148 protein-coding genes and 4 tRNA genes (1 of these 152 cut by a window edge) are annotated in these 172,674 nt (G+C 59.9%); 50 read left to right on the top strand and 102 right to left on the bottom strand.

Annotated features, from left to right (window positions below; all coding sequences use genetic code 11):
- Positions 1-343 precede the first annotated feature (343 nt).
- Entirely contained in the window at positions 344-907 is a 564-nt protein-coding gene (gene gmhB, locus ACJ8HB_RS19110; RefSeq protein WP_033635715.1) for a D-glycero-beta-D-manno-heptose 1,7-bisphosphate 7-phosphatase, read from the bottom strand.
- 188 nt (positions 908-1,095) lie between these two features.
- Between gmhB and metN the strand changes: the two genes are divergently transcribed.
- The 6 genes from metN (at position 1,096) to proS (ending at position 6,690) form a co-directional block, all read left to right on the top strand.
- Complete coding sequence (gene metN / locus ACJ8HB_RS19105; protein ID WP_004932012.1) at positions 1,096-2,127, top strand: methionine ABC transporter ATP-binding protein MetN; 1,032 nt, start codon at positions 1,096-1,098, stop codon at positions 2,125-2,127.
- Positions 2,120-2,773 carry a methionine ABC transporter permease MetI gene (locus tag ACJ8HB_RS19100; protein ID WP_004932010.1) on the top strand — a complete coding sequence of 218 codons (654 nt, stop codon included), beginning with the start codon at positions 2,120-2,122 and terminating at the stop codon, positions 2,771-2,773. Before metN ends, ACJ8HB_RS19100 begins: the two co-directional genes overlap by 8 nt.
- Before the next feature lie 39 nt (positions 2,774-2,812).
- Positions 2,813-3,628 carry a MetQ/NlpA family lipoprotein gene (locus ACJ8HB_RS19095; RefSeq protein ID WP_033635716.1) on the top strand — a complete coding sequence of 272 codons (816 nt, stop codon included), beginning with the start codon at positions 2,813-2,815 and terminating at the stop codon, positions 3,626-3,628.
- A 114-nt stretch (positions 3,629-3,742) separates the two neighbouring features.
- A complete protein-coding gene (gene rcsF, locus ACJ8HB_RS19090; protein ID WP_025304011.1) occupies positions 3,743-4,147 on the top strand; it encodes an Rcs stress response system protein RcsF in 405 nt (134 codons plus the stop codon).
- Positions 4,144-4,851 (top strand): tRNA (N6-threonylcarbamoyladenosine(37)-N6)-methyltransferase TrmO, encoded by a 708-nt coding sequence (tsaA, locus tag ACJ8HB_RS19085; protein WP_039569840.1) that lies wholly within the window; start codon positions 4,144-4,146, stop codon positions 4,849-4,851. Before rcsF ends, tsaA begins: the two co-directional genes overlap by 4 nt.
- Positions 4,852-4,971: 120 nt before the next feature.
- A complete protein-coding gene (gene proS / locus ACJ8HB_RS19080) occupies positions 4,972-6,690 on the top strand; it encodes a proline--tRNA ligase (protein WP_033655309.1) in 1,719 nt (572 codons plus the stop codon).
- Positions 6,691-6,750: 60 nt separating this feature from the next.
- Here the strand turns inward: proS and nlpE are convergent, their stop codons facing one another.
- Genes nlpE through ACJ8HB_RS19065 form a run of 3 tightly spaced genes read right to left on the bottom strand, consistent with a single transcriptional unit; the run spans position 6,751 to position 8,429 of the window.
- A complete protein-coding gene (nlpE, locus tag ACJ8HB_RS19075) occupies positions 6,751-7,434 on the bottom strand; it encodes an envelope stress response activation lipoprotein NlpE (protein ID WP_047570748.1) in 684 nt (227 codons plus the stop codon).
- Between the two features lie 29 nt (positions 7,435-7,463).
- A complete protein-coding gene (arfB, locus tag ACJ8HB_RS19070; protein WP_047570746.1) occupies positions 7,464-7,877 on the bottom strand; it encodes an alternative ribosome rescue aminoacyl-tRNA hydrolase ArfB in 414 nt (137 codons plus the stop codon).
- A 3-nt stretch (positions 7,878-7,880) separates the two neighbouring features.
- Positions 7,881-8,429, bottom strand: a complete 549-nt coding sequence (locus ACJ8HB_RS19065; protein ID WP_033635720.1) for a YaeQ family protein — start codon at positions 8,427-8,429, stop codon at positions 7,881-7,883.
- Positions 8,430-8,642: 213 nt separating this feature from the next.
- On the opposite strand from ACJ8HB_RS19065, the gene ACJ8HB_RS19060 reads away from it, so the two are divergent.
- Positions 8,643-8,843 (top strand): YaeP family protein, encoded by a 201-nt coding sequence (locus ACJ8HB_RS19060; protein WP_004931993.1) that lies wholly within the window; start codon positions 8,643-8,645, stop codon positions 8,841-8,843.
- Positions 8,830-9,093 carry a Rho-binding antiterminator gene (gene rof / locus ACJ8HB_RS19055; protein WP_004931991.1) on the top strand — a complete coding sequence of 88 codons (264 nt, stop codon included), beginning with the start codon at positions 8,830-8,832 and terminating at the stop codon, positions 9,091-9,093. Before ACJ8HB_RS19060 ends, rof begins: the two co-directional genes overlap by 14 nt.
- A 50-nt stretch (positions 9,094-9,143) precedes the next feature.
- Here rof and ACJ8HB_RS19050 read toward each other — a convergent pair whose 3' ends face one another.
- From ACJ8HB_RS19050 to rpsB, 25 genes are all read right to left on the bottom strand, one after another.
- A complete protein-coding gene (locus tag ACJ8HB_RS19050; RefSeq protein ID WP_094860064.1) occupies positions 9,144-9,458 on the bottom strand; it encodes a c-type cytochrome in 315 nt (104 codons plus the stop codon).
- Positions 9,458-10,789, bottom strand: a complete 1,332-nt coding sequence (gene tilS / locus ACJ8HB_RS19045; RefSeq protein WP_094860063.1) for a tRNA lysidine(34) synthetase TilS — start codon at positions 10,787-10,789, stop codon at positions 9,458-9,460. Before tilS ends, ACJ8HB_RS19050 begins: the two co-directional genes overlap by 1 nt.
- 56 nt (positions 10,790-10,845) lie before the next feature.
- On the bottom strand, positions 10,846-12,297 hold the full coding sequence (gene dtpD / locus ACJ8HB_RS19040; RefSeq protein ID WP_033655313.1) for a dipeptide permease DtpD: 1,452 nt from the start codon (positions 12,295-12,297) through the stop codon (positions 10,846-10,848).
- 68 nt (positions 12,298-12,365) lie between these two features.
- Entirely contained in the window at positions 12,366-14,504 is a 2,139-nt protein-coding gene (gene cadA, locus ACJ8HB_RS19035; protein WP_043139919.1) for a lysine decarboxylase CadA, read from the bottom strand.
- A gap of 95 nt (positions 14,505-14,599) precedes the next feature.
- On the bottom strand, positions 14,600-15,943 hold the full coding sequence (gene cadB / locus ACJ8HB_RS19030; protein WP_041036471.1) for a cadaverine/lysine antiporter: 1,344 nt from the start codon (positions 15,941-15,943) through the stop codon (positions 14,600-14,602).
- A gap of 368 nt (positions 15,944-16,311) precedes the next feature.
- Positions 16,312-17,865, bottom strand: a complete 1,554-nt coding sequence (gene cadC, locus ACJ8HB_RS19025; RefSeq protein ID WP_047570737.1) for a lysine decarboxylation/transport transcriptional activator CadC — start codon at positions 17,863-17,865, stop codon at positions 16,312-16,314.
- An 89-nt stretch (positions 17,866-17,954) separates the two neighbouring features.
- On the bottom strand, positions 17,955-18,344 hold the full coding sequence (locus tag ACJ8HB_RS19020) for a VOC family protein (protein WP_047570735.1): 390 nt from the start codon (positions 18,342-18,344) through the stop codon (positions 17,955-17,957).
- Positions 18,345-18,449: 105 nt separating this feature from the next.
- On the bottom strand, positions 18,450-20,594 hold the full coding sequence (locus ACJ8HB_RS19015; protein ID WP_047570734.1) for a lysine decarboxylase LdcC: 2,145 nt from the start codon (positions 20,592-20,594) through the stop codon (positions 18,450-18,452).
- Between the two features lie 111 nt (positions 20,595-20,705).
- The gene (gene accA, locus ACJ8HB_RS19010; RefSeq protein WP_004931972.1) at positions 20,706-21,665 is read right to left on the bottom strand and encodes an acetyl-CoA carboxylase carboxyl transferase subunit alpha; all 960 of its coding nucleotides are present in this window, start codon (positions 21,663-21,665) and stop codon (positions 20,706-20,708) included.
- 12 nt (positions 21,666-21,677) lie between these two features.
- On the bottom strand, positions 21,678-25,166 hold the full coding sequence (gene dnaE / locus ACJ8HB_RS19005) for a DNA polymerase III subunit alpha (RefSeq protein WP_094860062.1): 3,489 nt from the start codon (positions 25,164-25,166) through the stop codon (positions 21,678-21,680).
- Between the two features lie 82 nt (positions 25,167-25,248).
- Positions 25,249-25,842 carry a ribonuclease HII gene (gene rnhB / locus ACJ8HB_RS19000; protein WP_047570732.1) on the bottom strand — a complete coding sequence of 198 codons (594 nt, stop codon included), beginning with the start codon at positions 25,840-25,842 and terminating at the stop codon, positions 25,249-25,251.
- Positions 25,839-26,987 carry a lipid-A-disaccharide synthase gene (gene lpxB, locus ACJ8HB_RS18995; RefSeq protein ID WP_094860061.1) on the bottom strand — a complete coding sequence of 383 codons (1,149 nt, stop codon included), beginning with the start codon at positions 26,985-26,987 and terminating at the stop codon, positions 25,839-25,841. Before lpxB ends, rnhB begins: the two co-directional genes overlap by 4 nt.
- Before the next feature lie 3 nt (positions 26,988-26,990).
- Positions 26,991-27,779: an acyl-ACP--UDP-N-acetylglucosamine O-acyltransferase gene (gene lpxA / locus ACJ8HB_RS18990; protein ID WP_004931964.1), complete on the bottom strand. Its 789-nt coding sequence runs from the start codon at positions 27,777-27,779 to the stop codon at positions 26,991-26,993.
- 3 nt (positions 27,780-27,782) lie between these two features.
- Complete coding sequence (fabZ, locus tag ACJ8HB_RS18985) at positions 27,783-28,238, bottom strand: 3-hydroxyacyl-ACP dehydratase FabZ (RefSeq protein ID WP_004931962.1); 456 nt, start codon at positions 28,236-28,238, stop codon at positions 27,783-27,785.
- 160 nt (positions 28,239-28,398) lie between these two features.
- Positions 28,399-29,421, bottom strand: a complete 1,023-nt coding sequence (gene lpxD, locus ACJ8HB_RS18980) for a UDP-3-O-(3-hydroxymyristoyl)glucosamine N-acyltransferase (protein WP_033635735.1) — start codon at positions 29,419-29,421, stop codon at positions 28,399-28,401.
- Between the two features lie 3 nt (positions 29,422-29,424).
- Positions 29,425-29,922, bottom strand: a complete 498-nt coding sequence (gene skp / locus ACJ8HB_RS18975; RefSeq protein WP_004931958.1) for a molecular chaperone Skp — start codon at positions 29,920-29,922, stop codon at positions 29,425-29,427.
- A gap of 156 nt (positions 29,923-30,078) precedes the next feature.
- Complete coding sequence (bamA, locus tag ACJ8HB_RS18970; protein WP_033649807.1) at positions 30,079-32,505, bottom strand: outer membrane protein assembly factor BamA; 2,427 nt, start codon at positions 32,503-32,505, stop codon at positions 30,079-30,081.
- 35 nt (positions 32,506-32,540) lie between these two features.
- Positions 32,541-33,896: a sigma E protease regulator RseP gene (gene rseP / locus ACJ8HB_RS18965; protein WP_047571735.1), complete on the bottom strand. Its 1,356-nt coding sequence runs from the start codon at positions 33,894-33,896 to the stop codon at positions 32,541-32,543.
- A 27-nt stretch (positions 33,897-33,923) separates the two neighbouring features.
- Positions 33,924-34,766: a phosphatidate cytidylyltransferase gene (gene cdsA, locus ACJ8HB_RS18960; protein ID WP_004931949.1), complete on the bottom strand. Its 843-nt coding sequence runs from the start codon at positions 34,764-34,766 to the stop codon at positions 33,924-33,926.
- A 9-nt stretch (positions 34,767-34,775) separates the two neighbouring features.
- Entirely contained in the window at positions 34,776-35,534 is a 759-nt protein-coding gene (ispU, locus tag ACJ8HB_RS18955; protein WP_033635737.1) for a (2E,6E)-farnesyl-diphosphate-specific ditrans,polycis-undecaprenyl-diphosphate synthase, read from the bottom strand.
- A 277-nt stretch (positions 35,535-35,811) separates the two neighbouring features.
- A complete protein-coding gene (gene ispC / locus ACJ8HB_RS18950) occupies positions 35,812-37,008 on the bottom strand; it encodes a 1-deoxy-D-xylulose-5-phosphate reductoisomerase (RefSeq protein ID WP_047570728.1) in 1,197 nt (398 codons plus the stop codon).
- 156 nt (positions 37,009-37,164) lie between these two features.
- Entirely contained in the window at positions 37,165-37,722 is a 558-nt protein-coding gene (gene frr, locus ACJ8HB_RS18945) for a ribosome recycling factor (RefSeq protein WP_004931943.1), read from the bottom strand.
- Positions 37,723-37,841: 119 nt separating this feature from the next.
- Entirely contained in the window at positions 37,842-38,567 is a 726-nt protein-coding gene (gene pyrH / locus ACJ8HB_RS18940; RefSeq protein WP_004931940.1) for a UMP kinase, read from the bottom strand.
- A gap of 148 nt (positions 38,568-38,715) precedes the next feature.
- Positions 38,716-39,567, bottom strand: a complete 852-nt coding sequence (gene tsf, locus ACJ8HB_RS18935; RefSeq protein WP_033635739.1) for a translation elongation factor Ts — start codon at positions 39,565-39,567, stop codon at positions 38,716-38,718.
- 129 nt (positions 39,568-39,696) lie between these two features.
- On the bottom strand, positions 39,697-40,422 hold the full coding sequence (gene rpsB / locus ACJ8HB_RS18930; protein ID WP_016929891.1) for a 30S ribosomal protein S2: 726 nt from the start codon (positions 40,420-40,422) through the stop codon (positions 39,697-39,699).
- A gap of 345 nt (positions 40,423-40,767) precedes the next feature.
- On the opposite strand from rpsB, the gene map reads away from it, so the two are divergent.
- From map to ACJ8HB_RS18910, 4 genes are all read left to right on the top strand, one after another.
- Positions 40,768-41,562: a type I methionyl aminopeptidase gene (gene map / locus ACJ8HB_RS18925; RefSeq protein ID WP_004931936.1), complete on the top strand. Its 795-nt coding sequence runs from the start codon at positions 40,768-40,770 to the stop codon at positions 41,560-41,562.
- A 73-nt stretch (positions 41,563-41,635) separates the two neighbouring features.
- Complete coding sequence (gene glnD, locus ACJ8HB_RS18920) at positions 41,636-44,299, top strand: bifunctional uridylyltransferase/uridylyl-removing protein GlnD (protein WP_033649826.1); 2,664 nt, start codon at positions 41,636-41,638, stop codon at positions 44,297-44,299.
- Between the two features lie 42 nt (positions 44,300-44,341).
- Entirely contained in the window at positions 44,342-45,166 is an 825-nt protein-coding gene (gene dapD / locus ACJ8HB_RS18915; RefSeq protein ID WP_004931932.1) for a 2,3,4,5-tetrahydropyridine-2,6-dicarboxylate N-succinyltransferase, read from the top strand.
- Positions 45,167-45,295: 129 nt separating this feature from the next.
- Positions 45,296-45,685 (top strand): DUF3461 family protein, encoded by a 390-nt coding sequence (locus tag ACJ8HB_RS18910; RefSeq protein ID WP_004931929.1) that lies wholly within the window; start codon positions 45,296-45,298, stop codon positions 45,683-45,685.
- Positions 45,686-45,742: 57 nt separating this feature from the next.
- On the opposite strand, the gene ACJ8HB_RS18905 is transcribed toward ACJ8HB_RS18910, so the two are convergent.
- The 5 genes from ACJ8HB_RS18905 to ACJ8HB_RS18885 form a co-directional block, all read right to left on the bottom strand.
- On the bottom strand, positions 45,743-46,195 hold the full coding sequence (locus ACJ8HB_RS18905) for a flavodoxin (protein WP_016929894.1): 453 nt from the start codon (positions 46,193-46,195) through the stop codon (positions 45,743-45,745).
- 33 nt (positions 46,196-46,228) lie between these two features.
- Positions 46,229-46,999, bottom strand: coding sequence for a tRNA pseudouridine(65) synthase TruC (gene truC, locus ACJ8HB_RS18900; RefSeq protein ID WP_060429212.1), 771 nt, complete (start codon positions 46,997-46,999; stop codon positions 46,229-46,231).
- Positions 47,000-47,059: 60 nt separating this feature from the next.
- Positions 47,060-49,408 (bottom strand): penicillin-binding protein 1C, encoded by a 2,349-nt coding sequence (pbpC, locus tag ACJ8HB_RS18895; RefSeq protein ID WP_060429214.1) that lies wholly within the window; start codon positions 49,406-49,408, stop codon positions 47,060-47,062.
- 49 nt (positions 49,409-49,457) lie between these two features.
- Positions 49,458-55,433: an alpha-2-macroglobulin family protein gene (locus ACJ8HB_RS18890; protein ID WP_060429216.1), complete on the bottom strand. Its 5,976-nt coding sequence runs from the start codon at positions 55,431-55,433 to the stop codon at positions 49,458-49,460.
- Between the two features lie 146 nt (positions 55,434-55,579).
- A complete protein-coding gene (locus tag ACJ8HB_RS18885) occupies positions 55,580-55,906 on the bottom strand; it encodes a YqcC family protein (protein WP_033654135.1) in 327 nt (108 codons plus the stop codon).
- 178 nt (positions 55,907-56,084) lie between these two features.
- Here ACJ8HB_RS18885 and ACJ8HB_RS18880 point away from each other — a divergent pair, with 178 nt between their 5' ends.
- On the top strand, positions 56,085-57,323 hold the full coding sequence (locus ACJ8HB_RS18880; protein WP_060429218.1) for an MFS transporter: 1,239 nt from the start codon (positions 56,085-56,087) through the stop codon (positions 57,321-57,323).
- Between the two features lie 610 nt (positions 57,324-57,933).
- Here ACJ8HB_RS18880 and syd read toward each other — a convergent pair.
- Entirely contained in the window at positions 57,934-58,482 is a 549-nt protein-coding gene (syd, locus tag ACJ8HB_RS18875; RefSeq protein WP_033649801.1) for a SecY-interacting protein, read from the bottom strand.
- Between the two features lie 63 nt (positions 58,483-58,545).
- On the opposite strand from syd, the gene queF reads away from it, so the two are divergent.
- The 3 genes from queF (at position 58,546) to xni (ending at position 61,759) form a co-directional block, all read left to right on the top strand.
- Positions 58,546-59,391 (top strand): NADPH-dependent 7-cyano-7-deazaguanine reductase QueF, encoded by an 846-nt coding sequence (gene queF / locus ACJ8HB_RS18870; RefSeq protein WP_094860060.1) that lies wholly within the window; start codon positions 58,546-58,548, stop codon positions 59,389-59,391.
- A gap of 192 nt (positions 59,392-59,583) precedes the next feature.
- Positions 59,584-60,948 (top strand): nucleotide 5'-monophosphate nucleosidase PpnN, encoded by a 1,365-nt coding sequence (ppnN, locus tag ACJ8HB_RS18865; RefSeq protein ID WP_021505658.1) that lies wholly within the window; start codon positions 59,584-59,586, stop codon positions 60,946-60,948.
- A gap of 52 nt (positions 60,949-61,000) precedes the next feature.
- Positions 61,001-61,759 (top strand): flap endonuclease Xni, encoded by a 759-nt coding sequence (xni, locus tag ACJ8HB_RS18860; RefSeq protein ID WP_033635747.1) that lies wholly within the window; start codon positions 61,001-61,003, stop codon positions 61,757-61,759.
- 39 nt (positions 61,760-61,798) lie between these two features.
- Here xni and rlmM read toward each other — a convergent pair whose 3' ends face one another.
- The 4 genes from rlmM to ACJ8HB_RS18840 all read right to left on the bottom strand — a co-directional run bounded on the left by rlmM (position 61,799) and on the right by ACJ8HB_RS18840 (position 64,869).
- Positions 61,799-62,902: a 23S rRNA (cytidine(2498)-2'-O)-methyltransferase RlmM gene (gene rlmM / locus ACJ8HB_RS18855; RefSeq protein WP_033635748.1), complete on the bottom strand. Its 1,104-nt coding sequence runs from the start codon at positions 62,900-62,902 to the stop codon at positions 61,799-61,801.
- Positions 62,895-63,290: a DUF423 domain-containing protein gene (locus tag ACJ8HB_RS18850; RefSeq protein WP_004931896.1), complete on the bottom strand. Its 396-nt coding sequence runs from the start codon at positions 63,288-63,290 to the stop codon at positions 62,895-62,897. Before ACJ8HB_RS18850 ends, rlmM begins: the two co-directional genes overlap by 8 nt.
- A 51-nt stretch (positions 63,291-63,341) precedes the next feature.
- A complete protein-coding gene (locus ACJ8HB_RS18845; RefSeq protein WP_025304049.1) occupies positions 63,342-64,259 on the bottom strand; it encodes a transcriptional regulator GcvA in 918 nt (305 codons plus the stop codon).
- A gap of 385 nt (positions 64,260-64,644) precedes the next feature.
- Positions 64,645-64,869 carry a YgdI/YgdR family lipoprotein gene (locus tag ACJ8HB_RS18840; RefSeq protein ID WP_025304050.1) on the bottom strand — a complete coding sequence of 75 codons (225 nt, stop codon included), beginning with the start codon at positions 64,867-64,869 and terminating at the stop codon, positions 64,645-64,647.
- A gap of 196 nt (positions 64,870-65,065) precedes the next feature.
- Here ACJ8HB_RS18840 and csdA point away from each other — a divergent pair, with 196 nt between their 5' ends.
- Positions 65,066-66,271: a cysteine desulfurase CsdA gene (csdA, locus tag ACJ8HB_RS18835; protein WP_043147957.1), complete on the top strand. Its 1,206-nt coding sequence runs from the start codon at positions 65,066-65,068 to the stop codon at positions 66,269-66,271.
- Positions 66,272-66,290: 19 nt separating this feature from the next.
- On the top strand, positions 66,291-66,725 hold the full coding sequence (gene csdE, locus ACJ8HB_RS18830; protein ID WP_033649797.1) for a cysteine desulfurase sulfur acceptor subunit CsdE: 435 nt from the start codon (positions 66,291-66,293) through the stop codon (positions 66,723-66,725).
- Here csdE and tcdA read toward each other — a convergent pair.
- Together tcdA and mltA are read right to left on the bottom strand one after the other, a co-directional pair.
- Positions 66,716-67,522 (bottom strand): tRNA cyclic N6-threonylcarbamoyladenosine(37) synthase TcdA, encoded by an 807-nt coding sequence (gene tcdA, locus ACJ8HB_RS18825; protein WP_004931886.1) that lies wholly within the window; start codon positions 67,520-67,522, stop codon positions 66,716-66,718. The two genes, csdE and tcdA, sit on opposite strands and share 10 nt — an antisense overlap.
- Positions 67,523-67,606: 84 nt before the next feature.
- Positions 67,607-68,743, bottom strand: coding sequence for a murein transglycosylase A (mltA, locus tag ACJ8HB_RS18820; RefSeq protein ID WP_033635751.1), 1,137 nt, complete (start codon positions 68,741-68,743; stop codon positions 67,607-67,609).
- Between the two features lie 216 nt (positions 68,744-68,959).
- Between mltA and ACJ8HB_RS18815 the strand changes: the two genes are divergently transcribed.
- The 3 genes from ACJ8HB_RS18815 to ACJ8HB_RS18805 all read left to right on the top strand — a co-directional run bounded on the left by ACJ8HB_RS18815 (position 68,960) and on the right by ACJ8HB_RS18805 (position 69,312).
- A tRNA-Met gene (locus ACJ8HB_RS18815) sits at positions 68,960-69,036 on the top strand.
- Between the two features lie 58 nt (positions 69,037-69,094).
- A tRNA-Met gene (locus tag ACJ8HB_RS18810) sits at positions 69,095-69,171 on the top strand.
- 64 nt (positions 69,172-69,235) lie between these two features.
- Positions 69,236-69,312, top strand: a tRNA-Met gene (locus ACJ8HB_RS18805).
- Between the two features lie 90 nt (positions 69,313-69,402).
- Here the strand turns inward: ACJ8HB_RS18805 and amiC are convergent.
- Positions 69,403-70,656, bottom strand: a complete 1,254-nt coding sequence (gene amiC / locus ACJ8HB_RS18800) for an N-acetylmuramoyl-L-alanine amidase AmiC (protein WP_033635752.1) — start codon at positions 70,654-70,656, stop codon at positions 69,403-69,405.
- A 221-nt stretch (positions 70,657-70,877) separates the two neighbouring features.
- Between amiC and argA the strand changes: the two genes are divergently transcribed.
- Entirely contained in the window at positions 70,878-72,221 is a 1,344-nt protein-coding gene (gene argA / locus ACJ8HB_RS18795; protein WP_049232224.1) for an amino-acid N-acetyltransferase, read from the top strand.
- 37 nt (positions 72,222-72,258) lie between these two features.
- Here the strand turns inward: argA and recD are convergent, their stop codons facing one another.
- The 12 genes from recD to rppH form a co-directional block, all read right to left on the bottom strand.
- Positions 72,259-74,109 carry an exodeoxyribonuclease V subunit alpha gene (gene recD / locus ACJ8HB_RS18790; RefSeq protein WP_094860059.1) on the bottom strand — a complete coding sequence of 617 codons (1,851 nt, stop codon included), beginning with the start codon at positions 74,107-74,109 and terminating at the stop codon, positions 72,259-72,261.
- Positions 74,106-77,657, bottom strand: a complete 3,552-nt coding sequence (gene recB / locus ACJ8HB_RS18785) for an exodeoxyribonuclease V subunit beta (protein WP_094860058.1) — start codon at positions 77,655-77,657, stop codon at positions 74,106-74,108. The genes recD and recB overlap by 4 nt, the downstream gene beginning before the upstream one ends.
- Positions 77,654-80,542 (bottom strand): pitrilysin, encoded by a 2,889-nt coding sequence (gene ptrA / locus ACJ8HB_RS18780; RefSeq protein WP_094860066.1) that lies wholly within the window; start codon positions 80,540-80,542, stop codon positions 77,654-77,656. The genes recB and ptrA overlap by 4 nt, the downstream gene beginning before the upstream one ends.
- A gap of 231 nt (positions 80,543-80,773) precedes the next feature.
- Positions 80,774-84,145, bottom strand: a complete 3,372-nt coding sequence (gene recC / locus ACJ8HB_RS18775; RefSeq protein WP_094860057.1) for an exodeoxyribonuclease V subunit gamma — start codon at positions 84,143-84,145, stop codon at positions 80,774-80,776.
- Between the two features lie 32 nt (positions 84,146-84,177).
- Positions 84,178-84,534, bottom strand: coding sequence for a prepilin-type N-terminal cleavage/methylation domain-containing protein (locus ACJ8HB_RS18770; RefSeq protein WP_033649504.1), 357 nt, complete (start codon positions 84,532-84,534; stop codon positions 84,178-84,180).
- Positions 84,524-84,970, bottom strand: coding sequence for a YgdB family protein (locus tag ACJ8HB_RS18765; RefSeq protein WP_033649503.1), 447 nt, complete (start codon positions 84,968-84,970; stop codon positions 84,524-84,526). Before ACJ8HB_RS18765 ends, ACJ8HB_RS18770 begins: the two co-directional genes overlap by 11 nt.
- The gene (locus ACJ8HB_RS18760) at positions 84,967-85,545 is read right to left on the bottom strand and encodes a prepilin peptidase-dependent protein (protein ID WP_033654109.1); all 579 of its coding nucleotides are present in this window, start codon (positions 85,543-85,545) and stop codon (positions 84,967-84,969) included. The genes ACJ8HB_RS18765 and ACJ8HB_RS18760 overlap by 4 nt, the downstream gene beginning before the upstream one ends.
- Complete coding sequence (locus tag ACJ8HB_RS18755; RefSeq protein ID WP_033654108.1) at positions 85,539-86,042, bottom strand: prepilin peptidase-dependent protein; 504 nt, start codon at positions 86,040-86,042, stop codon at positions 85,539-85,541. The genes ACJ8HB_RS18760 and ACJ8HB_RS18755 overlap by 7 nt, the downstream gene beginning before the upstream one ends.
- Positions 86,043-86,216: 174 nt before the next feature.
- On the bottom strand, positions 86,217-87,011 hold the full coding sequence (gene thyA, locus ACJ8HB_RS18750) for a thymidylate synthase (protein WP_047570709.1): 795 nt from the start codon (positions 87,009-87,011) through the stop codon (positions 86,217-86,219).
- A gap of 7 nt (positions 87,012-87,018) precedes the next feature.
- On the bottom strand, positions 87,019-87,891 hold the full coding sequence (gene lgt / locus ACJ8HB_RS18745) for a prolipoprotein diacylglyceryl transferase (RefSeq protein ID WP_033635761.1): 873 nt from the start codon (positions 87,889-87,891) through the stop codon (positions 87,019-87,021).
- A gap of 222 nt (positions 87,892-88,113) precedes the next feature.
- Positions 88,114-90,360, bottom strand: coding sequence for a phosphoenolpyruvate--protein phosphotransferase (gene ptsP / locus ACJ8HB_RS18740; protein WP_033649500.1), 2,247 nt, complete (start codon positions 90,358-90,360; stop codon positions 88,114-88,116).
- A 12-nt stretch (positions 90,361-90,372) separates the two neighbouring features.
- Positions 90,373-90,900 carry an RNA pyrophosphohydrolase gene (gene rppH, locus ACJ8HB_RS18735; RefSeq protein ID WP_004931849.1) on the bottom strand — a complete coding sequence of 176 codons (528 nt, stop codon included), beginning with the start codon at positions 90,898-90,900 and terminating at the stop codon, positions 90,373-90,375.
- Positions 90,901-91,596: 696 nt separating this feature from the next.
- Here rppH and mutH point away from each other — a divergent pair.
- The 4 genes from mutH (at position 91,597) to ACJ8HB_RS18715 (ending at position 94,728) form a co-directional block, all read left to right on the top strand.
- On the top strand, positions 91,597-92,283 hold the full coding sequence (gene mutH, locus ACJ8HB_RS18730; RefSeq protein WP_033635764.1) for a DNA mismatch repair endonuclease MutH: 687 nt from the start codon (positions 91,597-91,599) through the stop codon (positions 92,281-92,283).
- 103 nt (positions 92,284-92,386) lie between these two features.
- Positions 92,387-93,103: a TerC family protein gene (locus ACJ8HB_RS18725; RefSeq protein WP_033635765.1), complete on the top strand. Its 717-nt coding sequence runs from the start codon at positions 92,387-92,389 to the stop codon at positions 93,101-93,103.
- Positions 93,104-93,262: 159 nt separating this feature from the next.
- Positions 93,263-93,481 carry a YgdI/YgdR family lipoprotein gene (locus tag ACJ8HB_RS18720; protein WP_033635766.1) on the top strand — a complete coding sequence of 73 codons (219 nt, stop codon included), beginning with the start codon at positions 93,263-93,265 and terminating at the stop codon, positions 93,479-93,481.
- 206 nt (positions 93,482-93,687) lie between these two features.
- Positions 93,688-94,728 carry an NADP(H)-dependent aldo-keto reductase gene (locus ACJ8HB_RS18715; protein ID WP_033635767.1) on the top strand — a complete coding sequence of 347 codons (1,041 nt, stop codon included), beginning with the start codon at positions 93,688-93,690 and terminating at the stop codon, positions 94,726-94,728.
- Between the two features lie 33 nt (positions 94,729-94,761).
- Here ACJ8HB_RS18715 and lplT read toward each other — a convergent pair whose 3' ends face one another.
- From lplT to ACJ8HB_RS18700, 3 genes are all read right to left on the bottom strand, one after another.
- Positions 94,762-95,946, bottom strand: a complete 1,185-nt coding sequence (lplT, locus tag ACJ8HB_RS18710) for a lysophospholipid transporter LplT (protein WP_033635770.1) — start codon at positions 95,944-95,946, stop codon at positions 94,762-94,764.
- Positions 95,943-98,099, bottom strand: coding sequence for a bifunctional acyl-ACP--phospholipid O-acyltransferase/long-chain-fatty-acid--ACP ligase (aas, locus tag ACJ8HB_RS18705; protein ID WP_047570706.1), 2,157 nt, complete (start codon positions 98,097-98,099; stop codon positions 95,943-95,945). Before aas ends, lplT begins: the two co-directional genes overlap by 4 nt.
- Before the next feature lie 348 nt (positions 98,100-98,447).
- Complete coding sequence (locus tag ACJ8HB_RS18700) at positions 98,448-100,706, bottom strand: molybdopterin guanine dinucleotide-containing S/N-oxide reductase (protein WP_164146093.1); 2,259 nt, start codon at positions 100,704-100,706, stop codon at positions 98,448-98,450.
- A 220-nt stretch (positions 100,707-100,926) separates the two neighbouring features.
- Here ACJ8HB_RS18700 and galR point away from each other — a divergent pair, with 220 nt between their 5' ends.
- From galR to ACJ8HB_RS18685, 3 genes are all read left to right on the top strand, one after another.
- Positions 100,927-101,946, top strand: coding sequence for an HTH-type transcriptional regulator GalR (gene galR, locus ACJ8HB_RS18695; RefSeq protein WP_033649496.1), 1,020 nt, complete (start codon positions 100,927-100,929; stop codon positions 101,944-101,946).
- A 159-nt stretch (positions 101,947-102,105) separates the two neighbouring features.
- Complete coding sequence (locus tag ACJ8HB_RS18690) at positions 102,106-102,450, top strand: type II toxin-antitoxin system RelE/ParE family toxin (protein ID WP_033635775.1); 345 nt, start codon at positions 102,106-102,108, stop codon at positions 102,448-102,450.
- A gap of 5 nt (positions 102,451-102,455) precedes the next feature.
- A complete protein-coding gene (locus ACJ8HB_RS18685; protein ID WP_004931828.1) occupies positions 102,456-102,758 on the top strand; it encodes a helix-turn-helix domain-containing protein in 303 nt (100 codons plus the stop codon).
- A gap of 27 nt (positions 102,759-102,785) precedes the next feature.
- Here the strand turns inward: ACJ8HB_RS18685 and lysA are convergent, their stop codons facing one another.
- The gene (gene lysA, locus ACJ8HB_RS18680) at positions 102,786-104,048 is read right to left on the bottom strand and encodes a diaminopimelate decarboxylase (RefSeq protein ID WP_094860055.1); all 1,263 of its coding nucleotides are present in this window, start codon (positions 104,046-104,048) and stop codon (positions 102,786-102,788) included.
- A 133-nt stretch (positions 104,049-104,181) separates the two neighbouring features.
- On the opposite strand from lysA, the gene ACJ8HB_RS18675 reads away from it, so the two are divergent.
- Positions 104,182-105,105: a LysR family transcriptional regulator gene (locus ACJ8HB_RS18675; protein ID WP_033654101.1), complete on the top strand. Its 924-nt coding sequence runs from the start codon at positions 104,182-104,184 to the stop codon at positions 105,103-105,105.
- A 27-nt stretch (positions 105,106-105,132) separates the two neighbouring features.
- Here the strand turns inward: ACJ8HB_RS18675 and ACJ8HB_RS18670 are convergent, their stop codons facing one another.
- Positions 105,133-106,041 (bottom strand): LysR family transcriptional regulator, encoded by a 909-nt coding sequence (locus tag ACJ8HB_RS18670; protein WP_015378928.1) that lies wholly within the window; start codon positions 106,039-106,041, stop codon positions 105,133-105,135.
- A 108-nt stretch (positions 106,042-106,149) separates the two neighbouring features.
- On the opposite strand from ACJ8HB_RS18670, the gene ACJ8HB_RS18665 reads away from it, so the two are divergent.
- Both ACJ8HB_RS18665 and ACJ8HB_RS18660 read left to right on the top strand, forming a co-directional pair.
- Positions 106,150-107,034, top strand: a complete 885-nt coding sequence (locus ACJ8HB_RS18665; RefSeq protein ID WP_033635778.1) for an MBL fold metallo-hydrolase — start codon at positions 106,150-106,152, stop codon at positions 107,032-107,034.
- A 68-nt stretch (positions 107,035-107,102) separates the two neighbouring features.
- Positions 107,103-107,750, top strand: a complete 648-nt coding sequence (locus ACJ8HB_RS18660; protein ID WP_047570698.1) for a DsbA family protein — start codon at positions 107,103-107,105, stop codon at positions 107,748-107,750.
- Positions 107,751-107,782: 32 nt separating this feature from the next.
- Here the strand turns inward: ACJ8HB_RS18660 and ACJ8HB_RS18655 are convergent, their stop codons facing one another.
- The gene (locus ACJ8HB_RS18655; protein WP_033635780.1) at positions 107,783-108,490 is read right to left on the bottom strand and encodes a hypothetical protein; all 708 of its coding nucleotides are present in this window, start codon (positions 108,488-108,490) and stop codon (positions 107,783-107,785) included.
- Between the two features lie 205 nt (positions 108,491-108,695).
- On the opposite strand from ACJ8HB_RS18655, the gene ACJ8HB_RS18650 reads away from it, so the two are divergent.
- Complete coding sequence (locus ACJ8HB_RS18650; RefSeq protein WP_047570696.1) at positions 108,696-110,423, top strand: ABC transporter ATP-binding protein/permease; 1,728 nt, start codon at positions 108,696-108,698, stop codon at positions 110,421-110,423.
- Positions 110,424-110,459: 36 nt separating this feature from the next.
- Here ACJ8HB_RS18650 and agaF read toward each other — a convergent pair whose 3' ends face one another.
- The 6 genes from agaF to agaR are packed head-to-tail and all read right to left on the bottom strand — an operon-like array spanning position 110,460 to position 115,140.
- Positions 110,460-110,894: a PTS galactosamine/N-acetylgalactosamine transporter subunit IIA gene (gene agaF / locus ACJ8HB_RS18645; protein ID WP_033654096.1), complete on the bottom strand. Its 435-nt coding sequence runs from the start codon at positions 110,892-110,894 to the stop codon at positions 110,460-110,462.
- A 10-nt stretch (positions 110,895-110,904) separates the two neighbouring features.
- A complete protein-coding gene (locus tag ACJ8HB_RS18640; RefSeq protein ID WP_094860054.1) occupies positions 110,905-111,798 on the bottom strand; it encodes a PTS system mannose/fructose/sorbose family transporter subunit IID in 894 nt (297 codons plus the stop codon).
- Positions 111,788-112,567: a PTS N-acetylgalactosamine transporter subunit IIC gene (gene agaW / locus ACJ8HB_RS18635; RefSeq protein WP_033635784.1), complete on the bottom strand. Its 780-nt coding sequence runs from the start codon at positions 112,565-112,567 to the stop codon at positions 111,788-111,790. The genes ACJ8HB_RS18640 and agaW overlap by 11 nt, the downstream gene beginning before the upstream one ends.
- A 14-nt stretch (positions 112,568-112,581) precedes the next feature.
- The gene (gene agaV / locus ACJ8HB_RS18630; RefSeq protein WP_019455696.1) at positions 112,582-113,058 is read right to left on the bottom strand and encodes a PTS N-acetylgalactosamine transporter subunit IIB; all 477 of its coding nucleotides are present in this window, start codon (positions 113,056-113,058) and stop codon (positions 112,582-112,584) included.
- Position 113,059: 1 nt separating this feature from the next.
- A complete protein-coding gene (locus tag ACJ8HB_RS18625; RefSeq protein ID WP_047570694.1) occupies positions 113,060-114,343 on the bottom strand; it encodes a D-tagatose-bisphosphate aldolase, class II, non-catalytic subunit in 1,284 nt (427 codons plus the stop codon).
- Between the two features lie 23 nt (positions 114,344-114,366).
- Entirely contained in the window at positions 114,367-115,140 is a 774-nt protein-coding gene (gene agaR, locus ACJ8HB_RS18620; RefSeq protein WP_033649488.1) for a transcriptional repressor AgaR, read from the bottom strand.
- Between the two features lie 503 nt (positions 115,141-115,643).
- Here agaR and ACJ8HB_RS18615 point away from each other — a divergent pair.
- Positions 115,644-116,864, top strand: a complete 1,221-nt coding sequence (locus ACJ8HB_RS18615) for a CynX/NimT family MFS transporter (RefSeq protein ID WP_047570692.1) — start codon at positions 115,644-115,646, stop codon at positions 116,862-116,864.
- A gap of 183 nt (positions 116,865-117,047) precedes the next feature.
- Here ACJ8HB_RS18615 and ACJ8HB_RS18610 read toward each other — a convergent pair whose 3' ends face one another.
- Both ACJ8HB_RS18610 and ACJ8HB_RS18605 read right to left on the bottom strand, forming a co-directional pair.
- Positions 117,048-117,161 carry a YmiA family putative membrane protein gene (locus ACJ8HB_RS18610; RefSeq protein WP_049232362.1) on the bottom strand — a complete coding sequence of 38 codons (114 nt, stop codon included), beginning with the start codon at positions 117,159-117,161 and terminating at the stop codon, positions 117,048-117,050.
- 388 nt (positions 117,162-117,549) lie between these two features.
- A complete protein-coding gene (locus tag ACJ8HB_RS18605; protein ID WP_033649486.1) occupies positions 117,550-119,202 on the bottom strand; it encodes a multidrug ABC transporter permease/ATP-binding protein in 1,653 nt (550 codons plus the stop codon).
- Between the two features lie 367 nt (positions 119,203-119,569).
- Here ACJ8HB_RS18605 and ACJ8HB_RS18600 point away from each other — a divergent pair, with 367 nt between their 5' ends.
- Positions 119,570-120,121, top strand: a complete 552-nt coding sequence (locus ACJ8HB_RS18600) for a tyrosine-type DNA invertase (protein WP_033649485.1) — start codon at positions 119,570-119,572, stop codon at positions 120,119-120,121.
- 228 nt (positions 120,122-120,349) lie between these two features.
- Here ACJ8HB_RS18600 and ACJ8HB_RS18595 read toward each other — a convergent pair whose 3' ends face one another.
- From ACJ8HB_RS18595 to ACJ8HB_RS18515, 17 genes are all read right to left on the bottom strand, one after another.
- Positions 120,350-121,033: a response regulator transcription factor gene (locus ACJ8HB_RS18595; RefSeq protein WP_047570690.1), complete on the bottom strand. Its 684-nt coding sequence runs from the start codon at positions 121,031-121,033 to the stop codon at positions 120,350-120,352.
- Positions 121,034-121,078: 45 nt separating this feature from the next.
- Entirely contained in the window at positions 121,079-121,774 is a 696-nt protein-coding gene (locus ACJ8HB_RS18590) for a response regulator transcription factor (protein WP_033649483.1), read from the bottom strand.
- Positions 121,775-121,824: 50 nt separating this feature from the next.
- Positions 121,825-122,352: a fimbrial protein gene (locus ACJ8HB_RS18585; protein WP_033649482.1), complete on the bottom strand. Its 528-nt coding sequence runs from the start codon at positions 122,350-122,352 to the stop codon at positions 121,825-121,827.
- Between the two features lie 57 nt (positions 122,353-122,409).
- The gene (locus ACJ8HB_RS18580) at positions 122,410-123,468 is read right to left on the bottom strand and encodes a fimbrial protein (RefSeq protein WP_223479863.1); all 1,059 of its coding nucleotides are present in this window, start codon (positions 123,466-123,468) and stop codon (positions 122,410-122,412) included.
- 10 nt (positions 123,469-123,478) lie between these two features.
- Positions 123,479-126,028, bottom strand: coding sequence for a fimbria/pilus outer membrane usher protein (locus ACJ8HB_RS18575; RefSeq protein ID WP_094860053.1), 2,550 nt, complete (start codon positions 126,026-126,028; stop codon positions 123,479-123,481).
- 105 nt (positions 126,029-126,133) lie between these two features.
- Positions 126,134-126,811 (bottom strand): fimbrial biogenesis chaperone, encoded by a 678-nt coding sequence (locus ACJ8HB_RS18570; protein WP_033635793.1) that lies wholly within the window; start codon positions 126,809-126,811, stop codon positions 126,134-126,136.
- Between the two features lie 97 nt (positions 126,812-126,908).
- On the bottom strand, positions 126,909-127,430 hold the full coding sequence (locus ACJ8HB_RS18565; RefSeq protein ID WP_047570688.1) for a fimbrial protein: 522 nt from the start codon (positions 127,428-127,430) through the stop codon (positions 126,909-126,911).
- A 481-nt stretch (positions 127,431-127,911) separates the two neighbouring features.
- Positions 127,912-128,460, bottom strand: a complete 549-nt coding sequence (locus tag ACJ8HB_RS18560) for a tyrosine-type DNA invertase (RefSeq protein ID WP_033635795.1) — start codon at positions 128,458-128,460, stop codon at positions 127,912-127,914.
- A 553-nt stretch (positions 128,461-129,013) separates the two neighbouring features.
- Positions 129,014-129,256: an acyl carrier protein gene (locus ACJ8HB_RS18555; RefSeq protein WP_033649480.1), complete on the bottom strand. Its 243-nt coding sequence runs from the start codon at positions 129,254-129,256 to the stop codon at positions 129,014-129,016.
- An 11-nt stretch (positions 129,257-129,267) separates the two neighbouring features.
- Entirely contained in the window at positions 129,268-130,521 is a 1,254-nt protein-coding gene (locus tag ACJ8HB_RS18550) for a beta-ketoacyl-[acyl-carrier-protein] synthase family protein (protein ID WP_033649479.1), read from the bottom strand.
- Positions 130,522-130,523: 2 nt separating this feature from the next.
- Positions 130,524-131,903, bottom strand: coding sequence for an efflux transporter outer membrane subunit (locus ACJ8HB_RS18545; protein WP_047570685.1), 1,380 nt, complete (start codon positions 131,901-131,903; stop codon positions 130,524-130,526).
- On the bottom strand, positions 131,900-133,852 hold the full coding sequence (locus ACJ8HB_RS18540; protein ID WP_047570683.1) for an ABC transporter permease: 1,953 nt from the start codon (positions 133,850-133,852) through the stop codon (positions 131,900-131,902). The genes ACJ8HB_RS18545 and ACJ8HB_RS18540 overlap by 4 nt, the downstream gene beginning before the upstream one ends.
- Positions 133,842-134,969 (bottom strand): efflux RND transporter periplasmic adaptor subunit, encoded by a 1,128-nt coding sequence (locus ACJ8HB_RS18535; RefSeq protein WP_047570682.1) that lies wholly within the window; start codon positions 134,967-134,969, stop codon positions 133,842-133,844. Before ACJ8HB_RS18535 ends, ACJ8HB_RS18540 begins: the two co-directional genes overlap by 11 nt.
- A 40-nt stretch (positions 134,970-135,009) precedes the next feature.
- Positions 135,010-137,133 (bottom strand): peptidase domain-containing ABC transporter, encoded by a 2,124-nt coding sequence (locus ACJ8HB_RS18530; RefSeq protein WP_094860050.1) that lies wholly within the window; start codon positions 137,131-137,133, stop codon positions 135,010-135,012.
- A gap of 19 nt (positions 137,134-137,152) precedes the next feature.
- The gene (locus ACJ8HB_RS18525; protein ID WP_047570680.1) at positions 137,153-138,097 is read right to left on the bottom strand and encodes an ABC transporter; all 945 of its coding nucleotides are present in this window, start codon (positions 138,095-138,097) and stop codon (positions 137,153-137,155) included.
- Positions 138,097-138,762, bottom strand: a complete 666-nt coding sequence (locus ACJ8HB_RS18520; protein WP_047570678.1) for a DsbA family protein — start codon at positions 138,760-138,762, stop codon at positions 138,097-138,099. The genes ACJ8HB_RS18525 and ACJ8HB_RS18520 overlap by 1 nt, the downstream gene beginning before the upstream one ends.
- Positions 138,763-138,937: 175 nt before the next feature.
- Entirely contained in the window at positions 138,938-139,141 is a 204-nt protein-coding gene (locus ACJ8HB_RS18515) for a DUF4762 family protein (protein ID WP_033635804.1), read from the bottom strand.
- Between the two features lie 427 nt (positions 139,142-139,568).
- Here ACJ8HB_RS18515 and ACJ8HB_RS18510 point away from each other — a divergent pair, with 427 nt between their 5' ends.
- From ACJ8HB_RS18510 to lldD, 3 genes are all read left to right on the top strand, one after another.
- Positions 139,569-140,489, top strand: coding sequence for a LysR family transcriptional regulator (locus tag ACJ8HB_RS18510; protein WP_047570676.1), 921 nt, complete (start codon positions 139,569-139,571; stop codon positions 140,487-140,489).
- A gap of 323 nt (positions 140,490-140,812) precedes the next feature.
- The gene (locus ACJ8HB_RS18505; protein WP_041036537.1) at positions 140,813-142,396 is read left to right on the top strand and encodes an L-lactate permease; all 1,584 of its coding nucleotides are present in this window, start codon (positions 140,813-140,815) and stop codon (positions 142,394-142,396) included.
- 42 nt (positions 142,397-142,438) lie between these two features.
- Entirely contained in the window at positions 142,439-143,578 is a 1,140-nt protein-coding gene (gene lldD / locus ACJ8HB_RS18500) for an FMN-dependent L-lactate dehydrogenase LldD (RefSeq protein ID WP_047570674.1), read from the top strand.
- Between the two features lies 1 nt (position 143,579).
- On the opposite strand, the gene ACJ8HB_RS18495 is transcribed toward lldD, so the two are convergent.
- On the bottom strand, positions 143,580-144,389 hold the full coding sequence (locus ACJ8HB_RS18495) for a MoaF C-terminal domain-containing protein (RefSeq protein WP_033635808.1): 810 nt from the start codon (positions 144,387-144,389) through the stop codon (positions 143,580-143,582).
- A 36-nt stretch (positions 144,390-144,425) separates the two neighbouring features.
- Complete coding sequence (locus ACJ8HB_RS18490; protein WP_041036539.1) at positions 144,426-145,691, bottom strand: MFS transporter; 1,266 nt, start codon at positions 145,689-145,691, stop codon at positions 144,426-144,428.
- Positions 145,692-146,345: 654 nt separating this feature from the next.
- Here ACJ8HB_RS18490 and ACJ8HB_RS18485 point away from each other — a divergent pair.
- The gene (locus tag ACJ8HB_RS18485; RefSeq protein WP_047570672.1) at positions 146,346-146,777 is read left to right on the top strand and encodes a VOC family protein; all 432 of its coding nucleotides are present in this window, start codon (positions 146,346-146,348) and stop codon (positions 146,775-146,777) included.
- A 6-nt stretch (positions 146,778-146,783) separates the two neighbouring features.
- Here ACJ8HB_RS18485 and ACJ8HB_RS18480 read toward each other — a convergent pair whose 3' ends face one another.
- Positions 146,784-148,328, bottom strand: a complete 1,545-nt coding sequence (locus ACJ8HB_RS18480) for a BCCT family transporter (protein WP_094860049.1) — start codon at positions 148,326-148,328, stop codon at positions 146,784-146,786.
- Between the two features lie 158 nt (positions 148,329-148,486).
- Here ACJ8HB_RS18480 and betI point away from each other — a divergent pair, with 158 nt between their 5' ends.
- Positions 148,487-149,083 carry a transcriptional regulator BetI gene (betI, locus tag ACJ8HB_RS18475; protein WP_033649464.1) on the top strand — a complete coding sequence of 199 codons (597 nt, stop codon included), beginning with the start codon at positions 148,487-148,489 and terminating at the stop codon, positions 149,081-149,083.
- Positions 149,084-149,092: 9 nt separating this feature from the next.
- Here the strand turns inward: betI and ACJ8HB_RS18470 are convergent, their stop codons facing one another.
- Positions 149,093-150,862: an ABCB family ABC transporter ATP-binding protein/permease gene (locus ACJ8HB_RS18470; protein WP_060424103.1), complete on the bottom strand. Its 1,770-nt coding sequence runs from the start codon at positions 150,860-150,862 to the stop codon at positions 149,093-149,095.
- A gap of 181 nt (positions 150,863-151,043) precedes the next feature.
- Here ACJ8HB_RS18470 and ACJ8HB_RS18465 point away from each other — a divergent pair, with 181 nt between their 5' ends.
- Entirely contained in the window at positions 151,044-151,901 is an 858-nt protein-coding gene (locus tag ACJ8HB_RS18465) for an AraC family transcriptional regulator (protein WP_060424033.1), read from the top strand.
- A 34-nt stretch (positions 151,902-151,935) separates the two neighbouring features.
- Here ACJ8HB_RS18465 and actS read toward each other — a convergent pair whose 3' ends face one another.
- Both actS and ACJ8HB_RS18455 read right to left on the bottom strand, forming a co-directional pair.
- Entirely contained in the window at positions 151,936-152,688 is a 753-nt protein-coding gene (actS, locus tag ACJ8HB_RS18460) for an amidase activator ActS (protein ID WP_033635813.1), read from the bottom strand.
- A 159-nt stretch (positions 152,689-152,847) separates the two neighbouring features.
- Positions 152,848-153,525 (bottom strand): hydrolase, encoded by a 678-nt coding sequence (locus ACJ8HB_RS18455; RefSeq protein ID WP_033635814.1) that lies wholly within the window; start codon positions 153,523-153,525, stop codon positions 152,848-152,850.
- Between the two features lie 248 nt (positions 153,526-153,773).
- On the opposite strand from ACJ8HB_RS18455, the gene ACJ8HB_RS18450 reads away from it, so the two are divergent.
- The 7 genes from ACJ8HB_RS18450 to ACJ8HB_RS18420 all read left to right on the top strand — a co-directional run bounded on the left by ACJ8HB_RS18450 (position 153,774) and on the right by ACJ8HB_RS18420 (position 160,523).
- Positions 153,774-154,661 (top strand): LysR substrate-binding domain-containing protein, encoded by an 888-nt coding sequence (locus ACJ8HB_RS18450; RefSeq protein WP_072270408.1) that lies wholly within the window; start codon positions 153,774-153,776, stop codon positions 154,659-154,661.
- A 119-nt stretch (positions 154,662-154,780) separates the two neighbouring features.
- On the top strand, positions 154,781-155,350 hold the full coding sequence (locus ACJ8HB_RS18445) for an HdeD family acid-resistance protein (RefSeq protein ID WP_033654076.1): 570 nt from the start codon (positions 154,781-154,783) through the stop codon (positions 155,348-155,350).
- Positions 155,351-155,485: 135 nt separating this feature from the next.
- Positions 155,486-155,824: a hypothetical protein gene (locus ACJ8HB_RS18440; RefSeq protein WP_033654075.1), complete on the top strand. Its 339-nt coding sequence runs from the start codon at positions 155,486-155,488 to the stop codon at positions 155,822-155,824.
- A gap of 259 nt (positions 155,825-156,083) precedes the next feature.
- Positions 156,084-156,698, top strand: coding sequence for a 2OG-Fe dioxygenase family protein (locus tag ACJ8HB_RS18435; protein ID WP_223182037.1), 615 nt, complete (start codon positions 156,084-156,086; stop codon positions 156,696-156,698).
- On the top strand, positions 156,695-157,927 hold the full coding sequence (locus ACJ8HB_RS18430) for a cysteine desulfurase-like protein (RefSeq protein ID WP_047570666.1): 1,233 nt from the start codon (positions 156,695-156,697) through the stop codon (positions 157,925-157,927). The genes ACJ8HB_RS18435 and ACJ8HB_RS18430 overlap by 4 nt, the downstream gene beginning before the upstream one ends.
- A gap of 95 nt (positions 157,928-158,022) precedes the next feature.
- The gene (locus tag ACJ8HB_RS18425; RefSeq protein WP_223307138.1) at positions 158,023-158,370 is read left to right on the top strand and encodes a hypothetical protein; all 348 of its coding nucleotides are present in this window, start codon (positions 158,023-158,025) and stop codon (positions 158,368-158,370) included.
- A 155-nt stretch (positions 158,371-158,525) separates the two neighbouring features.
- Positions 158,526-160,523 carry a BCCT family transporter gene (locus ACJ8HB_RS18420; protein WP_060428875.1) on the top strand — a complete coding sequence of 666 codons (1,998 nt, stop codon included), beginning with the start codon at positions 158,526-158,528 and terminating at the stop codon, positions 160,521-160,523.
- 166 nt (positions 160,524-160,689) lie between these two features.
- On the opposite strand, the gene ACJ8HB_RS18415 is transcribed toward ACJ8HB_RS18420, so the two are convergent.
- The 6 genes from ACJ8HB_RS18415 to xerD form a co-directional block, all read right to left on the bottom strand.
- A tRNA-Gly gene (locus tag ACJ8HB_RS18415) sits at positions 160,690-160,763 on the bottom strand.
- A 146-nt stretch (positions 160,764-160,909) separates the two neighbouring features.
- Complete coding sequence (gene lysS, locus ACJ8HB_RS18410) at positions 160,910-162,427, bottom strand: lysine--tRNA ligase (protein WP_094860048.1); 1,518 nt, start codon at positions 162,425-162,427, stop codon at positions 160,910-160,912.
- A gap of 9 nt (positions 162,428-162,436) precedes the next feature.
- Positions 162,437-163,535, bottom strand: a protein-coding gene (gene prfB / locus ACJ8HB_RS18405; protein WP_096242572.1) for a peptide chain release factor 2 whose coding sequence is annotated in 2 segments (ribosomal slippage) — positions 162,437-163,459 and positions 163,461-163,535 — 1,098 coding nt in all. Because the reading frame shifts where the segments join, the coding sequence is not laid out codon by codon here.
- Positions 163,536-163,701: 166 nt separating this feature from the next.
- Entirely contained in the window at positions 163,702-165,435 is a 1,734-nt protein-coding gene (gene recJ / locus ACJ8HB_RS18400; protein WP_047570661.1) for a single-stranded-DNA-specific exonuclease RecJ, read from the bottom strand.
- Between the two features lie 6 nt (positions 165,436-165,441).
- Entirely contained in the window at positions 165,442-166,158 is a 717-nt protein-coding gene (gene dsbC / locus ACJ8HB_RS18395) for a bifunctional protein-disulfide isomerase/oxidoreductase DsbC (RefSeq protein WP_033635824.1), read from the bottom strand.
- A 26-nt stretch (positions 166,159-166,184) separates the two neighbouring features.
- Positions 166,185-167,084: a site-specific tyrosine recombinase XerD gene (xerD, locus tag ACJ8HB_RS18390; RefSeq protein ID WP_033638574.1), complete on the bottom strand. Its 900-nt coding sequence runs from the start codon at positions 167,082-167,084 to the stop codon at positions 166,185-166,187.
- Between the two features lie 106 nt (positions 167,085-167,190).
- Here xerD and fldB point away from each other — a divergent pair, with 106 nt between their 5' ends.
- On the top strand, positions 167,191-167,709 hold the full coding sequence (gene fldB, locus ACJ8HB_RS18385) for a flavodoxin FldB (protein WP_004931683.1): 519 nt from the start codon (positions 167,191-167,193) through the stop codon (positions 167,707-167,709).
- A 37-nt stretch (positions 167,710-167,746) separates the two neighbouring features.
- On the opposite strand, the gene creD is transcribed toward fldB, so the two are convergent.
- From creD to sdhE, 5 genes are all read right to left on the bottom strand, one after another.
- Positions 167,747-169,111, bottom strand: a complete 1,365-nt coding sequence (gene creD, locus ACJ8HB_RS18380; RefSeq protein ID WP_047570659.1) for a cell envelope integrity protein CreD — start codon at positions 169,109-169,111, stop codon at positions 167,747-167,749.
- A gap of 80 nt (positions 169,112-169,191) precedes the next feature.
- Entirely contained in the window at positions 169,192-170,610 is a 1,419-nt protein-coding gene (creC, locus tag ACJ8HB_RS18375) for a two-component system sensor histidine kinase CreC (protein ID WP_047570657.1), read from the bottom strand.
- Positions 170,607-171,302, bottom strand: a complete 696-nt coding sequence (creB, locus tag ACJ8HB_RS18370; protein ID WP_047570655.1) for a two-component system response regulator CreB — start codon at positions 171,300-171,302, stop codon at positions 170,607-170,609. The genes creC and creB overlap by 4 nt, the downstream gene beginning before the upstream one ends.
- Positions 171,302-171,724, bottom strand: a complete 423-nt coding sequence (locus ACJ8HB_RS18365) for a protein YgfX (RefSeq protein ID WP_047570653.1) — start codon at positions 171,722-171,724, stop codon at positions 171,302-171,304. The genes creB and ACJ8HB_RS18365 overlap by 1 nt, the downstream gene beginning before the upstream one ends.
- On the bottom strand, positions 171,705-171,971 hold the full coding sequence (gene sdhE / locus ACJ8HB_RS18360) for an FAD assembly factor SdhE (protein WP_004931679.1): 267 nt from the start codon (positions 171,969-171,971) through the stop codon (positions 171,705-171,707). The genes ACJ8HB_RS18365 and sdhE overlap by 20 nt, the downstream gene beginning before the upstream one ends.
- A 320-nt stretch (positions 171,972-172,291) precedes the next feature.
- On the opposite strand from sdhE, the gene ygfZ reads away from it, so the two are divergent.
- Positions 172,292-172,674, top strand: partial view of a tRNA-modifying protein YgfZ gene (gene ygfZ, locus ACJ8HB_RS18355; RefSeq protein WP_047570651.1) — the 5' end (the start) only. The gene runs 610 nt beyond the window's last position; only the first 383 of its 993 coding nucleotides appear in the window; its start codon is at positions 172,292-172,294; its stop codon lies beyond the right edge, outside the window.

Below are 172,674 nucleotides of genomic sequence, written 5' to 3'. Positions count from 1 at the left end.
TGAATTTTACTTCAGTTAGTCACTCTTCAAGACTTGATATTTTTTTGCATCCGAAGATGCTGGATATCGTCTTGTGGAGTGCCCACACAGATTGTCTGATAAATTGTTAAAGAGCAGTGAGTTAGGCGCTTTCGCTTGCTAACTCGAGGTGGCGTATATTACGCTTTCCTCTTTCAGAGTCAACCCTAATTTTCAGGATTTTTTCTCTGCGACCCCCGGATACTCTGTGAAGTTGTTCACATGTTCCGTGTCGATGGAGGCGCATTATAGGGAGCCGGTTCAGAATGACAAGCGATAATATGCATTTTTTATCTGACCGCTCACTATTCATTCGTAACGCCTATTAAACCCGCTTTTTGATGGCTTCAGGCAGGTCCGCCAGGCTATTTAGCACCCAATCGGCCAGCTTTTCGCCCTGCTCCGTCACCGGCTTGCCGGTACGCACCAGCACCTTGGTGCCGACGCCGGCCGCGATCGCCGCCTGCATATCTTCCGGTTTATCGCCCACCATATAAGAAGCGGCCATATCGATGTTCAATTCCTGCTGCGCTTGCAGCAGCATGCCCGGCTGCGGTTTACGGCAGTCACACACCTGACGATACTCTTCTACTACCGCCTCCGGATGGTGCGGGCAGAAATAGATGCCGTCGAAGTCAACGTCGCGATCGGCCAGCGACCAGTCCATCCACTCGGTCAGGTACATGAATTGGTCTTCGCTGAACTTGCCGCGCGCAATGCCGGACTGGTTGGTCACCATTACCAGCGCGAAGCCCATCTTTTTGAGTTCGCGACAGGCGTCAATCACGCCGTCAATAAAGTGGAAGTTGTCGATTTCATGGACATAGCCATGGTCAACGTTAATCGTACCGTCACGATCGAGAAAAATTGCTGGAACGCTTTGTGTCACCGCTTTGCTCCTGAGGGCCTGTATACGCTGACAGTATCGCATGTTTTACCCCGCACTGAGAACGCCGGAGAACGTCGCAGGCCGTTGACTTGGACGTCTAGACGCCTTAACATCTGATCCATACCTTGGTTCCACGCCGAGGTTTACTTTTATCTAGCCACGGGCAACCACGCTAAAATAAGAAGAATATGATTAAACTTTCTAACATCACTAAAGTGTTCCAGCAGGGTTCGCGCACCATTACCGCGCTCTCTGACGTGACCCTTCACGTCCCTGCCGGGCAAATCTATGGCGTCATCGGTTCCTCCGGCGCCGGTAAAAGCACGCTGATTCGCTGCGCCAACATGCTGGAGCGCCCAACGTCCGGCCAGGTGCTGGTCGATGGTCAGGATCTGACCTCGCTGTCGGAAAGCGAACTGACGCGCGCCCGTCGCCAAATCGGCATGATCTTCCAGCACTTCAACCTGCTCTCTTCCCGCACGGTGTTCGGCAACGTGGCGCTGCCGCTGGAGCTGGACAATACGCCGCGCGCCGAGATCAAAAAGCGCGTGACCGAACTGCTGGAGCTGGTCGGCCTGGCGGACAAGCACGACGCCTACCCGGCCAATCTGTCCGGCGGCCAGAAACAGCGCGTGGCGATCGCCCGCGCGCTGGCCAGCAATCCTAAAGTGCTGCTGTGCGATGAAGCCACCAGCGCGTTGGATCCGGCCACCACCCGTTCCATCCTGGAACTGCTGAAAGACATCAACCGCCGGCTGGGCCTGACCATTCTGCTGATCACCCATGAAATGGACGTGGTGAAACGCATCTGCGACCAGGTCGCGGTCATCAGCCAGGGGCAACTGATCGAAAAAGACAGCGTCAGCGAAGTATTCTCGCACCCGAAAACCCCGCTGGCCCAGCAGTTCATTCAGTCCACGCTCCATCTGGATATCCCGGACGACTACGCCGCGCGCCTGTCGCCGGAGCGTCAGGGCGACCGCCAACCGCTGCTGCGCCTGGAGTTCACCGGCCAGTCGGTCGATGCGCCGCTGCTGTCTGAAGCCGCTCGCCGCTTCAACGTGAACAACAACATTATCAGCGCCCAGATGGATTATGCCGGCGGCGTGAAATTCGGCGTGATGCTGGCGGAGCTGCACGGCAGCGACGAAGACGCGCTGGCGACGATTAAGTTCCTGCAGGAAAATCAGGTAAAAGTAGAGGTTCTGGGTTATGTCTGAGGCAATGATGTGGTTGATGGCGCGTGGCGTGTGGGAAACCGTCATGATGACCTTTGTCTCCGGCTTCTTCGGTTTCGTGCTCGGCCTGCCGGTCGGTGTGCTGTTGTATGTCACCCGCCCGGGGCAGATCATCGCCAACAACTCGCTGTATAAAATCCTGTCCGGGCTGGTGAACATCTTCCGTTCTATCCCGTTCATTATCCTGCTGGTTTGGATGATTCCATTTACCCGCATGATCGTCGGCACCTCTATCGGTCTGCAGGCGGCCATCGTGCCGTTGACCGTGGGCGCCGCGCCGTTCATCGCGCGCATGGTGGAAAACGCCCTGCTGGAGATCCCGTCCGGTCTGGTGGAAGCGGCGCGCGCCATGGGCGCCACGCCGATGCAGATCATCAAGAAAGTGTTGCTGCCGGAAGCCCTGCCGGGCCTGGTCAACGCCGCGACCATCACGCTGATCACCCTGGTGGGCTACTCCGCCATGGGCGGCGCAGTCGGCGCCGGCGGTCTGGGCCAAATCGGTTACCAATACGGTTATATCGGTTATAACGCCACAGTGATGAATACCGTATTAGTATTACTGGTAGTTTTGGTTTATCTGATCCAATTCTGCGGCGATCGCATCGTCAAAGCCGTTACCCATAAATAGTTTCACAGCATGTTAATGCGAGTCTAATGAGGAAGGGATATGTCGTTAAAATTTAAATCCATCGCGGCAATTGGCGCACTGATCGGCTCTCTGGCTCTGGCGGGCTGCGGCCAGGATGAAAAGAATCCGAACCACATCAAGGTCGGCGTGATCGTCGGCGCTGAGCAGCAAGTGGCCGAAGTGGCTCAGAAAGTGGCGAAAGAGAAATACGGTCTGGACGTTGAGCTGGTCACTTTCAACGACTACGTGCTGCCTAACGAAGCGCTGAGCAAAGGCGATATCGACCTGAACGCCTTCCAGCACAAGCCATACCTGGACCAGCAGATCAAAGATCGCGGCTACAAGCTGGTGCCGGTCGGCAACACCTTTGTTTACCCGATCGCCGGTTACTCCAAGAAAATCAAATCGCTGGACGAGCTGAAAGAGGGTTCTCAGATCGCACTGCCTAACGATCCGACCAACCTGGGCCGTTCGCTGCTGCTGCTGCAGAAAGTCGGCCTGATCAAACTGAAAGACGGCGTTGGCCTGCTGCCGACCGTGCTGGACGTGACCGAGAACCCGAAAAACCTGAAGCTGGTTGAGCTGGAAGCGCCTCAGCTGCCGCGTTCTCTGGACGATCAGCAGATCGCGCTGGCGGTGATCAACACCACCTACGCCAGCCAGATCGGTCTGACGCCGGCGAAAGACGGCCTGTTCGTGGAAGATAAAGACTCGCCTTACGTCAACCTGCTGGTTGCGCGCGAAGATAACAAAGATGCGGAAAACGTGAAGAAATTCGTGCAGGCCTATCAGTCTGACGAAGTGGACGCCGCCGCCAACAAAATCTTCAACGGCGGTGCGGTGAAAGGCTGGTAAGCGCTTATTCGCCAATTTTATTCCTATAATTGCAAGACGGGCCAAGGCCCGTCTTGTTATTTCCGCCATAGATTGCTTCAATAGCGCCACTTTCATTAAGGCAGAGGAATCTCAATGCGTGTTTTACCTCTCTGTTTGTTAGCGCTCGCGCTGGCCGGATGTTCATCGCAACGTATCGCGCCGTCCTCAACAAACAGCACCAGCAAGCCAACCACTACCGCTCCGGCCAAGACCACGCCGGCCGCCCGCCCCGCTCCGGTAAAACTGTACAAAAGTGCAGAAGAGCTCGTGGGCAAGCCATTCCGCGATCTGGGTGAAGTGTCCGGCGAATCGTGCCAAACCACCGTACAAGACTCCCCACCGAATCTGGCTACCGCCCGTAAACGCATGCAGATCCGCGCGTCTTACATGAAGGCCAACGCCGTGCTGCTGCACGACTGCCAGATTGTCAGCGGTGTCGCCGGTTGTTACCAGCAGGCCGTCTGCCAGGGCTCGGCGCTTAACGTCTCGTCCAAATGACCGAATTCGTTTTCGAGCAGATCGGCGTGATCCGCTCGCCATATAAAGAAAAATTCGCCGTTCCCCGCCAGCCGGGGCTGGTCGAAGACGGTGGCGGCGAACTGCTGCTGCTGCCACCTTACAACCAGGCGGAGGCGGTACGCGGCCTCAGCGATTTCAGCCATCTGTGGGTGATGTTCATTTTCCATCAAACCCTGGAAGGCGGCTGGCGGCCGACGGTGCGCCCGCCGCGTTTAGGCGGCAATGCCCGCATGGGCGTATTCGCCACCCGCTCCACTTTCCGCCCCAACCCGCTCGGCATGTCCCTCATTGAGCTAAAAGGCGTGCGGGTGAAAAACGGCGAAGTGGCGCTGGAGCTGGGCAGCCTCGATCTGGTCGACGGCACCCCGGTGGTGGACATCAAGCCGTATCTGCCGTTCGCCGAGAGCCAACCGCAGGCCCGCGCCGGTTTTGCCCAGGCCGCGCCCGCCGGCGATATGCCGGTGCGTTTCGCGCCTCAGGCCGAGCAGCAGCTGCAGCAACATCAGGCGCGTTATCCGCAATTAAGGCGTTTTATCAGCCAGGTGCTGGCGCAAGATCCCCGTCCCGCCTATCGTAAAGGAGAGGACGTCGAACGGGATTACGCCGTCTGGCTGCTGGATTTCAACGTGCGCTGGCGCGTCGTGGACGGTCATACCGAAGTGTTGGCGCTCGACCCGCGTTAAAATTCCGCCGCCTCTCTTTTGGCGACCCGCTCGCGCTGGTAAACTAAACCACTTTTGTCACTTTTGGCCGCCACTCTGGCAGCCCGATGCAATTTGCAGTTCTAACGGAACCAAAACACCATGCGTACTAGCCAATATCTGCTCTCCACATTGAAGGAGACACCTGCCGACGCCGAAGTGATCAGCCACCAGCTGATGCTGCGCGCCGGGATGATCCGCAAGCTGGCCTCCGGTCTTTACACCTGGCTGCCGACCGGCCTGCGCGTTCTGAAAAAGGTTGAAAACATCGTTCGCGAAGAAATGAACAATGCTAACGCGATCGAAGTGTCCATGCCGGTGGTTCAGCCTGCCGATCTGTGGCAGGAAAGCGGCCGTTGGGAGCAATACGGCCCCGAGCTGCTGCGCTTTGTCGATCGCGGCGATCGTCCGTTCGTGCTGGGCCCGACGCATGAAGAAGTGATCACCGATCTGATCCGCAACGAGATCAGCTCGTACAAACAGCTGCCGCTGAACTTCTTCCAGATCCAGACCAAGTTCCGTGATGAAGTGCGCCCGCGTTTCGGCGTAATGCGTTCCCGTGAGTTCCTGATGAAGGATGCCTACTCCTTCCATACCTCGCAGGAGTCTCTGCAAGAGACTTACGACGCGATGTACGAAGCGTACAGCAAAATCTTCAGCCGCATGGGTCTGGATTTCCGCCCGGTGCAGGCCGATACCGGCTCGATCGGCGGCAGCGCCTCGCACGAATTCCAGGTGCTGGCAGACAGCGGTGAAGACGATATCGTGTTCTCCACCGGTTCCGACTTCGCCGCCAACATCGAGCTGGCGGAAGCGGTCGCGCCGGCGGCGCCTCGCGCGGCGGCCGGCGAAGAATTGCGTCTGGTGGATACGCCGAACGCCAAAACCATCGTTGAGCTGGTCGATCAGTTCCAGTTGCCGGTGGAAAAAACCGTGAAGACGCTGATGGTGCGCGCCACCGAAGAGAGCGGCCACAAGCTGGTTGCCCTGCTGGTGCGCGGCGATCACGAGCTGAACGAAGTCAAGGCCGAGAAGCTGGCGCAGGTTGCCACGCCGCTGACCTTCGCCACTGAAGAAGAAATTCGCGCCATCGTCGGCGCCGGCCCGGGTTCACTCGGCCCGGTCAACCTGCCGATGCCGGTGGTTGCCGACCGCAGCGTGGCGGCGATGAGCGACTTTGGCGCCGGCGCCAACGTCGACGGCAAACACTACTTCGGCATCAACTGGGAGCGCGATCTGCCGCTGCCGCAGGTGGCCGATATCCGTAACGTGGTGGACGGCGACGCCAGCCCGGACGGTCAGGGCACGCTGCTGATCAAACGCGGCATCGAAGTGGGCCATATCTTCCAGCTCGGCACCAAGTACTCGGAAGCGATGAAAGCGACCGTGCAGGGCGAAGACGGCCGCAACCAGGTGCTGACCATGGGTTGCTACGGCATCGGGGTTACGCGCGTCGTGGCCGCCGCCATTGAGCAGAACCACGACGAACGCGGCATCATCTGGCCGGACGCCATCGCGCCGTTCCAGGTCGCTATCCTGCCGATGAACATGCACAAGTCGTTCCGCGTGCAGGCGCTGGCCGAAGAGCTGTACAACACCCTGCGCTCCCACGGCATCGACGTGATCCTCGATGACCGCAAAGAGCGCCCGGGCGTGATGTTCGCGGATATGGAGCTGATCGGCGTGCCGCACTCTATCGTTATCGGCGACCGCAATCTCGACAACGAAGAGATCGAGTACAAGAACCGCCGCGTCGGCGAGAAGCAAATGATCAAAACCGGCGAAATCGTTGATTTCCTGCTGGGCCAGATCAAACGCTAAGCATCGAATGCCAGAAAGTAAAAAACCCGCCTAGGCGGGTTTTTTTATATCCGAAATCGCTTATTTGCTGCTGCAGTTTTTGCTGCGGTCAAACACGATTTTGCCGTCCGGCACCAGCGCCTTCTCGGTCAGACCTTCCTCCATCGACGGCTGCACGCTGAAGTGCGCGCTGAACGTCAGGAATACCGGCTCGCCGGCGGTCTTGTATGCTTTGGCGTAACCTTGCTCCAGCGCGATGTTGTTGTCCACCGGGAAGGTTTTGCCGGTAGCGCAGTCCTTGAAGACCGCCGCGTCCGCCATATAGGTGTAGCTGCCTTTCAGCGTCATCGGCGTTTTAGGCAACGGCTTCTCAACCGGATCCAGACGGTAATTCAGCTTGGACTCGATCGGCACGCCGCTGCGATCCAGCATTTCCAGGCTCTTGCCCACCGGGCGGAAATAGCGTTTTTCGCTGTTGCTGTCGGTCAGCACCAGCTTATCCGCGGTGCGCGCCCATTTGCCGTAGTCGGCAAAGGTCTGATCGCCGTCTTTGGTGCCGCGATAGGTTTCCTGCAGCACGAAGGTGCCGTCCTCATCCAGGAACAGCGCCGTATCCAGACCGCCGCAATCGGCGCAAGGCAACACCCCTTGATAGCTCTGCGGCATTGGCTGCAGCGGTTGTTCCTTCGGTTGATAATGATTGTTGCATCCCAACAACGAGAGTGCGCCTGCCGCGAGGAACAGGGCTACCGTAATTTTTTTCACAGTTATTCTCCTACTGTGTTCATGTATTCCTAAGTGCGAACCTTGCCACGCAGCGCCTTGGTGGCGCCTTTACGCGCCTTGCCTTCCAGGCGACGCAGTTTGGCCCCTTTTGTGGGCTTGGTCGCCTTGCGCGTTTTTTCCACCACCATCGCCTGCCGAATCAGCGCGGCCAGCCTGGCCAACGCCGCTTCGCGATTCAATTCCTGGCTGCGATACTCTTGCGCCTTGATAATCACCACGCCATCGGCGGTAATGAGATGATGATTCAGCGCCAGCAGCCTATCCTTATAATACTCTGGCAGGCTGGATGCCCGGATGTCAAAGCGCAAATGGATCGCCGTTGAGGTTTTGTTCACGTGCTGGCCGCCCGCGCCCTGCGCGCGGATCGCCGTCAATTCCAGCTCATTATCCGGTATGGCGACGTTTCTTGACAGTTCCAGCACCGGTTACACCTGCGCCAGCTGCCACTCGGCGAACTGGATTTCCAGACTATTCTGAGCATCGGACAGCCAAATAGTTCCCTCCTGCAACGTCGCCTGCAGCGTCATGGTGCGGCTGGCCAGCGCAGTCAGGCGCGCCAGCTGTTCGTCGTCGAGGAAACGCACGCTCAGGTTCTTGTAGCCGGCCACCTTGCCCTGCATTCCCTGCCACCACACGTGTGCGGCGCGCTCGCCGTAAGCGTACAGCACCACGCGCGGCGACTGGTTGCAGGCCTTGCGGATACGTTTTTCGTCGGGCAACCCCATCTCGATCCACATTTCCAGCCCATTGTGGTCGTTGCGCTGCCAGATCTCCGGCTCGTCGTCGGCGCTCAGCCCTTTGGTGAACACCAGCCGCTCGTCGGCATGGCAGATCCAGGCCAACAGGCGCAGCATCATGCGCTGCTCGTTTTCGGACGGGTGTTGCGCCAGCGTCAGCGTGGCGTCGTGGTAGAAGTGACGATCCATATCAGCGATATTGACCGCGGCTTTATAAATGGTTGCTTTCAGCGCCATGGGTGACCTCGTTATTATCCGGCGACAGTGTACTTGATCAGGGCCGAACGCCGCCAGCGCGGCCCGGCCGCGGCAGTGCGAAAGGCGTGCCGGGGTGCTGATAACTCCATAACAGCTGTGCTATAGTCGTCTGGGATAGGATAAAACTCCAAGAGCCTGCGCCTCATCGCGATAGTAGTCTTGATGATGCAGAGGTTCTTAAGGGAGGAAACTGTGCAACAATACTGTGAGTTAGTACGCCGTACTTACGCCGAGATTGGCAGTGGAGATCTTGGCTACGTGCCCGATGCGCTGGCTTGTGCGTTAAAGGCATTGGACGATGTCGCAGCGAACGATGCGCTACCGTCCTCCGTTAGGGAACAGGCGGCCTTTGCCGCCGCTAACTTATTGGTGAGCGACTATGTTGATGAATGATGAGTACCAACCCATCAATTGCGATGACTACGACAACCTGGAACTCGCCTGTCAGCATAAACTTATTCTGAAGCTGGAGTTACGCGACGGAGAAGTGATCGAGGCCAAGGCGATCGACCTGCTGCAAAAGAAACGCGTTGAGTATCTGACCATCGAACAGAATGGCCAACAGCGCGACCTGCGTCTGGACCATATCAGCAGTTTCAGTCATCCGGAAATCGGTACCGTGGTCGTCAGTCTGTCGGACTGAGCAACGGTAACCCCATCCCAACAGGGCAGCCCAACGGCTGCCCTCGTCATTTACGGCTTCAGGCTGGCGTAAAAGGCCGCCAGATCGGCGATATCGTCATCCGACAGCCCCGACACGTAGGCCTTCATCACCTCGGCCTGGCCGCCGTTGCGCTCCCCTTTCTTGTACGCCTGCAGCGCGTGCTGCAGGTACATGGCATTCTGCCCGGCCAGATTCGGGTACATCTGCACCGTCACCTTGCCCTGCGCGCCGTGGCACGCCGCACAGGCGGCGGCTTTCGCCTGGCCGGCCGCCGCATCCCCCGCCGCCAACGCCGGCAGGCTGAACAGACCGGCGGCCAACAGCGTGATCCCCACAAACTTCATCATTGCTCCTCGTGATTATGATTTTTTTCCCAGTGCAGCCGCCACGGACGTTCGCCTTCCGGCACCTGCCCCGCCTCACAGACGAATACGCCCAGCGCGGCGATCAGCTGCTCATCATAATAAATCAACGGGATGCGTTCACGCTGCCAGGGCGGGATCCCCAGCTCCTGCCACAATTTTTTTATCGGCCGCGAATGGGCGCGCCCCACGATGCGCACCGCGCCCTGCACGCCGCCGAAACGAATGCTGATCCGCTGCGACGGCTGCGGCGCGCGCAGCGCCAGCTCGCCCTCACCGGCGACAAGCCGCCCCAGCCCGTCCGGCAGCGCCAGCGGCTCGTCAGGCTGCCAGGGCAGATGCACATCGCGCAGCGCCGCCAGCGGCGGCAACAGGTGCAACCGGCCGCGGAAACGGCGAATCTGATAGGCGCCGAGCTGCAGCTGCGGTTCGGCATCCTCCCGGCTGAGCGCCACCTCCTCCCACAGGCGCTGAAGCTGCTCACGCGCCGGCATGGTGACGTTAAACAACGCGATCCAGCGCCGCAGCAAGGCGAAGCGCCGCACCGGCGAACAGTCCGTCAGGCCGTCGATCGCCAATGAGCTATCCGCCGCCAACAGGCTTTGCAGCGGTTCCGCCAGCAGTTCGTCCAGCAGCTGCTCCTGCTCGGCGCACAGGCCGGCGCTGCGCGCCACCGCCGAGGCGAAGTGCGGCCAGCGCTGGTTGAGCTGCGGCAACACCTGCAAGCGCAGGAAATTGCGATCGAAGCGCGTATCCTGATTGCTGTCGTCATCTATCCAGGTTAGGGCGTGGCGTTGCGCGTAGTTTTCCAATGTCTGTCGTGAGCAACCCAACAGCGGCCGCAACAGCAGGTGCTCGCCCAACGCCGCGCGCGCCGCCATCGCCGACAGCCCCGCCGGCCCGCTGCCGCGCTTGAGCGCCAGCAGGAAGGTTTCGCTTTGATCGTCGAGGTGTTGGGCGGTGAGCAGCGCTTCGCCCTCCGTTAGCGCGGCGCTGAAGGCGGCATAGCGCGCCGCACGCGCCGCCGCTTCGATGCCGCCCTGGCGGGCGTCCACCTGCACGTACGTCACCGTCAGCGGGATCTGCCAGTCGGCGCAGCGGCTGCGGCAATGCTCAACCCAGCGGTCGGCGAAGGCGCTCAGGCCGTGATGCACATGCAGCGCGCGCAGTTGCATTCCCGGACGCCGGCGGCGCAACGCCGCCAGCACATGCAGCAGTACGCTGGAATCCAGGCCGCCGCTGAACGCCACCAGCAGCCGCTGCTGCGCGCCCAACTGGTCTGCCACCCGCGTCGTTAATTGATCAGTATTCATCGGTAGGCTTTGTCACTTCTACATAGCTGCACGTTAACCCCGCCTACCGTCATCAATCAAGCATTAACCGTCCGTGCCTGGCGCCGCGTCAGCAGCCACCAACCGCCCAGCACCGCGATCACCGCCAGCGCGCATCCGGCCGCTCCCCAGCCAATCTGGGCGAAAATGCGGCCATACGCCTGCATCGCCGCCCCCTCGATGTGATCCTCGGCGGTCTGATTGGCGATAATGCCCGCCAGATAGTTGGCGATCGAGCCGGTCGCCAGCATATAGATGCCGGTCAGCACGCCGGTGGCGCCGGGGATATTCAGCCGGGTGATCTGCGCCATCGCCACCGGATCGATAAACAGTTCGGCGAAGCCCATCACCGCCAGGCCGGCGATCATCAGCCCCATCGATCCCGGCCCGTGCAACCGCGTATTGAGCGCCATCAGCGTAAAGCCGACGCCGATCAACAGCAGACCGAAGGCGAACTTACACCAGATGCGCAACGTGCGATCGCCCGCACCGTCGCCGCTCGCCAGCCATGCCAGCGCCACGCCACCCAGCATTACCGCACAGGCGTTAATCGACTGGAACAGCGCGGTCGGCACCGTCCAACCGAACCAGCGCCGATCGACGAAGTGATCGATAAACAGGCTGATGGAGCTGCCGCCCTGCTGGGCGAAAGCCCAGAACAGCGTGCCCAGCAGCATCAGCACAACGATCTGCCACAGCCCCCGGCGCTGGCCGGCGTCCGCACGCAGCATAATGCGCGCCACCAGCACCACCGCCGCCACGCACACCAGCCCGAGCAAATAGCCGGCCCAGTCGTGCACAAACAGCAGCGTGAAGAACAGCGGCGATGCCAGCAGCGCCGCCAACAGCCAACCCCAATGCGGCAAACCCAGGCTTTTGGCGCGCATCAGCGGTGCATTCACGCCGCGGGTATGGCGGAAGTGGCGCCCGCCGAGCAGGAAGATCGCCAGGCCGGCGAACATGCCGATCCCGGCCAACGCAAAGCCGACGTGCCAGCCATAGCGCTCGGCCGCCAGCCCACAGGCGATCGGCGCCAAAATGGAACCGACGTTGCCGGCGGCGTACAGCAGCGAGAAGCCCCCTTCGCGGCGCGAGTCGTGCGCCGGATACAGTTCGCCCAGCAGGCAGCTGATATTGGATTTGAACAGGCCGTAGCCGCAGATGATGATGGCCAGCGCCAGATAGAGCGACTGGGCGGAGACCGCGCTCAGGCCGAGCACGATATGCCCCAGCGTCATCAGCGCCGCGCCGGCGATCACTGCGACGCGATTGCCCAGCAGGCGGTCGGCGAGCCAGCCGCCCAAAATAGGAGTGACGTAAACTAACGAAGCGTAAGCGCTGTAGAGATCGATGGCGTGGCTGTCGGTATAGCCGAGTTGGTGGGTCAGATAGAGAATCAGTAACGCACGCATGCCGTAAAAGCTGAAATATTCCCAAATTTGTATGGCTACGACATAGTAGATTGCGCGCGGCTGTGAGGGTGTTTTCATGGAGGTCTCCCATCAGTCGGTGAACAGCAAAGGGGAAGCGCGAGCGCCTCCCCTGTTATTGGCTGCGGTTATTTCGCCTTCAGCACTTTCACCCGATAACGTCCGTCCGCCTGACGATAGGCGCCGTGAATGTCGGTTTCAAAGCCCGGATAATGCGCGCCGATTTCGCACAGCATCTGCAGGAACTCCAGCACCGGCCGGCTCTCCTCGGTCAGCATTTCGCCCGGCATCACCAGCGGCACGCCCGGTGGGTATGGGAGGATCATATTGGCGTTGACCTTGCCGACCATCTCTTCCAGATAAACCTCTTCCACTTCGCCGTGCAGCTCTTTCTGGAACGCCTGGTACGGGTTCATCACCATGGTTGGCAGCACTTCAAACGCGCGGTACATCAGGTCCGGCAGGTTGTGCTGCTCCACCAGGCGGTGAATGTTCTGCGCCAGATCCTGAATGCGCATGTTTTCATAGAAATCAGGCGCTTCGTGATACAGCGAAGGCAGCATGTTTTTCACCCGCAGGTTCAGATCGAACGAGCGTTTGAAGTCGGTCATCGCGCGCAGCAGGCTGAGCGCCTTGGTTTTGTCGATGCCGATGCTGAACAGGAACAGCAGGTTGTACGGCCCGGTTTTCTCGACGATGATGCCGCGTTCGTCGAGGTATTTCGCCACGATGCTGGCCGGGATGCCGAACGGCTGCATCTCGCCTTCCTTGCTCATCCCCGGCGTCAGAATGGTGACCTTGATCGGGTCGAGGTACATGTGTTCATTGTCGATGTTCTTGAAACCGTGCCAGGCGCTGTCGGAGCGCAGCGGCCAGCATTCCGGCTCATCGATATGCTCCGGCTGCCAGACGTCGAAGAACCAGCCGTCGGACTCGACTTTCAGGCGTTTGATCTCTTTGCGGAACTTGATCGCGCGTTCGATGGAGCCGTTGATCAGGCGCTTGCCGGCGTTGCCTTTCATCATCGCCGCGGCGGTTTCGGTCGACGCCACGATGCCGTAGTGCGGCGAGGTGGTGGTGTGCATCATGTAGGCTTCGTTGAAGGTTTCTTCGTTGATGTCGCCCTTCACGTGAATCATCGAAGCCTGCGAGAAGGCCGCCAGCAGCTTGTGGGTGGACTGGGTTTCATAGATCACCTTGCCCTCCACGCGGCCGCCGCTCATGCCGCACTTGCCTTTATAGATCGGGTGGAAGTTGGTGTAAGGCACCCAGGCGGAATCGAAGTGGATAGACTTCACGTCCAGGGTGTTCTTGATAAAGTCGGTGTTGTACAGCAGGCCGTCATAGGTGGAGTTGGTGATCACCGCATGCACCGGCCAGGTGGCGTTCGGGGTCTCCTTCACGCGTTTGGCGATGGTGGCGCGCTGGAACTCGCTCTGCGGAATGCCGCCGAGGATGCCGTAGGCGTTGCGGGTCGGGCGGAAGTAGATCGGCGTGATGTCACTCATCATCATCAGGTGAGTCAGCGACTTGTGGCAGTTACGGTCAATCAGCACCGTGCTGCCCGCCGGCGCCGAATACATGCCGACGATCTTGTTGGCGGTGGAGGTGCCGTTGGTGACCATGTAGCTGCGTTCGGCGTTGAACACGCGGGAAATGTACTCTTCCGCCTCTTTGTGCGGGCCGGAGTGATCCAGCAACGATCCCAGTTCGGACACCGAAATCGAGATATCCGACTTCATGGTGTTCGGGCCGAAGAAATCGTAGAACAGGCTGCCCACCGGGCTTTTCTGGAACGCGGTGCCGCCCATGTGGCCCGGCGTACAGAAGGTGTATTTGCCTTCGCGCACGTATTTGAACAGCGCCTTGGTCAACGGCGGCAGGATGGTGTCGATATACTCGTCGGTATTCTGTTTGATCTTGGCGGCGATGTCGGTTGCCGCGCCGAGCGCATATTCGAAGAAGCGCACCTGCATGCGCAGATCGTTCAGGCTGACGTCCAGCGTCGAATAGGTGTTGGCGAACGCGTACAGCGGCATGTACTCGTTCAGTTGGCTGATCTCTTCGCACAGCTCCAGGTTGTATTTGTCCCAGTCGAAGATCACCCCGCACAAGCGGGCGTTGTTCTCGATCAATTTCAGCAGGTCTTCGCGATCGTTAGGGTAAACGATGCGGAAATCCAGACTTTCCAGCGCCTGATGCAGTTCACGGATAGGCTCTTCTTTGAAGTAGACACCCATGTGATTCATGATGGCGATAACGTTCATATGCATTTCTCCTGGCAAAGCAAGCCCCTTCCCGTCGCGGCTGACAGGTCGGAAAGAAAGGGGCTGGGTAAATTCAGTCGGTCAGCGGACGCGAATCAGTGCGCTTTGGCCGTGGTGTTTTCATCGACCGCCGCGGCGTTGGCAGCCTGGCGGGTATTCATTTTCCGGGCGTAGAACATCAGGATAATCAGGCTGATGATAAAGGTGCCGGACAGTTCGAATGAGTTGGCGCCCATCAGCGCGATGAAGCAGAAGCCGCAGCCGCACACCGAAGCGATCAGGCTCAGCAGGTTGCGCACGTTGACCCCTTCGAAGCGGATCAGGTCTACGCAGGAGTAGAAGTAAGGCAGCATGGTCAGCAGCACCGCGATGCCGGTCAGCTCGCCGAACAGGTCGGACGCTTTGCCGCCGGCGGAGCTCATCAGGGTGATCAGCACCATCAGCGCGGTCATTTTGCAACCGGCCAGCAGCAGGCCTTTCTTCGGAATGCCGTTTTTATCCAGCTCGCCGTACACTTTCGGGAAGTTGCCGTCGTTGGCGGCGCGTACCCCGGCCTGGCCGACCAGCATCATCCACGAACCGAGCGACGTCAGGCAGGCGAAGGCAGTGAAGGCGGAAACCATCGGTGCAGCCCAGTTGCCCATAATCGCCGAGGCGCTGATGGCGAACGGCGCGCCACTGGCGGCCATTTCAGACGCCGGGAACATACCGCTGATCACCTGAGTGGCGGCGATGTAGATAATGCCCGCCAGGCCGGTGCCGAGCATGGTCGCCAGCGGCACGGTGCGTTTCGGGTTTTTCACCATGCCGGTGCTGACCGCTGCGGATTCCACGCCGATAAACGCCCACAGGCACAGCAGGATACTTTTAATCACCGCATGGCTGTCGGTGGTGCCGGAGGTATTCCAGTTAGCCTGGTAGGTGGCGACGTCAAACCAGTGCCAGCCGAGGGTGGCAGTCACGATCACCGGGATCAGCACCAGCACCAGGCCCAGGGTGGTCAAACGGCTGACCCAGGTTCCGCCCAGCATGTTGACGAAGGTGAAGATCCACACGATGGCGATACAGGCGATGCCGGCAGGTACCGGGTTATTCAGCGCCGGGAAGAAGGTGGAGAGATAAGAAACGGCGGTAATGCCGATGGCCAGGTTACCGATCCAGTTGGCATGGTAATAAAGCACGCCAGTCTGGAAACCGAAGGCCGGGGAAATTTCACCCGCATAAGCGATAGGGCCGCCCTGCTGTGGGTTTTTGGTGGCGAGGCGGGCATACACATAGGCCAGCGACATCGCCCCGATAATCGAGATCACCCATCCCCAAATGGCGATAGATCCGAGACTCGCCAGGTTGGCGGGCAATAAGGCAATCCCGCTCCCCATCATATTACCGGCGACGACGCCGGTGCAGGCAATAAGCCCTATTTTCTTGGGTGAAGCCATGGTCAGTTTCTCCTGATTTACGTTTCTTATAAGCCACACCCATAAATAAAGGATTTTAATGAGCCGGCTTGATAGTCAGGATGCTAACCATCGGGGGGAATAAAGTCCTAAAGATAAAGTGAGATTACGCTCATGATCATACAAATGATAACCTGAGGTTTTTCATTAACACATCAAGATAAAAAGGTAAGCTAAAGAAAAGATAAACATCATTTAAAAACAGCAAAATAGCGAGGTTAATTACGCATAACAAACGGCAAAAAAGAGCAATATTGCGCAGAAAAATAATACATTCATGCAACATGGCTTTAGCAATAAATAACGCCACCATGATCCCCGGAGAATAATGGCGGCGTGATAGCGGTTAATTATTGGCGCTGATAGTTATTTAAATAAGGCACCACGTTGGTCAATGACGTCTGGAATACGCCATTGGTGATCCAATGCAAAGTGTCCTCGCCGGGGCGAAGATTGAATGCGGTAATATAAGAATCCGCCGCCAAATGATTCTGCCCCTGCATTTCATACACTTTCCCCAGCAGCACATAATTCAGCCACGACATTTGCAATTCAATCCCCAGATCGATCGCCCGGTGCGCCTCGTCAATGCGCCCCTGCGTCAATGCATCTACCGCCAAAACTTGCTGCATGATTGGCGTGTTTTTCAGTTCGGGGATGGTCGCCAAATGACTGATATCGGCGCGCAGTTGCGCCAAGGCCTGGCTGTCGAACGGTTGATAAGAATTGCGCAGCAGGTCCACCAGCGCTTTTTCCGCCAGCAGGTAGTGGAAGTTCGGCGCGCTTTTAATCAACTCGCTCAGCTGGGCGCTGGCGCGGGTCAACGAATCGGCGTCGCCGTGGATCAGCAACTGATGCGCCTGGTAGAAGCGCTGCAGCAGCGGCCCGTTGTCGGGCAGCAGCTGCGCCAGACGCTGCTCCAACTGTGGCGGCCAGGGCTGCTTCAGCGCTGCGGACAGGCTGGAGAGGAAGTCGGTCTGGATCTTCAGCTGGTTATCGGCGGTAATGAAGTAACGCTTGTCCAGCATGACTGAGCTGTCGGCGTTATCCACCAACCGCACGGACAGGAAACACTGCTGGGCGCGGTAGTGGCGCTGATTGACGAACTCGATATACAGCGACTTGCCCGAGTTACTGGGGCCGGAATAGTTGTAGTTGGTCTGGTCGTGCACCAGGAAGGTCGAGTAGGTGTTCAGCGAATCGGTGATCAGCTCGCTGACGCCCACCACATAGGAGAGCTGCGGCATCCAGTTGCTGCAGCTCTCGCCGCCCTGGATGCGAATATCTATATCGCGCGGGTTGAGCAGCACCGGCATGGTCGATACCGGCACGCGCTGCGACAGCGTGGCGATGCCGACAAACGCCACGCAGACGCTGAGCGCCGCCAGAAACGCCAGCCACACCCAGAAGGTCGAGCGGCGATAAAAGCGCGGCTTCTTTTCACCGGGCGCGGCAACCGGCGCGCTTGCCCGACGCGGCGGCACGTACGGCGTCTCGTCTTCCTCGCTGCCGTCTTCCGGTTCATGCATGATCACCGCAATCTGCGGCGCCGGTGCGGGAGCGGGTTGCGTCTCCCCCTCTTCACACCAGATCACCGACGTCGCCAGCTTATATCCGCGCTTGGGCACGGTGATAATGTATTCCGGGCTGTCGCTGTCGCCGTCTTTCAGGTATTTGCGCAGCTCCGAAATACATTGGGTCACCACGTGGTTGGTGACGATATTGCGCTTCCAGACGTTGTCGATCAGTTCGTCGCGGCTCAGCACCACGTCCGGATGGCGGGCGAAATAGCACAGCATGTCGATCAGGCGCGGTTCCAGCGTTTTTTGGCGTCCGTCGCGGCTGATGGTGTTGTCGGCAGGGGTAACCAGCCACTCCCCGACGCGAAAAGCAGGCTCTTGCATGGCGGAAATAACTCTGTAGGCATGTAGGGCAAGGGCGCGATCATAGCATAACCGCCCCCGGCTGTGGCCGCCGGGAGGCGATTAAGCCGTTAACGCTCGTATAATTCTAACGGTAAACCATCGGGATCGCTGAAAAAGGTAAAGCGGGATTGGGTGTAAGGATCGACGCGTACCGGTTCGCAGGCGACGCCGGCCGCCTGCAGATGGGCGATGGCCTGGTCAATGTCGTCAACGCTGAACGCCAAATGGCGCAGGCCGCAGGCCTCCGGGCGGCTGACGCGAGCCGGCGGCGAAGGGAAAGAAAACAGCTCGATGGCGTATTGCCCGTTGAGCGCCAGATCCGCTTTCCAGGAGTCGCGTTCCTCGCGGTAGACCTCGCTCAGCAGGGTGAATCCGAGAATGTCGCAGTAAAAACGCTTGCTGGCGGCGTAATCCGCGCCAATGATCGCGATATGGTGTACCTGACGTAACGCCAGCATGGCGGCCTCTCCTGTTCGGTCTGATGAGGCAAGGTATCCGGCGGCGGTGATGCCGTCAATGGGAACGCCCGGCATATCTTTCCAAACCGCCGGGCGTGTTATGCATTATGGCTGTGGGGCTTTCAACACCTTCACCAGATAGCGCCCATCCTCCGTCAGTTTGGCGCCGTGGATGTCGGTTTCAAAACCGGGATAGCGCTCGCCGATCGAGCACAGCATCAGCAGAAAATCGAGTACCGCCCGGCTCTCTTCGGTAATCATTTCCCCCGGCATCACCAGCGGCACGCCCGGCGGATACGGCAGGATCATATTGGCCGCCACCTTGCCCACCAGCTGATCCAGCTCACAGGTTTCCACGTTGCCCCGCACTTGCTCCTGGAACATCTGGTGCGGCGTCAGCTTCATTTCCGGCAGCACGTCGAACGCCCGCTGCATCAGGCGCGGCAGATCGTGCTGGCAGATCAGGCGATGAATGCCGGCGGCCAGATCCTGAATGCGCATGTTGCGATAGAAATCCGGATCCTCGGCGTACAGATCCGGCAGCATGTTCTTCACCCGCAGGTTGAGATCGTAGGCGCGCTTGAAGTCGGTCAGGCCGCGCAGCAGGCTCATCGCCTTGGTTTTGTCGATGCCGATGCTGAATAGGAACAGCAGGTTGTACGGCCCGGTCTTCTCCACCACGATGCCGCGCTCGTCGAGGTACTTCGCCACCAGCGCCGCCGGGATCCCCTCCTCCTCCAGCGCGCCCAGCTCGTTCATGCCCGGCGTCAGGATCGTCACCTTGATCGGATCGAGGTACATGTGATCGCGATCGGTCTGGCCGAAGCCGTGCCAGTTGTCGTCCGGATCCAATGGCCAGCATTGCGCTTCATCGATCTCTTCCGGCTGCCAAATGTCGAAGAACCAACTGTCGCTCTCCTCGCGCAGCCGCTGCACTTCACGGCGAAAATGCAGCGCGCGCTCCACCGAGCGGTTGATCAAGCGGCGCCCCGGGTTGCCGCGCAGCATGGCGGCCGCGGTCTCCATCGACGCCACGATGCCGTAGTGCGGCGAGGTGGTGGTGTGCATCATGTAGGCTTCGTTGAAGGTGCTCTCGTCGTAGTCGCCCTTGATATGAATCATCGAGGCCTGCGAGAAGGCCGCCAGCAGCTTGTGCGTCGACTGGGTCTCGTAGAAAACCTTACCGGGCACCCGCTCGCCGCTCATGCCGCTCTTGCCGTCGTAAATCGGATGGAAGTTGGTGTAAGGCACCCAGGCGGAGTCAAAGTGGATCGATGGCACCTCCAGCGTCTGCTTGATGTAGTCGGTGTTGTACAGCAGGCCGTCATAGGTGGAATTGGTGATCACCGCATGCACCGGCCAGGTGGCGTTCTCGGTCTCCTGCACCCGGGCGGCGATGCTTTCGCGGGTGAACTCGCGCTGCGGAATGCCGCCGAGGATGCCGTAGGCGTTGCGCAGCGGGCGCAGATAGATCGGCACGATATCGCTCATCATCAGCAGGTGGCACAGCGATTTGTGGCAGTTGCGGTCGATCAGCACGGTGCTGCCGGCCGGCGCCGAATACATGCCGACGATCTTGTTGGCGGTGGAGGTGCCGTTGGTGACCAGATAGCTCTGCTCGGCGTTGAAGGTGCGCGCGATATACTCTTCGGCCTCCAGGTGCGGCCCGGTGTGATCCAGCAGCGACCCAAGCTCGGTAACCGAAATCGAGATGTCGGCTTTCAGGGTATTGGCGCCGAAGAAATCGTAAAACAGGCAGCCCACCGGGCTTTTTTGAAACGCGGTGCCGGCCATGTGGCCCGGCGTGCAGAAGGTGTACTTCCCTTCGCGCACGTAGTTGAACAGTGCCTTGGTCAGCGGCGGCGTAATGGTGTCGATGTATTCTGCGGTGTACTGCTGGATGCGCTGCGCGATATCGTCCGCCGCATTCAGGCCATACTCGAAGAAATAGAGCACCATGCGCATTTCATGCAGGCTGACGTCGAAGGTGGAATGGGTATTGATAAAGGCATACAGCGGCAGGTATTCATTCAGCTCGTTGATTTCGCTGCACAGCTCCAGGCTGTAGTCGTCCCAGTCGAAGATCACCCCGCAAATGCGGGCATTGGCTTCGATCAGCTTCAGCAGATCACCGCTGTTTTTGGGGTACACCAGCTGGAATCCCATGGCGGTCAGCGCCGCGTGGAGCTCGCGGATCGGCTCATCTTTGTAGTAGACGCCCGTAGGGCCCATGATGGCGATGATATTCATCGGCAGCTCCTGTCAGTTAACGGCCAAGTCTCTATAACACCACGAAAATCCGGCGGTGTGTAGCCAAAAAAAAACCGCCCGGAGGCGGTTTCTTGCAGCGAAGCACAGAACTCAGCAGTAGCCGTAATTCATCAGACGCTGGTAGCGGCGGTTGAGCAACTCTTCGTCGTTCAGGCCGTCCAGATCTTTCAGATCGGCCAGCAGCTGCGCTTTCAGCGCGGCGGCCATCGCCGGTACGTCGCGGTGCGCGGAACCCAGCGGCTCCGGGATCACCGAGTCGATCAGCTTCAGCTCTTTCAGACGCGGCGCGGTGATGCCCATCGCCTCTGCGGCCAGCGGCGCCTTATCGGCGCTCTTCCACAGGATGGAGGCACAGCCTTCCGGCGAAATCACCGAGTAGGTGCTGTACTGCAGCATGTTCACCTTATCGCCCACGCCGATCGCCAGCGCGCCGCCGGAGCCGCCTTCGCCGATGACGGTGCAGATGACCGGCACGTTCAGGCGCGACATCTCACGCAGGTTGCGCGCGATGGCTTCGGACTGGCCGCGCTCTTCCGCGCCCACGCCCGGATAAGCGCCCGGGGTATCGATAAAGGTGATGATCGGCATCTTGAAGCGCGCGGCCATTTCCATCAGGCGCAGCGCCTTGCGGTAGCCTTCCGGCGCCGGCATGCCGAAGTTGCGGCGGATCTTCTCTTTGGTTTCACGGCCTTTCTGGTGCCCGATGATCATCACCGGGCGGCCATCCAGGCGCGCAATACCGCCGACGATCGCTTTGTCGTCGGCGTAAGCGCGATCGCCCGCCAACTCTTCGAAGTCGGTAAAGATGTGTTTGATATAATCCAGGGTATAAGGACGGCGCGGGTGGCGTGCCAATTGGGCAATCTGCCAGGCCCCAAGATCGGCAAAAATCTTGCGCGTCAGCTCAACGCTCTTTTCACGCAGGCGCTGAACCTCTTCGTCCAGATTAATATCTAATTTTTCGTCTTGACGGCTGACTGCAGTCAGCGAGTCAATTTTCGCTTCCAGCTCTGCAATCGGCTGTTCAAAATCAAGAAAATTCAGACTCATAGCATTCCTATTTTAGTCAAATTCCAAGTCCACCTGCTCATTGCCTACCAACGTCCGCAAGTCGATCAACAAGCGGTCGGTGGGCGTCACGCGCCAGGTTGCGCCAAAACGCAGCTTGGCTCGCGCATCTTCCCGTTGATAGTAGAGATGCACTGGAATCGTCCCCGAGCGATGGGGTTCCAACGACTGACGGAGACGGTTCAAAAGCTGGTCATCAATTTGCCTGTCAGTCAGCGAGATAGCAAGCCCGCGAGCGTATTTTTCCCGGGCTTCACTGATGTCCATTACCTCGCGGGCCATCATTTTAAGCCCGCCGCTAAAGTCATCAAAGCTGACCTGTCCACTGGCGATAAGGATACGGTCTTTTTCCAACAAATGCTGGTATTTTTCTAACGCTTCGGTGAATAACATCACTTCCAGGCGGCCCGAACGGTCATCCAATGTACAGATGCCGATGCGGTTGCCGCGCTTGGTCACCATCACCCGCGCGGCGACCACCAGCCCGACGGCGGTGGTCATTTTGCCCCGATCCGTCGGGTGCATGTCTTTCAAACGCTGGCCACCGGCGTAACGTTCGATCTCCTTCAGGTACTGGGTGATCGGGTGGCCGGTCAGGTACAGCCCCAGCGTCTCCCGTTCCCCGTCCAGCACCACCTGCTCCGGCCAGGGCGCGATATTGGCGTAGGATTGCTCCACCTGCTCCGGCGCTTCCGCCAGCACGCCAAACATATCCACCTGGCCAATAGCTTCGGCTTTCGCATGCTGATCCGCCGCTTTCAACGCGTCGCCGAGCGAATTCATCAGCGCGGCGCGGTGCGGCCCGAGGCGATCGAACGCGCCGGACATGATCAGTTTTTCCAGAATGCGGCGGTTCAGTTTCTTGATGTCTGAGCGCGCGCAGAGATCGAACAGGTCTTTGAAGTAACCCTGCTCGCCGCTGTTGCGCGCCTCGATGATGGCTTCGATCGGCCCTTCCCCCACGCCCTTGATGGCGCCGATGCCGTAAACGATCTCGCCGTCGTCGTTGACGTGGAAGTGATACAGGCCGCTGTTGATGTCCGGCGGCAGGATCTTCAGCCCCATGCGCCAGCATTCGTCCACCAGCCCCACCACCTTATCGGTGTTGTCCATATCGGCGGTCATCACCGCCGCCATAAACTCGGCTGGGTAGTGCGCTTTCAGCCACAGCGTCTGATACGACACCAGCGCATAGGCGGCGGAGTGCGATTTGTTGAAGCCGTAACCGGCGAATTTCTCCACCAGGTCGAAGATTTTCACCGACAGTTCGCCGTCGATGCCGCGCGCTTTCGCGCCGTCTTCAAAGCCGCCGCGCTGCTTGGCCATCTCGACCGGGTTCTTTTTACCCATCGCACGGCGCAGCATGTCCGCGCCGCCCAGCGTATAGCCCGCCAGCACCTGGGCAATCTGCATCACCTGTTCCTGATACAGGATGATGCCATAGGTGGGTTCCAGCACCGGCTTGAGCGACTCGTGCTGCCACTGGATGTCCGGGTAGGAGATCTCTTCGCGGCCGTGCTTGCGGTCGATGAAGTTATCCACCATCCCCGACTGCAGCGGCCCCGGACGGAACAGCGCCACCAGTGCGATCATGTCTTCGAAGCAGTCGGGCTTCAGACGTTTGATCAGGTCTTTCATACCGCGCGATTCAAGCTGGAACACCGCCGTGGTTTCCGAGCGCTGCAGCATGTCGAAGCTTTTCTTGTCGTCGAGCGGAATGGCGGCGATGTCGATCGGCTCCAGCCCGGTCTTGGCGCGCCGGGCGTTGATCATCTCCAGCGCCCAGTCGATGATGGTCAGGGTGCGCAGACCGAGGAAGTCAAACTTCACCAGCCCGGCGTATTCCACGTCGTTCTTATCGAACTGGGTCACCGGGTGCTGCCCTTCGGCGTCGCAGTAGAGCGGCGCGAAGTCGGTGATTTTGGTCGGCGCGATTACCACGCCCCCGGCGTGTTTACCGGCGTTGCGCGTCACCCCTTCCAGCTTGCGCGCCATGTCGATCAGCGCCTTGACCTCTTCGTCGGCCTCGTAAATTTCCGGCAGCTGCGGTTCGGCGGCGAAGGCTTTCTCCAGCGTCATGCCCGGATCCGGCGGCACCAGCTTGGAGATGCGATCGACGAAGCCGTACGGGTGCCCCAGCACGCGGCCCACGTCGCGGATAACCGCTTTCGCCGCCATGGTACCGAAGGTGATGATCTGCGATACCGCTTCGCGGCCGTACATCTCCGCCACGTGCTCAATTACCTGATCGCGCTTCTCCATGCAAAAGTCGACGTCGAAGTCGGGCATTGAGACACGTTCCGGGTTCAGGAAACGTTCGAACAGCAGGTCGAACTCCAGCGGATCGAGGTCGGTGATTTTCAACGCATAGGCCACCAGCGAACCGGCACCGGAACCGCGCCCCGGGCCAACCGGCACGTTGTTGTCCTTCGACCACTGGATAAACTCCATCACGATCAGGAAGTAGCCAGGGAACCCCATCTGGTTGATCACCTTCAGCTCGACGTCCAGACGCTCGTCGTATTCCGGGCGGCGCTGCGCGCGCACTTCAGGATCGGGGAACAGGAACTCGAGACGCTCTTCCAGCCCCTCTTTCGATTTGAGTACCAGGAAGTCCTCGGTGCTCATATCGCCAGTCGGGAACTGCGGCAGGAAGTATTCGCCGAGGCGAATGGTGACGTTGCAGCGCTTGGCAATCTCGACGCTGTTCAGCAGCGCTTCCGGGATGTCGGCGAACAGCTCGCACATCTCGTCTTCGCTGCGCATGTATTGTTGCGGGCTGTAGTTGCGCGGCCGCTTGGGATCGTCCAGCGTAAAGCCGTCGTGAATAGCGACGCGAATTTCATGGGCGTCGAAGTCGTCTTCCACCAGGAAGCGCACGTCGTTGGTGGCCACCACCGGCAAACCGCGCTCGGTGGCCAGCGCCACCGCCGCATGCAGGTAGTTCTCTTCGTCCGGGCGGCCGGTGCGAATCAGTTCCAGGTAGTAACAGTCCGGGAAGTGCTGCTGGTAGAAGTCCAGGCACTGATCCACCTGCGCCTGGTTGCCGCGCAGCAGAAACTTGCCGACGTCGCCCTGACGCGCGCCGGAGAGCAGAATCAGCCCTTCACGATGTTCAATCAGCCAGTCGCGATCGATGGTCGGGCCGGCGGCTCCGTAGCCACGCTGATAGGCGCGGGAAATCAGCAGCGTCAGGTTCTGGTAGCCTTCGTTGTTGCTGGCCAGCACCGTCAACTGGGCCAGCTCGTCGCCCAGTTCTTCGCTTTGCACATGGAAATCCGCGCCGATGATCGGTTTGATCCCGGCGCCGTGCGCGCTGCCGTAGAACTTCACCAACCCGCACAGGTTGGTGAAATCGGTGATTGCCAGAGCAGGCATGGCTAACGCGGCGGCTCTTTTCACCAACGGCGCCGTCTTGGCCAATCCATCAATCATGGAGTAGTCACTGTGGACGCGCAGGTGAATAAAACGAGGTTCGGCCATCTCCAGATACCTGATTGAAGGGGCTCAGCAGGCTGAACCCGGGTTAATGCTCTCGTCGGGCCTGGTCAACCAGGCCCGCAGACTACAGCGCCAGCGCCCTTTTCACCGGCGCGAAGCTGCGGCGGTGATGCTCGGTGGCGCCCAGCGCGGCCAGCCGCTCCAGGTGGAAGGCGGTCGGGTAACCCTTATGCTGCGCGAAACCGTAGTCCGGGAACTCGCTGTCCAGCGCGGCCATTTCACGATCGCGCGTGACCTTCGCCAGAATGGACGCCGCGCTGATCTCCGCCACGCGGCTGTCGCCCTTCACCACCGCCTGCGAACGCATCGGTAGCTTCGGGCAACGATTACCGTCGATTAAAACCATGTCCGGCGCGATATGCAACCCGGCCACCGCGCGCTGCATCGCCAGCATGGTGGCGTGCAAAATGTTCAGTTGGTCGATTTCCGCCGGTTCGGCGCGCCCCAGGCTCCAGGAGAGCGCCTTGGCGACGATTTCGTCATACAGCGCCAGACGGCGTTTTTCACTGAGTTTCTTGGAATCCGCCAGCCCGACGATCGGTTGCGCCGGATCGAGGATCACGGCGGCGGTGACCACCGCGCCGACCAACGGGCCGCGGCCCACTTCGTCCACACCGGCAATCAGCGTGGCAGCGGGATAGATAAAGGGTTCAATCATGCTTTCGCCAGCTCCAACACAGCCTGAGCAGCCTGTTCGTCCGCACCGCAACGGATGCTTTGGTGCAAGGTAAGGAAAGTCTGTTTCAGCGCTTCGGTTTGCGGGCTCTCTTCCAGCAGCGGCATCACGGCGGCGGCCAGTTTGTCCGGCACGCAGTCATGCTGCAGCAGCTCGGTAACGATCTCCCGCCCCGCCAGCAGATTCGGCAGCGAAACGTAAGGCGTTTTCACCAGCTTCTGCGCCAGCCAGAAAGTGAACGGCTTCATGCGATAGCCCACCACCATCGGGCACTTGGCCAGCATGCACTCCAGCGCCGCCGTGCCGGATGCCAGCAGCGTCGCGTCGCTGGCGATCATCGCCTCGCGCCCCTGACCGTTCAGCAGGTGTACGGTCAGGTCCGGCGCCACTTCCGCCTTGATGCGCTCAAACTGCTCGCGCCGTTTGGCGTTGACCAGCGGCACCACCACTTCCAGCTCGGGATAACGGGTGCGCAGCAGCTGCGCGGTCTTGAGGAAGTCGGCGCTCAGCATCTCGACTTCGGCGCCGCGGCTGCCCGGCAGCAACGCCAGGCAGCGCGCCTGCGGATCGATGCCAAGCTGAGCGCGCGCCGCCAGCCGATCGGGCTGCAACGGCATGGCGTCCGCCATGGTGTGGCCGATAAACCGGCAGGGCACGTTGAAACGATCGTAAAACGCTTTTTCGAAAGGGAGAAAGGCCAGCACCAGATCGGTGGCTTTGCCAATTTTGAAAACGCGCTTTTGCCGCCAGGCCCACACGGAAGGGCTGACGTAGTGAATAGTGCGGATACCGCGCTGCTTGAGGCGGCCTTCCAGCGTAATGTTGAAGTCCGGCGCGTCGATGCCGACAAACACGTCCGGCCGCAGCTCGCCGAAGCGGCGGGTAAGATCCTTGCGGATCTTCAACAGGCGTGGCAAACGCTCGAGCACTTCCACCACGCCCATGACCGCCAGCTCTTCCATTTCGTACCAGGCTTCACATCCTTCGGCCTGCATCAGCGGGCCGGCGACGCCAACAAAACGCGCGTCGGGGATCTGCGCCTTGAGCGCGCGGATCAAACCGGCGCCGAGAATGTCGCCGGAGGTTTCTCCGGCGACCAATCCGATAGTCAATGGACGATTCGACATAACTCAGCGAATAATACCGCGGGTGGAACGGGTAAAGAAATCGAGGTATTGCTGCACCACCGGCTGTTCTTTGGCCAGGGCTTCGATTTCCGCTTTCGCTTCATCCAACGTTTTCTCGCTGCGATACAGGATCTTGTAGGCGTTGCGGATCGCCTGCATTTCATCCTTGTCAAAACCGCGACGCTTCAGGCCGACCGCGTTGACGCCGAACGGCGTCGCGTGGTTACCCTGAGCGATGACGAATGGAGGCACGTCCTGAGCGACGCCGGAACAACCGCCTACCATCACATGCGCGCCGATAATGCAGAACTGGTGGATCGCCGTCATACCGCCGATGATGGCGTGATCGTCGATTTCCACATGCCCCGCCAGCGTGGCGTTGTTGGCCAGCACGCAAGCGTTGCCGACCACGCAGTCGTGGGCGACGTGCACGTTGACCATCAGCAGGTTGTCGTTGCCCACTTTGGTCAGGCCGGTGCCCTGCGCGGTGCCGCGGTGAATGGTCACGCTTTCGCGGATGCGGTTGCGATCGCCCACTTCAACGCGCGTCGGTTCGCCCGCGTATTTCAGATCCTGGTTTACTTCACCGATGGAAGCGAACTGATAAATCTGGTTATCGCAGCCAATCTTGGTAATGCCGTTCACCACCACGTGGGATTTCAGCACCGTGCCGGCGCCGATTTCCACCTGGGAGCCGACGTAGCAGAAAGGGCCAATATGCACGTTGGCGCCGATCACGGCGCCTTCTTCGACTATCGCGCTAGGATGGATAAAGGCGGTTTGGTCAATCACGGATTAAGCCTCCCGGCTGCGGGCACACATCATGGTTGCTTCGCAGACAATTTTACCGTCAACGGTCGCCACGCCTTTGAAGCGAGTCAGGCCGCGGCGAGTTTTCTCGAAGGTGACTTCCATGACCATCTGATCGCCTGGCACCACAGGGCGTTTGAAGCGTGCTTCGTCGATACCGGCGAAGTAATACAGCTCGCCCGGCTCCAGTTTGCCGACGCTTTTAAACGCCAGGATACCGGTGGCCTGCGCCATGGCTTCCAGAATCAATACGCCTGGGAAAATCGGTTTGCCAGGGAAGTGGCCCTGGAAAAACGGTTCGTTCACCGATACGTTCTTCACCGCACGCAGATATTTGTGCTCTTCAAACTCGAGGACGCGGTCGACCAGCAAGAACGGGTAACGGTGAGGAAGCAGATCCAAAATTTCTGCAATATCCAGAGTATGAGTGTCAGTAGTCAAAATACTCTTCCTGTCTCTAAAAACTGATGGCATCAACAACACGGCCTGCGCTGACCCCAAAAGGAGATCATCATGCAGGCCGCAAATTAACATCTCTTTGCGCTTTTGGTCTCACGACCAACGCGTTTCGTTTTGTACCCGCGAAGGCGGGCGGCAATGATTAGTCTTTTCCGACTTTACGTTCGACAGCTTTCAAGCGTTTGCTGATCTCATCGATATTCATCACCAACGCAGCGGTTTTACGCCAAACCTTGTTAGGCTGCAACGGAATGCCCGAAGAGTATACCCCAGGTTCGGTGATTGGTCGCATAACCATTCCCATTCCGGTAACAACAACCTTGTCGGCAATTTCCATGTGACCGTTGATCACGCTGGCACCGCCGATCTGGCAGTAGCGGCCGATTTTCAGGCTGCCAGCCATGATAACACCGCCGGCGACGGCGGTATTGTCGCCAATCACGACGTTATGTGCAATCTGACATTGGTTGTCGATGATAACACCATTCCCGATTTGGGTGTTATCCAAAGCGCCCCGGTCGATGGTAGTGCAGGCGCCGATTTCGACGCGATCGCCGATAATCACCGTGCCCAACTGAGGGATTTTGATCCACTCGCCGCGCTCGTTCGCATAGCCGAAACCGTCCGCGCCGATCACGGTGCCGGACTGGATCAGGCAGCGCTGGCCGATTTCAACCGCATGATAAATCGTGACGTTCGCCCACAGACGCGTTCCCGCGCCGATGCGTGCGTGTTTGCCGATGAAGCAGCCCGGGCCGATAACCACGTTATCGCCAAGCACCGCACCCGACTCAATCACCGCGTTCGCCCCAATGGCGACGTTCTGCCCCAGTTGCGCTTCGGGCGAGACAACCGCGCTTGGCGCGATATCCTGCGCCGGCGCCGGCGTGGTGTCCATCAGCTGCGCCATGCGCGCGTAGGTCAGGTAAGGGTTTTTAACCACCAGCGCCGCAGTACGGCAGTGTGGTAAATCCGCTTCGGTAAGCACCACGGCGCTTGCCTGGCAGGAAGACAGCTGCTCTTGATAGCGGCTGTTTGACAAAAACGTGATTTGGCCAGGCTGTGCCGAATGCATAGAAGCAATGCCGGTGATGACGAGATCGCCATCACCGTGCAATTGTGCATCCAACTGCTGCGCTAAATCAGCCAGTCGAATTGAAAGCATGTGTTATTTAACCTGTTTCAGCACGTCAGCAGTGATATCTTTGGAAGAATCTGCATAGGCAACGGCGTTGGCGTCGATCACCACGTCATAACCGCCTTTGCTGGCGACAGATTTCACCGCGTCCTGAATGCGGCTCAGGATCTTGTTACGCTCTTCCATCTGGCGACGACGGTTGTCCTGCTCGAAAGCCTGGGCTTTCTGAGAGAACTGCTCGCGCTGCGCCATCACGTCTTTTTCCAACTTGCTGCGATCGCTGGCTTTCATGGTAGCGCCGTCACGCTGCAGACGTTGCATTTTGGTCTGCAGGCTACGTTCCATGTTCTGGAGTTCGCTTGCACGGCCTTTAAACTCGTTTTCCAGCTGTTTAGCGACCGCTTCGCGGGCCGGCAGCTGTTGGAAAATGCTGGAGACGTTAACGACAGCGATCTTATCTGCTGCCTGAACGCCAGCTGAAGCAGCCATTGCTAAACCGAGGCCTGCGGCACACAACCACTTTTTCACTATAAACTCCTTACCATCACCCATTTGTGTCATATGACACTGAAGTACACAATTTGCCAGACTTATCCCACCAAACAATGAGAATCATCTCCCTCTGCCGGCGGGCGCCTGGCCATTGCGATTCTTAATAACTTTTATGCCCAGAGGCGAGACCCGTTACCAGGTCTTACCGATGTTAAACTGGAACTGTTCGGACTTGTCGCCTTCGTATTTCTTGATCGGGTTGGCGTAAGAGAACACCAACGGCCCCAGCGGCGACATCCACTGCAGCGCGATACCGGCGGAAGAACGAATATTGCTGGCCTTGCTGTAGTCCGGCACGCCGTACATCAGCGTTTCGTCGGTATTCTTCCACTTGGTATCCCACACGGTACCGGCATCGATGAACAGCGACGTCCGCACCGAGTTGGCGTATTTCTCGCTGATGAACGGCGTCGGGGTGATCAGCTCCAGGCTGGCGACCGCCATGGCGTTACCGCCCACCGCGTCATCCGAGCTACAGATGTTCTGACGCGTGGTCGTGCTGCCGGCGTTGAACTGACACTGGTACGAGTTGGAATTGTAGTACACCGCCTTCGGACCAATGGTGTTGGACTGGAAGCCACGCACGGTGCTAGAACCACCGGCGTAGAAGTTCTCGTAGAACGGCATTTCCTTGCCGCCCAAGCCATCCGCGTAACCCAGACGGCCACGGCCCAACAGCACCCAGGTGCGATCGTCGTTGATCGGCACGTACTGTACGCTGTCCAGCGTCACCTTGTAGTATTCGTTGTCCGAGCCCGGAATGGTGACCTTGCCGTTCAACGTGGTGCGGTTACCCGACGTCGGGAAGTAGCCGCGGTCCAGGTTGTTGTAGGTCCAACCCAGGTTCAACGTAAAGTCGTCCGTCGAGTAGCTGGCGCGGTCGGTCTTGTTCGCATCCACGCCCATCGAGTCGAGGTAACGCCACATCGCGATCTGCGGCTGCATGTTCGACAGGCCGTTGTGGACGTAGCCCAGGCCGGTACGCAACGAGTTGTTTTCGTTGATCGGGAAGCCCAGCGTGCCGTCGATACCGTAACTCTTGTTGGTATAGTCCGACAGATCCGCGTCATCCGCCTTAAAGTCGTTGTAGAAGATGCGGCCGCCCAGGCTCACACCGTCAACGGTGAAGTACGGGTTGGTGACCGACAGTTCGGTATAGGTCTGGTAGTCGTTCTTGGTGCCGCTGATGCCGACCGAGTAGCCGGTACCCAACCAGTTATCCTGCTGCACGCCCGCCTGGAAGCTGACGCCGCTCTCGGTGCCGTAACCGACGCCGAAGTTGAAGGTACCGGTGTTGCGCTCTTTCACCTTGTAGGTGACGTCGACCTGATCGGCGGTGCCCGGCACGCGCTGGGTTTCCACGTCAACCGTTTCGAAGTAGCCCAGACGGTTCAGACGCTCCTTACCCTGCTCGACCTGCTCGTTGCCAAGCCAGGCGCCTTCCATCTGGCGCATTTCGCGACGCAGTACGGAATCCTTGCTGGTGTCGTTGCCTTCGAACTTGATGCGACGCACGTAGAAGCGGTTGCCCGCGTCGACGTTGACGTGCAGTTTGACGGTTTTATCCGCGTCGTTGATCTCAGGCTGAGTGCCGACGCGCGGGTAGGCGTAACCATAACGGCCCAACATCGTTTTGATGTTGTCTTCCATTTTGGTCACCTTGCTGCCGTTGTACAGCTCGCCCGGCTCGATTTTGGTGATCTGAGCGACTTCCGCCGAGTGGCCGGCCAGGTTGCCGTTCACGACAACATCGGAAAGCTTGTACTGATCGCCTTCGGTGATGTTGATGGTGATGTAGATGCCTTTTTTATCCGGCGTCAGGCTCACCTGGGTAGAATCGATGTTGAAGCGGGCATAGCCGCGATCCAGATAGAAGCTGCGCAGGGTTTCGAGATCGCCCGCCAGTTTCTGCTTCTGGTATTTGCGATCGCCGACCAGGTTCCACCACGGCACTTCGTCACGCAGTTGGAAGCGTGAGATCAGTTCGTCGTTGGTGAAGGCATGGTTGCCGACGATGTTGATTTGTTGAATCTTGGCGGAGACCCCTTCCGTGAACACCAGTTTCAGGTCGACACGGTTGCGCGGCAGCGGCGTGACTACGGCTTTCACCGAGGCGCTGTATTTACCGACGCTGTAGTAGAAGTCTTCCAGCCCTTTTTCAATGCTGGAGATCGTGGTGCGGTCGAGCGCCTCGCCCACCCGGACGCCGGAGGCTTCCAGGTTCTGCTTGAGCATGTCATCCTTCACCGACTTGTTGCCGGAGAAAGTGATGCTGGCGATGGTAGGACGTTCCTTCACCTGCACGATCAAGGTATTACCATCGCGCAGTACGCGCACGTCCTCGAAGTTGCCGGTGGCAAACAAGGCACGGATGGTATTACTGATGTCATCGTCAGTGACGGTATCGCCGACGCGAACCGGCATGTTGAGTAACGCCGCACCGACGGCGACTCGCTGCAGGCCTTCGAAATGAATATCTTTCACTACGAACCCGTCTGCACCGTATACGGTGGCGCTGCCAAACAGCAGCGACGCTATGAGCAACTTTTTCATCGCCATCGTTGTTATGCGTTCTTCCTAACCTATCCCCGCCCCTAGAGGCGGGAAAAATCATTGAAAAGTGCAAGACCCATCAACAACACCAGCACGATCGAACCTATGCGGTAGCTGTAGTCCTGTACTCGCTCGGAAACCGGCCCACCCTTCAGCTTTTCTATCGCCAGGAAGAGGAGATGCCCACCATCTAACACCGGTAATGGGAACAGGTTGATGATACCCAGGTTGACGCTAATCAACGCCAGGAACATCAGATAATACACGAACCCGACTCCGGCTGACGCCCCTGCTCCCTGTGCAATCGAGATCGGGCCACTCAGGTTGTTCAGCTTTACATCACCGGTTATTAATTTGCCCAGCATGTTGACCGTCAGCCGCATCAGCTGCCAGGTCTTGTCGCCGGCCTGATACAGCGCCGGGAACGGTCCATACTGGCGAATCGTTTTATACTCGTCCGGCAGCGGCAGCACCTTTGGAATGATGCCTGCAAACCCCACCGATTTGTCTTTTCCCACCGGCTTTGTATCCGGTATCAGCGTCAAAGACAAGGGGGCGCCGTTTCTTTCAATCTCCAAAGCCAGCGGTTGCCCCGGGCCATCGTGGATACGCTTCACCAGCGTCTGCCAACGACCCAACGGCTGACCATCGACTTTAACGATCCTGTCCCCCGCTTGTAAACCCGCCTTTTGCGCCGCCGAGTTAGGCTGCACTTCCGCCAACACGGATTCTATCTGCGGGCCGCGCGGCATAATGCCCAGCGCGACAACGGGATCCTGCTTGTCCGGTTCAAAGTTCCACTGGCGCAAATCCAGGGTTTTGGTCACCGCCTGCGAAGAGCCGAACGGCGCGACGCCGACTTCGGTTTGCGCATCGCCAATCTTCGCCACCAGCGCCAGACGAACTGATTCCCAATCAGGCGTTTCGATGCCGTCAACCGACTTTAGTTCCATGCCAGACGAAATTTCAGCCTTGGCGGCAATGGATTGCGGCGCGATTTCGCCGATCACCGGACGGAAACTCGGCACGCCGATGATGAACACCAGCCAATAGGCAAGGATAGCAAACAGGAAGTTGGCGATGGGGCCGGCGCTGATGATGGCCGCGCGCTGCCAGACGGTTTTGTTGTTGAAGGCCTGATGGCGCATTTCCGGTGCCACCGACTCCACCCGCTCGTCCAGCATCTTCACGTAGCCGCCGAGCGGAATCAAGGCGATGACGTACTCGGTGCCCTGGCGATCGGTGCGGCGCCACAGCGCCCGGCCGAAGCCGATGGAGAAGCGTTCAACGCGCACGCCGCAACGGCGGGCAACCCAAAAGTGTCCGAACTCGTGCACGGTGATCAAAATACCGAGCGCAATCAGAAACGCCACCAGGTTCCAAAGCACGCTGACCATCATCCCTCACTTTCCGTCATCGACGGATTAAAACACCAACAGCATCAGGCAGGCAAACACCGGCACCGCCGCGGTCAGGCTGTCGATACGATCCAGTATGCCGCCGTGACCGGGGATCAAGTGACCGCTGTCCTTGATGCCCGCTTCGCGTTTGAACATGCTTTCGGTCAAATCGCCCAGCACCGAAGCCAGCGCGGCGATCACCGAACAGGCCAACAGCGTGGTCGGCACCACGTTCAGCGGCGCGTAACGGCCGAACAGCCAGGAAATGACCGCCGACGTCAGCAGCCCGCCAATCAGCCCTTCCCAGGTTTTACCCGGAGAGACCTTCGGCGCCAGCTTATGCTTGCCGAACAGCTTGCCGAACATATAGGCGCCGGAATCCGCGCCCCACACCAGCAGCATCACGTACAGCAGCCACCAGGCGCCGGTAAACGGGTTTTGCTCGTAGCCGAACTGGCGCAGCGCCAGCATGCCCCAGAAGAACGGCACGATGGTCAGCAGGCCGAACAGCAGGCGCAGCGGGCGCGAGTTGCGCCAGATGGCGGCCGAGCCGGGGTAGAACAGCACCAGCAGCAGCGCCGCCAGCCACCAGGCCAGCGACAGCCACAGCGAGCCGCTCACCTGCGGCACGGATTGATGGTACGCGGGAACGCTGAGCATCATCAGCGCCAGCAGAAAACCGCACAGTATCGCCAGCCAGATGCGCTGCGAACGGGAGGTAAAACCGGCCAGTTGGCCCCACTCCCAGGCTGCTAACATGCACACGACGAGCGTTACCAGAGCAAAGGCCAGCGGCGGCAACAGGAACAGCGCCGCGATAACGATCGGGATTAAAATCAGAGCAGTTATGAGGCGATACTTCAGCAAAAGTTCTCCCTAGGACGCATCGGCGCCGATAGGTGTTGTTCCCCCGAAGCGGCGCTCACGTTGTGCAAATGCATTCAGCGCACCTTCAAAGACAAGTTCATCGAAATCAGGCCAGAGCACATCAGTAAAGTAAAGTTCAGCATAGGCGATTTGCCACAGCAGGAAGTTACTGATGCGATGCTCGCCACCGGTGCGGATAACCAGATCCACCGGCGCCAGGTCGCTCATGCAAACCCGCTCGTTCAATAATTCCTCGCTGATCTGATCCGGGTGCAACTCCCCCACCCGTACCCGTTCGGCCAGTTCCCTTACTCCCTGAATGATATCCCAACGGCCACCGTAGTTGGCAGCGATATTGAGCGTCAGGCCATCGTTATTTTCCGTCAGTGCTTCAGAGCGGCGGATCCGCTCCTGCAAACGCGAGCTGAAGCGGCTGATATCGCCGATCACCCGCAGCCTGACGTTATGTTTATGCAGGCTTTTTACTTCACTATCCAGAGCACGGACAAAAAGCTCCATCAGGGCGGAGACTTCCTGCACCGGACGGTTCCAGTTTTCGCTGCTGAAGGCATAAAGCGTGAGCGCATCTAAATGGTGGCTGGCGGCAAAACTGACCGCGCGGCGAACCGATTTCACCCCTGCTTTATGACCGAAGACACGTAACTTGCCCTGACGTTTGGCCCAGCGTCCGTTACCGTCCATGATAATGGCGACATGGCGCGGCCCCGGGGAAGATGGATTAGCCTCTTGTTGGTTTGCGGACGACATAACTCGTACTTATTTCCTCAATAGAAATATAACTGCCTTTCCGGAACATCAGGCCCTTACGCGCAAAAAAAGCCGTGTGCCCGACACGGCTTTCAGCCAGCCCTCGCGATGCCCGGCGCAGCCGGGCCGCCATTGGCGCACAAGGCGCCAATCAGGCCATAATTCAACGGTATAACCGCTGACAGGTGGCGCAGACTATACCACCTCAGCGGGGCATGAACAAACGGCCCCGCTGCGGCACGCGTGAATTACGAGCAAAATCGGATAATCGCCGTCCTCAATCGCGCAACGTGCGAACGCGCTCCTCGGCAGCGGCGCGCGCCTGGCGGTCAATGTCTAAGACCGCTTCGATGCTGGTCGGTTCCTGCAGCGCGAGGCGCTCCACCACCTGGCGGTTGACCGCCGCAATGTCGGTGAAGCGAATCTGCTGCTGCAAAAATGCCGCCACGGCGATTTCGTTGGCCGCGTTCAGCGCAGTGGTCGCCGCCTGGCCGGCATCGAACGCTTCAATCGCCAAATACAGGCAAGGATAACGCTCGCGCTCCGGTTCGGCGAAGGTCAACGAACCGATGCGACAGAAGTCCAGCGCCTCCACGCCGGAGTTCACGCGCTGCGGATACGCCATCGCGTGGGCGATCGGCGTGCGCATATCCGGCGTACCCAGCTGCGCCAGCACGCTGCCGTCGGCATAGCGCACCATCGAGTGAATCACCGACTGCGGATGCAGGATCACTTCCATTTGCTCGGCCGAGGCGTTAAACAGCCAGCGGGCCTCAATGTATTCCAGACCTTTGTTCATCATGGTGGCGGAATCCACCGAGATCTTGCGCCCCATCGACCAGTTCGGGTGGGCGCAGGCTTGATCCGGGGTCATCGCGGCGAACTGCTCCAGCGGCGTGGTGCGGAACGGGCCGCCGGAGCCGGTAAGCACGATGCGCGAAACACCATGACTGTCCAGGGAAGAGTATCCCAACTGACGCTGAATGCTCTCAGGCAAACTCTGAAAAATCGCGTTGTGCTCGCTGTCGAGCGGCAGCAACTGCGCCTGGCTTTGCCGCACCGCATCCATAAACAGACGGCCGCAGGTGACCAGCGACTCTTTGTTGGCCAGCAGCACCTGCTTGCCTGCGCGGATCGCCGCCAGCGTCGGCAACAGCCCCGCGGCGCCGACGATGGCCGCCGTCACTTGATCGACGTCGTCCAACGCCGCCAGTTCGCAGGCCGCTTGCTCCCCGGCCAATACCTCGGTAGCGACGCCGTTTTCCGCCAGAATGGCGCGCAGCTCGCGCGCGGCGCTTTCATCCGCCATCGCGGCGAAGGCGGGCCGAAATTCCATGCATTGCTGCGCCATGACCGCGACGTTGCGGCCGGCAACCAGCGCTTTGATCGCAAAAAGGTCGGGATTTGCCCTGACCACGGCCAGGGTGCTGGTCCCTACCGAGCCGGTCGAGCCAAGAATGGTCAGTTGCTTCATGAGTTCACTCTGAATAACTGTCTGATGAGATCGGAGGTGTTCCAGTGTGGAACCTTGGACACCGCTTGTCCATGATCTTTCAGTACGATGAAACGGGATCTGCGCCACAAAAAACAAAGCGCCGCCCAGGCGACGCTTTTTTCTGCGCGATGCTGATTAGAAATCCATCAGCTCTTTTTCTTTCTCCGCCAGCGCGGCGTCGACCAGCTTGATGTAAGCGTCGGTCATTTTCTGAATCTCGTCTTGTGAACGACGTTCTTCGTCTTCGCTGATCTCTTTGTCTTTCAGCAGCGCCTTGACCTTGTCGTTGGCGTCGCGACGCACGTTACGCACCGCTACGCGGCCCTGCTCGGCTTCGCCGCGCACGATCTTGATCAGATCCTTACGACGTTCTTCGGTCAGCGGAGGCAGCGGAACGCGAATGTCAGAACCCGCGGAAGACGGGTTGAGGCCCAGATCGGAGCTCATGATCGCTTTCTCAACGGCCTGGCTCAGGCTGCGGTCGAACACGTTGATTTTCAGCGTGCGGGAGTCTTCCACGGTCACGTTGGCCAGCTGGCGCAGCGGCGTAGCGGCGCCGTAGTATTCCACCATGATGCCGTCCAGAATGCTTGGAGAAGCGCGGCCGGTGCGGATCTTGCTGATTTGGTTTTTGAATGCTTCTACGCTTTTTTCCATGCGTGAATCAGCATCTTTTCTGATTTCATTAGTCACGTTGCAAACCCTTGGAAGCTGGTTACTTGGCAGGCGATACTCAAGTATAGCCCGTAATCGTACTCGGAGAGCGCGCGGCGTCTGGCGTCACGCGCACCGAAAAAGGGGTGTGAACAGCCTTATTTGCTGATCAGCGTACCTTCGTTCTCACCCATCACCACGCGGCGCAGCGCGCCCGGCTTGTTCATGTTGAACACGCGGATCGGCAGACCGTGATCGCGGGCCAGCGTAAACGCCGCCAGATCCATCACTTTCAGCTCGCGCTCCAACACGTCCTGATAGGTTAATTGTTCATACAGCGTCGCATCCGGGTTTTTCACCGGATCGGCGGAGTATACGCCATCCACTTTGGTGGCTTTCAGCACCACGTCCGCTTCGATCTCGATGCCGCGCAGGCAAGCGGCGGAATCGGTGGTGAAGAACGGGTTACCGGTACCAGCGGAGAAGATCACCACGCGGTTGTTGCGCAGCAGGCTGATAGCTTCTGCCCAGCTGTAATTGTCACACACGCCGTTCAGCGGGATCGCCGACATCAGGCGGGCGTTCACATAGGCACGGTGCAGTGCATCACGCATAGCCAGGCCGTTCATCACGGTAGCCAGCATTCCCATGTGGTCGCCCACTACGCGGTTCATGCCGGCTTGCGCCAGGCCCGCGCCGCGGAACAGGTTCCCGCCGCCAATAACTACACCGACCTGAATTCCCAGTTCGACCAGCTCTTTCACTTCCTGAGCCATGCGATCCAAAACGCTGGCGTCGATACCAAAACCTTCTGCACCTTGCAGGGCTTCGCCACTCAGTTTAAGCAGAATACGCTGATATACGGGTTTTGCATTGGTTGCCATGGTGTTCTGTCCTAAGAAGCAGTATTAGTATTGGGGATTTCAGCCGATGAAACGCGCCTGAGGTGAGCATCACGCTGCAGGGCCTGCCACCGGTGTAATTCTGGCTGGATAGTATGGAACCGCCAGACGGCGGTTCCATCGACAGTCATTAAGACTGTTTGCTCATCGCGGCAACTTCAGCAGCGAAGTCGGTCTCGACTTTCTCGATGCCTTCGCCCACTTCGAAGCGAATGAAGTTGGTCACGTCAGCGTTGTGCTCTTTCAGCACCTGAGCAACGGATTTGCTCGGATCCATAACGAAAGGCTGACCGGTCAGAGAAACTTCGCCGGTGAATTTCTTCATGCGGCCTTCAACCATTTTCTCTGCGATTTCTTTCGGCTTGCCGGACTGCATGGCGATGTCCAGCTGAACCTGGTACTCTTTTTCTACCACTTCAGCAGACACGTCTTCCGGCTTCACGAACTCTGGCTTGCTTGCCGCAATGTGCATTGCGATTTGCTTGACCAGCTCTTCGTCAGCGCCTTTAGCCGCAACCAGAACGCCGATACGCGCGCCGTGCAGGTAGCTGCCCAGCACTTCGCCTTCCAGGGAAGCAACGCGACGAATGTTGATGTTTTCGCCGATTTTTGCCACCAGCGCTACGCGCTCTTCTTCGAACTGTGCTTTCAGCACGTCAACGTCAGTGATTTTGCCGGCCATGGCCGCATCCAGCACTTTGTCGGCGAACGCCTGGAAACCGGCGTCTTTCGCTACGAAGTCAGTCTGGCAGTTAACTTCCAGAATGATGCCGTAGTTGCCTTCGATCTTGGTTTTGATCACGCCGTCAGCAGCTACGTTGCCTGCTTTTTTAGCGGCTTTGATCGCACCGGACTTACGCATGTTTTCGATTGCCAGTTCGATGTCGCCGTTGGATTCAACCAGCGCCTTCTTGCAATCCATCATGCCAGCGCCGGTACGCTCGCGCAGTTCTTTTACCAGGGCAGCGGTAATATCAGCCATTTATTTTTCCTCGGTTATCTCGCGTGGAGACAGTTCTCATTCAGATAAGCAAAGGGGGCCTTAACAGGCCCCCCTAACCAACATATGTCAATACCTGGTTAATAAGGGCTCAGTGACGAGCTTGCCTTATTATTCAGCTTCTACGAAGCCTTCTTCCGCCTGAACGGCCAGATCTTGAGAACGACCTTCACGCACAGCGGCAGCAACGGCAGTCAGGTACAGGTTTACTGCACGGATTGCGTCGTCGTTACCAGGGATGATGAAGTCAACGCCGTCTGGGTTGGAGTTGGTATCAACGATAGAGAATACCGGGATACCCAGGTTGTTGGCTTCTTTGATCGCGATGTGCTCGTGATCGGCATCGATAACGAACAGTGCGTCTGGCAGACCGCCCATATCTTTGATACCGCCCAGGGAGTTTTCCAGCTTGGCCAGTTCACGAGTGCGCATCAGCGCTTCTTTCTTGGTCAGCTTGTCCAGGGTGCCGTCTTGAGACTGGATTTCCAGATCTTTCAAACGCTTGATGGACTGACGAACGGTTTTCCAGTTAGTCAGCATGCCGCCCAACCAGCGGTGGTTCACGAAGAACTGGTCACAGCTGTTAGCAGCGTCTTTTACCGCTTCGCTTGCTGCGCGCTTGGTACCTACGAACAGGATCTTGCCTTTACGGGAAGAGATCTTGCTCAGTTCAGCCAGAGCGGCGTTGAACATTGGTACGGTCTGCTCCAGGTTGATGATGTGAACCTTGTTACGAGCGCCGAAGATGAAAGGCTTCATTTTCGGGTTCCAGTAACGGGTCTGGTGACCGAAGTGAACACCAGCCTTGAGCATGTCGCGCATGGAAACAGTTGCCATGATTAAACCTCTATAGATTAATTGGGGTTATGCCTCCACGTATCCCATAACGCCGACCCTGGCGGCGACAAGTCACCTCAGGGCACCCCGGCGGATGTGCCGATACGTGTGTGTTATTTACACAAAATGAGTGCAGTTAAAGTATTTTCGGCCAATTCCTGCCAGGTCACAAGAACCAAGTCGCGGATCGCCGGCGCGCTTTATACCATAAACCCGCCGCCGACACCAACTTTTGTTGCTTTGCGCCGGGCATCGGGAAATGAAATTTGGCAGCCCCCGGCCGGGCTGATACCATAAGTCACTGCTTCTTATTGTCGACGATAACGACACCTGCGGACGAATTTCATGGCAATCTCAATTAAAACACCTGATGACATCCAAAAAATGCGCGTGGCCGGCCGCCTGGCCGCCGAAGTGCTGGAAATCATCGAGCCGCACGTCAAACCTGGCGTGACCACCGGCGAGCTGGACCGTATCTGTCACGAGTACATCACCAACGAGCAGCAGGCTATTTCCGCCTGCCTCGGCTATCACGGCTTCCCGAAATCCGTGTGCATCTCGGTGAACGAAGTGGTGTGCCACGGCATCCCGAGCGACGACAAAACGCTGAAAGACGGCGACATCGTCAATATCGACGTGACCGTGATTAAAGACGGCTTCCACGGCGACACCTCGAAGATGTTCATCGTCGGCAAACCGACCATTCTGGGCGAGCGCCTGTGCCGCGTCACTCAGGAAAGCCTGTATCTGGCGCTGAAGATGGTCAAGCCGGGCATCCGCCTGCGCACCCTGGGCAAGGCTATCCAGCAATTCGTCGAGGCCGAGAAATTCTCCGTGGTGCGCGAGTACTGCGGCCACGGCATCGGCGAAGTGTTCCACGAAGAGCCGCAGGTGCTGCACTATGACGCCGACGACGGCGGCGTGGTGCTGCAGGCGGGCATGGCCTTCACCATCGAACCGATGGTCAACGCCGGCGACTACCGCATCCGCACCATGAAAGACGGCTGGACGGTAAAAACCAAAGATCGCAGCTTGTCGGCGCAGTATGAGCATACTATTGTGGTCACTGATAACGGCTGCGAGATAATGACGTTGCGCAAGGATGACACCATCCCCAACATCATTACGCACGAGATGTAAGCACCGCGGCGCACGCCGCGTGCAGAATATCACCAGGCCGGCTTTTGCCGGCCTTTTTTATGGGCTGCGCACTATGTCTGACAATCTCCTTCAACAAGCGGCCCCGGCCGTGCCGATGCCGCCAGCCTCCCCCAGCACCTACGGCGACGAAGAGCTCACCTGCCCGATGCTGAAACAGCGGCTGGAGCAGTTCCAGCTGTGGCTGGCGGCGGCGTTCGATGCCGGCTCCAGCGCCGAAAGCCTGGTGGCAGCGCGCAGCGACTTTATCGATCGCCTGCTGCGCCGGCTGTGGACGTTCTACGGCTTCGAAGATATTCCGGAAACCGCGCTGGTGGCGGTCGGCGGCTACGGCCGCGGCGAACTGCACCCGCTGTCGGACATCGACGTGCTGGTGCTTAGCCAGCGCCGGCTGACGGAACAGCAGTCGCAGCGGGTCGGCGAATTCATCACCCTGCTGTGGGATCTCAAGCTGGAAGTGGGCCATAGCGTGCGCACTCTGGAAGAGTGCCTGCTGGAAGGGTTGGCGGATCTGACCGTGGCCACCAACCTGATCGAATCGCGTATGATCTGCGGCGACGTCGCGCTGTTCCTGCAGATGCAAAAACATATCTTCAGCGACGGCTTCTGGCCTTCGCCGCAGTTTTTCCACGCCAAGATCAACGAGCAGCAGGAGCGCCATCAGCGCTACCACGGCACCAGCTATAACCTGGAGCCGGATATCAAAAGCAGCCCCGGCGGCCTGCGCGATATTCACACGCTGCTGTGGGTGGCGCGGCGCCACTTCGGCGCCACTTCGCTGGACGAAATGGTCGGCTTCGGTTTCCTCACCCAGGCCGAGCGCAACGAGCTGAACGAGTGCCAGAGCTTCCTGTGGCGCATCCGCTTTGCACTGCACCTGGTGCTGCCGCGTTACGACAACCGCCTGCTGTTCGATCGCCAGCTCAGCGTGGCGCAGCTGCTGCGCTATGAAGGCGAAGGCAACGAGCCGGTCGAGCGCATGATGAAAGACTTCTACCGCATGACGCGGCGCGTCAGCGAACTGAACCACATGCTGCTGCAGCTGTTCGACGAGGCCATTCTGGCGCTGGACGCCACCGAGAAGCCGCGCCCGCTGAACGACGATTTCCAGCTGCGCGGCGATCTGATCGACCTGCGCGACGAAACGCTGTTTATCCGCGAGCCGCAGGCCATCATGCGCATGTTCTACCTGATGGTGCGCAACCGCGAGATCAAGGGCATTTATTCCACCACCGTGCGCCAGCTGCGTCACGCGCGCCGCCACCTGAAGCAGCCGCTGTGCACCATTCCGGAAGCGCGCGATCTGTTTATGGCCATCCTGCGCCATCCCGGCGCGGTGTCGCGCGCGCTGGTGCCGATGCACCGTCACAGCGTGCTGTGGGCCTATATGCCGCAGTGGGGCAAGATCGTCGGGCAGATGCAGTTCGACCTGTTCCACGCCTATACCGTCGATGAACACACCATCCGCGTGCTGCAGAAGCTGGAGAGTTTCGCCGACGACCAGACCCGGCCGCGCCATCCGCTGTGCGTGGAGCTGTATCCGCGCCTGCCGCACCCGGAACTGCTGCTGCTGGCGGCGTTGTTCCACGATATCGCCAAAGGGCGCGGCGGCGACCACTCGATCCTCGGCGCGGAAGACGTGGTGGAGTTTGCCGAACTTCACGGCCTCAACTCGCGTGAAACCCAGCTGGTGGCCTGGCTGGTGCGCTGCCACCTGCTGATGTCGGTCACCGCGCAGCGCCGCGATATCCAGGATCCGACGGTGATCCAGCAGTTCAGCAGCGAAGTGCAGAGCGAAACCCGCCTGCGTTACCTGGTATGCCTGACGGTGGCCGACATCTGCGCCACCAACGAAACCCTGTGGAACAGCTGGAAACAGAGCCTGCTGCGCGAGCTGTATTTCGCCACCGAGAAGCAGCTGCGCCGCGGCATGCAAAACAGCCCGGATCTGCGCGAACGCGTGCGCCATCACCGCCTGCAGGCGCTGGCGCTGCTGCGCATGGACAACATCGACGAAGAGGCGCTGCACCGCATCTGGAGCCGCTGCCGCGCCGACTATTTCCTGCGCCACTCGCCGAATCAGCTGGCCTGGCACGCCCGCCACCTGCTGGCCCACGATTCCACCCAGCCGCTGGTGCTGGTCAGCCGCCAGGCGACGCGCGGCGGCACCGAGATCTTCATCTGGAGCCCGGACCGCCCTTATCTGTTCGCCGCCGTCGCCGGGGAGATGGATCGCCGCAATCTGAGCGTGCACGACGCGCAGATCTTCACCAATCGCGACGGTATGGCAATGGACACCTTTATCGTGCTGGAGCCGGACGGCAGCCCGCTGGCGCAGGATCGCCACGCGGCGATCCGTCAGGCGCTGCTGCAGGCCATCACCCAGCGGGAGTATCAGCCGCCGCGCGTGCGCCGGCCCTCTTCCAAGCTGCGCCACTTCAGCGTGCCGACCGAGGTCACTTTCCTGCCGACCCATACCGATCGCCGCAGCTACCTGGAGCTGACCGCACTCGACCAGCCCGGCCTGCTGGCGCGGGTGGGCGAAGTGTTCGCCGACCTTGGGCTGTCGCTGCACGGCGCGCGCATTTCCACCATCGGCGAGCGGGTCGAGGACTTGTTTATCCTGGCCGACGGCGAGCGGCGCGCGCTCGACCAGGAAACGCGCAGAAAGTTGGAGCAACGGTTGACAGAGGCCCTCACCCCAAACGATAAAATGTGATACAAGTAACTTTTTACCGACAACATCAGGAAAGAGAACAGCATGCAGCAATTACAGAACGTTATTGAAAGCGCCTTCGAGCGCCGTGCGGACATCACCCCGGCGAACGTAGACACCGTAACGCGCGAAGCGGTAAACCAGGTGATCGGCCTGCTGGACAGCGGCGCCCTGCGCGTCGCCGAGAAGATCGACGGTCAATGGGTCACCCATCAGTGGCTGAAGAAAGCCGTGCTGCTCTCTTTCCGCATCAACGACAACAAGGTGATGGACGGCGCGGAAACCCGCTACTACGACAAGGTGCCGATGAAATTCGCCGACTACGACGAAGCGCGCTTCCAGAAGGAAGGTTTCCGCGTCGTGCCGCCGGCCACCGTGCGCCAGGGCGCGTTCATCGCGCGCAACACCGTGCTGATGCCGTCTTACGTTAACATCGGCGCCTACGTCGACGAAGGCACCATGGTCGACACCTGGGCCACCGTCGGTTCTTGCGCTCAGATCGGCAAAAACGTTCACCTGTCCGGCGGCGTCGGCATCGGCGGCGTGCTGGAGCCGCTGCAGGCCAACCCGACCATCATCGAAGACAACTGCTTCATCGGCGCGCGCTCCGAAGTGGTGGAAGGCGTGATCGTGGAAGAAGGCTCGGTGATTTCGATGGGCGTGTACCTCGGCCAGAGCACCCGCATCTATGACCGCGAGACCGGCGAAATCCATTACGGCCGCGTGCCGGCGGGTTCGGTGGTGGTTTCCGGCAACCTGCCGTCGAAAGACGGTTCCTACAGCCTGTACTGCGCGGTGATCGTCAAGAAGGTCGACGCCAAAACGCGCGGTAAAGTCGGCATTAATGAGTTATTGCGCACTATCGACTAAATTGAAATAGCGGGTGATTCACCCGCTATTTTTTTGTCTGCGTTTCGCTGGCAGTCACAGTCGCAGACCTCGCTTTCCGCCATAATCGCAGTCGTGGAATATAACGATCACATCTAAAGAGGGCGCAGTATGTACGATAACTTGAAGAGTTTGGGCATCAATCAACCGGAAGACGTCGATCGCTATAGCCTGCGTCAAGAGGCCAACAACGACATCCTCAAGATCTATTTCCGCAAGGACAAGGGCGAGTTCTTCGCTAAAAGCGTGAAGTTCAAGTACCCGCGCCAGCGTAAAACCGTGGTGGCGGACAACGCCGGCCAGGGCTACAAGGAAATTCACGAGATCAACCCGAACCTGCGTTACGTGATCGACGAACTGGATCAGCTGTGCCAACGCGATCAGGTGGAAGTGGATCTGAAGCGTAAAATCCTCGACGACCTGCGCCATCTCGAAGGCGTGGTGTCGCACAAGATTGCCGAGATCGAAGCCGATCTGGAAAAACTCACCCGCGGCAAGTAATGCGGATCGGTTGATCCGCATCATCGCCAAGGCGCCCTTTCGCGGCGCCTTTTTACTTTACGATTGCAGCAGCGTGCCCCACTGCTCGACCCACGGGCAGGCGGCCACTTCCGGCTCCGGCTGTTCCATCGCATCGATCTCCAGCACTTCGCCAACGCGGGTGGCGCCCTGCTCCTGCAGCAGCGCGTCGAACGCGCGTCCGGCGCCGCAGAAGTTGTCATAGCTGCTGTCGCCGAGGGCGATCAGCCCATAGCGCAGCTCCGGCTGGTAGCCGACCTGATCGCGAATGGCGTGGAACAGCGGCGCGATGCTGTCCGGCAGATCGCCCTGCCCGGTGGTGGAGGTAATCACCAGCGCGTAGTGCTGACGATAATACTGCCAGGCCTCCAGCGTGCCCTCTTCGAACAGTTTGACCTCATGGCCCTGTTCGCTGAGGATGTTTTGCGCCTCTTCCGCCACCAGCAGCGAATTGCCGTAGACCGTTCCCACGAAGATACCAACCTGAGCCATGGCTCCTACTCCCTTCATTACCTTTAAAAATTGTCAGCTATCCTGACCGTTAGCCGCGCTAAACTCAACCCCGGCAAGTTCAGGGAATACTCCCGCCCATCCGAACTGCGTCATCACCCCTTGCCAGTCTTCGTCCCAGCGCGCCGTCACCCGCAGCGGCTCACCGGTCACAGGGTGCGTCAGCTGCAGATGGCTGGCGTGCAGCATCAGGCGCGGGCAACCGAAATGCTGCGCCATGCCGCGGTTCTGCCGCAGATCGCCGTGCTTGCTGTCGCCGATGATCGGATGGCGAAGATGCGCCATGTGGCGCCGCAGCTGATGCTTGCGGCCGGTTTCCGGCTGCAGCTCCACCAGGCTGTAGCGCGCGCTGTCGTAGCGGCCGACGGCCACCGGCATCTCTACCTGCGCCAGCGGCCGGTAGTGCGTCACCGCCGGCTGCGGCTCCTTATCGGCATCGGCATGTTTATCGGCGATTTTGTCCAGCTCCGCCGTCAGCGGGTAGTCGAGGGTCGCCCCCTCCTGCACGTAACCGCGCACCACCGCATGGTAGGTTTTCTGCACCTGATGCTGCTCGAACTGCAGCGACAGCAGACGCGCCACCTCGCTGGAGAGCGCCATCAGCAGCACGCCGGACGTCGGGCGATCGAGACGGTGCACGGTAAAGACGTGCTGCCCGAGCTGATCGCGCACCGTCTGCATCATAAAGCGGGTCTCATGACGATCCAGCCAACTGCGGTGCACCAACCAGCCCGACGGCTTGTTCACCGCCACCAGGTGTTCATCCTGATACAAAATCTCAATCACATCGCTTTCCCAGGTAAATAGCCGTTTCGGGCGCGAGTATAACAGGCGTGCGGCTCAGCGCTAGTTCACCCATTCGATGGTCACCAGGCGCGTATCGGCGCGGCCGCGATCGTCCACCGCCCGAATGCGGTAGCGCCCGTTGTCGATCGGCCGCCAATCGATCGGCTTTTTGCTGGCGCTGCTGCCGAGATAGATATCGTCGACGAACCAGTACACCGTCTTGCTGTCGGCGTCCGTCACCGCGTTGAAGGCGATTTTATCTCGCCCCTGCTGCGACTGGCGCAGGGTATAGGTGGTGTTTTTCAGCGGCGAAGTGATGCGCGGCGCGTTGCCGCCGACGGCGATGCCGTTGTCCTTGCAGCGGTTGACCGGCGGCGCCCGCTTCGGCAGCCCGGCCTGGGCGAACACGTTGGCCAGATCGGAAGGCCAGAACTCAAAGATTTCGGTGCGGGTCTGCGCCGCGTCATACGGCGGGCAAACGACCTCGCCGCTGTGAATATCCAGCACCACCGGCCGATAGACGCTGTCGACCTTGATCGGCGACTTGCCGGGAATGAACCAGGTCTTGCCCTTCTGCTGGCACCACGGCGTCGGCAGATCGCCGCTGGCGAGACAAATATCCACCCGCCGCAGCCGTTGGGGGAACGGGTGCTTCGGTTCCCGCAGGCCGGGGTAGCTGGCATTGACGCTGTCGATGATGTTGAAGAACAGCGGCGCGGCCGCCTCGGCGCCGACCAACGCATTGTTGCCGCGCCCATCGAAGTTGCCTTCCCACACCACCAGCACGTAAGGACCGAAAATCCCGACGCTCCAGGCGTCGCGAAAGCCCCAAGAAGTGCCGGTCTTCCAGTACACCGGCAGCGAAGAAGAACGCTGCGCCAGCGTATCGCCCGGCCGCCGGTGCTGGCGCAGCATATCCAGCGTGATGAAACTGGCCTCCTCGCTCAGCAGCCGCACCGGCGTCGATTCGGCCTCTTTCAGCTGCATACGAAGCGGCCGCAGCTCGCCGCGGTTCGCCAGCAGCGCATACAGCTTCGCCAACTCCTGCGCCGTCACCTCGCCGCCGCCCAGCACCAGCGACAGCCCGTAGTGGCTTTCGTTGGCCATATTGGCGACGCCGGTCAGGCGCAAAAACTGATAAAAGGTCGGCTGGCGCAGCTGCGAGGCAACATACACCGCCGGGATGTTGCGGCTGAAATTCAGCGCGTCGGTGGCGGTCACCGGGCCGAGAAAGCGCCGGTCGAAATTTTCCGGCGCATAGGCGCCGAACGACGAAGGCACGTCCTTCAGGATGGTCATCGGATGCAGCACGCCCTGCTCCATGCCCAGCGCGTAGATGAACGGTTTGAGCGTCGAACCCGGCGAGCGCTTGGCGTTGGTGCCGTTCACCTGCCCCTGGATCGGCCGATTGTAATAGTCCGCCGATCCCAGCAGCGCGCGCACCCCCATATCGCGGCTGTCCACCAGCAGCACCGCGGCGTTTTGGATGCCGCGGCTGCGGTTGCGGGCGATAAAGGCATTGACCTGCCGCTCAACCAGCCGCTGCAACCCGGCGTCCAGCGTGGTGTCGACGCGGGTATCGCGCTGCACCAGTTGCTGCGTCTGCTGGCGCAGCTGTTCGATAAAGTGCGGCGCGATATAGGGCACTTGTTCGGGCTGGCGCAGCGCCAGCGGCAGGCGGAACAGCGTTTGCTGGCTGGCGTCGGTGGGGTAAACCCGCTGCCAGCGCTGGAACAGACGGTTGCGCGCCTGGGTCAACGCGGTGCCGAGCACGCCGGTTTTCGGCTCCAGACGGTAGCTGGGCGACTGCGGCAGCACCGCCAGCGTCAGCGCCTCCGGCAGGGTCAAATCCTTCGGCGACTTGGCGAAATAGATCAGGCTGGCGGCGCCAATGCTTTCGATGTTGCGGCCGTAAGGGGCGTAATTCAGGTAGGCTTCCAGGATATCGCGCTTGGAGTAGCTCAGTTCCAGCTGCACCGCGCGCAGCACCTGCAGCAGCTTGCCGCCCGGCGTGCGGGTGTTGAGATGCCAGCGCATGCGCGCCAGCTGCATGCTGATGGTCGATCCGCCCTGCATTTTGCCGCCGGCGACATAGCTGCGCCAGAAGCCGCGCATCAGGCTGACGGGGTTAAAACCGGGGTTGTAGTAGAACCAGCGGTCTTCGTGCAGCAGCAGCCCGCGCACCGCCAACGGCGACACCTGCTCCAGCGGCGTCCACAGCCGGTAGCGGTCGTCGTTGGCCAGGGTGATGCGCAGCAGCGCGCCGTGCCTGTCGTAATAGACGGAAGACTGCGGCAGCCCCTGCCACAGGGGCGGATGCGGCCACAGCCGAATCGCGGCCAGCAGCAGCGCCAGTAAAAACACCGCCATCAAGCCGTTTTGCAGCACGCGCCCGGTCAGGATCTTCATACGTTCTCACCACCCCGGCGCCAGACGCTGGCCTGGCGCCGGAGCCGGCCTAGTCGTTGCCCGCCGGCACCACCACCAGCTTGCCGCCGCCGGCCGACATCGCCTGTACTTCACGGTCATACATGGCTTCGCCGTAGGCCGGTGGAACAATAAAGCTGCCGGTATTGGTGGCCTTGATCTGATAGACGAACTCCTGCACCTCGGTGCCGGCGCTGCCATAGATAATCACCCGATCTTCACGGATATCGCTGTAATCCGGCGCCCAAGTGGAGCCGGTAGCGGCCAGCGGCGACTGCCAACCGCCGCGGTCTTCGCTCTCCTCGCCGGCATCGGCCGGTTCCGGCGGCGTTTGCTGCACCACTTCGAACCCGCCCGGCAGCAGATCGACGATCGCCAGGTTGCTCTGCCCCTCTTTCGAGTTGGCGCGCACCTTCAGATGGACGTTGATCTTCTGCCCCAGCGTCACCTGCGTCACCGGCTTGCCCTGTTCGTCGGTGTAATCGCGGACGATCTCAATGCCGCGCGACAGCGCTTTTTGCGGCGCATTCAGGTCGTAACCGGCCTGCGTCACCACATACCAGGCCGGCGCGCTGCCGCCGTTGGTGAAGCGCACCGCGGTGGCATCGGCGTTGAACTGCCCCTGAACGAACAACCCCTGCAGCTCACTGATGCGCTGCGGCTCGCCGCCGCTTTTGCCTACCTGCACGATGCCCAAGGCATCCGTATTGGCGGATTGCGCCGCCACCTGGGCCGAATAGCTTTCCAGCGCCAGAATGCTCATCGCGGAGGAGTAGGTGGTGTAACGCTCTTCTTTCAGCGCCTTGACCATATTCTCCAGCACCTGCGGCGGGATCGACGCCACCTTCTCCGGGAAGTGACGGGTAATCAGATACAGCCGCGTCGCATCCTGCACCAGCGGATCGAAATAGTTCTGCGTCCACCAGGCGCTGTCATACGCCTTGCTCAGCTGCTGCCAGCTCGGTTGCAACAGCGCGGCGGCTTCGTCGTCCATCTTCAACAACCGATAGGAAGAAGCCAGATACAGCGCGCTCAGATCGGTTTTCCACCCTTCGCCATAGCGTTTTTGCAGCGTATCCTGCACCGCCGCCAGCGAGTTGGTGGTCACTTCGCCCTGCAGCGTCAGCAGGTAAACCGCCCAGCTGCGCAGGCGCAGCAGATACAGATCGTCGAATCCGCTGGCCGCCAGTTCGCGCAATGCGCCGTTGGCCTCGTCCAGCATGCCTTCCGGCAGGGCGTAGCCCGCCGCTTTGGCTTCGAGCAGATACTGCACCACATAAGGCGTGACGAAAGGATCGGCATCCGGCGACGAACGCCAGGCGCCGATCGCCCCGCTGTCGTTCTGGCGCGCGCGCAGCACGCCAAGCAGGTTGCGCAGCTGCTTGCTGACTTCCGCCTGGCTCAGGCTGCTTTTCATCTCGGGGTGGCGGCTCTGCAGCATCAGCGGAATGGAGCGGCTGACGATCTGCTCGGAACAGTAATACGGGTAATCCGCCAGGTATTGCGCCAGCCCGCTGGTCAGCACCAGCGGCGAATTCGATACCGCCGCCCGGCGCTGCGCAAAAGCGTCGAACATCTGGCGCAGGCCATCGACGTTCTGACTGCCGCCGCTCATGCGCCCCATCACCGACTGGGTACGGTACGGCGCCGCCGGCCGCACCGAAGTGCTGACGGTGCGGCGGCTGGCCTGGTCGCCGTAACGGGCGTCGAACACCAGCGGCGCATCGCCCAGCACGGCTTTGGCGCGCAGGCGGAAAGCGATCACGCCTTCGCGTTTTTCCGCCAGCGTCAGGCTTTGCGTCGCGTTGCCCACCACCTCCAACTGCGGCGGCGGCGTCAACAGAACGTTGATGGCCACCGACTGGCCGTTCAGCCCGTCGAGGTTGTTGCTGACGCCCACGCTGACGTCGAACTCGTCACCCGGCGCCACCATCGCCGGCACGTTTGGCGTCATGATGAAATTGTCGCGCACCGTGGCGGCGGTTTGCGCCTTGCCGATTTTCTCCGGGGTCACCGAAATCGCCATCACGCGGATCTTGCCGTTGAAGTAGTCCGGCACCGGGTAGACGAACTGCTTCTCGCCGCTGACCTCGGTAATGCCGGACCAATAGGCCACCGGCTTGTCGCGCTTGCGCTTGAACGGGTTGAGGTTGAGATCCAGCCCTTCGCCCGCATCGCCGCCCGGCGCCGCGGTCAGCGCCATCAGCTTGCTGAACTCCGGCAGGATCAGATCGAGGATCTGCGAGCTGCTCACATTTAGTTCGCGCTTGCTGAAGAAGAACTCCAGCGGATCCTTCAGGCGGTAACGCGCCACCTGTAGAATGCCCTCATCGACGGCGAACAGCGCCACCTGCTGCGGCGCGTCGGTCTTGACCGTCATCGTCAGGTTTTCACCCGGCTTGATGACTTCCGGCGCCGTCACCTTGAGGCTGTTTTGCCGCGCCTTGGTGCTGATCTTGAACGGCATCACGCCATAGCTCAGCGGGCTCATGAAGATCTCGCTGGAGTTGATGTCGCGCACGAACTGCACGTTGATGTAGCCGTTGCCCTCCATGCCGGCCGGCACGCGGATCTTCTGCACCGAGCTGGTGGTGTCGGTGTGGAACCACTGCCAGGCGTAAACCCTGTCCTTCTCGATGGTGATCAAGCCGCTGCCGGTATAAGGCGCGTTGATCGCCACCTCGATCTCTTCGCCCGGCTGGTATTCCGCCTGGTTCAGTTTCAGCTTCAGTTCGGCGTTGCGATCCAGCGAACGGCTCAGGTTGGCGTTGCCGGCCACGCTGTAGGCGACGCGGTTGAGCATTTTGCCCTGCGCATCTTCAATCACCAGCACGAAGTCGCCCGGCTTATCGGTCGCCAGCCGCAGATCCGCGCCCTGCCCGCTCAGCGCCAGCGGCTGTTCCGACAGCTGCACTTCCTTCATCTTCGACTGGTATTTGTAAACGCCCGAATCCTGTTTGGTCAGCACCGAAATGTATTTCTGCTCGATCAATACCTGCTTCAGGTTCGGCATGGCGATCTGTTTCAGGTCCGGATCGATGGCGATCACGTTCAGATGCCGCTCCGCGTCGCGGTTGATGTAGCCCAGATCGCCGTCCGCCTTCACCCCGATCAGGTAATCGTAAGGCGAAACCAGCGTGCGGGCGGTCGCCGCCACCGAGCGCCCACCGCCGGCGACGAACGCCTCCGACAGCAGCTGCAGCTGATAAGTGGCGTCGGCGTAGGATTTCAGATCGAGCGGTATTTCAGCCGCGCCGTGCTCATCGGTGGTGCGATCTTCCAGCTCGGTTTCGAACCCGTCGCTGTTTTGCCGATTTTCATAGAACGCATAATCCGGGAAGCGATCGAAGCTCGGATACATCGGCCGCAGCGTCAGCCTGGTGCTCACGCGGCGATCCTGCGCCGGAGTGCCGAACAGGTTCTGCACATCGATGCTGGCCTTCAGCTCGGACGGTTTGACCCAGCCTTGCTGGCGGTTCGGCGTCAGCGCCAGCTTCACTTTCAGCTGATCCGGTTCGAACTCCTTCACATTGACCGCGGTATGGCCGAGCAGCGTGGAGGTATCGTTGTTTTTGCCGATCAGATACAGATAGACGTTCCACTCGCCGGTAGGCGAGTTTTCATCGGTGGTATAGCTCAGCTCATTGAAACCGCTGGCGCCCAGCGTCAGCGGCACGGTGGTCATCAGCTTGTCGCGCGGATCGCGGATTTCGGCGCGCACCGGCACGCCGGCCAGGCCAACGCCCCAGTCGGCGGCGCGGGTGATGAGGCCGATGTTAAAGGTATCCCCCGGCCGATAAACGCCGCGATCGGAGAACAGGTAACTGCTGAGCGTGCGCGGATCGGTCGGCGTTTGTTCACCGGCGACGTCGAAGCGCGAGAAGTCCAGCCCGCGATCGTTATAGCTGCCGGTCGGCAGGAAGGAGACATCCCCCTCCTTTTCCACCAGGAACATCACCGGCTGGCGCTCGTTGGTGTACACGTCGAGCGCCGGGAAACGCACGTGGCCGTCGGCCCCGGTGGTTTGGCTGAGCAGCGTCACGCCATTTTTGGCCACCACCGACACGTTGGCGCCGCTGACCGGCGCGCCGCTTTGAATCGACTGCACAAAGACGTCGCGCGTCTTATCCTGCGAGCTCTTGGCGACGATGCCCAGATCGGTCACCACCACAAAGCGCGAATCGCCGACGTCGGGCTGATCTTCCCCGGTGCTCTCGTCCGGTTCCTGTTCTGGCTCGGCGCCCGCCTCTTCCGCCGCCGGTTTCCGGTTCGGCTGCCATTCGGACAGCGTCAGCAGGAATACTCCGCGATGGGAACTGGCGTTGGTGGAGAGATAGCGGGAGAGATCGATGCCCTGATAGTTCACTTCCCCCGGCCGCTCGTTGTTGAGCGCCGTCTGGTATTTGAAATGCTCGGTGAAATATTCGTCGTTGAGCCGGTTGAATTCCGTTGACGAGTATTCCCGGCTTTTGAAGGAGACGATGTGCTGCAGCTGACTCGGGATCACCCGCTTGATGTCCAGCCGCAGGCCCGCCACGTTGCGCGCCGCCACGCTGATCTGTTTGTCGCCGTTGACCGACAGCAGCGAGCCTGCGGACATGAACTGCAGCGATTTCGGGAACTCCGGCACTTCGACCACCCGGTAAACCTTCTTCGGCATTTTGTAACCGCCGACGGAGACCAGCTGGTTGTCTATCTCGATCAGCACGAAGCGGTGCGCCGGGGCTTCGAAACGGAAGCTGAACTGCGGCTGGTAGGCCTCTTCCGCCTCGTTAAGCGTCAGCAGCAGTGGCGTCGCCTGCGCCAGCACGTTTTTGCCGACGCTGTCGACCGTCCATTGATAGAAATCTTCGGCATCGTTGGCGGTCTCGGCATCGCTCGGATCGTGCTGCGGCAGCAGCCAGGCTTTGGTGGCCCGCGCCAGCTCTTTATCCTTCACCGCATCGCTGAAGCCGACCACCAGCGCACGCTGCCCTTGGCCGCCGTCGGTATCCACCACCTGGGCGCTGGCGTCGCTCAGCGCCAGGCTGTACAGCGTCGGTACTTTGACCCAGTTGCTTTTCGCCTCAGCGACCGCATTGCCGGCCGCCGTCGATTTAACGCCTTTGCCGACGGTCAGATGCACAGCACCGCCCTGATCCAGCGCCTGCAGCGGCTCGGAATGCACCCAGGCGTTCAGTTTTTTCTCGTCATAGACCAGGGAGAAGTTCAGCTTTTTCTCGGAGGAAGCGCTGCCCTCCTTCAATCCCAGCGAAATCTGTTTTTCAAAGCTGGCGACGTCGACCGGCGCATTGAACTGCAAATTGAAAATCGCGCTGCGTTTCTGCGCATCTTGCGGATCGCGGTAATACTCGGCCTGCCCCAGGCGGTAATCGAACGCGGGCACGGTGAAGGCATAGCGGGTTTTGGCGAGCTTGACCTGCGGCGCCAGCAAGGTGGTGGGCTCGAGGGTTACGTCATATTTCGCGCCCATCGGCAGCGGTTTTTTCGGCGTGAACACCAGCGTCGACTCATTGCGCCACGCCCACTGCCCTTCCGCAGCCGGTTTGAGGATGATGCCGGCGCTCACGGTTTTACCCACCGCGCTTATTGCCGCGGCCGAGCCGCTGAAAGTCAGGCTCACCGTTTGCGGCGCCTGCCGGGCGGCGGCGTAGTCTATCGGCTCGGGGTTGGGCAACTCGGCGCTGATCTCCTGAACCGCCATCGGTGCCGGTTCGATGGGCTGGGGCCGGTTTTGCCACCAGTGCCAGCCGTAAAACGCGCCGCCTGCAGCGCCCGCCAGCAGCAGCAAGCCCAAACCGATCGCTTTCGGGTGTTTATCCACGCCGCTTTCGAGCCGCAAAAAACCGCGCGGCAACGCAGCCCACCAGGCCGGCGCACGCCAGCTGAGGTTGCCGACCAGCGGTCTCAGCAACCGCCCCAACAGCGACAAAATCCCACCCAGCAGGCGGCAAACGCCCTTAACCAGGGTAAAAGGCAAACGCAGGATAAACCTTAATAAATCCATTATTGCAGCACCTCATCATCCTAATGCAGCCCCCGGTCAACCGCCGCGGTTCAACCGAGCCGAAAGACGCCTTCGGCTCTCCTGCCCGGCATCCGCGCGAGTACTCTACACTGCCGGGCGGCAAAAATCTGCGCGCCGCCGGCGAATTACGGCGCTTTATTCAACATCAAATCCAGCTGTTGCAGCAGCACCAGCAGCGGCAGGCTGCTCGGTTCACGATCTTTCAACGCCTCTTCGAAATAAGGCGTAATGGCGAAGCGCGTCGGCAGCGGCGCTTCGGCGTCCAGCAACGCATACATGCGCGGCAAGAACACCCACTGCAGCCAGGCTTCGGCCGACATGCTGTCGATGCAGAACGGCTCGGTGCTGGAGAAAGCCTCATGATCAGGCGGCGCGGCCTGCCACAGCGCCAGATCGCGCATGGATTGTTCAATCGCCTGCAAACTGCGGCGCACCTGGTTATGTATACTCATCTGCATTCCCGATCTCTTTTCATCATGGTATTCAGCACGCTGGCTGAAAGGCGGCAAAGCATAGCATTTTTATAGCCCAAATTCGGCGCGCCTGAGACAGCCCGCCGTTTTTATCTGGTGGCGTCCGCCGCCGCGCGGCACAATAGGCCCACCGAGTTCACCACACAGATAAAGATTCATGTCCGTAATAACAGAGAAAAAAAACCACGCGACGCCCGGTAAGGCCATGCTGGCTTCGGTCACCGGTTACGCCATGGACGGGTTTGACCTGCTGATCCTCGGCTTTATGCTGCCGGCCATCAGCAGCGAATTGGGATTAACCTCATCGGCCGCCGGTTCGCTGGTCACCTGGACGCTGATCGGCGCGGTGCTGGGCGGCGTGATCTTCGGCCACCTCAGCGATCGCTTCGGCCGAATCCGGGTGCTCACGATCACCATCCTGATGTTTTCCCTGTTCACCGGCCTGTGCGCCGTGGCGCAAGGATATTGGGATCTGCTGGCCTATCGCACCCTGGCGGGCATCGGGCTGGGCGGCGAGTTCGGTATCGGCATGGCGCTGATCGCCGAAGCCTGGCCGGCAGAGAAGCGCAACCGCGCTTCGGCTTACGTCGGCATGGGCTGGCAGTTGGGCGTACTGGCGGCCGCCTTCCTGACGCCGCTGCTGCTGGAGCATATCGGCTGGCGCGGCATGTTTTTGGTCGGCCTGCTGCCGGCGCTGGCGTCATTCCTGATCCGCCGCACTCTGGGCGAACCGGAGGAATTCGTACGGCAGAAAGATGCCGGGCAACCGCTCTCCTTCCTGCAGCGTTTGCGCCTGCTGTTCAAGGATCGCGCCACCAGCAGGGCCAGCATCGGCATCTTCATTCTCTGTTCGGTGCAGAACTTCGGCTACTACGGCCTGATGATCTGGATGCCGACTTACCTGGCGAAAAACTTTGGCTTCTCGCTCACCAAGTCCGGCCTGTGGACGGCGGTGACGGTGGTCGGCATGACGTTCGGCATCTGGCTGTTTGGCGTGCTGGCCGATCGCTTTCCCCGCTGGAAGATCTTCGTGCTGTATCAGGTCGGCGCCGTGGTGATGGTGATCGGTTACGCCCAGTTGAGCAACCCGACGCTGATGCTGTTCGCCGGCGCCGTGATGGGCATGTTCGTCAACGGCATGATAGGCGGCTACGGCGCGTTGATTTCCGATACCTATCCGGTGCAGGCGCGCGCCACCGCGCAGAACATCCTGTTCAATCTGGGGCGCGGCGTCGGCGGCCTGGGGCCATTGGTAATCGGTGCGCTGGTGACGCAGGTGTCGTTTACCGCGGCCATCAGCCTGCTGGCGGCGATTTACCTGCTGGATATCTACGCCACGCTGTTCCTGCTGCCGAAAAAACAGGGCGCAGGCGATACGCTGGGCGCGATTGGTTAACGCTGAAGAGGGATTAAGGCAGAGCCGCACGCGCGGCGGAATGGAACAAAAAGTTGGGGGCACTGCGTTAACAGTGCCCCCGGTTCGTTTTATAGCTATCCCGCTACACAGCGTGCTCCCTGCTCAATCCTTGAAAACTTTTCCTGCGGCCATCCTGACCAAGTGGTCCTTGCATCATCCTGCAGCATCGTCCTGACGCGGTTCCTCAGCCTTCCTGACCCGCCGACAGTCCTGTGCCGGCTCTCAATCTCCGTCCTGGAGGTGTCCCTGGTTTCTATCCTGAAACATCCTGGGCATCTCCTGACGCCATCCTTCGCTCTTGCCTGAGCGCATCCCTTTCTTCTTCCTGAAGCTGCATCATCCTGATGCTTTCCTGCTCCGCCGATTCCGTTCCGGTAACGATAAGATCGCTTAAATTCCCCGGAATCACAAGGGTTTGGGAGGTGTCTCACACTAAATTAAGCCTAAGAGTTATCCTAAAGAAATTCTAACCAATTGATCTGGATAACAATAATCTCATAGCCTGGAGAAAGGCGGGAAAAATTAAGAGCGATCTCTCACAGGCCGTGTGAGAGATCTCTCACACGGGCGACGGCGAATCCGTCGCGATTCAGTCCAACACCGGGCGCAGCGCATCGAGGAAATTCCCCAGCGTCGCCGCCAGCAGGGTGCGCTTATCGCTGCCGAACTGTTCCAGCACCACGTTGCCGCTGACGTTGCACAACGACACCATCGTCATCTCGGATTCGGTGGTCGCCAGGAACAGCGTTGGCGGCAGCTTGAGGCGTTTTTGCGTCACCAGATGGCCGATCAGGTTCTCCTGCAGGCGGATAAAATCCTCTTCGCTCCAGACCTGCAGCAGGCTCAGACGATGCTCGCCGAACTGCGCGCTCATGTCGCCGGCGTATTGCTGCGTGTAGAAACGGTGCGCGTCCGGCTGCAAACGCAGCTCCAGCGCGGCTTCTACCTTTTCCAACGTCGCCGCCGGTTCGAAAGGCTGTGGCAACCACAGTACTTCGTCCTCGCGGTTCTCCACGATGCAGGGCGACGGCACGCCGTACAGCGCCTGGCTGGCCGGCGCGTGGCCGCGCTCTTGCTGCCACAACTCGACATAGCGTTGAGTGAATTCACGCAGAGCGTGCGATACATCATGGTCCATATTCTTTCCCGCATACGTTAAACTGACGGCCATTGTACCTATCTCTGACCAAGGTGACAGCAGATGTCCTCATATCAAGACCACCAGGCCCTGTCGGGGCTGACGCTGGGCAAACCCACCGCCTACCGCGATCGCTACGACGCCTCGCTGCTGCAGGCGGTGCCGCGCAGCATGAACCGCGAGCCGCTGGGGCTGTACCCCGATAACCTGCCCTTCCACGGCGCGGACATCTGGACGCTGTACGAGCTCTCCTGGCTGAACGCCAACGGGCTGCCGCAGGTGGCGGTCGGTGAAATCAGCCTCAACGCCGACAGCCTGAACCTGATCGAATCGAAAAGCTTCAAGCTGTATCTCAACAGCTTCAACCAAACCCCGTTCGCCGATTGGGAAACGGTGCGCAGCACGCTGCAGCGCGATCTGTCCGCCTGCGCCCAGGGCGAGGTGAGCGTCACCCTGTTCAGCGTCGAGCAGTTGGAAGGCACGCCGATCGCCCACCTGGCCGGCGACTGCATCGATCAGCAGGATATCCGCATCGACAATTATGAGTTCAACGCCGACTGCCTGCTGAACGCCGCCGGTGAAGAGGTGGTGGAAGAGCAATTGGTCAGCCATCTGCTGAAGTCCAACTGCCTGATCACCCATCAACCGGACTGGGGCTCGGTGCAGATAAGCTACCGCGGCGGCAAGATCGATCGCGAAGCGCTGCTGCGCTACCTGGTCTCCTTCCGCCACCACAACGAATTCCACGAGCAGTGCGTCGAGCGCATCTTTAACGATTTGATGCGCTACTGCCGGCCGCAAAGCCTGACGGTTTACGCCCGCTACACCCGCCGCGGCGGGCTGGATATCAACCCGTGGCGCAGCAACGTCGAATTCGCTCCCGAACGCGGCCGCCTGGCGCGCCAATAAGTGCGAAACATTGCTCAACAACTGAGCTAACGAGCGGTTTATGTTGGTAAAAGCGCAGGGACGGCGGTAAGGTTAAAACGAGGCTGCGGCCGGGCGGAGCGCCCGCTGCGCCGCAGCACGCCAACCATAACGAGATGCTGTTTTGCTGCGTATGGATTACTACCGCCCCGCACCGGGTGCAAAGGAGTTACCTTGATTACACACATCAGCCCGCTTGGCTCTATGGATTTATTGTCGCAGCTGGAAGTAGACATGCTGAAGCGCACCGCCAGCAGCGACCTGTACCGCCTGTTCCGCAACTGTTCGCTGGCCGTGTTGAACTCCGGCAGCCAAACCGACAACAGCAAGCAGCTGCTGTCACGCTATGAAACCTTCGACATCAACGTGCTGCGCCGCGAACGCGGGGTGAAGCTGGAGCTGGTCAACCCGCCGGAAGAGGCGTTCGTCGACGGCCGCATCATCCGCTCGCTGCAGGCCAACCTGTTCGCCGTGCTGCGCGACATCCTGTTCGTGCACGGCCAAATCGCCAGCGCCGGCCGTTTCCAGCACCTGAACCTGGAAAACTCGGCCCACATCACCAACCTGGTATTCTCGATCCTGCGCAATGCACGCACGCTGCATCTGGATGAAGATCCCAATATGGTGGTGTGCTGGGGCGGCCACTCGATCAACGAGAACGAATACCTGTACGCGCGCAAGGTCGGCAGCCAGCTGGGCCTGCGCGAGCTGAACATCTGCACCGGCTGCGGGCCAGGCGCGATGGAAGCACCGATGAAAGGCGCGGCGGTCGGTCACGCGCAGCAGCGTTACCGCAACAGCCGCTTCATCGGCATGACCGAGCCGTCGATCATCGCCGCCGAGCCGCCAAACCCGCTGGTGAACGAGCTGGTGATCATGCCGGACATCGAAAAGCGCTTGGAAGCCTTCGTGCGCATCGCGCACGGCATCATCATCTTCCCGGGCGGCGTCGGCACCGCCGAAGAGCTGCTGTACCTCCTGGGTATTCTGATGAACCCGGAGAACAGCGAACAGGTGCTGCCGCTGATCCTGACCGGGCCGAAAGAGAGCGCCGATTACTTCCGCGTGCTGGACGAGTTCATCATGAACACGCTGGGCGACGAAGCGCGCCGCCATTACACCATCATCATCGACGATCCGGCGGAAGTGGCGCGGCAGATGAAAAAAGCCATGCCGCTGGTGAAGGAAAACCGCCGCAACACCGGCGACGCCTACAGCTTCAACTGGTCGATTCGCATCGCGCCGGATCTGCAGCTGCCGTTCGAGCCGACCCACGAGAACATGGCGAACCTCAACCTGTATCCGAACCAGCCGCCGGAGCAATTGGCCGCCGCGCTACGCCGCGCGTTCTCCGGCATCGTGGCCGGCAACGTGAAGGAAAACGGCATCCACGCCATCGAGCAGTTCGGCCCGTACAAGCTGCACGGCGAGCCGCAGATGATGAAGCAGATGGACAGCCTGCTGCAGGGCTTTGTCGCCCAGCACCGTATGAAGCTGCCGGGCAGCGCCTATGTGCCCTGCTACGAAATCGTCGCCTGACCCTCAATCCCGGGCGGCGTAACGGCCGCCCCGTTTTCTGACCTTGCCGCCCATGATGATACACCTACTGATTGTCGACGCCCTGAACCTCATCCGCCGCATTCACGCCGTGCAGGGTTCCCCTTGTGTCAACGCCTGCCGCCACGCGCTGCAGCAGTTGATCCAGCACAGCCGCCCGACCCACGCGGTGGCGGTCTTCGACGAGGACGATCGCCGCGACAGCTGGCGTCACCAAATTCTGCCGGACTACAAGGCCGGGCGTTCGCCGATGCCGGAAAACCTGCAGCAGGAGATGCCGCAGCTGCGCGAGGCCTTCGCCGAACTGGGCGTCGCCAGCTGGCATTCTCCCGGCAACGAGGCGGACGATCTGGCGGCCACGCTGGCGGCGAAGGTCGCCGGCGGCGGCCACCAGGTGACCATCGTCTCCACCGACAAAGGCTACTGCCAGCTGCTGGCGCCGAACGTGCAGATCCGCGATTACTTCCAGAAACGCTGGCTGGATATGCCTTTCGTGCAACAGGAATTCGGCGTGCAGCCGCAGCAGCTGCCGGACTATTGGGGGCTGGCGGGGATCGGCAGCAGCAAGATCCCCGGCGTGGCCGGTATCGGGCCGAAAACCGCCGTGCTGCTGTTGCAGCAGTCGGGTAGCCTGGACGGGCTCTACCAGCAGCTGGAACAGGTGCCGGAGAAATGGCGCGGCAAGCTGGAGCGGCACCGCGAGCTGGCCTACGTCAGCAAACAAGTCGCCACGCTGCGCACCGATCTGTCGCTGGACGGCAACCTGCAGCAGCTGCGCCTGCCGATACCATAAGGGCGCTGCAAGCAGCGCCCTTCATCAGGCTTAACGCGATTAATCGCGCTCGTCGCGCCGGCCCGGCACCGCCGACCACATGCGGCGCACGTGTACGGTGATCTCTTCGCGGTCGTGATACAGCTGCTTGGCATGCACTTCGACGCTGACGCCGGCAGCGCCCAGCGCTTCGCGGATGCTCATCAGGTTCTGCGACACTTCCTCGTAGCGCTTTTTCATCGGCAGCTTGAGGTTAAAAATCGCTTCGCGGCACCAGCCTTTCACCAACCACTGGATCATCAGGCTGGTCACCTTCGCCGGCTTCTCTACCATGTCGCACACCAGCCAGTAGATCTTGCTGCTGTTCGGCTCGAACTTGAAGCCGTCGGCGCGGTGGTGCGTCACCTGGCCGGTTTCCATCAGGCTCGGCGCCATCGGGCCGTTATCCACCGAATGCACCATCATGCTGCGTTTCACCAACTGATAGGTCCAGCCGCCCGGGCAGGCCCCCAGATCGACCGCGTGCATGCCGCTGGCCAGGCGTTCGTCCCACTCGTCGGCGGGGATGAACACGTGGAACGCTTCTTCCAGTTTCAGCGTCGAGCGGCTCGGCGCATCAGCCGGGAAGCGCAGACGCGGAATGCCCATGTAGAACGGCGAGTTGTTGTTGCTGTAGGAGTAACCGACGTAGCAGCAGCCCGGCGCGATGAAGAACACGTGCACCACCGGGCGAGTGGGGTTCTCGCGCGCCATCAGCACCTTCTGCTCGCGCATCGCGGCGCGCAGCGGCACCGTCAGCTTGCGGCAGAACTTCATCAGCTCTTTGCTTTCGTTGGTGTCCGGCACTTCCACCCGCAGCTCGCCGCCGCGGTCAACCACGCCGATCAGCATGCCGACGATCGGCGATACCCGATCTTCCGGCGGCAGATCGCGCAGCAACTCACCCACCACGATCATCTGGCGGGCGAAAATCAGTTCGCGGAACGGAATTTCCCGCGCCAGGCGATCGGCATCGTCCGGCTGATAGCATTCGAACAACACGTAACCGCTGTGCTCTTTTACCCGCGCAAAGCCGAAAATTTCCCGCTGGGCGGCTTTGTCGGTGATCTCCGCCGCACACTCTTTTTCAAAGCCAGGGCGGCAGTACAACGCAATCTTATTCATGGCGCTCGGCCTTTTTCCTCAGACGCAAAGCGCCAATCAACATCAATATCCAGCCGATCAGGAAGCACACGCCGCCAACCGGCGTGATGTATACCCAGACCTTCAGGTGCGACAGCGCCAGGCAATAGAGGCTGCCGCTGAACAACACGGTGCCGAACGCCAACAGCGCTCCGCTCCAGTAAAACCACAGGCTCACGCGGCGCTGCATCGCGACCGCCAGCGCCAGGATGGCCAGGGTGTGGAACCCCTGATACTCCAGCCCGGTGCGGATCCAGGCCATTTCGTTGGCGCCGAGCGTGCCGCTTAATACATGCGCGCCGAATGCGCCCAACGCGACAAACACAAAGCCGCTGATAGCGGCGAAAACCAGCATGGAACGGCTGCTCATCGTGATTTATCCCATTTAAAATCACCGGCCGCGGCAAGGCGGCGGCCGGTCTTATTGTTCGTAGCGGAAGCGGAACTTCTCTTGTTCGCTGGCGGCGCGCGCCAGGATCCACTGCCGGAAGGCGGCTATTTTACCCAGTTCTGCCTGGCTGTCATGACATACCAGATAAAAAGCGTTTTTACTGACCAGCACATCGTTGAACGGGCACACCAGGCGACCGGCTTCGATCTCGGTTTGTGCCATCACGTTGTTCACCAGCGCCACGCCCTGGCCGTGCACCGCCGCCTGCACCACCATCGCGCTATGGCTGAAGATCGGCCCCTGCTGCACATTGATGTGCTGCAACCCCAGCTGGCGCGTATAGGCCAGCCAGTCGCGGCGTGAAACGTCATGCAGCAGCGTATGATAAGCCAGATCCTCTGCGGTTTTCAGCGGATGATCGCCGGTCAGCAGGCTCGGCGAACACACCGGCAGCAGATATTCCGCATACAGGCGCTCGGCGCGCAGCCCCGGCCAGTTGCCGCGGCCGTAGAAAATCGCCACGTCGACGTCGTCCGCCAGCTTGTCTTCTTCGCGATCCACCGCCTGGATGCGCACGTCGATCCCCGGATAAGCTGAGTTAAAGCCGGACAGGCGCGGCACCAGCCACTGAATGGCGAAGCTCGGCGGCAAACTGACGGTCAATGCCCCCTTGGCGCTGCGCGCCTGCAGCTTGCGCGTCGCCTCGTTGATCGAGGAGAAGATCTCCTTGATATCGAGGTAGTAACTTTGCCCCTCTTCGGTCAGCAGCAGCGAGCGGTTACGCCGGCGAAACAGCTTCAGCCCGAGGAAGTCCTCCAGCGACTTGATCTGGTGGCTCACCGCGGCCTGGGTCACGAACAGCTCTTCCGCCGCCTTGGTGAAACTCAGGTGGCGAGCGGCCGCATCGAACACGCGCAGCGCATTGAGGGGAGGTAAGCGTTTAGACATTAAATTAGCTACTTTTGTGTAACATTAATCCGAATGATTCGGCGCCGAAAATCGGGCGGCTTTGTGTGGCAAGCCATCGGTAAACGCTAACGGCGTATTGCCATTAGTTTTTTTAATCCGAGCCATTATAATTTGTCCGTTGAGGATGCGCCAGCAAATACCTATAGTGGCGGCACTTCCCGGGCCGGAACGAAAAGGGAGTGGGTGTCGAGGACGCCGATGAACTTTTGGCTTGTGGTTGTGATGTTGTGTTTGCAAATTGTCCGGCGATTCCGGACATGGTAGCTAGGCTACTGTTTTTTCACTTCCTGTACATTTACCCTGTCTGTCCATAGTGATTTTATGCAGCACCGCAAAACTTGCGGTGCTTTTTTTTGCCTGACGGTTACTGGTTGCTTTCAACCATCTCTTTCACATCGGCGCGGTTGATCTGCTGCTCGACGCCGTTGGCGTCTTTATAGCTGATCATGCCGGTATCGTTGTCCACTTTAGGCTTGCCGTCAGCGACAATGGTGCGTCCGTCATTGGTATGCATCACGTAATTGCTGGAACAGGCGGCCAGGGTGAACGTAAGCATCAGGGCAGAGAGAACTGCGGCTGTTTTCTTCATTGAGGACTCCTTTTTAGTTTTAAATGCTGATAAATACCTTTTATGTGTATAGATGCGATTAATAAGCGCACATTTAATAGCATAACAAACTTTCCCAATTTTGCCAGGCGATAAGTCCTAATAGGCAGGATCGCTTGTCTCCGGCGGCAAAATAGGACAGGATCCCCCATCGACTCAAGCCAGTGACAATCAGGGTATGACGCCTTTTAACCCCAGCCTTTTTCGCCAACAGTTTCCCGCGCTCGCGCAGGACGGCATCTATCTGGACAGCGCCGCCACCGCGTTAAAACCGCAGGCGGTCATCGACGCCACGCAGCAATTTTATCGCGATGACGCCGCCACCGTGCACCGCAGCCAGCATCGGGCGGCGCAGGATCTGACCGCCCGCTTCGAGCAGGCGCGCGGCCAGGTGGCGCAGCTGATCAATGCGCCGTCGGCCGACGACATCGTCTGGACGCGCGGCACCACCGAAGCGATCAACCTGGTGGCGCAAAGCTACCTGCGTCCGCGTCTGCAGCCGGGCGATGAAATTCTGGTGAGCGAAGCGGAACACCACGCCAACCTGATCCCCTGGCTGATGGTGGCGGAACAAACCGGCGCGCGGGTGGTGAAACTGCCGATCGGCGCCGATCGGTTGCCGGATTTGACGCAACTGCCCACCCTGCTCAACGACAAAACCCGCCTGTTGGCGCTGGGGCAAATGTCCAACGTCACCGGCGGCTGCCCGGATCTGGCGCCGGCGATCGCGATGGCGCATGCCGCCGGCGCACGCGTGATGATCGACGGCGCACAGGGCGTGGTTCACGGCCCGGCCGACGTACGGCTGCTCGACATCGATTTCTACGCCTTTTCCGGCCACAAGCTGTATGGCCCGACTGGCATCGGCGCGCTGTACGGCAAAGCCGAGCTGCTGGCGCAGATGGCACCCTGGCAAGGCGGCGGCAAGATGCTGACCCAGGCGTCGTTCGACGGCTTTGCCCCGCAAAAGCCGCCGCATCGCTTCGAAGCCGGCACGCCAAATATCGCCGGCGTGCTGGGGTTGGCCGCGGCGCTCACCTGGCTCAGCGAACAGGACATGGCGGCGGCGGAGCGCTACAGCCGCGAGCTGGCGGACCAGGCGGAACAGCGGCTGGCACAGTTGCCGGGCTTTCGCAGCTTCCGCAGCTCGGGCTCCAGCCTGCTGGCGTTCGACATCGCCGGCGTACACCACAGCGACATCGTCACCCTGCTGGCGGAGCAAGGCATTGCGCTGCGCGCCGGCCAACACTGCGCGCAGCCGCTGATGGCGGCGTTGGGCGTCAGCGGCACGCTGCGCGCGTCGTTCGCCCCCTACAATACGCAACAGGACGTCGATACGCTGGTCAGCGCGTTGACTCACGCCCTCGATCTGCTGGCCGACTGACTTGATTCCCGGAGACGCTATGCTCGCCCCCCATCCTTTTGGCCGAGAGGTCACCGCCGAGGCGTTGATCGCCACCTTCAGCACGCTGAAACAGTGGGAAGATCGCTACCGCCAGCTGATTATGCTCGCGAAACGGCTGCCGCCGCTGCCGGAGGCCTTGCGCAGTGAAGAAATGGCGCTGAGCGGGTGTGAAAACCGCGTCTGGTTGGGGCACCAGTTGCTGGAAGACGGCACGCTGCACTTCTATGGCGACAGCGAAGGCCGCATCGTGCGCGGCCTGCTGGCGGTGCTGCTGACCGAAGTGGAAGGGAAAACGCCGCAGCAGATCGCCGCATTGGATCCGCTGGCACTGTTCGACCGGTTAGCGCTGCGCGCCCAGCTGAGCGCCACCCGCGCCGGCGGCCTGGCGGCGTTGGCCGCCGCCGTCAAGGCGATCGCCGCCCGTTACGCCTGACGCGCCGCCTTCGCCACCATCTTTTTCAGTGCGTGCGACACGGCGACGAAGCCGAAAGTAGCGGTGACCATGGTCGCCGCGCCGAACCCCGCGCTGCAATCCATTCTTTTCGGCCCTTCCGCCGTGCTGCGTGAAGCGCACACCGAACCGTCCGGCTGCGGATAAACCAGCGGCTCGCTGGAGAAGACGCAGTCGATGCCCAGCTTGCCCTTGCCGTTTTTCACCACGTTGAAATCGTGCTTCAGCCGCTCGCGCAGCTTGGCGGCCAGCGGATCCTGGATGGTTTTCGCCAGATCGGCCACTTCGATCTTGGTCGGGTCAATCTGCCCGCCGGCGCCGCCGGTGGTCACCACCGGGATCTTGAAGCGGCGGCAGTATGACAGCAACGCCGCCTTCGGCCGCACGCTGTCGATCGCGTCGATGACGTAGCTGAAGTTATGATCCAGCAGCTCGGCGACGTTGTCCGGGGTGATGAAATCGTCGATGCAGGTCACCCGGCATTCCGGGTTAATCGCCAGGATACGCTCCGCCATCACCTCGGTTTTCGATTGCCCGACGTGTTGGCGCAACGCGTGGATTTGGCGGTTGGTATTGGTGACGCAAACATCATCCATGTCGATCAGGGTGATGGCGCCGATGCCGGTGCGCGCCAGCGCCTCAGCCGCCCAGGAACCCACGCCGCCGATGCCGATCACGCAGACGTGCGCCTGCGCGAACACCGCCAGCGCCTGCTGGCCGTACAACCGCGCCGTGCCGCCGAAACGCTGCAGATAGGCTTCCGAATAAGCTGTGCTCATAACGCTTTAATTACCTTCGTAATGCAAATGATAAGGGCCGGAAAATCCGGCCCTTGCGGGTCACTCTTTTCACGCCGTATGCGTTTAGCGGGTGGCCAGCAACGAACCGCCGCCGTTTGACTGATTGGCGCTGAACAGCTGACCGCCGCCGTTGTTCTTCAGCACCCAGACGCGGCCGTAGTGGTTGTAGTACCCCGCCGAGTGGCCGGCTTCCGGCCCGATGCCCTGATACATGTCAAAATGCTGGCCCTTGATGGCGCCGCCCACGTCGAGCGCGACCATCAGGCGCATCTCGTATTTTCCCGTGAATTTACCCTTGTTGTCCAGCAGCGGCACTTCGGCCAGCAGAGTGGTGCCCGCCGGGATCAGCGAACGGTCGGAAGCCACCGAGGCTTTGGCGATCAGCGGCACCGCGCTGGCGCCTCTCACCGGCGCAAAAGCTTCCGGGCGGAAGAACACGAACGATGGGTTTTGCTCCAGCAGCTCACGCACCTCTGCGGCGCTGTGGGTATCCGCCCACTGACGGATCGCCTGCATCGACATGTCCGCCTTGGCCACTTCACCGCGATCGATCAGCACCTTGCCGATGCTGCGATAGGCGTGGCCGTTCTTGCCGCCGTAGCCGAAGAACACCAGCGGCTGGCCGTTGCCGTAGTCGACATAGCCGCTGCCCTGGACTTCCATCATGAAGTTGTCCATCAGCGAGTTGGTGTAAGCGATGATATAGCGATCGTCGAGCGCGCCGGAATAGATGCCCGCGCGATCCGGCAAGCGGCCCCTGCCCTTCGGCGGCATGCGATACAGCGGATAGCGGAACTCGCCCTGTTGGGTATAGCGCGCCTGCACCACCGGCGTGTAGTAGCCGGTAAACTGCACGTTGCCGTAATTGTCGACGCCTTCCATCTGGTAAGCGCTGAGGCCATACTGGCTCAGCATGCGCGTGTCGGCGCCGGACGCCATCCAATTTTGTACCGCCTGATAGGTGCCGTTGTTGCGGTTAAACAGCGAAGGCGACGCGTACTTGATCTCCATCAGCTGATCCGAATAATCCTTGGCGTTGACCGGCGAACCTTTGGCGTTGGGCTGATTGACCAGCTCCAGCGACTGATCCAGACGGCCGTCTTTATATTGCTGACCCCGATCGGTCGGCTTGGACGAACAGCCCGCCAACACCGCCACCATCAACCCGCCCAGCAGGTATTTGCCCCAACGTCCTTTCATCGCGCACACTCTCAAACTGATATGATCTACCGGCTGAACGATAACAAACGCTCATTGATAAAGGAATCGCTGCAAATAAAAAAAGCCGCACGGAGGATGGTGATGAAAAAGAAGGCAAATTGCGGGCAAATTCAGCAGAAAAACGGGTTTAGGCCAATAAAATGCAAAAAGGGTTTGCAACAAAACGCATGGAGAGTATAGTGCGCATCCATCGGACGCGGGGTGGAGCAGCCTGGTAGCTCGTCGGGCTCATAACCCGAAGGTCGTCGGTTCAAATCCGGCCCCCGCAACCAACCGATGCCGCAGCGGCGGTATTTTGCGTTTGGCTTCGATAACAAAGTATTACACGGACGCGGGGTGGAGCAGCCTGGTAGCTCGTCGGGCTCATAACCCGAAGGTCGTCGGTTCAAATCCGGCCCCCGCAACCAACCGAATGTCGTACCAGCGGCATAACATGCACGGTGGTTCGTAGTAATACAGCACCAAGACGGACGCGGGGTGGAGCAGCCTGGTAGCTCGTCGGGCTCATAACCCGAAGGTCGTCGGTTCAAATCCGGCCCCCGCAACCAACTCTTGATGACAACAGACAAGCACCCTGACGGGTGTTTTTTTGTATCTGCAATCCGCGAAACTAGCCGGACTCGCGCCCGGCCCTGCCTCTATCGGCTCGCCAGCGCGCCGCCGTTGGCGAAATAAGCCTTGATGCCCGCCAGAATCGACTCCGCCACCTGCTGCTGGAAATGGCTGGTGCGCAGCTTGCGCTCCTCTTCGATATTGCTGATAAACGCCGTCTCCACCAGGATCGACGGGATATCCGGCGCCTTTAACACCGCAAAACCGGCCTGATCGACGCGATTCTTGTGCAGCCGGTTGATTTTCCCCATCCGATTCAACACTTCCTTGCCGAACTTCAGGCTGTCGTTGATGGTCGCGGTCTGGATCAGATCGAACATGGTGTGGTCGAGATAACGGTCGCCGCTCTTGCTGACGCCGCCGATTTGGTCCGAGGCGTTCTGCGTCTGCGCCAGGAACTTGGCCGCCGAGCTGGTGGCGCCCTTGGTGGACAACGCGAACACCGATGAACCGCGCGCGGCGCGGCTGGTGAAGGCGTCGGCGTGAATCGAAACGAACAGATCCGCGCGCTGCTTGCGCGCCTTGGCGACGCGCACCTTGAGCGGGATAAACACGTCTTCGTTGCGCGTCATGAACACTTTCATGTTCGGCTCGCGCTTGATCATGGCGCTCAGCTTGCGGGCAATCTGCAACACAATGTCTTTCTCGCGCGTCTTGTACTTGCCGATAGCGCCGGGATCTTCGCCGCCGTGGCCGGGATCCAGCATGATGACGATCGGCCGATCGCGCCCCGCCTTGCCGGCCTGCGGCGCTTCCGGCGGCAGCGTGCGCTCCAGATCGCCCTTGTTGTAATCTTCCAGTAACGCCAGCAGCGGATCATACTCCTCGCCGCCGCTGCTGCCCTTGGTCGGATAGAGATCCATCACCAGACGGTTGCGATACTCCGGCACCGGCGCCAGTGTGAAAATATGCGGGCTGACGCTCTGCTTGAGCTCCAGCACCAGCCGCACGGTATTCTGATCGAACTGGCCGACGCGCGCCTGCTTGAGATACGGATCGTCGGCGCGCACCTGCCCGGCGATGCCTTTCAGCACGCTGTTGAGGTGGACGCCTTCGATATCCACCACCACGCGATCGGGATTGGTCAGGGCAAACTGCTTGTATTTCAGCTCGACGTTGGATTCCAGCGTGACGCGGGTATAGGTGGAGGATGGCCAGACGCGCACGGCGATCACGTGCGATGACGCGGCGAAGCCCGTGCGACTCACACTCAGCAACCAGCTGGCGGCAACGCCCTGTAATAAACGACGGCGGCCCAGATTGTGATTAGAGTTTGGCATGCGGCTCCGGCAGTAATAGCTGTTTACAACAGATGAAAAAAACATCAATAAAATGGGGATGCCGAAAACTTTAACCAATCATTCCAGCCCTGTCATCAGAAAATCTTTTTATGGTTTTTCAATTTATTAACGATTTAGCGCCCTTAGCGCACTCTTCGTGATGATTTCTCGCTTGCCATCGGCGCCATAAAAGAATAAAAATACAAAAATACCGTATAAATATGCAAAAGAGGTTTGTCGTGAAGGAACGTAGTACAGAGCTGGTGCAAGGATTCCGTCACTCAGTCCCCTATATCAACGCCCACCGCGGCAAAACGTTTGTCATCATGCTCGGCGGGGAAGCCATCGAACACGAGAATTTCTCCAACATCGTCAACGATATCGGGCTGCTGCATAGTCTGGGCATTCGCCTGGTGGTGGTTTACGGCGCGCGGCCGCAGATCGACGCTAACCTGGCGCAGCATAACTTTGAGCCGATCTACCACAAGCACACGCGCGTAACCGACGCCCATACGCTGGAGTTGGTCAAGCAAGCCGCCGGTTTGTTGCAGCTCGACATCACCGCCCGGCTGTCGATGAGCCTCAACAATACGCCGCTGCAGGGCGCGCATATCAACGTGGTCAGCGGCAACTTCATCATCGCGCAACCGCTGGGCATCGATGACGGTATCGACTACTGTCACAGCGGCCGCATTCGCCGCATCGATGAAGACGCGATCCACCGCCAGCTCGACAGCAACGCCATCGTGCTGATCGGCCCGGTCGCGGTTTCCGTTACCGGCGAGAGCTTCAACCTGACCTCGGAAGAAGTGGCCACCCAGCTGGCAATCAAGCTGAAAGCGGAAAAAATGATCGGCTTCTGCTCCTCGCAGGGCGTAACCGATGCGGAAGGCAACATCCTTTCCGAGCTGTTCCCCAACGACGCGCAAAAGCGCCTTGAAGAGCTGGAAGAAGGCGGCGATTACCATTCCGGCACCGTGCGCTTCCTGCGCGGCGCGGTGAAAGGCTGCCGCAGCGGCGTGCGCCGCAGCCACCTGATCAGCTATCAAGAGGACGGCGCGCTGGTGCAGGAGCTGTTCTCGCGCGACGGCATCGGCACCCAAATCGTGATGGAGAGCGCCGAACAGGTGCGCCGGGCGACGATCAACGACATCGGCGGCATCCTGGAGCTGATTCGGCCTCTCGAGCAGCAGGGTATTCTGGTGCGCCGTTCGCGTGAACAGCTGGAGATGGAAATCGACAAGTTCACCATTATCGAACGCGACAACCTGACCATCGCCTGCGCGGCGCTGTACCCGTTCTTGGAGGAAAAAATCGGTGAGATGGCCTGTGTGGCGGTACACCCCGATTACCGCAGCTCATCGCGCGGCGAGATGCTGCTGCAGCGGGTAGAAAATCAGGCGCGGCAGATGGGGCTGAAGAAGCTGTTCGTGCTGACCACCCGCAGCATCCACTGGTTCCAGGAGCGTGGCTTTACCCCGGCGGAGGTCGACGTGCTGCCGATGCAGAAACAGGCGTTGTACAACTACCAGCGCCGCTCCAAAATTCTGCTGGCGGATCTGTAATCCCTGCAGGCGCGGCCGTTGCCGCGCCCCTCAGCGCTTATTCCGCCGCCTGCAGCCGTTCAGCCAATCCGCTGCGGCGCTGGGTCGGCGTGCGAATGGCCCGCAGCAGCACCGCCTCCGTAGCGTACAGCGAAAGCAGCTTACGCGCGCGAGTGATCGCGGTATAGACCAGCTCACGCGTCAGCACCGGCAGAAAGTGATTCGGCAACACCAGCACCGTATGGTCAAACTCCGATCCCTGAGATTTGTGCACCGTCATCGCATAAGCGGTTTCATGCGCCGGCAAACGGCTTGGCTGTACCGACTTGATGCTGCCGTCGGGCAGTTGGAAATGCACGCGCAGATCGCCGTGCTCATCCGGCAGCGTAATGCCGATATCCCCATTGAACAGCCCCAGCGCGCTGTCGTTGCGGCCGATCATCACCGGCCGCCCCCGGTACCAGCGGCCAAGCACGCCCGGCTTGCGGTCAATTAAACCGGCGCGCTGCAGCCCGAGCTCAATGCGCTCGTTCAGGCCGGCGACGCCGAACGGCCCTTCACGCAGCGCGCACAGCACCTGGAAACGGCCAAAGGCCGCCAGCACCGTCGCCGCGTCCGCCCCTTCTGCGGTCAGCCGCAAATAGTCGCGGTAGCCCGCCACGCAGGCATCCAACAGCGCCTGATACTCTTCGCTCGTCGCCAGCGCATAGCCCGCAACATCACCGAAACTGCCGTTTAATGCCGCCAGCGCGCGATCCCCCGCTCCGGCGTTGACCGCCAACGCCAGCTGACCGATGCCGGAACGGGCGTCGAAGCGATAGCTCTTGCGCAGCAGGCACAGGCTATCGCGCACCGCCGCTTCCGCGTCGGCCTGCTGGCCCGTGAGCGAACAACCGGTCAGGCGGCTCAGCTCAGCGGCGCGCGCATCGCTGTATCCCTGCTCGGCAAAACGGCAAATATCGCCCAGCACCGCGCCGGCCTCCACCGAAGCCAGCTGATCGCGATCGCCGAGGAAAATCACCCGCGCCCGATCGGGCAGCGCGGCAATCAGGCGCGCCATCATCGGCAGATCGACCATCGAGGCCTCATCCACCACCAGCACATCCAAATGCAGCCGGTTGCCACGGTGATAACGCATTCGCTGACTGTTCGGTTGCGCCCCCAACAGACGGTGTAACGTCGCCGCCTCCGTCGGGAACAGCGCCTGCTGCGCCGGGGTCAACGCCAGCTGGCGGCTGGCGCTGCCAAGCGACTCCGTCAGGCGCGCCGCCGCCTTGCCGGTCGGCGCCGCCAGCTGAATGCGCAAGCGCGCGCTTTCATCCAGTTGCACCAGCGCCGCCAACAGTTTGGCGACGGTGGTGGTTTTACCGGTGCCCGGCCCGCCGGAAATGACCGCAATGCGCCGCGTGGCGGCCACCGCGGCGGCGATTTTCTGCCAGTCGGGCTCGTCGCTCGCGGCGCCGAACAAGCGGTCGAGAATGGTGCGCAGCTCAGCCTCCGGCACCGCCAGCAACTCGCCTTCACCGCCGATAAACGCCGCCACTTCACCTTCGTTTTGCCACATGCGCTGCAGATACAGGCGCGGCCCGCGCAGCACCAGCGGCGTAGCGCCGCTGCCGTCCCCAACCGCCGCGCTGGCCGCCAAACGCTGCTGCCAACGCGCGCTATCCGGTCGCCCGGCCGCCTCCCACACCGCCAGCGCCAACGCCGGCTGGCGCCCTTCAAACAGCGTGTCCGCCTGCAGCTGCTCCAGCATCAGGCAGACGTGACCGGCTCCCGCTTCTGCGCTCAGGCAGGCGGCTGCCAGCAAAATATCGGGCTCGTCTTCGTTCGCCACCACGCGGGCGAACTGCACGTCCAGCGGGCGCAGCACGCCAAGCGCCACCGCCTGCTCCAGCAGTGCGATCATGATCCTTCCTCCGTCGCCGCAGCTTCGCCGCTGAACAAGCGATCCATCCCCTCCACCAGCTCAAGCTCGGGGAGACAGGTGAAAATGCCGTTACCCGGGTGCGCCGCATCCACGCCGCGCAGGAACAGATACATCACCCCGCCAAAATGGCGCCGATAATCGTAATCCGGCAACCGATGACGCAGATAACGATGCAGCGCCAGCGTATACAGCTGGTATTGCAGATCGTAACGATGCTCCGCCATCGCCTGCTCCATCGCCGGCCGGGTATAGGCGCTACTGTCTTCCCCCAGCCAGTTGGACTTGTAGTCCAGCAGGTAGTATTTGCCTTGCCAGCAGAACACCAGGTCGATAAAACCTTTCAGCATGCCCTGCACCTGATAGAAATCCAACGCCGGGCAGCGGGCGGAAAGCGGATCGTAACGCTTCACCAGGGCATCGAGCGCCTTCGCCTGCAACAACCGGTTAATCGGCAAATAGAACTGCAGCTCGGCCTGCTTGTGCTGCGGCGTCAGCGCCGACAACGTCACGCCGCTGTCGTCGAGCGGCGTATTGAGCAACACCTGCATCCACGCCAGCAGAATCGGCTGCCAGTGCTCAGCGAAGCCTTGCTGTTGCAGCTGTTCCTGCAGCCACTGTTCGTCCAGCGGCTGGGTGAAGTCCAGCGTTTCAAACAGGCTGTGCAGGAAGGTGCCGGGCGTTGCGCCGCGCGGGAAGGTATGCGGTGTGAGCGCTGGCTCACTCTCCTCACCCCGCTCGCCCGCGGCGTCGACATCCAGACGCGGCAGCAGATCCTGCATCAGGCTCGAACCGTGCTGTTGCAAACCGGTATAGCTGGTCACCCGCCAAAAATCCTGGATCCGTCGGGTAAAGTTTTTCGCCGCCAGCGTAGCGGCCAGCGATGCCTGGGGCTGCCAGGGCGCCTCGTCCGGCGGTTCCACCAGCGACAGCGCGATGCCGCCGCCCGCCAATTGCTGCAGGCGCTCCTGCAGATACGCGGCGTCGCCGGCCTGCCCGCCCTGCACCAGATAACCCAATGCGCTGCGGTGCAGATCGGTATCGCCCTGTTTCTTGCGCGTGCCCTGGAACAGCGGCGCGATGCCGATGCTGCAGTGGTACACCGAGCGGGTCAGCGCCACGTACAACAGGCGCAGGTCTTCCGCCAACCGCTCCTCCTCCGCCCAGGCCTGGCTCTCTTCATTGGCATCGAGATCCAGCAACGCCTGGAAGCTATGGCGATCGTGATACAGCGCTTGCTGCTGCTGGCGGAAATTGCCGACGAACGGCAGCCACACCAGATCGAACTCCAGCCCCTTGGATTTATGAATCGTGATCACCTGCACCAGATGCCGGTCGCTCTCCAGCCGCAGTTGCTGATTATCGGACTGGCGATTAGGCTGGGCGATCTGCTGTGCCAGCCAGCGCACCAGTGCATGTTCGCTGTCGAGTTGCGCCGCCGCCTCTTGCAACAGCTCCCCCAGATGCAGCACGTCGGTCAAGCGACGCTCGCCGCCAGCGCTGGCCAGCAGGTTCTCCGCCAGCTGGCGCGCTTTCATCACCTCGCTCAGCATCGGCAACACGCCGCGGCGCAGCCAGAGCGTGCGGTAATTGTCGAACTCGTTAACCAGCTCGTCCCAGGCGCGTTCATCGCGGCTCAGGCCGTCCAGCGTCGGCGCGTCCAGCCCCATCAGCCCGGTGGCCATGGCGCTGCGCAGCGTGCGCTCCTGCTCCGGCGCCAACACCGCCTGCAGCAACCACAGCAGGTCTTTGGCCTCCGGGGTGTCGAACACGCTGTCGCGGTTGGACAGGTAGACCGACGGAATGGACAGCGCGCTCAGCGCATCGCGCACCAGCGCCGCCTCATTGCGGCTGCGCACCAGCACCGTGATATCGGAGGCTTGCACCGGCCTTGGCTCCTTGCCGCCCTGCAGCCACGCCTGGCCCTGCTGCCCGGCGCTGAGCCAGTCGCGAATTTGCGTGGCGCACAGGCGCGCCATCAGCTGTTGGTAATCACTTACACCGGCGCCTTCCCCCTGCTGCAGCCAGAACTGCATCGCCGGTTGCGGCTTGCCGTGCAGGTCAAACGCCAGCCCTTGGTTCTTTTCCGCCGCGCTGACCTCGATAAAGGGGATTTGGCCGAACAGGAAAGGTTTTTCTACCTGAGAAAACAGGTGATTAACGCTGGCGACCATCGACGGCGACGAGCGCCAGTTGGTCTCCAGCGTATAGTGGGCGCTCACCTCTGAGCGCGCCCGCATGTAGGTAAAGATATCGGCACCGCGGAAGGCGTAAATCGCCTGCTTGGGATCGCCTATCAACAGCAGGCCGCAATCGGGCCGGCCGACGTAAAGCTTTTGGAAAATGCGATATTGCTGCGGATCGGTATCCTGAAATTCATCGATCATCGCCACCGGGTAACGCTGGCGGATCGCCTGCGCCAGCTGTTCGCCGCCGCCGCTTTGCAAGGCGCCGTCCAAACGGCTAAGCAGGTCGTCAAACCCCAGCTCGGCGCGCTGGCGCTTTTCTTGTTGAATGGAAGTGCGGATCTCGCTGAGCGCGCGCGCCATGATCAGGTCGCGCAGCGTCAAGGGTTCATCGAACAGCTCGTCGATCGCCGTGAACAGCGCATGCCGCGGCGGCTCGCCTTTCTTGGTCTTCTCCAGCAGCACCGACTGGCGAAATTTATCCAGTTCCTTCGGCAACTGGTAGTCCTGGGTCTCCTGCCCGCTCCATTCGCCGACCTTGTTCAGCCAGTTCGGCAGGTGTTTACTGCTGTAGCTGCGTTTATCGACGCCGGACTGGGCGATCAACGCCTCCAGCTCGCCCGCCACCGCACGCCATTGCGCCTTGATGGCATCGATGCGCGCGACGATCTGCTCGTGGCGCATCAGAACGGTTTCTTCCTCTTTCGGCGGCCGGCGCAGCGCCGGCGCCTCACCGTGCAGATAGCCGGAGAGATCGGCCAGCAACGCTTCCGGGCCGCTCCACTCCTGGCTGACCGCACGCGCCACGCCCAGCGGCAACGGATAGCAGTGGCGACGCCAGAAATCGGCACAGGCCTGCCGCCGCAGCGGCAACTCGTCCTGCACCAGCGTTTGTTCAAACAGCATGCCGGATTCGAAGGCGTTGTGCGTCAGCATTCGTTGGCAAAAGCCGTGAATGGTGTAGATCGCCGCTTCGTCCATTTGCCGCTCCGCCGCCAGCAACTGCGAGGCGGCGTCGGTCAAATCGTCAATTTCAGCCATCAGCGCCGAAAACAGCGGGTTGGCGCTGACGCCCCGCACGCAGGCGATGCGCAGCCCGTGGATATTGTCGCGGATACGCCCGCGCAGCTCCTCGGTGGCGGCCTCGGTAAAGGTCACCACCAGGATTTCTTCGACCGTCAGCGGCCGGGGAAACGCCGCTTCACCGCCCAGCCCCAGCAGCAAACGCAGGTACAGCGCGCCGATGGTAAAGGTTTTGCCTGTGCCCGCCGACGCCTCGATCAGGCGTTCGCCGAACAGCGGCAGCGTCAGCGGCTCCAGCCTCTGCGGGGCAGTTTCCGTCATGGCGTCGCCACTTTGCGCGGCAGGATCTGCTGCAATGCAGACGCGTTCGGATAGGTGACCCAGCCCTTAGGCGCCGCGTAATCCGCCTTGTCTTGCCCGCTGCCGCTCACCTGCGACAGCACAGCCAGCCCCTGTGGCTGGATCACCGCCTGGTGGAAATAATTCGCCAGTTTGGCCGGCGTCAGCTGTTGCACCTGCGCGATCAGCTTCTGACGAGTATCGAAGGCGAAATTGCCGCGATCGAAATCGTTGGCGAACCGGCTGGCCTCTTCGCTCAGGGTTTGCGGCCGCTGCTTCAGCTCATTGATGAGCGCCTGTTTGTACTGCTCAAAGTCCGCTTCGCTCATGTCGCGCAAACGTTTCTCGGTTTTCGGGTAGAAATCCTGATAGCGCTGGTACAGGTATGCCGGCTGCTTGCTGTTGCTCTGCAACAGGAAGCCCACGCCCCATTGGCGCCCCACCGACATTGGGAAGGCGAAGACCGCATACCCCAATTGCTCCTGAGTGCGCAGCTGGCTATAGAACCACGGCTGAATAATCTGCCCCAGCAATGAGCTGTAGGCCATGCCGGCCACTTCGTCGTAACCGGTCGGCACATAGACCGCCGCCAGCGCCGAATCGGTGCTGCTGCCCACCTGTTGCAGATTGGCCAGATGATTTTTGTCCACCACCACGTCTTCGCCGTGCCACCATTCGATGCCGGTACAGCCCAGGCGATGTTTCAGCGTCGACGCCAGCGTGTCGACCTGCTGCTTGCTCATGTTGCCCACCACCAGCAGCTCCGGCGTGGCCTCGGCCAGCAGGCTGTCGCGATAGGCCAGCACGTCTTTCAGCGTCAGCGTCTTCAGCACTTCGCGGCGTTCGCTGCGTTCGGAATACGGCACGCGGGAAACCATCTGCACCGGCTGAATGGCCAATTCAAACGCCTTGCCCTTCTCGGCGGCGTCCAACTGCTCCAGATACCAGGACTTGGCCTGCGCCAGCTGATCTTCCGTCGGCGTGAAGCTGGAATAGCCTTCGATCAGCGCCGTCAGCAACTGCGGCAGGCGCTGGGTAAAGCCGTTGGCGTTAAACATCAGGCCGTTGTTCGGCGAGGTCGAGAAGCTCAACCCGCCAACCGATGCCTGATAGCTCAGCTGATCCAGCGCGAGGCCGGCCAGATAATCCGTCAGCGAGAACAGCACCTGGTTGCGCGCGGAATCCATGGTCTTGGCGTTGCGGAAAGCGACGGTGACGTCGGCCTTCGGCTCATCGGCGAAGTAACGGCTCGGCATGTACAGCACGCGCAGGCCGGGGTTATCCACCACCATTTCCGGCTTTTTGAACTCGTGCGACGGCTTGGTCAGGGTAAAGTCATCCGGGATGTACGGATTGAGCGTCGGTAACGACAGGGAAATCCCACTCCCTAACTGCTGCCACTGCGTAAAGCGCTGCGGCGTGATTTTGTCGACCTGGTAAGGCGCGTTGACGAAATAGGCCGTCTTGTTGTGCGGCTCATCCGGGCTGACGAACCAGATGCGGGCGTTTTGCGTCGTCATGGCGTCCAGGCGTTCGGCGATCGCCTTCGGATCATAGCGATCGGCCAGGTAAGGCGCGTCCAGCGCATGTTCAACCGGCACGCGCAGCATGGTGTCCACCAGCCATTCGATGTAGTCCATGTCGCGCGTGATCGACGGATAACGGAAATCCAGGTTGAGAACATGCGAGATTTCGTCGAAGTAACTTTGCTTGATGCCTTCGCTGCGCAGCATTTTCAGGTAGTTGAAAATGGCGGCGACGACCTCGTCGCGCTTGGCCAGGCCTTTGTCGGTCAGTGAAACGCTGATGGCGAAGACGCCGCCGTTGCGATCCACCATCGGATCGGCGCCGGCATTGATGGCGTCCGCCAGCCCCTGCTTCTGCAACCAGTCAGACAGGGTGTTCTTGCTGCGGTTGCCGATCAGGTAGCTGATGTAGGTATCGGTTTTGCTGCGAAACGCGGCGCTGTTGTTATCGATGCGAAACTCGACCTTCAACTGTTTGCGCGGCTGTGCCGGCACATAGTGAATGATGATGCCCTGCTGTTCCGGCGTCACGGCCGGCACGGTGATCGGCGGCACGGTGGCGTCGTGATTCGGCACGCGGCCAAAGGTTTTCGCCGCAATATCAGCCAGCTGCGGCAGCGGCTGATTGCCGTACAAAACGCCCATCATCAAATTGGCGGAATAGTAGCGCTTATAGAAGCCGGTCAGCTCATCGTGCAGCTTGCTGTCCGGCTTGTCTTTCAGCGTATCGAGATTGCCGCCGGAGAAGCGCGCGCTCGGGTGCGCCGGGTTAAGGGTTTCCGCGCCCACCTGCGCCATACGCATACCGTCGCGCGAACGCGCCATCGTCAACTCGGCGTTAACCGCGTTGCGCTCACGGTCGGCATTGCCCGGATCCAGCAGCGGCTCGGCAATGGCGTCGGCCATGCGATCGACCGCCGGCTCCAGCGCGTCATTTTCCACTTCCAGATAGAAGGCGGTGCGATAAGAAGCCGTGCTGGCGTTGTGGCTGCCGCCATGCTTTTTCAGGAACTCGGACAGGTTTTCCGGCTCTGGATAGCGCTTGGAGCCCATCAGCACCATATGTTCCAGATAGTGCGCCAAACCCAGTTGGCTGTTCGGATCTTCAAGCGAGCCGACCGGCAATGCCAGCGCCGCCAGCGATTTCGGCGCCTGGGCATCTGACACCAGCAACACCGTCATGCCGTTAGTCAATTTGATCGCCTCATACTGACGCGGATCGTGTTCGCTTTTGTTGATCTTCTCCGCCAGCGGTTGCCATCCTTGCGCGGCCCAACTCAACGGCGCCCAACACATAGCCAATAATACCAGCCCGGTGATACGGGCCAACTGTCTGCGCATATCCAAAATAAACCCCTATTCTGACGTCGCTGCGCCCACTCCCTGACGGTGGCGACGTTCATCAAAACCACATAACCAAATCTGTACTCACCGGATTCTTCGCCAATATGGCGACCCGAACTCGGCGGGTATATTCCTGTACGTTATGTAAGACCGGGAATTACCCCAATGGTTGAATATAACCTTCGTTATTTTTACCACCTCCCGCCGCACAGCACCACCGGGGGATTGTTATCCCAGGTTATACCGCGCCACCGGCAGCAGATAACGTTCTGTTTCGGCCAGTATTTGCGCTAAGTATTCATTATCCATTTGGCGGAACACTCGCTGCACGTAGGGATCTTCCCCTTCTCCGGGAATGCGCTGATCGCCCTGCCAGGCTTGCAGCAATTTGGCGCGCGCCTTGATTTGCGCGTCTTCCTCCCAGTCGATTTGCTGCGTTTCCGGTAGATAACACTGACTCAGCCACGCCCAGCCGCTCTTGTTCAGCAACAGCAGCGGCTGACTCAGACCGCGCTGATAGCCCGTCAGCAGTTCCGCCAGCTGCGCCTGTGCCTCTTCAGGCGCCAGCGCGGCAAAGCGCCAGGCGGAGTTCTTGCGGCCATACATGCGGCTCTCGCCGGTGCCGCCGGCGCAGCAGTACACCAGGTGCTCCAGCCACAGCAATATGCCATCCACCGCCGACAGCGTCGCGGGCCGCCAGCGCAACAGGCCGTCATCCTGCACCTGATGCAGCCAGCCGCTGAGGCGCACGCCGGCGATATCGATATCCAACTCCAGGCTATGGCTCTCTGCGCGTTCCGCACGCACCTGCTCGGCCAGTTCGCTCATCTCTTCCTGCTGCTTTTGCCAATAAATTTCGCCGAAGGCGCCATAGGGCAAGCCGCCGGCGGCGCGCACCCGCTGGAACAGCCGTTCGGGATCGTCACCGTCGATCAGCGTATTCAGCAGCTGGCTGTTGAACTGGTAGCGGCTGAGGTTATCCAGCGTGAAGGGCTCTTCGTCCGGCAGCTCGGTCTCTTCCAGGATAAAACTGACGCCCAGCCGCAGTTGGAAAAACGCGCGAATCGGATGGCGGTAAAACCGCAGCAGTTCATCCAGCGATATTTGCTGCAGCGCTTCGGCGGGCAGCGGCTGGTTGAACGCCGGATGCGCCGCACCGCGCCCATCGGCGGCAGGCAGCCACTCGGCGGCATAGCTTTGCTCCTCCGAGCCCGGCAAGAAGTTCTCGGCGGCGAACGGCATGCGCGCGTGCCACTTCAGCAAGTGCTCACCAACCCGCCGGGCGCTGTCGTCTGCGCTAAGCTCTTCATCTCCCGGCAGGCAATAGCTTTGTTCCAGGTACTCCAGCAGCTCGGTGACCAGTACCGAAGGGTAGCGCGGGCTGTTGTCCTGAATGGAACGGCCGATGAAGCTGATATACAGCCGCTGTTGCGCGGACAAAATCGCTTCCAGGAACAGATAACGGTCGTCATCGCGCCGGCTGCGGTCGCCGCGTTTGACCTGCTGCGCCATCAGATCGAAACCCAGCGGCGGCAGCGTGCGCGGATACACGCCGTCATTCATGCCCAGCAGGCACACCACCTTGAACGGAATAGAACGCATCGGCATCAGCGTACAGAAGTTGATTTGCCCGGCGAGGAAGCGCTGGCTGATGCGCTCCTGATCGAGACGCGCCGCCAGATCGTCCCGCAGAATGGTCAACGGCACCTCATCGGGATAGCGCGCCGCCAGGCCAAAATTGATGGCCTGCTGCCACTGCTGTTCGATCAGCGCCAGCACCACCTCGGTGTCGCTGTCCGCAGCGAAGAAAGCATCCAGCAGTTGCCGGCAGAGCGGCAGCCACGCCTCGAGCGGGCGCGCTTCGCTCAAGATTTGCCGCCAGTGGCTGAGCTGCGCCAGCAGGTCTGCCAGCTGCCCCGCCAGTTCGGCGACCAATCCGCTCGATTCGTCGTAAGGCAAAATGCCCTGCCAATCGCCGGCATTGCTGTCCATCGCGTAGCCAAGCAACATGCGCGTGATGCCAAAGCGCCAGGTATGTTGGCCGGTAGCGGGCAGATCCAGTTCGCGCACGTTATCGTCGTCCAGGCCCCAGCGCACGCCGGATTCACCGACCCAATGGCGCAGCAGGCGCAGCCCCTCTTCGCCAATGGCGAAACGGGCGGCCAGGGCCGGCACCTCAAGCAGCGCCAGCACCTGTTCCGAGGTAAAACGGCTTTGCGGCAGATCGAGCAGTGAAATGAACGCCTGCAGCGCAGGATGCGCCTGGCGCGCTTTACGGTCGGAAATGGCGAACGGCAGGTAGCGCTCGGCAGGGGCATTGCCGAACACTGCCTGAATATAAGGCGTGTAGCTGTCGATATCCGCCACCATCACGATGATGTCGCGCGGCGTCAACGACGGATCCTGCGCCAGCATGGTCAGCAGTTGATCGTGCAGCACCTCCACTTCCCGCTGCGGGCTGTGGCAGGCATGCAGGCTGAGGGAACGGTCGTTCTCATCCAGCGGACGTTTGCTGAAGCTGCTTTCCAGCGTTTCCGTGGTAATACCGATCACCGCATGGTCTTCCAGCTCCAGCATGTCGCGCTGAACGGCGTGCAGCATGGTATCGGCCGGGATATCGACAAAGGCGTCAACCTCTTGCGCACCTTCCATCTGCGACAGCAGATAGAGGTGATCGCGCCCCAGCTTGCCCCAAGAGGCCAGCAGCGGGTTGCTGAGCTGCTGCTGGCCTTCGGCGTCAAACAGGCGCGCCGCGTCATCCGGCTGGCGGAACAGCCCGTGCTCGCGTGCCTGATGGTAGTGACGGCGCTTGCGGCTCTGCAAGCGGGCCAAGAAAGCGTAATCCTGAATATCGCCCCAATAGTAGCGACAGGGGTTGGTGAACATCAGGTGGATATCGATATGCCGACCCAGCGCCTGCAGCGCCTCCAGATAGACCGGCGGCAACGCCGAGATACCGCAGATAAACACCCGCGGCGGCAAACCGGGCGGGCAGGTTTTTGCCTGCTCCAGCGCGTGGATAAATCGGCTGTACAGATTGGCGCGGTGCCATTCCGGCTGCCCCAGCTCGCGCGTGTACTCCACCAGCCGCGCCCAGAGCGGCGCCTGCCATTGCTGAGCCTCCGCCAGGCCGTCGATGCGCTCACCGCGCTGCCAGCTCTCCAGCCACTGCGGGCGATAAACCAAATATTGGTCGAACAGGTCGGCGACCCGGCCGGCCAACTGGTGAATCTTGCGCTTGTCACCGTCATCGGTCAGATAGTGCTGCAGTGGCGCAAACGCCGGCTGAGTCAGCATCTCCGGCAGCAACCACATCAGCTTCCAGGTCATGGCGTCCTTGCTGAAGGCGCTCTCTTTCGGGATATCCGGCAACACCCGGGTGAACATGTCCCAAATAAAGGTCGCCGGCAGCGGAAACGCAATATTGGCGGCGATGCCGAACTGTTCCGCCAACTGCATCTGCAGCCATTGCGCCATACCAGGGCTCTGCACCAGCACCACTTCCGGTTGAAAAGGATCGGCCAACGGATCTCTGGCTATCAGCGCGCTGGTCAGCGTTTTCAACAAATCCAGCTGATTGGAATGATAAACCGTGAACATCAAGGCTCCTTTAAAACAAAAGACATACCGGCTTAAAAGCGGGTGCAATACCAGCGACTCAGCGTCGCCCACTGCCGCTGCGGCGTTTGGACTCTAACCGTCAATCGGCGGCAATCACTCTCCGCATCGTCAAGCGCCGTCTCGCGTCGCCAACCTTCCGGCGGCGATTCGGCCTCGAGCCGCCCGGTGACGGCGAACGCTTCTAACTGCTGATGCGCCAGCGCCCAGGCTTGCCGGTAGTGCCACTGGCGCTGAAACGACTGCAACAGCACCTGATGATACTGTAACAAGCCAAGCAGCGACACCGAGAACAGCAAGGCCGCCACCAACACTTCCGGCAGGCTGAAGCCGTTGCGGGATAGCCGCCCTGCCCGAGCGTTAGCCGTCACAGTCGGTCAGCCTTTTCTCTGGGCAAAAATCCAGCCGACCGCCCGGCTGAGCTTGCACCTTGCCAGCGGTCTCTGCGCCGTTAAAGGTGCCCCACTGATACAGCCAAAGCGGTTCACCGCCGCGCATCTCACCAAGGCCGCGTATCGTCACAACGCCCGCTCTGGCAGACAGCCGGGCGCAGGCCGTCAGTTCCGCGCGCTGCCTGCATAACCAGGCCGCCGCACTCAGCTCGGCGCGTGGCCAGCGCTGGCTCATGCCCCAACTCAGCGCCGAAGCGGCCTGATTATAAGCCTGAAGGTAACGCTGCTGATCGGCGGCCAGTAACAGCGCGTTATCCAACTGCCGATGCTGAGCGTTAAGCAACATCAGCCCCAGCGCCAACAGCAACATCACCGCCGCCAGAGTGCTACCGCCCCGCTGGGTTCGCCAATTCATGGCAGCGCCGCCATTTCGACGCTCGCACTCAGGCTGCGCCTGATACGCGTATCGCTGGCGGAGCGCCCCGCCAGCGTCAGGCGAGCCAAGGTCGCGCCGTGATCGCCCCGCTCGATCGCCACATGAAACCGCTCAATGCGCACTTCGTCATGATCGAGCAACCGCTCCCAGCCACCGCCATCGCATTGGCTCACGCCGCGCTGCCCTTCCAAGCCGCCATTGCGCAGCCGATAACCGAAATAGCCCGCATTCTCGCCCGAAGCGAGCCATTGCCCGCTGCGAGCGATGTCGTAGGCAACGATAACGCAGCTGCCCGCCGCTTCTCCCGATGCCTGACCGATCAGCAACGGACGGCCGGCGCACTGCCCGGCGCAAAAACCGGCGCGGCGCAGATCTTTCTCAATGCCGAACGCCAGTTGCCGCAGCGTTGACTCCAGCCGAAAGTGCTGGCTGACGACCACGCTTTGCTGGCGCAACAACGGATAGGTTTTCGCCGCGCCGAGCGCGATCACGCTGCCGAAGACCAACGCCAACATCACCTCCGGCAAGGTAAAACCGCGTTCTAAAGTCAACATAGCGCAATGCCCCTGACCCGCTGCCCTTCGCTGCACAAACGCAGCCGCCCACGGGCGGACAGCACCAGCCGCAGGCTGCCTGCGTCGTTGCTGAGAAGGATGTGCCCCGCCTGCGCAGTATTGCGCAAACCGTAAAACCCAATCTCTTTGCCGGTGTAGCCACTCAAAGCGACGTCGTGATAAGACGGCGAGAAAACGGCGCCTTCGGCGGAAGCGCAATCCGTCGGCGGCACGCCACCGCCCAGACACCAGGGCGTGCCGTTCTTGAACCACAGCAGCGTCGCGCGGTTACGCCAGTTGGCGTCCGCCTGCAATCGCAGCAAAAACGCCAGCAGCTGCTGAGCCGTGTGTTCCAGCCGCAGCGCTTGCTGATGATAACGCCATTGCCCGACGCCCCAGCCGGTGAGCATGCCGGCGATCATTATCGCCGCCAACAGCTCAATCAGCGTCATGCCACGCTGGCGATCATCGATGTTCGAGAGAGTATTGTCTTTCATGCCGCCAGTGTAAGGATCGCCACAACGCGGTAAAGCCGCATGCGTAATCGCTGCGGCAAGCTGCGCAATGTTTTATTTACGACGGCAGAGGAGGGCAAAAAAATGCGGCGCGGTGCGCAATGCGGATAAAAAAAGGGGCGCAATCGCTGCACCCCTGGTGTGATGCGGTTAAGGTTAGATCGCGACCGGCGCCTTGATGGCCGGATGCGGATCGTAACCTTCGATCTCGAAGTCTTCGAAACGGTAATCGAACAGCGAAGCCGGCTTGCGTTTGATCACCAGTTTCGGCAACGGACGCGGTTCACGCGTCAGCTGCAGCTGAGTCTGTTCCATGTGGTTGCTGTACAGGTGGGTATCGCCGCCGGTCCAGACGAAATCGCCCACTTCCAGATCGCACTGCTGCGCCATCATATGCACCAGCAGCGCGTAGCTGGCGATGTTGAACGGCAGGCCGAGGAACACGTCGCAGGAACGCTGGTACAGCTGGCAAGAGAGCTTGCCGTCCGCGACGTAGAACTGGAAGAACGCGTGGCACGGCGCCAACGCCATCTGATCCAGCTCGCCGACGTTCCAGGCGGAAACGATGATGCGGCGCGAATCCGGATCCTGCTTCAGCTGTTGGAGCACGTTGCTCAGCTGATCGATCTGACGGCCGTCCGCCGCGCCCCAGGCGCGCCACTGTTTGCCGTACACCGGGCCGAGATCGCCGTTTTCATCGGCCCACTCGTCCCAAATGGTGACTTTGTTGTCACGCAGGTAGGCGATGTTAGTATCGCCGTTCAGGAACCACAACAGCTCATGAATGATCGAACGAAGATGACATTTCTTGGTGGTCACCAACGGGAAACCTTCCTGCAAGTTGAAACGCATCTGATGGCCGAAAATCGACAGCGTGCCAGTGCCGGTACGGTCGGCTTTAGGGGTGCCCTCGGTGAGCACCTTGTTCATCAAATCCAGATACTGTTTCATTTGTCCCTCACGACATTTGTTGCTGCGGGCGACGACGGTACGCCCAAATCATCATAATAATACCGGCCACCACCATCGGGATGGACAGGATCTGCCCCATGCTGATCACGCCGTCGAACAGGCCGAGCTGGGCATCCGGCTGGCGGAACGCTTCAACGATGATGCGGAATGCGCCATAACCGATCAGGAACAGGCCCGAGACGGCGCCCATCGGCCGCGGCTTGCGAATAAACAGGTTCAGAATGATAAACAGCACCACGCCTTCCAGCAGCAGTTCATACAGCTGCGACGGGTGGCGCGGCAGTACGCCGTACTGATTCAATAACGGCAGCAAAGAAGGATCGGTGGCGGCGAGGGCCACGTCTTCGCTGCGCGAACTTGGGAACAGCATCGCCCAAGGGGTATCGGTGGTCACGCGGCCCCACAGTTCACCGTTGATGAAGTTGCCGAGGCGGCCGGCGCCCAGGCCGAATGGGATCAATGGCGCGATAAAATCGGAAACCTGGAAGAAGGTGCGTTTGGTGCGGCGAGCGAACCAGAACATCACCAGAATCACCCCCATCAAGCCGCCGTGGAACGACATGCCGCCATCCCAGACCTTGAACAGATAGAGCGGGTTATCCAGGAACAGCGGCAGGTTATAGAACAGCACATAGCCTACGCGGCCGCCGACGAATACGCCCAGGAAACCGGCGTAGAGCAGGTTTTCAACTTCGTCTTTGGTCCAGCCGCTGCCCGGCTTGTTGGCGCGGCGCACCGCCAGCCACATGGCAAAAACGAAGCCGACCAGGTACATCAGGCCGTACCAATGCAGAGAAACCGGGCCAATGGAGAAAATGACCGGATCAAATTTAGGAAACGCCAGATAGCTATTGCTCATCTATCACCACAACATGTCTGTTATTTTTCCCCATGCGGGGGCGGCAGGTGCCAAGCGGCGGCGGAGATTGTCCCGCGTCTTGCAAGCAGCAGCATTGGCCGCTGCGGTGTGCAAGGCGACGAGCCTGCGCCGCACTGAGGTTGCGCATCATAACATAGGCTTAGCGCGGTCCGGTCCGGCAGGCCGGGAAAAGTTCTGTAAAAAAATCACAACGCGCGGCGGCTACCGGCCCCCGCGGATCAATCCGCCCATGCCGCGTCGCTCCATAAACGCCGCCACCAAATGGCGCACTTCGGTGGTCATCTGGGTGTTCAACACCCGCTGCGCCAACATTTCGGCGTCGGCAAGGTCGATATGCCGCAGCAGGTATTTGATGCGCGCCACGCTGCGGCCGTTCATGCTCAGATTGCGATAGCCCATGCCCACCAGCAACAGCGCGCCCATGGGATCGCCGGCCAGTTCACCGCACAGGCTAAGCTGCAACCCGGCCGCGTTCCCCTGCTCGGCGATCAATTTCAGCACCTGCAGCATCGCAGGATGCAAACTGTCATACAGCGAGGCGACCCGGGTATTGTTGCGATCTACCGCCAACAGGTACTGGGTCAAATCATTGGTGCCGACCGAGATGAAATCAACGCGCCCGGCCAGATGCGGGATCAGGAAAATCATCGACGGCACTTCCAGCATCACGCCGATTTTCGGTTTCGGGATCGCATAGCCGAGCACCTCTTCCACCTCGCGCCCGGCGCGGTCAATCAGGCGTTTGGCCTCGTCGACCTCTTCCAGGCTGGTGATCATCGGCAACAAAATACCCAGATTGCCGGTGCCGGCGTTGGCGCGCAGCATCGCGCGCACCTGAATCAAAAAGATCTCCGGCTGATCCAGGGTGATGCGGATGCCGCGCCAGCCCAGGCAGGGGTTCTCTTCGCTGATCGGCATATAAGGCAGTTGCTTGTCGGCGCCGATATCCAGAGTGCGCAGCGTAACCGGCTTGCTCGGGTAAAGCTGCAGCATGCCCTGGTACTGCGCGACCTGTTCCTCTTCGGAGGGGAAGCCGCTTTGCAACATGAACGGGATTTCGGTGCGGTATAACCCCACGCCATCTACCCGGCCGCCCAACAGCTGTTCATGTTCCGGGCTGAGGCCGGCATTCAGCATCACCTGAATGCGCTCGCCGCTTTTCAACTGCGCCGGCTGCTCGACGTCGTCTTCCGCCAGCTTGCTCAGTTCCAGCTCTTCGCTGATCAGCCGTTGATATTCCTGCACCAGCACCGGTTCAGGATCGACCAGCAGTTCACCGCGATAACCGTCGACGATCAGCAGCCGCTGGCTGAGCAGAGAAGGCTGGATGTCGGCGCCCATCACCGTCGGCACCCCCATCGCCCGCACCAGAATCGCCGCATGCGAGTTGGCGGCACCGTCGCGCACCACCACGCCGACCAGGCGATCCTGCGGCACTTCGGCCAGCAATGTCGCGGTCAGCTCATCCGCCACCAGCACAAAACGCGCCGGCCACTGGGTAGCGCCCTGAGTGGTGTCGTCGAGGTGGAACAGCAGACGCTGGCCCAGCGCGCGCAGATCGCTGCCGCGCTCGCGCATGTAGGTGTCCTGCAGTTTGGCGAACTGCTCGGCAAAAGTCTCTATCACCTGTTTCACCGCCCACTCCGCCACCGAACCGTTGTCGATTTCGGCGAACAGTTCGCGCTTGAGACGGGCGTCGTTTAACAGGTGAGAGTAAAGATCGAAGATCGCCGCGCTCTCTTTTTGCGAGCTGGCGGCAAAACGCTTGCTGAAGCGGCGAAACTCCGCGCCGGCCTCTTCCAGCGCCAGCGTCAGGCGCTCGCGCTCGCTGGCGGTGTCCAGCGTCGAAGCGCGGTAAACCTGATCGAGCGAAGGCTGGCTGCTGTCCTGCCACCCTTCCGCCACCGCCACGCCAGGCGAGGCCGCCAGCGCGCGCACGCGCGTTTGGCGATACTGGCCGAAAATGGCGTTGAGCTGCGACTGTGACAGGATCCCGGCCATCTGCGTGGCCAGGGTGACCATGAAAGACTCTTCGCTTTCGTCGAACTGGCGCAGCTCGCGCTGCTGCACCACCAACACACCCAGCAGCTGGCGCCGATGAATGATCGGCACCCCGAGGAAGGATCGGAAACGATCCTCTTTCACCTGCGGGACGTATTTGAAACTGGGGTGGCTTTGGGCATCGGCCAGGTTGATAGGCTCGGCTCTGCGGCCGACCAACCCGACGACGCCCTCGTCAAACGCCAATGCGATAGTGCGCCCGCGCGGCTTTTTCAGCCCGCGCGTGGCCATCAGGTAGTAGCAGCGGCGATCGTTGTCCGCCAAATAGATGGAACACACTTCGGTGTCCATCGCCAGACAGGTTTCATTGACCAGCAGATCCAGCGCATCCGTCAGACTGGCCGCCGCAGCCACCTTCTCTACAATTTCTCGCAAGCGCGTGAGCATAGTCGGCTTAACTTAACCTCTCTTTCGGCGATAAGCAGGAGCCTGCCGCGGCGCCGCCTGCTCTTGCATCGGCATCACGGTCACGGCGAATTCTTTCATCACCCGGCGGTAGACGTCGCGTTTGAACGACACCACCTGGCGTACCGGATACCAGAAGCTCACCCAGCGCCAACCGTCGAACTCCGGCGTGCTGCTGCGCTGCATATTGATATCAGCGTCATTGCACAGTAGCTGCAACAAAAACCATTTTTGCTTTTGGCCGATACAAACCGGCTTTGTGTCCCAACGCACCAAACGTTTCGGCAATTTATAGCGCAACCAGTTGCGGGTCGAAGCCAGGATGCGCACATCCTTTTTACTCAGCCCCACTTCTTCGAACAGCTCACGGTACATCGCCTGCTCCGCAGTTTCGCCAGGGTTAATCCCACCTTGGGGAAACTGCCAGGAGTGCTGACCGTAACGGCGGGCCCATAAGACCTGCCCCTGACGATTACAGATTACGATACCAACATTCGGGCGGTAGCCATCATCATCGATCACCGGACTACCTCGATAAGCTTAAATTCGCATAGATGTCCTGATTGTTTCACACAAGCTACAGGCGGTAAACCACTGCTTTACGGCGCTGCGGGCCGAATAACATTGGGATAACTCACAGATATAGGCAAAGTTATGAACATACCCTAGCCTTTCAGACCGGTTTTATTCACTTTTTCTGTGGATAGGTGTGTGCAGAACTCGAGGAATAAGCCGGTAAAACTCTTAACCCCTAAAATCCCCCCTCAACACTAAAAACGAATATTTATTTTAAAAACATACAATTATGTATTAACGCATCGTTATATACAGGGCAAAAATGTGATCTGTGCACGGTAAGGATCTTACCCTGGCGAAAGATCCACCAACGTCGTTTTTATCCACAGATTATCCGGGCAAGTTACGCACAAAACGGACAAATTCGTAAAAAACCGCCCGAGTCAAGGCTGTAAATTGAACCAGTGATCGGCAAAAATTTGGGTTATCCCAAAAATCTGTGGATAAATAGGTGTAAGATCCTGTTTATTGTCGGTGGCTTCAGGTGAACAAGCCCCGCCAGTGCATTGTCCACCACGCCAAGAAAGGAAAAAAGTCATGTAAAATCATGCTACTATTATTCTTTTCCCCAAGCGATGGCGGTTATCGCTCACCGTGCATAATTGCAGTACATTTTTCAACCAAATTAGACAGGCTTGATTTATGGCGTTTTTATCCCCTTTGCCGCCCCCGCCGGAAAATGAACGGCAGCTGTTCGAGCGCGCTCAGGCGCTGGCCGGCGCCAGCTTTGGCGAACTGGCCGCTCGCGCGCAGCTGCCGATCCCCAAGGATCTGAAACGCGATAAAGGTTGGGTAGGCATGCTGCTGGAGCTGTATCTCGGCGCCATGGCCGGCAGCAAACCGGAGCAGGACTTTCCCGAGCTGGGCATCGAGCTGAAAACCATTCCTGTCGACGCCGCCGGCAAACCGCTGGAAACCACTTTTGTCTGCGTCGCTCCGCTCACCGGCAACAGCGGCGTCACCTGGGCCAACAGCCACGTTCGCTACAAGCTGGCGCGCGTGTTGTGGATACCGGTAGAAGGCGAACGCCAGATCCCGCTGGCCGAACGCCGCGTCGGTTCGCCGCTGCTGTGGAGCCCAAGCGCGGCAGAAGACGAAATGCTGCGCCGCGACTGGGAAGAATTGATGGATCTGATCGTGCTCGGCCACGTAGAGCGCATCACCGCACGCCACGGCGAAGTGCTGCAGCTGCGCCCCAAAGCGGCTAACAGCAAGGCGCTCACCGAAGCCATCGGCGAACAAGGGCAACCGATCATGACGCTGCCGCGCGGCTTCTATCTGAAAAAGAGTTTTACCGGCGCGCTGCTGGCAAGACATTTCTCAATCTAAGCGATTTCGTTTAACTCTGGTTTAGCTGCCCCTATCAGCGCCATGATAAACGCGTATAATTCACGCTTTGCATTTATTAAGTATTAATAAGGTGTGTCGAGCAATGTTCGAATGGATTATGGATCCCAATGCCTGGTTAGCGTTAGGCACGCTAACCATTCTTGAGATCGTACTGGGTATTGATAACATCATTTTTCTGTCGCTGGTGGTGGCCAAGCTGCCCAAAGCGCAACAGAACAAAGCTCGCCGGATCGGGCTGGCCGCTGCCATGCTTATGCGCCTGGCGCTGCTGGCTTCCATCGCCTGGGTGATTCGCCTGACCCATCCGCTGTTTACCGTGATGGAGCACAGCGTATCCGCTCGCGATCTGATCCTGCTGCTGGGCGGGCTGTTCCTGATCTGGAAAGCCAGCAAAGAGATCCACGAAACCATCGAAGGGTCGGAAGAAGAGCACCACACCAAGGTGCACAGCTTCTTCGGCGCGATCGTGCAGATCATGCTGTTGGATATTATCTTCAGCCTGGATTCGGTGATTACCGCCGTGGGCCTTTCCGACCATCTGTTCATCATGATGGCGGCAGTGGTGATCGCCGTCGGCGTGATGATGTTCGCTGCCCGACCGATCGGCGAATTCGTCAACCGCCATCCGTCGGTGAAAATGCTGGCGCTGGCGTTCCTGATCCTGGTGGGCTTCACGCTGATGCTGGAAAGCTTCCAGGTGCACGTGCCGAAAGGCTACATCTACTTCGCCATGTTCTTCTCGATGTCGGTAGAAGCGCTCAATCTGATGCGCAGCAAAAAAAATCGCGCGCCGGAATAACGCTATCTATATGAAAGCCGCCATTGGCGGCTTTCATCACTTCGTTGACCTCTCATTTCACTTTTTCTTATCAGATAAAGACTTATCTGAGACGCGCTTCGCCGAGAGTTTGCTAATCTTGAAAGAACATTATTTTCTGCATAATCGAGGATCCGCAGGATGAAAAAGTGGGTAATGGCAGTGTCTGCGCTGGTGATGGTGGCTGGCCTGGCGGGTTGTTCCAGCGACTACGTGATGGCGACCAAAGACGGCAACATGATCCTGACGCAAGGCAAACCGGAGATCGATGAAGATACCGGCCTCATCAGCTATAAAGACGAGAAAGGCAACCAGCGCCAGATCAACGGCGATCAAGTTTCTCAGGTTATCGAACGTTAATCACCGCTCGCCGGCTATCGCCCGTTCAAACGCGGTAGCCCCCATTCGCGTCCGCACGGAATCCGCTTCCCCCATCTTCACCGCTTGGTTATAGTCAGGAAAGGCGACATCGCCGCCCGACGGACTCTGCGCCGTCTTCTGACATTGGGCTCCTGTTTCACCGGGCCGCGCGGCCCGTAAGCGCTAACAAGAAAGGAAGGCCGTTAATGCAATACCACCGTATTCCCCACAGTTCTTTAGAAGTGAGCGTGCTGGGACTGGGCACCATGACCTTTGGCGAACAGAACAGCGAAGCCGACGCCCATGCGCAACTGGACTATGCATTGGCCGCAGGCGTCAACCTGATAGACACCGCCGAACTGTACCCGGTGCCGCCCCGTCCGGAAACCCAGGGCCTGACCGAAAGCTATATCGGCAGCTGGCTCAAGGCGCGCGGCAATCGCGAAAAAATCGTCCTGGCCAGCAAAGTCTCGGGCCCGGTGCGCGGCACCGACAGCAGCATTCGCCCGCAGCAGGCGCTCGATCGCAAAAACATCCGCGCCGCGCTGGACGCCAGCCTCAAGCGGCTGAATACCGATTATCTCGATCTCTACCAATTGCACTGGCCGCAGCGCGCCACCAACTGTTTTGGCAAACTCAACTATCAATACACCGACGACAAAGCCACGGTCACGCTGCTGGAAACGCTGGAGGCGCTGACCGAGCAGGTGCGCGCCGGCAAGATCCGCTATATCGGGGTTTCCAATGAAACGCCCTGGGGCGTGATGCGCTACCTGCAACTGGCGGAGAAACACGAGCTGCCGCGCATCGTGTCGATTCAAAACCCGTACAGCCTGCTGAACCGCAGCTTTGAGATTGGCCTGGCCGAGATCAGCCAGCACGAAGGGGTGGAACTGCTGGCCTATTCCAGCCTGGCGTTCGGTACCCTGAGCGGTAAATACCTCAATGGCGCAAAACCGGCCGGTGCGCGCAATACGCTGTTCACCCGCTTCAACCGTTATTCAGGTCAGCAAACCCAGCTGGCGATCGCCGAGTACGTGGCGCTGGCAAAAAAACACGGGCTGGATCCTTCGCAGATGGCGTTGGCCTTCGTGCGTCAACAGCCGTTCGTCGCCAGCACCCTGCTGGGCGCCACCACGGTGGATCAGTTGAAAATCAACATCGACAGCCTCGATGTGGTATTGGATGAAGACGTGCTGCAGGCGCTCGAAGAAATCCATACCCGGTTTACCATTCCGGCGCCTTAATACAGCAAGGGCGCAGCCTGGCTGCGCCCCGTTTCACCGCCGCTGCGACCACCACAGCGCGCTAATCGCCAGCGCAAACACCACGCCAAACCCTACGCCGACGCCCACCACCGGCACGCCCAGCTTCACCACCAGCGAATACAGCGCCAGCATCAGCAACATGGCGGCGTTTTCACCCAGGTTTTGAACCGCGATAGCATTGCCGGCGCCGACCGAATGCTTGCCCCGCTCCTGCAGCAACGCATTGAGCGGCACCACGAAGAAGCCCCCCAGCATGCCGATGATCGCCAACAAGACATAGGCATTGAGCATGGTGGTTTGCAGCGCGAATACCGCGACCGCAACGCCGATCAGGATCCCGGCCGGCATGCAGCGCTTCACCGTCTTCAGCGTGACAAAGCGCGCGGCGGCGCCGGCCCCCACCACGATACCGACGGCTACCATGGCGTTCAGCAGCGTCGGCGTGGCGTTATCGGCGATGCCGAGCGCTACCGGCACCCACAGCACCAGCAGAAAACGCAGCGTCACGCCGGCCCCCCAGAACAGGCTGGTGCCGATCAAGGAAAAACGCGTCTGCCCATCGCGCCATAACGTGACGCAAGCGGTAAAGAAGCTGTTCGTCATGGCCCGCGGGCGCCAGGAAGCCCCAGGGCGCGCCGCCGCGAGGCGCGGAATATACAGGTTGGCGACCACCGCCCCCGCGTAAACCAAGGCGCAGACCGCCAGCGCCGCCACCACATGCCAGTCCGCCAGAATGCCACCGGCCACCGAACCGGTCAGAATGGCGGCGATAGTCGAGGCCTCCATCAGGCCGTTAGCCTTGACCAGCTTCTCGCCGCTGGTGATCTCGCCCAGAATGCCGTATTTGGCCGGCGAATACGCGGCGGCTCCCACCCCGACCAGGCTGTAGCCGAGGAACGGGTTTCCCCCAAAACAGATCACCAACGCCCCCGCCAATTTTAAGGCGTTGGCGAACATCATCACCCGCCCTTTGGCAAAGCTGTCGGCCACCTGGCCGACGAACGGCGCCAGGATGATGTAGGTGGCGACGAAGGCCATCTGCAGAATTGGCTGGCTCCAGTCCGGATACAGCTGCTGCTTGATCAACGCCAGCGTGGCGAACAGCAACGCATTGTCGCCGAACGCCGAGAGGAACTGCGCGCTGATGACGGCGATCATGCCGCGTGACAGCAAAGGGGACTCGGTCGAAGGATTCATCGGGCACTCTCCGGCTGTTCAGCCATATGACGCAGGGTGACGAAATCGGGTTTGCCGCTGCCGAGCACCGGCAGCGTTTTCAACAGGCGAATATCGCGCGGCACCGCCAGCTCCGGGCTGCCCAGCTCACGCGCCACCCGCAGCAATGCTTCACGAGTGATGGCGGGATCGGTGGTGAACAGCACCAGCGCCTCGCCTTTGCTGCTGTCACCTTTGGCCGTGGCGGCATGCATTTTTTCCGGCGACAGCCGTTGCGCCAGCAATTCGACGCTCTCCAGCGACACCATCTCGCCCGCCAGCTTGGCGAAGCGTTTCACGCGGCCGCGAATGGTGCAATAGCCTTGCTCATCCAGGCTGACGATATCGCCGGTGTCGTACCAGCCCGGCTGCAGCACGCCGTTCGCATCTTCCGCCGCCGGCGGTTCCAGCTCGCCGGGGCGCTCAACCCGCAGATAGCCTTTCATGATGTTCGGCCCCTTCAGCTGCAGGCGACCGCCGTTATCGATGCCCGGCACCGCAATCAGGCGCGCCTCCATCTGCGGCATGATGCGGCCGACGGTGCCCACCTTGGTCGCCAACGGCACGTTAATGGACACCACCGGCGCGCACTCGGTCACGCCATAGCCTTCCAGAATGCGGATGCCGTATTTGTCCTGGTAGATCTGTTTGGTGCTGTCCGCCAGTTTCTCCGCGCCGGCCACCACGTAGCGCAGGCGGGCGAAATCATACGGATGCGCGAAGCGCGCATAGTTGTTGAGGAAGGTCGCCGTGCCGAACAACACCGTGCAGTTGCGGTCATACACCAGCTCCGGCACCACGCGATAGTGCAGCGGGCTGGGGTAGAGGAAAATGCGGCTGCCGGTGATCAGCGGCGTAAGCAGCCCCACCGTCAGGCCGAACGAGTGGAACAGCGGCAGCGACGACATGAAACGGTCGCGCGGCGTGAAGTCGGCGATGGTGCGAATTTGTTCTACGTTAGCCAGCAGGCTGGCATGCGAATGCACCACGCCCTTGGGGTGGCCTTCGGAACCGGAAGTGAACAGGATCAGCGCCGCGTCCTCCGGGCGTTGCGGCAACGCCGCGCGCTGCGGCTGCAGCAAGTGCCGCAAAATCCACAGCTTGTCCGCCAGCGTAACGGTGTCTTTCAGATCTTCCAGATACACCCAGTTGGCCTGCGTCACCTGCTCCGGCAGGTGGGTCAGCTTGCCCTTCTCCAGAAACTGGCGCGAGGTGATGATGGTCTTGATGCCGGCGGCGAGCATCGCGCTGTTCAGGCCGTTGGCGCCAGCGGTGTAGTTGAGCATCGCCGGAATGCGGTTACGCAGCGAAGCGCCGAAGATCGCCGCCGCGGTGATGGTGGCGTTCGGCAACAGCAGCCCGACGTGTTCCCCTTCAGCGGTAAAGCGCTGCAGAATGCGGCTGACGCCCAGCGATTTCTTGATCAGCGTCTGGTAACTGTCTTCTTTGAAAGCGATGTCTTCGATACAGGGCTTGCGGCGCCCGTAGCGGTGCTGCGCCGCCAGCAAGGCATGGAACAGCGTCTGCGGTTCGCGCGTATCCATTCGCGCCCGCATCATGATCTGCATCAGCCGATCGCCCGCCAGCGCCCGGCGTTCACGCGCGCGCGGCGCTTCCGGCATCGGTAGCGTGGTCGGTGGCAAGATGCGGATGCTGATTTGCGGGAACCAGCGGATCTTGAATACCCCGGCCATGCGGCCGAACGGGCTGAACTCGGGGCCGTCGATCCGCACCGGCACCACGGTGGCGCCCGATTTGGCAGCGATAAACGCCGCGCCGTCGTAGATTTTCATCAGCGCGCCGGTCACGGTGATGCGCCCTTCAGGGAACACCACGATCGGCCGCCCCTGCTCGACCATGCGCACCAGTTGCTTGATGGCCATCGGCTTGGTGGGATCGAGCGAGACGAAATCAATGTAGGGCCGCAGCCAGCGCATAAACCAGCTCTCGCCGATGCTGGCGTAAACCGCAAACACCGGTTTAATCGGCAGGAACAGCGCCAGCAACACGCCGTCGAGGAAAGAGACGTGGTTCGGCGTAATCAGCAGTTTTTGCCGCTCGAAGTGCTGAACGTCCCCTTCGACCCGTACCCGAAACAGCAGGCGAAACAGCGCGCGCAGCAGTGAAAAGATCATGCCCTTCTCCCTTGGCCATGGAGGCGTAAATCGTTGTAGGGAAAAGAATACTATATGGCAGGCAAAAAAAAACCTACGCATCCGCGTAGGTTGGTGCAATTGAAAATGGCTTCAACATACAGAGTATGCTGATTTCTCACCAATCAATACCTCTGGGATCACCTACTCTAGAGAGATGGCGTGCAGGAAACTACCGGCGAATCGCAAGAGTTCTGCTCCAAATGCAACCAGCTGTAAATTTCCCGCGATCTGCTGTAATAACTCAATGAAACTTAAACCTTCCCGCAGCGGCGAAAAAATAAATACAGCCGCGACGGCGAGCCGGTTATCCCGACGTGAAACCTTCACTCATCGCGCGCTGACCTCCACCAGGCAACTCATGGCGTTCGGCCCCTGCGTCAGCGACGAGGTGCCGATATCCAGCGTCAGCACGTTCGGGTTGCCCGCCTGCTCGACCGGCCGACGCTGCGCGTCGTAACCCGGCTCGAACCAGGCGCCGGTCGCCATCAGCACCACGCCGCGCGTCACGCCGTCGGTGAGGGAGGCCCCCGCCAAACAGCTGCCGCGCGCATTGCTGACCAGCACTTCGGCGCCGTCCGCCACGCCGCGCTGCGCCGCGTCCTCCGGATGCATATACAGGGTTTCGCGCCCGGCGGTCTTATTGCCCTGCGCCAGCGGTGCCGGATCCATCTGGCTGTGCAGACGATCGCTCGGTTGAATGGAGATCAGATGCAGCGGCCAGGTTTTGGCCTGCGGCGCCCCCAGCCACTCGATCGGCGGCCGCCACTGCGGATGCGGAGCGAAATCCTCGTAGCGATAACCGGCGATCCGCTCGCTGAACAGTTCGATCTTGCCGCTGGGCGTCTGCAGCGGGTTAGCCTGCGGATCGGCGCGGAACGCGTCAAAAAACACGAACTCCTTGGCCGGCGCGGGCAGTTCGACATAGCCCCGGCGCCAAAAATCCTCAAACTCGGGCCAGGCGACGCCGGCGCGCCGCTGCGCCGCGCCGCATTGCCGATAGATATCTTCGATCCAGGCCCGCTCGCCGCGGTTTTCGGTAAAGCGCTCGCGATAGCCCAAGCGCTCCGCCAGATCGGCGAAGATATCGAAATCGTTGCGCGCCTGATGCTGCGGCGCAATCGCCTGATGCATCGCCAGCACGTAGCGATCGCGCGAGGAGCCGCCGATGTCGTTGCGCTCCAGCGAACTGGTGACCGGCAACACGATATCCGCCATTTTGGCCGCAGCCGTCCACCAGATATCTTGTACGATCACCGTATCCGGCTTCTGCCAGCCCTCCACCAGCCGATTCAACTGCTGATGGTGATGGAACGGGTTGCCGCCGGCCCAGTGCACCAGGTGGATATCCGGATACTGCCGCGTCTCGCCGCAAAATTGATAGGTTTCGCCGGGGTGCAGCAGCATGTCGCAGATGCGCGCCACCGGGATCGCCAGCCCGGCCGGGTTTTCCCCTACCGGCATGGTCGGCGCGGGGGTGTCCACGCGCGGGTTGCCGACGCCGTTCATCGAGCCGTGGCCGAACGAGAAGCCGCCGCCCGGCAGGCCCACCTGGCCCAACATCGACGACAGCGCGATCATCATCCAATAGGGTTGCTCGCCGCGGTGCGCGCGCTGTACGGAGTAGGAACAGGTGATAAAACTGCGCACGCCGATCAGCTGCCGCGCCAGCAGAGCGATGCGCGCCGCCGGAATGCCGGTAATGGCGCTGGCCCAGGCAGGCGTTTTCGCCACGCCGTCGCTCACGCCGTTCAGGTAATCCGCCAACTGTTGATAGCCCACGCAGTGGCTGTGCAGGAAGGCTTCGTCCTGCGCGCCCAGCCGTTGAATTTCGTAAGCCAGCGCCAGCATCAGCGCCACGTCGGTATTCGGCCGGATCGGGATCCACTCCGCGTTGACGAACCCGGGGCAGTCGTCGCGCATCGGGCTGATGTTGACAACCGGCGTGCCCTTGTGCGCCAGCTTTTGCAGCCAGGGTTTGAGCGCATGCTCCGCCGCACCGCCGGAAGAGACCTGGGCATTTTTCAGCGCCAGCCCGCCAAACGCCACAAACAGCTCGCAATGCTCCACCACGCTTGGCCAACTGGTGACGCGCCCGGTCAACGGCGAGAAAGTGCCGATCACATACGGCAGGAAAAACTGCGCCGCGCCCCAGCTGTAGTTGCCCTGCTGATCGACCCCGCCGCCGCCGCTGAAATAGAACCGTCGCACCAGCGAGCGCGCATGATGCAAGCGCCCGGCCGACGACCAGCCATAAGAGCCGGTAAACAGCCCGGAGGCGCCGTAGCGATCGCGCACCCGGCGATTCTCCTGCGCCACCAAATCGAGCGCCAGTTCCCAGTCCACTTCGACGAAATCTTCCCTGCCGCGCAGCGTGCGGTCGCTGCCCTCGCGCTTTTGCAGCCACGAGCGGCGCACCGCCGGCTTGCGGATACGTTTGTCGGAGTAAACCATCGGTACGATGGAATCGAGCAACGGCGAAGGGTCGGGATCGTCGGCGAAGGGTTCACAGCGGATAAGCCGGCCGTCTTCAACTACGGCGGTATAGGCGCCCCAATGGGCGAGCTGCGGATAGCGTTTAATGGACATGGCGTTCTCGGCGCAAATCGGAATGCACAGACGTTACCTCAGCCCGTCGCCAGTGCCAACGTACAAATTGCGCTATCGTTCGGCGGCCGACGGTTATGCGCGCAGCCGCGAAAAGATTCTGCAACGGCCGCCACAAGTTGCGCACAACACCGCTTGCAGCCCCGGTTTTTTTCCGCAAAACTGGGGGATGTAAGCGATTACCCAGGATGTGTTGACTGATATGGCTACGATAAAGGATGTTGCCAGGCTGGCGGGTGTTTCCGTGGCCACGGTATCCCGCGTGATAAACAATTCTCCCAAGGCCAGCGAAGGGTCGCGCACCGCGGTGCTGGCCGCCATGGAACAGCTGCAGTATCACCCCAATGCCAACGCACGGGCGCTGGCGCAGCAGTCCACCGAAACGCTGGGCCTGATCGTCTCCGACGTTTCCGACCCCTTCTTCGGGGCGATGGTCAAAGCGGTCGAGCAGGTGGCCTACGCCACCCACAATTTTCTGCTGATTGGCAACGGTTACCACGACGCCGAAAAAGAGCGTCAGGCGATTGAACAGCTGGTGCGACATCGCTGCGAGGCGCTGGTGGTGCACGCCAAAAGTCTGAGCGATCGGGAACTTGGCGGCTGGATGCAGCAGATCCCGGGCATGGTGCTGATCAACCGCACGCTGCCGGGTTTTGAAACGCGCTGCGTGGCGCTCGACGATCGCTACGGCGCCTGGCTGGCGACCCGTCATCTGATCCAGCAAGGGCATCAGCGCATCGCCATCATCTGCTCCACCCACCAGATTTCCGACGCCACCGATCGCCTGCAAGGCTATCTCGACGCTCTGCAGGAGCACGGCATTGCGGTGGATGAAAAGCTGATCGCCTACGGCGAACCGGACGAGATCGGCGGCGAACAGGCGATGACCGAATTGCTCGGCCGCGGCCGCTCGTTCTCCGCCGTTACCTGCTACAACGATCCGATGGCCGCCGGCGCGCTTTCGGTGCTGAGCGACAACAGCGTCGACGTACCGGGGCAAATTTCGCTGATCGGTTTCGACGACGTGCTGATTTCGCGCTACCTGCGGCCGCGCCTGACCACCGTTCGCTACCCGATCGTGGCGATGGCGACCCAGGCGGCGGAACTGGCCCTGGCCTTGGCCAATCGTCAACCGCTGCCGGAAATCACCAACATGTTCAGCCCGACGCTGGTGCGCCGCCACTCGGTTGCCACCCTCAACAACGCGCACGAACAGCCGTAATTCGCGCCGCCGCATGGGTGAGCCATCACCCGTGCGTTCATATTGCGCAGCCCGCCGCATTTCCCGCTTTTGGATTTTTTCCGCTCCCAGCGTTCGTGCATATTGTTGGCACAATAATCTTTACACTATATAGCATAAACGCTATATTCGGAGCGCATCATGTGGCAAGTGGTGACCGTCGAACGGTTCGACGACTGGTTTTTAGCGCTGAACAACGCCCAGCAAACAAGCATCCTGGCGGCGATCTTCAAATTACAGACGTTCGGCCCGCAGTTGACGCGGCCGCATGCCGATACGCTGTATTTTTCCGACGCGGTCCGGCAGTTGAAGGAGCTGCGCGTTCAACACCGCGGGCGCCCTTTCAGGGTGTTTTTCGCCTTTGACCCACAGCGGCAAGCAGTATTGCTGTGCGGTGGCGATAAAACCGGCGACAAACGCTTTTACCAGCGCATGTTGCCCATCGCCGCCATGGAGTTTTCACATTATCTGGCAACCCGGAGGTAGTGCAGATGGCCAAACCTTTATCCCAACTGATCGATAAACTCGATCCCGCCGTCGTTGCCGCCGCCAGGCAAAAAGCGGACCAGGAAATTTTCGAGCTGCGGCTGGCGATGCTGAGGGAAGAGCTGGCGGTCTCTCAGGTTGAATTGGCGAAGCGGCTCGGCATCAGCCAACCCTCCGTCGCCAATTTGGAAAAGCGCGGCAGCGAAATAAAGCTGTCGTCGCTCAAACGCTATATCGAGGCGATGGGCGGCACGCTGTCGCTGGATGTGCAATTGCCCAATGGCCAACACCGCCGCATGACGCTGTGAAGCGAGCGCAAGGCGCCCGCCCGTTTATCAGATAAGCTCCAGCGCGATCAGCTCTTCGATGGTCTGGCGGCGGCGGATCAGCCGCGGTTCGCCGTTTTCGAACAGCACTTCGGGCAACAGCGGGCGGCTGTTGTAGTTGGAGGACATCGATGCGCCGTAGGCGCCGGTGTCGTGGAACACCAGATAATCGCCGATCTGCACCGGCGGCAGTTCGCGGGTTTCTACGCCGCCGCCCGCCTGCTGGGTGAACACGTCGCCGGATTCGCACAGCGGCCCGGCAATTACCGTCTCGCGCAGCGCTTGCCGCGAGGTGTCGCGCCCATCGGCCGGCAACAGCGAAATATGGTGATAGCTGCCGTACATTGCCGGGCGCATCAGATCGTTAAAACCGGCGTCCACCAGCACGAAGTGGCGGCTGCCCATGTCTTTTACCGCCCGCACCTCGGCCACCAAGACGCCCGCTTCCGCCATCAGGAAACGCCCCGGTTCGATCTCCAACTGCACCGGATGCCCCAGATGCGCGGCGATGCGTTCACGCGCCCGGTTCCACAACCCGAAATAGTGTTCGGTATCGATCGCCTCTTCGCCGTACTGGTACGGGATAGACAGGCCACCGCCGGCGGAAATGGCGCTGATATCATGACCGAGATCGATCACCTGCTGCACCATCGCATCGCAGACGCGCTCCAGATGCTGGTAATCGACGCCGGAACCGATGTGCATATGCACGCCGATCAGTCTCAGGCCGTAGCGGCGAATTTTCTCCACCGCCTGCGGCAGATCGGCATACCAGATACCGTGCTTGCTGTTCTCGCCGCCGGTGTTGGTTTTCTGGCTGTGGCCGTGGCCAAAACCCGGGTTAATGCGCAGCCACACCGGGTGCCCTGCGGAAACCTGGCCGAGCTGATCCAGCATGTCGATGGAACCGGCGTTAACCGGGATCTTCAATTCGCTGACGCGCGCCAGCGTGGCATGATCCAACACGTCCGCGGTAAACACGATTTCGCTCGGTTCGCCGCCCGGCTGAAAACCGGCCTGCAGCGCCCGCTCGATCTCGCCCAGCGACACCGAATCCACCTTCACGCCCTGCTCGCGCATCAAGCGCAAAATATGAATGTTCGAACAGGCCTTCTGTGCGAAACGGATAGTGTCGAAATGGCGCAGCTGAGCGATGCGCTGGCTGATGATGTCCTCATCATAGGCCCAAACCGGGCAGCCGAAGCGCTGCGGCAAGGCCAGCAGGTTAGCGGCGTTCAACGCGGTGGAGGTGTCGTGCAACGGGCGTGGCATGGCGATATTCCCAATTCGAAAATGACGGCAGATAACGCCATAGTGCCGCACGCTGAATCGGGTGGAAAATATCTATTTAGCCGCAATCTATTCATTTATGATATGGCTTTCCCCTTAACCGAGCGGCCTCGCCATGCACAGCATCTCTTTGCGGCAGATCGAAATCTTTCGGGCGGTGATGACCACCGGCAACCTGACCGAGGCGGCGGCCCTGCTGCAGACCTCGCAACCGACCGTCAGCCGCGAGCTGGCGCGCTTTGAGAAGCTGATCCGGCTGCAGCTGTTCGATCGGGTGCGCGGGCGCTTGTCCCCTACCGTGCAGGGCCTACGGTTGTTCGAAGAGGTGCAGCGCTCCTATTACGGCCTCGATCGCATCGTCAACGCCGCCGCCGGCATCCGCCAGTTTCAGCAGGCGCAGCTGTCGATCGTGTGCCTGCCGGTATTTTCCCAATCGCTGCTGCCGGCGGTGTGCCGGCCCTTTATCGAACGTTACCCGGAAGTCAGCTTCAGCGTTATCCCGCAAGAGTCGCCGCTGCTGGAAGAGTGGCTGTCGGCCCAGCGCCACGATCTCGGGCTGACGGAAACCACCCTGACGCCGGCGGGCACCGAGCGGGTGACGCTGATGACGTTGAACGAAGTGTGCGTGCTGCCGACGGGCCACCCGCTGCTGCTGAAAGATCGGCTGACGCCGCAGGACTTCGCCGGGCAGAACTTTATCAGCCTGTCGAGCACCGACAGCTATCGCCACCTGTTGGATACGCTGTTCGGCGAGCAGGGCGTCGAGCGCCGCATGGTGATGGAAACGCACAGCGCGGCGTCGGTATGCGCCATGGTGAGGGCCGGCGTGGGGGTGTCGATCGTCAACCCGCTGACGGCGCTCGACTATGCCGGCAACGGCGTGCACGTGCGGCCGTTCAGCATCGACGTGCCGTTCACCGTCAGCCTGATTCGGCCGCTACACCGCCCCTCGTCGGCGCTGGTGACGGCCTTTATCGACCACCTTCATCAGCAGGCCGCCACCTTTGTCGCCCGGCTGGCCGCCGCCGTCAGGCGCTGAAAGCGGCGGGGGAATATTGCCGCAGCATCAGCGCAGCGTCGCCTGCCACTGCGGATCGGTGGCGAACCATTCCACCAGAAAGTCCAGCATGGTGCGCAAGGTGGCGGGCATCTGGCGGCGCGAGGTGTAGATGCCGTAGATGCCCATCGACTGTGGCCGGTAATCCGGCAACAGTTCGACCAGTTCGCCGCTGGCCAGCAGCGGCGCCGCCGAATAATAGGGCTGCATGGAAATGCCCGCGCCCTGCACCGTGCCGGCCATCAGCACCACCGACTCGTTGGCGCTCAGGTTGCCGCTGACCGCCACCGCCGATTTCACCCCCTGCGCGTCAAAATGCCACAGGCTTTTGCCGAAATAGGAATAAGTCAGGCAGTTGTGCAACGCCAAATCCTGCGGCTGGCGTGGGGTGCCGTGCGCCGCCAGATAAGCGGGCGCGGCGCACACCACCGATGCGCAGGTGGACAGCGGGCGGGCGATCAGGTTGGGATCCAGCTCGTTGGTGATGCGCAGCGCCAGATCGATGCGCTCTTCCACCAGGTTCACCGCCCGATTGTTCATCTGCAGATCGACCGCCACCTGCGGGTGGCGCTTCAGATACTGAGCGACCGCCCCCACCAGCGCCGTTTGCCCGAGCGACTGCGAACAGGTGATGCGCAGCAGGCCGCGCAACTCGTCGCTCTGCCCTTCCTCCACCAGGTCGATCTCCCCCGCCAGCGCCAGCATTTGCCGGCAGCGCTCCAGAGTACGCTCACCGGCGTCGGTCAGACTAAGCTTACGGGTAGTACGGTGCAGTAAACGCGCCCCGGCCCATTGCTCCATCTGCGCCAGGTAGCGCGTCACCATCGCGCGCGACATCTCCAGCGTTTCCGCAGCGGCGATCATGCTGCCGCGATCGACGATGGTGACAAAAACCTCTGCGGCGGTAATGCGATCCATGATTAGTCCGATTTATGCAACGAATAATTGCTTATTATCCGGTTTTTCTATCGCTTTATGCAACCTAACATCATTACAACATTAACCGATACCTAAGGACCTCTGCCCATGTTTAAGAAATCACTGTTAACTCTGGCCTTCACCGGCGTCGCCACCCTCAGCACCTACGCCACCGCGGCCGACACCCTGACCATGGAAGTGTATAACCCGGGCGAGAAAAGCGTGTTCCCGGTGTCTTCCGAAATCATCAGCGGCAAACACGAAGTGGCGCTGATCGACGCTCAGTTCCAGCGTAACGACGCTGAAGCGCTGGTGAAAAAGATCAAGGCGACCGGCAAGAAACTGACCACCGTTTATATCAGCCACTCAGACCCGGATTTCTATTTCGGTCTGGACGTGATTAAAGCGGCCTTCCCGGAGGCGAAAATCATCGCTTCGCCAGGCACCATCAAGGACATCAACGCCACCAAAGACGGCAAAGTCGCCTATTGGGGCCCGATCCTGAAAGACAACGCGCCGAAAACCGTGATCGTGCCGCAGCCGCTGCAGGGCGACAGCTTCACCATCGACGGCCAGAAAGTGGAAGTGAAAGGCCTGAACGGCCCGACCCCCGATCGCACCTTCGTGTGGATCCCGGCGCTGAAAGCGGTAGTAGGCGGTGTCGCGGTCGCCGGTGACAATATCCATCCGTGGATCGCCGACAACCAGAGCGTGGAATCGCGCCAGCACTGGCAGCAGACGCTGAAAAACATCGAAGCGCTGAAGCCGCAGGTCGTGGTGCCGGGCCACTTCCTGCCGGGCGCAGCGCAAACGCTGGCATCGGTGCACTTTACCCAGAAATACCTGACCACGCTGGAAGCCGAGCTGCCGAAGGCCAAGGATTCCGCCGCGCTGATTGAGGCGATGAAAAAGCACTACCCGACGCTGAAAGATGAGTCGAGCCTGGAACTGAGCGCGAAAGTGCTGAAAGGCGAGATGAAGTGGCCGCAATAAGCGCCCGTGCGTGATTGAACCAGCCCTGGCGCCGCGGTGAGCTGCCGCGCGCCAGGCGAGGAGTAAAGATGACCGAAACCACTCTGCATTACATTTTCGATCCGCTGTGCGGCTGGTGTTACGGCGCCGCGCCACTGGTGAAAGCGGCTCAGAACCTCCCTGGGCTGAAGGTTGTGCCGCACGCCGGCGGCATGATGACCGGCAACAACCGTCGCCAAATCACCGACGAATGGCGCAACTACGTCATTCCGCACGACAAACGCATCGCCGAGATGACGGGCCAGCCTTTTGGCGAAGCCTATTTCAACGGCCTGCTGCGCGACACCACGGCGGTGATGGATTCCGAGCCGCCGATCACCGCCATCCTGGCGGCGGAAAAGCTGGCGGGCCGCGGGCTGGACATGCTGCACCGCATTCAGCAGGCGCACTATCAAGAAGGCCGGCGCATCGCCGATACGCCGGTGCTGGAAGCGTTGGCGAAAGAGCTGGGGTTGCCTTCGGCGGCGTTTATCGCCGAAATGCGTTTCAACACCGGCGCGCCAACCGCGCAGCACATCGCGGAAAGCCGGGCGCTGCTGGCCAAAGTGCAAGGCCAGGGCTTCCCGACCTTTGCGCTGCAGGACAGTGAAGGCCGTCTGCATCTGCTGCCGGCCGGCAACTATCTGGGTAACGTGGAAGCCTGGAAAAACCTGCTGGGCGCCGCCGCGCTGGCGTAACCAACCTTTCCCGCCCCGGCTGCCGGGGCGGGTCATTCGACCCGCACGAACCGCCCTTCCGCCCGCACGTTGTGACCGAACCCGCAATCCCCGCGCGTGTGCATCTCCAGCGCTTGCTCGCCAAATTCCAGCGTGACGTCGCAGACCTGCGCGCTTTCCGAGTCATGCTGATGGTAGACCGCTTTGCCGTGCTCAATTGGCAGCTCGGCGGTGAAGTCACCCATGTTCGGCCCGTAATACAGCCCCATCTGCGGCATGGCGTAGCCGGAAAAATCGATCAGCCAGCGCTCGCCCTGCGGCTTCACCGCCACTTCGCTCCACACGCCGCGCCCGGCGTATTGCCAATACACGCCGCCCGGCCCCTGCGGCTGCGGCCGCTGCGCCAGGCGTTGGCGCAACAGGCTCATGTTGTGCTGCGATTTGTCATCGTGCGGCGCCAGCGCCAGGTAGGCCTGTGCCTTGAGCAATTCCCCGGCGCGCATCAGCGACAGCGCCACGTTGTTGTAGGCCGTGGCGATGGCCTGCTCGCTCAGGCCGCAAAACTCGCTCCAGGCCGCCTGATCGCGAAAGATGTCGGCAGCTTTGGCGTAATCCTGCCGCTGATAGGCCTTTTTTCCCAGTTCGGCGTAGCTCGCCACCTTTTGGCAGTCGGCGGCGATGTCCGGCTCGTCAATGTGCGCCCAGGCCCGGGCGCCGGCGAAGACGCCGCAGGTCAGCAACAGGGGAAACCAAGCCTTCATCGTTTATCCTTTCTGCAAAAATTCGGCGCCAGTATAACCGCCCGGCGGTGGAGTGTATGCCGCAATTGCGCCCGTCGGCGTGCCGCTGTCGATTCAGCCGCCTTATTTCAAACGGTTAGCGGAGTTAAAACTGCTTACAGTCGCGGTTTGTTTGTTACCGGCCCGCAGCCCATGCTGAACGAAATACCGCAATTATCGAGCCGTTATGAACGCAACCCCCTTGCAGAAACACGCCGTTTGGCAGCTGATCAAACCCTTTTGGGTGTCGGAGGAGCGATGGCGCGCCTGGATGATGCTGATCGCCATCGTCGTCCTGTCGCTCGGCCTGGTCTATATCAGCGTGCAGATCAACCAGTGGAACCAAGTGTTCTACGATGCGCTGCAGAACAAAAACTACCCGGTATTCAAGGCGCAGCTGTGGCGTTTTACCTATCTGGCGCTGATCTTCATCGTGCTGGCGGTCTACAAGATCTACCTGACTCAGGGGCTGCAGATGCGCTGGCGGCGCTGGATGACGGAAAAGTTCATGGCAAAGTGGCTGGCGCACCAGGCGTATTACCACGCCGAGCAGCAGCAGATCGTCGATAATCCCGATCAGCGTATCGCCGAAGATCTCAACGTCTTGACCCAATATACCCTGTCGCTGTCGCTCGGGCTGCTCTCCAGCCTGGTGACGCTGTTTTCCTTTATCGACATCCTATGGCACGTCAGCGGGCCAATGACCTTCGCGCTCGGCCAGCATGCCATCACCTTGCCCGGTTATATGGTGTGGTTCGCGCTGCTGTATGCGGTGCTGGGATCGCTGCTGATCTGGTGGGTCGGCAAACCTCTGGTCATGCTGGGCTTCAACCAGGAACGGTATGAGGCAAACTTCCGTTTCGGCCTGATCCGCATCCGCGAAAACAACGACGCCATCGCGCTGTACCACGGCGAACCGCGCGAGGCGCAGCAGCTGGGCGATCGTTTTGACACCATTCGCAGCAACTGGTGGGCGATTATGCGCATCACCCGGCGGCTGAACATCGCCACCAACTTCTACGGCCAGTTCGCCATTGTATTTCCCCTGCTGGTGGCGGCGCCGCGCTACTTCTCCGGCGCCATTCAGATGGGCGGCCTGATGCAGATCGCCTCGGCCTTCGGCCAGGTACAGGGTGCGCTGTCGTGGTTCATCGACGCATTTAACGATTTGGCGACCTGGAAAGCCTGCGTCAACCGTCTGGCCGGCTTCAACGCCGCCGTCGATCAGGTGCATCATCAGCCGCGCGGCATTCAGCTGCGGGAAGAGACCGCCCATCCGTTGACGCTGAGCAACCTCAGCCTGCACTTGCCCGACGGCCAGCCGCTGCTGGCCGGCGCCGAGATGACGCTGCAACGCGGCGATCGCCTGCTGATCGTCGGCCCTTCCGGCTGCGGCAAGTCGACGCTGCTGCGGGCCATCGCCGGTATCTGGCCTTACGGCGCGGGCGCCATTGGGGTAGCGGCCAATGCCAACACGTTGTTCCTGCCGCAGCGCAGCTACATTCCGATCGGCACGCTGCGCGAAGCGTTGAGCTACCCGAGCCTGGCGTCGGAATACAGCGATCCGCAGCTGATGCGAGTGCTGGAAAACTGCCGCCTGAAGCACCTGCTGCGTTGGCTGGATACCTCCGCCAACTGGAGCCATCGCCTGTCGCCGGGCGAGCAACAGCGGCTGGCGTTCGCCCGTGCCCTGTTGATTCGCCCGAACATCCTGTTCCTCGACGAGGCCACCAGCGCGCTGGACGACGAAACCGAACAGTTGATGTACTGCCTGCTGGTGGATGAACTGCCGGACGTGACGCTGATCAGCGTGGCGCACCGCAACAGCGTGGCGAAGTACCACCAGACCTGCTGGCGCTTCAGCCGCAGCGAAGATCAACCGGCGCGCCTGATGCTAAGCCCGCTGCCGGCATAACCCGCAGAGCCGGGCGCGGCGGCGCCCGGCGTTCGTTCAGATGCCGTCGGCCGGCACGTCTTCGCATTTCACCCGGCGGCGCTCATGCCACAGGCTGGTCAGGCCGCGTTTGCCGCACGCCAGCGCCACCTCGCGAAACTCATCCAGGCTCAACCCGTCGCGCTCCAGCATCATTTCCGCCGCCAGCTGCATGTTGACGCCGGTCAGCACTTCGCAATCGCCCTGCGCATCCGCCAGTTCGCAGGCGCTGCGAAACGGCGAGCCGCCGAGCATGTCGGTGAGAAACACCACGCCGTCCGGCTGCGCCACCGCCGCCAGCGCCGAGCGCAAGGCGTCGTTGAGCTGCGCGGTGCTCATCTGTTCGGGGAAATCGACCGCCGCGCAGTGCCGCTGCGGCCCCACCACCTGCTCCACCGCCTGCAACAGCCCGGTGGCGAAGCCGCCGTGGCCGGTAATCACAATGCCTGGCATAGCCCGCTCCTCACAAAATGCCGATAAATTTGCCCGCCACGCCGATCGCTACGGTGACGCCAATCAGCTTCACCGGCGAGAAACCGCGCTTCATCAGGAAGAAAATGAGCAGCGTGAAGCACAGCGGCAACAGGTTGGGCATCAGCTTGTCCAACACGTCTGTCTGCAGCGCCACCCTGGCCTTGCCGGCATGCATCACCAACGGCGTGGACAGATGCACATACGAGGCCACCAGCGCGCCGATCACCGTCATGCCGCCGATCGACGCGGCGTGAGAAATGCGCCGGGTGTGGGTCTTCAACAGCGCCAGCGCGCTGGTGCCGGCCTGATATCCGTAGTGCGCCAGCCCGAAGCGCAGGCCGAAGTGGAACAGGTTGAACAGCAGCAGGAAGACGATCGGCCCGAACAGGCTGCCCTCCAATGCCAGCGAAGCGCCTATCCCGGCGCAGATCGGCAGCAGCGTCAGCCAAAACAGCGCGTCGCCGATGCCGCCGAGCGGCCCCATCAGCGCCACTTTCACCGCGCGAATGGTGGAGATCTTCTCCTTGTTCTGCTCCATCGCCAGCACCAGGCCGGACAGGAAGGTGACGTCGAACGGGTGCACGTTGATAAATTCCATGTGCATCTTCATCGAGTTGGCCAGATCCTGCGGGTTGCGGTGGATCTTGCGCAGCCCGGGGATCAGCTGGTACAGCCAACCGCCGGCCTGCATGCGTTCATAGTTGAACGACGCCTGCAGCAGCAGCGAACGCCAGGCCATGCGGTTGATGTCGCCGCGCGTCAGCGCTTCGGCGGGCTGGCTGTCCAGATAGTCGTCCTGCTCCACCTGGCTGGTGGCCAGCGCCTGCGCCATGCGTTGCTCGGCCTTTTGCGCCAGCAGATCGTCGGAATCGTTAAATGCCATCTTCGGCGTCCTCCTGCGGAGCGGGCCGGGCCGTCGCCTCTGCCGCGCCGCGTTGCGTGTTGAAGAAATCGATCAGGGCGATCGCCAGGGCGCCCAGCGCCACCGCCAGGATCGGCAGCTTGAGGAACGTGACCGAGATAAAGCCGAGGATAAAATAGGCCACGTAGGTTTTTTTCATCATCACCTTCATCAGCAGCGAGAAGCCGATTGCCGGCATCATGCCGCCCGCCACCGCCAGCCCGTCCAGCAGCCAACCCGGCGCTTTCTGCACCATGGCGCTGGCCGCATCGGCGCCGAAGTAAATCGGCAGGAACGCCACCACGAAATAGAAGATGAACAGGATGCCGATGCCGAGATAGTTCACCCGTTCGACGCCGCGCCAGTTCAGCTCTTTCACCATGCGATCGCAGCGGTGCATCATCGGCGAGAACAGCGTAAACAGCAGCGTGATGCAGCCCTGCACCGCAATCGAGAATGGCACCGCCACGCCGATCGCCACTTTAGGGTCGGCCTTGGTCAGAATGGCGAACGCGGTGCCGATCACCCCGCCGATCACCACGTTCGGCGGTTGGGCGCCCGCCAGCGGCACCATCCCCATCCACACCAGCTCCAGCGTACCGCCCACCAGCAAGCCGGTGTAGACATCGCCCAAGATCAGCCCCACCAGAGGCCCCATCACCACCGGCCGATGGAAGTGGGTCAGGCCGTCGAACAGGTCCACCCCCGCCAGCCCGGCCAACAACGCAATCAATAACGCATCCGTCAACATGCTTTCCCCCTGGCTCAAAAGAGCAATTTGCCGATAGCCTCGCCCGCCTCATCCGGCACCCGGCGCACTTCGCACTCCACGCCCAGCGCCGCTAACGCGCGAAACGCGGCCACGTCGCCGTCGTCCAGCGACACCGTTTTGTGCACCTGCCGCTTCCCCTCGGCGAAGTGCATGTTGCCGACGTTGACGAAACGGATCGGCACCCCGCCGCGCACCAGCGTCAACACATCCTGCGGCGTTTTGCACACCAGAAAAATCTTCTGCCGATCCGCCGCCTTGTGGATCACGTCGATGGTTTTCTGCAGCGTGAAGTAGCGGGTCTGCACCCCTTCCGCCACCACCATGTCCATCAGGTTCTGCTGCACCGGATCGGCGGCGGCCTCGTCGTTGGCCACCACCACCAGGTTGGCGCCGAGGGTGTTGGTCCAGGTCACGCCCACCTGGCCGTGCACCAGGCGATTGTCGATGCGGGTCATTAAAATGTTCGGCATGTCAGCGGCCCTCCGGGTAGCAGGCGGCGTGGTAATCGTCGAGCACCTGCGTCACTTTATGCAGCACCCACTCTTGCGGATCGGCGCTCAATTCGCCGGCGTTCAGCGCCCGCGCCTGATCCGGCAGGTACTGGCTGAGCAGCGCCAGCGGCGCCGGGCTGCGGCGCAGGTTGTCCAGCAGCCCGTCGACCGCCTGCTGCACCTGCGGCTGCGGCCAGTAGTAACGCACCCGATCGCTCAGGCTGTAGTGGCGATCGAGGTACTGTTGGTGCGGCGTGCCGTGGTAATAGCGGCTCCACTGCTGCGGCTGCTCGCGCATCACCTGCTCCAGCGTGGCGCACAGCTGCGCCGACTGGCGCTCCCCCAGCCATTCACGCTCGATGCGATCGAGGGCGAACAGCGCTTCGCGCAGCGCGAAGGTCAGCGCCGGCCCCACCTTCAGGATGGCGAAGTGATCGCGCACCAGTTGGCGGTAGGCCTGCGGCGGCTGATAGTCCGTGGAGTGCGCTTCATAGATCATGCCCGGCTGGCGTTCGATGAAATGGCTCAATGCGTCGGCGCGCTGCGACTGATAGCGTTCGACGCGGTGGTGATCGAACTCGACTCCCGGCTGCACCACCAGCGCGATGGTTCTCTGCCAGGCATCGTTCAGCTCGGCCTGTTGCCAGGCGATACGGTGCGTTTCCAGCGTTTGCGCCACCGCCTGCGGCGTGGTGACCTGCAGACTCGCCAGCGCCTCCTGCGCGCCGCCCGGCACCGGCACTTCGGTGCCAATCACATAGACCGGCGCTTCGCCGCCGCTCTGCATCCAGGCCCGCTCCGCCACCGCGCACAAGCGCGCCGCACGCTCGGCGACCGTGGCATCCCCCAGGGGCGAGGGATCGCCGGCGCACGACATGGAACAATCGAGGTGAATCTTGCGAAATCCGGCGCGAACGTAATCGTCGATCAAGGTTTCCGCCAGCGCCATCGCCTCCTGAGCCGGGCGATCTTGCCAGGCGTTGGGCCCCAGGTGATCGCCGCCCAGCCACACGCGATCGCGCGCGAGGCCAACCTCATCCGCCAGATGCCACAGCGCATCGCGGAACTGGGTCGCCGTTTGGCCGGTATAGCCGCCGAACTGATTGACCTGGTTGGACGTCGCCTCCACCAATACCGGCGTGCCGCGCGCTTTGGCCTGCCGCAGCGCGGCCTTCAGAACCCAGGGATGGGCGGAACAGACGGAAAAGATCCCGACCGGCATACCGGCCTTGTGCTGCTCGACAAGCTGTAACAACTGCTGCATGAAGCCCCCATGCAGGCGCCCTGCTACCGATCGGCGATGATGACCTCTACGCCCAGCTCGGTTAACGCCCGCTCGTAATCGTCCGGAAGACGGCTGTCGGTGATCAGCCGATGGATTTGTCCGGCTTCGCGAATCATGCAAAAGCTCTTGCGACCGAATTTGCTGGCATCCGCCACCGCGATAATCTCGCGCGCCACCTCGCACATCACGCGATTGAGGTGCGCCTCACCGGGGTGAGGCGTGGTAATGCCGGCGCTCAGATCGAACCCGTCGACGCCCAAAAACAGCTTGTCGAAGCGGTACTGACGCAATTGCTGCTCGGCGGCCGGACCGTAGAGCGAGTAAGAGTTGCGGCGCACGCTGCCCCCCAGCACCATAACCTCCACCCCGTCGTTTCCCGAAAGCTCGTAGGCAATGTTCAGCGCATTGGTCATCACCACCAGATCGCGCCGCCCCTTCAGGAACGGCACGATCTGCGTGGTGGTGGAGCCGGAATCGAGGATCAGCGCATCGCCGTCGCGCACATAGCCGGCCGCCGCGTTGGCGATCAGCGTTTTGACGTCGCGATTCAACCGCCCCTTGTCCCGCAGCGGCCGATCGAAAGCGAATTGCTGATTGAGCATCGCGCCGCCGTAAGCGCGCAGCGCACACCCTTTTCGTTCCAGAAAGCGCAGATCGTTGCGGATCGTCACCGTGGATACCGCAAACTGTTTGCTGAGCTGCTCCACGCGCACGCTGCCGTGCTCGCATAACAGATCGATAATGTGTTCACGTCGCTTTGCGGTATTCACTGGCATGAGCTGCGGTCCTCAGGTTTCCGGCATCGCCGGGGAGAAGATGGCTTTCGCTCTACTGCGCAGGCATTACAGCAAAGCGAAAGCAATGAAATTGTGATCGGGCTTACAGCCCGGTTTTAGCAAAAAAACCGTCAAAAAACCTTTCGAATCGAAACGGATCGAAAAGCAAAAAAGCGGAAGGGAGAAAAAGTGAAATGCCAGGATGGGCGAGAAGCCCGGAGCGCCGAGGTGTGGGCTGCGAGGAAAGCGAAAGCGGCGCCTGGCGCGCCCCGCGCCCTGACTTTTAGTTCACTCAGTGACCAGGATCACATAATGGCAATTATCCTGCGGCCGGCGAGGGTTAACCGCCGCCATCCCGCTGGGCCATCCCCTTGTCAGCGCGCGCCATCTTCCCTACACTTGCGATCGGATACCGTCGATTTGTCGGTACGTAAGCGTTAACGTCAATCAACGCATCATGCCATGCAGCACTGATTGACTGCATGCCCTGGTGCGAGGAACCCATGCCGCAACCCGCTTCACCCCCAGCGTCCACCGCGACCCCGCGTCGCCGATTACACCGCCCCGTTCTGCTGATCATCGGCATTATGCTGATCGCGGCCAACCTGCGCGCCGCCCTGACCAGCGTCGGCCCTCTGCTGGAACAGATCCAGCAGCAGCTGGCGTTGTCCGCCACCGCCGCCGGCCTGATCAACTCGCTGCCGCTGATCCTGTTCGCCATCCTCTCGCCATTGACTCCGGCGCTGGCGAAACGCATCGGCATCGAGCGCACCCTGGGTCTCGCCCTCGCGCTGCTGGTCTGCGGCATCGCGCTGCGTTCCCTGCCGCAAGACGCCATGCTATGGCCGGGCAGCATCCTGATCGGCGCCGCCATCGCCTTCGCCAACGTAGTGCTGCCGACGCTGGTGAAAAGAGATTTCCCGCATCGCGCCGCCGCGATGATCGCCGCCTATGCGGCGGTGATGTCGCTGGTTGCCGCCATCGCCTCCGGCCTGGCGGTGCCGCTGGCTGCCCTGGCCGACCTCGGCTGGCGCTTCTCCTTACTGTGCTGGGGGTTGCCCGCGTTGCTGGCGCTGCTGGTGTGGCTGCCGCAGCTGCGACGCTCAGCCACTCCCGCCGCCAAAGCGCCGCAGCCGACGGAGCCACAGCGCTATCGCTCTCCCTGGGGCAGCGCGCTGGGTTGGCAAGTGGCGATGTTCATGGGGCTGCAATCGATCGCCTTCTACACCATCATCGGCTGGTTCAGCGCCTTTGCCGCCAGCTACGGCACCTCAGCTCAGCAGGCAGGTTTCGAGCTGTTCGTTTACCAGGTGGTGGCCATCGTCGCCAACTTTGTCATGGTGGTGATTTTGCCGCGCGCACACGATCAACGGGCGATAGCGCTGGGCAGCTCGCTGCTGATCTTTATCGGCGTCGGGGGATTGTTGGTGCAACCCGCCAGTTCACTGGTGTGGCTGACGTTTGCCGGATTGGGGGCGGGGAGTTCGCTGGTGCTGGCGCTGTCGTTCTTTGGATTGCGCAGCCAGCATCATCATCAGGCGACGCTGCTGTCGGGTATGGCACAATCCGTCGGTTATCTGTTGGCGGCGCTGGGGCCCACCCTATTCGGCCTGCTGCACGATCTGACGGCAGGTTGGCGTTTGCCGTTGATCGCCCTGCTGTGCCTGACCGTCTTGCAAATGCTGTTCGGCGCGCTGGCCGGCCGCAGCCGCGTGATCAGCTAACGCGGCTGCGCGATGGGGGCCGCGGCGGCTCAGAGTCGGTATCCTGCCATAAGTCTTCAATAAAGGCGCGCTGCTCATCGCTCAGCACCCATGACGGCGGAATTTTGGACTGTGCGCGACGCTCAGCGCCCTCACGGTTTTTAGCCTGCTTCTTGTTCACGAATCGCCTTCCTGCTTAACCTGCTAACTCAGTAACCAGTAAATCACGGCGGCGGTTAACAGCCAGAACAGCCCGCTACCGATAAATACACACAGCCATGCTCTACGTTTGATATCTGATCCATCCTTGCTCACCACAGCGCCCTCAACCAATAGATTAAACCATTCAAACCGTGATTATTGATCTATTTTAACGATCAATAAAGTGGCTTTTTCCTATGGAAATTTAAAAAACAGCTGCCAGCCATAGGCCTGCATCACCGCCTCAGTAAGAACGACACCGTGGATATCACTGTTATCGGCAGGCGATAACTTGTATTGATAGGCGAACGAAGGTGCAGTGTGCCATACCTTGGAAGGTCGAAATTAAACCACTGGTAAATAATTCAACTATCAATTATTTGACTGGCCGTAAGCCAAATCGGCAACAGGCAGCGCTGGAGACGGGGGAGAAAATGAAGCGATGTACTGGGATCATGCGGAGAGAAGCACCGGCCCGTTTTGGTCTCGCTCGGGCCGGCGTGAGTTAACCGATTCTGCTGACGGAATCCCGGCTGGCGTGTTCACGTTCGCTGCCGGTCAGCTCACGTAAATGGCCTGAGCGCATCTCAAGCAACCGATCGGCGTGTTCGAAATAGTGATCGTCATGGCTGATGGCAAACACCGTTTTGCCCATCGCGCGCAGCTCCGGCAATAGTTCACGATAGAAAGTGCGCCGAAATTGCGGATCCTGATCCGCGGCCCATTCATCCAACAGCAAGATATCGCGCTGTTCCGCCACCGCCAGCAGCAAAGCCAGACGTTTGCGTTGCCCCTGCGACAGTTGCGGATTGGTCACCCTGGTGCCGTCAAACTGCAGTTTGCTTTTCATATTCAACCGCTCGAGCCAGATGGCGACCAGATCCGCATCGGGTTCACCGCCTTCCGGCCCTTGCAAGCGATCGAACTGATGAAAATCGGTGAAAATCGCCGAAAACAGCCGCCGGTAGTCCGGCATATCCGCTGCGCTCTGTGCGACGCCATCCAGAACGATATGGCCGCTCACCGGCCGGTACAACCCGGTCAACAACATCGCCAGCGTTGACTTGCCGCTGCCGTTGCCGCCGATCAGAAAGACCAGCTCACCACGCCGCAGCGTCAGATTGAGCGGCCCGACGGCAAAACCGGGCTGCTGTTCGGTATCTGCATAGTGAAAAACCACGTCGCGCAGCTCCAGCGTCTGCCAGGGGCGACCAACGGCGGCAGGAAACGCCGGTTGATACTCGGCCAGGCGCAGCGTCTTCAGCTTGTTAAAGGCCACTTCGGCGCTGACCAACGTCGGAAACGCTCCGACCGCTTGCAGTAATGGCGTGCGCAAAAACAGCAGCGTCAGTGAATAGGTGGCGGCCACCGCCGAGTCCGCCCATCCCAGACTGTTGGCCATAAAGAACACCAGCCCAATCGCGCCCAACATCATGATGTTTGACCAGTTGAGCGCGCTCAAATGGAAGGTATCGGCGCGAATGATGTGGTGGCGATAAGCTTGCGCATCGGGCTGATAGGCCTGTTCGTACAGCGCCTGCGCCCGCTTGCGGTTCAACGTCAGTTCCTTGCGGCCGTCAATCACCGATTCATAACGATGATAGAGACGTTCTTCCGACTCACGCAAACTGGCCATATGACGATAAACCCGTGATACCAGGCAGCCGCTGCCCACGACGGTCACCGCCACCCAGACTGCCGTGACCGCCAGCATTTTCGGCGATAGCCACCCCAGATAGGCCGCTGCCCCCAGGGTTAAAATCACCCCTTGTACCAGTTCAGGCAGGCGCACGAAGGCGACGGTGATATTGCGGATATCGCTGGACAGGCTGGCCAACAATGAGGCGCTGCCCAATTGTTCGAGGCGTTCAATATCGGTATCCAAAATGCGCTTCACTAACTGCCCACGCAGGCGATAGACGAAGTAATGGCCCAATGTCGTCAGCGCCAATTGCGAACCCAAGGTGACCGCTATCAACAATGCCAACAGGGCGAGAAACACCGGCAGCACGGCCAAGGCATCGCCGCCGGCATCCATCAGGTATTGATTGATAAAAGCAATGATACCGATACCTAAGCCGGCGCTGGCCATGGTCAACGCCATGACAGCCAGAAATGGCCAACGATACTGGTGATAAACCACCCGTAGCAGTTCCATGAAAAAACCTCTGAAGTCGCGATCTGGCAGGCATTGTAAGCGGCGTGAGAATGAGATCAAGACGAATTCTCAACACAGTTTATCAAGCAGCGTTCTGAGAGAGGCGGTATCCCCGTGGTCATCTGACGGTGGCAAAATTTCCATACGGCTCTTACAGGACGCTCAATATTCGCTGATTAAATAGCTTCCCGAAATAAATTAAATAAACATATATGAATCAAAAAGCCATTCACTTGAAAAATAAAACAATAAAAACCCATGCATTCACAAATGAAATTATTTATTTTCTTTGCCGCCTATTATGTTCCAATGCTTTAATAAAACATCATAATAGAAATCGCCAACATCTAAGACGCAGGAAGGGAAAATGAAAAAAAGGAAATTTCTTAGTCAGGTTGAAATTGAGCAATTGATTGCCGCTGTGAATGAAGGAAAAAATAGCATTCGAGATCGTTGTTTACTATTAATGTGCTTTATTCACGGCTTGCGGGTTAGCGAACTGCGTGCATTGCGCCTTCAGGATATTGACCTTACCTCCAATAGGATCCATATATCCCGGTTAAAAAACGGGTTTTCCGTTCAGCACCCCATTCAACCGCGAGAACGGCAGGCGCTGTTAAACTGGCTGGCCCAACGGGCGAACTATCCTGACGCTGAAGCGCCATGGCTATTCCTGTCGCGCCACGGCGGGCAGATATCACGTCAGCAGCTCTATCGGTTGATGAGAATGTATGGCGAGATGGCCGGCATTAGCGTTCAGGTCCATCCTCACATGTTGCGACATTCCTGCGGTTACGCCCTTGCGGATAAAGGGATCGATACGCGTTTGATTCAGGATTATTTAGGGCACAAAAATATCCAGAATACGGTGATTTACACCGCGACCAACGTAGAGCGATTCCGCACGATCAACATTTAACCTCACGACGAGAATAATTACGCAGCCCCGTCCTCCGTTAAACAACACATCGAGTGCAATGCAATATTCAGATGGGAGAGGCAGCCCGGCACGTCATCAACGGCTTACTCAGCAATATTTTAACGCCGAGCTGCTTTTCATGCATCAGCGCCAGGGATAGGCCACGCTGGGTAAGCTTTTAACGGCAAGCCTGCCGATAAATCATAGCCCATACCGTTTCATTAAAGGTTAGGTGCCTTTTGACCATTTCCCCCCCAATTGCCGCGCAATATTGCCGTGCAGAGAAAACAGTTCGCTGTCATTCTTCACCTGCAGTTTACGCATGGCGCTGCATTTATGCGCGCTGATCGTCTTGATGCTGCGCCGTTGCAACTCGGCGATTTGCCGCAGGCTCATTCCGTTGAACAAAAAGGCCAAGACGTCGCTCTCACAGCGGGTCAACTTTCGCGTTGCCGCCTCCTCTCCGCTAACGGAGGGCGCCAGAAAAGCGCCTATCTGCGGGCTCAACACGCGTTCCCCAAGCAGCGCGCGATTAAAAAACTCCGCCACCAGCGGCAAAGCGTCATCTCTGGCTACGATGCTGATATTGGGCTGGTTCAACAGACGCCCCACCTCTTCTGCATTCTGGCAACGGGTATAGACGATCACCCGCAATTCGGGCAACTGCGTGCACAAGGCAAGCAACGTTTCCCTGCCCTGAGCGACCGTTTCATCTTCACCATCCATCTCGCTAATCAGCACGTCAGCCTGCTGATAGACCACGCTATCCGCCACCGCGCGGACGCTGGTTTCCTTTACGACGACTTTTGCCTGGGTTGGCAGCGTTTTTAAAAAACTCGCCAACCCCTCCAGCGTTAATGGGCATCTGTCCATTAATGCTATGTTCAGCGGCTGCTGACGCCATGAATGCATAATCTGCTCCTATGCTTGCTTACCCCAGAGGCATCGCACGCTTGCCTAGCGAACAAAAGACGAACCTTGCGCAGCCATCCATTTCCCCTGAAGATACAATTCCCCATCGCTGTGAAATCCCAACTTCAACATCGCATTGCGTTTATGCGTGCTGACGGTGCGAATATCACGGCACATCGTTAACGCCACGCTGGTCACGCTTTTGCCGGAAAACAACTGGGTCAGCACATCCAGTTCCTTCGCCGTCAGAGGCTTGTCGGCTGTCGCCTCATGCAATTGACGCTGACGCACCCGATGGCTGAAACTGCTGCAGCCCGCCAAGACCTGTTGGACGCAATGAGTCAACGCAATGGCCGGCTCTTGCTTCAACATCAGGCCGCGGATGCCGGATGCGATCAGTTGCCGCAGCAGCCTGGGCTCATCCAATGCCGTACAAATAATTATCGCGGTGTCCGGCGAGCTTTCACGCACATCGGCAATCAGCCTGAAGCCGTCCAATACCAATTCTGATTTGCCGCACAAATCCATCACCAGTAAACGATGCGTGTGCTGAGTGAATAAGGCTCTCAGCGCCACCAGGTTCGTCACCTGTCGAACGTTGTCGGGCTGTAGACCGCAGGACTCAATCAATCGGTTTCTCATCCCCAACGCCGTGAGGGGGCAAGGTTCCATGATAGCCACGGCCCCCGTCGCAGCATTGCCGGCCGCCAAGGTTGTTCCATAGGGATAATTAATATTCATATCATCACCTTAAATCTGTCGTTAACCTTCCATCTAGGGCAGCCCTTTGTCTACTGATAGACGAAAGTGACCTGCAGAGCCCCTTCTATCGAACCGGGCGTTGAACCGCCATTGACGCTGAATGCCCGCGCCCGCAAATTGAATTTGGCTTCATTCGTCGCCCGATTAACTAACTGGGCCATACTCTTGCCATTGCCCAGGTTTGCCCCCTGGCTATTTTGCAATTCAATTTGCACTCGGCGAGAACTGCCGGTGCTTTTGTACAAGCTGGCACCTTCATCCGCAGCCGTTCCGCTGAAGGTCGCGACGACCGACGTGGTGGTGCTTGGGCAGTTTTTTAGCGTCAAAGGGAACTCCACCCACGGGCTAAAGGCACCGGAGGTCGCCAGTACAGCGGCAGAAATATCGTCCCCCAGATTGACCGAAACCGTGCCGTTCGCGCCGTCGATTTCGCAGGGTGCCGCTTTGATGTTGCCGGTAATCACTATTTTTGATACGGCATGCGCCGACGGCATCGCCAGGAGAAACAGGCCCGCCAGCGCCAATTTGCAGCCAATACCGCTAAAAACCTTCCCCATAATCTGCTCCTTCTCGTTTAACGCCGGGCCCCCGGCGTGCTACCGTTGAAAAATCCGTTATTGAATTTCTGCCTGAATGGTCGCCGTTGCATTGAACTGCCCCACGGCAGGAGGTCGGCCGGTGGTGTTGATCGGATATACGCTGATCCGTGAGCTGCCACTCTGGTTGGGATATTGGAAGTTATCGATCGGCAAGCGCCCGCTCTGAGGCCGAATAACATTGCCCTGCATATCCTTAATCATCACGCCAATGTCGCGATTGCTGGTCTTCAGAGCCTCGGGCATGCTGCCGTCCGCCTCACCGCGAAATGACAGGCTGACCTTGACGCCGGCGGAAATATTGCGGCAAGCCAGCGTCAGCGTTCTCTCTTCTGGCGTGACGCCGGACGCCATCGCCCCCTTGGTTTGAATATTCGACGTCAAGATATCGCCAAAATCGATCGTGACCGTTTGCGGACTGATTTCACAGCTCTGCGGCACGGTGACGGTGCCGCTCATGGAGATAGTGGAGACCGGCACATCGCTTTTCACCCCGCTCACCACGGAGACGTAGGTGTCTACCAGGCGGGTGCTGGGGATTGTGGTCACGCCAACGAAAGGGCGGCGGAAATACAGATGAATTCGCCCGCGAGCACCGCTGTTGTAGGGCGTGCTGGCACAGGATTCGTCATCACCATCCATATCGGTCTTAAAGTTAGACTCATTGGTGAACGGTGCGGCAATAAACGCGTTGCGATACCCCGCAACGAAAACTTCGCTGGCCACGCCCAGGTATTCATTCAACGCGTAATACGTTAACCCCCCGCTGCTGAATACCGGCTCGCTCAGCAGCATTTTGGCGGTGACATAAGACGCCGTACGCGTCTGACATTCGCACTTCACCCGATAAGAACCGGGCAAATTCCAGTTGCCGCCGTCAGCATTCTTAATAATCCGCCCCACCACGTTTTGCGACGGGTCGGTTAAAACCGGGGAAAAAAGGAATGAAAACCCATGGGTCCCCGAAATAGGAACACACTGCCCGAAAGCCGCCTGCACCTGTGGTGCGCCCAACGTTGCGCACGCCAATAGCCCACCGACGATGATCCCTCGTTGAATCGATATTCCTGTCGCCATCATATGCACCTTATAAACACTGCCCGTTAACGAGGCGAATCCCACCGCTCTCGGGCTGATTAGCCAATTGATAGTTGGCCTGACATTGCTGAGCCGCGTCATTGCCCCACTTAACCCGCAACCGCCCGCTATCCGGCAGGCCAGCCAGATAAACCTGGCCGCCATCACCGACGATGGCTGCATTGTCAGAGGGGCTGTTGAGAGTGCTGACGGTGGCGCCGAACGGCACCGGAGCGCCGCTGCGCGTCAGCAAGGTCAGCAACACGCGGGCACCGACGTCCGGATTAAAGCGGGCGCGCACCACGGCGCCGCGAGTTGGGATCACCGTTTGGCTACTCAGCGTCATGTCGACGTCCTCTGCGAAAGATTCACCGTCCAATCCGACGATATTGCGCCGGTAAGGCGTCAGGTAAGGCACAACCGCATAGCCGCGCCAGTCGGTGCTGACTCCGGTCTGGTTCAGGACATTCACCCCTGAAGCACCAGGCGCCTGCACCAACGCCACCGTATCGCCCAGCGGTTGGGAAAGCGTGATGCCGTTTTGGTGCACCAGAACGCCGCCCTGCACGCCGTAGTTCACCTGCCGGCGATGGCGATCGTAGCCGTACCCCAGGTTCAACTCGGCGAGAGAGCCTTTATAATCCGCCTGAATATTGCCGTTCGCCCCCACATCCCTGCCGGTATAGCCCTGGCTGATGCTGTAGTTCAGGTTGTTTCCTGGCAACGCCGTACCGCTCAACCCAAGGTTGTTGCTGGTGGCACCATTGCGACTGGCGTTCATACTGTAGGTGGCGTAGCTGCCCGGCAGCCATTTGCTGAGCGGTACGCTGACGTTGAAAGCCACGATATGGTCACGAATGCTGCTGCGATTGCCGTTACTGTCGTAACCGTTCTGGTTGAACGTGTAATTCAGCCCGTAACTGACCGCTTCCCAGCCGTTGTTGTAGCTGAGGCTGACAGACTGCGAACGGCGATTGTTATCCCAGTAGTCTTCGTTAAACAGGCTGAGCGACAGCGTTCCTCCCCGCTCCCACAGGCTTTGGCTCATCGTCAGCTCGGCGCGGCTCTTCTTGTGATCGCTATAGACGGCGCTGTTGCCGCCATAGCTCTCCAGCGCCTCCTGCAGGCTATAAAAGCCGCGCGTGGAGTAGCGGTAACTGGCCAAACTAAAGTTGGTGCCGGTTTCAATGAAGTTTTTACCGTAACGCAGACGCCATGATTGCCCCTGTTCCTTCGGCCGGGTTTCCTGCTTGGTCCAGGCTTGGGTGACATCGGCAGACAGCGCGCCTACCGCCCCCATGTTCTGCCCCCATCCCAGCGCCAAAGACTGATATTTACTGGCCGCCTGCACGCCGCCATACAACGTGGCCCCCCAAGGCAAACCGTAGATCCCGGTTGCCTGGCTGAACGGGCGTTCATCAACGCCGCCGCTGTATGACCGGTATTTCCCGCTGGTCAGGCTGTATTTAAACCGCCCTTCGCGCTGCAATACCGGCACCACGGCGTACGGCACCACAAAATGCTGCTCCTGGCCGTCTGCCTCACGCACGTTTACATTCAGGTCGCCGCTGCCACCCGTGGGATACAGATCGGAAATTTCAAACGCCCCCGGCGGCACATAGCTTTGATAAATCACGTAGCCGTTTTGCCGGATTATGATTTGCGCATTCGTGCGTGCGATCCCGCGCACTACCGGCGAGTACCCTTTCATGCTGTCCGGCAGGATATCGTCCTCAGAGGCCAACTGCCCGCCGCGGAACTGCACGCTATCGAACACATCGCTGGATGTTGTGCTGTCACCCAGGGTCAGGCGGCTTTGCAACGCAACGATATCGCGCTGCAGGTAGGTATTGATTGAGCGCCAGGAAGAAGAGCCACCGGAGTAATGATTCCAGATCGAATAGTTACGCAGGCGCCAGGCGCCCCAGTTGATGCCCGAGCGCAGATTGAGGTAATAGTTATTGTTGTTTTGCCGTTCGCTGGCGCGCATCTGGCTATTGGCGCCGCTGAAATTGTAATTGACCAACAGCGCCGGTATGCCGGAATCCCATTTATCCGGGGAAACGTAGTCGCGCGCATTCAAGCGCAGTGCCGCCTGCGGGATGCTCAAATTCAGCCTCAACTGATTGAACAGGAATGTCGAAGAGGCTTGTGGAATGGCCTGCGCCAAATTGACGCAACTCTCCCCAGGCACCATCGCCGGAAACATGGCAACCCTCACGCCCAATTCAGCTAATTTTTCAGTGCTGAAACAAGGTTGCAGCGTTTGTTTACCGCCGGCCCCTGGCATAAGCCGGAACTCGACGTCGAGGCTGTCTATCTGTTCGCCGTTCAGGTAAAGATCGACCCGATAGTTCCCGGGCGCCTGGCTACTGTTCTCCTCAAATACGGAGAGATCGGCGCCGCGCAGCGCCGGATTATCGATTTCCAGCAACGCCGGGTTGAAATAATCGCGCGCATAAGCCGTGCCGATCGGGCTCAGCAGCGCCACCTGGCAAGATATCAGGCCGGCAAGAACCGATCGCGCCCCTGGTAAACCAATGCAATTCGGGTTATTCATCCTTTTAACTCCCTGTCCCGATTGGCTCGGCCCGACGAAAAGCCAGGTAAGCCGAACACCTGCTCCAGCGTTATTCCGGAGCAAAAAACACGTACCGCAGCCCGGTTATAATGTGCTGGTGAAGGTCTGGCCGGTGCCGCCATAGTCATTGATGATTTGCCAGCTCAGACCGCCTCCTGCGCCATTCGCCGTCGGCAACGGGAAACTGGCGCTTGCCTGCGGTGCTACCATGGTGTTGCCGGTAATGGCGCGGCCATTCAGCTTCAAATTGAAAAAGGTGAGGTAGTAGGGTGAAGGGTTGGTCACCTGCAGACGATCGCCACTGCGCCGCCACGTCACTTTACCGGCCGCCTCCTCCAGATTGCCGGTGAGCCCCTGCGGGCGGTAAATCAACTTGATACGGGTCTTGATGGCGATTTGCAGGGTATTTTCTTTCTTTTCCACCGAGGGGATCGCCTTCACATTCAGCCAATACAGCGACTCTCTGTCCGTCGGTAAATTGCCGCCCGCACGTACCACGCGCAGCAGGTTATTTTGGCCGCCATCCAAGCGAAATAGCGGCGGTGTAATGATAAAAGGCGCTTTCGCGCTATCGCCTTCTTGCGCATCAACCCAAGATTGGATCAGATAAGGCATCGCATCCGGATTACTGATATTCAGAGCAGACTCTTTTTTGCCGCCGTCGTAGATCAGGCGCGTTCCCCCCACTACTACACCGGCCCGTACCGGAGTCCAAAGCGTCATCAGCAACGCCGCCGTCAGCACAAAGTATCCCGCTTTCATTCTCTTTTTTCCCGTTTCCATCACCGATGAATAAGAGCCAGAGAACACGCTCTCTGGCTCATTTTTCTAACTGTTCCGCCGCCGTAACGGCATGGCCTTACTGATAAACGATGGTGAAGTTGGCCGTAGCGTTGGCGCTACCGACGGAAACGTTGTCATAAGCGAAATAGCGCGCAACAAAGCCCAGAACGTTGTCTTTGTTCTCTGCCAGGGTATAGACGCGGGAATCGTTGCCGATATTTAACACGTTGCTGCCGTCGTCCAGCAGTTGCACGCCAATGCCGCCCGCGACCCCGGCGGTGCCGGCGCCGGTCAGTTGCAGCAACCCGGACTGCCCCTGCACCTGAGTGCCGTCAAAACGCACGGTGGCGCCGGTGACGGTGGCCGGGCAATTTTTCAGCACCAGATTGAACGCCTTGGCGCCGGCAGTTTTAGACAGGGTGAACGCTTCTTTGGCGATCTTGCCCAGAGCGACCTGCTTGTTTTTGGAATCCGCATCGACGGTGCAAGACTGATCGGTGATGGTGCCAGTAATATTCAGCGCGCCGTCGGCGGCAAATGCAGAAGTGGTAAATGCGGACGCGGTCAATATAGCTACAGCCAACAGATTCTTTTTCATCCTACTTTCCTTAAAATTATGCAAAATGTGCATGGGTTTATTTCCGACATATCCTTAATGTCATTCCTTTTATTTAGTTCCATGAATGGGAAACGTCTTAAGCCAAGTTGATTGATGGATTCTGGCTTATTCACCCAAACGATTCATTTTGAACTAAAGTGACTCCTTTGGATTTTTAAACCAATAAACAGACATTTGTCGGAATTTAAAACCAACCAATTGATGAATAACTGATAAATCAGACTAAAAAACCGAGGTGATAACGCAGTGATTTAAACTCGTGGGGTTTTGAGTAGGATTTTACTTAGATTTCCAGGGATGACACGGCATGCACAAAAAACACAACGCATTGTTTTTAAATAATATTTATCTTTATCCTGGAAAGAAGGCATGGGAATATTGACATTGTTTTTACGCGTCCTTACAGTATGTTTCAGTTTAGTTCAAAGTGACTCCTTAACGTTATTAACTTAAATCACACTTACCAAATTTCCTTGAAGCGCTGCGCATTGCTGGCGGTATAAATCACCGTATTCTGGATATTTCGGTGCCCGAGGTAATCCTGAATTAAACGGGTGTCGACACCGCGATCCGCCAATGCAAATCCGCAGCCATGCCGCAGCATGTGCGGGTGCGCATTGACCTCCAATTTAGCCACCTTGCTGTAATGGCGAATCAACCCGTAAATACGTTGACGCGACAGGCGGCCGCCGCGATTGGAAAGAAACAGCCACTCCTGATCGGCCCAGCGGTGCCGCTGACGTTTATCCAACCAGCGCCGCAAACATTGTCTTTCGCGCAGATAAAGCGGATGCACGGTGGAAAAACCATTTTTCAACCGATGCACATAGATATTACCGCCTTCCAGATCGATATCCGACAAACGCCATCCCCCTATTTCACTGGCGCGGCACCCATGAATAAAACACATATAAATCAAACAATAATCGCGTTCTGGATTCTTTCCATGCAGCGTGACCTCAAGCAGTCTCTCCACTTCAGAAGGCGTCAGATGTTTACGATTAGACATACAACCTCATTACTTTGATAGGAAAAATGTGGCTGTCATTTTCCTTTTACATCACCACAATGGACACTCAGGGCAGCCCCTGACATATGGATAGGTTCCTGCATCCAGCGCGGAGTATAGCGGATTTGCCGAATGCGAACAGCGCGACAACCGTTATTCTCGCGGCCATCAATCGCCCCTAAGAATCGCTATCGTGAATAATCTGCGCAGCATTCCGGCCGTATCATAAATAATGAGGCCGCACTGCCCCTATTTTCTTTAGCTTGCATTATCACTTACAAGCGCGATGTAGAGTGAGATTGATAAATTAACCGGCAAAACAAAGAATATTCCTAAAAAACATCGCCACATAATTAACACTCATCATTCATAACACCGCCAAAGATTGAATAAAAAAACGCCATCTCTGGCCATATTAACCTGACGGATAAGCATTAATATTTATGGATATCGATAACTGAGTGAAGCAGGATGCGAAAAGAATGAAATGGACGTTACGACAGACGAAAAACCCAGGCCAGACCCTAGCAAGCGATCGCCTGGGGGGATGAAATTATTGACGGGTTATCAGGTGGCACAATTCGCCGAGGGTCAATTCAGGATGCTCGATAAGCATTTCCGCAGTGAGCGTAATGCCGAATTCTCGCCGAACCAACAACATCAGCTCCATATAATCCAGGCTGTCCAGCCCAAGCTGCTGTAGCGGCATGTCTGCCGACAGCAACGTTCTCTCCAGCCCTCGGGCTTCATGCAACATGCCGCAAATCGTCTCATATAACCGATGATATTTTTCCATACGTTCTACCGTTATTCATAGTGATTGCCAAATACCAGCGCCGCATTGGCGCCGCCGAAACCGAAACTGAGGCTCATGACATTACGCAGACGACCATGCCGATGTCCTTCGCGAATATAATCGAGATCGCATGCGGGATCGGTTTCGTGCAAATGGCAGGTTGCCGGCATCATTTGCTGCTGTAACGCTTGCAGGCAGACGATCGCCTCAAAGCTGCCGGATGCGCCAAGCAGGTGCCCGGTATAAGATTTCGTGCTGGAAATCGGTGTGCGATAGGCATCGCGCCCCAGCGCCGCCTTGATCGCCTCGGTTTCGTTCACGTCGTTTTGCAACGTAGACGTGCCATGCGCATTGATATAGTCGATTTCATGGCTGCCGAGCCCCGCCTGCTCCAAAGCCCGTCGTAGGGTTTTCACCTTGGCCTGAGGATCCTTCGACGGCGCGGTAAGATCAAAAGCGTCTGAAAAGTTGCCGTATCCTTTGATTTCGCCCAAAATCGTCGCACCGCGCGCTAAAGCCGCTTCCCGTTCCTCAAGGCATAATACGGCGGCCCCTTCCGCCAGGACGAAACCGTTGCGTTCCCGGCTAAACGGGCAACTGGCTTTGGTGATATCCTTTTGCTCCCGGCTCAACAAACGCAACGCATCCATATTCCAGATCGCGCCGTTGCCGCGCAGCGACTCCGAGGCACCGGCCAGCATCATTGAAGCGCGGCCGCAGCGTATCACCTCAAACGCATCGCCAATCGCGATGCCGCCGGTCGCGCAGGCCGCCGCCGGCGAGCCTTGATAGCCCCGTAGCAACCAATGCTGGCCGCATATGGCGGTCGCGATATTCGGCATCGCGTGAAAACAGCCAAACAGCTGCCCCAGCCCGGATTGCAGATAGTCCGCATTGTTTTGCATGATCTCATCCTGGCCGCCCCAGCCGCTGCCGATAATCGCTCCGCACTCCAACGACGAATAAAAGTGCGCGGGCCCCACAAAACTGGATGAAAACGCCATTTCGATCGCCTCCGCGGCGGCGGCAAGCGCCAGTCTGGCGAATCTGGGCAAGCGGCGGCTTACCCGCGCGGCAACGCCCTCCAGCGGCGGTTCGGCCTCCAGCAAAGCAAAAAAGCGCGCGTGGATCCCCGCCGCCGATTTATCGTGATAACGATAGGCCAGACGGCTGGCCATGATAGCCTGCCAGCTTTGCTGCGCATTGCCCCCCAGCGCGGTGACGGCACCGTAACCGGTAACCACTACGCGTCTTGTTTTCTCCATGCTTATTCTCCTTGCCCGGATGCGAAAGCCTCGTTGCCGCCCAGCGCCAGCCAGAGTTGCATCGTGGCGTTCAGATAGCGGAATTGCAGTGCCGACAGCGAATTCTCGCTGGCCAACACCGCCTCTTGCGCATCCAGCAGCGTTTGCAGCGCAACGGAACCAGCCTGGTATTGATGTCGCGCCAACGCCACGGCTTGTCGGCTCATCGCCAGATGCCACCGCTGATTGCCGATTTGCCGCTGTGCTTCCAGGCGTTGTCGCATGGCGTTGTCCACATCGGCCAGCGCACGGTAGACCGCATCGCGAAATTGAATCTCCGCCCGCTGCGCCTGCAACGCCGCTTTGTCGCTGGACAAGCGCATCTTGCGCCATTCGATAAACGGCAGCGTCAACGTGGCGCCCAGCGAGCGAGAAGGTTCACTGAACCACTGGCGGAAAAGTCCGCTGCCGGCATCCAACCCGGCCACCAGGCTCAGCGCCGGATAAAAACTCAATCTTGCCGCCTCGGCACCGGCCAGCGCCGCTCTCAGACGGCGTTCTGCCGCCTGAACATCCGGCCGGCGCGCAATCACCCACGCCGGCTGACGCTGCGCGACAGCCACCTCTTCAAGCGGCAACGAACGCCGTTCGCTATAGCGCAGCAGCGGCGATCGCCCGAACAACAGTGCCAACGAGTTACGCGCATCTTCCCGCTGCCGCTCCAGCTCATGCAGCTGATTCTCTCGCGCCAACAAGCTTTGCTCCGCCTGCAACAGCTCGAATCGGCCAACGTCGCCGGCGGTGTGACGTGCCGCCACCAGCCGCAAAGTTTCACGCGCGATCGCCAGCGCCTGTTGCTGATGGAGGACTTGCTGATTCAAGTCGGCAATCTGCCAGTACCCGCGCGCGGTAGCACCGATCAAGGTCAACGCGGTATTGCGCCGGTCCAACTCCGAGGCGACGGCCAGCCATTCGGCCTGTTCGCGAATGCGCGCCAGCTTGCCCCATAAATCCAGTTCATAGCTCAGAGAAAGCCCTGCACGGTAGCTTTCCTGCGGCGTAGACGCGCCCCGCAACGCTCGAGTATTGCGGCCGCTCAGGCTGGCGGTGAAATCCGGCGTCAAGTTGCCCTCCGTTAATCCGGCCTCCAACATGGCCTCGCGCCACTGCAATCCGGCCAGCGCCAAATCCTGATTCGCGATCAGCACGCCATCGATCAGCGAGGAGAGTTGCGGATCATTGAAGTTTTCCCACCAGGCGACGCCCGCCCGCAGCGAACCGGAACGCTCATCGACCACGCGCCACTGCGGCGGCAGCGACGGTGGCGCCGTGGCGTCGATCGGCCGCCCTCCGCAGGCGCTCAGCGACAGCATCACCAGCCCGTAAACCCAAAGTCGGCTCATTCTCGCGCCAGCGCCTCCACCGGCTGCAGGCGCGCGGCGGTGCGAGCCGGAAAGAACCCGAACCCGACACCGATCAACGCTGAAAATCCACAGGCCAGGAGCAACGGCGGCCAGGTAAAGATCATCGTCACCTGCGGCGCCAATCCGCTCAGAACCCCTTTGACCAGCGCGGCGCAGGCGATCCCCAACACGCCTCCCAAGCTGCAGATCACCACCGCCTCAATCAAAAACTGCCGCATAATGTCCTTCTCGGCGGCGCCCACCGCCATTCGAATACCGATCTCATGGGTCCGTTCCGTCACCGAGACCAGCATGATGTTCATCACCCCCACACCGCCCACCAGCAGCGAGATGGCGGCAATCGCGGTAATCAACAGTTGCATGGAGCCTGAGGCGCGCTGAATGGATTGCGTCAGCTGATCGTCGGTCAACGTGAAGAAATCACGCCGCCCGTGTTCTACGATCAAACGCCGGGTCGCATCCCGTCCTGCCTCTTCCAGCGTCAGTTTTTCATTCACTCGCATCACAATGGATTCCAGCGGCATATCGCCGGCGATGCGGCCGGTCAGGGAGGTATGGGGCAGCCAGGCAAGCGGTTGAGAGCCGGCGTATTGAGCGCCGCGGCGCTGCGCGACGCCGATCACCCGATAAGGCACGCCCGCGATCAGCACTACCGCGCCTATAGGGTCTTGCCGGGAAGCAAACAGCGCCTGTTTCAGCAAGGGATCAATCACCGCTACCGGTGCGCGCTCACTCAGATCCTGCGCGGTAAACAGGCCGCCGGAAAGCAGGCGAATGCCCTGCGTGCGGAAATACCCTTCGCCGACGCCCATCACGGCAAGCGGCACCTGTTTGCCTTCGCGAACGGCCAGCAGTTGGGTGCCGATCACCGGCGAAACGCTGTCGACGTAAGGCAGCGCCGCCAATAATGCGGCATCCCGCTCGCTCAGCGAGCGCGCAAGGTCGGGCCGCGGTTTCTCCCACCCGAGGCCTGGGCGAATCTCCAGCGTGCTGGTGCCAAGCTGGCTGATTTCCTTGAGAATATTACGCCGCGTGCCTTCTCCGATGGCGATGGCGGAGACCACCGCCGCAATGCCGATAATGATGCCGAGCATCGATAGCAGTGCCCGGACCCGGTGCCCCAGCAATGCCCGCCAGGCCATGCCGACGGCCTCTTTCAACGCCGCGCCCGGCGCCATGCGTTTCAGCGGCGCCGCCAGCGGTCGTTCGAACGTAGAAAGATGTCGGGAGGCTTCATGGCGACGATCCGCCACGATCTCGCCGTCGCCGATCTCAATGATCCGCCGCGCCTGTTCGGCGATCCGCCGATCGTGTGTCACGATGACGACGGTATGCCCGATAGCGTTCAGCTCGTGCAAAATGGTCATCAACGCCTGACCGCTGGCGCTATCCAGCGCACCTGTCGGTTCGTCGGCCAAAATAATTTCCGCGCCGTTCATCAGGGCGCGAGCAATACTGACCCGCTGCTGTTGCCCACCGGAAAGCTGCGCCGGACGATGACCGCCGCGCTGCGCCAACCCGAGCCGGGCCAGCAAATGCGCTGCCCGCAGGCGGCGTTCGGCGGCCGGCATGGCGGTATACAACGCCGGGATCGCCACATTCTCACCGGCGGTCAGATAGGGCATCAGGTGATAGCGCTGGAAGATAAAGCCGATATGCCGGCTGCGAAGCTGCGCCAGGCGATCGGCGTCGGCTTGCCCAATAGCCACCCCGTTGATGTGCACGTCGCCCTGAGAAGGTTTGTCCAGACAGCCGATGATGTTCATCAACGTCGATTTCCCGGAACCGGAGGCGCCGACGATAGCGACCATTTCCCCCCGTTGAATGCTCAGGGAAATGCGCTTGAGGACCGCAATTTTCTGCTCCCCCGCCTGAAACTCGCGCGAGACGTTATCCAACGCAATGATGGGAGCGGTGTTAACTGACATCAGCGCCCTCCTCCACATCAGGCTGTTGCTCCAGCAGCACCTGCTCTCCTGCGTTCAGCCCTTCCAACACTTCGGCATAGCGGCGATCGCGGGTACCGATACGCACGCGGCGCACCACCGTTTGCCCGCCTTCCAGCACCTTGACCTGATAGCCTCCTTCATCCAATGCCGCGCCCAGCGCAGCCATCGGTACCCGCACCACCCCCTGTGCGCGTTCGGTCATGATGAATACCTGCGCCGTCATCGAGGTGCGCAATCGACGCTCACCGTTGGCGACGGCAAACACGCCGTTGTAATACACCGCCGCCGTTTGCTGGCTTGAATTCCTGCCCAGCGGGTCGGTTTCCAGCGCCTCCGCCGGCGCCTGCTGTATCGCGCCCATCGCTCCCTCATAGCGGCGGCTGGGATCGGCGGCGACGTAAAACCACAGCGGCTGCCCCGTCTTCACCTGCAAGATGTCATTTTCCGATATGCGGGTGTGCACCATCATGGTATCCACGTCTGCCATCACCAAAATGGTCGGCGCGCTTTGCGACGAGACGATGGTTTGCCCTTCCTGGGTGACAATGCCCAGCACCTCGCCGTCGATAGGGGCGGTAATACGGGTAAAAGCCAGATTGGCCCTGGCGGTTTCCTGCGCCACTTCGGCCTGGACGATCTGCGACTCGTTCACTTTCAACTGCGCCAGTTGCGCGTCGTGCTGCGCCTGCGCTTTTTCCAAATCGCTGGCCACGCCGGCGCGGTCTCGCGCCAGCGCTCTTTGCCGCTTCAGCTCCAGCTGGTACTGCTTCAGCTGTGCCTGGCTCGCCAGTTTCTGCGCCTGCGCGCTGCGTAATTCAGCCTGTGACTTGCGCAGCTCGTTAAGCTGCAGCGTCGGGTCGATCTCGGCCAACAGCTGCCCCTGGATCACTCTGTCACCCTGTTTGACATACAGTTTTTTCAACTGCCCGTTGACCTGCGCGCCCACGTTCACCTGCCTAAGCGGTTTCAGAATCCCGGTCGCCAACACGCTTTTTTCGATGTCCCCGCGCTCGACGCGCGCCGTTTGCGGTGGTTGCGTGTCAGGGGGCCGATTCTGCAACGACAGCCCGCCAAGCAACGCTGCCAAAACGACCATCGCCAACGCCACTCGCCGCCAGCGTCTCTTTCCGGGCACCTCACTCCACCTCTGCACAATCATTCATCCTGGCGTCGTCGGTGGATTCAGGCACCAGCCGCCCCTGCGACATGCGCAAGACCCGATCGAATAGCGGCAACAGCCGCGGATTATGGGTGACCGTCACCAGGGTTTTACGGTTTTCACGGCAATGCGCCACCAGAGCCGACATCACCGCCGCCGCAGTCTTTTCATCCAGATTCGCCGTCGGTTCGTCCAGCACCAACACCGGGCAACGGCTGTACATGGCGCGCGCCAGCAACAGACGCTGCCGCTGCCCCAGCGACAGCCCGGCATGGCTCTCCCGCACCAGGGCGTTCACGCCCCCCGGCAGCTGCGCCACCGCGTCCGCCAGCCCCAAACTGCGCAACGCCTGTTCCACCTGCCGTTGCTGGCCCGGCGCCGACGGCGCGAACAGCGTGATGTTCTGCAACACCGAGGCGTTGAACAGAATGTCCTCCTGGCTTTGCAGGAAGAACAGCCGCTGCGCGGCGGCACTTGCCAGTACGCGCCCATCCAGCGTCAGCTCCCCCTGCTGCGGCGTCAGCAGGCAGGCGAGCACCTTCAGCAACGTGCTCTTGCCCGCGCCGGAACCGCCGCAAATGGCGATGCACTCACCACGCTCCAGCGTCAGCGACAAATCGCGCAACACCGGTTGACCAGCGTCGTAAGCGAAGGCCAGCCCCCGATACGCCAACCGCGCGTCAAAATGGCTCACGCTTTCGTCCGCAGACTGGGCCCGAGCGGATACCGCAGGAAACAGATCCCGCGCGCGTTCATCGATGACGTGCAGCTGGTTTTTCTGCAAAACGGCAAAAAAGATCTTGCTGCTGTACGAAGTAAAGATTTCGCGCAGAAAGCTGTAGGCGAAGAATGCCCCCAGACTGAGCTCGCCCTCCTTGAGCAGCGGCAACGCCAGCAGCATGAACAACACCATCTCCAGACTGCCGATCAGCTGGTAAATGCTGCCTTTTATCTGTTCATAGATCTTTTGCTGCTGCAGGCAATTGAACAGCGAGCGGGCATGTTCGGCGAACCCTTCCTGCCGCTGGCCGGCCAGGCCGGCTGATTTGATGGTCGAAAACCCCTGGATGGTTTCCAGGATGAAGTCATTTTGCACCGCGCCTCGCACCTGCAGCTGCTGGGTGTAATGCCGATCGCGGTAGATGGCCCATACGCTGACCGCCCCCATCAGCAACACGCCGACAACCGGCACCAGCGCCAGCATCGGGCTCAGGTAGCACATCACCGCCAGCGCGATAGCGCCGATGATCCAGTCGGTGCGCAGGCCGTTGTCCAGTTCGATTTTCTGGCCGGCGGCCATCTGCCAGCTGGTGAAACGGCTGAAGATCTCGCCGGGGGCGCGCTTGCTGAAGAAATTGAGTGAGTTTTCCAGCAGGCGAGAAAAACCGGCGGCGCCGTGCAACAACACGAAATTTTTGATGAAGCGTTCGGTGAGGGTGCGCGCAATCAGCGCCAACGCCGTGGACGCCACAAACGCCAGCAGATAATAGGCGTAGGGGAACGCGACCTCGCCGGCCATGGCGAACACCTGATTGATCGCGCTGGCGACCATCATCGGCATGATGAACAGCGTCAGTGAGATAAAAAACGTCATCGCCGCCAGGCGATAGATGCCGGCGATGCCGGCGGTATCCTTCAGGCTTAAGCTGGCGAAAGCGCTGCGGCGGTGGCTGCGCCGGGCCGGGACGGTGGCTGGCAAATCATCGCGATCCAGCACCAACGCATAACCGCTGATTTCCGCTTTCAGGGCGGCATACGGCAGCAGCTGCTGCCCCAACGCCGGGTTCATTACGCACACGTACCCCCCCTGGCGATACGCCAATAACACATAGTGGCCCGCGCCGTAATGCAAAATGGCCGGTAACGGCAGCGCCGCCAGATCCCGGTGCTCGAACGCCACCGGATAAGCCGGTAGCGCCAGCTCTCCCAAAATGGCGCACAGCGTCGCCAGCGAAGTGCCGTGCTGCGAAGCGGGATAACGCTCCCGCAGCTCCGTCAACGGTGCGCGAATGCCCTGAGTTTCCGCCAGCATGGCGATGCAGGCCAGCCCGCACTCATTGATTTCACTCTGCAAGACCGGCGTAGGAAGGGTGTTTTCCATACGTTGTGATATCCCTGACTTATTCGTTAATAAAAAATAAAGAGTGCGAATGCCATAGCAGCCAATCATCCGCATGCCGCCGGAGGGTTCGCTCGACGATCGCCGGCATGACGCGGCCGACCCGATCTGCGGCGACAGGTTCTTCAATGTGAATGCGGATGCCGCGATCGAAATAAAGCGAATAGAACACCACCTGAGCCCGCAACGCCCGGGACAGCCGAACGATGCCGCTGTGCAAATGCGCCGGCCGGCCGAACAGATGGCAGGCCAATTTAGCCGCCACATCCTGATTGCTGTGCAGGGTGTAATCCGGCGTGATATCGGGGAAGAGGATGATGTTGCGCCGATGTTCCGCCGCTTCCAGCATCGTCTGCGACAAGGTGCCGGCGATGTGCCGCGGATCGTCGTGAATCGAGCAATAGTCGAGCCGCTGCCGCCATTCGTCTTCCGGCGATCGCCGCGCAAACGCCTGCACATCGCCGGAAACGATCACCGTGGCCCGCCCGGGATAAACGCCCGCGCCGACCAGCGTCGCCAACACGTCGGAGACCGTATGCATCGGCGCCAGCAGCACCGGCACGCCCGCGCGATGCAGCGGTTCCACGACCTGATCAAGCTGCGCGGAACAGTGCGCCAAATGGCTCATCAACGCCGCATTGCGGGCAGAGACCGCCGCCATGTCCAGCCACTGCCGCCGCTGCATCAGCCAGGCGAAGTCCAGCTTGCCTTCACCCAACAGGCTTTGGCGGTTCGCCAGCGCTACCGCATGCCGGTGGCGAAAGCGGCGCTGCGGCCTGCTTCCCCTCAACCGCCGGCGCACCGCCAGCCACAGGCGATAGTCCACGCGCCGCAGCAGGGCACACGTCAGGCGGTTGCCCATCCCGGCACCGGCAGCCGATAAGCGGGCCATCGCGTCCAGGCCGTTGCGCCAGGCCAAATACCCCCGAACCGCGAGCAGGCGCATCAGGGGGCCAGCGGTTTATCGTGCTGCAACAGCGACAGCAGCTGCCCGCTGAAAGCGGAAAACTCGCGATCTTGCAGCGCCAGCCATTTGCGATTGACGATAAAACTGGGGGTCGCGTTGATCTGGTAATAGCGGCTTACCGCCGTCATATGCGCCAACAACGCCTTGACCCGCTCTGACTCTCTGGCCTGCCGATAGGCAACCTCATCGATACCGTTGGCCGTCAGCCAGGCGCTGAGCTGCTTGTCGTCCGCCAGGTTGAGGTTTTCTTTGATAATGGCGCGATAAGCGGCGGGGCGATGCTGTGCTTCGATCCCCATGATCGTCAGCGTGGCGAACAGGGGCGCAAAGGCCGCCATGCCGGCTTGACTGTCGTCGCTGAGGTGCAAGCGCACCAATTTGGCGCCCGCCGGCAAACGTTTTCCCAGCTCTGCCACGCCGCTTTCGTTGACTTCACAATAGTGGCAGGCGTAAGAGAAGACTTCGACAATGGTATTATCGTCTTGCAACGGGCTTTGTTCGATTTTTTCCGGGGAGATAAAACTCAGGCTTTCCGCCTCCGCCGGTTGCATGACGTAATGTTGAAAATAAAATGCGGTCAAAAAAGAAGAGGCAAAAATAATAACGAGCGTGTAGCCGATAAAAAGCAAGGGACGTTTATACATAACGGACGCATCCTGCGCATATATTAATATTCACCCGGCAGAGTGAATACATGAAAAAGAGTTAATACCGTAAATAATGAGAACGTAAGACGACTTTTTCGCCGGTATCAGGCGGGACAGCGCGAACGCTGCCCGCCTGCCCACCGCTAATCTAAATGCAGGGGGTCAACCCGCATCAGCTTGGCGTGGTTGGGTTAGACGGGCAGCTTGCTACCGGCGCCGGGTAATAAGACTTCTGTACGCCACCGAATTTGTTCGCACAGGTTTTCACCAGCTGGCAGGTGCGGTTGTTGCCGCTGCCCACCCAGGCAAATTCCTTGGTACAAACAAAAGTACCGCCGACGATGTTTTCCGCTTCTGACAGATTGATTTTTTTCATTACAATATCCTTATTTATATTAAAACATAAACACACTACCCATTACCCTGTCGGCAGACAGAGCAATCCTTCAATACATTTCAAAACTATTTAACCAATAACAATGAGAGCGCTTCGGGAAAAAGCATAGCCATCCCAAACGAGCAGATCAATACAATTATTTACACTGCAAGTTAAAGTTAATCGAATAAGTAACGCTCGATTACAGGACTATTCCAATTTAAATAAGACTAAAAACAAGAAAAGTAGACTAAAACCGGTTACACCAAGAAAAATAAAAAAGGATAATTCTCAGTAAAATGAAAAAACAAATAAGAAAAATTCAGATCCGACCAGTTGGTGACGACGTGCGACACGCTGAAAAGATTGCTTCCTGCCGCGCCGGATTTACACTGGGACAAAAGGACTCTCACTCTACAGGATGCCCATGCTCGCCACCCACGAATACGCCAACGACCTGATTCTGTTCGCCCTGATCGTCGACTGCGGCTCGTTCAGCAAGGCCGCGGAGAGCGCCGGCATCACCAGCTCGGTGGTCAGTAAACGCATCGGGCGGCTGGAAAAATCGCTGGGCGCCCGTCTGCTGTACCGCACCACGCGCAGCCTGACGCTGACCGAAAGCGGCCAGGCGCTCTACCAGCAGGCCAAAGAGATCGGCGCCAAAGTGCAGGAGGCGCTGTACGCCGTCAGCGAAAAGAGCGAAGAGTTGACCGGCACCATTCGCATGTCGGTGCCGACCATTTCGGGCGAGCTGCTGCTGAGCGAGAGCGTGGCGGAATTTTGCGCTCTGCATCCCAGCCTGAAAGTCGAGATGCGGCTGGAAAACCGCTTTGCCGATCTGGTGGAAGAAGGCATCGATCTGGCGATCCGCACCGGCACCATGCCGGATTCAAGCCTGATTGCCCGGCCGATCTTCGATTCCCGCTGGGTGATCGTCTGCTCGCCGGAGTATCTGGAAAGCCACCCGGAACCGCGCTGCGCCGAAGACCTGCTCGGCCACAACTGCCTGACCTACACCTATCAGGAGAGCGGCACCGCCAACTGGCTGATGAAGCGGCCGGGGCGCAACGACATCTACGAGCTGCAGGTTAACGGCAACCTGTCGGCCAACAATGCGCGGGCGATCCGCAAAGCGGTGATCGGCGGCCACGGCATCGCCATGGTGCCACGCTGCATGGTGTATGAAGATTTGCAGGACGGCAAACTGACGGAGATCCTGGCCGGCCACTGCGGCAAGGTATTGGGCATTTACGCCGTCTATCCTTACACCCGCAATCTGCCGTTAAAAACCCGTCTGCTGATCGAGCATATCATCGGTTCCTACCAAAATATCAGCCACTATTTTTGAATTTTCCTCGCTGATTATTTCCCCGCGGCCGCAAAAGGCCGCGGAGATTACGGCATTTTTGGACATAATCTATTGAACATTACCGCTTAATTAATGTGAGCCCACGCATTCATCACACAATAATAATTTCTATCAATCTGATTTTTAAGCAGTTAATTCACCCCCTTCTACCGGCCAATTTCCCACCGCCGGCGCCGTTCGCCGATGTTAAAAAAATACCGCATGGCATCGTCGTCGACGTTGTGATTAGAATGAAAATGTTGCGCTAATTAACCTTTCAGCTACATATCTCTGCCCATAAAAATAATAACCCTGAGGATCTTATGCCCCTGTTTTTCAGTATTGCGCCCATCGTCCTGCTGATTTGGATGATGACCAAAAGGAATGGCGTGCCCTCTTATCTCGCCCTGCCGCTGACGGCCGCCGTGGTCTACGCCGTACAGCTCCTGTGGTTCGATGCCTCGCTGCGGCTGCTGCATGCCAATATCATCACCGCGCTGGTATCGACGCTGACGCCGATCACCATCATCGCCGGCGCCATCCTGCTCAACAAACTGATGCAGGTAAGCGGCGCGGAGAACGTGGTGCGCCGCTGGCTGGAAACCATCAGCCCCAATCCCGTGGCCCAGCTGATGATTATCGGCTGGGCGTTCGCCTTTATGATTGAGGGCGCCAGCGGCTTCGGCACCCCAGCCGCCATCGCTGCGCCGATTCTGGTCGGGCTGGGCTTCAACCCGCTGCGCGTCGCCCTGCTGACACTGGTGATGAACTCGGTGCCGGTCTCCTTCGGCGCCGTGGGCACCCCCACCTGGTTCGGCTTTGCCAACCTCGGCCTGTCGGACGCCAGCCTGCTGGAGATCGGCCGGCAGACCGCGCTGATCCATTTTGTCGCCGGCTTCGTCATTCCTCTGCTGGCGCTGCGCTTTATCGTTTCCTGGCAGGATATCCGCCGCAACCTGCCGTTTATCCTGCTCAGCGTGCTGAGCTGCACCGTGCCCTATCTGCTGCTGGCTCAGGTGAACTATGAATTCCCGGCGCTGGTCGGCGGCGCCATCGGCCTGGCGCTGTCGGTGCTGCTGGCACGCGGCGGCATCGGCCTCGCCCGCAGCGGCAAACCGCAGAGCGCCGGGCAGGCGGTGCCGTTCATGCAGGTGGTCAAGGCCATGACCCCAACCCTGCTGCTGATTGCTATCCTGATAGTGACGCGCGTCCACCAGCTGGGCCTTAAAGCCTTGCTCAACAACACCGCGCTGCTGTGGCAGGAAAACCTCGGCTGGCTCGGGGAGCTGCGCATCAGCCGGGCGCTGATCGTCGAACTGCAGCAGGTGCTGGGCACCTCCGCCGCCGCCGGCTACAAAACGCTGTATGTCCCGGCGCTGATCCCGTTCCTGCTGGTGGTGCTGCTGTGCATTCCGCTGTTCCGTCTGAATGGCGGCCAGGTGCGGCAAATGTTCAGCGAAACCGGCGGGCGTATCACGCGGCCCTTTATCGCCCTGTTCGGCGCGCTGGTGATGGTCAATCTAATGATGCAGGGCGGCGACAACGCGCCGGTGATCCTGATCGGTAAAGCGCTGGCGGCGCTGACCGGCGAGAGCTGGCTGCTGTTCTCTTCGTTCCTCGGCGCGCTGGGATCGTTCTTCTCCGGTTCCAATACCGTTTCGAACCTGACGTTCGGCGGCATTCAGCAATCGATCGCCCAGAGCAGCGGCCTTGACGTCAACCTGACGCTGGCCTTGCAGTCCGTCGGCGGCGCCATGGGCAATATGGTGTGCCTGAACAACATTATCGCGGTCTGTTCGATCCTCGGGATCGGTAACGCCGAAGGCAAAATCATCAGAAAGACCGTACTGCCGATGCTGGCGTACGGCGGGATTGCGGCCGGTATGGCGGCGATCCTCACGCTCTGACTGACCACTCGTTATCGCAAGCAAGACAAGAAGGTAAACACTATGATCATCTCCGCGTCAACCGACTACCGGGCCGCCGCCCAGGCCAAATTGCCGCCGTTTCTGTTTCACTACATCGACGGCGGGGCCTACGCGGAGCATACGCTGAAGCGCAATACCGCAGATCTGGCCGATATTGCCCTGCGCCAGCGCGTGCTGCGCAATATGTCCGAACTCAGCCTAGAGACTACGTTGTTCGGCGAGCAGCTGGCGATGCCAGTGGCGCTGGGGCCGGTGGGGCTGACCGGCATGTACGCCCGCCGCGGCGAAGTACAGGCCGCGCGCGCCGCGGCTAAAAAAGGCATTCCGTTCACGCTGTCCACCGTGTCGGTCTGCCCGATCGAAGAGGTGGCGCCGGCGATCGATCGGCCGATGTGGTTCCAGCTCTACGTGCTGAAAGATCGCGGCTTTATGCGCAATGCGCTGGAGCGCGCCAAGGCCGCCGGCGTGAAAACGCTGGTGTTCACCGTCGACATGCCGGTGCCCGGCGCCCGTTATCGCGACGCCCACTCGGGGATGAGCGGCCCTAATGCCGCCCTGCGCCGCGTGCTGCAGGCGTTTGCGCATCCGCAGTGGGCCTGGGATGTCGGCCTGCTCGGCAAGCCGCACGATCTGGGCAACGTCTCGGCCTACCGCGGCAAACCGACCAGCCTGGAAGACTACATCGGCTGGCTGGGCGCCAACTTCGATCCGTCGATTTCCTGGAAAGATCTGGAGTGGATCCGTGAATTCTGGGACGGCCCGATGATCATCAAAGGCATTCTCGATCCGGAAGACGCCAAAGACGCGGTGCGCTTCGGCGCCGACGGCATCATCGTCTCCAACCACGGCGGCCGCCAGCTGGACGGCGTGCTGTCGACCGCGCGCGCCATGCCGGCGATCGCCGACGCGGTGAAAGGCGACATTACCCTGCTGGCCGACTCCGGCATCCGCAGCGGCCTGGACGTAGTGCGCATGATCGCGCTGGGCGCCGACAGCGTGCTGCTGGGGCGCGCCTTCGTCTATGCGCTGGCGGCGGCCGGTGAAGCCGGGGTGGCTAACTTGCTGGATCTGATCGACAAGGAAATGCGCGTCGCCATGACGCTCACCGGCGCGAAAACCATTGCGGAAATCAACGCCGGATCGCTGGTCAGAAACGCCTGAATCAAAGCGGCTGCACGCCTTCCGGGTAGGCGTTATAGCTCATCTTGCTGATGAAGGCCCCGGCCGGTGACACCAACACCCGGCCGGCGGCGTCCAGCCCGAGGAAGGTGCCGGTGCAGCGCCCGGAAATAAAGTCGAAGAAGAACACCGAGCACACCGGGATGATCTTTTCCCGGAAGGTGAACAGGAACATCTCGTCCTCAAACTTGTAGTAGGTGGCGTAGTCCATGTCGCCGTGGCCGAATTGTTCGCCGCGCAGATTTTGCCAGGCGTAGCGCTCGGTGTTGACATAGAAATGTTCGTAATAGTGGTTGGGGCTGTAGACGTTCAGCGTGCGATAGCCGATAAGCTCGCGGGTCAGATGCGGCGCGACGCCACCCGGCGTGGCGCCGACAATCCGGCCGACGTGGAAGCTTTGCTTGAGGCGGGACCCCTTTTCCACCGTCTGTTCCGGCAACAGCGTGCTGCGCACCAGCAGCGCCCGGCCGCTGTCACGATTGAGTACCAGCGTCAGGCACTCGTTGCCCGGCGACTGCAGCGGAATATTGAAGAAATAGCGCGCAGCGGAGGTTTGCACCTCTTCGTAAGCGTCCTCGCCGCTCTCCCCGCCCCAGGCCCACAGCACCCGCTGCCGATCGGCGCTGAAGCGCAACGTGATTTCCCCGCTGCTTTCAAAAGCGATCTGCAGCGTTTTGCCGCGCCAATCCTGAGTGCCCGGCAGCCGGTTAGTGTCGATACCGCGCGCAAAATCGTCGTAATTCTTCCAGTCCGGTTCGGCATTCTGATTCAGTACGGATTGTTCTGCTGACATCTTCGCTCTCCTTGATTGAATGGGATGAAAACCGCCTCAAACGTCGGCGACGCCCGCCGGTTTCACCGCTCTGCGGCTCACCACCGCAGGTGCAGTTTCATCGAGAAAACAACTCAGTACGCCGGCGCACACGGCGCCGGTAGCCGCCAGCCACATCACGCTGACCAGCCCATAGCGATCGGCGATCAGCCCGGCGATAAACGGCGCCAGACAGCCGCCAATCACCTCGCCAATCCCCATCACCAGCCCCAACGCGGTGGCGATGCGGGCCGGCGACACCGTTTCAGACGGGATGGTGGCCATAAACAGCGTGAAGCAGCCAAGGCCGGTATAAGACAGGAACACCAGCACGCCCAGCAGCCACGGGTTATCGACGTAGCTGAGGAACAGCGGGCAGCACACCGCCAGCAGCGAAAAGAAGATCAGCGTCGGCTTGCGGCCAAGGCGATCGGAAATCGCCGGCACCGCCACGCCCCAAAACACCCAGGCAGCGCCGATGGCGCTCATGATGCCGCCCATCGTGCCCTCGCTGAAGCCACGGTCGGTCACCAAAAAGTTGGGGGTGAAGGTAATGATGATCATGAACCAGGTGACGAACACGCAGGAGATCAGAATGCACAGCGCTACGTTCTTGATTTTAAACAGCTCGCCGTAAGCGCCTTTGTTCGCCGCCTTGTCGGCCGCCGGCGCGGCGCTGAAAGCGGGATCCTTCTTGCCGTTCACATAACGATAGATCAGCCACGCCAGAATGATGCCCGGCACGGCGGTCAGGTGAAACGCCATGCTCCAGCCCCACTTCTGCGCCAGATAGATGATCAGCGGCGGCGCGATAATACCGCCCAACAATCCCGGCGCCGCCCCCTGGATCAGCCCCATATTGAAGCCGCGGCGCTGCGGCTGCGATTTTTCCACCATCAGCGATTGCGCGATCGGCAGCACCGGCCCTTCGGCGATCCCCATCAGCGCGCGGAAGATCAATAACATGGCAAAGCCGCTGACCAGCCCCGACAGCGCGGAGAACAGTGAAAACACCAGGATCGACAGGATCAGCATCGGTTTGCGGATATTAAAGCGATCGGCAATCGCCCCCAGCCCCGCGCCAGATAGCGCCCAGGTCAATGCAAGCACCGCCGACAGCGTGCCAAGATGCACGTTGCTCAGCTTCAAATCGGCGGCAATCATCGGAAACAGAAAAGAGATGGTCAGACGATCGACGAACACGCAGCCGAAAACGAAAAACAAAATGATCAGCAATCGGTTCTCTTCGCTCAATCGCGAGCGCTGTCCTGGCGAATTATTCATAGCGTCATTGGTCCATAAGTTAACTTATAAATGGCGAGCGGCCATGGCATAAGTCGGTTGAGCGCTCGGCCAAGAGAGATATTGGCCATCGGTCACGATAACAACTCATTAACATGTTAATGATATAAACTTATCTCAAGCTACGGGCATGTCAAACAGCCGTTGAAAACGGTGACGGAGAGGCAATTCAGGTATTTTTCACAGAACGCGAATGACATGAAAATAAATCAACATTCTGTTTTTACTGATTTAAATAAAATTAAGCGGCACTTTTTACTTTTATCGAAAAAGCCAAAACGCGCTGATTTATAAACAGGTTAATAAATAAAACTTAACTCCTGCTTATAAATGGACGGCATTTCCCTTTTCATCAGCCGCATTACCCCGCCCTCTTTATTATTTGAATCCGTTTGCTTTATAGCGGCTATAACGAGAACCATTAACTCCATTGTGTTAATCAATAATCACGCAATGACATTATCAATGCTGAATAATAATAAAAGCGCAGGCCGTGACAGGAATCACAAACAGACCGCCCCTTAACGCCCTGGTAGCGGGTTATTACCGGCGCGGCTAGCTTATGCCAACTCGATCCAACCCCGGATGGGAAAACAACGGCATGATAAGCGGCAGGCAACGAGCAAGGAGATGAACATGACGACAGCACTGACAAAAGCCGGTTTCTGGCGCAAAACCGCCGACTCTTCATCGCTGCGTGAGCCGCGCGTGCTGATTCGGGTCTACGTTGGCGAAGGCGAAATCGACCGCGCCATCGCGTTTTACGAGCAGTTGCACGGCGTAACGGCGGACATGCGCTTCGATTTTCCCGAGCATCGGCTGGTATTGGCGGCGGTGGGGCCGTTTCTGATCCTGGAAGGGGCGGAAGAGCAGTTGCGCCTTTTCCGCAGCACCGTCGGCACGCTGCTGGTCGATGACATTTATCCCTACCACCAGCGGCTGCTGGCCGCCGGCGCCGAGATTTTCTTCGGCCCGGTGGAGGTGCCCACCGGCGCCTGTTTCAATGCGCGCCTGCCGGACGGCACGATTGTCGAGTACGTGCATCACCGGCCGCGCGCGGGCGAATAAACCGCCTCAGGGCAGCGCCGGCTTCATGGCGTACCGGCGCAGATCCTTGCGCAAGCTGATCATGTACAGCACGATCACCGCCGAGAACGGCAGGCCGCACAGCACCACCGCGGTCTGCATCGCGCTGAAACTGCCGGCGTACAGCAAGCCGGCGCATACCAACGTGGTGACCGCTGCCCAGAACACGCGCAGCCAGGCCGGCGCGTCATCATGGGCGGAGCCGCCCTGGCAGGAGAGGTTGGCTATCATCAGCGTGCCGGAATCGACCGGCGTCAGGAACAGCACGAAGCTGATCACCACCACAAAGCCGGCGGTCAGTTGGGTATAGGGCAAGTATTCGAACAGCTTGAACACCGCCATCGGCGGATCGCTTTGCGCCACCTGCCCCAGGATCGCCTGCCCGCCTTCCAGCACCAGACTGATGGCGGTATTGCCGAAGATCGACAGCCACGCCAGCGTGAAGCCCAGCGGGATCAGCAGCACGCCGAAAATCAGTTCGCGAATAGTGCGCCCTTTGGAGATGCGCGCGATGAACAGCCCGACGAACGGCGCCCACGCCACCCACCAGGCCCAGTAGAACAGCGTCCAGGCGCCCTGCCACTGGCGCGCCTTGCCGTACAGATACATATCGAAGCTGCGGCTGACCAGCGAGGTAAGATAATCGCCGAGGTTCTGCAACATGCCGTTCAGCAGGTTCAGCGTCGGCCCGGCCAAAAACACGAACAGCAGCAGCAGGCACAGGAAGCCGACGTTGATGTTCGACAGCATGGCGATGCCCTTCTCGACGCCGGTGACCGCCGCCAGCGTGGCCACCACCATCATCACCACGATCAGCGCCAGCAGCACGCCGGTGCTTTGCGGGATGTCGAACAGATAAAACAGCCCGGAGTTCACCAGCAACGCGCCGATCCCCAGGTTGGTCATCATCGAAATCACCGTCACCAGAATGCCGAAGCTGTCCACCAGATGACCGACACAACCGTGGGTGCGCTCGCCGAAGATCGGGTATAGCGCAGAACGCAGCGCCAGCGGCAGGCCGCGGCAATAGGCGAAATAGGCCAGCGCGGTGGCGATCAGCGCATACAGCGCCCAGCCGTGCAGCCCCCAGTGCAAAAAGGTCAGCGCCATCGCCTGTCGCGCCGCCTGCACGGTGCCGCCGCTGCCTTCCGGTGGCGACAGAAAGTGATCCAGCGGCTCATAGGCGCCGTAGTACACCAGCGCAATGCCGATGCCCGACGAGAACAGCATCGCCACCCACGAGGGATAGCTGAACTGCGGCGGCTCGTCATCCTGGCTGAGGCGAATATGGCCAAAGCGCGACAGCGCCAGCCAGAACACGAATGCCATGCAGGCGACCATCAATAACATGTAGTACCAGCCGAATACGTCGGCGACCCAGCTTTGCGCGGCGTTCAGCCACAGTTTGCTGGCGGAGGGGAACAGAACGACCAGCGTTCCCAGCAGCAGGATCACCGCCGCCGAGCCGAAAAATACCGGAACATTCAATCTGACAGGTTCTTCGTCAAGCGATGGGGGAGTTTTTGTTGTCATTGGCAGGCTTCCATGATGCGAAAGACAGACGATTTCAATGCAACTTTTAGTTAACATATTATCGCCATTTATTTGACATTTTCGCAGCATATAGAGTATTGATTGACCGTTCAATCAATCAAATCCAAAGTGTGATTGGCCTATCAGTTGAGGAAAATATGTACCGAAGAGACATTCCGGAACAGCGTAAGGAGCAGTTGATTAACGCCGCCTTCGAGACCATTAACGTCGTCGGGCTGGCCGGCGTCACCCTGTCTCAGGTGGCGAAAGAAGCCGGGCTGTCGACCGGCATCGTCAGCCACTATTTTGGCGATAAAGAGGGGCTGCTGAGCGCCACCATGCGCAAAATCCTGCGCGACCTGCGCGATGCGGTGGCCGAGTGCCGCGCGCAGGCGGCAAGCGACAGCCAGTCACAGCTGTTCGCCATTATCCAGGGCAACTTCCACCCCAGCCAAACCAATGCCGTGTCCATGCGCGCCTGGCTCGACTTCTGGGCCGCCAGCATGCATCAGCCGGTGCTGCGCCGCCTGCAGCGCGCCAACGATCGGCGGCTCTATTCCAATATTTGCAGCCAGTTCCGCCGCGAGCTGCCGCTGCCGCAGGCGCGCGACGCGGCGCGCGGGCTGGCGGCGATGATCGATGGGCTCTGGCTGCGAGGCAGCCTGGCCGGCGACGAGACGGACCTGAAGCAGGACTGCCGCATCGCCTGCGACTACGTGATACAACGGCTCAAGGCCGCGCCATCGGCGGCGTGATCGCCTCCGTCAGTGTGGCTCCTGCTCTTCGCTGTACTGGGTTTGCCACATCGCGGCGTAGCGGCCGTTAGCCGCCAGCAGCGCCTCGTGCCCCCCGCGCTCGACGATCTCCCCCGCCTCCAGCACGATGATTTCATCGGCGTCCACCACGGTGGAGAGCCGGTGGGCGATCACCAGCGTGGTGTGGTTGCGGCTTACCTCGCGCAGGTGCCCCTGGATTTCGCGCTCGGTCTGGGTATCCAGCGCGCTGGTCGCCTCGTCGAACACCAGGATGGCCGGATTTTTCAGAATGGTGCGCGCGATCGCCACCCGCTGCTTTTCACCGCCCGACAGCTTCAGCCCGCGCTCGCCCACCCGGGTGTCGTAACCGTCGGGCAAACCGACGATAAAATCATGGATATGCGCCAGCCGCGCCGCCCGCTCGATTTCTTCATCGCTGGAGTCGGTTTTGCCGTAGCCGATGTTGTAGCGCAGCGTATCGTTGAACAGCACCGTATCCTGCGGCACGATGCCGATCGCCTGCCGCAGGCTGGCCTGGGTCAGTTGGCGAATGTCCTGGCCGTCGAGGGTAATGGCGCCGCCCTGCACGTCGTAGAAACGGAACAGCAGGCGCGACAGCGTGGACTTGCCCGCGCCGGAGGCGCCGACCACCGCCACCGTGTGGCCCGCCGGAATGGTAAAACTCACCTGCTTGAGGATCGGCCGCCGCGTGTCGTAACCGAAGCTGACCGCGTCGAACCGCACTTCGCCGCGATCGAGACGCAGCGGCTGCGCATCCGGGCTATCGACGATCTCACGCTTTTCCTGCAGCAGATCGAACATGTTCTCCATGTCGATCAGCGCCTGGCGCACCTCGGAATAAATAAAGCCGAAGAAGTTCAGCGGCTGATACAGCTGCAGCAGATAGGCGTTGACCAGCACGAAGTCGCCGACCGTCATCGTTCCCTGGGTAATGCCCTGCGCCGCCATGGCCATCATCACGATCAGCCCGATCGAAATAATGGCGGTTTGCCCCAGGTTGATCGCCGTAAAACTGAATTGGTTCTTGATGGCGGCGTATTCGTACAGCCGGCGCGACAGGTCGAAACGCTCGGCCTCGAACTCTTCATTGCCGAAGTACTTCACGGTCTCATAGTTCAGCAGGCTGTCGATGGATTTACTGTTGGCGTCGGCGTTGGCCTTGTTGAGCTCGCGGCGAAAGCGGGTGCGCCAGCTGACCGCCAGCACGGTAAACAGGATGTAGCAGCCGACCGTCGTCAGGATCGCCAGCGCGAACCAGCCGTTCAGCATGTGCCACATGATCGCCGTGACCAGCGAGAGCTCGAACAGGATCGGCACGATGGAAAACAGCAGCCGCGACAGCACCGTGGACACCGCCTGGGTGCCGCGCTCGATGGACAACGACAGCCCGCCGGTCTGGCGCTCCAGATGGAAGCGCAGGCTCAGCGCATGCAGCTGGCGAAACACCCGCACGCCCAGCAGGCGCGTGGCGTTCTGGCTGACGTGAATGAACATCACGTTGCGCAGTTCCTCAAACAGCGCGCCGCCCACCCGCGCCACGCCGTAGGCGACGATCAGCCCCAGCGGCACCGCCAGCATTTTCGCCGTCTCGCCGCTCAGCGCATCGACCATCGCTTTGTAGGCCAGCGGCACCAGCGTGGTGCTGACCTTGGCCGCCACCATGAACACGAAGGCCACCACCAGGTACCCCCGCAGCCGCGGGTTGTCTTTCGGCCACAGGTAGGGCAGCAGGAATTTCAGCAAACGGGAACGATCCATCATGTAATATTCATCTTCTCGGTCGGGATCGCGGCGCACGGCCGCGCGGGGGTTATGAGTTTGGCCTGGCCGGCGGCGAACGCCGCAGCCATCCCGTTTTCCTGCGGCGGCAACTCAGCATCATCCGTCAGGAGAAGCAGCGGCGGCTCGGGCAAAGTTCAGGCATGGAGGAGACAATCACATGACCCAGACGTATGCAAAGCGCTTTGCGCAGGTCTTTGACTATATCGACCGCCACCTGGACGAGGCGCTCACCGTCGAAAAACTGAGCGAAGTGGCCCACTTTTCGCGCTTTCACTTTCAACGCCAGTTTAGCGCGTATTGCGGCATCTCGGTGTGGCGTTATATCCAGTGGATGAGGCTCAAACGCGCCTCGTACCGCCTGGCGTATAACCCACTGGAGCCGGTGATTGACATCGCGCTGGACGCCGGTTTTCAAAACCCGGAGTCCTTCAGCCGCGCCTTCAAACAGGCGTTCAGCCAAACGCCAAGCCAGTTTCGCAAACGGCCGGCCTGGATCGATTGGCAGCAGCGCTTTCCCGAGCCGAAACACACAAGGAAACAACCCATGAAGGTAGACATTGTCGACTTCCCGGCCACGCCGGTGGCGATGATCGAACATCGCGGCCCGTCCGCGCTGGTCAACGAAACCGCCGCACGCTTTATCGAGTGGCGCAAAACCAGCGGCCTGTCGCCGGTCAGAAGCAGCCGCACTTACGGCATCGCACCGCACGATCCGGCCACCACCGAAGCGCAGGACTTCCGCTTCTTCATTTGCGGCGAGGTCACTGCGCCGATCCCCGAAGACAACGCCTTCGGCGTGGTGAACAGCACGCTGCCGGCCGGACGCTGCGCGGTGCTGCGCCATCACGGCTCGCTGGATGGGCTGTCTGAAAGCGCTCGCCATCTCTACAGCGAGTGGTTGCCGAACAGCGGCGAGGAACCGCGCGATTTTCCGCTCTATTTCCACTACCACAACTTTGTGCACGAGGTGGCGGAATATGAACTGGTGACCGATCTTTACCTGCCGCTGAAATAACAAAAGTCAGGCTCCTCACGGAGCCTGACTGACGTCAACAAGACGGCGACGAACCCTGCGGCGGCAGATAACGCTGCGGATCGAGCGCGGTCGCGCGGTAGCGGATCTGGAAGTGCAGGAATACCGAATCAGTGCCGGTGCTGCCCATGGTGCCGATCTTCTGCCCCGCTTTCACATCCTGACCGTTGCGCACCAGCGTGGTGTCGTTGTGCGCATAGGCGGTAATGAAGTCCTCACCGTGCTTAATCATGATCAGATTGCCGTAGCCGCGCAGCTGATTGCCGACGTACACCACTTTGCCCTTGGCGGAAGCGTAGATCGGCTGGCCGCGCTTGCCGGCGATATCGATGCCCTTATTGCCGCCGTCGGAATTGGAGTATGCCTGCACGATCCGACCGCTGGTCGGCCAGCGCCAGCAGCGGGAAGCGCCCGGCGGCGGCGTTTGTTTGACGATTGCGGCGGAAGACGACTTTTTACGGCGCGTAGCGGCGGTTTTGGCCGGCGCGCTGCCGCTCAGCCGCAGTTTCTGCCCCACCTCGAGGCTATAAGGCGGACGAATTTTGTTGATTCTGGCCAGCTCGCTGACTTCACTGTCGGTGATCCAGGCGATGTAATACAGCGTATCGCCCCGTTTGACGGTATAGGTTTTGCCGGAATAACTGCCCTTCGGCAGTTTGTCATAGTCGCGGTTATAGGTGTTTTTGCCCGAACACCCAGCCAACAGCAGCCCCAATGCCAAACACACCGCCACGCGGCGCCACCCTGCCAGTTTGCTTCCTGTGCTCAAATCCTGTCCCCAGTCGTCGTTTCGGTTCTGATACGCGTCAGCCGCACAGTGTAACATTTGCGCCGGGTCAGTCAAAAAAGGGGGATAAAGGGGGGCGATAAACAACACGAAAATGGCGCCCTCAGGCGCCAAGCGAAAAACGAGCAGGCAAAGGACGTTTCAACGCTGCGAGTCCAGGATCTCGTTTTTCTTAATCACATCCTGCGCTTTGTTGTAGCTTTCAATCAGCAAGCGATAGTTCGGGAAGATTAAGGTGTACACGTCTGCCCATTCAGCCGCATCCGCGCGATTCCAGGTTTGCTGAATTTCCGACGCGACGGCGGCGGTATCCATCGGCACCGCCCCGGCTTGCACCACGCGAGCCAAGGTGATTTCCTGAGCCATCTTGGAATAGGTGCCGGAGGCATCAACCACGGCAAACACCTGATAACCGGCGTCAATTGCGCTGATCGCCGGGAAAGCCATACAAACGCTGGTGATCGTACCTGCGATGATCAACTGTTTTTTGCCCGTGGCTTTCACCGCCGCAACGAAATCCGGGTTATCCCAGGCGTTTATCTGTCCGGTGCGAGCGACATACTGCGCATGGGGCGCACTTTCGTGGATTTCCGGAATCAATGGCCCATTTGGCCCCTGCGGCACGGAAGCGGTAGTAATGACAGGCATTTTCGCCAGAGTGGCGATTTTGGCGAGCGCTGTCGCATAGCGGCGCAGATCAGGCATGGGCATATCACCGATCGTTTGAAACAAACCGCTTTGATGGTCGATAAGCAGCATTGCCGCATCGGCAGGGTTAATCACCGGGCGTTGATTATTAAAGTTGGCTGGAGAGCTCATATATCCTCACTTATTCATCCTGAAACCTTGTGGCGATTTTTTAAGCGCCGGTCGGCGGCTAACTCGTCGTAACGACCAGAGATATTTCAACGCGTCCGGCGCCATATCATCAAATTCTGATGGTTTGAAGCATTTCAAATATTTACCATGCAATGAAATCTTCACTTTTCAAACTAGCAATGAATCGACAGGATAAACAGTAATGAAATTGGGAATAAGTATTTCACCAATGGGAAGGTCAGATTTGTATGATAGATTTCAATGAAATGTTTATGTTTGCCAAAGTGGTTGAATGTGGTGGTTTTCTTGCCGCCAGCAAGAAATTCGGCATATCAAAATCCATGCTGTCCAGAAAAATATCCAATCTTGAAAAGAGGCTTAACGTCAGGTTAATTCAACGTTCAACCCGAAAAATAATGATTACCGATATCGGAAAGGAATATTATCGCTACTGTATAAAAATGCTCACCGCCGCTGAAGAGGCGGATAATTTCATTATTAATAAAATCGAAAAACCCACGGGAAAAATAAGGATAACATGTTCAAACATGCTTATTGATCTTGGCTTGCCAGCTATTTTAACCAAGTTCATGTTGCAGTACCCCGAGGTCAGTCTGCATGTAAAGATATTCAACAGAGATGTTGATATCATTGCCGAAGGGTATGATATCTCATTAAAAATTGTCACCGACGTGCCCAAAAACAGCAATCTGGTTATGCGGACCATTTGCACCATACCTTCTGCATTTATGGTGAGCGCATCAGCATTCGACAAATATGCTTTAAGCAAACCTGCGGATTTATCGAAAGTGCCCACGCTTGGCTGGCTGTCTTCACACATCCAGGCTACCTGGACATTTCGTCAAGCCAAGCGCGAGATCAAAATCAACAGCGATCCATGCCTGGTGTGCGACGATATTCGCCTGATAAAAGATGCCTTGGTGGGCGGCGTCGGCGTTGGTTTTTTGCCGCTGGCGCTGGCGGAGCAAGAGTTGATGGCAGGAAGCCTGAAAACCGTTTTCGACGATTGGTCTGTGGAGGCGCATAAAATTGTCGCCATTTACCCCACCCGACAAGGCCTGCCTCCCGCTGTCAGAGTATTAATTGATTTCATTGTTGATGAATTCAATGGATAGCAGGCGATTTTTCAACCCATTACTGCCGCGGCATTTTCTCTTATATCCCCAATGGCGACTATGCTAGTAATCGACAGTCATAGATTTCAGGATCGTAATACGCAAAATGGAGAACTATCATGTTGAACCTCGACCGCAATAATCTGCCCCTCCTGAGCGAAGAACTGCTCAAAAAGCAACGCACTACCCTGCTGATCATCGCCTTCCTGCTGCTGGCGGGCGGCATACTGTGCCTGGTCAATCCTTTCGCCTCCGGCGCGGCGCTGAGCATCGTGGTCGGCATCCTGCTGCTGCTGAGCGGCGCCGGGCTGATTATCGCCATGATCGCCAACCGGGCGCAGAATACCTGGCCGATGATCGGCGGCATTTTGCTGGGTGTGGCCTACCTGATTATCGGCTATGTGTTCATCGCCAGCCCGCTGGCGGGCATTCTGGCGCTGGCGGTGTACCTCGCCGTGCTGTTCGCGCTCGGCGGTATCGCGCGCCTGGCGGCGGGCTACATGCGCCGCGGGCTGCCGGGCAACTGGCTGCAGTTCGTTATCGGCGTGCTTGATTTGATCATCGCCTGGATGCTGATCGGCTCAGGCCCGGCGGCGTCGGTCACGCTGGTGACGGCGATCGTCGGCATCGAGATGCTGGTCAGCTCCTTTGCGCTGTTCCAGGCGGCGAATCTGTTTAAACGCGCCTGACGTTACCGGCCCGCCGCCGCGGGCCTCATCGCTTTAGTTGTTTGCAGATAAAACAAGGCGATACCCCCTCTGCTTGTCCGTGGTTATCTTCATCGGTAAGTGCCAATATAGGCGCAGACAAGGGAGCTGAAACCGATGACAACCCATTCCAACCCGTTGAACTCGCGGGAAGTCTGCCTGCAATTACGCCACTTCAATCAGGTAATCGGGCAACAATGCCGCAATATGGCGCGCCAAAAAACCACCTGTCCATGCTGCCTGACGGACATCGCCACCGGCTGCGACGCCGGTATCAAACTGTGTGGTCAGCAGTTGGCCAGACCCAACCCGCAAACCCCGTTATTCCGGCAGATTCGCAACTTGCTGCTCGACCTGCGCGCAGAAGCGATAGGGGTTCACAGAATAGACGTCCTGAACCGCACCAATAACGAAATATCCTGGCTGCTGCGCGAGCTGTATTTCGAGACGTTCTAAACATAAGGGCCGCGCGCTCATCGCTTCATACCTGTCGGTGCGGGCAAGCTGCCGCGCCGTTTCATCGTAGAGCCCGCCGACTTTTCGCTACTTTATCTCTCCGCGTTCACCCCACTTTACGACCGCCGTCACACCTCGCCACCGCCAAATTGCGTTGGTTATAGAGTCGTCTACAATTCAATCGAATTACCCCCTACAACATCAGAAATTATTATTATTAGAGGTGATTATGTTACAGAAACACGAAAACGTAATAAGTATGACTGTACTAAGCCCGCAAGCCACCCAACAACTGATGCCTTCGTTTTCCTCCTTGCCCCACACGCAACACGCCGACGGCAAATATCGCCTGCGCCGTTATTCGGTCGTTAAATACCTCAACCCCAACGTCGCCGAAGTGGGGCCACGCACCTTCATGCAGTCCGATCAGATCAACCACTTCCAGGGCAACGTGGTGCGCCGCTTCGAGCCTATCGACAGCGCCGTACTGCAGAGCGCCGGCATGGCGGAGATGTGCAACCTGTTTGCAGAAAGCAACGAGCTGCCGGAAGGCGCCGAGATTGAGATCCATCAGATGCGCGTGGTCGCCATTGAGAAAGACACCCAGGTGGCGCCGGAAGGCATTCACCAGGACGGTTTCGACCATATCGCGATGATCGCCATTCACCGGCACAACATCGTCGGCGGTGAAATCATGCTGTACGACGACAGCCACCACGATCCCTTCTTTAAAAAAGCGCTGGCGGACGGTGAGGCCGTGCTGCTGGCGGACAGCAAACTGTGGCACAACGCCACGCCGATCAACGCCGTGAACCCAACTGAGGAAGGCCATTTGGATCTCTTCGTCCTCACCGCGCGGGGAGAGAAAGCATGACCTTTACGCCCGAGCTCGCCCGACGCCAGTTCAGCGCCCTGTCTCAGCAAATCGACGGCAAACCGGCGATCTTTTTCGACGGCCCCGGTGGAGCGCAGGTTTCACGGGGCGTGCTGGAAAAAATGACGGACTACCTGGGGAAATACAACGCCAACCTGGGCGGCCACTACTTCTCCAGCCGGGTCACCGGCGAGGTGATGGGCCAGGCGCGAGAATCGGTGCGCGCCTTGTTAAATGCGCCGTCGCCCGACAACATTGTCTTCGGCATGAACATGACCACGCTGACTTTCCATCTCAGCCGCATCATCAGCCGCGACTGGCAGGCCGGCGATGAGGTCATCGTCACCGCGCTCGATCACTACGCCAACGTCTCCAGCTGGCAGCAGGCTGCCGCCGACAAAGGAGCCATGGTGCATCAGATACCGCTGGAGAACGCAGACTGTTCTCTCGACGCCGCAAAGGTGTGTGAACGCATCAACGCCAACACTCGCCTGGTGGCGGTCAGCTACGCCTCCAACGTCACCGGCAGCATCGTCGATATCAAAACCATCGTCGAAGCCGCGCATCGGGTCGGCGCGCAGGTGTATGTCGACGCCGTGCACTATGCGCCGCATAACCTGATTGACGTGCAGGCGCTGGGCTGTGATTTCCTGGTGTGCTCCGCCTACAAGTTCTTTGGCCCGCACGTCGGCATGGCCTACCTTGCGCCGCAGTGGTTGCAACGCCTGCGGCCATATAAAGTCGAGCCGGCCACCGACGTCGGCCCCGGCCGTTTCGAGACCGGCACGCAAAGCTTCGAGGCGCTGGCCGGCGTCGCGGCGGCGATCGACTATCTGGCGCAGTGGGGCACGCCCGGCGCGCCGTTAAGGCAGCGCTTGCAGGAGAGTTTCGCCGCCTACCACCAGCATGAAGAGGCGCTGTGCCGTCACTTTTTGCAACGGCTGCAGCAACTCGACGGCGTGCGGCTCTACGGCCATTCACAGGCGGACAGCGCGCGCCGCACGCCAACCTTCGCCCTGACCTTCAGCGGCCAGACGCCTGACGCAATCGCCCGTCATCTCGGGCAGCACAACATCTGCGCCGGCAGCGGGCATTTCTATGCGCTGGGCCTGATCCAGCAGTTGGGGTTACAGGACGGCGGCGTGCTGCGCATCGGCATGATGCACTACAACACCCAGAGTGAAATAGACACGCTGTTTAAAGTGATCGCCGAAGATATCCTCAGTTAACTCGCCACATCGGCCCGCTCACCTTATTGAGCGGGCCATCGCGGCACGCTGGGGGTAGAATCAAGGGGATTTTATTTTAGAAATGGATTTTTACTTTGCGAAAATATGCAGTTATCGCCGCCGCGTTGATGATGTCTTCCTGCGCCACGCCGGAGAAATGGGAAGCGCAAACGGCAACCCCAACGCCCCTTGAAGCGGCCAGAACAAGCTGCCAGCAGGCAGCCGAACAGCGCTATCCCGTGAATCTGTCTTTACGCGCCAGCTCACCGGCCTTCTCCTCCATAACTATCAACGGCACGGAGATCCCCAACGCCGGTGGCGGCGTCTTTCCCTCGGACAGCAATGCAATGCGCAGAACAGAACACGTTAATGCCTGCATGAAATTGGAAGGATGGGAAAATAAAAATAAGGTGACGGGGTTATTGGCATTTTTATTTAACTAACGGCAACACGGAATAACTCGGAATTACCGCACTCAGGCAGCGGTAATTCCGCCCTATTGACCGACACCGACAGCCTGACTATTTTGCTACGATATAACAGGTTACACCTCTCCTCCATTCAGGGCGATAATCAAACAAATGGAATAAATCAATTTATGAGTGAGAAAGACACCCCCCTAAAAAAGCCGCAAAGCCATATCAACAAAGCGGTATTCTTCACCTCTGCAGTCCTCATTTTTCTTCTGGTCGCGTTCGCCGCCTTTTTCCCCGACGTCGCTGACAAGAACTTCAAACTTCTGCAGCAACAAATCTTCACCAACGCCAGCTGGTTTTATATTTTGGCCGTGGCGCTGATTTTGCTCAGCGTGACGTTTCTGGGGCTTTCCCGCTACGGCGACATCAAACTCGGCCCCGATCATGCGCAACCCGATTTTCGCTACCACTCATGGTTTGCCATGCTGTTTTCAGCGGGGATGGGCATCGGCCTGATGTTCTTCGGCGTGGCAGAACCGGTTATGCACTATCTTTCGCCGCCGGTCGGCACGCCCGAGAGCGTCGAGGCGGCCAAACAGGCCATGCGCCTGACCTTTTTCCACTGGGGGCTGCACGCCTGGGCGATCTACGCCATCGTGGCGTTGATTCTGGCCTTCTTCAGCTATCGGCATGGCCTGCCGTTGACCCTGCGCTCTGCGCTTTATCCGATCATCGGCGACCGCATTTATGGCCCTATCGGCCACGCCGTCGATATCTTCGCGGTCATCGGCACCGTATTCGGGGTCGCGACCTCGCTGGGTTATGGCGTGTTGCAGGTCAACGCCGGGCTTAACCACCTGTTTGGCGTGCCGATCAACGAAACCGTTCAGGTGATATTGATCGTGGTGATTACCGGGCTGGCCACCATTTCCGTGGTTTCAGGGCTGGAGAAAGGCATACGCTTTCTGTCGGAGCTGAACCTTGGCCTGGCGCTGTTGCTCCTGGCCTTGGTCTTGCTGTTGGGGCCAACCGTTCTGCTGTTGAAATCCTTTGTGGAAAATACCGGCGGCTATCTGTCCGAGTTGGTCAGCAAGACGTTCAACCTGTATGCCTATGAGCCGAAATCCAGCAACTGGTTAGGCGGATGGACGCTGCTCTATTGGGGGTGGTGGCTCTCCTGGTCGCCTTTCGTCGGTATGTTCATCGCACGAGTTTCCCGCGGCCGAACCATCCGCGAATTTGTCACGGGCGTGCTGTTCGTCCCGGCCGGCTTCACCCTCATGTGGATGACGGTGTTCGGCAACAGCGCCATTTACCTCATCATGGAAAAGGGCGCGACAGACCTCGCCGCTACGGTACAGCAAGACGTGGCGCTGGCGTTGTTTAACTTCCTGGAGCATTTCCCGTTCTCCAGCGTGCTTTCGTTTATCGCCATGGCGATGGTTATCGTCTTTTTCGTCACCTCCGCCGATTCCGGCGCCATGGTCGTGGATACGCTGGCTTCGGGCGGCTCCAGCAACACGCCGGTTTGGCAACGCATTTTCTGGGCGTCGCTGATGGGCATCGTCGCCATCGCCTTGCTGATCGCCGGGGGGCTCAGCGCGCTGCAAACCGTCACCATCGCCAGCGCATTGCCGTTCTCGGCCATCTTGCTGGTCTCCATCTACGGCTTGCTTAAGGCGCTGCGTCGCGATCTGACCAAGCGCGACAGCCAAAATATGGCCACCATCGCCCCCACCGCCGCCCGCAACCCCATTCCCTGGCAGCGCAGGCTGCGCAATATCGCCTATCTGCCAAAACGCTCGCTGGTTAAGCGCTTTATGGATGAGGTCATCCAGCCTGCCATGACGCTGGTGCAGGAAGAGCTGAGTAAACAAAACACGCTCAGCAGCATCAACGCCACTGCGGAAGACCGCATTCGTTTCGAGGTCGATTTGGGCGATGAGCTTAACTTTATCTATGAAGTCAGACTGCGCGGCTACAGTTCGCCGACGTTCGCTCTGGCCGGGCTGGATAACGATGAACAGCAAGCCGAGCAGCACAAGTATTATCGCGCGGAGATCTACCTGAAAGAAGGCGGCCAAAACTACGATGTCATGGGCTGGAACCAGGAGCAGTTGATCAACGATATTCTTGACCAGTACGAGAAACACCTGCATTTCTTGCATCTGGTTCGCTAGAGAGCGACATGCCGTCCCCCGGGGCGGCATTTTTTTGCCCCGCTTTCTTCACCACAGTGCTGATGATGCGGTTGGAATGGCGGACAAACAGAAACAGCGCTTTATGAGCAAAGGATTGGTTCGGGATAACGTTTCGAAGAATCAGGATGTTTTCAAGAGGGAGTGCTGGAGCGGGTGAAGGGAATCGAACCCTCGTATGCAGCTTGGGAAGCTGCCGTTCTACCATTGAACTACACCCGCATCGGTGTGCGACAGGCATTATAACCGGTTATCGGCGGCGGGCAAGCGGAGATGGCGCGTAACTGTCGATGTTTTAAGCGGTTAAGTCCGGTGGGCAAAAAAAACCGGCGCAGTTGCCTGCACCGGTGGTTGCACGCTAAACGGAATTATTTCTGCGGGCGCATCGCCGGGAACAGAATCACGTCGCGGATGGTGTGGCTGTTGGTGAACAGCATCACCATGCGGTCGATACCGATGCCCAGACCGGCGGTCGGCGGCAGGCCGTGCTCCAGCGCGGTGACGTAGTCTTCGTCGTAGAACATCGCTTCGTCGTCGCCGGCGTCTTTGGCGTTCACCTGATCGGCGAAGCGCTGCGCCTGGTCTTCGGCGTCGTTCAGCTCGGAGAAGCCGTTGCCGATTTCACGGCCGCCGATGAAGAACTCGAAGCGGTCGGTGATTTCCGGGTTGACGTCGTTGCGGCGCGCCAGAGGCGACACTTCAGCCGGGTACTCGGTGATGAAGGTCGGCTGAATCAGATGGCTTTCCGCCACTTCTTCGAAGATCTCGGTCACGACGCGGCCCAGACCCCAGCTCTTCTCAACCTTGATGCCGATGGATTCGGCGATGGCTACCGCTTTGCCCATGTCGGCCAGGTCAGCCAGATCGGTTTCCGGACGGTATTTCTTGATCGCCTCGGTCATGCTCAGCTTCTCGAACGGCTTGCCGAAGTCGAACACTTCGTCTCCGTACTGCACCTGAGAGGTGCCCAGCACTTTCTCGGTCAGGGTGCGGAACAGCGTCTCGGTCAGCTCGATCAGGTCTTTGTAATCCGCGTAAGCCATGTAGAGTTCCATCATGGTGAACTCTGGGTTGTGACGCGGAGAAACGCCTTCGTTGCGGAAGTTGCGGTTGATTTCGAACACGCGCTCAAAGCCACCAACCACCAGACGCTTCAGATACAGTTCCGGCGCGATGCGCAGGTACATATCGATATCCAGCGCGTTGTGGTGGGTGATGAACGGACGCGCGGACGCACCGCCCGGGATCACCTGCATCATCGGGGTTTCGACTTCCATGAAGCCGCGTTCCACCATGAAGTTACGGATAGCCGACATCACCTGAGAACGCACCTTGAAGGTGTTGCGCGATTCTTCGTTGGCGATCAGGTCCAGGTAACGCTGGCGGTAACGGGTTTCCTGATCCGCCAGGCCGTGGAATTTGTCCGGCAGCGGGCGCAGCGCTTTGGTCAGCAGACGCAGCTCGGTGCAGTGGATCGACAGTTCGCCGGTCTTGGTTTTGAACAGCTTGCCGCGTGCGCCGAGAATATCGCCCAGGTCCCACTTCTTGAACTGGTCGTTGTACACGCCTTCAGCCAGATCGTCGCGCGCGACGTACAGCTGGATGCGGCCACCCACGTCCTGCAGCGTGACGAAGGATGCCTTGCCCATAATGCGGCGGGTCATCATGCGGCCGGCGACGGTCACCTCTACGCCCAGCGCTTCCAGCTCTTCGTTGTCTTTATCGCCGTACGCGGCGTGCAGTTTGTCGGAGGTGGAGTCACGACGGAAGTCGTTCGGGAACGCAATGCCGTTCTCGCGCAGGCCGGCCAGTTTCTCGCGGCGGGACTGCAGTTCGTTATTGAGATCCAGCGCCTGATCGGCGCCCTGTACTTGTTGTTCAGACATTTCTATTCCTCATAACCCGGCTTTCAAACTTGCCTCAATGAATTTATCCAGGTCGCCATCCAGTACGGCCTGCGTGTTACGCGTTTCGACGTTGGTGCGCAAATCCTTGATGCGGGAGTCATCCAGCACGTAAGAGCGGATTTGGCTGCCCCAGCCGATGTCGGACTTGTTGTCTTCCATCGTCTGCTTATCAGCATTTTTCTTTTGCATCTCAAACTCGTACAGCTTGGCTCGCAGCTGTTTAAACGCTTGATCCTTGTTCTTATGCTGAGAACGATCGTTCTGGCACTGCACCACGATGTTGGTTGGCAGGTGAGTAATACGTACGGCGGATTCGGTTTTGTTGACGTGCTGACCGCCCGCACCGGAGGCGCGGTACACGTCGATACGCAGATCCGCCGGGTTGATTTCGATATCGATATCGTCGTCGACTTCCGGGTAGATGAACACCGAGCTGAACGAGGTGTGGCGACGGCCGCCGGAGTCGAACGGGCTCTTGCGCACCAGGCGGTGAACGCCGGTTTCAGTGCGCAACCAGCCGAACGCGTAATCGCCGATGATCTTGATGGTGGCAGATTTCAGGCCCGCGACGTCGCCGTCGGACTCTTCGATCACTTCGGTCTTGAAGCCCTTGGCTTCGGCCCAGCGCAGGTACATGCGCAGCAGCATGCTGGCCCAGTCCTGCGCTTCGGTGCCGCCGGAGCCGGCCTGGATATCCAGATAGCAGTCGGCGCTGTCGTATTCGCCGGAGAACATGCGGCGGAATTCCAACTGATCCAGCTTGCTCATCAGTTGATCCAGCTCGGCGACCGCTTCGTTGAAGGTCTCTTCATCGTCGGCTTCCACCGCCAGTTCCAGCAGCCCGCCGACGTCTTCACCGCCCTGCTCCAGCTGATCGATGGTTTCAACGATGGCTTCCAGCGCGGCGCGCTCTTTGCCGAGCGCCTGTGCGCGCTCCGGCTCGTTCCAAACGTCCGGCTGCTCCAGCTCGGCGTTGACTTCTTCTAGGCGTTCCTTCTTGGCATCATAGTCAAAGATACCCCCTAAGAACCGCAGTCCGCTCGGACAGGTCCTGAATTCGGTTTTTTACCGGGTTAATTTCAAACATGGTTTCGTTCTTTTACGTTGATGTCGTCGATGGCGGAATGCCATTGGAACCGCTAATTCTAACGGATCCGGGCGGCAGTTTATAGCGAGTTGGTCAGTTTTTGTGGCGATCGGGAAGGATGCGGGGGATTGGAGAGCCCAATCCCCGAATTGTGTTCAATTTCGTCTCAGCGCGGCCAAAGATGCTGGATCAGCAGCTGCACGTTGCGGTTGCCGCGAAACTCGTTGACGTCGAGCTTGTAGGCCAGTTCGACCTCGCGCACGCTGCTGTCCGGCCACAGCGTGGTGTCCACGTTGAATGCGATGCCGTCGAGCAGCGGGCCGCCGCCGAGCGGCTCCACCATCAGCTTCAGGTGTTTCTCGCCCACCAGCCGCTGCTGCAGGATGCGGAACTTGCCGTCGAAGGTCGGTTCCGGAAACGCCTGCCCCCACGGGCCGCCCTCACGCAGCAGCTCCGCCGTCGTCAGCGACAGCTCCTGCATCGCCAGCTCGCCGTCAGACCAGATCACCCCTTCCAGCATCGCCGGATCGAGCCATTCCCCCACCAGCTCGCCGAAGCGCTGGCGGAACTCGTCGAACCTAGCCTCTTCCAGCGACAGCCCGGCCGCCATCGCGTGGCCGCCGAACTTCATCATCAGGCCGGGGTTCAGCATATCCAGCCGCTCCAGCGCGTCGCGCATGTGCAGGCCAGGCACCGAACGGCCGGAGCCTTTCAGGATGCCGTCGCCCGCCGGCGCGAACGCGATCACCGGGCGGTGGAAACGCTCTTTGATACGTGAGGCGAGGATACCCACCACGCCCTGGTGCCATTCCGGGTGATACATCGCCAGCCCGTAAGGCAGCTCGGTGCTGGTGCGCTCCAACTGGTCGCACAGCTGCAGGGCTTCCACCTGCATGCCCTGCTCTATCTCCCGTCGCGTCTGGTTCAACGCGTCGAGATCGTTGGCCAGCATGCGCGCCTGCGCAATATCGTCGCTCAGCAGCAGCGCCACGCCGATCGACATGTCGTCCAGCCTGCCGGCGGCGTTGAGACGCGGGCCGAGGGCGAAACCGAGATCGTTGGCCGCCAGCTGGCGGGCATCGCGGTTGGCCACCTCAAGCAGCGCGCGGATGCCCGGTCGGCATTTGCCGGCACGGATGCGGTTTAACCCCTGATACACCAGAATGCGGTTGTTGGCGTCCAGCGGCACCACGTCGGCCACGGTGCCAAGCGCCACCAGATCCAGCAGTTCCGCCAGATTGGGCATCGCCAGCGCGCGCTGTTCGAACCAGCCGCTGTCCCGCAGCCGGGCGCGCAGCGCCAACATCAGGTAGAACGCGACGCCCACCCCGGCCAGCGATTTGGACGGGAAACCGCAGCCGCGCAAATTAGGATTGACGATCGCTTCGGCCGCCGGCAGGGTCTCGCCCGGCAGGTGGTGATCGGTCACCAACACCTGCATGCCCTTGGCGTGCGCCACGTCGACGCCGGCGTGGGAGGAGATGCCGTTATCGACGGTGACGATCAGCTCCGCACCGCGCGCCGCCGCCTGCTCCACCACTTCGGGGCTCAGGCCGTAGCCGTCTTCAAAGCGGTTCGGCACCAGGTAGTCGACGCTGGCGCCGCCCATGCTGCGCAGCGCCAGCACCGTCAGTGCGGTGCTGGTGGCGCCGTCGGCGTCGAAATCGCCCACCACCATGATGCGGCGGCCGTAGGCCAGCGCCTGTTGCAGCAGGCTGACGGCGGCGTCGATGCCGTCCAGCTGTTGCCAGGGCAGCATGCCCTTGACGCCGCGTTCCAACTCCTGCTCAGCCTGCACGCCGCGCAGGGCGTAAAGCCGGCGCAGCAGCGGTGGCAAACTGGCGGGCAGATGCGTGTCGTCCGCCGCCGGGCGGCGACGTAGTTGCGTTTTGATACTCACCGGCGATTAACCACCGGCTTTGGTGGCGGCCTGGTGCGCATCCAGCATGGCGGCCATCTCTTTCGGCCCCTGATAGCCCGGGATCATCATGCCGTTTTCCAGGATGATCGCCGGCGTGCCCTGAATGCCGAACTGCACGCCCAGCTCGTAATGCTTGCTGATGTCGGTTTTGCAGGTCGCCGGAGAAACGGCATCGCCCTTCATGGCGGCGTCGAACGCCTTGGCCTTGTCTGCGGTGCACCAGATCGACTGCATGTCTTTCTCAGCCTGGGAGGCCAGCCCCTGGCGCGGGAACGCCAGGTAGCGCACGGTGATGCCCAGATCGTTGTACTCTTTCATCTGCTGGTGCAGCTTGTGGCAGTAACCGCAGGTGATGTCGGTGAACACGGTGATCACGTGTTTCTCTTTCGGCGCCTTGTAGACGATCATCTGATCTTTCAGCGCGTCCATCTTGCTGCCCAGCAGTTGGTTGGTCACGTTGACCGGCTCTTTGCCGCTGACGTCGAACAGCGGGCCCTGCAGGATATGCTTGCCGTCTTCGGAGGCGTACAGCACGCCGCTGTCGGTCAGCACGGTTTTCAGTCCATTGACCGGTGAAGGCTGCACGTCCGCCTGCTGGATGCCCAGGCTGGCGAGCGCTTTTTTGATCGCCGCGTCATCGGCATGGGCGGCGCTGGTCACCGAAGCCACCAGCAGTGAGAGCAGCATTAAACCTTTTTTCATTGTTCCAATCCTTTCGAACCCGCCGCTCAGGCGCGCGGGTGATGCTGTTGATGTAGCTGTTTCAGTCGTTCGGTCGCTACATGAGTATAAATTTGCGTGGTCGAGAGATCGCTGTGCCCTAACAACATCTGTACGACACGGAGATCGGCCCCATGGTTCAGCAAATGGGTGGCGAACGCGTGCCGCAACACGTGCGGCGACAGACGCTCGCTGTCGATGCCCGCAAGGATGGCATAGTGTTTGATGCGATGCCAGAACGTCTGTCGGGTCATTTGCTGGCAGCGGGTGCTGGGGAACAGCACATCCAGCGTCTGGCCGTTGACCAGCCACGGGCGGCCGTGCTCCAGATAATTTTCGATCCAGTAGACCGCCTCTTCGCCCAGCGGTACCAGCCGCTCCTTGTTGCCCTTGCCGATCACCCGCACCACGCCCTGCCGCAGGCTGACGTCGCTGATGCTCAGCCCCACCAGTTCGGAAACCCGCAGCCCGGTGGCGTACAACACTTCGAGCATCGCCTTGTCGCGCAGCTCCAGCGGCTGATCGACGCAGGGCGCCTGCAGCAGCGCATCGACCTGCGCCTCGCTCAGATCCTTCGGCAAACGCTGCGGCAGCTTGGGAGACGCCAACTGCGCGGTGGGATCGTCGGCGCGCAGCTTTTCGCGGTACAGGTACTGAAACAGGCGGCGCATGGCGCTCAGCAAACGCGCGGAGCTGGTGGCCTTGTAGCCGCCGTCCACCCGCTCGGCGAGAAACGCCTGCAGATCCAACGCCTGCGCCTGCAGCAAGGCGGTGTTTTGCTGGCCAAGCCAGGTGCCCAGCGCCTGCAAATCCAGCCGGTAGGAGGCCAGCGTATTTTCCGCCAGATTGCGCTCAAGCCACAGCGCATCCAGGAATTGTTCAATCAGCGCATGGTCTTGCTGTTGCACGCGGTCCTCTCTTTGTTGCATTTCCACCCGCGCCATTATGCCTTAAGCCGACGCAAATCAGGTATACTCGCTGCAATTCTCTAAACGGCAACGTAACGGTTTACACATGAAGATTGGTCTGTTTTACGGCTCCAGCACCTGCTACACCGAGATGGCGGCAGAAAAAATCCGTGAGATTCTGGGTGAAGACCTGGTCGACCTGCACAACCTGAAAGACGTCTCTCCCAAGCTGATGGAGGACTATTCCATACTGATCCTCGGCATCCCGACCTGGGATTTCGGCGAACTGCAGGAAGACTGGGAAGCGATCTGGCCGCAGCTGGCGGCGCTGGATCTGAAAGGCAAAATCGTCGCCATGTACGGCATGGGCGATCAGCTCGGGTACGGTGAGTGGTTCCTCGATGCGCTGGGCATGCTGCACGATCACATCGCGCCGCTGGGCGTGCAGTTCATCGGCTTCTGGCCAACCGAGGGCTTCGAGTTCACCAGCCCCAAACCGCTGAGCGCCGACGGCAAACACTTCGTCGGCCTGGCGCTCGATGAGGTCAATCAATACGATCTGAGCGAAGAGCGCCTGCAGCAATGGTGCGAGCAGATCCTGCTGGAAATGGAGCCGCTGCTGTAGCCGCTATCGGGCGCTCAACGCGCCCGATTTCCCCCGCTTATTTCCACAGACGGAAGCGTGGTTCGTCTTCGCCGGCCGGCGTCTCCTTTGCCAGACGTGCCGGATCGGCCACCTGATACCAGTCCAACTTGCGCGTCAACAGCATAATGCCCGCCAGAATGGCGAACAGCAGCCCCGCCCCCAGCACCAACGCATTGTCCTCCGACTGCAGCAGCAAATAGAGCACGCCGTACAACAGCAATAGGCTCGCGGCGAACAGCGCACCGCGCAGCTTGCCGCGCAGCACGGCGCTCAGGTAGAAGCCGATCAGTCCGCTACAGGCGATGCTGGCCGCCAGGTAAGCGAGAGCGAATCCCAGGTGTTCGGAGAAGGCCAGCAGAATCAGGTAGAACAACACCAGCGCCGCGCCGACCAGCAGGTATTGAATCGGGTGCACCCGCAGCCCGGTCAGGGTTTCGAACAGGAAAAACGCCATAAACGTCAGCCCGATAAACAGCAGCGCGTATTTGACCGCGCGCTCGGTCAACTGATAGTGATCGACCGGTTCGACCAGGTTGGCGCTGAAGGCCGGCAGCTTGTCCTCGTCGATAATGCCATCGTCGTAATGGAACGCACTGTTGATGTTGTTGGCGAACCAGGTGCTGCGCCAGCGAGCGCTAAACCCTTGCTCCGTCACCTTGCGTTCGTCCGGCAGGAAGTTGCCGAGGAAATTCGGGTGCGGCCAGTTGCTTTGCAGCTGCAGCTCGCTGCTGCGCCCCAGCGGCACCAGCGACAGGCTGCTGGTGCCCGCCAGCGTCAGGGTGAAGTCGGCGCTCAGCCCCGCTTTTTGTTGCAGCGCCGCCAGCGTCAGCGGTGCGTGGATCCCCTGGCGCAACGATCCCACGCCGGTGCCCGGCTCAAACGCCACCGGCTGCGGCGTTGCCAGCGGGGAAATGCTCTTGATGCCGCGAGAATCGCTCAGCGCCACCAGCAGGAACGGCTGGCCGACGGTCACGTTGGCGCGTTGCAAATCCGTTAGCTCCGGCTGGCCGAAACGCACCTTGAAATTCAGCGGCCCCTGGTAAACCTGCGTCTGATAAATGCCCAACTTGCGCACTTCCACATTCGGCGCCCCCTGCACCTGAAGCGACTCCGGCAGCAAATAGCGGTGATGCTGCACCCGCTGCACCACCGTTTGCCCTTTCTCGTCTTTTTTTTCTTCTCGTTCAACATAAGGAATGACAATCAACGGGCCGAGCACGCGCTGCGCCCCGCTGGTGCTTTCGCTCACCTGCCCGACCACGCTTTGCCGATAGCCGCTGCGTTCGTCGATCACGCTCATCAGTTGGGCGATGGGGATCAACATCACCACCATCAATCCCAGCAGCGTGGTTATTTTCCAGAAAAGTACCGATTTCATCATGCTCGCTCCTCGTAGGTAATGAGGCCACGATAAAACCCGCAGGTGAAATCAGAATGTGGTTATGTGAAGGGAAGGTGAAGTCACAGCGATAACATGAAGGTCGCTTCCACCCCGTGCGGCCGGCGGTTGCGCAGGTGAATGCCGCCATGATGCAGACGGGCGACCTCCTGCACGAAGTTCAGCCCCAGCCCGCTGCTTTTTGGCCGTTCGGCGCGCGGCAACGAATAAAAGCGCTCGAACACCTTATCGAACGCATAGTCAGGAATGCCGCTGCCGTCGTCGCAAACGCTGATGCAGTAATGCTGTTCCCGCCGTTCGCCTCGCACGCTGACGCAACCGCCCGGCGGGGTAAAGTCGATCGCGTTGTCCAGCAGGTTGGTCAGCGCCTGGCTGATCAGCAACGCATCGCCGTTCAGCGTCACCTCCACCAGCGCCTCCAGCCGCAACCTGACGCCGCGCTGCGTCGCCTGCGCCTCTTTGCACGCCACCGTCTGGTCGATCAACGCCGCGATCGCGATGGGCGCCGTCTCCATTTCTGGCCGGCTCTCCAGCCGCGCCTGCACCAGCAGTTTATCCACCAGTTGTTGGATGCGCGCGCTTTGCTGCTCAATGTTGGTGAGAAAACGCCGAGCGGTTTCCGGCGGCGGCAGCTCCTGCAACAGCTCCGCCGCGCCTCTGATCGCCGCCAGCGGGCTTTTCAGCTCATGCGTCAGGGCATGCGCATATTGTTCGATATAGGCTTTGCCTTCCAGCTTCAGGCGCATGCTCTCCAACGCCTGCGCCAGCTGGGTCAGTTCCCGGCCGCCCACTTTGGGCAATGGCGCATTTTCGCCCTGCGCCACCCCGTCGGCATAACGCACCAGCCGGCCTATCGACCGGTTGATCCACCAGACGAACACCGCCCCGATCAGCAGCGCGATCCCCAGCAGCAACGCGCCGGCCCAAAGAATGCGCCGTTCGCTGCGCTTGATCACCGGCGCCATGGTGCTGTTGGGTTTACCCACGGTGAGCACGCCGATAATGCGCCCTTGTTCTATCACCGGCGCGGCCACATACATCACCGAACTGTTTTCATCCTGCGGGTCGCTGCGGGTGCTGCGGGCGCCGTACTGGCCGCGCAGCGTCCGATAAACGTCATTCCAACGCGAATAGTCCTGCCCCTGCGCGCGGCCGGCGGAATCGAAGATGACCCGGCCCTGGGCATCGGTAAGATAGACGTGATATTCACTGCGATCCTTGCGGATGCCGGAAATGTTGGCGCCGATCGGCCGCTGATTCAGCTGCGTAAACGCCTGCGCCAGTTGGCCATGCGCCGCATCGCCGCGCTGCATGTCCTGACGGGCGATCTGCGCCAACAGGTTGGCGGTGTCCACCAGCGTGCCTTCGGTAGCGCGCCGCACGCCGGGCTTCACTTCCTGGACGAAAATGCTCAGCACGAAGTACCCGGCCACCGCTACGATCAGAAAATACCCCAGCAGCAGGCGCAGGCCAATTTTCATGGCTGGCGGCTCACGCTGTAGCCCAATCCGCGGTGGGTGTGGATGGGCGGCTCACCGGGTTCCACCGCACGCAGCTTGGCGCGCAGCGTTTTGATGTGGGTATCGACGGTGCGATCCAGGCTTTCTTCCGCCTGCGCCCAAACGCTTTCCATCAGTTGCTGCCGCGAGAACACCCGTCCGGGCGCCAACAGCAGCGTCTTCAGCAGCAGGTATTCGTAACGGGTCAGCGACAGCGGCCGCTGATGGTAGGAGATGGTGGCCGCGTCTTCGTCGAGCGCGAAAGCGCCGAAATGGTAGGGCGCGCTCTGCTGCAGGCGCTGCTGCTTGTGCAGGCGACGCAAAATGGTGCGCACCCGCGCGCTGACCTCGCGAGGAGAGAACGGCTTGGCGACATAGTCGTCGGCGCCGATCTCCAGCCCGATCAGGCGATCCACTTCATCACTGCGGGCGGTGAGAAACAGAATCGGCAGGTCGGCCGCCTGAGCCAGCAGGCGGCGACACAATTCAAAGCCGTTGATATCCGGCAAACCGACATCGAGGATAGCGAGCGCGGGCGCGCCTTGCGCCAGCGCCTGCAACGCCGGTTCCGCGCGTTCGAACCAGCGCACCTCGAAGCCTTCGCTCTCCAGCGTGTAAACCAGCGTATCGGCAATGCTGGGTTCATCCTCCACCAACCAGAGTACGGGTTTCATCAGGGATCCTCGCCGTCACCCGCCGGCGGATACAACAACAGCTGCCGCAGGTGGCGCCACTCCTCTTTGCTCATGCAGTCGGAAGCCAGCCACAGCCGGCGGCGCTTTTTGCCCTCCATCGGCAGCAGCGTCAGCAGCATGCCGTAACCCGGCATCCACGGTTTTTTCGCCAGCCGCCACTCGCGGCCGTGCCAGCTGAAGCGCCGGTCCGCCAGCAGCCGCAGCTCGCCCTGCGCCGCGGCGATGCGCTTCTGGCTGCGAATGCACTGAAACACCACCAGCGTCAGCAGCACCAGCCAGAGCGGGCCAAAACCTTCCGGCCAGGGCGAAATCAGGATCAGCAGGATCAACACGCCGTGGCTCAACAGTGAAAACAGCTGGGTGCGCCAGGAAATGCGGATATCACATCGCCACTGGGCCACGGTCTTTATTTCGCGTTTGGATCAGGGTCACCATTCTCTGCAGCTCGCCGTCCTGCGGCGCGCCATGATTCATCAGCCAGTTGAACAAATCGGGATCGTCGCACTCCAGCAGGCGGATAAACAGCGCCTTGTCCGCGTCATTCAGGCTGTCGTATTCGTACTCGAAGAACGGCATGATGGAGATGTCCAGCTCGCGCATGCCACGGCGGCAAGCCCAGTGAATACGTGCTTTGTTGTTAATATCCATGTTGTTATGACTCACCTCTTTTCAGCGCGGCAGCGCCAGCGCAGGGTTCAAATGACACACTGTATGGCAACGCCGTCGCAATATAATTCCATCAGCCGGGGATCTGTCTGCAAGGGTGCCCAGGCCGCAAGCCTATAGAGTAACAATTTGACATACACACCGGGAAGGCGCTTTGCTGCGGAAAGCGTAATAAAGCGCAAAATGCCAAAAAAAGCGCACCCCGGCGCCGCGGCGCGAATAACAGTTTGCAAAGCCCGCCGCCTCTTTTACCATGGGTTCAATACCCTTCAGGTAAGCTAAACGTTGAGCAGGAACTTACTATGGCGCATAACATTCCATTCCCACCCCGTCAGCCCTCCGCTTCCACCCATCTGCCCCTGACGCTGATCTCGCTGGAAGATTGGGCGCTGGTGACGCTGAACGGGCCGGACACGGTGAAATATCTCCAGGGCCAGGTGACGGCGGACATCGACGCGCTGGCGGCCGATCAACACGTGCTGTGCGCCCACTGCGACGCCAAGGGCAAAATGTGGAGCAACCTGCGTCTGTTCCACCGTGGCGAAGGCTTCGCCTATCTGGAACGCCGCAGCGTGCTGGACAGCCAGCTGGCGGAAATCAAAAAATACGCGGTGTTCTCCAAAGTCACCATCGCCGCCGATAACGACGCGGTGTTGCTGGGCGTCGCCGGTTTCCAGGCGCGCGC

This window comes from Serratia sp. CY27727, from assembly GCF_052169275.1.
In the GTDB taxonomy this organism is placed as follows: domain Bacteria; phylum Pseudomonadota; class Gammaproteobacteria; order Enterobacterales; family Enterobacteriaceae; genus Serratia; species Serratia sarumanii.
The sequence above is the reverse complement of the archived record's forward strand: the minus strand, read 5'-3'. Positions and strand labels throughout refer to the sequence as shown.

Excerpts from the sequence above, each read along its gene's own strand:
- ACJ8HB_RS18485 (WP_047570672.1), top strand. The coding sequence starts at position 146,346 with ATGACGACAGCACTGACAAAAGCCGGTTTCTGGCGCAAAACCGCCGAC.
- ACJ8HB_RS18615 (WP_047570692.1), top strand. The coding sequence starts at position 115,644 with ATGCCGCAACCCGCTTCACCCCCAGCGTCCACCGCGACCCCGCGTCGC.
- aas (WP_047570706.1), bottom strand. The coding sequence starts at position 98,099 with ATGATCTTTTCACTGCTGCGCGCGCTGTTTCGCCTGCTGTTTCGGGTA.
- ACJ8HB_RS18905 (WP_016929894.1), bottom strand. The coding sequence starts at position 46,195 with ATGGCTCAGGTTGGTATCTTCGTGGGAACGGTCTACGGCAATTCGCTG.
- mltA (WP_033635751.1), bottom strand. The coding sequence starts at position 68,743 with ATGAAAGGACGTTGGGGCAAATACCTGCTGGGCGGGTTGATGGTGGCG.
- ACJ8HB_RS18650 (WP_047570696.1), top strand. The coding sequence starts at position 108,696 with ATGAACGCAACCCCCTTGCAGAAACACGCCGTTTGGCAGCTGATCAAA.
- ACJ8HB_RS18550 (WP_033649479.1), bottom strand. The coding sequence starts at position 130,521 with ATGGAGAAAACAAGACGCGTAGTGGTTACCGGTTACGGTGCCGTCACC.
- ACJ8HB_RS18420 (WP_060428875.1), top strand. The coding sequence starts at position 158,526 with ATGAGTGAGAAAGACACCCCCCTAAAAAAGCCGCAAAGCCATATCAAC.
- ACJ8HB_RS18850 (WP_004931896.1), bottom strand. The coding sequence starts at position 63,290 with ATGAGCAGCCGTTCCATGCTGGTTTTCGCCGCTATCAGCGGCTTTGTG.
- ACJ8HB_RS18625 (WP_047570694.1), bottom strand. The coding sequence starts at position 114,343 with ATGCAGCAGTTGTTACAGCTTGTCGAGCAGCACAAGGCCGGTATGCCG.
- ACJ8HB_RS18560 (WP_033635795.1), bottom strand. The coding sequence starts at position 128,460 with ATGTCTAATCGTAAACATCTGACGCCTTCTGAAGTGGAGAGACTGCTT.
- ACJ8HB_RS18440 (WP_033654075.1), top strand. The coding sequence starts at position 155,486 with ATGACAACCCATTCCAACCCGTTGAACTCGCGGGAAGTCTGCCTGCAA.
- ACJ8HB_RS18585 (WP_033649482.1), bottom strand. The coding sequence starts at position 122,352 with ATGGGGAAGGTTTTTAGCGGTATTGGCTGCAAATTGGCGCTGGCGGGC.
- pyrH (WP_004931940.1), bottom strand. The coding sequence starts at position 38,567 with ATGGCAACCAATGCAAAACCCGTATATCAGCGTATTCTGCTTAAACTG.
- ACJ8HB_RS18720 (WP_033635766.1), top strand. The coding sequence starts at position 93,263 with ATGAAAAAGTGGGTAATGGCAGTGTCTGCGCTGGTGATGGTGGCTGGC.
- pbpC (WP_060429214.1), bottom strand. The coding sequence starts at position 49,408 with ATGAAGATCCTGACCGGGCGCGTGCTGCAAAACGGCTTGATGGCGGTG.
- ACJ8HB_RS18445 (WP_033654076.1), top strand. The coding sequence starts at position 154,781 with ATGTTGAACCTCGACCGCAATAATCTGCCCCTCCTGAGCGAAGAACTG.
- ACJ8HB_RS18690 (WP_033635775.1), top strand. The coding sequence starts at position 102,106 with ATGTGGCAAGTGGTGACCGTCGAACGGTTCGACGACTGGTTTTTAGCG.
- ACJ8HB_RS18765 (WP_033649503.1), bottom strand. The coding sequence starts at position 84,970 with ATGAATTGGCGAACCCAGCGGGGCGGTAGCACTCTGGCGGCGGTGATG.
- recC (WP_094860057.1), bottom strand. The coding sequence starts at position 84,145 with ATGTTCACGGTTTATCATTCCAATCAGCTGGATTTGTTGAAAACGCTG.
- xni (WP_033635747.1), top strand. The coding sequence starts at position 61,001 with ATGATGATACACCTACTGATTGTCGACGCCCTGAACCTCATCCGCCGC.
- ACJ8HB_RS18595 (WP_047570690.1), bottom strand. The coding sequence starts at position 121,033 with ATGCATTCATGGCGTCAGCAGCCGCTGAACATAGCATTAATGGACAGA.
- ACJ8HB_RS18715 (WP_033635767.1), top strand. The coding sequence starts at position 93,688 with ATGCAATACCACCGTATTCCCCACAGTTCTTTAGAAGTGAGCGTGCTG.
- mutH (WP_033635764.1), top strand. The coding sequence starts at position 91,597 with ATGGCGTTTTTATCCCCTTTGCCGCCCCCGCCGGAAAATGAACGGCAG.
- ACJ8HB_RS18435 (WP_223182037.1), top strand. The coding sequence starts at position 156,084 with ATGACTGTACTAAGCCCGCAAGCCACCCAACAACTGATGCCTTCGTTT.
- tilS (WP_094860063.1), bottom strand. The coding sequence starts at position 10,789 with ATGAATACTGATCAATTAACGACGCGGGTGGCAGACCAGTTGGGCGCG.
- ACJ8HB_RS18670 (WP_015378928.1), bottom strand. The coding sequence starts at position 106,041 with ATGGATCGCATTACCGCCGCAGAGGTTTTTGTCACCATCGTCGATCGC.
- csdA (WP_043147957.1), top strand. The coding sequence starts at position 65,066 with ATGACGCCTTTTAACCCCAGCCTTTTTCGCCAACAGTTTCCCGCGCTC.
- dtpD (WP_033655313.1), bottom strand. The coding sequence starts at position 12,297 with ATGAAAACACCCTCACAGCCGCGCGCAATCTACTATGTCGTAGCCATA.
- ACJ8HB_RS18665 (WP_033635778.1), top strand. The coding sequence starts at position 106,150 with ATGTTTAAGAAATCACTGTTAACTCTGGCCTTCACCGGCGTCGCCACC.
- tsaA (WP_039569840.1), top strand. The coding sequence starts at position 4,144 with ATGACCGAATTCGTTTTCGAGCAGATCGGCGTGATCCGCTCGCCATAT.
- ACJ8HB_RS18605 (WP_033649486.1), bottom strand. The coding sequence starts at position 119,202 with ATGGAACTGCTACGGGTGGTTTATCACCAGTATCGTTGGCCATTTCTG.
- glnD (WP_033649826.1), top strand. The coding sequence starts at position 41,636 with ATGTCTGACAATCTCCTTCAACAAGCGGCCCCGGCCGTGCCGATGCCG.
- lgt (WP_033635761.1), bottom strand. The coding sequence starts at position 87,891 with ATGAGCAATAGCTATCTGGCGTTTCCTAAATTTGATCCGGTCATTTTC.
- ACJ8HB_RS18520 (WP_047570678.1), bottom strand. The coding sequence starts at position 138,762 with ATGTATAAACGTCCCTTGCTTTTTATCGGCTACACGCTCGTTATTATT.
- agaR (WP_033649488.1), bottom strand. The coding sequence starts at position 115,140 with ATGCCAGTGAATACCGCAAAGCGACGTGAACACATTATCGATCTGTTA.
- rof (WP_004931991.1), top strand. The coding sequence starts at position 8,830 with ATGTTGATGAATGATGAGTACCAACCCATCAATTGCGATGACTACGAC.
- ACJ8HB_RS19020 (WP_047570735.1), bottom strand. The coding sequence starts at position 18,344 with ATGCTGGCGTTACGTCAGGTACACCATATCGCGATCATTGGCGCGGAT.
- galR (WP_033649496.1), top strand. The coding sequence starts at position 100,927 with ATGGCTACGATAAAGGATGTTGCCAGGCTGGCGGGTGTTTCCGTGGCC.
- ACJ8HB_RS18660 (WP_047570698.1), top strand. The coding sequence starts at position 107,103 with ATGACCGAAACCACTCTGCATTACATTTTCGATCCGCTGTGCGGCTGG.
- ACJ8HB_RS18505 (WP_041036537.1), top strand. The coding sequence starts at position 140,813 with ATGCCCCTGTTTTTCAGTATTGCGCCCATCGTCCTGCTGATTTGGATG.
- ACJ8HB_RS18480 (WP_094860049.1), bottom strand. The coding sequence starts at position 148,328 with ATGACAACAAAAACTCCCCCATCGCTTGACGAAGAACCTGTCAGATTG.
- ACJ8HB_RS18845 (WP_025304049.1), bottom strand. The coding sequence starts at position 64,259 with ATGTCTAAACGCTTACCTCCCCTCAATGCGCTGCGCGTGTTCGATGCG.
- lldD (WP_047570674.1), top strand. The coding sequence starts at position 142,439 with ATGATCATCTCCGCGTCAACCGACTACCGGGCCGCCGCCCAGGCCAAA.
- ptsP (WP_033649500.1), bottom strand. The coding sequence starts at position 90,360 with ATGCTCACGCGCTTGCGAGAAATTGTAGAGAAGGTGGCTGCGGCGGCC.
- cadA (WP_043139919.1), bottom strand. The coding sequence starts at position 14,504 with ATGAACGTTATCGCCATCATGAATCACATGGGTGTCTACTTCAAAGAA.
- betI (WP_033649464.1), top strand. The coding sequence starts at position 148,487 with ATGTACCGAAGAGACATTCCGGAACAGCGTAAGGAGCAGTTGATTAAC.
- dsbC (WP_033635824.1), bottom strand. The coding sequence starts at position 166,158 with ATGAAAAAAGGTTTAATGCTGCTCTCACTGCTGGTGGCTTCGGTGACC.
- ACJ8HB_RS18570 (WP_033635793.1), bottom strand. The coding sequence starts at position 126,811 with ATGAAAGCGGGATACTTTGTGCTGACGGCGGCGTTGCTGATGACGCTT.
- ACJ8HB_RS19095 (WP_033635716.1), top strand. The coding sequence starts at position 2,813 with ATGTCGTTAAAATTTAAATCCATCGCGGCAATTGGCGCACTGATCGGC.
- agaV (WP_019455696.1), bottom strand. The coding sequence starts at position 113,058 with ATGCCGAACATTTTAATGACCCGCATCGACAATCGCCTGGTGCACGGC.
- ACJ8HB_RS18910 (WP_004931929.1), top strand. The coding sequence starts at position 45,296 with ATGTACGATAACTTGAAGAGTTTGGGCATCAATCAACCGGAAGACGTC.
- rnhB (WP_047570732.1), bottom strand. The coding sequence starts at position 25,842 with ATGATTGAACCCTTTATCTATCCCGCTGCCACGCTGATTGCCGGTGTG.
- ACJ8HB_RS18455 (WP_033635814.1), bottom strand. The coding sequence starts at position 153,525 with ATGAGCTCTCCAGCCAACTTTAATAATCAACGCCCGGTGATTAACCCT.
- creC (WP_047570657.1), bottom strand. The coding sequence starts at position 170,610 with ATGAAAATTGGCCTGCGCCTGCTGCTGGGGTATTTTCTGATCGTAGCG.
- recB (WP_094860058.1), bottom strand. The coding sequence starts at position 77,657 with ATGACGGAAACTGCCCCGCAGAGGCTGGAGCCGCTGACGCTGCCGCTG.
- proS (WP_033655309.1), top strand. The coding sequence starts at position 4,972 with ATGCGTACTAGCCAATATCTGCTCTCCACATTGAAGGAGACACCTGCC.
- ACJ8HB_RS18545 (WP_047570685.1), bottom strand. The coding sequence starts at position 131,903 with ATGAGCCGACTTTGGGTTTACGGGCTGGTGATGCTGTCGCTGAGCGCC.
- ACJ8HB_RS19015 (WP_047570734.1), bottom strand. The coding sequence starts at position 20,594 with ATGAATATCATCGCCATCATGGGCCCTACGGGCGTCTACTACAAAGAT.
- ACJ8HB_RS18675 (WP_033654101.1), top strand. The coding sequence starts at position 104,182 with ATGCACAGCATCTCTTTGCGGCAGATCGAAATCTTTCGGGCGGTGATG.
- ACJ8HB_RS18760 (WP_033654109.1), bottom strand. The coding sequence starts at position 85,545 with ATGTTGACTTTAGAACGCGGTTTTACCTTGCCGGAGGTGATGTTGGCG.
- tcdA (WP_004931886.1), bottom strand. The coding sequence starts at position 67,522 with ATGAGCACAGCTTATTCGGAAGCCTATCTGCAGCGTTTCGGCGGCACG.
- ACJ8HB_RS18575 (WP_094860053.1), bottom strand. The coding sequence starts at position 126,028 with ATGAATAACCCGAATTGCATTGGTTTACCAGGGGCGCGATCGGTTCTT.
- lplT (WP_033635770.1), bottom strand. The coding sequence starts at position 95,946 with ATGAATCCTTCGACCGAGTCCCCTTTGCTGTCACGCGGCATGATCGCC.
- ACJ8HB_RS18885 (WP_033654135.1), bottom strand. The coding sequence starts at position 55,906 with ATGAGTATACATAACCAGGTGCGCCGCAGTTTGCAGGCGATTGAACAA.
- bamA (WP_033649807.1), bottom strand. The coding sequence starts at position 32,505 with ATGGCGATGAAAAAGTTGCTCATAGCGTCGCTGCTGTTTGGCAGCGCC.
- fldB (WP_004931683.1), top strand. The coding sequence starts at position 167,191 with ATGAAGATTGGTCTGTTTTACGGCTCCAGCACCTGCTACACCGAGATG.
- dapD (WP_004931932.1), top strand. The coding sequence starts at position 44,342 with ATGCAGCAATTACAGAACGTTATTGAAAGCGCCTTCGAGCGCCGTGCG.
- argA (WP_049232224.1), top strand. The coding sequence starts at position 70,878 with ATGCAAAAGAGGTTTGTCGTGAAGGAACGTAGTACAGAGCTGGTGCAA.
- ACJ8HB_RS18495 (WP_033635808.1), bottom strand. The coding sequence starts at position 144,389 with ATGTCAGCAGAACAATCCGTACTGAATCAGAATGCCGAACCGGACTGG.
- ACJ8HB_RS18755 (WP_033654108.1), bottom strand. The coding sequence starts at position 86,042 with ATGAAAGACAATACTCTCTCGAACATCGATGATCGCCAGCGTGGCATG.
- ACJ8HB_RS18470 (WP_060424103.1), bottom strand. The coding sequence starts at position 150,862 with ATGGATCGTTCCCGTTTGCTGAAATTCCTGCTGCCCTACCTGTGGCCG.
- ACJ8HB_RS18890 (WP_060429216.1), bottom strand. The coding sequence starts at position 55,433 with ATGGATTTATTAAGGTTTATCCTGCGTTTGCCTTTTACCCTGGTTAAG.
- ACJ8HB_RS18725 (WP_033635765.1), top strand. The coding sequence starts at position 92,387 with ATGTTCGAATGGATTATGGATCCCAATGCCTGGTTAGCGTTAGGCACG.
- rlmM (WP_033635748.1), bottom strand. The coding sequence starts at position 62,902 with ATGAATAAGATTGCGTTGTACTGCCGCCCTGGCTTTGAAAAAGAGTGT.
- rpsB (WP_016929891.1), bottom strand. The coding sequence starts at position 40,422 with ATGGCAACTGTTTCCATGCGCGACATGCTCAAGGCTGGTGTTCACTTC.
- creD (WP_047570659.1), bottom strand. The coding sequence starts at position 169,111 with ATGATGAAATCGGTACTTTTCTGGAAAATAACCACGCTGCTGGGATTG.
- ACJ8HB_RS18465 (WP_060424033.1), top strand. The coding sequence starts at position 151,044 with ATGACCCAGACGTATGCAAAGCGCTTTGCGCAGGTCTTTGACTATATC.
- rcsF (WP_025304011.1), top strand. The coding sequence starts at position 3,743 with ATGCGTGTTTTACCTCTCTGTTTGTTAGCGCTCGCGCTGGCCGGATGT.
- ACJ8HB_RS18430 (WP_047570666.1), top strand. The coding sequence starts at position 156,695 with ATGACCTTTACGCCCGAGCTCGCCCGACGCCAGTTCAGCGCCCTGTCT.
- ACJ8HB_RS18535 (WP_047570682.1), bottom strand. The coding sequence starts at position 134,969 with ATGGTCGTTTTGGCAGCGTTGCTTGGCGGGCTGTCGTTGCAGAATCGG.
- ACJ8HB_RS18515 (WP_033635804.1), bottom strand. The coding sequence starts at position 139,141 with ATGAAAAAAATCAATCTGTCAGAAGCGGAAAACATCGTCGGCGGTACT.
- lpxB (WP_094860061.1), bottom strand. The coding sequence starts at position 26,987 with ATGTCGAATCGTCCATTGACTATCGGATTGGTCGCCGGAGAAACCTCC.
- thyA (WP_047570709.1), bottom strand. The coding sequence starts at position 87,011 with ATGAAACAGTATCTGGATTTGATGAACAAGGTGCTCACCGAGGGCACC.
- recD (WP_094860059.1), bottom strand. The coding sequence starts at position 74,109 with ATGATCGCACTGCTGGAGCAGGCGGTGGCGCTTGGCGTGCTGCGCCCG.
- ACJ8HB_RS18685 (WP_004931828.1), top strand. The coding sequence starts at position 102,456 with ATGGCCAAACCTTTATCCCAACTGATCGATAAACTCGATCCCGCCGTC.
- ACJ8HB_RS18640 (WP_094860054.1), bottom strand. The coding sequence starts at position 111,798 with ATGGCATTTAACGATTCCGACGATCTGCTGGCGCAAAAGGCCGAGCAA.
- csdE (WP_033649797.1), top strand. The coding sequence starts at position 66,291 with ATGCTCGCCCCCCATCCTTTTGGCCGAGAGGTCACCGCCGAGGCGTTG.
- ispC (WP_047570728.1), bottom strand. The coding sequence starts at position 37,008 with ATGAAGCAACTGACCATTCTTGGCTCGACCGGCTCGGTAGGGACCAGC.
- ACJ8HB_RS18600 (WP_033649485.1), top strand. The coding sequence starts at position 119,570 with ATGAAAAAAAGGAAATTTCTTAGTCAGGTTGAAATTGAGCAATTGATT.
- sdhE (WP_004931679.1), bottom strand. The coding sequence starts at position 171,971 with ATGGATATTAACAACAAAGCACGTATTCACTGGGCTTGCCGCCGTGGC.
- amiC (WP_033635752.1), bottom strand. The coding sequence starts at position 70,656 with ATGCCAAACTCTAATCACAATCTGGGCCGCCGTCGTTTATTACAGGGC.
- dnaE (WP_094860062.1), bottom strand. The coding sequence starts at position 25,166 with ATGGCCGAACCTCGTTTTATTCACCTGCGCGTCCACAGTGACTACTCC.
- queF (WP_094860060.1), top strand. The coding sequence starts at position 58,546 with ATGTCCTCATATCAAGACCACCAGGCCCTGTCGGGGCTGACGCTGGGC.
- rseP (WP_047571735.1), bottom strand. The coding sequence starts at position 33,896 with ATGGTCAGCGTGCTTTGGAACCTGGTGGCGTTTCTGATTGCGCTCGGT.
- lysS (WP_094860048.1), bottom strand. The coding sequence starts at position 162,427 with ATGTCTGAACAACAAGTACAGGGCGCCGATCAGGCGCTGGATCTCAAT.
- syd (WP_033649801.1), bottom strand. The coding sequence starts at position 58,482 with ATGGACCATGATGTATCGCACGCTCTGCGTGAATTCACTCAACGCTAT.
- ACJ8HB_RS18540 (WP_047570683.1), bottom strand. The coding sequence starts at position 133,852 with ATGTCAGTTAACACCGCTCCCATCATTGCGTTGGATAACGTCTCGCGC.
- agaW (WP_033635784.1), bottom strand. The coding sequence starts at position 112,567 with ATGTTGACGGATGCGTTATTGATTGCGTTGTTGGCCGGGCTGGCGGGG.
- agaF (WP_033654096.1), bottom strand. The coding sequence starts at position 110,894 with ATGCCAGGCATTGTGATTACCGGCCACGGCGGCTTCGCCACCGGGCTG.
- ispU (WP_033635737.1), bottom strand. The coding sequence starts at position 35,534 with ATGTCGTCCGCAAACCAACAAGAGGCTAATCCATCTTCCCCGGGGCCG.
- ACJ8HB_RS18510 (WP_047570676.1), top strand. The coding sequence starts at position 139,569 with ATGCTCGCCACCCACGAATACGCCAACGACCTGATTCTGTTCGCCCTG.
- map (WP_004931936.1), top strand. The coding sequence starts at position 40,768 with ATGGCAATCTCAATTAAAACACCTGATGACATCCAAAAAATGCGCGTG.
- creB (WP_047570655.1), bottom strand. The coding sequence starts at position 171,302 with ATGAAACCCGTACTCTGGTTGGTGGAGGATGAACCCAGCATTGCCGAT.
- ACJ8HB_RS18530 (WP_094860050.1), bottom strand. The coding sequence starts at position 137,133 with ATGGAAAACACCCTTCCTACGCCGGTCTTGCAGAGTGAAATCAATGAG.
- metN (WP_004932012.1), top strand. The coding sequence starts at position 1,096 with ATGATTAAACTTTCTAACATCACTAAAGTGTTCCAGCAGGGTTCGCGC.
- ACJ8HB_RS18700 (WP_164146093.1), bottom strand. The coding sequence starts at position 100,706 with ATGTCCATTAAACGCTATCCGCAGCTCGCCCATTGGGGCGCCTATACC.
- ACJ8HB_RS18880 (WP_060429218.1), top strand. The coding sequence starts at position 56,085 with ATGTCCGTAATAACAGAGAAAAAAAACCACGCGACGCCCGGTAAGGCC.
- ACJ8HB_RS18655 (WP_033635780.1), bottom strand. The coding sequence starts at position 108,490 with ATGAAGGCTTGGTTTCCCCTGTTGCTGACCTGCGGCGTCTTCGCCGGC.
- cadB (WP_041036471.1), bottom strand. The coding sequence starts at position 15,943 with ATGGCTTCACCCAAGAAAATAGGGCTTATTGCCTGCACCGGCGTCGTC.
- ACJ8HB_RS18555 (WP_033649480.1), bottom strand. The coding sequence starts at position 129,256 with ATGGAAAAATATCATCGGTTATATGAGACGATTTGCGGCATGTTGCAT.
- ACJ8HB_RS18590 (WP_033649483.1), bottom strand. The coding sequence starts at position 121,774 with ATGAATATTAATTATCCCTATGGAACAACCTTGGCGGCCGGCAATGCT.
- ACJ8HB_RS19065 (WP_033635720.1), bottom strand. The coding sequence starts at position 8,429 with ATGGCGCTGAAAGCAACCATTTATAAAGCCGCGGTCAATATCGCTGAT.
- ACJ8HB_RS18580 (WP_223479863.1), bottom strand. The coding sequence starts at position 123,468 with ATGGCGACAGGAATATCGATTCAACGAGGGATCATCGTCGGTGGGCTA.
- ACJ8HB_RS19100 (WP_004932010.1), top strand. The coding sequence starts at position 2,120 with ATGTCTGAGGCAATGATGTGGTTGATGGCGCGTGGCGTGTGGGAAACC.
- ACJ8HB_RS19050 (WP_094860064.1), bottom strand. The coding sequence starts at position 9,458 with ATGAAGTTTGTGGGGATCACGCTGTTGGCCGCCGGTCTGTTCAGCCTG.
- lysA (WP_094860055.1), bottom strand. The coding sequence starts at position 104,048 with ATGCCACGCCCGTTGCACGACACCTCCACCGCGTTGAACGCCGCTAAC.
- ACJ8HB_RS18525 (WP_047570680.1), bottom strand. The coding sequence starts at position 138,097 with ATGCGCCTGCTCGCGGTTCGGGGGTATTTGGCCTGGCGCAACGGCCTG.
- cadC (WP_047570737.1), bottom strand. The coding sequence starts at position 17,865 with ATGCAAGAGCCTGCTTTTCGCGTCGGGGAGTGGCTGGTTACCCCTGCC.
- ACJ8HB_RS18840 (WP_025304050.1), bottom strand. The coding sequence starts at position 64,869 with ATGAAGAAAACAGCCGCAGTTCTCTCTGCCCTGATGCTTACGTTCACC.
- tsf (WP_033635739.1), bottom strand. The coding sequence starts at position 39,567 with ATGGCTGATATTACCGCTGCCCTGGTAAAAGAACTGCGCGAGCGTACC.
- ACJ8HB_RS18490 (WP_041036539.1), bottom strand. The coding sequence starts at position 145,691 with ATGAATAATTCGCCAGGACAGCGCTCGCGATTGAGCGAAGAGAACCGA.
- accA (WP_004931972.1), bottom strand. The coding sequence starts at position 21,665 with ATGAGTCTGAATTTTCTTGATTTTGAACAGCCGATTGCAGAGCTGGAA.
- lpxD (WP_033635735.1), bottom strand. The coding sequence starts at position 29,421 with ATGCTTTCAATTCGACTGGCTGATTTAGCGCAGCAGTTGGATGCACAA.
- ACJ8HB_RS18450 (WP_072270408.1), top strand. The coding sequence starts at position 153,774 with ATGATAGATTTCAATGAAATGTTTATGTTTGCCAAAGTGGTTGAATGT.
- ACJ8HB_RS18565 (WP_047570688.1), bottom strand. The coding sequence starts at position 127,430 with ATGAAAAAGAATCTGTTGGCTGTAGCTATATTGACCGCGTCCGCATTT.
- ptrA (WP_094860066.1), bottom strand. The coding sequence starts at position 80,542 with ATGCGCAGACAGTTGGCCCGTATCACCGGGCTGGTATTATTGGCTATG.